Raw genomic sequence first — 230,686 nt, 5'->3', positions numbered from 1 at the left:
ATCTCCTGATATATCAGGGGTAGATATTTCATAAAAGCCAGAAAATTTAAACTCATTTGTACCAGACTTTGTTACCGCATTAATAGTACCGCCACCAAAGTTTCCTTTAGAAGCCGAAAAAGGCGAAACATCTACAGAGACTTGTTCAATCGCATCTAGTGCTACAGGGGGTTGTGAGGTTGGGTAGCCACCAAAATTTAAACCAAAGTCATCATTTTGGCCAATGCCATCTACAGTTAAACCATTCGTGCGTGGGTTACTACCAGCAAAAGTTAGTTGACCGCTACCATTAATACTTGCAAGTGGGTTTAAACGCGCAATGTCTTTAATGTCACGATTAAAGCTGGGCATATTATTAATGGTATCTTCACCAAACGTACTGCTAGAACCACCTGATTGTTGGATGATTTTATATCCAGAGACTTCAATCTTTTCAATATTTAGTGGTGCTAGTTGCGACTTCAAGCGATAAGTTTCACCAAGGTTTAAAAAGATGTTTTCAACGGTGGTGTCGTTAAATGTATCAGAGTCGATGATCACCATGTATGGTCCACCAACACGTAAACCATTGGCTATAAAAGTACCACTTTCATTGGTTGTTAACTCACTGATTGTGCCAGTAGGTTGATGAACAACCTTAATTTTAACGTTTGCAGCATTCGCACCTGAAGGTGTGGTGATCTTACCACGCATTGCAGATGAAGTGTCAGCAGCCATAGCGCTTGTTGAAACTCCTAGAGCAAGAATTACTGCCCCAGTTAATTTCGAAAGGCGAAGCTTTGTCATAGTGTTGATTTCCCGTTTAGGTTATTTAAGTTAGAAACTGAATTTATTTTGTTGCTTTTAGTGTTAAAGCTTTTTTTGAACGTTTACTCGCTGGATCAAATAATGTATTTAACAATCCAGCCAAGCGAATGCCCGCTTGTTGTAAGCGCGTTTTTACAATAGGGGTGTGGTTGTAAATATAGTCGTAGCTAATATTTTCTTCTGTTGATTTATATATTTGTAAAGCAAGGTTGTGTGACTCTTCAAGCCAGCTTGTTGGGGTACTGTTTAAATACTCGTTAATTAACTCGTTGTTATTAGTATCTATAAATTGAGCGTATTCAGTAAAAGATAAATTTTCATTTTCTACCAGCTTAGTATCCCATAAGCTATGAAGATTGGTTTGTTGGTTAAAGAAAGAAACCTTAATGCGATTCCCGCCTCTATCTTCAGCTCTACCTGCATGAAATGGTTGATGGCTGTCGCCGACTAAGTGCACTAAAAAACGCAAACTAAACTGCTTTGCTGCAAGGCTTGATTTATCATCTTTCAATACTTTAATTGAATAGTGAATGCCTTCTAATATGTTTGTTACTGATTCTTTATGTTCAGTGTGTTCGTGGTTAAAGCTAAATTTTGCATTGTCATCTGCATTAATATAGTGCCAGCGAGATGATTTTTTTTGCCAAAAATCACCTGGCGCAGAGCGCATTTCATCTGGCCATGTTGAAATTTGTGCTAAAGATTCACCATTGAGATAAGGAATAAGTGCGGCCTTGGTGGTTTCACTTACATGGGCCTCTGCAATTTTACCAACAACGCGGTGGCCGTTTTGCCCCCATGCATTACAGTCTGTGCTTGCAAATATTGCACTAATTAAAAGTGTTAATGAAAGCGAATGTTTTACATTTATCTGCATCGAGGCATCCTAGTAAGTGTGAAATTTAATTTATAAAACCTTATAAGGTCAATTGTCCGTATTTTTCATGTTGATAGAAAGGACTCAATAAAATTCATATTTTCTTATTTAAAGTTGTTTTTTATCAATGCCTTATGTTTGATGGGTAAAATTACCTATTGTAATAAGTAATTAAAATTGTTCAAATGTATTATAACTTCATTTTAGATCGGTGTTTTTTGGATATTAAAAAGTTAATGTTGCATAAAACAGCAATTGTTACATTTATGTTTATAGTGTTGTTGTTTAGTTGGTTTGCTGGTCAAATGGCTGTAGATGAAAAAGAAATAGCTTTCCCAGTGATGATAGAAACATCAACGACATGTCAAACCACGGCAACGGCTAACCAAAATCAGCTTATAGTATTTACACCCTCAAAGTATGTTGCTCAATTGCTCACGAAAAAGTTGTGTGATGATAAAGTTGTGGCAAAGCAATATGGGTCTGTTATTGGCTATTGGGGCTACAGAACCGTCGATAGCTTAGAGTTTGTTGGTAAAGGCATTGCGGATTTAATTTTAGCTAAAAATAATATTATGGAAGCGTTTAGAGCCGAGACTACTTACAATTATCAGCCAGTGGTCGGCTTTTCAGATTACACCGCGTTTTTTATATCTTCAAAAGAGAAGCCTCTGATCACTAAACAGTATTTTTTAGACAAAAAAATAGGCCTGCTAGATTATCCAACTAGCCGATCTGGACATATTTTGCCAAAACAAACGTTTAAGCAATTAGGACTTAATATTGCTCAACTAAAAATAACCTATGCCAGCTCACATAATGAATTGCGGGAATTACTGGCGAACGGGCAGGTTGACCTGATTGCCTCTTTTTGGAGAGAAAATGATAGTAAGCGCTTCTCAAAAAATTATATTACGCCCATAAGCAGTAATGTTGCAGGTACTCGTTGGTACTTAAAAATGCAACATAGCAATACCGATTTACTCTGCGCTGTACAATCTCACTTATTGAGTATGTCTAAAGAACAATCGTTTCAATACTATCACGATGTTGAGCCATATTGGCAATGTAATAACTACCCCGTTACTTTTATAGGGGAGTCGTAATGAGAAAGCTTATATCGCCATTGTGTGTTTTTATATTATTCATTATATTTTCATTGGTGTTTTATATTTCAACAACACATAAGCAGCAACGGGTAAATAAGTTACAAATAGCTCAAATAGAAAAACAAATCGCTTTAGACTTACCTTTGCTCGATTTATCAAATGAGCTTCTTAAACATTCTGGTAATAAAGTTGCGATACAACATTATATACAAACAGTAAATACTCATATCCAAGGCACAGGTATAGAGGTAATTTCGATAGTGCCAGAGCACGAGTTTATTTCATCCTTAAAAACCGATGAGTTTATTCGAAAACTAAATAGTAATAATAGTGTAGTTTTTATAGTTTTATCCTTAAAGCAGCCTCATTTTTCGCATACTAGAATGACTTTTTATATACTACTTTTTGTTGTTAGTGCATTAATTATGGTCATGATAAAGCAGGCTGAAATTTATCAAAGGAATAAAAAACTCATTACTGAGCAGGAGCCAAGTACACTAGAATCAAAGCCATTAATACTCGTGATTAATTTAAAAAGTAAAACTTTATCCAGTAGTTATTATCCCGAGCAAAAAGTGGCGTTAGCAAATAAGCCGTTGTGTTTTTATTTAGCGCTTGTTGAGTTTTGTACTAATAATCCAGAGATTAAACTTAACCATAATAAAAATGTACCCGAGGAGCTGTTAGAACTTGCCAATAAGTACTTTTATCGTTTAGTTGAACTCGGGCATACCATCAGAAAACGACCAAACTTTAATAACAGTTTAGAAAAAACCCTGAGTGAAATTCGTGCGGCGTTAGATGATGTATTGAATGATTGCCCAGAGCAGAAGGAGCTGTATTACCCGCCAAAGGCATTTGGAGAGGGCTCTCGATCACGGATGCATAGCTATGGCTTAGTAAATGTTAACCAAGGGAATATAGAGATAATAGGGAAATAATTTCGAATTAACTGCTTAGGATAATGATTTAACTGAGCTTATCACATAAACCTTAATGAAGAGTGCCATTAGCATTTTAATGACACTCATAATGTTCACACTAGATCACTACTTAGGTGCAAATTCACGTGCATCAACAGGGCTATGCTCAGTAAAAAACCGTTTTAAAGCTTGCGAGTCAGTTTCATCGGTGCTTACAAAACCCACCATTTTTGTGATTTTTGGATAATTATCGCCACCAGAGGCGTTATATTCATTAATACTCATGCGGTATGTTTTGTTTATATCAAGTGGCTTGCCGGCGATAAATACGTCAGTTACCTGCCCAGCTTTTAATTCAAATGCTAAGTTATGATACTGCATGTAAGCACCAGAGTCTGGTGGGAAACGTGTCACGACATTTAAATAGGTTAAAATTTCACTGCCTTTAAAGTCGATATAGGCGACACGGTTTTTGAAAGGTTGTGCTTTAAGTATATCTTTATAACTCACGTCACCCGCATTAATACTATCGCGAACACCGCCACCACTGATAATACCAAAATCGGCACCTACAGTGTTCATTTGTGCTTGGATAATAACGCGCGCAAGGTTTGTTTGCTCAAAGCGTACTTTATTGCGATCTCCCTCAAGCCTGTAATTGACGAAGCCAATTTTCCCCTCAATTTGCTTAGCACCCTTTTGTTGGTATGCTGCCAAAAAGGTCTGTAATGCAGAGTCAGGTTTAATGTAATCTGCAGCTAGAACGGCTTTTATGCTGCCGTCTGGTTGCTTTTTATCGACATATAAATTAACGGGTAATAATTGATAACTCAGTAGAGATAATTGACCGTTTTCTAATTTAAATTCTGCTTTGCCCACATACTTACCCCATTCGTGGGCTTGCATTATCCATGTCCCATTTTGCTGATCTGGTTTACAGGCTAAACCCGGTTTAAAGTTCTCATCAGTAACGTTTTTAGCAGCCATACACACTGGCTCTTGAGAGTGGCCACCAATAATCATATCAAGGGCATTTTTATCTAAAGAGCGAGCAAGTGTGACATCACCAGGGGCATTGATCCCATTTTTAGCATCTGCATAGTGGCCCATATGCGTTACTGCAATGGTAATGTCCGGGTTATATTTTGCTCTTAGTTTTTGGGTGAGTGAGGCAGTTACTTTAACCGGATCTTTAAAATCCAAATGGCCAATGTATTGAGGGTTACCAATTTTTGCGGTATCCGTTGTTGTTAAGCCAATAACGGCAATGGTTAAGTTACCTTTATTAAATATTTTATAGCGCTCAAAAACTGTTTCGTTAGTTTGTTTATCGAAAATGTTTGCCGATAAAAGAGGAAAGTTAGCCCATTTTTGTTGCTGTTTTAATACACTTATTGGGTTATCAAACTCATGGTTTCCTAGAGCCATTGCATCATAGCCGATTTTCGACATACCTTTAAAATCGGGCTCAGCAAATTGTAGGTCCGACTCCGGAATACCAGTGTTGATATCACCGCCTGATAACAATAACACCTGATGTCCCTGTGTCTTTGCCTCTGCTCTTAACTGGTCAATTAGGGTCTTACGGGCTGCCATGCCATATTCGCCTTTTTCATTATGCCAAAAGCGACCATGGTTATCATTGGTATGAAGAACTGTTAAATACTGTGCTGCAGGTTTATTGACAGAATCGCTAGCACAGCCAGATAAACCAAGAAAAAAAACAAGAAAAAAAAGAGTACGCATAAGATACCTATCGATGAATTAAAGCTCAATCTAGTAGGTGGTTAGTGTAAACTAGTTCGAGTTTAAAAAAACGCACTTCTTTATATTTTTTCAGCCTGTGTGGTTTGACGCTGCAGCTCTACAACCCTGTTTCTTCGAGCAAGTTCATCTCGTGCATATTGAGATTTTTGATGATTAACATCAATCATCCATTTCAAAAAGCTCACGGGCAATTGGGTGTATGGCTCACCTTTATGTAATCCAAAATCACAAATAGTCGTGTTATTAGTCATTTTATGTACTCCTATCAATGAGTTAGGGCCTAATGACCTTTAAGTGGCAACAGTCCCTGATTGATAATAACAAAAAAAGAGTGATTGATAAGGGGCTTTTTAAATACCTTGCAAGGTTTAAAATTAATTAAAAAGAGTAACCGTAATGTACACCAAGGCACACAGGCAATTAATTATCCATAACGTGTTTAAAATAAAAATGTAAACAGTTGTAACTGTGGTGTAATTACTTTGCTATGAATTGTAGCGTTAAGTACTTATATATCGATTTACAAAATAAATAGCACTATTCTATGATGCATAAAATATTAATTCTAATGACAATAAAAATAGGAAAAATAATGAAGAAGCTTATCTTAGCCTCAATTTTAACTGCAACAAGTTTTTCAAGCACTGCAACTATAGTCGAAATGCAAACGAGTCAGGGAACGATACAAATTAACTTGTTTGATCAACAAACTCCTAAAACAGTAGAAAATTTCCTAAGTTATGTTGATGATGCTGCATATAATCAAACGGTAATACATCGCTCTATTGATAAGTTTATCATTCAAGGAGGGGGCTTTACCTTTTCTGATAAAATGGATCCAATTACAACCAAACCTTCGGTTATAAACGAACCTATTTATTCAAATGTTAAAGGCACCATTGCTATGGCAAAACAGGGCGGTAATGAAAACAGCGCTACTAGCCAATGGTTTTTTAACATGAGTGATAACAGCCAAAACTTAGATTTACAAAATGGTGGTTTTACCGTGTTTGGACAAGTCACTACGCAAAGCCAAGAAACCTTAAATAAAATTGCTGCCTTAGTCCATTGTTCAGAGGTACCATTAGTTGGTATTACTCAAGAGCAATGTTCAGATGAAAATTTAGTTATTAGTAATCAAAACTTGGTATCAATTCAAAGTGTGGTTGTGCTTGATGATGATCCTAATTCAGCACAAAACTTGACACCTAAAGAAAATACATTAATTGATAACGTAGAAGTTACACCACCAAAAACTTCAGACTCTAGTGGTAGTGTAGCGTGGTTATTAGGTGCACTACTGCTAGTAGCACCTCGATTAAAACGTACAAAATAAACTTATAAAAAATAACGGCGAATTGTTAAATTCGCCGTTATTTTTTAGTGGTAAAGTACACCCAGCACTAGCAAAATCCACATTACAAACACAGATAAGCAGCCTAGTAAAAACACTCTAAAACGGGCTCTTAAATGATTACTACCCAGGTGAATGATGCTGTGAATAATTCGTGTAGCGACAAATAAACAGGCAAGTACTGCAATACTGACACTCGCCATATTAAGCTGTAAAGCAAGTAAACATCCCGCATAAAAAAGCACAGGTATTTCGAATTGGTTGCTAAAGTTACGATCAGCAACTCTGACATAATCGCCCGCATTATCAAGGCGCATAGCAGCAAAATCATTTAACTGTATCTGTTTATTTTTGGCCGCTGCAAAACGACGTTTTCCCATAATCACCATAACAACTAATGAAAGTGTTACCTGCACAAACATGGCCATTATTATTATCTTTTCCATAACTTACCTTATTATTTTCTTTGAGTATTCGATTGTTATTCACAATGTGTTACACAATTAAGTACTAATTAGTAGCATAGTATTACTTGATGATGGTAGTTTATTCCTGATTTAGTATTTTTGTAACACTAAACACGTATTTAACAGCAATGGATATAATTAAAATGAGACACGTCATCGGCTTAAGTGCAATTGCACTGGCAATATTAAGCGGTTGTTCGAATACCGCCACTCTTTCTCAATCTTCACAAACATCACTGTTGTCATCAACGCTCGTTGTTAGCCCTAACGATAACCGTGAATATAAAACCTTGAAACTTGCTAACGATATTGAAGTGATTTTAGTCTCTGATCCAAGCGCTGAAAAATCTGCTGCTTCACTGAGTGTAGGTGTAGGTCTGTTACATGACCCAATGAGCCAACAAGGTATGGCGCATTACCTAGAACATATGTTGTTTTTAGGCACTGAACGATACCCTGATACCAAAGGGTACTCCGATTTTATGACTAAAAATGGTGGTGCGCATAATGCTTATACTTGGCTCGATATTACCAACTACATGTTTAAAATTAATAACGATGCGTTTGATGAAGGCTTAGACCGCTTTTCAGATTTTTTTAAAGCCCCTAAGCTTTACCCAGAATACACAGAAAAAGAAAAAAATGCAGTAAATGCTGAATGGTCAATGCGTCGTGAAATGGACTTTTTCGGCCAATTTAAACTTGCACGTAAAATGATGGGTGAACATCCGGCTAACCGATTTTTAATTGGTAACCTTGAAACCCTAGGCGATAAAGCTGATAGTTCATTACACAAGGAAACGGTTGATTTTTATAATAAATATTATTCAGCAAATATTATGAAAGTGGCGCTGATTTCGAACTTACCAATTGCAGAAATGCAGAAAAAAGCACAAAAATACTTTGCTGACATTGAAAATAAAAATATTGAAAAGCCAAGTGTTACAGCTAGCTTAGATTTTGATAATGCCGGTGGTAAACGTGTTTTTTACTCACCAAATGAAGACGTAAAACAATTACAACTCGATTTCACAATTACTAATAACCAAAATGAATTTGCAGTAAAACCTAATCGCTTTGTTGCCTATTTACTTAGTAATGAAATGCCAGGTAGTCCAGCGCAAATATTACGTGATAAAGGGTGGGTATCTCAGTTATCAGCCTCTGCCTCTGCAAATCAGTATGGCAACTACGGTTCTTTGAACGTGAATATAGAGCTGACTGATGAGGGTATGAAAAACCGCGAATCAATTGTCGCGACAATCATGCAATACATTGACTTGATTAAGCGTGAGGGCGTTAATAGTAAGTACTTTAATGAAATTCGCACTTCTTTAAATAATCAGTTTAAATTTTTAGAAAAGGGCGATGAGTTTAACTATGTCAGTGCGTTGACTCAAAGCATGCAAGATTACCCGTTAAATCATGCGATAAACGCACCGTACTACTATGCTCAATTTGATGCTGATGCGGTGAATAATGTACTTAAGCAACTTAACGCCGATACACTTCGCATCTGGTATATTTCTCAACAGGAAGATACAGATTCTGAGCTGCATTTTTACGATGGCAAATATAAAATTAACGATATTAGCGATGCAGAAATTGCCAGCTGGGAAAAACCAAGTGATTTTAATTTAGCATTGCCAAGTGTTAACAATTTACTACCAGAGAGTTTTGCTATTAAAACGCAAGCTTTTAAAGAGCAGAAGCATCCTGAGCTTAGCTATGATAAAAACGGCGTAAAAATTTGGCGCCAAGCAAGTCAGCAGTTTGCAGAGCAGCCTAAAGGTTTAGTTGAGGTGTATATCAACACGCAAACAGGTTTGCATGATATTAACTCAACCGTACTTTATTCTGTTTGGGCTGATCTGTATAACACTCAATTAAGTCAGTTACGAACTGAAGCTGCCATTGCTGGCATGAACGTTAATTTAAGCTCAAGTAATGGATTGGTGCTATCGTTAAGTGGTTTTACTGATAAACAAGATATTTTACTTAAACAAGCGTTAGCTGGGTTTGATGCTGAAATTTCAGCACAAGCGTTTAATCAAGCGATTGACCGTTATCAGCGAGATTTACTTAATCAACAAAAACAGTTCCCGTATGCACAAGCATTTGGTGAGTATTCAAAGCTAACTCGTACTGGCAGTTTCGATACAGAAGCGCTAATTAAGGCTGCAAAAACACTAACGCTTGCTGATTTACACGCTTTAAAGCAAAGCACCTTAGCGAATAATAACTTACGTGTATTTAGCTACGGTAACTACAACGAAAAGGACATTGATGCTATTGCTGCTGAGTTAGCGGCTATCTTACCAAGCAAACATACTCAAACGGAGTTTGCACGCAGTAAAGCGTGGTTACCGCAACCGGGTGAAGCGCGTGTATTACACAAAGATATTGATGTCGCCGATGTAGCGGTGGTCGATATGACCATTCACCCAACTCCTGGTTACAAACAAAAAGCACAGGCAGCTGTATTGCAAGGTCACTTTAGAACAATCGCGTTTGATAAAATGCGTACTGAAGAGCAACTTGCTTATGCAGTAGGCGCATTAGCGCGTCCTATTGAAGATTACTCAGGTATTGGTTTATTTATCCAAACACCTGTGAAAGGGCCAAAAGACATTCAAGGTCGCTTTGACAAGTTTAAAAAAGAGTACGCTTCTGAGCTTAATGCCATGAGTGAGGAAACATTTGCACAGCTTAAAAATGCAACTTTGGTTTCGTTAAAAGAACAGCCAAAGAATTTAAGCGACGAAATGAGTCCATTGATTAACGATTGGTATCGTGAAAACTTTGATTTTGATTCAAGACAAAAATTAATTGCAGAGGTGGAAAAAGTCACCCTTGCTGATATTAAAGATTACTACCAGCAAACAATGTTAAACCCAAAAGCAGCACGTTTAAATGTGCAGCTACGCGGCACTAAGTTTAGTGATAGCGAGTTTGCTGATTTGCCAAATCAGACTAAAGTGACGAGTTTAGATGCTTACTACAGCGATATAAAATTGCAAAAGTAAGTTTGAAATTACTCTAAAACCAAAAAACCCAGTCATCGTTGACTGGGTTTTGTTTTAATGTCGTTAAATTATAGCTATAGCATTGAACTCCAAGGAGTTATTTTGAATATTGCTTTTAAAACTGAACGTTTACTTATACGCTTTGCACAAATAGCTGACGCGGCTGAGTTACTTAAGTTAGTTAACCAGGCCAACTTTATTAAATACATTGGTGATAAAGGTATTCATACCCTAGACGACGCTAAAAAATACATCAAAGACAGCTTTATAGCTGCCCATAAAGAGCACGGTTTTGGGCCTTATATGATCACACTCCATGATGAAACTGTGGTTGGTATTGTTGGTTTTTATCAGCGAGCGACTATGCAACATCCCGATTTAGGGTTTGCGTTAAAAGACGGCTTTGAAAAAAAGGGATATATTTTTGAAGCAGCTACAATACTTTTAAATAACAGACATAAATTAGGTATAAAAGATGTATGCGCAATTACTTCAACGGCTAATTTAGGATCTCAAAATACACTATATAAACTGGGTTTTACTGAGGTGGGTAAGGCAGTCATCAATGCTGATAAAACCACCATCAGTGTATTTATTTATGATTGAGTCTTGTTTTTTCAATTGTATTTGCCACATTTGAATTTATCTCTAGCCACATTTTTTCAAGGGTAGCGACTAATGAATTGTAGCCATCGTTATCTATTGGCGTTACATTTGAGAAGTTATGAATGCTTAGTAAACGTCTGCCTGATTCTGGGTGGGTATAGTACAAACGCCATAACCCAGAGATATCTGCATTACCTTGCAGATCGCCGTTAAAGTGATGTAATTCATATTCTAGTTCATAAAATATTTGTTGTTGTTGGTCGGTAATGACCGGCAATCCTTTTATAACCATCCAGTTGCTCATGGCATTAAATAATGTTTGTTGCGCAGTTGTTGTAAGCATTACATCCGGCGATTCGCCCCACAAGTGATAATTAGCAGCATGAACTTGATTATTATCTACTTTCATAGCAATACCACGGTTATTCAATGCCCCCCTTAAGGTAACTGTTTGCACCCTGAGTTGTGCTTTTGTATCTTGCACATTTCGCGAAGAGTCAGTTATGGGTTGTTCAAATTGGTAATATTGAGTTGCAGTTTGAATAGCCGAGCTACAACCACTTATAATCAAACCAGCTAAAATTAAAAATAGTGCTTTCATTATTGTTTCCTTGGTTGCGGGTCGCTAGGCAGTGACTTATCAAAAATGAGCATGTTAGGTTGTTCGTTTAACCCACGAGTAAGTGGTTGGAATTCTTCAGATAAACGCCTAATTTGCAGCAGTGTTTGTTCAAGCTGGTGGTGCATTTGTGAGCCTGCTTGATAGCTTGCCATGGTTTTATCAAACTGCCGCATGGTTATTTCAAATTGCTCCATACTTTTGGTTATTTTTTCGAGATTACGATTAAAGTCACCGGGTAAATTTTGGGTGTCAGGTTTACTTAATAATGTGCGCATTTCACTGGCCAACGCTTGATACTCGCTGAAAGTTGTTTGCATTTTTGCCAAACTGTCTTCAATTTTTAAATTATTTACCTTATTCAGCACATCAGACACTTGGTCAGCAAGCACCGTTATACCACTAGATACACTCGGAAACACATCGTATTGAGCAAGCTTTTTAAGCTCGCTTTTTGGGGTGTCAGTATAAAAGTCAAAGTCGACGTACACTGCACCAGTGAGTAAATTCCCCGGTTTAAGCGATGCCCTCATACCATTTTCAATCCATTCGTTTATGCTTGATGCCCAATACTCTTTAGCTAAGGCATTGTTGTGATATAAACGCCCATACTCGACTTTGATCAATACGGGTACTGCGGTATTTTTAGCACGAAAATGAGCGGGTTTGCCATCTATTATTACGTTCGCAGGAGCTTCAACCACAGTACCTATGCGTGTTCCTCGGTACTCTACTGGAGCACCTACACGTAAGCCTCGAATAGATTGCTCAAACTCAATAAGGTAATAATCAAAATCATAAAAGCGCTCTTCTAGAGCTTGTTTATAGCTCTGGCTTAAAGAAAAGCTATGACCGTCTTGTGCTAAATCGCCAGGAGCTTGCTGTTCAGGTAGTCCGACAGAGATCCCCCCTTTCAATAATTTGCTCAAAGAACCGGTGTTAATGTTAATACCATCTGCGGAAAGATCTATTTCTATCCCTGAGTTAACCCAAAAAATAGAATTTAAGGTGATCAAGTTCTCATAGGGGGCTTTAATAAAAATACCGTATTGCATTGCTTGGTTTTTCCAATCAAAAGTAGCGGTTTCTATTTGGCCTATTTTATAGTTTTTAAAAAATATGCCAGTACTCACATCAAGTACTTCTGCATTGTAACTGAGTAACTTAAAGCGCCCACCTTGAACATCTTTGCCTATTAATGCAGGCTCTTCTTGAAGTTTAAACTGCTTCTTTAGTTGTTTACTTTCGCCTGGCGAAAACTCTAAATAAACACCTGAGAGCAAAGTGCTCATGCCACTAATGCCAGTTTCATCTATGCGAGGTTTTACCACCCAAATACGGGCATCTTCAGTAAGCAAGTTATCGTAGTTTTTATCTATTTGTGCTCTGGCTATCACGCTGTCTTGACTGTTGGAGAGGCGAATGTGATCAATTTGTCCTATTTTAACACTCCGTACTTTAATTTCTGTTTTACCGGCAACAATGCCCTCGGCTTGCGGCATAGAAATATAGATTGTTTGCCCTTTATTTAATTGGTATTGATAAAGCATCCAAATACCTACCAATAAGGCAACCACGGGAATAATCCAAATCGCAGAAATACGTGTTTTTTGTGCTACGTTGGCTGTTTTAGTCATGCTTTATTCTCTGCGTTTTTATTTTTAGGTGAATCCCACAGTAAACGAGGGTCAAATGCGTGTGCTGCCATCATTTGGCATAATACCATAACAGTAAAAAAAACGATGCCTAAACCCGGTATAACCGACATCAAATTTCCTAGCTGCACTAATGCAACTAATATAGCCACAACAAACACATCAATCATAGACCATTTTCCTATAAATTCAGTAAGTTGATACACTTTTGTGTAACCTTTTGTATGCAGGTTGGCGGGTTTTGTAACCATAAAACATAAAAAACTTAAAATGAGCGCTTTCGCTAATGGCACCACCACACTTGCAAAAAAGATAATCAGCGCAATAGGGTAGGAGCCGCTATTCCATAAAGTAATAACACCAGAAATAAGCGTGGCAGGGGTTTCATCCCCAAGGCTGATAGTGTACATAATGGGCAGTAAATTCGCGGGGATATAACAAATTACTGAGGTAACTAGCCAAGCTGCTGCTTTTTGAACGCTGTACGGGTTTCTTAAGTAGGTTTTACTATGGCAACGAGGGCAGATTAGGTCAACGCTCAACTGGTGGCAAACATGGCAGGCTTTTATATTATCGTCTATTGCACGTTCTGCGCCTGCACTACTTTGAAGCCGAATTGCCGGGCTTACCTGCGACCACAACCTTGCACGATTTAGCCGTGTTAACGCACTAACATAAAAAATTACAAATCCCACATAGGCAAAAAAGCTGGTACCAAAGCTAACCTCAGCTAATGACATTATTTTAACCATACTAACCAAAACACCAATCAAAAATATTTCTGACATGATCCAAGGTTCAAGTGCCAAGGTAAACTTTAATAGCCTTTTTGCAATTGCTTGCGGCAGCGCTTTGAGTACCCCTAAATGTAAAGGGATCAAAATAATGAGCAAACTCATAGGCAGAATAATAATGCTGATATCAATAAACAGGCCGAGCAGGTCACTATCATAATTAAATAGAATGCGAGCAGCATCAGGTAGGGTAATTGTTTGGGTAATACCATTGCTACTAAAAGAAATAAACGGATAAAACATACTACTGAGCAACATCAGCAGTGCGCTGAAGCTTAACGCGACTATTTCGATATCATGGTTAACATTAACACCGCGAATTTTGTGATTACAGCGAGGACACAGTGCAACCTGTTTGGCATTAATGTCGGGAATTTCAATGATAAGATCACAGCTTGGACAGGCAGTTTGCAAAATGTTAGCTTATAGTTAATTCAATAATTTAAATATTGCTATAATTAATAGCTAAATACAAACGCTGCGACTAAATTACTAATAATATAAAAAGAAAAGTAATCTCAACAACTGAAAATAAAAACGGATTAGGTGATAGTGTGAAAGTGGTTTTTTTATTGGCCTTAGTATGTTTATGTAGCGATAGCTTTGCATTTATCAAAGATAATAATCAGCAACGAGTTACTGTTGCTGCTAACCCTACTGTTGCACCCTATGTAATAAGTGAAACTGATTCAGGAATTCAGCTCGAAATTGTAAAAGCAGCACTAAGTAATCAAGATATAAATGAAGTCGATGTACAGTACATGTCAAATCAACGTGCAGATGCCTTATTAAACCAAGGTCATGTTGATATCGCATTAAATTATTCAGGTATTTTAATTACAGGCATATATCGAAGCCAACCTGTTGTCAGCTACGAAAATGTGGTGGTGAGTCTTAAAAAGAGTAGCTTTACTATTGATACTATTTACGATCTGGCGACTAAAAGTGTTTTAGCATTTCAGAATGCACCTGCCTATTTACCCAAAGAATTTGGCCACAACTTAGAGAATTTAAGAGGCTATGAAGAAGTACTCAACCAACAAGCGCAGATACACCACTTAATGGCAGGCTGGGTTGATACCATTATTCTCGATAGGCGTATATTTCTTTACTACTTAAAGGAATATCAAAAAACCAATGCCACCAAAGATTTTGTTATCCATACTATTTTTCCACCTGCGGCAAGACCTGCGTATTTTAAAAATGATTTGCTGAGGCAGCAATTTGACCAAGGCTTAGCCAACATAATTCAGAGCGGTGAATATCGCACCATAATGCTTAATATAGATAAACAATATACCCAGCGCGACTTCACTCGTTTTTAATTGTTAATCAAATAAAGCCACGGTTTGGCGGGTTAGGGCAATAAGCTCACCTGATTGCGACCAAATACAGCCATCTTCAAGTCCGTAACCATCTTTTGAGTGATGAGTAATTGCTTCAAAGCCCAACCATTCACCCGGGGCTAAGTTAGGCGCTTGTACAAATTCTAAATACCACGACATACTACTTGCCGGTGCTGGTTGTTTAAACATTTGCAGCAAAGTTGGTGGCCATGCGTCAGTAAGGGCAATAACATGGGCTTCTGTAATTGCTTCTGGCGTATGTTTGAAGCGCATCCAACCACCTAAATGAGAGGTTTCAGCACTGCTAAACGGCATGGCTCCTTGTTGAGGGCATAAATCAACATGTTGAAAAAATTCTGGCATTTGCCCAGGTACAAATCCTAAACAGTGGCGTTCGTTCACAGGGTGTAAGCCTAGCGACTTTGATACCGGTACATTAATTGATGAATTACGATTTTTAGCAAAACAGGCCTGCACAATAACGCATACTGCGTCATCTTGAATGGCTTTGGCTAGCACTTGGGTACTACTTTTTCCTTCACGTAATATTTCTACCGACAAAGAAAATGGCTTTTCAGCCAATAAAGGGCCGACAAAGTTTGTACTTAAAGAAAGCAGTCGTCTTGATGAGTCAACTTTATTGCGCATTGCTTGATAAAGAAGCGCCGCAGAGAGGCCGCCAAAAGCAGTTCTACCTTGGCACCAATTAGCAGGAAACTGCATAGTATTGGTTTCTTGGTCCGTTTTCTTACTTGCTAGGGCTGCTTGTTGTAATAATTGTTCAAAGTGCACAAATAATGTCCTTTTAGTGTTATTTGCTGAATTTATATCACACCCAAACTCATCAGACCAGACAATAAGGACTCTCCTAAATAACAAAAAACGAGCAATCCTTACTCTTTTTAGGGTTATTTAGTAAATAAATTAAAAAAAATGAATTTTTTTTCATTTTTACAGTTGAATTAAGTTTGTGGCATCCCTATTAACTAGTCATCGAACGTATTAACGAATTTAGAAGTTGGAGAAGATTCATGGGTAGAATTATTGGAATCGATTTAGGTACTACTAACTCTTGTGTTGCAGTACTTGATGGTGACAAAGCACGTGTTATTGAAAATGCGGAAGGCGATCGCACAACCCCGTCTATTATTGCTTACACGCAAGACGGTGAAACGTTAGTGGGTCAACCTGCAAAACGTCAAGCGGTAACTAACCCAACAAACACATTGTTCGCAATTAAGCGTTTAATTGGTCGTCGTTTTGAAGACGAAGAAGTACAACGTGATATCGGCATCATGCCTTTCAAAATTATCAAAGCTGATAATGGCGACGCATGGGTTGAAGCGGGCGGCGAAAAACGCGCTGCACCACAAATTTCTGCTGAAGTACTGAAAAAAATGAAGAAAACAGCTGAAGACTTCTTAGGTGAAGAAGTAACTGAAGCGGTAATCACAGTACCGGCATACTTTAATGATTCACAACGTCAAGCAACCAAAGATGCTGGCCGTATTGCGGGTCTTGAAGTTAAACGTATTATCAACGAGCCAACGGCTGCAGCACTTGCATACGGTATGGATAAAAACCGTGGTGAAAACGTTGTAGCAGTATATGACTTAGGTGGTGGTACTTTCGATTTATCAATTATTGAAATTGATGAAGTTGAAGGCGAGCACACATTTGAAGTTCTAGCGACTAACGGTGACACTCACTTAGGTGGTGAAGATTTCGATAACCGTGTTATCAACTACCTAGTAGCTGAATTTAAGAAAGATCAAGGTATCGATTTACAAACTGACCCACTTGCTATGCAACGTGTTAAAGAAGCAGCAGAGAAAGCAAAAATTGAGCTTTCATCAGCACAATCTACAGAAGTAAACCTTCCGTATGTAACCGCTGATGCGTCTGGTCCTAAGCATATGAACGTGAAATTGACACGTGCTAAGCTTGAGTCATTAGTTGAAGACTTAGTGACTAAGTCAATTGAACCGCTTAAGCGTGCACTTGCTGATGCAGACCTATCTGTGAACGATATCAACGATATCATTCTAGTGGGTGGTCAAACTCGTATGCCACTTGTTCAAAAAACAGTAGCAGAGTTCTTCGGCAAAGAGCCACGTAAAGACGTTAACCCTGATGAAGCAGTTGCAGTAGGTGCAGCGATTCAAGGTGGTGTACTTGCAGGCGACGTGAAAGACGTATTATTACTAGATGTATCACCATTATCTCTTGGTATTGAGACTATGGGTTCAGTAATGACGGCACTGATTGAGAAAAACACGACGATTCCTACTAAGAAATCGCAAACGTTCTCAACAGCAGAAGATAACCAATCTGCGGTAACCATTCATGTGTTACAAGGTGAGCGTAAACGTTCTAGCGATAACAAATCTCTAGGTCAATTTAACCTAGAAGGTATTCGCCCTGCACAACGTGGTACACCACAAATCGAAGTAACATTCGATGTGGATGCGGATGGTATCTTACATGTATCTGCTAAAGATAAAGACACAGGTAAAGAGCAAAAAATCACCATTCAAGCGTCTTCAGGTTTAAGTGATGAAGAAGTTGAAAAAATGGTTCGCGATGCAGAAGCACATGCTGAAGACGATAAAAAGTTTGAAGAGTTAGTAGCTGCACGTAACCAAGCAGACGCACTTGTTCACGGTACACGTAAACAAATTGAAGAAGCGGGTGATGCATTACCAAGCGAAGACAAAGAAGCAATTGAAGCGGCTGTTGTTGACCTTGAAGGTGCAATTAAGAGCGACGACAAAGCAGAAATTGAAGCTAAAACACAAGCACTTGCTGAAAAGTCTCAAAAACTAATGGAAATCGCCCAAGCTAAAGCACAACAAGCAGGTGGTGATGCCGGTGCAGAGCAACAACAGTCTGCTAAGCAAGACGACGATGTTGTTGATGCAGAGTTCGAAGAAGTTAAAGACGACAAGTAATTGTTACTAACGCTTCTCGCTAACCGAAAACACCATGACTACATTGCGTGTTTAAGTTAGGATGAACACCTGAGGCGCGTAGGCTAAAGCTTAACGCGCCTTTTGCATGTAAGAGATGTAAGTAAAGTGCTTTAAAAATTCAATGATAAATCGATATGATTTATCGGTTTGTCCAGCAGCTAGCGCTGCATATAGAAAAGAGTAGTGTGATAGATATGTCAAAACGCGATTATTACGAAGTCCTCGGCGTAAGCAAAGATGCGAGTGAGCGAGACATAAAAAAAGCGTATAAACGCTTAGCGATGAAATATCATCCAGATCGTACCGCCGGTGATAAAGACCTTGAAACCAAGTTTAAGGAAGTAAAGGAAGCCTACGAAATATTAACGGACGATCAAAAACGTCAAATGTATGACCAATACGGCCATGCTGCCTTCGAACAAGGTGGTGGCGGTGGTCACGGTGGCTTTGGTGGCGGTCAAGGTGATTTTGGTGATATTTTTGGTGATGTATTCGGTGATATTTTTGGTGGCGGCGGTGGCCGACGCCAATCTCGCCAGCAACGTGGTTCCGATTTACGTTACAACATGGACTTAAGCTTAGAAGAAGCGGTTCGTGGTAAAGACGTTGAAATAAAAGTACCGACTTGGGTTAGTTGTGACCCGTGTGACGGCAGCGGTGCCAAAGCGGGTTCTAAGCCAAAAACATGTACAACCTGTCACGGTGCTGGCCAAGTACAAATGCGCCAAGGTTTTTTTGCCGTACAACAAACATGTCCAACCTGTCATGGACAAGGTCAAATTATCTCAGATCCTTGTAACAAATGTCATGGTCAAGGCCGCGTTGAGAAAACCAAAACGCTATCGGTAAAAATTCCAGCAGGTGTTGATACGGGTGACCGTATTCGTTTATCTGGCGAAGGTGAAGCTGGTATGCACGGCGCACCAGCAGGTGATTTGTATGTGCAAGTGTCGGTTCGTGAGCATAAGATATTTGTTCGTGAAGCGAACAACTTATACTGTGAAGTGCCTATTAGCTTTACTACAGCAGGCCTTGGCGGTGAAATTGAAGTACCAACATTAGATGGCCGTGCAAAACTTAAAATACCGTCAGAAACACAAACGGGTAAAATGTTCCGTATGCGTGGTAAAGGGGTTAAGTCTGTACGCAGTGGTGCTCAAGGTGACTTAATTTGTAAAGTAGTGATTGAGACACCAGTTAATCTTAATGAGCGTCAACGCGAGCTGCTAACTGAACTTGAGGAAAGCATGGGCAAAGATAGCTCAAAGAACCGTCCAAAAGAGCAAGGCTTTTTTGATGGTGTTAAAAAGTTTTTTGATGACCTAACTAAGTAATTATTAGGGTCAACAGAACTTAGGTAAAAACGGCGCTTCTTTAAGCGCCGTTTTTTTGTTTAGTATGGTAAGTTATCAGAAATATATTGAGGACATTATCAGATGACCCCAGCGATAGAACAGCTAAAAAAATCCCGAATTAAATTTGACGTACTTAGCTATGAGCACGATGTAAACAACACTAATTATGGCCTTGAAGCAGTTGAAAAGCTAAACCTTAATAGCGCCCAAGTTTTTAAAACCTTGGTGTTAGAAACGTCAGAACAACAGCTAATTGTAGCAGTGTCGCCCGTTACTCAGCAGATTAATCTAAAGCAATTGGCTAAGCTCTGCGCAGTTAAAAAAGTAATGCTGGCAGAGCCGCAAAAAGTACAGGCAAGTACAGGATATATTTTGGGAGGCGTTAGCCCTCTTGGACAAAAAAAGCGCTTAAAAACCTACATACACTCAAGCGCATTGGACTTTGATACTATTTATGTGAGTGCCGGTAAGCGAGGGCTTGAAATTACACTCAGCCCAGCATGCTTAGCTGGGCTTATTCAAGCTTCGTTTGGTAGTTTTTAAATGCTCTATTATCAAACTTGCATTGTGTCAATAAAACTGATTATTTGCTTCAACAGCTATAGTTAACTAATGTAGATACTATCTATAACAGTTTTTGTTAATTCATTTTGATAAAAATTTGTTTGCACCTACTTTGGTTAAACATCCATATGAGAGTATTAGTTGTTGATGACATGCCATTAATGCGTCATGTATTAATTAATATGTTGAGACAGTTAGATTATAAAGACATCGTTGAAGCAACCGATGGTCTGCAAGCATTAACTATACTGCAAAATCAGCTCATAGATTTGGTTATAACAGATTTACATATGCCGAAAATGGATGGTCTAAACTTACTTGATGCTATTAGAAACGATACTGAGCATGCTCAGCTTCCGGTACTTATGGTGACCTGTGAAGACAGCTCTGAGACCGTAAAAAAGATAATTAATGCAAAGGTATCAGGGTTTATTATAAAGCCCTTTTGTATGAATGTACTGTCGGCTCAATTAACACGTTTAGCTAATAAAGTTTAATAACACAATATTTTTTAACATAATTACCTAATCAATAATCACTCTGATCAGTAATGCTTACTGCCATCAATTTCTTTTCTATCATGTGATAGCATGTACGCCATAGTAATCGTAAAATAACCATTGAGGTAGTATGGCTAAGCCCAATAAAAAAGGGCCTACAAAAACGGTCGATATATTTTGTTCTGCATGCAAAGCGCCTTTATTTAAATATCGTAAAGGGGGCAAAGGGGCGTTGGTAAAATGTTTTATAGAACGAATAACCCAAGATCACACTCATACTGAATGTGTATGCCCTGGCTGTGAACGACCTTTTGCACGTCCGGCGATCATAAGAGGGACTGCCGCTTATAAAATGATAGGTGGTAAAGTCACTTTTAAATAAACTGGCTATTTAATCCAAAGTATCAAGAGGCGGACATATGCCCTTGTGTGCTTTTATTTCACTGGTAAACTTCGCTGGTTTTGCTGTTTCAATGATTGAAAAAAACCCTCCCCATGGATTGGGCCAGTCAGTTGGGTTTTAAAATGGAAAAGGATAGACGTGTGATTGCACTTTTATTTGATATTGTTGGTATGAGTGGCACTTTTTTAGTGGTTGGTTCGTTTTTTTTATTGCAACTAAATAAGGTATCGCCAAAAAGTTTAGTCTATAACATGATGAATCTAAGCGGTGCTATTTTGTTGCTTATTAGTCTTTGTTATAACTTTAACTTAGCGAGCTTTGTGATTGAAATATTCTGGATCGCAGCCTCATTAATTGGTTTGTATAAGTATTTTAAAGACAAACCAGCGCTAGCAAAAGCGTAGACTAAGCTAAAACAGCATCCCTTTTGCAGGGAATTAAACCGTGAAATATTGTTTGTTTCACGGTTTTTTAGTTTCAGTACACTTGTTAACAAAAAGTTTCTTCTGCAAAGGCCTATAAATCGATACAATAGTGGCTATTAGTTATTATTAGCACCCTGGTGTTACAGGCGTTTATGTTCTCCATTCCTAAAAAAATTATTTTTGCTTGTATTCTGTTAGTGCTGTTATTAGTGGTTACATTTTCATTTGGCCGCGCTTATGATTTAGGCCAAGCTAAAATTCAAGCTGACCAACAGGTCATTCAATTAAATAATTATATTGATAATGAACTCGCACGTTTTGCAGCTATTCCTCAGCTCCTCACAGAAAATAATTTATTGATTCGTTTTACTAATAATGAATCACAACACTTTAATGCTATTAATAATTACTTGGCTGATATTCAACAAGCCAGCGGTGCCTCAGATGTATACATACTAGATCCCCTTGGCGACGTTATTGCAAGTAGCAACTGGCAAACCGACTATACGTTTTTAGGGAGCAACTTTGCATTTAGACCTTATTTTAAGCAGGCTTTTGCTGGAGAAAAGGTCGCTTACTTTGCCCTCGGACAGCGCTCAAAAGAGCGCGGAATATACTTTTCTCAGGCTATTTATCTAGATGGCAAAGCCATTGGTGTAGTGGCACTTAAAATTAATGTCGCTAAATTTGAAAATGATCGTTCGCTATTAAATACTTCAAAAGGCAGTCATTTTTATTTGCAACTTGCGGATAAAATTATCGCTATGTCAGATGAGCCCGCATGGCGTTTAAACACGTTTACAGAGCTTGATATTACTACACGCCGCGATATTAAACAGCGCCGTGCTTACTTAGATCATCAACCGTTACAAATAAAGCAGCAGCGCTACAAAAGTCAGGGCATTGAGCAATTTAAAATTGATAAAGATGAATATGTTGCCGCTTCAAGGCCACTGACATACCTAAATGCAACCATGACGGTATTGGTTGATATCTCGAGCATAAATGCATTACAGGTGCCCAGATTGTTATGGCTGGTGTTGTTTTATTGGGTATTTATTTTTGTCGGATATAGCTTATTGGCACGCTTTGCCGGATATAAAAAGTTACTGTATTCGCGTCATAGTTTAGAACTTGAAGTATTAGAGCGCACTCAAGCGCTTGAAAAAGCGCAAACTGCACTAGTACAGTCGGCAAAATTAGCCACAATAGGGCAATTAAGTGCGGGTATTAACCATGAAATTAACCAGCCACTGAGCGCCATAAACACCTATTTGGCAAGCGCTAAAATTTTTCTTAAAAAAGGAAAACTCAATGCATTAAATGAAAACTTAATTATTATTGAGAATTTAGTAGAGCGGGTGCACAAAATAGTGGCGCAGCTTAAACACTTTAGTAAGCCGGCGGCCATGCAACTTCGACCTCATCCACTGTCGGCGTTATTAAACAATGCGTTGATGATCACCCACCCGCAACTTAAGCAAGACGATGTTAACGTTAGTGCACCGCAGTTTTCGCAAGAGATCACTGTATGGGTTGATGCATTAAAATTTGAACAAGTACTGGTTAATGTGATCACCAATGCGTCACAAGCAATGAAGGGTGAGCCTAAACGAGAGCTTAGTTTCGATGTTGAGTGTTTTGAGGAGCGCGTTAAGCTTTCTATTTTAGATAGTGGTCCAGGTATTGAACACCATGTACTGGGCTCTATTTTTGAACCGTTTTACAGTACCAAATCAAGTAATGGCTTAGGACTGGGCTTATCAATTTCAAAGCAAATTATTGATTCATTTAATGGGTACTTAACGGCGCACAATCGCCCTCAAGGCGGTGCACAGTTTATTATTAGTTTATCAAGCATAGAGGCCCCAAAAAATGATTGAAGCCGTTGTTTGTAAGCAAGTGGTTGTTATTGATGATGAGGCGATGATCCGTGATTCGTTAAATCAGCTTTTAACCCTCGAAGGGTATGAGGTGCAGTGCTTTAGTGATGCGAGTGTTGCTTTAAGTCGTTTGAGTCGCAATTTTTATGGCGTTGTCCTTAGTGATATAAATATGCCGACTATGGATGGTTTAACTTTTATTGAGCAGGTAAAAGCATTCGACAGTGAACTTCCGGTAATATTTTTAACAGGTTATGCCGATGTGTCTGTAGCGGTAAAAGCGATGCAATTAGGCGCGTATGATTTATTTGAAAAACCCCTGAACGAAAATTTATTAGATTGCATTGCCAGAGCTTTAGACAAACGTGCTTTAGTTATGGAAAATAGAGCTCTGAAGCGTGCAGTTGAAAAGACCTCCGCGCCCGGTGTGCGTATTTTAGGCGAGACCCTTAAAATGCAGCACATGATGAACTTACTCAACACGGTGATTGATACCCCTGCAGATGTATTAATTGAAGGTGAAACTGGTACAGGTAAAGAATTGGTTGCCCGTTATTTACACGATCATAGTAACCGTTCCAGCTGTCAGTTTGTGGCTATTAACTGTGGTGCGGTGCCTGAGCAATTAATAGAAAGCGAATTGTTTGGTGCTGTTAGTGGCGCATATACTGGCGCAACACAAGATCGCAAAGGTAAGTTTGAGTTTGCACAAGGCGGCACCGTTTTTTTAGATGAAATTGAAAGCACTCCCTTATCGCTACAAGTTAAATTACTACGGGTGCTTGAAGAGCGAAAAGTTACCCCCGTGGGTGCAAATAAAGCCATTGACCTTGATATTCGTATTGTTGCGGCCACCAAGGTCGATTTACTTTCCTTGGTAGAAAAAGGTGAGTTTAGAGCCGATTTATATTATCGGTTGAGTTTAGTTAAAGTGAGTATTCCCGCATTAAGAGATAGAAAAGCCGATATTCCTTTGTTGTTTAAGCACTTTAGCTCTATTGCGGCCACTCGTTTTCATAAACCTTTAGGTGCGCTTAATATTGAGTTACAACAGCACCTACTTGCGCATGATTGGCCTGGTAATGTACGTGAATTAAGAAACCAGGCTGAACGCGCGGTATTACTTGGCGCCGATCTGGCTTTTGCACAGAGTGACTCAAGCAGTAGTGGCTCGTCGTTATCATTGGACTTAAGCCTTGTAGAAAAGGTCAGCTTTTATGAGCAGTCTTTAATTGAAGAAGCCTTAGAGCTTAATCATGGCAGTATTAAAGACACCATGGCAACGTTGCAAATAGCGCGTAAGACTCTCTACGATAAAATGAATAAATATAACCTTAATCGAGATATGTTTACCGATTAGTGGGTGGAAATGGTGATAGTAGGTATTTAAAGTGTGTGGAAATCCGCACATTTTAAGGCTTTCGATTATGGTTTTGTTTCTTAAGCTGTTGAAATTTTTTGTTATTATCTAGTTGGTCATGTTCTTGCTCTACAGTTGTAGACAACAAGTAACATCACACAATTAGGATACATAATGAAAAATAATTTATTCCAAGGCTCAGTACTTGCTGCGTTATGCAGTGCTGCCACACTACCTGTAACAGCGTTTGCTGCAGATTACACTGTGTACGGTAAAGCCGAAGTACAAATTGCCAACACCGATACTGGCATAATGCGTTACGCTGATGAAGGCACACAAATTGATGCCCCTTTCTCGCGTATTGGTATTAAAGGGGACCATAAATTAAATGAGTATTTTACTGCGGTATTTAAATACGAGGTTCAAGTAAAAGGCTTTGAACATGATGATACCAATGAGCCTTTTGCAGCACGTAATACTTACCTTGGTCTAAAAGGGGCGTTTGGTGAAGTAGTCGTAGGGCGAAACGATACGCGTTTTAAATACTCTGAAGGCAAGCTTGATAACTTTAACGAAACCCAAGCTGATATTTCACAAGTTATTGCCGGACAAGATCGCTTAGGCGATACTATTACCTATACTTCTAAGTACTGGCACAATGCACAGTTTTCATTTACCTATGCGCCAAAAGATGACAACAAAGACAATGAAGCTGGATTTGCGGCAACCCTTATTTATGGTGACCGTAGTTTAAATAAAGCACCTTACTCTATTTCAATCAGCCATGTTGACTCGCTTAATAATATTAAAGCAAGCCGTGTTGCAGGCGTGTATAAATTTGAAAAGCTAAAATTAGGTGCGTTATACCAACATTCAGAATCAATTGATGGTACTAAATCAGGGAATGGTTACGTGTTAAGCGCAAGTTACAAGCTAGACAAATGGATTCCTAAAGTACAATTTGCAAAAGATGATTCAAAACTACGTCAAGCATCAGACGCAACGCAGTGGACTACCGGTGTAGACTACACTTTTGACAAGCAAACTACCGCTTACCTTTTATATACTGACCTCGACCTAGAAGAAAATGCTGATAACAGTGTTGCGCTTGGTCTTAAATATAAATTTTAAAGGTTGTTAATATGACAAAACGTATTTTAGAAAATAACGCTAATAAAAAGCCGTTTATGCAATGGCTGTTATTATTACTTGGTCCGTGTGTAATGTTACTGACCTGTTTAGCTGAGCCGCCAGTAGGAATGTCGGTTGCTGCTTTTAAAACTGCAGGCTTAGCATTTTGGATGGCGTCGTGGTGGGTAAGTGAAGTTGTGCCCATTCCTGCTACTGCATTACTTCCTTTAGTGATTTCGCCTATTGTAGATATAGCGGCTATAAAAAGTGTTGCAGCTCCTTATGCGCATCCGCTGATCTTTTTATTTTTAGGCGGTTTTTTAATCTCAATTGCTATGGAGCGTTGGGGATTACACAAGCGTATTGCATTAAGAACTATGCTTTATGCAGGTAAAAAACCAAGCTTACAAATTTTAGCTATGATGTTAGTGACTGCATTTTTATCTATGTGGATGTCTAACACTGCTACCGCGGTAATGATGTTGCCTATTGCCTTATCTATCACTCATTTAGTTAAAAGCTCTGATCCAACTAATGAAGGTTTTGGTAAAGCACTTTTACTTTCTATTGCTTATGGCGCGAGTATTGGTGGGATTGCCACTTTAATTGGTACTCCACCGAATGCACTAATGGCTGCATACCTATCAGACAGTTACCAAATCGAAATTGGCTTTGCCCAATGGATGATCGTTGGTGTTCCATTATCGCTTGGTATGTTAATCATCAGCTGGATTTGGTTAACTAAATTTACCTATAAAGTTGATGCGAATGTACAGACAAACAAGCGAATCGACACTAAAGCGGTATTTTCTTCGCAGCTAAAAGAGTTAGGACTCATGCAACGTGCTGAAAAGGGCGTATTGTTTGTGTTTATGTTTGCGGCTGTTTGTTGGATATTTAGACCATTACTAGGTGATATGACCGGTCTTAAAATTTCAGATACGGGTATTGCAATTGCAGCCGCATTACTTTTATTTGTACTACCTGCTAATAAAGGCAGTGATGAGCGAATTTTAGATTGGGAAAGTGCCGCTAAAGTGCCTTGGGGTGTGCTGCTTTTATTTGGGGGCGGCTTGACGCTAGCCTCGCAAATTAAATCATCAGGATTAGCCGATTACATTGCCAATATGATTGAGGGTGCGAGTGCAATTCCTTTAGTTATGAGCATTCTTGTGGTGGTGGCACTCATTACTTTCTTAACGGAAATTACCAGTAATACGGCAACAGCCGCAGGCTTTTTACCATTACTGGGACCTGTTGCTGAGTCTGTAACTGGTAGTCCATTAGTATGGGTGATTCCAGCCGCGATTGCATGTAGTTGTGCGTTTATGATGCCAGTGGCTACGCCACCGAATGCGATTGTGTTTGGATCGGGCGAAATTAAAATGAAAGACATGATCCGTGCAGGCTTTGTGCTAAATATTGTTGCTATTGTTTTAATCACGTTAGTGACAATGACCATTGCAGCTCAGGTGTTTGGTTTTTAACAGCCCCACAACTAACTAAAAAACAGCTAACCGATGCACACGAAAGCAATGCATCGGTATGAGTTCCAACCAACCTTTTTGAGTGATTTTGCAACGATTTTTATCGCGCTGCAAAATCACTCTTTATTGCTCGTGAAACAGAACAAGGTTATAGTCTTGAAAACGTTATAAATCGAGTAGCCTATTTTGATCACTGACACATTATCTACAGGGTCTTTGCGTTCACAATTTAATGAACTAAAGCACTCTTTTGAAGACTCTCCTTATTTACCCATTGAGCAACGCCTTGCTTTACTCAAGCAAATACGCGCTAACATTGTAACGCTAGAGCAAGACTTAATTGCGGCGGTATCTAAAGATTTTGGCTATCGAACCGCGTTTGATACTTTAGTGGGGGATATTTTGCCCACTATGCAGGGGCTTGCACATATTATTAAAAAGCTACCTCGATGGTCTAAGCCTAGTCATCGTAGCCCTGGTTTGAGCTTATGGCCCTCAAAAGTAAGTGTAACCTATCAGCCTATTGGCGTGGTGGGTGTGATTGCTCCGTGGAACTATCCTATTCAATTAGCCATTGTGCCTGTTATTACCGCTCTTGCCGCGGGTAATAGAGTGATGCTAAAGCTCAGTGAGTTTACGCCTAATACCAATGCGGTACTTGAAAAACTGTTTGCAGGAGAATTAAGCCAACACTGCAGCATTATTCAAGGGGGCAGTGAAGTAGCGAGCGAGTTCTCATCATTACCGTTTGCACACTTATTATTTACTGGCTCGACAGCGGTTGGTAAGTTGGTGATGGGTGCAGCGAGTAAAAACTTAACCCCGGTAACCTTAGAGCTGGGTGGAAAATCGCCAGTCATTGTTTTAGAAAATGCGGACGTAAATAAAGCCGCGAGTGCTTTATTATTTGGAAAGATGGCCAATGCAGGGCAGATATGTGTGGCTCCTGACTACGTATTTGTTCCTAAAGCATTAGAACATCAGTTTATTAAAGCTTTGTGTACACTTTATAAAAAGCATTTTAAACAAGGTGTTGAAGGTAAAAACCTGACCTCTATTATTAGTCCTGCTCACTATCAACGTCTGCTAGGTTATTTAGAGCAAGCGCAACAGCAAGGCGCTAAAATAACAAAGCCGCTTGAGCAAAATCAACAAGATGCTGAAAAACACCGGATGGGTCTGCATATTGTGACGCACGTCACAGATGAGATGCAATTAATGCAAGAAGAGTTATTTGGGCCTATTTTACCGATAATGAGTTATGACAAATTAGATGATGCGCTCAATTATATTCAATTGCGCCATCATCCATTAGCGCTCTATATACTAGGGCAAGATAAGCAAGCACAAGCACACATAATGAGGCAGACAATTAGTGGGACCGTTGCAGTTAACGACACCCTAATTCAAGTAGCTGCCGATGATGTGCCGTTTGGTGGGGTTGGTCACTCTGGTATGGGGCATTATCATGGCAAAGAGGGCTTTTTAACCTTTAGCCACGCAAGAAACACTTTAGTATCAGGTTCAATTAACCCACGTATAGGTTTATTACTCAAACAAAATAAATTACTGATCAAAGTGCTAAAGTGGCTTTATGTAAAATAGTCTTTAGTATTTTAAACAAAAAAGCTGAATGAATCACTTCATTCAGCTTTTTTAGTTATTTTATTTGCTTAAAACATTCGCCCTTCACCGGCGTAAGTACCTGCTAAAATTTTATTATAAATAGCATCGGCTTTTTCTTTAGCTTCAGCGACTTCTTTAGGGAGCATAGTGCGTTCATCAAGTTTACGACTGTGGCTAGCTTGCATGTTACCGTTGTACTCAGCAATGGTATTCCATACATACGACATTTCAAGGTTTTTTGGCATTCCTAAGCCTTCAAAATACATCAAGGCTAAATTAAATTGTGCAAGCGTGTAATTATTTGCGGCGGCTTTTTCATACCATGTTCTGGCGGCTTTATAATCTTGGCTCACGCCATCGCCGTTGGCGTACATTACCCCTAAATTATACTGTGCTGCAGGAAGGTTTTTATTGGCTGCTTTCTCAAATAAGCTAATAGCCATTTGTTTGTCTAACTTTACGCCGTTTCCTTCATCATACAAAACCGCAAGTGCAAACATTGAATCTACATGATTTTTTTTAACTGCTTGTTGGTAAAGTTCAGCTGCTTTGTAGTAGTCACGAGTAACTCCATGTCCGCCCTCGTATAACTTACCTAGTTCGTAAATACCTGGGGCATAGCCTTTGTCTGCAAGATAATTAAACTCTTTTAGTGCTTCCTCAAATTGACCTGCGTTTGCAGCTATTATGCCTTCCTCAAGCCCTGCATAAGCATAAGGTGTAGCAAGTATAATGCCCGCAAAGAACATTGCTTTTAAATTAGACTGTGACATATGCATGTCTCCAAATTAGTTATCGTTGTCGGTAAGCATCATAACGGTTAATCATTTACTTATTACTCGAGTAGGTAATAAATTATGAGCTAAATCAATAACGCCAACGTTTATAAGTTAGATATACAAACGTATTAACAAGTAGTTTTAACTATAGCTCAAAAATTCTAAACTTAAGCACATAGCTATGATATAAATTGCGTTAGCTTGCGATTCTATAGAAAAATGAAAAAAATAAAAGCAAGCAGTAGCTTACATAATTACTTATGATGATTTTTGGCAACCAAAGCATCATACAACGGGGTCTTTTCATGTTAAATAATTTAAAAAATATAAAACTAAGTAAAATTATTTTTATAACCAGTTTGTTATTTATTGCCAGCTGTTCAACGTCATTTGCCTATAACAACCTAGGTTGGTTATCGTCATTTTGGATTGATGATTACGTTGATCTTAATAAAAGCCAATCTAAGCAGTTAAAAGCGATTATTAACGATACCCGGGATTGGCATCGTGAAGTTGAATTACCAAAATATAAAGCCGATTTACTCGACCTAAGACAATTGCTAAACAATGAAGCTGATACTGCGCAGTTGATGGATAAAATAACCCAAGTTAAGCAGCATTGGCGAAACTTACTGTTGCATACCAGCGAGCCTTTAATTGAGTTAGCGCTGACCTTAACCCCGTCACAGCGCAGTGAAATGGTAAAAAATATTCGCGAGCAAATTAATGATGAAATCCAAGAGCATGCCTCATTAACTCAAGATGAGCACCAGCAACAACGCTTAGAGAGACAACTAGATTACTACAAGCAGTGGCTTGGCAAACTCACTTCTGAGCAGCAAATGCTCATATCACAAGCCAATAGTGCGCATACTAGTACTAGAAATTTATGGTACGACTACAAACTAGCTCGTTTAGCTGCACTTGAAGCTCTTTTTACCCAGCAAACACTTAGCGAGGCTGAATTTACTCAGCAATTACGCATCATTATTATAGAGCGTGAACAGTATATGAGTAATGAGCTGCTTGAGCTTAATGAACAAAACTTAAAAGCTTATGCGCAATTGCTACTCAAGTTAAACAAAACGCTGAGCCCTAAACAGTTATCGCATGTTGATGAAGAATTCGCAGATTTAGTGGGTACTGTTAATGAATTGATTATGGAATAAACGCTTTACTAATTCTTTTGGCTTGTTTTTTCTGAATTGTTTAAGCTTAAAATTGTGATTTTTGCATTTCATTGTTAACATAAGCTATCAAAAATATTTTAAGTTATCCATGGATATAGCTGCACTTAATAGTACAAAAACGCTACGTAAGCACGTTCTTAAGTGGATGTGCATTTGTTTTGGTTTTTTGTCGTTGGTATTTGCTGTATTTAACTTATTGGTGAATAATTTACCCCTTGTTGGTGGTCTCGAAGTCGGCTTTTCTTTGTTATGCTTATATATATTTAAGCACTCACAAAAACATTATCCCAAGCGCTGGCATGCCATTACCATGTGCTTAACCATCTCTTTAATTGTGTTATGCGGCACCTACTTAGCCCCCCCTAAAAACGGCCTGTTTTTGTGGACATTTATTTTACCTATTCTTTACTACTTACTACTTGGTAGACGTTACGGGTTATTTTTGTCTGCGGCATTACTTGTTTTACAGCTGGTGGTGTTATCTCAAAAACTGCCACATTCATCGTTTTCAGCTTTTAACATAGGGCTTAACTTATTATTCGTATATATAAGCATATGGGCTATATCTCATGTTTTTGAAGGTAATAGAGCTGATTTTTCAAAACGTTTAAAAAATTTAGCGTTACTCGATCCCCTTACTGGGGCTGGTAATCGTTTATCAATGAACCAGTTTTTTGAGGTAGAGATCAAAGATAAATCACAGCTTTACTTATTTTTACTCGATTTAGATTACTTTAAACAAATTAATGATCAGTATGGGCACGATATTGGCGATAAAGTGCTGGTTGAGCTAGCTACATTATTGCGCGGCACTTTTGCAAAAGGGTATGTGTTTAGAGTCGGAGGTGAAGAGTTTTCACTAATGAGTAACTTTGATAGTCCGCAAGCAGCCTTAGCAATGGCAGAAAAGTTAAGACTCGCAATACAAAATAAGCACATAATCGCTAATGGTGAAACCATTAAGTTAACCGCCAGTTTAGGCGTTGTACAATACCAGCAACAAAGCCTAAGCGAACTAATAGACTTGGCCGATAAGCAGCTTTATAAAGCCAAAGAGACTGGCCGTAACGGGGTCTGCACTGATATTTTAGCGCTGGCTTAAGTTTTATAGCGGCTAATACATTTGTTCAAAGTCAGGAATACTGTTTTCCCAAATCGGTCTTTCTTTACCAATATATTCGCGTACGGCATCAAAAAATAACCGGGTTCTTACCGGTAAATCACGATGTGGGTATACCGCATACATAGCACTGTGCTCCATTAATTTAAGGTCTGTCAATAAAGGCACCAGTTGTCCATCAATCACTTCTTTATCTAATATAAACGCGGGGGCTAAAACGTAAGTGGTTCCAGAGAGTGTTTTCATTAATAGTGCTTCAGCATCATTGGCTCTAAATACACTTTTAATTTTTTGTTCACATTGTTCACCAAGGTGGTTGTAGTAACTTACTCCCTCAACTCGCAGGGAACTGCTTGCGTAACTAGCAGCAGGTAATTGTGCTAAATCGGTTATGTTTTTCGGCATTCCATAGGTTTCAATAAATGCAGGTGAAGCTAAAAGTAATAAACGATTACGCGCAATCTTTCGAGCAATTAAAGAGGAGTCTTTTGGCTCACCCACTCTAAATGCCAAATCAAATCCTTCAGAGACAATATCCACAAGCCGATCATCTAAACGCAACTCTACTTCAACTTGCGGAAAACGCTTTTGAAAATCGTTAATAACAGGCTGTAAATAACGCCGGCCGATTAAAGTAGATGAGGTGATTTTTAATACGCCACGAGGTTCTAAGTGATAATTCTCTGCCATACGCAGGGTATCGCCGAGCAGGGTTCGCAGCTCGTCCGCTTTTTTTATCATTTCAGCACCTGCTGCGGTGAGTGAAAACGAACGAGTGGTTCGATTTAATAGCCTCACCCCTAGCTCATCTTCTAAACGACTAATTTGTTTAGAGATCACGGAACGATCAATGTTGCGTATTTCAGCAGCTTTAGCAAATGATCCCTGCTCAACCACTTCAAGCAGCATTAAGAGTCGGCTCGTTGTATCCATTATTGCACCATAGTGTCACTTTGATGCCATTTTGGCACTAATGAATTTAAAAATCTATTGTTTTTGTCAACAAGCATGTTCCGTATTATGTATCACCTAATTAACAGGAGCGTCGTTATGAACAAACACTTAGTTGCTACAGCCTTATCTGTTGCATTAATTACTCTAACTGGTTGTGCTGAGGAAAGTACAGCACAGTCAGCACCCGCACAACAATACCAAGCTATTGATGTAGCCCAAGTCCTGGTTAAGCCTGTGCAAAGTTGGCATACCTATACAACGCGCTTAGAGTCACCGCAAAAAGTGGCATTAATGCCGCGCGTATCAGGCATTATTGAGCAAATTGAATTTAAAGAAGGGGATGCTGTAAAACAAGGAGATGTGTTATTTCGCCTTGATGATCGTTCATTTAGAGCCACGGTAGCTAGTTTACAAGCTCAGGTTAAAAGTGCACAAGCGGCTCTTGAACAAGCAAAAAGCGAAGCATCACGTGCAGTGCGTCTAACTGAGCGTAAAGCAATTTCTACTGAGCAAGCGCAAGCACGTACCTCAACGTTACGTCAGCGTGAAGCACAACTTGCCGCACTAAAAGCGCAGCTTAAAGCCGCTGAGCTTGATTTAGAGTTTACCTCTGTGGTTTCACCAATTGATGGAATTATCTCTCGCGCAAACATCACAAAAGGTAACAACGTACTTGCCGGGCAAAGTGTGCTCACTTCAATTGTTTCTAATGACAAAATGTATGCTTACTTTGATGTCGATGAACGTACTTGGAACAATGCATTTGATGAAGTCACTGCAGCGACTAAACAACCTGTTGTTATGCAAAAAGTAGGGCAGAGTGATTTTAATTACAATGGTCACATTAACTTTATAGACAATCAAATTAATGCATCTACTGGCACATTACGTGTTCGAGCTGTATTTGAAGATCGTAGTAACGAGTTACGTTCAGGCTCTTTTGCACGGATTAAATTGGCTGCCAATGCAATACGCGAAACCGTCATTATTCCAGATAGAGCCATTGGTACTGACTTAAAAAACCGCTTTGTGTTAACTGTAGGCGAAAATAATGTACTGCAATATAAATTGGTTACTGTAGGTGAGCGCTATGGCGCATTACGTGCCATTACCTCTGGCCTTGAACAGGGTGATGTGATTGCCGTAAATGGCCCTGCTCGCGTAGGGCCTGGCATGCCAATATCACCTAATAAAGTGACAATTAATACCCAAGGTGTGGCATTTACACTCACTGCTAACCCTGCCGATTTAGTTGCTAAGCAATAAGGTTATTAAATGAAATTTTCACACTTTTTTATCCAGCGACCGATTTTTGCGGCCATGCTGTCGCTGATTATCTTGATTGCTGGTGGCATTTCTTTATTTCAGCTGCCAGTCAGTGAATACCCAGAAGTTGTACCACCTACAGTGGTAGTAACAGCCAGCTACCCGGGCGCAAACCCAACGGTTATTGCACAAACAGTAGCAACGCCGCTAGAACAAGAAATAAACGGCACTGAAAACATGCTATACATGTTTTCACAAGCAACCAGTGATGGGCGCATGACCTTAACGGTAACATTTGCCTTGGGTACGGACTTAGACCGTGCTCAAGTACAAGTGCAAAACCGAGTAAATAGTGCATTACCGCGCCTGCCACAAGAGGTGCAGCGTTTAGGGGTAGTTGCTGAAAAGTCATCACCCGATTTAACCATGGTGGTGCATTTATATTCACCCCAAAATAGCCATGATACGGCGTATTTATCAAATTATGCCGATTTAAACATTAAAGATGAAATAGCACGTTTACCTGGCGTGGGTGATATTCAGTTATTTGGTGGTGGTAAATATGCTATGCGTGTGTGGTTAAATCCAGATGCATTAGCAGCACGTGAGCTTACAGCAACCGATGTTGTGGCTGCTTTGCGCTCGCAAAATCAGCAAGTTGCAGCGGGTAGCTTAGGTGCGCAACCAATCTCTAACGATAGCCAATTTCAAATTTTATTAAACGTGAAAGGCCGCCTAAATAGCATTGAAGAATTTAAGCAGGTCATTATTAAAGTAGGTGATCAAGGGCAACTTACGCGTTTGTCAGATGTGGCGCGTGTTGACTTAGGTCAAGACTCATACTCACTGCGTGCTGAACTTGATAATCAACCCGCATTGGCAATGCCAATATTTCAACGCCCGGGTTCAAATGCCATTGAGCTTTCAGATCAGGTGCGTGAAACCATGGCACGTTTATCGAAAGATTTTCCTGAAGGTGTTGAATACGACATTGTTTATGATCCAACTGTATTCGTTCGCGGCTCTATTGATGCGGTAATAGCCACATTGCTTGAAGCAATCGCATTGGTTGTTATTGTCGTTATTGTATTTTTACAAACGTGGCGCGCGTCAATTATTCCGCTTATAGCTGTGCCAGTTTCACTTATTGGTACTTTTGCTGTAATGCAGTGGCTTGGTGTTTCTATTAATACCTTATCGCTATTTGGTTTAGTACTGGCTATAGGTATAGTGGTTGATGATGCGATTGTAGTGGTCGAAAATGTAGAACGAAATATAGAAAACGGCTTATCGCCGCTTGAAGCAACACGTGTTGCAATGACAGAGGTAACCGGCCCAATTATTGCGATTGCATTAGTTTTGTGTGCGGTATTTATTCCAACGGCTTTTATTACTGGGCTTTCTGGGCAGTTTTATAAGCAATTTGCTTTAACCATTACTATTTCAACGGTTATTTCTGCGTTTAACTCACTGACATTGTCACCGGCGCTAGCAGCCTTATTGTTAAAATCGCACGACGCAAAGCCTGATGCGTTTACCCGCTTGTTAGATAAGTTATTTGGTCGCTGGTTATTCAAGCCATTTAACCGACTGTTTAACCGTGGTGCAACAGGGTATGAAAAGCTAGTACAAAAGCTTATTCGTATGAGCGTGGTGGTAATGGTTGCCTATGTTGCTTTAGTTGGCGGCACGATTAAGTTGTTTGACGCGGTACCTGGTGGCTTTATTCCACAGCAAGATAAGCAATACTTAGTTGCCATTGCGCAGCTACCAGATGCAGCAAGCTTAGACAGAACCGAAGCGGTAGTAAAACAAATGCAGCAAATAGCGCTCGAGGTTCCTGGGGTTGCAAACACCGTGGCGTTTCCTGGCCTATCTGTAAATGGGTTTACTAATAGCCCTAACAGCGGCATTGTATTTACACCACTGGCTCCCTTTGCAGAGCGTACCGATCCGAGTATGTCTGCATCTGCCATTGCGGCGCAGTTAAACCAACGTTTTGCAGCTATTGATGAAGCGTTTGTGGCTGTATTTCCGCCACCGCCCATTCAAGGCTTAGGCACCACCGGTGGTTTTAAACTGCAAATTGAGGATAGAGCAAACAAAGGCTTTGAAGCATTATTTAATAGCTTGCAATCAGTGATTGCCGCGGCGCAAAAAGATCCGGCGTTAATGGGGCTGTATTCAAGCTTTAGAATTCAAGTGCCGCAAATGGATATTGATATTGACCGCGAGCAAGCACTTATCCAAGGTATTGCGCTTGATGAAGTATTTAACTCATTGCAGATTTATTTAGGCTCAGTGTATGTAAACGACTTTAATATGTTTGGTCGTACTTACCAAGTTAATGCCCAAGCAGATGCCGAATTTAGAGTAGACCCAGAGCAAATACTAAACCTAAAAGTACGTAATCGTGAAGGTAACATGGTGCCACTAGGCTCAGTGCTTACGGTAACGCCAACTATAGGCCCAGATCGTGTTATGCACTACAACGGCTACCCAAGTGCTGAACTTAACGGCAGCCCAGCACCAGGTTATAGCTCAGACCAAGCGCAAACAGCGATTGAAAATGTATTGGCGAAAACGCTACCTACAGGTATTGAATATGAGTGGACTGAGGTAACGTATCAGCAAGTACTTGCCGGTAATACCATGGTGTACGTGTTCCCACTGGTGGTATTGCTTGTGTTTATGGTATTGGCAGCACAGTATGAAAGCCTACGTTTACCACTGGCCATTATTTTAATTGTACCTATGACTATATTCTCTGCGTTATTAGGGGTGTGGTTGGTAGGTTCAGACAACAATATATTTACTCAAATAGCGTTAATTGTACTGGTGGCATTGGCCTCTAAAAACGCCATTTTAATGGTGGAATTTGCCAAAGATAAACACGATACCGGATTATCGCACCTTGAGGCTATGTTGGCGGCGTGTCGCATGCGTTTACGTCCTATTTTAATGACCTCAATTGCCTTTACAGCGGGTGTTATACCGTTAGTGTTGGCAACCGGTGCCGGTGCTGAAATGCGTCATGCAATGGGTAACGCAGTATTCTCAGGTATGATTGGTGTGACTGTATTTGGGCTATTATTTACACCAGTGTTTTATATGCTGGTGGTAAAAAAGCAGCGCGCTGAGGAGTCTTTAAATGACTAAATTACATTTAAATCAATTTAAGATGCCGGCATTTTTAGGCTCTGTGTTAGCAATTGCAGTGTTATCTGGCTGTGCGAGCAAAATAGATACAGCAGTTGAGCAACAACAAGTAAACAAGTTTGTTGCCCAAGCAATATCGGCTGATCAGTATGTTGGTGAAGATGAGCAAAATTGGTGGCACAAGCTAGGCTCAGCGCAATTAAACCAGCTTGTTAGTAATGCTTTGGCTAATAACTACGACTTACAAACGAGTCAGCTGGTGCTTAAAAGTGCGTTGGCACGTATTGGCGAACAACAAGCACAATACTTACCGCAAGGCGGTGTTGCGGTTGGAGCCAAGCGAAGTGGATTAGGCGATACCAATAGCCGACAATCAAGTGCGAATGTAGCACTTGATTGGCAGCTCGACTTATTTGGCCGAATCACTGCACTCGTTGATGCTGCAAATTCACAAGCAATGAGCCAAGCCGAGCAAGTTAGGCTATTACAAATTGAAGTTGTGTCATCTGTGGTTAAAGGATTTGCTAGCTATCAGGGTAACCTGCAAAAGCAACAAATTATTGAAATGCAAATTGAAGCGCTCGAACAAAGTATTCAAGTGCTGCAAGCGCAAGTAGATGAAGGTGTGGCAAATGAGCTTGATTTAAACCGCACCATGGCGCAACTTAGGCAGCAACAAGCACTCATTCCGGCGATTGAATATGCTAAGTTTCGTGATTTATCTACGCTTGCGGTATTAAGTGCACAACCAACGCAATCACTGAGTATTGATGATGAACGCGCTATATTGAGTAAGGCATTTCAAGTGTCATTAGCAAAGCCTAATCAAGCGATTGCACTAAGACCCGATATTAGCCGAGCATTATATGACTTTAGCCAAGCAAATAGTTTAAGTGTGGCAGCAAGTAAAGCCTTATTGCCAGATATCAGCTTAAGTGGTTTTGCAGGCGTGCTAAGTTTGGGTAGTAATGGTTTTAGCGACACCCAGCAGCAGTGGCAAGTTGCACCGCAGGTACAATGGTCTTTATTAAGTTATCCTGCGTTGCTGGCTCAGCGTGATGCGCAGCAATTTTTAAGTCAAGCTGCTTATACTGACTATCAACAAGTGGTTTTAAAAGCCATTAACGAGAGTGAACTTTCATTGCAATACTTGGTCAATCAAGCACAGCAATCGCGTTTTGCTGAGCAGCGGTATCAGTTTGCTAATAATGCATTTTTACAAGCACAAGCAATGTATGAAGAAGGGCAAATTCCTTACTTAGAGTTGTTAGATGCACGTCAGGATGTTTTAATAGCACAAGAAAATGCCGTTGATTCAACTATTTCATCGTTACTGGCTAAGGTAAATGCTTACCAGTCATTTAATGGACGATGGAGTTACGCGTTAAGTAGTACTAACTAGTAGAGTTTTTGATGCCTAATACTGTAGTTACAAACCCAAATACTATTCCTTCATCTATGCAGGCTATTGCCTTAATGGAGCCTAATGAGGATATTAGCTTAGTTGATATGCAATTACCTGTGCCTCAATGCACAGGTAATGAGCTGTTAGTAAAAGTGGAGTATGTTGGTTTAAATCCGGTGGATGCGCAATTTGCTAAATCTGGCTTTTGTTTATGGCAGTATCCGCATGTTTTAGGCTTAGATGCAGTGGGTGTAGTGGTTAAAGCGGGTAAAGGCGTGTTTCCTGGCGTGGGTGAGCGTGTTATGTGGCACGCCAGTATTGGTGAGCAAGGGGTATTGAGCGAATACGCAAAAGTGCCTAATTATGCGGTGTCTATCATTCCCAAGCAATTAGCCAGTGACAAGGCTGCTACATTACCCTGTGCCGGAATGGCAGCGCTTATCAGCTTAGATAAATTAGCTGTAAGTGAAGGCGACACCCTCTTTGTTGAAGGGGGCGCAGGTGCAGTAGGGCAATTTGCTATTCAGTTTGCTAAGCAACGTGGTGCCGATGTGTTTACAACTGCTTCTAAGCGTAACCACAAATTGGTTAAGCAGCTAGGCGCAGATGTCGTCTTTGATTACAACGACAAAACCTTATGTGACAAAATTCGCCGAGAGTTAGGGCCGCAAGGATTTGATGCCGTTATTGATATTATGGGCGGGGAATCGACCATTCAAAATATTGAGCTAATGCGTTTTTGCGGTCGTATTGCTTGTTTAAATCCACTGCCTAATTTTGAACAGCAGTTAATGTTTAGGCGTGCGCCAAATATTAGTATTGTGTCATTAGGTGGTGCGTGGTTAGCCAACAGCTTATGTGCGCAGCAGCGGATGAGTTTTATGGGGAATTTATTGCTTGAAACAGTCTCTAATGGCGATATAAAACACCCTGAAATTCTAGCTGTTGATTTTAACGCGCAGGCAGTATCTAGCGCCTTAAACAACCAGTTAGCAGGTGGTTTTACAGGTAAACAAGTGGTTAAAATAAGCTAGGTTTACTCAGATTCCCATATTTAAAAAGCGCAGCCTAATTTTAGGTTGCGCTTTTTTGTTTCTACTTTCTTACCAAATCCGTATTTACGGCGTTGTGAGGCTGAATTATTAAATTTTTGACAAAAAAAATAACAATTCAGCGTACAGTTGTAAGCCTTTTTATTTCAACAGTTTACGTTCAGGTAAAGAAAATAAATTGCAAAAACTGTTAATTATTTGAATAGAGTAATTGATCTAAAGCGATTTTTATGACGTAATGTAGGTATTATTTATCTGGTCGGATGAGTTCGTTATGAGTTTACGTACAAAATTAAAAAAAGTATTACCAAGTATTTCAGTTACTGAGCAAGAAGCGCTAGACGCTGGCGATGTATGGCTAGAAGGGTCTATCTATCAAGGTAAACCAGATTTTAGCGCGCTACGCGATGTACCTGCGGCAAAACTAACCGCAGACGAACAAGCGTTTCTAGACGGCCCAGTACAAGAATTACTAAGCATGATTGATGATTCAGTCATTCAAAATGGTATTCATTTACCAAACGACATTTTAGAGTTTTTGAAAAAAGAGCGTTTCTTCTCGCTGATCATCCCTAAATCGTTTGGCGGTTTAGAGTTCAGTCCATACGCTAACTCAACAATTGTAGGTACTATTGCGACTAAGAGTTCAGCGGTTGCGGTAACTGTAATGGTACCAAACTCGTTAGGCCCAGGTGAGTTACTACTTCACTTCGGTACAGAGGAGCAACAGGCACATTACTTACCACGTTTAGCAAATGGTACAGACATTCCATGTTTTGCATTAACCAGCCCAGAAGCAGGTTCTGATGCAGGCGGTATTCCTGATGTAGGTACTGTAACAAAAGGCATGTACAACGGCGAAGAAGTACTTGGTCTAGAAATCACATGGGACAAACGCTACATTACACTCGCGCCAATTGCTACTGTACTTGGTTTAGCGTTTAAAGTAGTTGACCCTGATGGTTTATTAGGTGGTAAAGAAAACCTAGGTATTACTTGTGCCCTTATTCCAAAAGAGCACCCAGGCGTAGAGCTTGGTAATCGTCATGATCCTATGGGTATTCGTTTTTACAACGGTACTACGCGTGGTAACAAAGTATTTGTACCAATGGACTTTGTTATCGGTGGTCAGAAAAACATCGGTCGCGGTTGGCAAATGCTAGTTAGCTGTTTAGGCGCAGGTCGTGGTATTTCATTACCAGCGTTAGGTGTAAGTACAGCGCAAGTGGCGTTAAAGTCAGCTTCTGAATATGCAGCCGTGCGTGAACAGTTTGGTTTATCAATTGGCCAATTTGAAGGTATTCAAGAAAAGCTAGCTGACATTGCAGGTAAAACATACCTACAAGAAGCAATGCGAGTACTGACAACTGAAGGTTTAGGCATGGGCTTAAAACCATCGGTAGTAACTGCAATCGCTAAATACCATATGACAGAGCTTGGCCGTGATGTGCTTGACTCAGCAATGGATATTCAAGCGGGTAAAGCAATTCAGAACGGTCCTCAAAATACACTTGCTAGCGGTTATGTGGCGCAGCCAATTGCCATTACGGTAGAGGGCGCGAACATTCTTACTCGCAACCTGATGATCTTTGGCCAAGGTGTTATGCGTTGTCACCCATACTTACAATCTATGGTTGAGTCTATCCACAGCGATGACAAAAACGCAGATGCAGAATTTAACGGTATTTTACGTAAAACGGTTGGTTACAGCACAGCAAATAGCTTACGTGCATTCCGTTTAGGTGTACTACCATTTACTGCTGGCGCAAGCTCTGCATTACCAGAAGTACGTGACTACGAAAAAGCAGTACATAAACTATCAGCTAAATTAGCTGTATATGCTGACTTCTCGTTACTAGTACTTGGCGGTAAATTAAAGCAGGCTGAAATGCTTTCAGCACGTTTAGGCGATGTAATGAGCTTCTTGTATGCAGCTATGGCATCTATTAAGTATTACGAGCAAAAAGTAGCAAGCAGCGAGCGTGAGCAAGCGGCTCCTTACTTCCATTATGCGACTCGTTTTGCACTACAAAGTGCAGAAGAAGCATTGCACAAGTTCTTAGATAACTTCCCTGCAAGTGGTACTCGTAAGTTCATTCGTTTCATTACTATGAACTACTCAACTAAAATGCCAAAAATTAGCGATGATTTAATTCGTGAATTAGCAAAACAAGCTCAGCTTGATACGGCATTTAAAGCGCAAATCACACATTTAGTTAAGCCAATTGAAGGTGATGGTCATCACATCAATGAGCAAGCTTACAAAGCTAAAATGGCGTCACTTGAGCTATTAGCTAAAGTGAAAAAAGCGCTACGTGCTAAAACCTTTAAGCCGGGTACGCGTTTTTCAATCACGCTTGAAAATGCACTTGCTGCAAAAGTAATTAACGACGCTGAATTTGTTCAGTTAAGTGATTACAACAAAAAGCGTGAAAAAGCGATTCGTGTTGATGAGTTCGACTTCGATATGAACATTCTAGACGACAACGCACAGCCAGTTAATCCGCTTAAAAGCGTGGTTAACCAATAAAATTCAATAATGCAAAGCGCCTGCAGTTTAGGCGCTTTTATTGATACAAAATTAGTGTGGAGTCCTGCTTGAGTAATATTAAGCGGGGCTTTTTTATGTTTTTCAAAGTAGAAATAGATAGCAGTATTGGTCTTAAAGCGAATATGTATGCGTAGAGGATTAAAAAGAGACGCTTATAATCTTGAAAAAGGGCTAACAACCCCGTTGGCACCTTGTTGCAGTACATGGGTATATATTTGTGTGGTTTTAACATCAGAATGGCCAAGCTGAGCTTGAACAGTTCTTATATCGGCGCCATTTTGCAGTAGATGAGTAGCAAAAGAGTGTCTTAATGTATGAGGTGTTATTATTTTTGTTAATCCTGATTTTTGGACGGCTCTTTTAACCTCTTTTCTAATACAAGAGTGATGAAAATGATGTCGTCTTATTTCACCACTTTGAGGATCTGAACTTAATATATGAGAAGGAAATAAATACTGCCACGCAAGCGATTTTGCGGCACTTGGATATTTTTTTGTTAAAGCATATGGCATCCATACACCAGCATATTCCGTATTATTTAAATCCAGTTTTAAATAGTCATCAACGTTCAAAATTTGATTTCTTAGCATAGGTATTAGCTCTGTGGCCAGCGTAACAATGCGGTGTTTATTACCTTTTCCATTCCATACTTGAATGCATTTATAATCAAAATCAATATCTTTCACTCTTAATTGCACCGCTTCCATTACTCTTAAGCCACTTCCATACATGAGGGCTGCAATTAAATAATAGCGCTTATTTAAATGAGCCATCAACATTTTAACTTCCTCTTGGGTCATCACTACAGGGAGCTTTGCTTGTTTTTTACTATGGGCAAAATTTAAATTTAATGAGAGTTCTTTTTTTATTATGTGCTTGTATAAAAATGACAATGAATTGAGTGCGGTGGCTTGCGTACGTGGTGCAACGTTTTGCTTTAACACTAAATGTTCTAAGTAGCGTTCGACTTCATTGTCCCCCATTGAGGCGGGATGGCGTTTATTATGAAAATGGATATAAGATGCAATCCATCTTAGGTAGGTATCTACGGTGCGTAATGAATATTGACGAACTAGCATATATTCAGCTATGTAATTTAAAAATGGGGAACGTGTTTTCATACTATTACCAATAATAGTGCTGTTTTTATATACAGTATAGTTGTGATGCACACATATTCAAGAAAATGAGCGGCGAGCGCATTTTCTCTTTTATTGAGAGTTTGAGTGCTAATAAAAAATTATATATAGCAATGTGTTAAGTTATTTGGTAAAAATGATTTATAAAATACATGAGCGTATCGTTGGCAGAAATATGCGCGATGAGCGCACTATAAAATTGTTATATAGCAAAGGAAAGTCAGTGCAAATTGAAACCCAAAGGTTGACTTTAAAACCAATTAGTAAAGATGACTGGGAATTTTTTGAGGAACTTCATCAATCAAGCGGTGTACTCAAATATGTCAGCGATCCATTTACCGAATCTGAAATAAGTGAACGCTTTAATTCTCGCTTAGGTGAATGGAAAAAGACTTCAAATCAATGGTTAACTTTGACAATCATTGAACACGCAACTGGGAATAAAATTGGCGTAACTGGTTTTTTTCCTGAGTGGGAACCATATCAACAGGCTGAACTTGGTTTCTTGCTAAGTCCAAAATTTCAAGGCAAAGGGTATGGCAAAGAGTCAACTAAAGCCGTTATTGAATATGCATTTAATCAATGTAACTTCCATAAAGTGATCGCAACTGTCACTGAAGGTAATTCCCCGTCATTTAATTTACTAAAAGCTTTGGGCTTTACTCATGAAGGTACAATTCGAGATAACTTTAAATTAGGTGGCAATTGGTGCAACGATTTAAAGTTAGGGTTACTTAATCATGAGTACAATGCTATATAACAAGCGCATTAAGTAATGGGACACATAATAGTTGGCTTGTCGCTCGTTCCTCGCTAAATTATAGCCAACTATTATTTAGCCCCTTATGCGGGCGTTAGGCGTTCCTGCATGAACTTATTAGAGTGTCTATAAGTGAAAAAAAATAGAAGATCTTTAAATCGAAAAAAACGTGTTAATAAAATAAAAAGTGGATCAAGAAGCTCTAATGCAGGCAAAGCCACTAAAGTGTTAGCTCTTCCCGAGTATTACCAATTGGTATTTTCAGAGATCCATGACATCTACAGAGATGAGATATACCAAAAATACGTTTTAGATTCTCAATCTTTTAGGCGTGATGCGATCTGTAAATACAAATACCTAATTATTGGCAAGGATCATTATCAACAGTATGAAGTGCTGCAAAATATTTTGTGTGTACTAGAAGAAGAAATGGGGCGAGTAATAAAGAGGCATTCCGTATTCTTCTGGCTTCATCTTTACAGGCGAATAGCTCCATGCTTGGCTGAAGATTTGGGTGCAAATACAAGTGAATCTGTAACTGTAAATGTTAGGCAACAAGCAGAGCAAGCGATTAAAAAATATGGAAAACTATCGTGTAACAATGATTTCTCCTTGTCTTCTAATGCTGATTTTGGCTTGATTTTAGGGGGGCTCCTAAAGAAATCTTACACCAAGAATTTTGAAAGAAAAATTGTTTCTTTTTATGAAAAAGAATTGAAGAGAAGTCCTCAGTGGGTTTTAACTGACTTTAAAGTTGATGATGTTCTTGATGTTTATTATATAGAAGGAATTTCTTACCAGTATTGGTATGTTTCAGCTAAGATGCGATCTCTAGGAAAAGGTATTGCACTGTCGATTTCTGATTTGGGTGATGTAACAGAGGAAAGGACAATAGAGCAGGAGTCTTTAATTTTAGATTTCGACAGAAGAAACGAAGAAGATAATATTCAGTTAGGTATTGCTAGTAATGTTGGGACTTATACAGCTTCAAATTTAAAGGATGTAAGTCGCGCGCATGAAATTATTTTGATTCCATATATTAATGCGTCACATTACACCGCCAAAATTTTGGGCCTTACTGACCTGCCAGATGAGTTTTCCCCAAACTATATACCCTGGTTTATTAATTCTAATGACTTCTATAATTCACATTCATACTTATCGAAAAAGTTCATGAAAAAATTTGGTTTCGGGCTTCTTGAGCTTCTTCAATTTGCTGGCTTTCTTTCAAATTATATCATGTCAAATGATCCTAGAAGAAAAGCTATTAATAAGTCTATAGGGCTTAGTTATCATTCTAAATTTAATAGGGTATTGCACAGTAAATCATTCTTTAGAAGAGATAAAGATGAAATTTTAAAATATTATGATAGCCTGAAAAATAATTATTACATTAAAGAGTCTGAACTGGAATATCAAATAGATTCCATTTTTGACCACGTCATCTTAAGTGAGGAAAAGCAAAGGGATATAGGTATTTGGTCGAGAGGCCCGCAGTACGTATTGATTGCTCTAGATGAGGGGTATTTGTGTGACTCATCATCTTGGCACTTTCTATTTCAAAATATGTTTTATGGTCTCCGGCATTACGACCCTAAATCAATTAAGGGCCATGAGTTTGAAGCCACTTTATCTGATGTTTTAGAAGAAAATGATTTTGATGTAATAAAAAAATCATTTGTTATTGTATCCGGAGAAAGTAAGCGTGAAATAGATGTAGCTGTTAGAATTCAAGATAACCTATATTTGTTTGAGTGTAAGGCCTCAGAAAGGCCGTTGAATTTTGATATCGGGAATCCCAAGACAATCGAGAAACGAACAAAGGATTTAAAAGAAAAGCTTGGGCAAGCCGACTCTCTTAAAGATTTTGTATTGGAAAACAAAGTCGGCAATAATTATGATTTCTCATGGGCTAAGAATGTTAACAGTTGTGTCGTATCACCGTTCACGGAGTGGATTTGGTCTGCTGATAATTATCTTTGGACGGATTGCAAGAAATTTCCTAGGGTTATCTCTGTGCATGGCACTATACAATACTTAATTTCAGAGAAGTCAAGGCTATCTCTTGAGGCTACTTGTTCATAAATATGTATTACGTATTCTGCTCAAATATAAAATGTAAGTCGGGATATTGCCTAACAATTTGCTGCACTCGGAAAAATTACTCGCTACGCTCCCAATTTTCCGGTGAGCAAGGCGTTATATTACTCAATGTTTATATGAATTATTGAGTTCAAAATAGACCTTTATGAGTATCCCAAATGAAAACATATGAGACGAAAGATGGTGTTGAAGATTATATTAGAATGTGTGATGGCTATGATAATTCTAAATTTCAAAACGAACTGTTAAATCATTTGAAAGAAGGTTCTAGTCTTCTTGAGGTTGGTATGGGTCCAGGGAATGACTTTGAGTGGTTATCAAATACGTATCGAGTCACAGGAAGTGATTATTCAAAAGAGTTTATTGAAAAAGCCAAAGCTCGGTTTTCCGAGGGAGAGTTTATAATTTTAGATGCTGTTAGTTTAAAATCAGATAAAAAATATGATGGTATTTATTCATGTAAAGTTTATCAACATTTTGAATTAGATTTAATTGAAAAATCTCTAAAAAATCAATTTGAATTGCTTAATGAAAATGGGGTTATTGCTCATTCTTTTTGGATTGGAGATACGGTTTTCGAAGACGGGGACATGAAAGCAATATATCACAATAAAGATCGCTTACTGTCATTAATCAGAGATAGATTTACAATACTTGAAGAAATTGAATATGAAGAGTTTGAGCCTAATGATTCGGTTTTTATTTTAGCAAAAAAGTGAGTCCGTAATATAACAAGAATTTAAAGCAGGACTATGCTGCTAACAGTTTGCTCGGTTCCGCTTCGCTACACAATTTTAGCAAACTATTATCAGCCCCTTAAATGGGCGTTGGTATGACTCCCACTGTCAAGTTAAGCACACTGATCCTTGCCTAACTTTTTAAGCCATAATTACTTTAGCTCGAATTAGAGCGAGTTAATACATAGGATGAAGCAAGTAATGTCGTCGGTTATCTTGCTGATATTCGTTGGTTTTTACTATTTCTAGTAACAGAGCAGACCTTACTTAGTGCGTCCTGTGGCGGTCACCGATGGCACCTGTCTTCAGTCTATGTTCGTGGTTCAATGCAGCGTTAGCTGCATTGCCATCCTAACGCCGTCGGTGGTTGTGCCACACCCGATGCTTGATCCCATGCATTAACTCTAATTCGTTTATCATGCGGGTACTCTTGCCAATCTAAGTTTTGCATTCACTGGCGTAAGCACCACTTCTTTTGCAATAGCCCATATGTACGCAATCATTTCTCGGGCAATGGCGGTAACAACCAGATTGTAGTGTTTCCCTTTGGCTATCATTTTTTTATATCGCTTGCAGAGCCTAAGCTGTGCTTTCCACGCAATATCAATAATGTCCTTTGGTAAACCTTCTTGTCGTTTTTGCATATCTGTGGATATATTTGCTGCATAGCGATAAGTATGTGCACCTTCCACAAGAAGGCGTCTTGCTCGGCCATTTCCGCATTTTGTGATGGCGCCAATATGGCGTTTGCCACCACTCGAGTGTTCACTAGGTACAAGACCGAGGTAACTCATTAATTTGCGGGGATGGTCGAATCGCGATAAATCGCCGAGCTCAGCCACAACGCCGGTGGCGACCAACAAACGAACACCACGCATAGCTTGTATTGCTTTAACAACGAGATAATAACGCCATTGATGGACGTGATGTGTAAGTTCATTATCTCATCGTTCAAGTCGGCTTACTCGCTCGGTAATTGTTTGTAAAAACTCTTGTAAAACGATGTGCTGTGCTGGGTGTGGAAGCACAAGCTCAGTGAGCCAACGTAAATGTTTTTGTGACCAATTTGCAGTGCCTTTGTAATTAATATTATTACGAAGCAGCAGTGCTTTTAATTGATATTTAGCATCTTTTAAATCTTTCATGGCTACTTCGCGTGCGCGAGATAAATCACGTACAGCTTCATCTTCAGGCTCGGGAACATAAATAGGTGTTAAATCTTCAGATTTAAGTAATTTAGCGAGCTTAAGGGCATCACGTTTATCGGTTTTAATCTTCTCGCCTAGTTTTTTAGGAATAAGAGACGGGGCAACCACATAACAGCAATGGCCGAGGCTGGTAATCAATCGATAAATCCAATAACCACAAGGGCCGGCTTCATAAACAAAGTGAAGCGTTGCATCAGAGTATTTAGATTCAAACTGACGAACAAGCTTTTGAACGGCCACTTTGGAAGAAGAGAATCGACCAAGGTGAACAGGTTGAGCCCCTCTATGTTCTTCAATATAGGCGACTTCATTGATTCTTTATGTGTATCAAGACCAATAAAAAGTATGCTATGTTTGTTCATGTTAGCCTCTGCTGTTTAGTTAATTGACAAACTAATTATGGCTCTGGCTTTGAATTAAGCTAACCCACGAAAAGCGGAGGCTAACACCGTGTGGGAGTCATTATGTCTATGCCATTAGGAGAGAACTTATGTTGAGAATGATGTCTTGGATATTGCTGGTTTGTACATTTTGTGCCCATTCGGGTGAAGAGGTACTTTCCATTGATAGAGTTGTACCTAATAGTTTTGATTTGGCCTTTCCAAACGAATCAAACATTCAGCCAGAGCAGAGTGATTTTAGTGTAAATAATTTTGTATTAATGAGTAACGATTCTGGTGAGCGTTGGGCGGTAGTAACTTTGACTAATATGGCATCAGGTCGACGAAGTCTAACTAGTAAACACCTAATGGCTATCGTTGCAGATGGGCAACGAATTGCACCATTGGAGTTTTTACAATCATTCAAAGCAGATGAGACACTATCGTTAACTATCAACTTTGGAGAAAGTAAGTTTCCTTTGCTATCAATCTATTCAAGGTCTGGCAAATAACAAGTACATCAAGGTGCTCGCAAACTTGCTAGGATATCAAAACTACACGGGGATTGAGTTTGGTGCTCTGCATAATTTAACCAAATTGCTGTTACGTTTTTGTGCCCTATATGTGGGTTTGTGTGTACAAGGAGGCAAAGTGAATAGCAGACATATTTTATTACTCGTTATCATCTTATTTATAACTGGTTGTACTAGGTCAGGCCAACTTTATTATATTGATGCTAAAGGTAATGAGAAACTTGGTTGTGATGTAGAATTTATAGGTATGCCAAGTGTTGATAAATTTGCTGTTGAATATACTTTAAGCCTTTGCGCTAAAAGCATTGTTAAAAAAGGCGGTGTGATCCAGGAAGAACACCTTTTAATGATTGATACAGCTATTCCCTTAGCTCCATGTGAAAAGGCTTGGAGTCACGAATTAGCTAAGCAACGATATCAGGCTAAAAAGTTAACTAAGAAAGAGTATGGCTATATTGTTGCAAATATAGATTTAGGTTTAGCAACAGTCAATAACTGCACATAACAGGCGCTTTAAGCGCGGGCTGCTAACAGCTGACTCAGCTTCGCTACATACACTTTAGCCAACAATTATCAGCCCTTTATGCGGGCTTTAGGTTTTTATCAAAATATGGAGTTTTATTCTAATTATGGAAAAATCAGTTCAAGTCAAAAATAATGAAGATAGTACAGAGAAATCTCGAAGTGTAGAAAAAAATAAAATCCAAAATGAAACTATTACAACAGAGCTACATTTTGAGTTGTTAAAACAGTATGCATGGCTATCATCAGCAATAATAGGTGCTATTGTTATACTTATTCAATTAAAAGTACTTACCTTTGGCTCCAAGGTTTATATTCCTTTAGGTTGTTTTTGTTTTTCAATTCTTAACTCTTTAATTGCTCAAGACTATATAGTTGAGTCATTAACAAAAGGTAAAACTATTTATGATATCTCTAAAAAAGTATATATATTACGCAACTTATCTGTATTTGGTTTAGGGCTTGGCGTAGGGTTACTTGCTAATAGCTTTATTTAGACAACAAACACATTAAGCAGGATAAAACAGTTGGCTTTTGTTCCTGCGTCGCTAATTTTGCCAATTATTTTATTGCCTCTAATGGGGTGTTAAATACCTAAATGGAGTTTAGATGAATATTCAAGTTTTTAGACCAAAACAATTTGTAGATATGGCAAGAGACTATAAGTTGTTTGCGGATGACGTAGAAGTTGCCACTATAAAAAGAGGAGTTACGCAAACAGTAAACATCCCTGATTCAACTAAAACTATTCAAGCGAAAATAGATTGGTGTTCAAGCCAAACTTTTCCTGTAGCCTCAATTACTGACAAAGGAATTATTATTAAAAATTCTTTTGGTAGTAATATATTCAAATTGCTTTTTTTAACTATTTATTATGTCAGTTTCGGTAAAAGCAAATACTTATCGGTAACAAACGGTATTTAGCATGATCATTAAACGGACAATGCTCTTCCCCCGTTCTAGTGAACACATCCTCATCAATTTAATTAACAATTTTAAGTCTGTTGTTTGGCGAAATGATTAGAGGTTCATATGGTGTTTGAAAAACTGGCTAAACATCATGCTAGTCAACTGTTAGATTTTGAATTAGAAAATAAGCAATGGTTTGAAACGCTAATTGAGCCTAGAGCTAAGTCGTTTTATTCAATAAAAGGTGTTACCGAGCACATTGATTTATTAATTAATCAAATGAATGAAGGCACTGGTTATAGTGGGGTATTACTTCAAAATAACATTATAGTTGCACGAGCAAATATTAAGGACGTCTCAAATAATGAAGCGTTTGTTGGCTATCGTGTGGCTGAAGCTTTTACTTCTAAGGGGGCTGCTAGTTTTTGTTTGTCACAGCTTATAAATATTGCTCAAAGTAAATTTAATATTACTCAGCTGAAAGCGTTGGTCTTGGAAAATAATCCCGCATCAATGCGTGTACTAAAAAAATTTGGTTTTCAAGCCATAAATACAAATGTAAACGCTATAACTATAAATGGTAGGCGACTAAGTTGTATAGAGTTCTGTGCAAAATACGCATGACAAGCTGCTTTTTGTGGTATGACTAATTTGGCCATCCATTCAAAAACTAGCATTCGTTTTTTATATACTGGTTTGTGTAAAACCATATGAACTTATTTATTAAGAGCTTTGTTTTAAGACCTTTTATTTAAAACACCGTCTAATGTTAAACTAACTAAAATTTAGCAACCTAATATGGCTATGTCTTTTTATCTTCCATTACTTACCCCGTATTTTGAGCGTGTAGCCATTGGCAAAACCCTAACCTCGCTTTGGAGTGGCTGTGGCCAAATTGTGAAGTGCCAACTTGATGAGCAAGCCTGTGTGATTAAAGCGATTAAAGTACCCGATCACATTAATCACCCTAAAATTAAACAAAGCAACTTTGCACTGACTAGGAAGCGTGACTCTTATCACGTTGAATATACGTTTTATCAGCAATTTAGCCATAAGCTGCCCAAGCAAGCTGCAGCTATTGAATGCATTAAAGCAATCAACATGGGCGATGAGTTTGCCTTGGTGTTTAAAGATTTTTCAAAGCAGGGGTACAGCCAAGCAACCACCGAGAATATAAAAGCCATATTAAAGTGGTTGGCACATTTTCATGCCTTTCATTTAAATACAAAGTTTGATGGTTTATGGGCGCAAGGAAGCTATTGGCATTTGGGTACACGCCCTGATGAATTTAATAACTTACCTGAAAAGTCCGATATTAAACAGGCTGCATCACTGTTAAGCGGCGCATTAAAGCAGTGTGATTATAAAACGTTAATTCATGGTGATGCCAAGCTTGCTAACTTTGCCGCTAATAGCCAAGGGCATATTCTCGGTTACGATTTTCAATATGTGGGTGCGGGTGTTGGGGTGATTGATGTAATGTATTTTATGACCAGCTGTATGGATGATTCTGAGCTTCATAAACACGCACAGAGCTACCTTGATTATTATTTTAGCCAATTGAAGCAAGCTCTGAGTGACTATCAACCACACATTAATGCTGATGATGTTGTTACACAATGGGCTCATTTATGGCCAGTGGCATGGGCAGACTTTTATCGGTTTTTACTTGGGTGGAGTCCAGAACACAAAAAGATTAACAGCTACATGCATGATCAGGTAAATAATTGGTTAGCGAGTAACAACTCATAAACACAAAAAATCTTTATAGTTGTGGCTAAATTAAATATTTTGGCACGAACTATGAAATCAAGGCTAAAATTAACAGTCAAACGGCCTGTTTTAATATAAAATACGTCAAATTTTTTATCACTAGGTTTATTACTATGGCTATTCACGTTATTTCTCATCCCCTTGTTCAACATAAGTTAGGTTTAATGCGCGCGCATGGAATTAGCACGAAAAGTTTTCGCGAGTTGTGTTCAGAAGTGGGCACATTATTAACTTACGAAGCCACTAAAAACCTAGAATTAGAAGATAACGAAATTACAGGCTGGGACGGTAATAAACTTAAAGTTGAGCACATTAAGGGTAAAAAAATTACCGTGGTGCCAATTTTACGTGCGGGCCTTGGTATGATGGACGGCGTAATGTCGTTACTCCCAGCGGCTAAAGTGAGTGTAGTGGGTTTAGAGCGTAACGAAGAAACTCTTGAGCCAGTACCCTACTTTGAAAAACTAGTGGGTAATATTGATGAGCGTTTAAGCTTAGTGATTGACCCAATGCTGGCTACTGGTGGCTCTATGATCGCCACCATTGATATGCTTAAAAAAGCGGGCTGTAAAGAAATTAAAGTAATCGTACTGGTTGCTGCACCTGAGGGCGTTGAAAAAACATTAGCCGCTCACCCTGATATTGAGATTTTTACTGCCTCAGTTGATAGCCATTTAAATGAAAAGGGTTACATTATCCCAGGGCTTGGCGATGCAGGTGACAAAATTTTCGGTACGGTTTACTAAGGTTTAGCAGTGCAAAATAATTCTACATTTTCTATAAAAACTATTCTAACCGGTGCCCAAATGCTGTTTGTTGCATTTGGTGCGTTGGTACTAGTGCCAATATTAACTGGCCTAGATCCTAGCGTAGCCTTGTTTACCGCTGGTTTAGGTACTTTGTTGTTTCAATTTGTGACTAAAGGCCAAGTGCCTATTTTTTTAGCTTCGTCATTTGCGTTTATTGCGCCCATTATTGCCTCAGTACAAATGTGGGGTATACCCGCCACTATGGGGGGGTTAATGGCGGCGGGCTTTACTTATATGCTATTAAGTTTATTAGTGAAGTTTAAAGGCACAAAAACCTTGCATAAAATTTTGCCGCCAATTGTGGTAGGCCCAGTCATTATGGTGATTGGTCTAGCGCTTGCGCCTGCGGCGGTTAATATGGCGATGGGTAAAAGTGGCGATGGTGGCACACAAATTATTGCCTACGACAGCGCTATTATTATCTCTATGTTCTCATTGCTCGTTACTTTAGTGTTTGCCGTGTGGGGTAAAGGGGTATTTAAATTAATACCTATTTTAGCCGGTGTTGTTGCCGGTTACACGCTATCGTTATTTATGGGTATAGTGCAATTTGAAGCCGTAAGTAATGCACAGTGGTTAGCTGTGCCAAACTTTGTGTTACCAGAGTTTAAATGGCAAGCCATATTATTTATGGTGCCGGTGGCAATTGCGCCTGCTATTGAACACATTGGCGACATGATGGCAATTAGCCAAGTTACAAAAAAAGACTATTTGAAAAAACCAGGACTACATCGCACCTTATTTGGTGATGGTTTAGCTACTTCTGCCGCATCCTTATTTGGCGGCCCACCGAACACCACTTACTCAGAGGTAACTGGTGCGGTAATGCTTACTAAAAACTTTAACCCTAAAGTAATGATGTGGACTGCCATTATCGCAATTTGCTTAGCATTTGTTGCTAAAATGGGCGCTAGTTTGCAAACCATTCCGGTGCCAGTAATGGGCGGAATAATGATTTTATTATTTGGCTCTATTGCGGTTATTGGTTTAAACACCTTAGTTAAATCGGGCGATGACTTAAGTGAACCGCGTAATTTAAGTATTGTGGCACTTATTTTAATTTGTGGTATTGGTGGTATGTACATAGGTAGTAGTGAGTTCAGCCTAGAAGGTGTGAGCTTATGTGCTATTTTAGGCATAGTATTAAACTTAGTATTACCCAAAGCACAGAGCAACCAGAGTTAAGTTTGCACTGTGGTTAAAAATATTGCACCAAAAAAGCGCATTTTAAATGCGCTTTTTTTTTAACCTACTAAAAAGTAACAATAAATAATATTGGTCTAGTAACTGCATTTCCTTAGTCATACCCTATAGTTGACTCAGGGATTGTTATATGGAGACCAAGAGTGTGGATATAAATGCTTTTTTAGTAAAACACCAACTGCCGTTGAAATATCAGTATATTAGCGAGCAGTATTTTTCTGCTATTGCGCAGGACATTCTAACCAGTAAAAAAACAGCCCCTATATTTGTCGCAATTAATGGCTGCCAAGGCTCAGGAAAAACCACACTTGGTGATTATTTAGTAACTTGGTTTAGCCAAAATACCCACCTAAACTGTGTTGCGCTTTCTATTGATGACTTTTATTTATCAACTCAAAAACGCCAACAGTTAGCGCAAGATGTGCATTGTTTATTCGCCACTAGAGGCGTTCCGGGTACACATGATGTTGCGCTGATGGATAAAACCATTAGCCGTTTATTAAATACTGAAGTAAATGTACCGCTGCCGCGTTTTGATAAGCAACAAGATGAACCCGTAGCAAAAAATAAATGGTTAACTAATAGTCAGCCGATCGATGTTGTTATTTTAGAAGGGTGGTGTGTAGCCAGTGAACCACAGCAGCCTTTTACTTTAGTTGAGCCTATTAACGAGCTAGAAAAATCATACGATCAACAAGGGTTATGGCGTCGCTGTATTAACAGCTGTTTAGCCAATGAATATAAAACCGTTTTTGATAAAATCGATTACACAATTATGCTCAAAGCCCCGAGTTTTGATGATGTGTTTGCGTGGCGCCAAGAGCAAGAACACAAGTTAATTGCCAAACAAGGGCAGGGCGCAGGCACTATGACTGATGAGCAGTTATTGTGGTTTATTTCTCATTTTGAACGCATCACGCGTGAAAACCTCAACACCCTTAGTGCTAAAGCAAATGCACTTATAGAGCTCGATAGTAATCGAGATGTAACTGCGATGGTGCTTACAAGCGATAGTATTATACAACCTATCATTTTTACCGATTTAGATGGCACATTACTCAATCACAGAGATTACAACACCGATGCGGTAGATACCTTATTACAAGAGCTGCAATACAGCGGTGTACCTGTGGTATTTAATACCAGCAAAACATTTAGTGAAGTAGTGGCACTGCAACAAGCGCTTAATATTACACAGCCTTTCATTGTTGAAAATGGCTCGGCTGTTTATATTCCTAAAAATTACTTTAATCTCAGGCCAATTGGCTGCAGCGAATACCAAGGCTACTGGTGTTACTCGTTTGCTGCACCCATTAGCAATTTATGGACTGATTTAAAACGCTTAAAAAAAGACTACGGCGACCAATATAGTTTGTTTAGTGAGCTGACCAGTGAGCAGGTAATGAAAATGACAGGATTAAACCAGCTACAAGCAACGCAAGCACAAACCCGTCAATACTCAGATCCGCTCTACTGGCATGGCGATGAGCAGCAACTAAATGAATTTATCAATGCGATATCAGTATATGGCTACGAGGTTAAAGTAGGCGGGCGCTTTGTTCACATTGGAAAAAATACCGATAAAAGCATGGCTCAGCAGTGGTTAGTGCAGCAGTTTAACGCGCAGTTTACTAAAGCGCTGAGCATTATTGCGCTAGGGGATAGTGAAAACGATAAGCAAATGCTAGAAGAGGCTGATATCGCCATTATCATTACCAATCCAGAGAGTAAAAAGCCAGTTAAATTAACTTATAACAAAGCGCGCTATTCTCAATTGCCGGCACCACTAGGGTGGGTTGAAGAAATTACAGCACTACCTTGTATTAACAGTATTTTACCCAGTTCTGAGGAGTATAGTTTACATGGCTGATTTTTATCAAAATGGCATTATTACAACACTACATAACATTGCTAATAGACCCGTAGACGATTTAGAAAAAGAGTTGCTTGGCTTTAGTAAACAGCGACCAATGGGGCTTATATTGCCTTCATTATTTAGTGAGTTAGAAGGCCCTGCTTTACAAAACATTGTCAAAGAGCTGCAACAAGTACCGTATTTATCGCAAATAACTATAGGCTTAGACAGAGCCGACGAAAGCCAGTATCGCTATGCATTGAACTTTTTTAAATCGCTCGATCAAAACCATAAAGTGTTGTGGAACGATGGCCCACGTTTGCAGGCGCTCGATAAAGAGCTTCAAGCTTTAGGTGTGGCGCCACGTGAGCTCGGTAAAGGCCGTAATGTGTGGTATTGCATGGGCTATAAACTCGCTACCGCGGAGGTTGAGTCAATAGCACTACATGATTGCGATATTTTAACTTATGACCGAGGCTTATTAGCGCGATTAATTTATCCCGTTGCGCATCCTCGATTTAACTATGAATTTTGTAAAGGCTTTTACCCGCGTACTGCCAATGGAAAAATAAATGGTCGAGTATCGCGTTTACTGGTTACTCCGTTATTACGCTCGTTTAAAACCATATTAGGCAGCAGAGACTACCTTGAGTATATGGACTCGTTTCGTTACCCATTAGCCGGTGAATTTTCGTTTAGACGCGATGTATTAAACGATATTCGTATTCCTAGTGACTGGGGATTAGAAATTGGCGTATTAAGCGAGATGTACCGTAATTACTCCCATAACCGCCTATGCCAAGTTGATATTGCCGATAACTACGATCATAAACACCAAGAATTATCGCTGGACGACCAAACCGCTGGCCTTTCTAAAATGTCTATTGATATAACCAAAGCGTTATTTAGAAAGCTAGCGACCCAGGGGGTTACCTTTACCAGCGAAACCATTCGCTCATTAAAAGCGACTTATTACCGCATTGGTTTAGACTTTATTGAAACCTATCATAATGATGCGTTAATGAACGGCTTAACACTTGATATTCACCAAGAAGAAAAAGCGGTAGAAATGTTTGCACAAAATATTATGAATGCTGGCCAACACTTTTTAGAAAACCCAATGGAAGCGCCATTTGTGCCGAGTTGGAACCGTGTAGCTTCGGCGATGCCCGATGTACTAGATCGATTAAAAGAAGCCGTTGAGCTTGATAACGAACAATACAGTTAAATTGGTATACTTAAACGAGGCGCCTGTGAACATAGTTAGGGAACAGTTATTTCAACGAGTCGAACAACATTTACATACTATTTATCAAGGGGTTGAGTTACCTATGCCGGTAGCTGAGTTGGCTGAAGAATTAATCACCTTGATATTGAGTAATAACCCACTTCGAGATCCTACGCCGCACACTAATCGCTGGGATGAACAAGATATTATTTTAATTGCCTATGGCGATTCTATTATAAATCATGAAGACAGTGAGTTAGCAGTTGGAACTCCCCTAGAGGCGCCGTTAAAAACCTTGCATCGCTTTATAAAAGAGCAGTGCGATCACCAGCTTAATGCACTGCATATTTTACCTTTTTATCCGTACAGCTCAGATGAAGGGTTTGCGGTAATGAACTATGCGCAAGTTAATGAAGCGCTGGGCGATTGGCAAGATATTAACGCGATTGCAAAAGATGTAAAGTTAATGGCGGATTTAGTGATTAATCATTGTTCTAGCCGAAGTCTTTGGTTTGAAAACTTTTTAACCGATACACACCCAGGGAAAGACTATTTTAAAACAGCCAGTTTAACTGACGATTTAAGCCAAGTCGTGCGCCCACGAACTTCGCCATTATTACATACGGTCGCCACAGCAAGCGGTGATAAGCATGTGTGGTGTACATTTAGTCATGATCAAGTGGATTTTAATTTTGAAAACCCTGAGGTTTTAAAAGAGTTTGTTAGCATTATTCGCCACTATTTAGATAACGGTATTCGCTTATTTCGTCTGGATGCTGTGGCCTTTTTATGGAAGCAACTTAATACCAGTTGTATAAACTTGCCACAAACTCATGAAGTGGTGCGTTTACTGCGAACGCTGATTGAGCATGCCGAGCCCAGTGTGGTAATTATTACCGAAACCAATATTCCTAATCAAGAAAACCTATCTTACTTTGGTAATGCCAACGAAGCCCATGCAATTTATAACTTTGCCTTGCCGCCGTTGTTATTGCATACCTTACTTAGCGGTGATAGTACGGCGCTTAAGCACTGGATGATGAGCATGCCGCCAGCGCAAAACGGTACCGCATATTTTAATTTTATAGCCTCGCATGATGGCATTGGTTTGAGACCAATTGAAGGCTTATTACAACCGAGTGAAGTTGCTTCGTTAGTAAGTACGACCATGCAGTTTGGTGGGCGCGTTTCAATGCGTACCAGTCACGATGGTACGCATACCCCCTATGAGCTAAATATTGCCTTGTTTGATGCCTTACAAGGGACGCATAACGGCGCAGATAAATATGGCCTTGAGCGTTTTTTGTGTGCTCATGCCATTATGTTTGCAATGGAAGGAATTCCAGGGCTATATATACACAGTTTACTTGGCACCACTAATGACTATGAGCGCTTTGAAAATTCGCAGCACAATCGTGCAATTAATCGTCATCGCTGGCAAGAATCAAAATTATTAGCGGCGATTGAAGAAAAATATAGCCATCATCATCAGGTGTTCAAGGGAATAAAACAGTTATTAGCTGTGCGTAAAAGGCAAGCAGCATTCCATCCTAATGCCACACAATTTACTTTGCACTTAGGCGAGGGGTTATTTGGTTTTTGGCGACAAAGTATAGACCGCCAACAAAGTATTTTTTGTGTTTATAATATTAGCAGTCAGCCACAAAGCTTAACCTTAGCCGATTTAAACTTAATAAACACTCAGCAATGGGTTGAGCTAATTTCTAAAACAACACTCGATGACGCGCTACAAACCATGCAGTTAGCACCCTATCAAACGCTTTGGTTATCTAATAGGGCATAGATAGCATTAATAAAATAGACAATATACATTCAGAGTTTTAAATAAAATAACTGCATTGTAAAGGGGCTTTACAGTGCTATTGCTCAAGCGCTAAAAGTAGATTTTCTATGGTAAATTCATACCAGTCAGCGCGTGTTTTACTAAACTGTATAAAGTTTATTTCTGCAAGGCCAGTAGTATTTATCGCCTTGTATAAGGGAGTGTTTTCCTCAGTAAGCGGGTCAAAAATATCAGCTGTACGATGAAGCAAAGGACTAAGTTTTGGTTGAGTATGGTTGTCGAACAAATTAACTAGGGCATAAGCACCTAGTAACACATGACCTCCAATAGATACATCAAGTGCTGATTTATTACTTGGTGGAACCTCCCAGTTAATACCGCCCACAATAACCTGAGATTGCATGTTTAGCTGTTTTAATGCCCTTTTTGCGCCAAAAGCAATGGCATCATTCGCACACCAAATAATGTTAATTTCAGGGGCTTGCTGCATATACGCTAAGGTTTTTGTAAACCCTTCTTGTTCAGACCAATTGGCAACCTCTTTAGCGGTTAAGGTGACTTGCGGTGTTTGCGTTAAAAAATCCATTAACCCTTGTGTGCGCATAATAGAAGCAGGCGTTGCATAGTCGCCTAATAACGCCAATATATGTGCGCTAGTTGTTGTTTTATTGGTAAACTTTTTATAAAGCTGCTGCATCAATGATTTACCTGCAACGCGATTATTTGGGGTAATACTACCGACTATGTTAGTGCCATTTTCACGTAACATGTCAAGTGATGCAGGTGAGGGACGATTTAATAAAAAGTAAATAGGGACATGTTTACTGTCTATTTTAGAGAGGTATTTACTGGTAACATTTTTTTCGTTTACGAGGATCAGATAATCGGGCTTATCATTTATAGCCTGCTGAATAAGCTCTTTCATTAAAATATGATTTCGATTTGCGTATTCTACCGTTAATGTCACATCTAAATCAGTGGCTGCATTTTGCATTATTTTAGAAACATCAAACCAAAAGTTTCCGGTTTTGTTTTGTGCATTTTCAGAGTCGGAAAAACCAGGATTAATAAATATGACTTCTAGGGCATAAGCACTATAACTACCCAACAGAAGGCAGGTAAATGTTAGCAGGCGGTATAATTTAAACAAGGACATACATTTCTCTATAAACTTTCTAAAGCTCAATTTATCCTTGCTAAAGTACTCCGTGGTGACATCTAGGCGTTATGCTATATAATACCTCAGTAAGTTTAGCATGTATGCAACAATTATTTTTTAGGGTGTATTAATGAAAGCAGTTTTGTTGTTAATGGTATTAATATTTAGTCAAACAGTTGCCGCAAATGAAATGAGCGACTTAGAAAAAACCATGAAAAACATTGGGCTTGCTTATAAACAAAGTGTTGAAGCAACCCAGTTAGCAGAATTTAATGGCGCTATTGATGAATTTATTAAATTGATAGAGCAAAGTAAGCAAGCCAAGTTTTATAAAGAAGCTGAAAAGTCGGTGCAAGGGTTAGATAAGGTACTTACTCAAGCCCAGTTAGCCAAAAAAGTAGCGAACGAGCAAGGGCTTGAGGCGGCAAAAAAACCACTCAAAGCAATTGATAATTTACGCAAAAAATATCACAAATTACATGAGCCTCCAGGCTTTTTTGAATTATTGTTTGGAAAATAAGGAATAGTAATGGAAATTTCGGTTTCAATGTTAGACGGTCAAAAATTAAGTGCTAAGTTTGGTGAGCATGAAGTTATAAGCGACCAAAGCATAAACGCTGGTGGTGATGCAGAACATCCAGAGCCGTTTGACTATTTTTTAGTAAGCATGGTGTTGTGTGCTGGTTTTTATGCGCGTAAATTTTGTCAGCAAAGAGAGATCTCGACCGAAGGGATGACACTGACACAAAATAACGAAAATGTAGATGAAAACGGTAAGAAGCTTTTTTCAATCGAAATTGGCTTGCCAGAAGGTTTCCCAGCTAAATATAAAAAAGCACTGATTGCTGCGGTAAATACATGTACCGTGAAAAAGGTTATTCAAGCAGTGCCTGAGTTTTCTGTTGTAGTTAAATAGACCCTAATAATAATGCCGAGTATAAACTCGGCATTATTTTATCTTGCTACTTTTTCTTCATACCCTGCACGGCTTTAAATCTAGGGTTATCTTTACATATCACGAATACTCGCCCTTTGCGCTTTACAATTTGACAACCTGGTCGTTGTTTTGCACTTTTTAATGAACTTAAAACTTTCATTTGCTTTCCTTTTTAGCAGTAGAGAGGTTTTTAAACCGACGATTAAATTGCGCAACGCGTCCATCAGTAGCGAGCGTTTTTTGTTTGCCTGTATAAAATGGATGTGAGTCACTTGAGACATCAATAGGAACATAAGGGTATGTTTTACCCTCAATTTCTATGGTGCGATTGGTTTTAATGGTTGAACCAATAATAAAGTAAGAATCAGCTGCAGTATCATGAAAAGCAACCACATGGTAATCAGGGTGAATATTGGGCTTCATAAAATGCCTTTAGTGTTATGTGATAGTATATCATTTAATTTAACGTATTTATTTTCCCTTTGCAAATCATTTTAAATAGCCTTAAACGAAGTGTAATTGCTGTGTATTTGCACAAAACAGTCAAAAAATAAGCACTTAGATCAAAAGTACTGGCTATTAGTATTTAGGCTGCTATAACTAGACTCAGCGAACAAAATAATAAGAATTTAATAACGTTAATAGAGGTAGTTTTATGAGTGACGCTCAGGCACAACAAGACCAAATCGACCAAGGAGTCATGGATACTCTCAGAGAGCGTGACCACAGTATATTGGCTAAGCAAGTTGATTCGTTAGGGTGTACTCATAACGACATCATTGAATTACTTGCTCATTATTTAGCATTAAGCGAACAAGAAGATGATGAATTATTTGATGACTGGTTTGACGCGCTTTCAAAAGAACAACACACCGTATTAAAAGTATTTGAAGTATATCGTGGACAGTACGAGCACCAAAACTAATTCATTTGGTTGCAATAACTACGTTTTGAGGTGGCACAAAACTGCTTGAATGTAATTTAGTGTTAAAAAAAGTGTGTGTTTTTATTCCTAAGCAAAATAAAAATCACACTTTTTTAATACAAGACCCCTAACTATGGCAACGAGCAGTTATTTTTAGCCAATGGAGATGCCAGCGAGACTTCAGGTTGCCAAATTCGCTGCCAAATATTACCGGCATTACTAAAACTAGGGCGCTGAGAGAGTCGTTCAAAATTACCCAACTTAATGCCCGAGTCTGTTTGCTCACCTACCACAAAGTTAAATACATATTGGCATTCCATACCCATTCTTAAATCTGACAAAATCACGTTATCGGTTTGCTGGCGAATAGAATAAAACCCTTTTGTAAACCATTGTAGTCTTTGAATGCCCCATTGGTTGTCAATAGGCTTAATTAAAGACGGTGTTGTATTGTAGGCATTTAAGGTTACATCACTGGGCGAGTCAAACACAGAGGCATACCCCTCGTAGTAGTGACCGTCAGACATTACCACTATACGCCAAAGTAAAGTGGTGAGCGGGGCAGGCGTACTAATATAGCCGGTTGCGTCAATATCGCGATTGTTCAGTGCTGTTTTTACCTTGTCGTCAATATTGAGTTTAAACACAAAGGCAAGGCATAAATACGCTGTGCTTAGGCTAAGTGTAATTGCATTGATTTTATAGGCTTTACTGGTACTTATTTTAGGTAATAAAGTAAAAGCTAAACCAATTAATAACGGCAAGGTGTAAAGGGGGTCAATAATAAACATGCTAGATACCGCAAAAGGGTATTCACTTAAGGGCCACATTAGCTGAGTACCATAAACGGTGAGTGAATCTAATAAAGCATGTGTTGATAAGCACAAAAACACCAACCAAAACCAACGAACTTTATAAGCCTGCATGCCTGTGTGTATTTTTAATATTAGCCATACAATTAGCGGGCTTATTAATAAATGGACAAATAAAGAATGGCTAAAACCGCGATGATAGGTAAATGCCTCTACACTGCCGCCATAGGGTAAAAATACATCTAGATCGGGTAAAGTGCCTAAAATAGCGCCCCACGCAACGGCTTTTCTACCTACTTTATTGCCTAGTACCGCGTAGCCTACGGCACTGCCTAATGCGACTTGTGTTAAAGAATCCATACTACCTCATCCAAATAATGCAACTGCAGTGTTTATACTCAGCTTAATCTTAAAACCGTCAATAATGTAAATTATTTCATTAAGTTGCTCTTTAAAATCAATTTAAAAGCGATTTATAAACTTAGTCGCGGTTGTATAAAATCTAAAAATGCAACGATACGGGAGGAAACCGCCCCATTTTTGTAATAAACGCCATAAATAGATTCTCGATTATTTGGGCTACTCACGCTGTGGGGTAAAACTTCTATTAATCGTTTTTTGGCTAAATCTTCAGCAATCATAAATTGTGAGAGAAGTGCTATGCCTTGATCAGCAATACATAAATGCCTAATGGTTTCGCCGCTGCTAGCCCTTAAATCAAAGTGCAGAGATTGCTCATGCTTCAAGGGCCATTGATTAAGAGTATTGGGCTCACTGAAGCCAATTAGGTTATGGTTTTTAAGATCTGAAACTTGCTGTAATGGTGGCGCATTTTTTACATAATCAGCGCTTGCGACCAATTTTAATTTACTTTGGCCTAATTTTCGCGCGTGCAGGTTTGAATCTTTTAAGTCTCCAATGCGAATAGCTAAATCTGTTTTGCGCTCAAGTAAATCAATAATATTGTCGTGTGAGGTAATATCGAGCGTGATTTGCGGGTATTGCTTTTTAAATTCATTAACAAGTGGCGCTAGTTGATGTAAAACAAAAGGGCTTGCTGCATCTATACGCAAGTGCCCGCTAGGTGCTTGCTTAAGTAGCTTTATTGTTTCTTCCCCTAAGAGCAGCGTGTTTAAAGCCTTTCGCGCATATTCTATGTATATATGCCCTTCCTCGGTCAGTTCTAAGCGCCGAGTTGTTCTGTTTAGTAATGTGCAGTTTAGCCTGCTTTCGAGGCGAGATAGCGCTCTTGAAACCTTAGCTACATTTAAATCAAGTAAACTAGCCGCACCGGAAAAGCTGCCACAATCAACAATGGTAATAAACATTTCTAGATCTTCAGTTTTAGCTTGAACAGGCATAAATTCACTTATTTATATTTGCAAAATAAACAAAAGTATTTTGCCATTTATGCTGTTTATTGCAAAGGAGTTTTTACACACACTATGCATCTATATTAAAAATGAGGATGTATTTATGCCATTGGCTTTATGGGCGCTTACCTTAAGCGCATTTGCAATTGGAACAACCGAGTTTGTTATAGTGGGTTTAGTGCCAACTATTGCAAACGATTTAGGCGTGAGCTTACCATCAGCAGGCTTACTAGTGAGCTTATATGCAGTTGGTGTAGCTATTGGTGCACCGGTACTCACTGCATTAACGGGTCGCTGGAACCGAAAAGTGGTACTTATAAGTCTTATGGGCTTATTTGTTATGGGGAATTTATTAGCTTGGCAAGCGCCGAGTTACGAAACACTAATACTGGCACGCATACTAACAGGCTTAGCTCACGGTGTATTTTTCTCTATTGGCTCAATGATAGCAACAAGCTTGGTAAGTAAAGACAAAGAGGCGAGCGCTATTGCAATTATGTTTACCGGCCTTACGGTAGCGCTTGTAACGGGTGTGCCATTAGGAACATGGATTGGCCAGCACTTTGGCTGGCGTGCAACGTTTTTAGTGGTTTCGGCATTAGGTTTAATTGCGCTAATTGGCAGCGCTATTTTAGTACCAAAAAACTTAAAGCAGTCTATTCCGGCGACGTTTAAAGAGCAGCTACAGGTTATTGTTAAGCCGCGCTTATTGCTCGTTTATTTAATGACTATATTAGGCTACGGCGGAACGTTCACCGCGTTTACTTATTTAGCGCCTATATTAGAGCAGCAAACTGGCTTTGCACCATCCGCTATTGGTTTAATAATGCTGGTTTATGGTGTGTCGGTAGCTGTTGGTAATATATGGGGCGGAAAATTAGCCGACAAGCGAGGCCCAATTAGTGCACTGAGTATTATATTTAGCGCGTTAACAATTATTTTATTGGCTTTCACCTTTACTATGGAATCAAAAGTAGCCGCAGTGCTGACTATTTTAATATGGGGGGCATTTGCATTTGGTAATGTACCAGGATTGCAGCTTTATGTAGTAAAACAGGCAAAAAAGCACACTCCTAATGCGGTAGATGTCGCATCGGGGTTAAACATCGCGGCGTTTAATATTGGAATAGCCTTAGGCTCTGTTACAGGGGGGCTTGTAGTCGAGCATATGGAACTAAAAGATACCGCATGGATTGGGGCCGTTGTTTCATTACTGGCTTTAATAGTTACTCGATACAGTGGTAGGCTAGATAAACATAATGTTCAGGTTAAATAAAGCCGAACTCATATAGGTTAGTCTTGAAATAAAAATCAATGACCTCAGTATTCACATGAGGTCAAAATTTTAAATCAAAAAAGTAATAGGTGTATTTAGTAAACACGTCGTTTGAATTTTAAACCTATTATTAAACAAGGATAAAGCTATGACACAACGTGTAATTGAAATGCCAGATTTAGGTATGGGTACTTTTCGTTTAGAAGGTAAAACAGCTTATGAATCTGTAAAAATGGCGTTAGAAGTTGGATTTCGCCACATTGATACCGCGCAAATATATGGCAATGAAGAGCAAGTTGGCCAAGCAATTAAAGACAGCAATATTCCTCGTGAAGAATTATTTATAACCACCAAAGTATGGAATAACAAGCTCAACAAAGCTGATTTTGTTGACAGTGTTAAAACATCTTTAGAGAAGCTACAGCTTGATTATGTAGACTTATTATTAATCCACTGGCCAGCACCGGTAAATAATGAACCCATGAGTGAATACTTAACCGAGCTACTGTTAACTAAAAAGCTGGGTTTAACTAAACATATTGGTGTATCTAACTTCACCATTGCCAACTTAAATGAGGCAATGCAAACCTTAGATCCTCGCGAAATATTCACTAATCAAATTGAGGTACATCCATATTTAACCAACACTAAACTGCGCGCTTTTTGCGATCAACATAAAATTCATGTTACCGCCTATATGCCATTTGTTGTGGGTAAGGTATTAACAGATCAAACCATTATTGATATTGCTAACAAGCACGATGCAACGCCAGCGCAAGTGGTTATTGCATGGGAAAATGCCAATGGCATGACCACCATTCCATCATCGACCAAGCGTAAAAACTTAGAAGATAACTTTAACGACAAAGTTAAACTTGATGATGAAGACATTGCGCGTATAGATGGCCTTGACTGTAACGACCGCCAAGCATCGCCAGACTTTGCACCACAGTGGGATCAATAACCAAAGAGCTAAAGCTAAAACAGGTGCAGTAAAGCTGCACCTTTATTTTTAAACAAGGAACACCCATGTTAACGGTAATTGCCACACTATCGAGTGAAAATAGCGATGCAGAGCGCCTTTTAATTGAGCTCGAAAACTTACAACAGTCCTCTCGCCAAGAAGTAGGCTGCCTGCGTTACGAGCTATCAGTTAAAAACGATGCTGAGCAAACTATCTATTTAGTGAGTGAGCAATGGGCGTCTAATGAGCATTTCGAAGCCCATAAAAACGCACCACACTTCAAGGCCTTTGGTGATGCTGTAGGTGCATTTATTTCTTCTACTAATATCGATGTGTACAAAACCATTGGTTAATTGCCACTAGGCTAATAGCAATGCTGGAGCTGTACTTACAGCTCTTTTTAAATATCATCCTTTTAAGCTGCCTCTTAAATCCAAAGCTGTTTCATAATAAAAACGATTTCATAATAGCAATTTTTAATAAGACACTGCTGTTTGCATAGCTACAGCTGGCTTGCCTGATATTACTGACACATTCTTTTTGCTGTGATTTTGCACCGTTATAAAGAGATTCAATGCTAGCTAATTGTTTAAAAATATTTTTTGACTATATTGTAATCAACTAAAAGGAATTAAAAATGGTAAGTTCACTCTATGATAAATACGAACATCTTACTGAGATGAGAAGTCTTATTTCAAAACACATCCTCATCATGTAACTGCGATTATGAAGTTCCGTGATATAGCGTACTCAGAGACTACCAAGCGTTTTGGGCGCAATGGACGAAATGATAAAAGTGATGCCTTTAGACATTGCTTTTGGTCAGCGACCCTATCACGAGATATCGGCTATAAGAATGCGCTAGAATTGACTAATGCTCATGAAAGTAGCCCTTTAAATATAGCTGAAGAGAAGACTATGGATTTTCATAATAATAGTGACGGTCTGAGGATTGGTATTTCAAACTCAGATAATACTAAATTATCCAAAATGTGTAATGATGCGTTGAGCGCTGGAAAATTAAAAGTGATTAAAAAATGAAATACATCTTAATAGCTTTTTCTTTGATTCTCTTTGCATGCTCTGAACCAACAAAGGATTCCAGTTTAATTGAAATATCATTCAATCAGGCTATGTGGCAAAATAATATATCGAATCGAAGGGCAATGTTAAACGACTTTTAGCTAAATATGATGTACAAAAGCAAAATCGTTCTAGTATTAAAAAGCTCCTAGGTGAGCCAGATGGCTATTACTTATATGACGAGTTTCCCGCATATAGGCTTAAAGAAAAAGGAGATTGCGTTGTTGCTTTTCCAATCAATAGAAAAACTGGAAAAGTAAAAAGGGCTCTGATTGAGCCAGAAAATTGCCTAATACAAGGTAATTAGCCAAGCACTTAAACATTAAAGGTATAATTGGCTCGAGATCTGTTAGTTTAGGCTGACTTTATTTTGCGCTTAACTCAGCGTTAGGCGTTTAGACGAAATATTTACTTTTGGAGAGAATATTGAGTAACGAATGGGATGAGTATGCTGAAAACTGGGATGTAGATCCTAGTGTTGAACAGTATGCAAAAAATGCATTTTCAGAGCTCTTAGATAGCATTAATATTAATGGTCTAACCGTTCTAGATTTTGGCTGTGGTACAGGCGCCTTGACTCAGCTAATGAGTCCATCGGCTGAAAGTATCGTAGGGATAGATCCATCTTCTGAAATGATAAAGCTATTGGATAAAAAGGCACTAAATAATGTAACGTCTATCTGTGATTACCTATCTAGTGAATTGGTTCAAAATTTTCCTGAGCTAGAAAATAAATTTGATCTAATAGTCGCATCGTCTGTTTGCGGTTTTCTGCCTGATTATGAAATGACATTAAGTTTATTAAAATCTTTATTAAAAAAAGACGGTCTGTTTGTTCAATGGGATTGGCTTTCTGAGGATGATTCATCGGGTATGGGGTTGTCAGAGAAAAGAGTTAAACAAGCATTTTTGGCGAGTGGCTTTGTAAGCATTAAAGTGAATAGCCCTTTTATAATGAATAGTTCAAAAGGAAATATGCCTGTTTTAATGGCTATTGGTAAAAATGATTAATAAGGCAATAAGATCAAACAAAGACGGATTAATTGATGTCGCTTTATTCAACATTTGAGCGCTATTAGCCTGGTAAAAAATGATAATTATCTCGAGATTTCTAAATAAGACTGAAAAAGTGGAGTATTATTTTGCAATCGTACCAGACGATATGGATCGCCCGTTTATTTTAGGTGCCCAAAGTGCTGATCCTAAGCTGCCTTCAATTGCTCAGTGGGGCGCATCTTCAAGATTTGGACTTGATAATCTTGATACCATTGAAGGGAAACTATGGAAAAGTTGGCGCTCCACTTTAAAGATGCTAGGTGCCTCATGGGTAATACCAATTATGGAAGAGTCAGTAATAAAAAATGATGTAACTTATGCAGTTAATCAAATTATATCTAAATCGTAAATTTGCAATTAACAAAGTGTAGTTGTTGGGCTATTTTTCTCGTTGCACTCAAAAACCAGCCGCAAAACACAGTGTTGGTAATTTTTAATAAAGCCAACAACCCTTAAATAGTTAAACCCCTTAGCCAAACACTACTCTTTATTTAATCGATAAATCGTATTTTAAAATAAGGGCATCAATATAGCGGCTACGTAATGTGAGCTGCTTTTCGTGATCGGCGCCATGGCTAAGGGCTTTATTTAAAAGTTTCATGGCAGGGTGAATGCGGGTGCGCTCATCTTTATCTAAACTGGCTTTGCTGCGCAGTTCGGTTATATCGTCTACTAATAATCTGCCAATATCCACAGCTACAATTTCATCAATTAAGCCATTTTGGGTGAGCACGCCATATTTGCTGCATAAAAATTGTTGCCATACTTGCTGTAAATGTTCTTCTATTTCACAGCCAAACAGTTCCTCGTTAAATATAAAGCCTTGCTGTGCAAGCTTAGCCAAACATTGGGTATAGTGCTGAGCAAACAAATTAAACGCCTGATTAGATGACTCAATTTTTTGCTTTATAACTCCTTGTCCCCAGTTTACGCAGCCACGGGGATAATAATCGTCGTATTCTTCACACTCATATAAGCCTGAGTAAGAGCTGCAACTCATCTGGTTTTTAATGCAATAACTTGGCTTAGGAAAAATACTTTGAGCTTGCCAATTTTCAAGAGTTTCATTGTCTATGTTGAGTGCTTGGCATAACTCACCAGTGTGATAAAAGTGAGTGCTTAAATAGTCAGATAAACGCATAGTGGCTCGCTTAATAGTAAAAAACAAATACTGTTTATTTATACAGTTGTTTATTTTGTATCATCAAACCCAATAACACAAGCCATTTTATAATTAAATACTGGCTATCACTGCAAATAGCGCGGTAAATATGGTACAAATAGGCCAAGTATTAATAACAATGATTTTTTTATGCGCACCCTAGAACAAATTAAACAAGCAAGCCTTATTACTGCAATTAAAACACCTTACTTAGCCAATGGTGAGATCGATCTTGCAAAGTATGATGAACTCGTTGAAATACAAATTGCATCGGGTGTTGACGGCATAGTTGTTGGTGGCACCACCGGTGAAGGCCAGTTAATGAACTGGGAAGAGCACTTAATGCTAATTGCGCACAGTGCCAATAAATTTGGTGATAAATTACTGATTGTAGGTAACACCGGAAGTAATAATACGCGCGAAGCAATTAAAGCAACAAAATATGGTTTTGCCAGCGGCATGCATGCCTCATTGCAAATTAACCCTTACTACGGGCGCACATCAATTGCCGGTGTTAAAGAGCACTTTAAACGCGTGCTTGATATTGGTCCGGCGTTTATTTACAACGTAGCAGGGCGCACAGGTCAAGACCTCACCCCTGATATTATTGAACCACTGGCCCAGCATGAGCACTTTATTGGTGTTAAAGAATGTGGTGGCAATGAGCGTATAGCGCACTATGAACAACAAGGTATTGCATGTTGGTCTGGGAATGATGACGAAGCACACGATGCACGCCATATCCATAAAGCACATGGTGTTATTTCAGTTACGTCTAACCTGATCCCAGGTTTGTTCCGCCAATTAATGGATACCAAAAATGATGCGCTTAATAATTCATTACAACCATTAATGAACTGGCTATTTTGCGAGCCAAACCCAATTGCCATTAATACCGCGATGATCATGACCGGCGCGGTGAACCCTGTGTTTAGAATGCCTTACGTACCGCTTAACGATGAGCAACAGCAACAAGGTGTAACGCTAATTAATCAGCTTAATGAGCAAGATTTTGTCGGTAGCCGAGCGCAGTGTGTGGATATTAGTAAGGTTTTGATTTTATCTTAAACTGTTAGACTATTTATTAAATACTAAATTTTCAAAGCAGCCTAATGTAAACACAGAGGCTGCTTTTTTATATCACTGCCAATAGTAGTTGAGTTTAAGCTGCCACATAGCTGAATTGGCATGTGTTACTGCTAATCTAATATCAATATCTTGGTTAATAGGCACTGCAAGTTCTAGTTTGGTTTGCGCAGGGTTTTTAGCATTTAAGAATGATTTTTCGTAGGATGCTCTGAGTTTAATACCTGAGTCAGTACCAGTAATGATCCCCACCTCTACCGACGAATCATAAAAGTGGCTGTTTTTAGCTAAATCACCCAAATAACCATTAATTAAGCTATAGGCTAAGGTGTTGTTGCTAAACTGCCAAGCTTGTCCGGCTCCTCCCATAACAAAGCTGCGTTTACAGGTTCTGCACAGTGCTGGTTGTCTGTCGAATCCCACATTGATTTTCCACGACCACTTAGATTCATTAGCCCAGGACAATTGGTTTGGATTGAATGACTCTAAATCTAATAAATGAATTTTATTTATGTAAGTTTCGCCATTTGTAAACATCAGCTCGGTATCTAACATTTCTAAATTAGAAAATGGAATGCGGGCAATATCAGAGGCAAGGGTATCAAAATAGCTCAGCCTAAAACCCATAGTGTACTGTGTTTGCTCAGCCGTGTGCATCGCAGAAATTGAGCTGTTAGAGGGCTTTTGGCCTTTATGTGGAGGCTGCTGGGTAAATTGAAATTTAACTTTGTTTTCGCCCATTGGCAGCTTTAAGCGCGCTTGGATTAGCGCATTTTTTAACTCACTTATTTTTACTGGGGTTTGTTTTTGAATTTGTTTCACTTGTACAAGTTCAAATAAAGCGCCAATAATGGCTTTTTGAGACTGTACTGGCAAAGCTAAAAATGATTTGCTTTTTAGTACTGCTGATTCTGCAAAGATTTGTTTGGCAAAGCTGAGCTCTTTTTCACTTAAAGATTGCACATATTTTGAAAATACAGTGTCACGTGAGGGTGTAAATGTGACTTTTTTAACCGCTGATTGCTCTTGGTAGGTGGCTGTGTTTAATCTTGAAAAGATAGTGGCTGGTATTACCCAAGGAGAGCTTTCGCTAGTTAGTTGATCGCCAATAACAAGTTCAATAATTTGTGCGAGATGAAACGCGCAGTTTTCATCGGCAAAGTAATAATCAAATTCAGTGCCTAAAATTTCCCATAAGTGGTTAGCAATAAAAGCCACGTCGCGCTCGTTTAGATTAAGGGTATATTCCCATAAATCTCTTAATTCTATCTCGCCGTAATTATGCTGGTGGCGATAAAACAATTGATCTGAAAAACCGGCTTTATAACCACCAAACAAGCCCTTGAGAATATAGACTAAGCCATTTTCATTGTCTGGAACATGTGCGCCATAGTTTATGCTGTAATCTAATAATTTGTTTTTTGATTCGGTTGAGCGATTAAGTTTAAGTAATAAATGACCATATAACGATGCGGGGTTACTCATATAACCAGAGGCAAATACTAAACTAACAGAGTGAATAGCTTGTTGCTCTCGCCATTGCTGTAATTTTGGGCACTCTGCAGCTGGCATTGAAAAGGTTAAACCTTGCTCTTTGAGCCATTGATAACGAGCAGGGTAGCGACATTGTGTTAATGGCTGGTTATTAAAAGCATGGATTGTTGCTTTTAATTCTGCAACCGGATCATTACGTCCGTTATCTGCAATAAAAAAGGATGCGTTAGTAATATAACTAATAGTAGTTGGTTGATTTTTGTAATGCCCTAATTTCAACCATATTGGGTGTTTTGCTAAAACAGAGATAGATTGCGTGGCAGAACTTGAGAAAGAGGTGAATAAAAAAACGCTAATAAAATAAAATAAAGGTTTCATTGTTTAACCAAAAAAAAGGGCTGTTAAGCCCTTTAATTATTAGATTGCAGCGCATTGAGATGAAAAGTTAGTGGTAATTTTACCTTCAACTAATTCATAAAATGCTTGTGCATTGTCTATTGGTGCGTTTGCGTAATCGCTGCGTACCGAATTGATAATTTGTTGATGAGCAGTTACATCACAACCACGTACATTAAGCATTGCAGAGATATACTCGCCTTCACCCTGTGCTATTTCTTGTTCTAATACAGGAAAAGTTTGTTGAATAAACTGCGCTGTTTTTACGTTAGCGCCTTCACAGCTCTCTACTGAAGAAATGTTAGACGATACCGCTGTTGTTCCTAAATCCCAAATAATATTAGAAATTGCTGCCGCAACGCCATTGTCTGGGAAAACCATTGCACCAATACCACATTGTTGCCATGGGTTGATGCCACTTTTTGCTTGTGACGGCATTGAAACGAATGCGCTTACTAATACCGCAGCAGTTAAACATCTTTTTATCATTATTAATTTCCTTTAATTTATATACACCCCACAAAACGGGCGAAGAAGTTTACCTGTTTTGGTTATTTAAATGCAAATAGTTATGTAACACAATGTAAAACAACGGTGTAAAATTTATAAAAGTGCAATAAAGGCGTGAATTAACGGGAATAAACCTTGCGAGTTAAAACCATTTAGCTAACTTAAACAACAGCTGATAATCGCTAATTATCCTGCATTTTATAAATTAGCGGTTTCTGGTGTTTAAAACTAACTGTTTAAGCGATTTTACTGTATAATTTGCGACCCTTGATAATGTGGCCGCAGGTTATACAGCAATGAATTTTAAATCTTTTAGTTTTGCCCCTGAACTTATTCAGGCGTTAGACGAACTTAATTACCACACCCTTACGCCCATTCAGCGCTCAGCTATTCCGGCTGTTCGTAAAGGTAAAGACGTTTTAGCAAGTGCACAAACCGGTACAGGTAAAACCGCTGCATTTGCACTCCCTATTATTCAAAAGTTATTTGAGTCAGATTGCAGCACTACGAATGCGCCAAGCGCCTTAGTCCTTGCGCCTACGCGTGAGCTTGCAGAGCAAATAGCGAATAACTTTAAAGACTTTGCTAAGTACACTCAGTTAAAAGTAGTGAGCTTATTTGGTGGTGTTAATACCGCAGGACAAGAAATTGCACTCAAAGAAGGTGTTGATGTTGTAGTAGCAACACCAGGACGTTTACTTGATCATATTCGTTTAGGTAACTTAAGCCTTGCTCAAGTAAAACATTTAGTACTTGATGAAGCTGACCGTATGCTTGATATGGGCTTTATTAATGATATGCAAAGCGTAATAAAAAGCTGTGCAGATGAGCGTCAAATTTTATTGTTTTCAGCTACCTTCCCAGCAGCAATTAAACAGTTCGCCTCTAAAGTGTTAAAGCAGCCTGAAATTGTTCGTGTTGATCAAACTAACAGCACCGCAAGTACAGTACAACACGTGGTTTACCCAGTAGAGGAGCGCCGTAAGCAAGAGTTGCTTTCTGAGCTGATTGGTAAGAAAAACTGGCAGCAAGTGCTAGTGTTTGTAAACATGAAAGAAACCGCAGATGAGTTAGTAACTGAACTTAACTTAGACGGTATTCCAGCGGCAGTATGTCATGGCGATAAATCGCAAGGTAATCGTCGTCGTGCGTTGCGTGAATTTAAAGAAGGCAAAGTACGCGTGCTAGTTGCAACAGAAGTAGCGGCCCGTGGTATTGATATTGACGGTTTACCGCGTGTTATTAATATTGATTTACCTTGGCTTGCTGAAGATTACGTACACCGTATTGGCCGAACTGGTCGTGCTGGTAACCAAGGACAAGCAATTTCGTTTGTGAGTCGCGAAGAAGAAAACATGTTGTTTGAAATTGAAACCTTAATTGGTCAAAAAATTAAACGTGTTTACTTAGAAGGTTACGAAGTAAGTAATCGTGAAGTACTGATTGATAAAATTGGTAAAAAGCCAGCGCATTTACGCCGCACCCGTGCTAATAAGCCATCAGGCCAGGCTACCGGTGAAGCGAGAGCGAAAAACCGCTCGCGAATTTCTAATGTACGTAAAAGCTTAAAAGGCGAAAAGCTGTCACTTAAAAAGTAAGACAGCTAAGCCATTAAAAAAACCTGAGTTTACTCAGGTTTTTTTGTGCCGGAAAGAGTAGTTTAGTTGTGCTTTTCTAACATCGATAATGCAACTGCTTCGGCCGCTTTAATACCATCAATACCCGCTGATAAAATACCGCCTGCATAACCTGCACCTTCACCTGCAGGGTAAAGCCCTTTAGTATTAATGCTTTGGAAGGTTTTATCGCGCTTGATACTGATAGGTGAAGACGTACGTGTTTCTACACCCGTGAGTAAGCCATCATTGGTTGAAAAGCCACGAATTTGTTTGTTAAAGGCAGGAATTGCTTCACGTAGCGCTTCAATGGCAAACGCTGGCAGTACTTTGCTTAAATCAGTCAGTTTTATACCTGGCGTATACGAAGGCTGTACATCCCCTAAATTAGCCGACGATTTACCCTTTAAAAAGTCGCCAATCAGCTGTGCTGGGGCATCATAATTTTTACCACCAAGCTCATAGGCTTGCTCTTCTAGCTTACGCTGTAAATCGATACCAGCTAGAGGATGGCCTGGAAAATCTTTTTCTGGCGAAATACCCACAACAATAGCACTGTTCGCATTTCGCTCACTACGAGAATATTGGCTCATACCGTTAGTAACCACGCGGCCTTCTTCAGAGGCAGCGGCAACTACAGTGCCGCCAGGGCACATACAAAAACTGTATACGGTTCGGCCATTATTACAATGGTGTACCAATTTGTAATCGGCAGAGCCCAAAATAGGGTTACCCGCGTTATCGCCAAAGCGGCATTCATCAATCATTGATTGTTTATGTTCTATTCTAAAGCCTACTGAAAAGGGTTTTGCCTCAACATAAATGCCTTTATCGTGGATCATTTTAAACGTATCACGGGCACTGTGACCAACTGCTAATACCACGTGGCGAGTTTCAAGCTTTTCACCATTAGAAAGTGTAAGCCCAGTAACTTGGCCGTTGTCTAAATGGATATCGTCAACGCGGGTGCTAAAACGAATTTCGCCACCGAGTTCAATAATACGGGCACGCATTTTTTCAATCATGGTTACTAGTTTAAACGTACCAATGTGCGGCTTACTAACGTATAAAATTTCTTCAGGAGCGCCGGCCTCTACAAACTCAGTAATTACTTTACGGCCATAATGTTTTGGATCTTTTACTTGGCTGTAGAGCTTACCGTCTGAGAACGTGCCTGCACCACCTTCACCAAACTGAACGTTTGATTCGGTATTAAGCGCCTTTTTACGCCAAAAGCCAAAGGTGTCTTTGGTGCGTTCACGTACTTCTTTGCCACGCTCTAAAATTATTGGCTTAAAGCCCATTTGTGCCAGCACTAAACCGGCAAATAAACCACATGGGCCAAAGCCAATTACTACAGGGCGCTCTTTAATGCTGCTATTAGCGTGTGCTACAAATTTGTAGTTGGTGTCAGGGGAGACTTTAACGTGTTGATCTTTTTCAAACGAGGCTAACAGTTCTGCTTCGTTATCTACCTCAACATCAAGCGTATAAATAAGTAAAATGGCGCTTTTTTTACGTGCATCGTAACCGCGTTTAAACACATTGTAGCTGTGTAGCTGCTCTGGACTTATATTTAATTTATTGATGATGGCTTGGCCAATAGCATTTTCGTCATGGTCAAGCGGCAGCTTTATTTCGGTTAAACGTATCATTAATATCTCTTTTGGTGTCATAGCGGAAAGTAAATACCGCTCACAATAAGGGGAGTGCACAAAGCGCTAATTTATAAGCGCCATATATTACGTTAAATTGTTCGCTTTTGGCACATATTTATTGTGTTTTGGTAAGGGTTGGGTATGATCCGCAGCTGGTAAAGTTAAATATTAGGTATTAAACCACTATGGCGTTTGTAGTCACCGAAAACTGTATAAAATGTAAGTACACTGATTGCGTATCGGTGTGCCCTGCAGATGCATTTTTTGAAGGCCCTAATTTTTTGGCTATTAGCCCGGTAGATTGTATTGACTGTGGTTTATGTGTCCCTGAGTGTGCTGCCGATGCTATTTATCAAGAAGATGAATTACCTGAATCGCAAAAAGAGTTCACCCAGCTTAATGCAGAATTGGCAGAAATATGGCCACGTATAACGCAAGTTAAACCCGCCCCAGAAGATGCCGATAGCTGGAATGGTGTGGCTAATAAATTAAAACTTCTCGACACATAACTACTTCCCAACACTTATTATTAGTTTTTTGTTAATTTTATTACAAATATTAACGCGCAAGTATTAACAAACATATCTGTATAATTTACACTCCAGACCAAAGTTTACTTTTAACAAGTAAATAAACCTAAATGGATGTTTATGCAGTACTTTATACCTACAAAAATAATAAAATTGCTGTTGTTGACCAGCTTCAGCTTTGTTTTAACTCTCAGCCCCAATGCACTTGCCGATAAGCTTAATTATCAACTTGCACACATTAATAAAAACATTGATGTGGATGGCGTGCTTAACGAGCCGCATTGGCAACAAGCAACCCGCGTTGCGGTAAACTATCAAGATGAGCCGAATGAAAAAGGCACGCCACCGGTAAAAACCGATGCGTATATTTATGACGATGGTCATAATTTGTATGTAGCTTTTGTAGCTTATGACACCGATCCGAGTAAAATTCGTGCAGCGCTTCGTGATAGAGACACGCTTTGGCAGGATGACAATGTTGGTTTGGTAATTGATACCTTTAACGATGAGCGTACTGGCTATGAGTTTTATGTAAACCCACTGGGTGCTCAAGGCGACATTCGCATGACGGATACCGACGAGTGGGTGTCAGATTTATCCTGGGATGCTATTTGGGATAGTGCCGGTACCATAAACGAGCAAGGTTACGTGGTTGAAATGCGTATCCCGTTTAAAGCACTGCGCTTTGCACAAAACCAAGCCGACTCTACTTGGGGCTTTTCGATGATGCGCAACTATCAGCGTGATGTGTTGTATCAATTATCAAGTACCGGCTTTGACCGTGATATTAAATGTAGTTTATGTCAGTTTGACAAAATAACTGGATTTAATAATTTAGCACCGAGCAAAAATCTGCAATTAACGCCAACCTTAACCGCATTAAGAAACGATCAAAAAACACAGGTACCTGGCGAATGGGATAACGGCGATGTAGATACAGAAGTAGGGCTCGATCTGCGTTGGGGTATTACTAAAGATGCAGTAATTAATGCCACCATAAACCCTGACTTTTCTCAGGTAGAAACCGATTCGTTAGAGCTGGATGTAAACACCACATATTCTATTTATTACGCTGAAAAACGCCCGTTTTTCTTAGATGGCGCGTCTTACTTTAAAAGTAATTTATTTGAACTGCTCTATACCCGCACCATAGCTGAGCCTAATATTGGCGCCAAGCTCACCGGTAAAACCGACAGCCATAGCTATGCGCTAATGTTTGCAGATGACGACAACAGTAATGTTTTACTGCCTAGTAACCAAGGGTCTGGTTTTGCCAGCCTAAATGATAAAACCAAGGCAGCGGTGGCGCGATACCAATATGATATTGGCCAACAAGGGACCATAGGAGTAACCACCACACATAGAGAAAGTAGCGACTACCATAATACGGTGTTATCGGTTGATGGTAGCTATTGGTTTAATCAGTCAGATACACTTAATTATCAAATAGCCAATGCTGATACCAACAACTCTAAATTTTTAGTTGATAACTACAATTTAGCAGAGTCTCAGTCTGATATGGCGTATGCATTAAAGCTGACTCGCGATAAGCGCGATTATAAGCTTTATGCAACGTATGACAATATTGGTGAGGATTACCGCACCGATTTAGGTTATCAAGAAAAAGTAGACTACGAAAAAGTAGGTTTTGGTGGCGGTCAAACTTGGTATGGTGATGAACATGACATGCTAACAACATGGTCATACACCGCCGATTGGGATAAAAGCTGGGCTCAAAATGGCGACTTGCTTGAAGAAGAATATGAAGGTTACATGACCTTTCAAGGTCAAAAGCAGTCTGTATTTGAGCTTGGTTTGTTAAATCGCTATGAAAACTATAATGGCAATTTTTATAACCAAAATATTGGTTATTTTTATACGGCTTTTAGGCCGACTAAAGATTTGAGATTATCGTTATACGTCGAATACGCAAGCCGTATAGATTATACCAATGAGCAGTTAGGTGATGTTTTAACTACACAATCACAGGCTGTTTGGGATATTAATAATCACTGGCAGTTAGATGTTAGACATAATTATAGTCATTTAGATGATTACCAAGGGCGACGCGTATTTACCGCAAACCTTGTAGATTTTAGGCTTTATTATAAGTTTAGTATGCGCGCTATGCTTAAGCTGATTTTACAGTTTGAAGATATAGACAGAAATGAAGATGCTTACTTTTACCAGGTAAGCGAAATCAACAAAGATTATGGTAGTCAGCTGGTTTACTCATATAAAATTAACGCACAAACGTTATTTTACTTAGGGTATTCAGATAAAGGTTATCAGGATGACTCGTTAAAAAGCATTGAGCGTGACCAACGTACTTTCTTTACTAAAGTCAGTTATGCGTGGCAGTTATAACGCTATAAATACTATAAAAGCAAGATTTTGCTAGGCAATAAAAAACACGCTACTGGGTAGCGTGTTTTTTTATAGAAAGCAAAAGCTAACTATTACAAGTCAAAAGTACGTGAGATAGCAAGTACAATTCGCTCATCTGCGTAATCGTAGTCTAAGCTGGTATTCTCAGCTGCTACTTCAATACCAAACCCTTCATAGCTTGTTTGGTACGCTAAGCGGTAATGATGATACGATTTATCGCCCTTAGCTTCATCCCACTGAAATTTATTGCCATCGAGTGAGTTTGAGATATCAAAGCTAGCACGAATTGCATGATTTGGAGCAATCTCGAAAGTGTGCGCAATCATCGAAATCACATGGCCTGTATCGTAGCCAAAGTAATCCCAGCTGTACCAAAAGTTAAGCTCTGTTTGACCGTAGTCACTGGCATAACCAAATTTAGTATACGCTTCTGCGTAGTTACCATCGCTGTTATTACCTTGGTAAGTGTAATAAGCAATACCGTAATCAAGGCTTACTTGTTCGTTTAACTGAATGTATCGGCCTACATAAGCATCTAGTTCGAAGTCTGTGTCATCACCAAAATCTACATTTGATGCCCATACACCTGCATACACACCGTTATCGTACGCATAGTCAAGACTTGCTTGTAGCGCAGGGTCGTTATCTGTTTGAGTAACACCATTAAAGGTGTAATCAGAGGCAGCGGTAATCGTTGTTGACCAGTTAGCTGCTGCTGTTGTTGACAAAACCGTTAATGGTAAAGCGATAAAAAGTTGTTTTAATTTATTGTTCATGTGGTTTCCTAGCTGATAGTTTCTATTTTTGTGTAATCAATTTTATTCGCTTTAGGCGATCCTTCGATATTGCTGACTGTTTTAAATTTGCTGTAGGCAATAAAACCTAAGCAGATAAAGAATAAGCCAATAACTAAAGCACCAACCCATTGAATTTGCAAAAACTCAAGTTTAAATAACAGTGTCAATAATGATAAAGCGATAACGTTCATAGCAATATATTTAAACTTGCCTAAGCGTTTTACAGTTAAGTTTAAATTATCTGTGTATAAACGGATCAGTGAATCAAGCGAGTTTATAACAAACACGATACCTACAAACACCATGGCAAAGTTTTTGATGCCTGCAGTTGGAATACCCGCCTCGTGGTAGTGATATAACACACTAAACCAGATAGCGATTGGTATTGACGGGAAAATCAACATAGCGCCCAATACTTGGTATGTTTTTAAACCACCAACAAAACGCGATGTAAACTGACCAATCATGATGCTCCACGCAAACCACCAAAATAGATAAAACTCATGGTAATCATTCAGTGGCAATACAAATTCATTGATGTTGGCGAAGTAATTGCCAATTAAACCTATATTTTGAGTAAATGCAGAGAGTTCGCTATCGCCAAATAAGAAGGCATCAGCCCACATAAAACCAATTAATGCGATAAACAACCAAGTAGTGGCAATGCTTAAAAAGCGTACGTATTTAATATCGGTACTTGAATACACCGCAAAACAAATAGCGGCAAGTACAATTAAGTAAAATGCTGGAATAACACTTGAACCATCACCAAGTTCTGGTATATACCACGGTAGATTGCTTAGCAGTAAGTATGCGGTAAACGCACAAGTACCAATAATGACCACGTTGTTTAAAAATTTAACCCATGGAATTTCAAAAAACTTCACTTTGGGCTCTATTACACAGAAATAAAAGCACGTAAGAAAATAAAATCCCCAAATTAAAAATCCCCAATAACCAAACTCAATAGAGAGCGGGTTGGCAAATGCATATTCTGGGCTTGCTTTTATGTCTGCATAACCGGCAAATTCGGTTAAAGGAAACATAATAAGGCCAACGTCTAGGCCAGAGGTAAATAGGATTGCTATAAAGGTGAATGTTCTCACTGGTGTGACGCCTACTACGCGTACATTGCCCCATTTTATTAAAATAGTAACAATGGCAAGTAAGGTAAAAATAATGCCAGCATTAAGCCAAATAGTCATTATCGCCCTCCCAGAATGAATAAAAGTAACACATATATACTCCGTTTTTTATTGTGCTTGCATTAACACCGGCATAACCTATTTATGCTTGTGAGCCACTGCAAGGTACATAAAGGCACTCTTTAAGCATTTTGCTTACGAGAGAGGCCTTTATGACAGGCTAAATTAAAGGTTTTTATTTCGTTGTGTAGTTTGCCAATCAGTGGCATTCACAACATCAACTCCTGTATGAGCTAAGGGCTTATTTCCTAGAATAATATCCACGGCTTTTTCGGCCACCATAATCGTAGGGGCATTTAAATTACCGTTCGGTATGGTCGGAAAAATTGACGAATCAACCACACGTAAGCTTTGTATGCCATGCACTTGAGTGTTTGAGTTAACCACGGCCATATCATCTTCACCCATTTTACAAGAGCAAGAAGGGTGATAAGCACTTTCTACGGCTTGGCGAACAAAGGCATCAATTTGCTCATCAGTTTGAACTTGTTGCCCTGGTTGAATTTCTTCACCACGAAATTGGTTAAATGCTGGTTGTTCAATGATTTCGCGTGTTAAACGTACGCACGCTCTAAAGCCTTCAATATCGTCTTGATGCTCTAGGTAATTAAATACAATTTTAGGTGGCTGTGTTGGATCAGCTGATGCAATAGTGACACTGCCTCGGCTCTTAGGCTTGTTATGGCCTACATGCACTTGAAAACCATGCCCTGCAAAAGCACTACGACCATCGTAACGCATAGCGGCCGGTAAAAAGTGATACTGTATGTCAGGCCATTCAACACCTGGCTTTGAGCGAATAAAGGCACATGATTCAAAATGATTAGTTGAGCCTAAGCCTTTGCGAGTTAGTAGCCATTTTGCGCCAATTAAACCTTTAGAAAACAAGCCTAACTTACCGTTTAAAGTAATCGGTTGTTTACACTTATATTGAAAGTAAAACTCTAAATGATCTTGCAGGTTTTGGCCTACACCTGGTAAGTGATGTTTTACTTCAACGCCTGCTTTCTCAAGTGCTTGAGTATCACCAATACCTGAAAGCTGTAGTAGGTGTGGTGAACCAATAGAGCCTGCGCTTAAGATAACTTCTTTATTTGCTTTTGCAGTTTTAACCGCGCCATTAAGCTTGTATTCAACGCCGGTTGCTTTTTTACCATCTAAAATAACGCGCTGGGCAAGAGCACCTGTAACGATTGTTAAGTTGCTACGATGCTTAATAGGATCTAAATATTCTCGAGAGGCTGAGCTACGCACACCGTTTTTAACGGTCATGTGCATAGGGCCAAAACCTTCTTGCTGAGCACTATTGTAGTCATTTGTTGTTGAATAACCGGCCTCTGCACCCGCTTCAATAAATGCAGTGTATAACGGGTTCTCCATGTTATTGCCGTTATTAACACCTAGCGGACCTTTGCCACCACGATGGCTATTTTCACCTAGGTAAAAGCTTTCTGCTTTTTTAAAATACGGTAAACACGCTTGGTAATCCCAGCCGTTAGCACCGTGCTGTTGCCATTCATCAAAATCTTTAGCGTGGCCACGCACATACACCATGCCATTAATCGATGATGAGCCGCCAAGAACTTTACCGCGTGGGCAATGCATTTCACGGTTATCTAGATGTGGCTCTGGTTGCGTATGAAATTGCCACGCAAACTTATCTGTATTCATTGGAATAGAGAGTGCCGTTGGCATTTTTATAAAGATGCTTTTATCGCTGCCGCCGGTTTCAAGTAACAATACCTTGTTACTTGAATCTTCAGACAAGCGATTTGCTAACACACAGCCTGCTGAGCCCGCACCTACAATAATATAATCAAAAGAGTGGTTCATGATGATTCCTTAAAACGGGCTTTCTATGTCGGCCATGCCAACATAAATAGATTTAGTTTGTGTGTAATGATCTAGAGTCTCTATGCCATTTTCACGACCAATACCCGATTGCTTATAACCACCCACTGGCATCTCTGCTGGTGAGTTACCGTAAGCATTAATCCAACAAATACCGGCTTGCAGTTGATGAATTACGCGATGAGCGCGTTTAATGTCGCTGGTGAAAACGCCTGCAGCTAAACCTAAGTGAGTGCCATTAGCGCGGGCAATCACATCATCTTCATCATCAAAGACTAAAACGCTCATTACTGGGCCAAAAATCTCTTCTTTAACGATAGTCATTTCATCATTGCAATCAACAAACACAGTCGGCGCTACAAAATAGCCATTTGGCGCTGCTTCTGGAGAAAGCGTTGAACCACCTGTTAATAGTGTTGCGCCTTCTTCAAGACCTTTGTCGATGTAACTCATCACTAAATCTTGATGCTTTTTAGAAATAAGCGCGCCAAAGTTAGTGTTTAGATCTTGTGGGTCGCCGGCAATAATATTGTTTTCAGTGCGTGTTTTAAGTTCATCAATAAATTGTTGGTAAACATTTTTGTGTACGTAAATACGGGTACAGTTAGTGCAAATTTCACCTTGGGTATAAAAGTTACCTAGCATAGCGGCACTTACTGCTTGCTCTATATTGGCATCATCAAATACTAGTAATGGCGATTTACCACCGAGCTCCATAGTCACATCTTTTAATGTGCCTGCAGCACTGGCTACAACTTTTTTACCTGTACCTACTTCACCAGTAAACGATACTTTATCAATATCTTGATGTGCAGTAAGCCATTGACCTACTTCGCCCGCGCCTTGCACTACATTAAATACGCCAGCAGGAACGCCTGCTTCAATAAACACTTCGGCTAATTTAATTGCGCCAAGTGGTGTTTCTTCAGATGGCTTAAAAATAAATGCATTACCCGCTGCAAGAGCAGGACCTGACTTCCAACATGCAATTTGTAATGGGTAGTTCCATGCACCAATACCTGCACAAATACCTAGAGGTTCTTTGCGAGTATAATAAAAATCATCGCCAACCATTTGCTGTTGACCAACTTGTGCAGGGGCAAGGCCTGCGAAATATTCAATAACATCTGCGCCTGTTTCAATATCTACGCAGTTAGCTTCTTGCATTGGTTTACCAGTATCGAGAACTTCAACCAGGGCAAGCTCGTCATTGCGCTCGCGTAAAATAGCAACAGCGTTTAATAAAATACGGCTGCGCTCAATAGGGGTCATCGCTGACCAAACTTTAAAGCCTTGTTTTGCACTTTCTATCGCTGCGTTTTGAACATACTCATCAGCGACTTCAACGGCATAAATTACCTGGCCGGTTGCAGGGTTTACTACATCAAATGTTTCGCCGCTTTTATTCGCAAGGAATTGGCCGTTGATAAAGTTTTGATAAATAGGTGTAGTCACGTTAGGCTCCATATTGCTTGATAAGTGAATGCACGTAGTTTTTAGCCAGTGATTCACTGTGTTTAAACTGATTTTCGTCTGATTGGCTTAATACGGCACGAAGCCATAAGCCATCAATCATTGCTGCGGTTAATTCGGCCGCGAGTGTCGCTTGCGCCAAAGGCATTAATTGCTTAAATGAAACGGTTAAATTGCTCTGCAAGCGTTTGCTGTTTACTTTTTGTAAACGATGAAGTTCCTTATCGTGCATTGATTGCGCCCAAAAACTTAGCCACGTCCGAGTGGTATCTTTTCGTTGTTGTACTAGCGCAAAGTTTGATTCAACAATAAACATTAACCTTTGAGTTGCAGTGGTGTTTTCATCAACTTTATTAATTAAGTCGTCTTTCAAGTTCGAGAGTAAATAACGCACAGTTGCTTCAATTAGCCCCTGTTTCCCACCAAAGTAATGACTAATTATGCCTGATGACATTCCAGCATTTTTACTAATGCTATTAATTGTAGTCGCTTGAAGCCCTTTTTGAGCAACTGATTCTATAGTCGCGTCAATTAGCTGCTGACGCCTTACAGGTTCCATTCCAACTTTGGGCATAATTTTTATTAATTGAACGTTCAATAAAGATTAAGCTTAAGGTAATAGCTCTAACAATTCAAGGCTTGTGTAAATAGCAAGAGAGTAAAGTATGGATAAATGATTAACAAAATGAGTATTAAATGATGCAAAATTAACAACATAATGATTTATATAAAATCAATAAATAACAGTGGGTTATATTTGTTTTTTGTGTTTGCTTATATAGTGTAATTAATTGTTTACGAGGTAAGAGAAACTTTTAGTGATTTATTTGTTAGTGCGTTAACTATTAGAGTACTAATTGTATTTTTTACCAGCAGGGTAGTTATGTGAAGGTAAAACGAATATATCTGTTTTTCCGATGAAATACCGATTATAGAAAGGGAGATGGGAGGTAAATTAACCGAATGTTAACCTAAGAAGGGGTAAAGCAAGGTGCTGTTTAGGTTTCAACAACACCTTTAAATAGAAGGGGATAACGTCTTAAGCGATTGCCAATATAATCATCGGCCATGATCTGTTCACAAATTTCGTCGATGTTATCAGTAGCTTCAAACACCCAATCAAAACGTTCAATCGCGAGCAAAAAACCGCGCTTTAAGTGTGTTTGTTCGCGGTAATAAGCAAGGTTATTTTTTATCAGTTGCAGCTTTTCAGGTTCAGCTTTTAATTGCGCAATAACTTGGTGAATAAACTGTAAATTGCGTGAACCAGTTGGCCTATTTCGTCTATTTGTTGGTCGCATTACTCTTCGTTAGCTATGTTGTAGAGTTTCTTCAAAAAGTCGTCTTTGTGTTTGTCATGTTCATAATCTAAGTGATAGGTATTATGAAATCCAAAACGTAATAATACCCCACTACCTTGTAAGTAAACGGTATAGCCGTCAATATCAGAAAATGCAGTGACCCCCTGATAAAGCTTACCTTCTTCTGTGGTTTTACCACGTTGCTGGATACGTTCGTAAACCGCTAGAATCTGTTTGTTGTCGATTTCATTTTTCATTGTTTATACCTTTTATTTATTCTCTCATACGGGGTAGATATGCGGGTCGATCATCATAAAAACAATAGTCAAGAATGTGCGATATTGCTTTGTTATTTTCAATTTATAAATTATGCTCAAAGTTCACTTTATGTTGAGCTTTTACCATGATAGACAAAGCGTTACTTTTAAAAACTCGTGAATTATCCGACCAACTTATTGCACTGCAAACCCCCATTAGAATACTCGATGCAATTAATTGGGATAAACAGACTAAAGAAGAGTTTTTTAGGCAAAAATGTCAAAAAAATCCTCTGATAGATCGTGCCTATTACCAACAGCGCGATTTAGGATTTGTGCCTAGTGAGTTGCGCCAAGCATTTTCAACACTGCATCGTAATATTATTAATCAGTTGGGACAATTAAACCCAATAACCCAATATATGGGTAAAATGTGTGGTGAATATAAAACAGTGCTCAATATGCTGGAGCATCGAGGCACTGCCGAATTTCATGACTTGTCGGTAGAGCTATTTGGTCACCCAAAAGATCTTTTTCATGCTGGTGAGCCTTCTTTATCTGAGCTTGCTAATATGCTCGAGCAGCCATTAAAAAGTTTACTTGATGCGAACATTTTGCCTGAAGATCCTAAAAATATTGATGCCAGTGATGCGGTGCGGATTTTATCTGAACAAGTTAATGCCAGTATGCAAGGCATTAATGTTGAAGTAATGCTAAGTGACGGAATTGTCAGTGATGCCGCAGCAGGAGCTAACAATATAAAGCTTAATCAAGATGTTAAGTTTTCTCAGCGCGAATTAGATATTTTAGAGGTACACGAGGGCTGGATCCATGTAGGCACCACTCAAAATGGCTTAGCGCAACCTTATTTAACTTGTTTGAGTAAAGGCACGCCAAGCTCTACCGTTACCCAAGAAGGGCTTGCAGTACTGACCGAAATAATTACTCTTAAATCAACACCACGTCGCTTATCAAAATTAGTAAACCGTATTCAAGCGGTCACCAAAGTGATTGATGGTGCTGAGTTTGTAGATATATACCGAGATTATGTAGCACAAGGGTTATCAAAAGACGACAGCTACACCCTTGCACAGCGTGTATTTAGAGGTAGCACCGCAACCGGCTTACCGTTTACTAAAGACATTGCTTATATAAAAGGCTTTGTATTGGTTTATAACTTAATTCGGGTGGCGATACAGCTTGGCAGAATTGACCAATTACCGCTATTGCTGGTGGGTAAAATATCAATTGATGACTTTAGGTTAATATCGCAACTACATGATTTAGGTGTGATTGAAAACCCGCAATTTGTGCCGCCTCATTTTAAAGATTTAAGAGGACTTGCTACGTGGCTGAGCTTTGGTCGTTTTATTGGTAATTTGTCATTTGAACAATTAGAAAACGACTACAAGCCGTTGTTTTTATGATTTATAAGTGAGCTTTTTCTCAGAAACAAAAAAAGCCCAAAAATGGGCTTTTTTTAATTTAGCACAACACAGTTAACGTGCGTTGGTGCTCTCGAAAATTTTATCTGCAGAGGCTGCAACAAATCCAGTGTAAATTTCACCATCTGGTTTTGGATAACGAATAGCAAACTCGTAAAAACAGCTAGGAATGCGCATATCGCCATCGCAAAAGGTCACAGCGTATTCATCAGCTAATGTTGATGATTGCTCTAGTAGCACCTCTGGTGAGCCTTTTACTTCGCCTCCTGAGGTATTAAGTGCAAAACCTGCATCTTTAAGAGCTTGGTTTACATCATGGATGTTATCAAATTTAGCTAAGGTATTAATGTTCACAGTAAAATGATTTGCACGGTAACCCCACGCAGACATCCACGCTGCATATTCGCTCTCAGCTAATAACTTTTTGTATGTATCGGTGCTTACTTGCCAATGTGTGCCTGAATATAAAAAGTTATCGGCAGTCACAGCGCTTTCGTCAATTTGTGCAACCATATCAGTAACGATAGCTTGAAGCTCAGGCGAACATTTTTCAACTAATAATTCAGAAATAAACACTTTAGGCTGTGTCGGATCGCTATGTTCATAATGCTTGGCGTAGAGCTTTTTTGCTTCAAAGTGGTACTCACCACATTCTTTATAACCAATAGCTAAAAAGTGCGCAGCTAGTTTTTCAAGGCCTACTTTTTCTATGTTAAAAGTACGCAAAGCAATATGATCGTTAATAATGTCGTCTTTTTGCGTTGAGCCTAATAAGTCATGAATTTTATCAGCTGATGGCGTTACTGTTAGGTAGTTTTGCCATAAGTTATCAAATAATGTGTTTACATCAGTATGCATGGTAAATCCTTAAATTTTCTAAAATTGTTATTCAATTATTAAGCCCGGCGCGAGGGTTTGCGGTAAGTTAACTTTTTCTGACTCTACTGAGGCCACTGGGTATGCGCAGTAATCTGCAGCATAGTATGCACTGGCTCTGTGGTTACCACTGGCACCTATGCCACCAAATGGCGCTGCGCTTGATGCGCCTGTAATAGGGCGGTTCCAGTTAACAATACCGGCACGAATACGCTTTAAAAAGTGGCTGTAATCATCTTCGCTGTCTGCAAGTAAACCTGCAGATAAACCAAAGCTGGTGTTGTTCGCCTCTGCTATAGCGCTATCAAAGTCAGTGTAGCGGTATACTTTAATTAGCGGGCCAAAGTGTTCTTCATCAGCGATTTCATCGATATTAGTGACATCAATAATACCAGGGCTGACAAACCCAGTGCCTGGTTTTAATTGTTTAAGCTCAACGAGTACCTCAGCACCTTGTTTAACTAGGTCAGCTTGCGCTGCAACCATGCCTAAGGCGGCTTTTTCACTGATCATGGCACCCATAAATGGTTGTTCGGCTGCAAAGCTATCATCTACAAGAATATTTTTGGTTGCGCTGATCAGCTTTTCTAAAATCGCATCGCCATTGGCTGATTTTTCAATAAATAATCGACGTGAACAAGTACAACGCTGACCCGAAGTAATAAAGCCCGATTGAATAATATCGTGAACGGCGGCGCTCACATCAGCAACATCTTTAACCACCAGCGGATTGTTACCGCCCATTTCAAGCGCTAAGATTTTACCTGGATGGCCTGCAAATTGTTTATGTAATAAATGGCCTGTGTTTGAGCTACCAGTAAAAAATAAGCCATCGATATCTTGATGTGAGGCAAGTGCTTTACCTGTTTCTAGTTCACCTTGAACAAGGTTTATAACCCCAGCAGGTAAGCCTGCTTTTAGCCACAGCTCTAAAGTAAACTGCGCGACATGAGGAGTTAATTCAGATGGTTTAAACACCACGGTATTACCCGCTAATATAGCAGGGACTATATGACCATTGGGTAAGTGGCCTGGGAAGTTATACGGGCCAAAAATAGCCACTACACCATGTGGTTTATGGCGAATAAAGGCTTTTGCGCCAGGCATTGGGTTTTCGGTTGTGCCAGTACGTTCATTGTAAGCACGGATAGAAATAGCAACCTTGCCTGTCATCGCACCGACTTCTGTGCGTGTTTCCCATAATGGTTTACCTGTTTCACGAGCAATAATGCTAGCAAATTCTTCGCTGTGTTCTTTTAATTGGACAACGAAGTTTTCTAAAATGGTAATACGTTGTTCAATTGGCATATCGGCCCATTGAATTTGCGCAGCTCTTGCCGCTTCTATGGCACTACCAACTTGTTCGGGGCTGGCGCCATTACCTTGCCAAACAATTTCGCCATTACTTGGATTAACAGAATTAAAAGCAGGGCCTTGGCCTGCGTGCCATTGGTTATTAATTAGTTGTGTGTTCATAAATAGTGTTACAGGCGGAAAAATCGCGCTGCATCTCCTTGATTTAAATGAAGTGCATCAGCTACTTCTTGGCTGATAACTAAGGTGTGCTTTGCTTGATTATAATGAGCGTGTTTAGTGAACGTGGCTCTAAAGTCGCTAACTCCTTGATTACAAATAGCAAGGGTATCTGAGCTTTGCTCATTAATATGTTCAAGTTCACCAATGGTAATAGGGCAAACCTGTGAATCACGAATACTGCGAATATTACCGAGCTTTGCCTCTACCGTGGGGCCTGCGTCAAATAAATCAACGTAGCCACGATGTTCAAACCCTTCTTTTTCAAGTAACTTAAGTGCAGGCTTGGTTTTATCATGGACATGGCCAATCACCGCTTGTGCATTTTTACTTAGTAAGTTTACATAGATAGGGTATTTGGGCATAAGCTCGCTAATAAATACTTTATCGCCTAAGCCTACTAAGTGGTCGGCTTGTGGAAATTCAATACTAAAAAAGTGTTCTTGTAACCATTGCCAAAATGGAGAGTGCCCCTGGTCATCACTCACGCCACGCATTTCAGCAATTACAGTGTCGGCAAAGCGTTCACTATGCTGTGCCATAAATAAAAAGCGTGAACGTGATAAAAATCGACCTGTTAAGCCTTTTCTGCTGTCTTCACGTAAAAATAAAGTACATATTTCTGAGCAACCAGTGTAGTCATTACACATACTTAAAATATCAACGGTATTGTAAACGCCTAAAGTGGGTGAATGATGGACGGTTTTACCTAAATGGTAATGGTACAAAGGTACAGACAAGCCGACGGCTGCTTCAATGGCGGTAGTACCAATTACTTTGCCAGTGTCACTGTCTTCTAAAACAAATAAATAGCTTTCGTCGATAGGCTTATCAACGTTTTTAGTAAAGCTGTTTTGTGCACGGTCTATTTTTTCTTGTAGTTGCCCATCATCGACAGGTAAAGAGGTAAAACCATGGCCTGATTCAATGGCAATCTCTTTAAGTGCTGCAAAATCATTGACAGTAATAGGACGTAGTACTTGCATTAATTACTTGCTCCGATAAAGCCCTGAGGTAAACATTTATCTCAGGGCTTAATATGTTTTACTTAGTGATTAACCGTTTACAACTTCGCTCACTGCTTTTTCAAAGCGAGCTAAGCCTTCTTTAATATCTTCAAATGGGATCACTAATGAAGGCGTAAAGCGGATAACGTTCATTCCGGCGACTAAATTCATTAAACCGTTGTTAGCACTTGCGACTAAAAAGTCGCGAGCACGGCCTTCAAACTTCTCATTTAATACCGCACCAATCAGTAAGCCTTTACCGCGTACTTCACTAAATACATGGTATTTTTCGTTAATAGTATTTAGACCATCACGGAACATTTGCTCACGTTCTTTTACGCCATTTAAAACCGCAGGGGTATTTACTGTGTCAAAAGCCGCTTCTGCTACAGCACACGCTAATGGGTTACCACCGTAGGTAGAACCATGAGTGCCTATTTTTAGGTGAGCTGCAATGTCAGTAGTGGTGATCATCGCGCCAATTGGGAAACCGCCACCTAATGCTTTAGCCGTGGTTAAAATGTCAGGAATAACATCTAGGCCTTCGTATGCGTATAAGTGACCTGTACGGCCAACACCCGTTTGCACTTCATCAAAAATTAGCAGTGCGTTATGCTTAGTACACAGTTCACGTACTTTTTGTGCAAATTCATTGGTTGGTGGCACAATACCGCCTTCACCTTGTAATGGCTCCATCATTACCGCACAAGTATCATCACTAATTAAGGCTTCAAAAGCGGCAATATCATTGTAATCACAATGAACAATATCAGCAGGTTTTGGACCAAAACCATCAGAGTAAGCGGCTTGGCCACCCACTGTTACAGTGAAAAAAGTACGGCCATGAAAGCCTTTATTAAAAGCGATAATTTTAGATTTTTCAGCACCAAATTTATCCAGTGCAAAGCGACGCGCTAATTTTAAAGCCGCTTCGTTTGCTTCAGCTCCTGAGTTTGCAAAGTAAACTTTTTCAGCAAAGGTCGCATCAACCATTTTTTTAGCTAAGCGAAGTGCTGGCTCATTGGTCATTACATTTGCTAAGTGCCAAATTTTCTCGCCTTGCTCTTTAAGTGCGCCTACTAATGCAGGGTGGCAATGACCTAAACAATTAACCGCAATACCACCGGCAAAATCGATAAATTCGTTATTATTTTGATCCCACACGCGTGAGCCTTCACCACGAACCGGAATAACTGCAGATGGGTTGTAGTTAGGGACCATTACGTCGTTAAATAAATCTCTGGTTACTTGCATTTTTACACCTAAATTAATCACATAAAAAAATACGTTGCTGAAAAATAACGCTAAGCTCAGGCTTATTCAGCAATACAATGCGTTTTACTTGTTAAAAGTGTCATTATCAAAGGTTATGAATTAAATTTGCAGTGCTATTTTGTGAAAAATGATTAGAATAATGGTCAAATCAACGAAACTTATTAGCATTATGATAACTCCCCAAGATGAAAAGTTACTATCAGTATTAAAAATGAACGCTCGAGCGAGTATTTCTGATCTAGCTCGGCATTTAAATTTATCACGCTCAACAGTGCAAAGCCGTATGCTCAAGTTGGAGCAAAGTGGGGTAATTAAAGGGTATAGCGTTGACTTTGGTGATGATTTTTTAAATAGCTTGGTTTCTGCGCACGTCTCTATAAAGGTTATGCAGAAGCTAACGACAAAAACCAACGTAGAGTTAAAGCAAATAGATGCTATATCTCAGTTGTATGCAATTAGTGGTGAGTTTGATTTAATTGCCATTGTTGAGGCTCAAAACCTTGAGCAGTTGAGCCATTTACTTGACGATATAGGTAATCTCGATGGCGTAGAGCGTACTCGTTCATCGGTTATTTTAGAAACTAAATTTAAGCGTTAATTTGATTGTTTATCACCATTCAGTGAGTATTAATTATTTGCATTTAAGCCTACTTAATTGTAATCTTCTTATTATTAGGAACAAGGATTGTTTTTACCAAATCAATAGGCTCTTCGCCTCTTCGTTTGCCACAATCCCCAAGTATTGAATAAACCTGATAAATATACTTATTACATGTATAAACCTTAGTTTTTTTTACTATGTAAAACAGGGTGTTTTGGAAAAACTGCTCAAACACATTACAAGGAAATGTTATGAAATACACAACACTAGTTGCTGCAGCCTTATTAATAATAGGTGGCTCATATTTAAGTGCGAAGGCCACTTTATTTGACTCAAGCGATAATATAACGGTTGAAACTTACAGCGATATATTTTTCAAACTAGAATCCTCTCCCATCAATATTGATGAGATTATTACTGGTGCGAGTCAGTTTGCCAATAGCTTATGTGATGAAAGTATTTATCAAGAAGTCATTGGAGAGTCAGTAAACTCATGCAAGCAAAAATTCAAACAATCACAAGCGCAGTGTGCTGACTTTATTACAAAAAATAGTGAGGTTATGTACACTGATAAAGTGGCTATAACGCTGGTATCTGAAAAATTTATAAATTGCATGACTAATAGTTAGGTTTCCTTTATTTAAGATTAGTAATAAAAATCTCCCTGAGCTGGCAGGCATTAATAAAACCTAGCATATTCCACGGCGTGGTCTATGCTGAATTTTATTAGTTGTTAACGCCCAGTTTGCTTTAGGGAGTACAATGCAAGAAAATTTACTCAATTCAGTCATCAAAATAACTAAAAATAGAGATGTAGATTCTCTTGAATACAGTTTGATATCGACCATCCAAGAGTTTATTGGCTGTAAAGAAGTCTCAGTTTACAAAGATGTAGAAGTTCAGGGCCAGCTTACTATTGAGCAAAGTCTTTGTTTAAAAATTACTGGTGAAAAACAATTTGAGTGGCAACAACGACAAATTGTTACACACCCTGAGGATGAACTTCTATCTTGCTTACGTTCTGCTTGCATTATCACTGTGCAATCAACAGATGGCATTGAGCGCCGTTGGTTACCTATTACCCGCCAAGAAAAAACAGTTGCCGCAATTTCAGTGGTTTCAAACAGCCTAGATAGTCCATCTCAAGTGATGTTGAATGCTTTTTGTCGTATTTTTGAAAACTATTTAGTCATTCTTCATGAAAATGAAAGAGATAAATTAACAGGTCTATTAAATAGACAAACCTTTGAGAAAAAAATAAAGCAACTGATTGAAAAACAAGTATTGAAAGTACACAGTTTATCCCGGGGTGAGGGTAAAAGGCTGCAAAAATACGCATCTACATCTTGGTTGGCTATTTTAGACATTGATCACTTTAAAAATATAAACGACAAGTATGGTCATATCTGTGGCGATGAAGTGCTACTGATATTAGCGCAAAATATGCGTCATTTTTTTCGTTCAACCGATTTGATTTTTCGCTTTGGTGGAGAAGAATTTGTGATTGTTTTTGAGCCTACCGAGGCAGACTCTATAAGTAATAAAATGGCAGAATTTTTACAGCTCGTCAGAAATACATCGTTTCCTTTTATTGGAAATATGACGGTCAGTGCTGGTTTAGCACGTATTAGCCCTTATGATTTTCCAATCACTGTAATAGAGAACGCTGATAAAGCACTATATTACGCTAAAAATAATGGCCGAGATAAATTTTGTATCTACGAAGATTTAATTGCTGAACAGCTAATCAAAGTACAAGAAAATGATTCAGAAATAGATTTATTTTAACTTACTTAGCTTGAGTATGACTTCGTTTGACTTTAACTTTAGTAACTTGGTCGAGCTTTAAAAAATAAACATTACCGCCAATGCCTTTAAATTCCTCATCGGTAAAGGCAATTGTATTGTTATCATAAAACGTGATCGCTTCTTTTTGGGTCACAATGCCGAGATCAATTTTAGACACATCGCCAGAGAAAAATTTATCCCCTTTGAAATCTTCAAACAGCCAAATACTGGTTGAATCTAGTAGTGCAAGTTTTTTTCTATTTGGACTGAGCGCCGCTGAGGTGATCCAGCATAACTTTTCCATAGTGGTGCAGGTTCTAAATGAGTCTATTAGCTGGGCGTCAAAATTTGCTGCATGGTCGCCTACCTTGTAAACATTGGTAATACCATCAAAGGGCTCTGTGCGATTTTTAGTAAATAAATATAAATGCCGACCAAAAGCCACAAAAGCTTCTAAGTCGTAGTTACGTTGCTCTGGCTTTATTGGGCTGCCGTCTAATTCCGGGTAGGTAAACTTAATTATCTCGGCTTCGGTGGTATTTGTTTTGATATCAATGGGGTTTTCTATTTTATAAATGGTTAGCCATTTACGTTCATTTTTATTATTGCCAAAGTCCCCTAAGAAAAAATGACCAAATTTATTTTGCGTCATGTCCTCCCAGTCAATATTTTTTGCATTGCTCACCAAAATTTCTTTAGCGATAGAACCATCATCATTGAGTCTATAAAGCTTAGGTTCGTCACCGCTGTCATTAATAGCCCATAGACGTTTATATTTATCAAATTCTATACCTGAAATTTCTTTTAACTTTGGATCTACAGAGACAAGCTTTTTACTATATAGTGTATAAATTGAACTACCCACAACAGCGATGATGGTTAGAAAAACAATAACAGAGGTAATAAAAATGCTTTTTTTAATCATAGTCTTTAAATATTCATCGCATTGGCTAGGTGGATAATTATTATCGCTGATGATGCCGCTAAGCTAAAGGTTTTTAACCATAATGCGGTAATAAAAATGATTATGAGTGTATTGTTTTAAAAGTTATTTAATTGAGTGTAGTTGGTTTAAAAATTGCTCGGTAAAGGAGCTTACCTAAAAACCTGTTTAAATGGTTAAAAACTGCACCAACCTAGTGCGATAAAATAAATAACGCACTGTAATAATGCGTAAATAAAGTTTTGTTTAACTTTAAGCTTGTTTTTATGTGAATGAATGGATTCCACATCGCCTATTTAAGCTGTTTGGCCTGTGGCAAAGATTAATAACCCTTATGGTTTAGTTGGAGCCTATTATGTTGAATAAACGCTTTTTTAAGACAAAAAACGAAGCAGAAGTTACGTTTGAATTTTCTCATCCTGATGCTGAAGATGTCTGTTTGCTTGGGGAGTTTAATGATTGGCAGCCAGTGCCAATGAAATTAAATAAAAAATTGGGTGTGTTTAAATGTAAACAGCGTTTGCCTGTTGATAAAGAGTTTCACTTCCGTTACTTGATTAATGGTAAGCAGTGGGACAACGACCATCAGGCTGATGGCTATCAGGCCAATAATTTTGGTTCAGAAAATAGTATAGTAAATACTCAACGCATTAATTAAGGTTGGTGAATGGACGCACTATCGCAATCATTTTATTTGCATGGAATAGGCTATGAGTACACTAAATATTCTGGTGAACACGTTATTTTTAGTGAACAAACGCGCAAGTTAGCCTTGCAGTGCTGTGGCGTTGACACCAGTGATGCAACACAAATAGCTCAGTTAAATTATCAATTAGATGCGGCCACTTGGTTAACGCTTGCACCGGCTGTTAGCTTAGTAAAACAGCCTAGCAATGTGCTTAAAGTACGTATTAAAGAAGCCGACGCGCACCATAAAATTACGCTTAATATACCTGCATTAAATATAAAACTACAATTTGAGCAAATAGCTGACTATGCGCCATTAGGCGAGTATTTTTTTAAGGACTGCCGTTATATTGAAATAGCGTTACCACTTACCCATTTACCTACGGGTTATTATGATGCTTTGCTGAGTATGGGAGCGCAATCGGCAACTACACAAATTTGGTCTATCCCTAAACAAGTTTATCAAATTGCCGATAGTAAACGCCTTGGCTTATCAATTCAGTTATATACATTAAAAAACCAAGCCGGAATGGGAATTGGTGATTTTAATGATTTACTTGAATTAACCACGTTATGTGCAAAACAAAAAATGGATTATATTTTACTTAATCCTCTGCACTTATTATTTGCAGATAACCCAGAGTGCGCCAGTCCCTATAACCCCAGTAACCGCGCGTTACTCAATCCATTGTATATAGCAATTAACTTATCGCCCGATAGTATTAACAACCCCACTTTAGATGATTACTTATCCTCTTGTTGTTTAACGTCGCATAGCGAGCAAGATATAACCTTTATTAATTATAAAACGGTTACTGAGCAGAAATATAATGCCTTTAAACTGCTTTATGCGCACTTTCAACAGCAGGGCAATCAAGCAAGGCAAGATGAATTTACTGCATTTTGTAAACAGCACCGTGATGTACTTGCTATGCTAGAAACTACGCAGCCGACATTCGACCATTACCTGCAATGGCAGGCACACAGCCAACTCGCACGATGCCAACAACATTGTATCGACCAAGGAATGGCGATTGGTTTGATTAACGACTTAGCAGTTGGCTGTGCCAAAGAGGGCAGTGAATTTAAAAACCAGCAAGCGTTGTTTAGCCAAAATGCGACTGTGGGAGCTCCACCAGATCCTTGGGCTGAAAGTGGCCAAAATTGGGGTTTGCCAGCAATAAATCCTCAGCGCCTTGCTGACAATAACTATTACTTTTACCGCTCACTTATACGCGCCAATATGAATGCTGTGGGTGGATTACGTATTGATCATGTGATGGCAATTAGACGTTTATGGTGGTGCTTTAACAATAATAACAGCCAAGATGGTTGCTATGTTTACTATCCATTCGAGCACTTGTTAGCTATTTTGAAAATTGAATCACACCTTAATCAGGCTGTCGTGATAGGCGAAGATTTAGGTGTTGTGCCACCTGAAGTAAAAGAAGCGCTGGTGAGCAGTGGAATTTTTTCAAACAGTTTATTTTATTTCGAAAAACAACAAAATGATGAATTTGTTAATCGTGATGATCTTAGCGAACAATGCCTGCTGATGATTGCCAATCATGACGTACCGCCATTTGTTGGCTGGTGGCAGCATAGTGATTTGAATCTCAAACAACAGTATCAATTGATTGATGCCGTTGAACATCAGCAGCTCGTGCAGCAACGGCAACAAGAACAACAGCGGCTACTTGGTTTTATTAATACACACGACACACATTCTGATATGTCATTAAACACTGATGCTTTTGCGATTTATAGCGCGCTGGCTTTGTGTTTAGCAAAGTCACCATCGCGATTATTTGCCCTACAGATTGATGACTTAGACAAACAATGCTACCCAGTTAACATTCCGGGTACAGATAAAGAGTATCCCAATTGGAGACGGGTGTTAACACATACGTGCGAGGATATTTTTACTGATAATGCATCACTTTTGACTGCAATACATTCAATGAGGAATGGGTAAATGGGCAGTATAAAAAATATGAAATCAGCGCCTTTGGCTGATTATGACGCACAAGTTACTGCGCTCGCAGCAGGACGCTTTAAAGACCCGTTTAGCTTTTTAGGAGCGCATAGTACACAAAGCGGCATAGAAATTCGAGTGTATTTGCCAGCAGCACTGCAGGTTGAATTGTTAATTGGTGATCAAACAATTACTGCATTGCGCTATAAACAAAGTGATTTATTTATAGCTGAGCTATCAAGTATGCCAAGCAGTATTTACCAATGCCAAGTTAGTTATGAAAGCAATAATATTACCTTTTACGATGAATACAGCTTCAGTAGTACGCTTGATGAGCAAGCGATGTACCTGTTTAACGAAGGGAGTCTTGAGCATGCCTATGCGCACTTAGGCGCGCAATTTATGACTCAACAGGGCGTAGACGGTGTTCGTTTTTGTGTATGGGCACCAAACGCTGCCAGTGTTTCAGTGATTGGCGAATTTAACTTTTGGCAGGCCAATCGTCACTTCATGCGGTTTCATCCTGCCAGTGGAGTATGGGAGTTATTTATCCCGGGGCTGTGCGCCGAGATGTGTTACAAATTTGCTATCACCACACTCAGTGGTGAAGTTTTAGATAAAGCCGATCCATTTGCCTTTAAAATGCAGCAAGCGCCAGGTACAGCAAGCATTTTACAATACAAACCCACCTCTATTACGCTTAGTGAACAAGCGATCAAAAATAGGCAAAAGCGTAATCATATTGATGCCGCTATTAGTATTTATGAAGTGCACTTAGGTTCTTGGCAACGCGCTGAACATAATCGTTATTTAAACTACGGCGAGCTGGCAGATAAGCTTGTAAGTTACGTGACTGATATGGGGTTTACTCACTTACAACTTATGCCTATTAGTGAATACCCGTTTGATGGCTCATGGGGGTATCAGCCGGTAGGCTTGTTTGCACCAACAAGTCGTTTTGGTGATTACAACAGCTTTAAATACTTAGTTGAGCAATGCCATAAAGCCAATATCGGTATTTTACTCGATTGGGTGCCGGGGCACTTTCCAAGCGATCCTCATGGGTTACATTGTTTTGATGGCACCCATTTATATGAACATGCTGATATGCGTCAAGGGTTTCACCCTGATTGGAATACCTATATTTATAATTACGATCGCCCTGAAGTTAAAAGCTTTTTAATATCGAATGCGATGTATTGGCTTAGTCAATTTGGTATTGATGGACTGCGAGTGGATGCAGTGGCATCTATGTTGTATCTTGATTACAGCCGAAAAGAAGGGCAATGGGTAGCTAATTGTTACGGCGGCAGAGAAAACTTAGGGGCAATTGAGTGCCTTAAACAAGTAAACATGCGCAGTTATAAGAATAATCCCGGTATTATGATGGTGGCTGAGGAGTCAACGGCGTGGCCCGGAGTAACGCAAAGCGTTGAGCATAATGGTTTGGGCTTTGGTTACAAATGGAATATGGGCTGGATGAATGACAGTTTGCATTACATGCAGCAAGACTCACTATTTAGGAAATACCATCATCATAAAATGACATTTTCTATGGTGTATGCTTTTAGTGAAAATTACATTTTACCACTGAGTCATGATGAAGTCGTTCACGGCAAAGGTTCACTACTAAACAAAATGCCTGGTGACGATTGGCAACAGTTTGCTAATTTACGGGCATATTATGCGTTTATGTGGGCGCATCCAGGAAAAAAACTTCTGTTTATGGGCGCCGAAATAGCACAGCGAAAAGAGTGGGATCATGATCATTCAATAGATTGGCACTTGCTTGAGCATCAAAGTCACCAAGGTATTCAAGATACGGTTAAACGCCTTAATCATGTGTACCAAGCCCATCCAGCACTTTATGAGCTTGATAGCTGTGCTACTGGTTTTTCATGGATAGATAATGATAACAGTCAGCAAAGTATATTTAGCTTTATTCGTTATGCTAAAAGTGCTGACGATTTTATGGTTATTGTCGCTAATTTTACCCCTACTGCTTATCAACATTTTATTTTAGGCGTGCCTGCTAAAGGCAGTTATAAGGTGAAATTAAATACTGATGAGTCATGTTTTTTTGGCTCCGGTATTAATGTCACTGATGAGCCAAGCCAACTAATACATTCAATTAATCAACCAAATCATGGCTTTGATCACAGTATTACATTGCACATGGGTGGCTTAACCACGGTCTACTTACAAAAGGTGAATGATGAGTAATTGCTTTGAGGTTACCCATGGTGCACCTTTGCCTCTAGGCTCGACTGTACAAAGCAACGGTGTCAACTTTGCCTTATACGCCCCTAATGCAAGCCAAGCATTTGTTTGTTTATTTGATAAAAGTGGCCATACAGAAATATTAAAAATAGCTATGAATATTAACGAAGGCGGAGTGTGGAGTATTCACGTTGCACCACTGAGCGCTGGCGCATTATATGGCTTTAGGGTTGATGGTGAGTATAACCATGAAAAAGGTATGTTATTTAATGAACATAAATTACTGATTGACCCGTATGCAAAAGACTTGTTTAACGAGTTTACTTGGAGCGAGCGCCATTACGGGCAAATGCCGATAGGCACTAAAAGCGTGGTTAATAATGCAATAGATATCCCTAAATCTAAAGTGACTACATCTGTTTCATATATCAATAAAAAGCCTGATCACAGCTGGGCTAATACGGTTATTTATGAATGCCATGTAAAGGGCGCTACCTGTCGTCATCCAGGTATTCCAAAAGCACAGCAAGGTACGTTTTTAGGCTTAAGCCATCCGTGTTTTATTGAGCATCTAAAAAGTTTAGGGGTGACAGCTATTGAGCTTTTGCCTGTACATGCGTTTATAAGTGAACAGTTTTTAATTACTAAAGGGCTACAAAATTACTGGGGCTACAATAGCATCAATTTTTTTACCCCCCATAAAGACTATTTGGTTAATGACGATATAAACGAATTTAAACAGATGGTCAGCGAATTACATCGCGCCAATATTGAAGTTATTTTAGATGTTGTATACAACCATACTGCCGAGGGGGGCAGTGATGGACCGATATTGTCTTTACGTGGCTTCGATAACCTTACTTATTATCGCACTATTACTGGGCAACCTAATGTATACATAAATGATACCGGCTGTGGTAACACCTTAAATATTGACCATCCAAAAACTTTGCAACTGGTTCTTGATAGCTTGCGGTATTGGGTGGAAGTTATGGGAGTGGATGGTTTTCGATTTGACTTAGCAACCATTTTAGGGCGTTCAAGTACCGGCTTTAGTGCTTCTCACACGTTTTTACAGGCCGTTGCACAAGATCCTATATTAAATAAAGTAAAACTGATCAGTGAGCCGTGGGATATAGGCCCTGGTGGGTATCAGTTAGGTGCTTTTCCTGCTCCTTGGCGTGAGTGGAACGATCAATACCGTGATGTGATTAAACGTTTTTGGCAAAGCGAAAAAGGCATTATTAGTGATGTTGCCAAGCGTTTACATGGCTCCTTTGATATTTTTGAACACAGTAATCGTGGCCCGCTTAATAGTATTAATTTTATTACCAGTCATGATGGTTTTACCCTTGCCGATTTAGTCAGTTATGAGCACAAACATAACCAAGCAAATGGTGAAAACAATCAAGATGGCCACAGCGCTAATTATTCGTTTAATTGCGGAGTTGAGGGATTTAGTAGCGATCCTGAAATAATGGGCTTGCGCCTACAACAACAAAAAAACTTTTTACTTACCTTACTGCTCTCTAAAGGGGTGCCAATGATAGCCTCAGGCAGTGAAATGGCCCACTCCCAAGGCGGTAATAATAACGCTTATTGCCAGAATAATCGTACCAGCTGGCTTGCATGGAAAGACTCACAGCTAAACCATTGCTTAATTCAGTTTATAGATGATGCGTTAAAAATTAGGCGCGGTCACAGCGCGTTCAAACACAGTGTATTTTTAGATGATATAGATGAACGTTTCACCGTTAAGTGGTTTACCGAGCAAGGTAAAGAAATGGATGAAACACATTGGCATGAAGATACGCGACAATTTTTAATGTATAGCTTGCTTGATAAGCAAAATAAGCATGGGTTATTAATTATTTTAAACGCCAGTAAACAGCCTGTGCTCTGCCAATTACCACAATCTCCCATTATCAGGCCTTGGACGTTAGTGTTATCAAGCGTAAATAACGCATCATCTGTTGTTGAAGAAGATGCAACCGTGAATATTTCAGCACAAAGTAGTTGGGTTTTTAGTGCCAATTTAGAAGGCGATGATTATGACTAAGCAAGACAAGCAAGTGTGTGTGGTAAAAAGCTGGCAAGAAGGCCCGTTGATTGATGAAAGTACCTTAAGTGATGATTTAACTCGCCACTTTTATTACACCTTAGGGCGTGATGTGGTGGGAGAGTCGCAGTTGTATTTGTATCATGCATTGGCGCTGACGATAAGAGATAGACTCGTTGCGCGTTGCAGAGACACTAATAAGCAAATTAAACAACATAAACGCCGTAAAACAGCATATTTATCGCTAGAATTTTTAATGGGTAGAGCACTGGGTAATGCGGTACTCAACCTTGATTTAGAAGCGCAGGTAAGTACAGCACTGCAAGCTTACTGTACTGAGTTGGAAAATGTAGAACAAGCAGAGCATGATGCCGGCTTAGGTAATGGTGGCTTAGGGCGTCTAGCTGCATGTTTTTTAGATAGTTGCGCGAGTTTAGCGCTGCCTGTAGTGGGGTATGGAATTCGCTATGAATACGGCATGTTTAATCAATCAATAAAAGAAGGTAACCAGGTTGAGCAACCGGATAACTGGCTTCGCGAAGGGCATCCTTGGGAATTGAGTGCACCAGAGCAAGCTAAACGGGTTAAGTTCTCGGGTTATGTACAAAGTTATACCGATAAATTTGGCCGTGAACATCGCCAGTGGGTGAGCTCCCAAGATGTGTTAGCGGTTCCTTATGATGTCCCCATTCCGGGCTATAAAAATAATATTGTTAATACCCTCAGGCTTTGGAAGTCTGAAGCGACCGATGAATTTAATTTAGCCGAATTTAATGCCGGTAGCTATTCAGAAGCGGTAGCACAAAAGAATCTTGCAGAGCAAATAACCATGGTGTTGTACCCTAACGACAGCAGTGAAAATGGTAAAGAATTGCGATTACGCCAGCAATACTTTTTATCATCGGCAAGCATTCAAGATGTACTCAGCCAGTGGATTGAACAATATGGGGATGATTTTACTGACTTTGCTCAGCATCATGTTTTTCAGCTTAACGACACTCATCCTAGTATTGCCGTGGCAGAGCTGATGCGAATTTTAGTTGACGACCATGAACTCGACTGGGATCAGGCATGGAACATCACAACCAAAACCATGGCTTATACAAATCACACTTTATTGCCGGAGGCATTAGAAAAATGGTCAGTGGCATTATTTGCTAAATTATTACCACGTATTTTAGAAATTATTTTTGAAATTAATGCCCGTTTCTTAGCAGAGGTTGCAAGGCATTGGCCGGGTGATGTGCAAAAGCAACGAGACTTATCATTAATTGAAGAGGGCGAAGAGCCGCAAATTCGCATGGCTTTTTTAGCCATTGTTGGTAGTTATTCAGTCAATGGCGTAGCCGCACTGCATACCCAGTTATTAACTGCGGGTTTGTTTAAAGATTTTTACTCATTATGGCCTGAAAAGTTTAATAACAAAACCAATGGGGTGACACCAAGGCGTTGGCTTGCTTATTGTAATCCGGGTCTGAGCCATATTATTAGCGAGAAAATAGGAAAAGACTGGGTAGGCGACTTTGCAAAAATTAGCCAATTACGTCGTTTTTATGATGATCCTCAATTGCACGTAACATGGCAGCAGGCAAAACGGCAAAACAAGCAGCGTTTAGTCGATTTAGTAAAGCAAAAGTGTGGCGTTGAGTTTGACGTAAATATGCTATTTGATGTGCAGGTAAAGCGTATTCATGAATATAAGCGCCAGTTACTCAATGTGCTACATGTTATTCATTTATACGACCGCATTCGTCGTGGCGATACACAAGGCATGGTACCTCGGTGTGTATTACTCGGAGGTAAAGCCGCACCTGGTTATATGATGGCGAAGAAAATTATTAAACTGATTAATAATGTTGCTGAGGTGATCAACAAAGACCCTGAAGTATCGATGTTTTTAAGAGTTGCCTTTTTACCAAATTACAATGTGACCGCCATGGAAACTATATGTCCTGCAACAGATTTGTCGGAGCAAGTTTCTACAGCAGGTAAAGAAGCATCCGGTACCGGCAACATGAAGTTTATGATGAATGGTGCGCTCACAATAGGCACGTTAGATGGCGCGAATATTGAAATCCGCGATGCAGTAGGAGCTGAAAACTTCTTCTTATTTGGCGCACAAGCCGAGCATATTGACGAAATTAAAGCGCATTATAATCCCAGTGAAATTATTGCGAATAATCCAGATCTAAATAACGTGATGCATCTCCTCGAAAGTGGTCATTTTAATCTATTTGAACCAGGCTTATTTGATGATGTGATTAACTGCATTAAAAGCAAAGACGATGCGTGGCTAACTGCACATGACTTTGCCAGTTACATTTCAGCGCAGCGTGAAGTGGATAAAGCGTACGCTGATCAAACCTACTGGACTCAAATGAGTATTTTAAATACCGCGGCCAGTGGCTTATTTTCTAGTGACAGAACGATTGGTCAATATTGTGATGACATATGGCATTTAACCCCACTAGATACTACACACCAAATAGTTAAAACGAACACTGACAGCTGACACTAAACGGAGAGAGTAATATGCCCAGTTATGCAAATCGCTATATAAGTAATTTAACCAGAGACACCTATGCACTGATTCTAGCCGGCGGACGAGGTTCTCGTCTGCATGAGCTAACAGACTGGCGAGCAAAACCAGCCGTTTATTTTGGCGGTAAGCACCGTATTATTGATTTTCCACTATCAAATTGTATTAACTCTGGTGTAAGGCGAGTAGGGATTGCAACGCAATATAAATCTCACTCGCTGATACGCCATGTGCATCGTGCATGGGGGCACTTTAAAAAGGAGTTAGGCGAGTCAGTTGAGATTTTACCTGCATCACAGCGCCATGGTGATGAATGGTATTGCGGTACTGCCGATGCGGTATTTCAAAATATGGATATTATTCGTCATGAACTACCTAAATATGTAATGATTTTGTCAGGCGATCATGTGTATCGTATGGATTACGGCGGTTTATTAGCAAAGCATGTAGAAAATGGTGCCGATATGACCGTGTGCTGTTTAGAAGTCGCGGTTGAAGAAGCAGCAGGCACCTTTGGTGTAATGACCGTTGATCAAGAAAATCGAGTGCGGCGATTCGACGAAAAACCAGCCGAACCTACCTCTGTGCCTGGTAAACCTGGTACATGCTTAGCGTCAATGGGTAATTACGTATTCAATACTGAGTTTTTATTTGAGCAATTACAAAAAGATTCACAAACCGAAGGCTCAGGACGTGATTTTGGCCATGACATTATTCCTGCCATTATCGAAGAGCATAATGTGTTTGCTTACCCATTTAGAGATCCTGCACAAGTAGGGCAACCTTATTGGCGCGATGTAGGGACTTTAGATTCATTTTGGGAAGCGAACATGGAGTTGGTTATGCCTGAGCCTCAATTGGATTTGTACGACCCTACTTGGCCAATTTGGACATACCAAGAGCAGCTTCCTCCAGCTAAGTTTATTTTTGATGATGACGATCGTCGAGGTATGGCTGTTGATTCAACCGTATCGGGCGGCTGTATTATTTCAGGTTCATTAGTGAGAAAGTCATTACTGTTTTCTAATGTACATATTCGCTCATATTGTACTATTGAAGAGTCGGTTATTTTACCCGGTGTTATAGTTAACCGTGGGTGTAAAATTAAACGTGCCATTATTGATAGAAGCTGTGAGATCCCCCCAGGATTAGAAATTGGTTATGATCGTAAAACAGACGAAGCCAATGGTTTTAGAGTATCTAAAAAGGGAATTGTTTTGGTAACCCGCGAGATGCTGACAAAGTTGGACACTAAGTTAAATCAATAATTAAATAGCAAGGCGAAAGCCTTGCAGCTAACTATAAGAGTAAATAAATGCATGTATTAATGGTTGCCGCAGAAAATGATGCGTTACCTAATGCCAAAGTCGGTGGTGTTGCCGATGTCATACGTGATGTACCTAAAGCGTTAGCAACACAGGGACTAACGATTGATGTGGCTATTCCTGATTATGGTTTTGAATTGGGTGAGCGCCGTTTTATTGGTGAAGTAAACGTTGCGTTCAATTCAGCCTCTCACGTTTTATCGCTGTTTGAAATTCCACAAACGCAAAATGCAGTGAGGCAAATAGTAATAAGCCACCCTTTGTTCAGCCAATCACATAGTGTGTATTGCAATGATGATGACAATCGTCCATTTGCTACTGATGCGAGTAAGTTTGCACTGTTTAATGCCGCGATTTGTGAAGCGCTTTTACAAGGGGTATTAAAACAACCAAACACGTTACATTTACACGACTGGCACAGTGCTTGTGTGGCAGTGTTACTAAAATTTGAGCCTCGCTATCGTAAACTTGCTAAGCTGCGCTTGGTGTACACTGTTCATAACTTAGCCTTACAAGGTATTCGCCCTTTTAAAGACGATGACTCTAGCTTAGAAGCGTGGTTTCCCTCATTAAGTTATGATGGTCAATTGCTTTGTGATCCCCGTTACCCTCATTGTTTTAACCCCATGCGCAGTGCTATTAATTTAGCCGATAAAGTACATGTGGTTTCACCCAGTTATAGCCAAGAAGTGCAGATAGCGAGTAACAATGCAGGCGGTTTTTTTGGTGGTGAAGGACTCGAGCGTGACTTACAACAAGCGGCTGAGCAGGGCAAGCTGATTGGGATACTCAACGGCTGTGATTACACAACTCAACACCCGAAGCAGGCAACGCTTAGCGAGCTTTTAGAGCAGATAGAAGCTACGCTTTTTAGTTGGATGGCAAAAAACGTACACTTAGACAGCAGCCACTATATTGCTCACCAACGTGTTTTACAATTTATGGCATCAGAGCTGCAAGGGCCTTTAGTGACCAGTGTAGGGCGGCTCACCGAGCAAAAAGTATTGCTGCTGTGCCAGCCACACAACAATAGTTTAACTATTGATGAGGTATGCAAGGTTATAAACCAATATAATGGTCGCTTGATTGTATTGGGCTCGGGCGATAAAAAACTAGAACAATTATTTACCACTGCAATGGCACGAAATAGCAATTTATTGTTTTTAAAAGGTTATGGCCAAGGTGTTGGTGATTTAATGTATCAACTAGGGGACTTATTTTTAATGCCTAGCTCTTTTGAGCCGTGTGGCATTAGCCAAATGCTGGCAATGCGAGCAGGTCAGCCTTGTCTTGTGCACAGTGTTGGCGGCTTAAAAGATACAGTTGAGCATAATGTGACTGGTTTTAGTTTTACTGGTGATACCTTATTGGCTCAGGCAGAGGCATTTTTAGTTTGTTTATCTGAGGCTTTGAGTGTAAAACAAACTAATCCTAAAGAATGGCAAGCAATAAAAAATAGCGCTAAGCATGCGCGCTTTGGCTGGGATGACGTCATAACTGATTATATTACATACTTATATTAAAAAATTTATTAAAGTTCAGTGACATCCGATCCTATTTACGCTTTAATTACTTAGTCTGGTGAAAATATAATAAAGTAGGTAATGTGTCGGTATTTGTTGCAAGGCAAGCAATTCTCAATCGAAATCAAAACGTAGTAGCTTATGAACTACTTTTTCGCAATAGTTCTGAGAACTGCTTTCCTGGTGTATCTGATGGTCAAGCTACAGCAAGGCTTATCATGGAAAACCAGCTAAACTTAGGTACCCGCCATATTACATCGGGTAAAAAAGCGCTTATCAATATTGGTCCTGAGTCCTTAAAGCTTGATTTATGTGATTTCTTACCCTGTAAAGATGTGGTTATTGAATTACTCGAAACCATAGAACCCACCGACGATACTTACGAGCTATGTCGCAAGTTATTCCATAGCAACTATAAGTTAGCCCTAGATGATTTTGTTTACTCACCACAGTGGGAGCGCTTTTTAAAACTGGTCAACTTAATTAAATTTGATATTCGACTTACTCCTCTTGCCGAAATCCCTCTGGTAGTTAATAAACTTAAAAAATATAAAAATATTAAGCTATTAGCTGAAAAAATAGAAACCGATGAAGAGTATAAATTAGCTCGTCAAATGGGGTTTGATTATTTCCAAGGTTATTATTTTGCGCGTCCAGTAATGATAGAGCAAAAAGATATTCATTATAATTATGGGCTGGTCATTGCCATTTACTCAGAAGTAATGAAACCAGATCCTGACATTAAAGTGATCACTGGTTTATTTGAGCTTGATGCGGCACTGGCTTATAAGCTACTGCGTTTATTAAATAGTGGTATATTTCCGCTGCAAAGCCAAATATCATCATTAAAACAAGCGCTGGTATATTTAGGTCAAGCGCGTTTAAAAAAGTTTGTGAGCCTAATTGTTACAGCACACACAGTGCGTGATAAGCCGATAGAGCTTATGCAAATGTGTGTTATTCGCGCTCGCTTTTGTGAATTAATAGCCAGTAAAGTCGCCAAACAAGTACAAGGTGAGGCATTTTTAACTGGGCTGTTTTCTCTTCTTGATGCTATTTTAGATAAGCCAATGGACTTGTTGGTTGATAAACTGCCATTCCCAGATGAAATTAAAGCGGCACTAACCGGCGAGAAAAATGATTTATATTATATCCTTGAAACGGTAAAAGCTTACGAAACGGGAAGCTGGTGGGCGCTTGAGAAAGCGGTATCACTCATTAATTTAGACAGTGCTTTTTTACCAAAATTATACAAACAAGCTGTAAAATGGGCCGATAGCTACAAAGATAATATTTAAAGGGATAGAGTTTGCGTAATTATAATATGGATTTTATAAGGGGCATAGCAGTACTTGGCCTGGTATTTATTAACTGCTATTCCTTCGCAATTTTTGAACTCAATTACACTCCACTCACCACACCTCCGGCTAGCGATAATTTTTTACACACCTTAAGCCTTATATTTGTTGAAGGGCGGTTTCGCACATTATTTACGTTATTATTTGGTGCTGGTCTTTATATTCAGTTCCAGCGACAGCAATGTATTGAGCCATTAAAAAAACGCCTATATTGGCTTATTGTGTTTGGTTTAATACATGGGCTTTTACTGTGGGCGGGTGACATTTTGTTTTTATATGGGGTGTCAGCACTACTGGTAATACGCTATTTAGATTCCACGGATGAAGAGCTTAAAAACAAAGCGGTCTTTTTTACTTTTATCGCTTTACTTGCCACAGCAATGTTTATGTTAGGGCTTAATGAAGAACCACTCTATAGGGATTCTCCCGAGTTTTACCAGATATATAATAGTTATTACCAAAGTATTGGTGCGCATTTTAGCCAAAATATAACAATGAGCATTTATATGTTGCTAACAGTACCTATTTTATTACTGTGGGCAAGTGCTGGCTTTATGCTAATTGGTATTGTTGCCTACAAATGTAATGTGTTTAGTGATGGATTTAACAGATCGGGGCTAATTAAGTTAGTTGTATTAAGTGTGTTACTGACTAGCTTACGATTAGTGTTAACACCATATGATCAAGGTATTGGCTACGCGTTACAAGAGCCTGTTAATGAATTAGCTGCCTTATGCGTGGCGCTACTTTATATTCATTTAATTGTTAAACTATGCAACAACAGCGCGCAAATAGGGGGGCTTATCCAACAGGTAGGGCGGTTAGCGTTTACTTTATACATAAGCCAAACCATTATGCAGTTATTATTGTTTAAAGTGCTTTTCCCTCAGTGGGCGCTTAGTTTTAACCGCATTGATTATTGGCTTGTCGCTATTTGCTTAGTAGTTGTACAGCTTATATTTACTGCACTCTACTGTCGTTATTTTAAGCAAGGACCCCTTGAATACCTATGGCGTAAATTAGCGCAAATTAAGCGCGAAAAAATAGCTTGAGTAGTTTAAACTATGCGCCTTTATATTTAAGAAGATTTGCCATATGACAGACTTAAAGCGTTTAAATAAATTTATTAGTGAGACAGGGTTTTGCTCACGCCGCGAAGCCGATAAATATATTGAGCAAGGTCGTGTTACTGTTAATGGCGAATTACCTGAAATGGGTGTTAAAGTTGCGCAGGACGATGTGGTATTGGTAGATGGTAAGCCACTAAAAGCGCCACCAAAACGAGTCTACATTGCTTATAACAAACCAGTGGGTATTACTTGTACCACAGAACGAAAAATTCAAAGTAATATTGTAAAAGCGGTTAATTACCCTGACCGTATTTTTCCTATAGGTCGTTTAGATAGGCCTTCAGAAGGATTGATTTTTTTAACCAATGAAGGCGACATCGTTAATAAAATCCTTCGTGCCGGAAATAATCATGAAAAAGAATACGTGGTTACCGTAGATAAACCACTTAATCGTCAGTTTGTGAATAAAATGGCGAACGGTATTCCAATTTTAGATACTGTGACCAAAAAATGTAAAGTGACGCAAACAGGTGCTCAGCAATTCACTATTATTTTGACTCAAGGTTTAAATCGTCAAATTCGTCGTATGTGTGAATACCTCGGTTACGAGGTTATTACACTTAAGCGTGTGCGTATTATGAATGTAACCCTTAAAGGGTTAAAAGTAGGGCAGTGGCGGCATTTAAGCGAAGCAGAAATGGCGGTTATTAACGATTCGATTGCTGATTCAGGGAAAACGCAAGAGCATTCGCTGTATGACGATAGTACATCGAATAATAACGTTGGGCTAACCACAAGCAACCAAGCAAAATCAGTGCATAAGCGTGAGTATCAAGGTGACAAGCCTCGAGGTACAAAGAACAGCGAACAACATAAGCAAGCCAACAAAAGCAGTCGTAATACGCCTTATCAGAAACGTTCAACCACCTATGTTGGTAAATCAAATGCCAACAAAGCCAATTCCGCATCAGGAACTAAAGCGAAGAGCAGTGGCACGTTAAGCTTAAAAAAGTAATTAAGTTGGTATAAACCAAGCAAATAAAAAACGCAGCCTAGGCTGCGTTTTTTATTAATTATTAAGACTGTTTAGGGTAGTCAATTCTAAATACCATAGTGTATAAAACCGGCACCACAATTAGAGTAAGTATGGTGGCAAAGCCTAAGCCAAACATTATAGTGACCGCCATCGACTGAAAGAATACGTCAAACAATAATGGGATCATACCAAGTATTGTGGTGATAGCGGCCATAGCAACAGGGCGGACGCGGCTTACGCCTGAATCAAACACTGCTTGATAGGGTGATTTACCCTCGCTAAGCTCTAAGTTTATTTGGTCGACCAAAACAATGCCGTTTTTAATTAACATACCACTTAAGCTTAATAACCCAAGTAGGCCCATAAAGCTAAACGGTGCATTCATTGCTAATAAACCGGCACTTACACCAATAATTGCCAATGGCACTGTAGCCCAAATTACAATAGGTTGTTTTAGAGAGTTGAAAAGTAAAACAGTAATAGCAAACATAGCTAAATAGCCAAGGGGTAAAGAGCCGAATATTGCTTTTTGAGCCTTACTAGATGATTCATATTCTCCGCCCCATTCTAAAGAGTAGCCATGCGGTAACTTGATAGATTCAATAGGGCCTCGTACTCTAGCAAACAATTTAGCGGCTGTTTCGTCGCCCAATACATTTTGATCGGCCATTATTGTAATTGTTCGCTTTCTATCGCGACGCATTATTAGGCTATCTTCCCATTCAACTATAAATTTATCAACGACTTGTGTTACCGGTACAAACACACCTAAAACAGGGCTGTATATTTGCAAGTCATGAACGCTGTCTACATTAAGGCGCTCACTCGCAGGTGAGCGAGCAATAATAGGTAAAAGCTGGGTTCCATCACGATATACACCGACTTGTTTACCCGAAAGACTTGTAAGCAGCACATCATCCAGGTCTGATTTACTGATTCCTAAACGTCGCGCTTTTTGCTCGTTAAACTGTGGGCGAATCATTTTAGTACGTGCACGCCAATCATTTCGAATATTAAACGCACCATCGTCTTGCGCCATAAGCTTTTCCGCTTCAGCTGCAAGTTTTCTAAGAATAACAGGATCTGGACCGGTAAAACGCGCTTCAATTTTAGCATCAGTTGAAGGGCCAATTTCCATTGGCTTTATTTTTAGCTCAGCAGATAGCGCCGAGTTTTGTGAATAATTACGTACTTTTTGCATGACTACCGCAACAGCTTCGCGGTCTTTTACTCTTATAATAAGTTGTCCATAAGACGAGTAAGACTTTTGAGGTGCATAAGTAAGCATAAAGCGCGGCGCACCTTGGCCTGTTGTGCTGGTTACTTCTTCTACAAGTTCTTCTTTTTGCAAATAGCGTTCAAGCTTCTTTATACCGTCTATTGTTGCGCGTATATCTGAGCCTTGTTGTTGCCAGTAATCTACGTAAAACATAGGTGTGTTAGAGGCCGGAAAAAATGACTGCTTAACCGAACCAAAACCAACGACAGCGCTGCAAAGTAATACAACCATGAGGATTATTGTTGATTTACGATAATGCATTGCTAAGTCTAAGAGTGTTTTATAACCTGTAAAAATAAATCCTTTATATGGATCGTTATCTGAATCGTCTTCGGTATCTTTTGCCTTTTTAAACTCATTTTCTGAAAACATAAGATTTGCAAAAAATGGCGTTAAGGTAATAGCGGTTATCCAGCTGAGTAACAAGGATATAAATAACACCCAAAACAAGCTGCCGGCAAACTCACCCGTTGCATCAGAACTCAAACCAATTGGAGCAAACGCAGTAATACCTATAATGGTTGCACCTAATAATGGCCACTTGGTCTGCTCTACAATATTAATAGCGGCTTTAAGTTTGGTTTGACCCCGTTTTAAGTTAATTAAAATACCTTCAGTCACCACAATAGCGTTATCTACTAACATACCAAGCGCAATGATCAGTGCACCTAATGATATACGTTGCAAATCTATGGCAAACAACTTCATAAAAATAAAGGTGCCTAAAACAGTTAGTAATAAAATACCACCAATTAAAATGCCGCTTTTAATGCCCATAAAAATAAGCAAAACAACAATGACGATTGCAATAGCTTCTAGCAAGCTTATAATAAATCCGTCAACTGAGGTCTCTACTTCTTTTGGTTGGTTATAGACGGCATTAACGTCAATACCATGGGGACGCTGGTACTCAAGTTCTGCTAAATGAGCATCTATACGTTTACCCACGTCAACCACATTAACGCCATTCATAAACGACACACCAATTAATAGTGCTTGCTCAGAATTGTATCTAATAACATTTGTAGGTACTTCAGCGTATTCTCTAAATACTTCAGCAACATCACCTAAGTAAATAAGCTCGCTGGCACCTGGTTTAGAAATTAGTAGTGTTTCAAGTTCTTTAACATCTTTAAATTCGCCAGTAGGGTGAAAACGAATTGATTCGTCGCCCACTCTTATTTTTCCTGCGTTAGATACCGTGTTTTGAGATTGTAACAAAGCAAATATATGGCTAGGTGCTATACCAAGTTGGGCTAATTTACGGGTAGATATTTCTACCATTACTTGCGGCTGTTGTTCACCTGCAATAGTAACTTTACTAACCCCTTTAACTAATACCAATTCACGTTTTAAATAATCGGTGTAGTCTTTTAGCTCATCGTAAGAATAGCCGTCACCAATAACTGAATATAAAACACCATATACATCGCCAAAGTCATCTAAAATGGTGCTTGGGTATACGCCACTGGGTAGCGATGGCGAAAGGTCATTAATTTTACGACGCATTTCATCCCAAATTTGGCGAAGTTGTTCTTTTCGATAGGTGCTCTTCATCTCTACGGCTATTTGAGATTTGCCATTTGACGAAATAGACGTGACATGATCAACATATGGCAATTGTTGAATTGCATTTTCTAGAGGAAACGTAACTTCTTCTTCAACCTGTTGCGGCGAAGCACCAGGGTACATGGTAATAACCATAGCCTGCTTTAGAGTAAACTCAGGGTCCTCTAGTTGGCCTAAATCAAAATAAGATACACTTCCGCCAATTAAAAGAAGTAGTGCAAACATCCAACTAATTACTTTTTTTTCTATGGAAAGTTGTGCAAAGCTCATAATTATAAGCCTCGCTCTTTATTCCATGGGCGAACTTTCATGCCTTCTTCTATTGAGTGCACACCAGCAGACACCACAACTTGGCCTTCTTTTATGCCGCTAAGTACTTCTATGCCATCGTGGTGTAATTGGCCAACTTCAACAGCTTGCTTATGAACTTGACCCGTTTGCTCATCGTAAAGCCAAACATAGGCATTATTGTTAATCGCTTTTTGGGGATCAGAAAAAACCGACTCAATAGGCAATATGGTATAAGCAACCTGCGAGCGAGTTACTTTACTTAAATCAATTAAAACACGGCCAGTCATACCGGCTAGCAAGTTAAAATCATCAGGAACTGGTAACGAAAATACAACTTTATAGGTCAGTGTTGCAGGGTCGGCTTGGGTGTCCCACTCTTTAATGTCGAGGGTGTATTCTTTATCTTCAAAACCATCAAATTTAACTGTTGGATGGTAATCAGTGCCTTTTTTAAAACGCGCCACTATTTTTTCAGGAACCTGAATTTCTACGTCCATCAAATCGCGAGTTTCTAGGCGTAAAATATTTTGCTTTGCCTGAATGTTTTCAAAGTTTTTTACAAATACCTTTGCAACGGTACCGGCAAATGGCGCACGCAACTCGCTGTATTCGAGGTTGGTTTCAGCGATTTTAAAAGCCGATTCGGCAATTTGCATATTTGCTAAAGCTTGGTCTAACTCAGATTGGCTAGTGATTTTCTTTTCAAATAGCTGTTCTATTCTGCTCAATTGCGACTTTGCCAACTCATAACGTGCCTTTCGTTCATCAAACTGCAGTTGAAAATCTTCAGGGTCTAATTTTGCTAATAAATCCCCTTTTTCAACATGTTCGCCAGCAAGAACCGGAAACTCTATAAGTTCACCGTTTACTCTAAATGCAAGGTACGATCCCTGGTTTGCAACTACCTCAGCCGGAAAACTACGAATATTAATTTGTGAGTCGTGACCTATAGTGAAAAGTTTAACAGGGCGAATAGGCTCTTCTTTAACCTGTTGTTCTGGTTCAGAACAAGCGATTAAGCTAAGTAAGGTCGTCGTTAATAAACATAGACGAAAGAGTTTCATGTTGTCTCCGTTGCAATATTGGCAAATTAATTAAGTGCAGAATACGCTGCAAACATATAAAATAAAATTCATTAAATCTTACAGACTTAATAAGTTTTATTTATGATGTTTTTAGGTACAATATGAAGCTGAATCAATTAGTAATTTTAGATGCCATAGTACAAAGCGAAAGCTTGAGCGGGGCTGCTCAAAAGCTTCATAAAACGCAGCCTGCGTTAACGCTAGCGATTAAAAACTTAGAATCGCAAATAGGGTTTGAACTTTTAGACAGAACTAAATATAGGTTACAACTTACTGAAAAAGGGCGCATCTTCCATCGTGAAGCGCAACAGCTACTGCATGCAAATGACGAGCTTGCAAAACTGGCGGAAGAGCTCTCATTAGGTAATGAGCCGCAATATAAAATTTGTTATGAGCAGCTTTGCCATAAGCAAAGTTACAACCAGATCATAAGTAATACTTTTAAACAGTTTACCAGCACCGAGTTTTGTATTAGTAGCGGCAAACGATTTGTATCGTTAGAGCAAGTAAATAATGGACAAGCAGAGCTAGGCATTGGTCCGTGGTTTGATTTATTTCATGCCACTGGCGATTTAGAAAGTTTGCCCATAGGTAAGCTCGATATTGGGATAGTAAGCGCAAAAGGGGTTTTACCAAAACAGCTCACTTATAATCAACTACAAAACTACCCCTGCTTAGCGATGTTTGAAAGCGATTTAAGTATAGACAGTGAAAGGCTTTCATATTCCAAAGGGTCAGCAATGATGAAAATAGACGATGTAGCTACCTTAAAATCGTTTTTACTCTCAGGGGCTGGTTGGGCAATGATGAGCTTAGATCATTGCAGACCTGAAATAAAAGCAGGTTTATTACAAGAAATCATTATTACCGACCGTGAGCATAAATTTAGCGCACAAATAAGAGCGTTTAGGCAACACGCTATTCACCATGGTCCAGTGGCGCGTACTGTATGGAACCAATTTAAACAACTAAGCAAGGCATACGCTAATAAAAATGGATATTGATAAACACACTGTAATTTATACTATCATAGCGAGTATACCCAAAGGTTGTGTTGCCAGTTATGGCCAAGTAGCTGCCCTTGCGGGTTATCCTAATAATGCTAGGTTGGTAGGTCGTTTATTAAAAGAGATGCCAAAAGATTCGGCGATCCCTTGGCATCGAGTGGTTAATAGCCAAGGTAAAATATCGTTTCCCGAAGGAAGTGATAAATACCAAGAACAACGACAAAAACTGTTATTAGAAGGTGTTAATTTTAAGAATAATAAAGTGAATATGCGCGAGTGTAGATGGGAGTGATATCACCACTCTCGTCAGATAAGTGCCCGTGTAGGTTGGACAAGTGGCGGAGCCACGCCATCCGACAAAAGTAAAATATCTTGCCAATAACTCTCAATATTTTATGTTGTCGAGTGGCTAGAGAGTGCCAATTGCAGACAGTGGTAACGCCCGCAGCAACCGCAGCTTTGTAGTGGAGCCGCAGGCGCAACGGAAAAGCTGTCGGATTGCCTGCGATTGTTAGGGCGTGACTTAGCGCTACCCACCTTTAATTGCCGCTCCGACAAATACACCAACCAATGAGGACAACACGCCGATGACCACCGGCACCCACCATCGAAGCTCCTTACGACGAACAACTGCTTGAGTTTGTAGCTTCACTGCTACATCTATTAATGCAAGGATTTGTTCCGAGGACAGAGGCAAACGGGAGATATGAGACCTATTGTCTTTCGGCAATGCCTTGAATTGCTCTACCGTAATTACTTCTTCAGTCTGTGTGTTATAGACTCTAGGTTGAGCGCGCCGAACGACTAGTGACTGAAAATCGTCATCGCCTATACCGGCCCGAAAAAATTCGGGATGCTCATTAAAAATGGATTGCCAGTCATTCGCGCTCTTTGGCTTTTCGCCGAGCAAATTAGCCCATGACTCTACCTTGCGTCCCGAATACCTATATGTACCCATTACCTGAATTGCAGCGATTACATCAGCAAGCCTATGTTGATGAGCAAGGTAAGGGGATTGTTTCTCAATCATGACTTGTCCTGTTGTGAGCCCTAACAATTTAATAGTGCGCTCATCGCGCATATTTCTGCCGACTTAACGCTCATTTATCTATTTTATATAGTTTTAACAAATTATCTAAGGCATTACTATCACTAAGTTTTCTAAATTTTTTAGGTAAAGTTAAATGGACCAATATGCGCACAGCGCTCATTTTCATGAATATATGCGCAAGAGCAGTTTAACTAATCTATTAACGACAATATTTAGTCAATCTCAATGACCGTTTCTCGCTGTGTGTTGCATCGAATGGTTGAACTCACAGCTCAAACCAGACTAATCTATATGGCTAACCAGCCTAATAAACATAATTACTGATCGATATATAATGGCTAACGCATCCGCCAATAACAAAGAGGTGCCAAATAGCATGGCTATATTGAGTGCTTTTTGCACTGTAAAAAATAGTACCTACACTATAAAATAAGCCGCCAGCTAATAGCCAATAAAGTGCATTGATAGGCACGTTTAAATAAAGCGGATACACAATGGCTAATGCAAACCATCCCATTAATAAATAAGTAGCCAGTGATACTTTTTTATTGCCATTTTTAACCAATAGCTTATAAGCGATGCCTGCAAACGCTACTGTCCAAATAAAGACTAAGGTAGCCCAAGACCAGAGCCCAGATAACGACAGCAACAAAAAGGGCGTGTAGGTGCCTGCAATCAGTAAATAGATGGCGCAATGATCACATTTTTTGTAAAACGCTCTCAATCTTGGGCGCACACTGGCGTGATAAAGCGTTGAAGATAAAAATAAAATAAACAAGCTACTGCCGTATATCAGAGTACTGGCATAGCTTTTCACACTATTAGTTTGTTTAACTAAATCCCAAAAAACAAAAGCAGCAAATACAATGCCTAAGGCATGACTAATAACATTTAACAGCTCTTCTTTTTTAGAATAGGGAGCTTCAAAAGACATAACAGATCCTACCACTTTGCGAATGAATTTTAGTGTACATGTGTACGCTGAAATTTTCAAATACGAAACAAAGTCATTAATTTACTGAACATTAACAAACACACTATTATTTGGTTTTATTTTAAAATTAATTGGTCAAATTTACTAACCTAGATTTTGTGGATTTCTTTTTTATTAATTTATTTCATTTTAAAACAATGGCTTACAAAGTTTATTCATTATGGCATAGCCCTTGATTGTAACTAAGCGTACTAACCAATAAACAAACAAGGAATACTATTATGAACACTTCAATCAACATCACAATCGCAAGCTTACTTGTATTAGGTTCAACTAACGTTAACGCTACAGAAGTCGATTTAAATATTACAGATATGCTAACTAACACTGTGTCTACTTATGTGTCACAGGCAAGCAATGAACTTGAAAAGTCAGTAAAAGAAGCCGTTTCTTTTGATGCACAGGTTATTCTTGACAGCTTACTTGAAAGTAATCCTGTGGTTGATAATAGCAACATGGACGAAAAACAACGTGTAGTTAAAGCACAACCAAAGCAATAAAAAAGGGAATAAGAGTAATGAACAGTGAGTTCGAACTATTAGCCTTAATGTTGGCACCTGTGGCAAGTATACTGAGTGTTTATTACTTGGTTTACATGATAAAAAATGTGGGAATGAGGTTTAATTAGCGGATGCATTTGCACTGTAAAGCAATCGATGTAACTAAAGCTGATCGACTTGAATAAAGCGCACGTAAATAAAGGCAGAGTGTTTGAAAGAAGTAGACTTTATGAAACGTGCGATTTTCCCATTACCTATATTTATATTACCTGAAGGCTATACGCGATTACGTATATTTGAGCCTCGTTATTTAACGATGGTAAAAAACGCATTAAAAACCAATAGCGGTTTTGTTTTATGTACCTTTGAGCATGACACCCCGTTAAACATAAGCGCCCAAGGCTGTTTAATGGATGTTATTGACTTTGATCAAGACGAAAGTGGTATGCTATTAATTGATGTATTTGCATCTAAGAGTGTGCAAATAGATAACGTGTATCAAGATGAGCAGGAACTTCGCCATGGTGATGTATCCGCTTGCAACACACCTTATTGGTACAACAAAGACAACCACGAAATTGGTCAGCACCACTTTTTACAAGTGACACTAGAAGAAGTCTTTGCGAATAACCCCGATTTGCAATCGCTTTACAAAACCACCAAGTTTAATAAACTCACGTGGATTGTTGCACGATGGCTTGAATTACTTCCCATTTCTATAGAGAAAAAACAACAACTTGCATTTGAGACTAACTTTGATAACTTGCTTAGTTTCCTCCATACTGTGATTAATAACGAATTTGCCTAAAATAATTATGATCCGCTTGTAACCATTGCTCGTAATGGTATTCACTAAAGCAATAACGGGACATTTTACTATGGTAAGTCAACAACAATCACTAAGTTGTGAACCTAACACAGGTAAGTACACTGCCATGCCAGAAACACCAAGTACGGAACTCAGGGAAGCATTAGTTAATGTAGCTCAATCTCGCGATAAAAAATCTTTCGCGTACTTGTTTGAATATTTTGCACCTAAGATTAAGCGCTTCGGCATAAAGCAGTTTGGTGTTGAAGCCCAAGCAATGGAATTAGTTCAAGAAACCCTCACTTCCGTATGGCGTAAAGCCCACTTATACAATAGTGAAAAGGGTGCAGCTACTACTTGGGTCTATACCGTAATGCGTAACGCCTCTTTTGACATGCTTCGTAAAATGAAAAGTAACAAAGAAGAAAATATTAGCGAAGACATTTGGCCGTTATTGAATGAATCTGAAGATACAGATCATGAATACAGCGACCACCTTGAAGACCAACAAATTAAACGTTATTTAGATAAACTGCCTCAAGCGCAAAGAGAAGTGGTGCGCGGCGTTTATTTTCAAGATATGTCGCAAGAGCAGTTAGCTCAACAATTAAACATTCCAGTAGGCACGGTAAAATCACGATTACGTTTAGCCTTGCAGAAATTACGTAATGAAATGGGAGATCAGCATGATTAAACATCACCCGAGTGAAACACTACTGACACAATACTGTGCAGCAACACTTCCAGCATCGCTTAGCCTTGCCGTATCAATACATGTTGATATGTGCCCAGTGTGCCAAGCTAAAGTTGAAAAACTTGAAGCGGCTAATGCGCGAGCAGTTTTTAGTGACAATATGGATGTGGCAACTGATGAGCAAGCCGATGATGTAATTGAATCAAGTTTACTTGATATGATCACTGCCGATGACTCGATTGATGAAGTATATTCTGTTGAACCAGTTAGTATTAATGTTAATGAGCATAATTACAGCTTGCCGAGAGCTTTAACACGGATCTCGCATGGTAAATTTACCCAAGTAGGTAAGCTTGCGCGTTCTCGAATTGCCCTTGATGATGGCCATTTACGTTCAAGCTTGTTACATATAGATGCTGGTGGAGAAATTCCGGAGCACACACATACCGGTTTTGAGGTTACTTTACTGCTTGATGGTGAATTTACAGACGAAGAGGGCAGTTATGTTCCTGGTGACTTTATTTGGCAAGATGGCCGTCATCAACACACCCCCCTAACAAAAGAGGGATGTTTGTGCTTTACTGTTGTTAGTAGTGCGCTACATTTCAATAAAGGACTTAGCAAGTTACTTAATCCAATTGGTGGCTTGATTTATTAAGAGAATCTATGCAAACAGATACAATAAAAATAGGTATTAGCGCCTGCTTGGCAGGCGAAAAGGTAAGATTTGACAGTGGCCATAAAAAATCAAATTTTTGTATGGAAGAGCTGGCCAAGCATGTTGAATATAAAATGTATTGCCCTGAGGTTGCGGTAGGATTACCAATACCTCGTCCAACCATTCGTCAAGTAAAAACAGGCGATACTATCAAAGTGTGTCGTCCGGATGGCACGGGAGATGTTGGCCCACAGCTCACAGAATACGGTAAGAAAATAGCTACAGAACAAGCAGGGCATCTAAGTGGATTCGTTTTTTGTGCTAAGAGCCCAAGCTGTGGCATGGAGCGGGTAAAAATCTACAATGAAGCAGGAACCGGTAACACTTCTGAAGGCGTTGGTTTCTTTGCTGAACAAATTATGAAACATAATCCCTTACTACCTTGCGAAGAAAATGGACGTTTAAACGATGTTCATTTGCGCGAGAACTTTGTAATGCGTGTTTATACATTACATAACTGGCAACAGTTAGTGAAAGAGCCCGTTACTGTGCATCGTTTGACCCAGTTCCATGCTCAATACAAATATTTGTTAATGGCTCATAATTATCAAGCGTATCGTGATTTAGGCAATCTACTCGGAACGTTCGTTGGGGACGATGTTAACGCTCTGGCCGATGAGTATATTCTGGGCTTAATGACAGCGCTTAAACGTCCTGCTTCAAGAAAAAATAATTCAAATACGCTAATGCATTTACAGGGATACTTCAAAAAAGATTTATCAAAAATCGAAAAGGAAGAAATGCGAGATGCAATTGATGAGTATCGCCAAGGGTTGGTGCCGCTTTATGTACCACTAACATTGCTTAAACATCATTTAAAGGTTCACCCGAATGAGTATTTAAGTAAGCAAATTTACTTTAACCCTTATCCTAATGAACTTAAGCTACGTTACGGTTTGTAATGAATACACTATTTTGGTTTAGGCGCGATTTGCGCCTTTTTTCTAACGAGGCGCTTATTGAAGCGCTAAATAATGGTGCTAAACACGCCATTTTTTTTGTGTGCGAAAAACAATGGGCACAGCATAATACTGCTGCTATTCAAATTGACTTACTAAAACGCAGAGTGAGTTATATTCGCGAAGAACTTGCCAAATATGGCGTAAATTTGCATGTAATAGACGCCCCTTTTTTTGCCGATTGCCAAACTAAACTTCTCGATTTTTGTCAGCAACACGATATTAAACACATAATAGCCAACACTGAGTATGAGCTAAATGAATTTAATAGAGACAAAGCGATTCAGGCACAGTGCGACCAACAGCAAATAACATTTACTTTATACGAGGGTGATATCATTGCTCCCGTAGGTAGTGTACGCACTCAAAATAATGAAATGTATAAAGTATTTACACCGTTTAAACGCGCATGGTTAAAGCAGTATCAAGATACACACTTTAGTTTATTACCGTGGCCGTTATCTGAAGAGCCGATAGAAATCGAACAGTGTGAGTTACTAAGTGGTGATGAAAGCTCAATAAAATGGCCTGTTGACGATGATACTTTATCAACCGTAGTCGATAATTTTATTCACGATAAATTAGCAAGCTATGATGACGTACGAGACATACCCAGTGTAAAAGGAACATCGGGCTTAAGCCCCTATTTAGCACTAGGGGTTGTTAGTAGTAAACAATTAATGGTTAATATACAACAACATTACCCCGATATACTGACCACCTCAAAAAGTAAAACGTTTACCTGGGTTAACGAACTGATCTGGCGTGAATTTTACAAACATCTAATTGCTGAATTCCCAAAACTTTCACGCGGTGCCAATTTTAACGAAAAGTACGATAGTGTGAGTTGGCGTGACAGTGACGCTGAGTTTAAGCAATGGTGCGAAGGCCGTACAGGCTATCCACTTGTTGATGCCGCCATGCAACAGCTATTGCAAACAGGCTGGATGCATAATCGTTTAAGAATGGTGGTTGCGAGTTTTTTAACTAAGCACCTACTGATTGATTGGCGCAAAGGCGAGCAGTTTTTTATGCAGCATCTGATTGATGGCGATTTAGCCTCAAATAATGGCGGCTGGCAATGGGCTGCAAGTACCGGCTGTGATGCTCAACCCTACTTTAGAGTATTCAATCCCATCACCCAAAGTGAACGCTTTGATCCAAATGGTGATTTTATTCGTAAATATCTGCCTGAATTACAAAAAGTGCCAGATAAACACATTCATTTCCCACATACTTACTTAGCAGCAACGGGACAAAGTGAACACTGTTACTGGCCAGCAATAGTTGATCATAAAGCGGCACGAGCGAGGGCTTTAGCTGCATTTAAGGTGTGATATGGATAACCAATTATCAGTCGATAAATTTGTAGAAATATATCAAAAGCTTGATAAAAATAACCTGGAGTTATTAACTGAAATTTACGCTCAAAACATTCACTTTATAGATCCGCTGCACGAAATTAATGGTCTTGAAGATCTAAGACGTTATTTTTGTGGTTTATATAGTAATGTTAAGTATTGTCGATTTGACATAACCGACTCATTTACCAGTGATAATAATGCATTTGTATACTGGACAATGCATTATTCTCACCCAAAACTTAACGCGGGCAATACAATTTCAGTGCAAGGGCACAGTAAACTAGTATTTGAAGGTGCGAAAATTATTAAACACCGCGATTACTTTAATGCTGGAGAGCTTTTGTATAAGCATATTCCATTACTGGGCAACATTATTAATTTTATTGATAAAAGGGCTGGTTAATTATGATTACGCTTATTACAGGTGCAACATCAGGCATAGGTGAACAACTCGCGATAAAGTATGCAGAGCAAGGTGACACAGTCATTGCGTGTGGACGAAATACGCAAAAGCTCGCTGAACTTGCCAAGCATAACAACATAGAAACCTGCCAGTTTGATGCAACCAACTTGCAAGATATAAAAGCTGCCACTCTCGGCTACCCGCAATTTGACCGCGTTATTCTTAACGCCGGTAATTGCGAGTATGTTGATGATGCACGCAATTTTGATAGCGCCCTCTTTGAGCGTGTTATTAATGTTAACTTACTTTCTATGGGGTATTGCTTAGAAGCACTTTTACCCAAAATAACATCAGGCGGCCAATTAGTGATGGTTAGTTCGAGTGTTACTTATTTACCATTACCGCGTTCAGAAGCGTATGGCGCATCAAAAGCGGGTGTAAGCTATTTAGCTAAAACCCTTGCGGTTGATTTAAACGACGTTGATGTAACACTAGTCCATCCTGGTTTTGTAAAAACACCGCTTACAGACAAAAATGATTTCCCTATGCCTATGGCTGTTAGTGCTGAAAAAGCGGCTGACTATATAATCAAAGGCGTAAAAAAACGTCGTAAAGAAGTCCATTTTCCGTATCGTTTCACACTTATATTAAAAGCACTGCGAATATTGCCACTTTCGCTTTGGCTTAAAATTGCAAAAGGATTAACCCGTTGAAAAAAATAGCAATAATTGGGACTGGTGTATCAGGTTTAACTTGCGGACACCTATTGCACAAGCATTATGATGTCACACTATTTGAAAAGAACGATTATATTGGTGGCCATACTGCCACGGTTGATGTAAATCACAGCGGTATTAACTACGCAGTTGATACCGGTTTTATCGTATTTAACGATAGAACATACCCTTACTTTGAAAAGCTGCTTGAACGTATTGGTGTAAAACGTAAACCGACCCAAATGAGCTTTAGCGTTCATAATGAAGCCACAGGTTTTGAGTACAATGGGCATACATTCACTAGTTTGTTTGCTCAGCGCAGAAACATAGTGAGACCTAAGTTTTGGCGTCTATTGTACGATATCGTGCGCTTTAATAAACTGTGCAAGGCTTTGTATGAAAAAGGCCAATACACTGAGCAATCACTTGGTGAGTTGCTTCAACAACATCGCTTTAATGACTTCTTTAAATACCACTACATTTTGCCAATGGGTGCGGCTATTTGGTCGACAAGCATTAAAGAAATGGAAGACGTGGGCGTAGAGTTTTTTGTAAAATTCTTTTTTAACCATGGTTTATTAGACATTACCAATAGGCCGCAATGGTATGTTATTCCGGGTGGCTCTCGTGAATACATTAAACCGTTGATTGCTGGTTTTGCTGATAAAATACAGTTAAACACTGACATTAAATCGGTAACCAGAGACGAGCAGGGAGCCACCATTACATTTGCTGATGGTCAGCAAGCCCTGTTTGATAAAGTTATTTTTGCGTGTCACTCAGATCAAGCGTTAGCGTTACTCGGTGATGCCTGCGAGCAAGAAAATAAGGTGTTGGGCGCTATCCCATACACTGAAAACTCGGTGGTACTGCATACTGATGTATCATTATTACCAGATAGGAAAGCAGCGTGGGCGAGCTGGAATTATTTACTAAATAATAATACCGACAAAGCCGCTGTTGTTACTTATCAAATGAATATACTGCAAGGGATAGAGTCTGATACCCAGTTTTGTGTCACTTTAAATCACTTAGAAGGGATCAATCAAAGCAAGATTTTACGTGAGTTTACTTATCACCATCCTGTGTTCAATCAACAATCTATTGCTGCTCAACAGCTGAAAAATACGGTTGACGGTCAAAACAATACTTATTTTTGTGGGGCTTATTGGTATAACGGCTTTCATGAGGATGGTGTGCGCAGTGCCGTCGATGTTGCAAAACAACTTGGAGTAGAGTTTGACTAATGCAGTGTATTTAGGCGATGTAAAGCATCGCCGTTTTGCTGTAAAACACCATGCGTTTAATTACCCACTTTATATGCTGTGGGTTGATTTAAATAATACTGACTCGCTCAATGGCGTCCATAAGCAGCTTGGGACTTCAGGTTTTAAAGCATTAAAGTTTGAGCAATCTGATTATTTAAAGGGGTTACCCGATAGTCAACATCAGCCCATTATAGAGCGTGCTCATGCGCAGCTATCCCAGCTGGGCGTAGATGAAAAATTTAGTCATGTATACCTGCTAGGACAATTACGCTGTTTGGGCATTTATTTTAGTCCAGTTAACTTTTATTTTTTTGGTCATCAAGATAATGAATTTAGTTACATGGTGGCTGAGGTGAGTAATACTCCATGGAATGAGCGACATTACTACTTGGTTCCATTACAAAAAAAAGTGAACTTTAAGAAAGTATTTTCCGTATCACCTTTTATGAATTTGGATATGAACTATCATTGGACTGTGCGACAAAAGAAAGACAATATACTGATACGTATAGAAAATAAGCGCGATGAAGAACTACTTTTTGATGCTTCATTAAGGTTACAGCGCCAACCCTTGTGCAATAAACAAATGAGCAAGCTGTTGAAGCGCTTTCCTGCGATGACATGGTCTATTTTCAGAGGTATTTACTATCAGGCATTTAAGTTGTTTGTTAAAAAAGTCCCATTTTTAGGTCACTCAGGCAAACTTTAAAATTTAATTTATGTTGTTTTACAAGTAATAACAATAATATAGGTAAGTATATGGAAAAGGTATCGAGCTTACGCGTTCAGGAACGCACTAGTTGGTTTACTAATTTTTATAAAAAGTTAGTGTTTAAAGCGTTCTCGTCAATTGAAACGGGTCAGATAGTGCTAGTTGAGAACAATCAACAGTCTGTATTTGGGGATGTGTCTTCAGAGCTAAAAGTAACGGTAACCGTTAACGATAATGCCATGTACAAAGCGTTTGCTCTTTCTGGAAGTGTGGGGGCGGGCGAGTCTTACATTTTAGGGCAGTGGCAATGTGACAATTTAACTCGCCTAATCGAAATTTTTGCGATTAACCAAGATCAATTAGATGCATTTGAAAAGAAATTCGCGTTTTTTAGCAATATCGCTCACCGTATAAATCACATAAAAAACAAAAACTCACACGCCGGTTCAAAAAAGAATATTGTTGCTCACTATGACTTAGGAAATGATTTATACGAGTCTTTTTTAAGCAAAGAAATGCTTTATTCGAGTGCAGTATATCCAACTAAAGATGCTACCTTAGAGCAAGCCCAGCAATACAAACTACAACGTATATGCGAACAGGTTGAGCTTCAAAAAGGTGATACGGTTATTGAAATTGGTACAGGGTGGGGGGCGTTTGCAATTTATGCTGCAACTCATTACGACTGTCATGTAACGACCACAACTATTTCTGACGAACAACACGACTATGTTGCTAACAAGGTTAAAGAGCTTGGGCTTGAAAGCAAAATCACATTGCTCAAGCAAGACTATCGCTTATTGGCTGGCAAATACGATAAGTTAGTCTCAATTGAGATGATAGAAGCCGTTGGGCATGAATACTTACCCAGCTTCTTCACTAAGTGCGGTGAGTTATTGAAGGATAACGGTGCTATGCTTATTCAAGCAATTACGATTAGCGATCAGCGTTATCAACATTACTTAAAAAATTCAGACTTTATACAACAGTATATCTTCCCTGGTGGGTGTTTGCCTTCGCTTAATGAAATGAGTGAACAAATTAAAAATAACACCGATATGAATATACACACTATCAATGATATTGGTGCTCACTATGCCCGCACTCTTGCAGATTGGCGTGAGCGTTTTATTGCCAGCTGGCCAAAGCTTGATAGTAATAAGTTTGATGACCGTTTCTATCGCTTATGGCTATTTTACCTTGCCTATTGTGAGGGGGCATTCAGAACCCGAGCAACTAGTACCGTGCATTTAATGGCACGCAAACCCCGCTTCACGAGTAGTAATGATGAGATTGCACTCGCTTATTAATTTTGTGCTGTTTCAAGTGGTGTGGTTTATGTGCCTGCTACTTGAACAGGGCTCATTAGTTTTTTCTGCTGTAGTCATAGCGTTGATGTTTTACTTATCAGCACAAAAAAAACAAGACGCTTTACTGGTTTTAAAAGCCCTGCCATTGGCTCTATTGTGTGAATTTATTGCGGTTCAGCTAGGGTTATTTGAATTTAAAGTTCAACCGTTCCCATTTTGGCTGGTGTTTTTATGGATTGCACTAGTGCTGTGTATTAACACTTCAATGTCGTTTCTAACTAAGCTTAAACTGTGGCAAGCATTTTGTGTGTGTTTGTTATTCGCGCCAGGCAGTTATTGGGCCGGCTCACGATTTGAGGTACTAGAGTTAGGAATGCCACTGTGGCAATTTTGGCCACTTTACGGTGCTTTATGGGCTGCAACGTTTACCCTTATTTTATTTATAAACGGTAAAATTGGTGCGTTTGTTAAGCAATAACACAATACTGCTTGGAGATAAGGATGAAAACGCTTCTAAATTTACTCATGGTTTATGTTTTATTTAGCCCTGTAGCTAATGCCGATACTCAGTTTAACAAGGTGGGTGAAGCACGCATGGAATACCTGTTTTGGGATGTTTATGATGCAACGCTTTACACACCTTCTGGCACTTACACAGCAAAGCAAGCTCCTGTTAAATTTACCTTAACTTATTTGCGTGACTTTGACGCTAAAGACATTGTGAAAGCGACTAATGAACAGTGGCAGCACTTAGGTAAACCCCAACTTTCAGAGCGCTATGCAGATAAGTTACTATCCATATGGCCAAATATTAAAAAAGGTGAATCGTTAACTCTACTGACTGATCAGCAAGGGTACAGTACTTTTTTTCACAATGAGAACCAAATAGGTCGTATTAACGATGCCACATTTGCTGAGGATTTCTTAGCTATCTGGTTAAGTGAAAACACGTCAGAACCAACAATTAGAAATCAACTACTAGGGATTTAATATGATTAACCTAAAACGCGTTAAAGTCGCCATGGTATTGGCAGTTAGTTTTTTTATTGTCAGCTGTTCAGCCCCAAGTGTTGAACATTATAAGGGTTCTGAGCCAAATTTCGATTTTAAGGCTTTTTTCAGTGGCGATTTAAAAGCCTATGGCGTTGTACAAGACTTTAAAGGTGAATTAACCCGCAAGCTTGTTGTTGACTTAAAGGCTACTTGGAACGGTAATCAGGGCACTATTGAAGAAGACTTTATTTACGATGATGGTGAGACACAAAAACGCATCTGGAAAATTACCTTAAACGACGATAACACATTAACAGGAACAGCCTCTGATGTTTTAGGAATAGCTACCGGTGAGAGTGACGGCAGTGTGTTTCACTGGAATTACAATGTCGAGATCCCTTACGATGGCAGCACATTGGAAGTAAACTTTGACGATTGGATGTACCTAGTAACAAGTACGCGTTTAATAAATCGCACTTCTATCGTCAAGTTTGGTGTTGAAGTCGGCGAAGTAACATTAGTGATAGAAAAGGTACAGTGAGCCATTAAAGTGCAAAACTGCACTAATAGTGTGCCTAAATTAAGCTTTTGTTAACCCAACTCTCTGTATTTTACAGCTAATTTATTTATTTTTACTAATTTTTTAGTATTTTAGATAAAAAACGTAATTTGCTGTTGCTAACTCTTCGAAAATGCATAAAGATAGGATTTGCGAAGGCAAAATAATAACGAATAGGAATCTAATAATGAACAAAGCTCAACTAGTTGAAAAAATCTCTACTGACGCAGAAATCTCTAAAGCAGCCGCTACACGTGCACTTGACGCATTCACAGGCGCTGTAACTTCTTCATTAAAAGAAGGCAACTCTGTTGCATTAGTTGGTTTTGGTACTTTTTCAGTTAAAGAACGTGCTGCACGCACGGGTCGTAACCCACAAACGGGTGCAGAAATCCAAATTTCAGCAGCGACTATTCCAAGCTTTAAACCAGGTAAAGGTCTTAAAGACCAAGTAAATCTATAATTTGGGATTTATGAATAAAAAAAGGGCTATTTAGCCCTTTTTTTGTACTAAATTTAACGCTTATTTAGCTTTAAGTGCTTTATCTCCCCGCCCAATGCCGACCGCACCTGAGCGAACTACTTCTATAATGTCGGTTTCGTGGCGTAAGGTATCCAAAAACGATTCTATTTTATCGGTGCTGCTTACTAATTGAAGGCTGTAACTTTGGCGGCCCATATCTAAAATAGCCCCCTGAAATACATCAACAACGCGGGTAACTGCCGCACGAGTCGCTTCATCTTTGGCAAAGACTTTTACTAACAGAAGTTCGCGCTCTATGTGACTCATTTCAGTTAAATCAATAACTTTAAGTACATCGACCAGTTTGTTTACTTGCTTCGTTATTTGCTCAACAATTCTGTCATCGCCTTTAGTGGTTACCGTAATACGAGAAAGAGACTCATCATCTGTAGTGCCCACCGTTAAGCTATCAATATTGTATGCTCGTTGAGAAAAAAGCCCCACTATACGTGATAACGCACCGGGTTCATTCTCTAATAATATAGATAATATACGACGCATTATGCTTTCACTCCTTTTCTTAACCACATCTCGTCTATGCCACCATGCTTAATTTGCATCGGGTAAACATGTTCTTTTTCGTCTACTAAAATATCTAAAAATACTAATCTATCAGTGATCGACATTGCTTTGTCTATCGCAGGTTGTAATTCATCAAGGGTGTTTACCCTGATCCCTACATGGCCATAGCTTTCAACAAGCTTTACAAAATCAGGTAAAGACTCCATATACGATGAAGAGTGTCTGCCACCATAAATCATGTCTTGCCATTGTCTGACCATACCCAGTGAGCGGTTATTTAAGGAGATCACCTTTACTGCTAAGTTATACTGTAAACAGGTTGATAGCTCTTGGATGTTCATTTGAATAGAGCCGTCGCCAGTTACACATAAAGACTCTTTTTCAGGAAAAGCCAGTTTAACGCCCATTGCCGCAGGTAATCCAAAACCCATAGTCCCTAGGCCACCTGAATTGATCCACTGACGAGGGTGTTTAAATGGGTAATACTGCGCCGCAAACATTTGGTGTTGGCCAACATCAGAGCTAACATAAGCATCTCCGTTAGTGGCTTCATATATTGCCTCGATAACTGCTTGAGGTTTAATTTTGTCACCATCATTATTGTAACTAAGGCATTTTTGTTCACGCCAGCTGATCACTTGTCGCCACCAATCTTCTTGTGCACTGCGATCAATTTTAATTGGACTGTTATCTATGGCAGTTTGTAATTGCTCAAGTACCGTCGCCAAACAGCCAACAACAGGAATATGAGATTTAATAGTTTTAGAAATAGAGGTTGGATCAACATCTACATGTACAATAGTGGCATTAGGACAGAATTTTTGAACGTTATTAGTAACCCGATCATCGAATCGTGCGCCAAGCGCCAAAATAACATCGGCATTGGCCATGGCTTTATTTGCTTCTAATGTACCGTGCATACCTAACATACCAATAAAGTTAGGGTGAATGCCCGATATGCCACCTAGTCCCATAAGCGTGTTGGTAATAGGGGCGTTAAGTGACTCGACTAAATGAGTTAGTTGCTCTGAGGTGTTTGAAAGCACAATACCGCCACCCGAGTAGATAACCAGTTTCTTCGCTTCTAAAATAGCAGTAACAGCTTTTCGAATTTGTTTAGAATGACCCTTTGTATTTGGATTATAGGTTCTGAGCTCAGTTGCCGCTGGAAAGTTGTAAGCAAAAGTTAGTTCTGGGTTAAGCATGTCTTTAGGAAGCTCTACTACAACAGGACCAGGGCGTCCTGTGCTGGCAATATAAAAAGCTTTGGCAAGTATATTAGGAATTTCACTCGCGCTTCTACAATTAAAGCTATGCTTTACAATAGGGCGAGAGCAACCAACAATATCGGTTTCTTGAAACGCGTCATCGCCAATAAGATTTGTTGGCACTTGACCTGATAATACCACCATAGGAATTGAATCCATATACGCAGTTGCTATGCCTGTTACACAGTTTGTTGCACCAGGTCCGGATGTAGCAAGTACAACACCCACTTCACCGGTTGCTCTTGCGTAGCCATCGGCCATGTGTGTAGCCGCTTGTTCATGGCGTACTAAAATGTGCTCAATATCATCTTGCTGAAAAAGTGCGTCGTATAAATCTAATACTGAGCCACCGGGGTAACCAAATATATACTTTACCTTTAGCTCTTTTAATGACTTAACAACCAATTCAGAGCCATTATATTCTTGTCTACTCATCCTCATTCCTCTGTTGATTATATGCAAAAAAAAACCCTCGCGTAGTGCGAGGGTTTTAAAAAGCATTTTTCACCTTTTAATACATCCCCGCTGGGCTTATCACTAAGACCAGTACGAGTAAGACTAAAAGGCGAAATTGTGTATTCATGATGTTTTGCTCTTAAAATAAAATACTGTTTAAATTACAATTTTTGTATGTGGTTATTTTTAAGGCTTTTGAGTACTTATGTCAACCAAAAACTGCATTTTTAGATTAAAATTTCATTTTTTAATTCATTTTAATCTATTCGTCTATTTTTAGTGAGTTTTTCTTACTTATTAGCAGATATTATGCAGTTTTATGTTGTGGCTGGGCTTGAGGAAGGTGGTTAAAAACGCATAAATACGGTATTTCTTAGACATAAAAAAAGCCAGCTAATGCTGGCTTATTAATCTAACAGTATTAATTACAGACGGTCAATTACTGATTGTGTGAAATCAGTAGTGCCGTGGCTGCCGCCTAGATCACGAGTAGTACGGTCGCCTGATTTAATTACATCAGCAACAGCACTACGAATACGCTCAGCTGTATCGCCCATGTTTAAATGCTCTAGCATTTGAATAGAGGCTAAAATTACTGACGTTGGGTTCGCAAGGTTTTTACCAGCAATATCCGGCGCACTACCGTGAACAGCTTCAAAAATAGCAGCATCTTCGCCAATGTTTGCACCAGGCGCCATGCCTAAACCGCCAACTAAGCCCGCACATAAGTCAGATAAGATATCGCCGAATAAGTTAGTTGTAACGACAACGTCAAACTCTTCAGGGGTCATTACAAGCTTCATACATGTTGCATCAACAATCATTTCAGTTGATTCAATTTCTGGGTAACGCTCAGCTACTTCACGCGCTACTTTTAAGAATAACCCAGAGGTTGATTTTAAAATATTTGCTTTATGTACAGCGGTCACTTTTTTACGGCCTTCACGCACAGCAAGTTCGTATGCGAATGTAACAATTTTTTCTGCGCCTTCGCGAGTGATCACTGATTTTGCTTCAGCTTCAGTCCCATCTTCTGATACAACTTGGCCTGCACCTGAATACATGCCTTGTGTGTTTTCACGAATAGTGATGATATCAATATCGTCGTAACGTGCTTTAGTACCGGCAAACGATTTAACCGGGCGTACATTAGCGTATAAACCAAATTGCTTACGAAGTGTTACGTTGATTGATGTAAAACCTTCGCCCACAGGCGTGGTTAGTGGACCTTTTAAGGTAATTTTATTTTTAGCAATTGTGTCAATTGTTTCTTGTGGAAGCAACTCGCCTGTTTTTTCAAGCGCAGCTAGGCCAGCGTCAACAAATTCATAATCAAAATCGCATCCTGCGGCTTTTAGTATTTCAAGTGCTGAGTCGATAATGCTTGGGCCGATGCCGTCGCCTTTGATCACTGTTATGGTTTGTTTGGCCATGAACTTTTCCTTTAAAGATTTGGATACACATATAAATAATAAACACTTTCAGAGTTTAGACTACTTATATGACAGGGGTGCTAAATTTAAGCCGGCATTTATACCAATATATCACTCATTTTGCCAGTTTATAGTATGAATACAGGGTATAACTTTAAATTATAGTGATAATAAGTCAGCTAAATACTATTATGTAACCCTAAGCGCAGCAGTGATTGATTAAAATCTTCCTCAGTTTGCCAGCCATGGCGACGAAGTTGTTGATTCAATGTTTGTTGTTGCCACGCTGTTAATGGCTGGTTGGGTTTTAATATACGCTGCGCCACAACTTTCAATGCTGCCCATAATTGACTAGCATCATCAAGCTGCTTTTTAGGGAGTTGCTCAGCTTTTAATAAAGCCGATGCCCATGGGTCGCCACTAAGTAATTCATTAAGCTCACTGTTTAAATGAGAACCATCTATGTTGTTTATACCAAAAAATGTACTAAACGGTGTATCAAGAGCTTTATTCGGTGTTTGATCTATGGTGATTTTTCTTGAAACATCAGGGCTGTAATGTATCAGTACATAATATAAATAGGCATATAAGCTTAAGCTAATACGCTCACTTTGAACGCTAGGATTATATTTAACTAATAGCTCTAATATATTTACTAAACAGCTAATACGGGTGTATAAAAAAGCATGTAGAGGATGAGCAATGCTATTTACTAATTGTTCAAACACGACCCCTTGAATAATAGCGGGTGCTTTATCGTAACCCACCATAGATAAGCTGTGCCTTAAATCTTTAGCGGCTAATCGCTCTTTATTGTAGTGCTTTACTGCTAAGCATACTGACCTTACAACATCAGGGTAGGGAGTAAGTAAGGTGTTTAAAGCTTTAAAACTGTATTCTTTTTGCGTTTTTATTTGTTTTACTAACTGATACAAAGGCGTTTGTGCAGAGTGATTATTATGCGGGATATTAAGATGTTCACTGTCCCATACTTTAAAAAATAAGCGATTATCGTTGCATTCCCATGCTTTTGAGTCATCCACTAAGGACGCTTTAATACGATACCATGCCATTTTAGTATTGGCGTTATTAACTATAATGTGTCGGCCTTGTGTATCAGTGGCTAAATAAACCATAGCTTGGTCGGCATAAACAACTTGGCTGCCTGGTATATATTGTCCTATATGAGCGACTAACGCTTTTAATAACGCTTGTGCAAATGAGTTAGGGGTTCTTATATATAAATCAGCGACCGCTTTATAAAAATTTATGTGCTGTTGCTTTGTATTACAAGTAACGTTAAGCGCTAGTATATTCGCTAAAGCAACCACCACACTAGCACCATCGTAAAGCATAATTTTAGGTGTATCTAATAATGCATGTTTGTATTTGCTGAGTTTAGCCAAAATATGGGCAATTTTATGTGCAGGTTGCTTAGCCGTTAATAGTACTTTGGCAGCAAGCTTATGGCGTAACGACCATATTTTTTTATCGGCTTCGTTAAACGCTTGCTGTTGAGCTAGCTTATTTAATTGCTTAGCAACACAAAGGTGCTCAACCAGTGAAGCACTAATATAAAGCTCGGTTAAATCGTTGTCGTAGTTTTGGCTACTACACAAAGCACAGGTTAATACACACTGATTAACGACTAAATTGGTTGCGTAACTATATTGTGTTTTATATAGATTTAACTGAGTTTGTAAGGCCGCTGGGTTTTGTTTGTATAACGCTGCGTATTGCTCTGATAGTTTACACACAAGAGGGTAAAAGGTATGCCACTGACTTTTGTTGTTATGGGAGCTTAAAAGCAATTGTGTGCTTTCGAGTAGTTTTTTTAGTTTACCCGACAGTGGAGCTTCCATTAAGTTTTCCCGTCATTATGCTCAAGGTATTTTTCATAAGCACTTGGGCCCCACATTATTAGTTGGCCATTTTTAAATAGCAACCCAGTACATTCATCCATGGTGGTGATGCCGTCAGAGGTTTTATGTTGGGTGCGATAAAAAATTACTTGCCATACTTGCTCGCCATCACGTTTAGCATAGGTTAAATCTGGACTACCTAAGTATTCAAGCACATTATTTAGCGTAAAGGTATCTTCCAAGCGCAATTTCTCTATATAGCGTTTATTAAAAGCTTCTCTATCTTGCCAAATCATAGCTTGTGGATCGTCTTTATAAAACATAATAACCGTCGTGGCTATTAGTGCATATAAACCTAATCCTAATATTAAATACCTAAAAAACTTTTTAAACATTGCCAACCCAGATCAAAACACCTATTACTAGTATACGTACTGCTAAAGTGCAGTGCTATTAACTTGCGACTAATTAAGCCTTAACTGCTTTAAACTAAAGCCTAAATGGATATCTGTACGCAAACTCACCAACTGCTTAGAAATAATAAACATATCCATATCTTCATTCAGCTTTTTTTGTAACCGCGCGTTTAACGATTCATCCTTTAACGCTTCTTCAATAGAGCTATATTGATTAACCAATTGCTGCGCAGATTTAACACCAATACCTTTCACACCCGGAATGTCATTGGTTTTATCGCCTGCGAGTGCCCAAAAGTCGATGAGTTTATGTTGAGCGACAGCAAAGCGCTCTTCAATATGTTCTTTATTCAGGTGCTGCTTTTTAAAGTAATCGTATACTTCAATATGCTCATTCAAATGAGGTAAAAATCCTTTATCCGTAGAGACAATGGTGTTGTTTATCTGATTATTAGCGGCTTTATGCGCTAAAGTCGCAATAATATCGTCGGCTTCATCGTTAGTCGGTTCAAATACCACAATACCGGTTTCTTCAATGGCCGCTTTAAAATGAGGTAACGCGCTTTTTAGAGTCTCTGGCATAGGAGCACGCGAATGTTTGTAGTCTTTATAAAAGTGGTAACGCCAGCTTTTGTCACCATCAAAAACGGCTATTGCATGGGTTGCATTGGTGGTTGTTAAAAGCTTTTTGCATGCATGTGCAACTCGGGCACAGCATGCTTTTAACATGTGTTCGTCGCTATGATGGCTTTGGTTTGCATCAACAGCATAAATGCGCCTAATTAAATTAAGCGCATCAATAAGGAGTAAATGGGGATTCAATTATAAACTCACGCTTTTATTGTATAACAAGGGATATACTTACTTCCGGGAAGTTTCATTCTACCTTGTTCTACAAACGCTTGTAAAAGTTTGTCCATTGCTTTCATTAAATCAGGCTCACCACTTAGTACATAGGGGCCATGCTCGTTAATTACATTTAAGCCTTCTTCTTTCACATTACCTGCAACAATTCCCGAAAACGCACGGCGTAAATTAGCTGCAAGCTGTTGTTTGGGCTGATCAAGATGTAAATCAAGTGACGCCATGGCTTCATGAGTTGGGTAAAAAGGCTGCTGAAAATCATTTTCTATTTTCAACGTCCAATTAAAGTAATAAGCATCGCCTTGGCTTTTACGATATTCGCGAACTCCGCTCATAGCCGATTTAAGCTTTTGGCTAACTAATTGAGGATCATCAATAATCACTTCAAATTTACTCAGTGCGGCATCGCCTAAAGTCATTTGAATAAACTTACAAAGCTCTTCAAAGTAAGCTTTGCTGTGTTTAGGGCCAGTTAAAATAACCGGTAAACATTGCTTTTCGTTTTCGGGGTGTAACAAAATACCTAATAAATATAGCAACTCTTCGGCTGTACCTGCGCCACCTGGAAAAATTATAATGGCATGTGCGGTACGAATAAATGCCTCAAGACGTTTTTCAATATCGGGTAAAATAACCAGTTCATTTACAATCGGATTGGGTGGCTCTGCCGCTATAATGCTTGGCTCAGTTAAACCTAAATAACGATTATTGGTAATACGTTGCTTTGCATGGCCAATGGTTGCGCCTTTCATTGGGCCTTTCATTGCACCAGGCCCACAGCCGGTACAAATATTTAACCCACGTAACCCCAGTTCATAGCCAACTTGTTTAGTGTATTTATATTCGACTTCGTTAATCGAATGGCCACCCCAACATACAATCATGTTAGGTTCGCTATTTACTTTAAGTGCGTCGGCATTTCTTAGCATGTCAAAAACCATGTGAGTAATGGCTTTTGTTTCCTGCAGGTCTTTTTCATACTTTTGGCAAATAAACAAAATATCGCGAATAACCGAAAATATGTGCTCATGTATACCAGTTACTATGTGGCCATCAACAAAGGCTGTTTGCGGAGGATTTTCTAATTCAATTTTTATACCGCGTTCACGGCTGACCAAGCGTATATCAAAATCTTTATGTTTATCGTAAATATCATTGCTTACATCGGTGTGGCTGCCTACATTAAGCACGGCCAATACACAGTTTCTAAATAGTCTGTAGCGTTCGCTGGTTGATGATTGCTCGAGTAAGTCTACTTCTAGCTGCGACAATAAGTCTAATACCCCTGTAGGGTTTAATTGTATTAGCATCGACATTCTCCTTGAAACCTCTTGGGTAAATTTACTGCGTAGTTATGCCTTATACTCAAAGGTAAAAGTGCATAACACTATTTACTAATACACAGACGATCCCGGCCTGAGTTTTTAGCATCGTATAGAGCTTCATCGGCTCTATCAAACGCTTTTAGAGGCGTATCACCCACTTCAAATTGGGTTGCGCCTAACGAAACGGTAATTTGAATTTGTTTGTCTTTAAATTTAAATGGGATCTTTTTAATCGACAGTCTTAATTTATTGAGATGCTCGACAGCGTTATCAAGTGATGTACGAGGCATTAATAACACAAACTCTTCGCCGCCATAACGGGCAATAAAGTCAGTTTGTCTAATCGATTTTTGCAGCGCTTTGGCAATCACTTGCAAGGTAATGTCGCCGGCTGTGTGACCAAAGCGATCGTTAATTGATTTGAAATGATCAACATCAATAACCACTAAGGTTATGTCTGACGGTTGTTCATTAAACAAATTAATTTCGTGATTGTAGCGTTCGTCAAAGGCTGCTCGATTAGGTAACTTGGTAAGACTGTCGAGTAAACTTTTAAAGCGTTGTTCATTTAAACGTTTTTTATAATTACTAACTTTGTTTTCTAAACTGCCAATTCTATCGTTTATTTGTGCAAAGCTAGAAATTAAAATTTGGCGATCTTTTTGTTCCAGTTGTTCTTTTTCTAGAATGTCTGCACTCAATGAGCGTAACTCATTTTCAACCAATTGCTTTAATTCTGTAATTGATGTTGCTTTATTTGTTTGTGTATTTAAATTTTTTAATTTTTCACCAATTCGTTGATTAATTGATTCGAATTCAACATTCATAGATTCAGAATGTTCTCTGGTTGAAACCAATGAACTATGTAGCTCTCCAAGCGTTTGATTTAATGAAGTTAAAAAGCTTTGCGCTGACGCACGCTCAACTTGAATGCTTTGTACAATGAGTGTGATTACATCAATTGCTGCATCAAGAAGTTGGTCTACGGCTTTATTTTTAGCGATACGTTTTTTTATTAAATACAGCTCATCGTTGGCTTCTTCTTCAAGTACTAACTGACTAACTAATTTAAATAGCTTTTCAGTGAGAGCACTAAGATTTGGAGGCTTAAAGGTATCGTTGCTTTTAGCTATTAAAGCTTGATGATAAAAAGTGATCAGCTGATTTAAAACAGGTATAAAACCATGTACAGATTGAATATTGTCTAGCTCGTTATCGAGTAAGTGGCGCAGTGTTCTGCGGGTATCGTTAGGTAAACCTTTGGTTTGTTGTAATTGCTTACCTGCATTTTGTACACTGGTGAGAAGATCACGTTGATGTGCTAGTTGAATGGCTTCTTGGTTTTTTAGCAAAGCTAAAATATCATCCACCAAAGGAGCAAAGTCTTCATAACCCATTCCTTTGTTTAATGCGCTTCGAAACTTAGCTAGGCGGTTATCAAGCTCAGTATCAAGTCCCTTACAGCTTAAAGATAACTTAGCTGCAAAATTAGAAAGCGTACTCACTTGATGTTGGCGAGCACTTTCTACTACTTTTCTACTGTCGATTGCTTGCTTTAGTTTTTGTTCCACCGTATTGGAGCTCCTAGACACCTACACACCATTATCTTAATACCTTCATTGTTTTAGTTTACAACAAAAACATATTAATAGTAGGGATGAGATCAAAAACTTAATGTTTTTAATAACAAAATACGAGCGATCTTAAATATAAGTGCATTTACCGCTTTTAATTCACTTTTAAAATGGGTCTTGTTAACCTTGGTACAACAATACGTTATATAAAAAAGAGCCTTCATGAAAAAGCTACTTGCCTTATCAATTTTAGCTGCCTGTTCAGCACCTGTATTTGCCGACGTTAACTACGCTTTAAATATCTCTCAGCCAGAACATCATTTAGGTGATGTAAATGTAGAGTTTCCTAAAACGGCGCAGTCTTATTTAGATGTAAAATTGCCAGCATGGCGTACTGGTCGCTACGAAATTTTAAACCTTGCCAATGGCGTTCGCTATTTTAAAGCCAGCGACGATGAAGGTAATGCATTAAAGTGGGAAAAAATAGACCACAGCACATGGCGTGTTCATTTAAATGAGCCGACTCAAGTCAATGTTGATTACCAAGTGTATGCCAATGAGCTAGGTAAGCGCGCTCGTCATATTGACGACAGCCACGCGTTTGTTGACGCATCTGGCTTTTTTATGTTCAGCGAATCATTTCGCCAAGAGCCCGTTACGGTTGAATTAAACGTACCTAAAGCATGGCGCTCTGTGTCGGGTATGGAAAACTATAAGAATAAACACAGCTTTAAAGCCAGCGACTACGACGTGCTTGTTGATTCACCAATAGAAACAGGTGTTAATGAACTGCGTACTTTTGAAGTTGATGGCCGTGAGTACGAACTAGTAGTGTGGGGCGAAGGTAATTACGACATAGAACTGATGCTAACCGATTTAAAAAAGCTTGTAGCAACGGGCAATGTAATTTGGGACAGCTACCCGTATGAGCGTTATGTATTTATGGTACATGCTACATCGGGCGCGGGCGGCGCAACTGAACACTTAAATTCAACTATTATTCAACGCCCACGGGATCGCTTTGCTAAACGTGAAGACTATTTAGCTTTTATAAGCACAGCGGCACATGAATTTATTCATACTTGGAATGTAAAAGCGTACCGTCCTAAAGGGCTTGCGCCATACGACTATACCAATATTAATTATTCAAAACTGCTGTGGATTGCTGAAGGGTCTACCAGCTATTTTGAAGACCATTTATTAGTGCGCTCAGGCATTCAAACCACCGATGAGTTTTTTAAGAACTTCAGTAAAACCATTAATCGCCATCTCACAACCCCAGGGCGTGAAGTGCAAAGTGCTAGCGAAACCAGCTTTGATAAATGGATAAATCAAGGTGGCGATCATGCACGTAACTACGGCACTAATATTTACCTTGAAGGCTCGTTATTGTCGATGGCGTTAGATATCGACCTACTTGAAAAAAGCCAAGGTAAAATAAGCTATAAAAATGTACATAACGAACTTTATAAGCAGCATAAGCTACCAGCGGGTTTTACTGAGAAAGACGTATTAGCAATTTTAAAGCAGCTAACAGGGCGTGATTACAGTAATTGGTGGCAAGCAAATGTTAGCACACCAGCCAGCTTAGATTTTGATGAATTACTGGCAAAAGTAGGTTTGAGCTTTGAGCTGCCTGAAAAAGCCAAGGCTACACCAAGTTTAGATGCCTTTACTAAAAATACCGGTGAATTGCTCACCCTTACTCATGTACGTCGCGATGGTGCAGCATGGCAAGGTGGTTTAACCACCGACGATAAACTCGTTGCTATTAACAAAAAACATGTAGGGAAAGACTTAACCGCCAGCCTAGAAACCTTTAAAGCAGGGGACAAGGTAACTGTTGATTTTATTCGCCGTGACGCTTTGATGTCGACTGAGCTTGTGTTGTCTGAAGATTTCGACAAACCTAAAAAAGTAGTCGCTAATAAAAATGCCTCTGCTGAGCAAAAAGCGCTGTTTAAAGCATGGATGGGTGTAGCGCATCCAAATGATGTGAAAAAAGACGACTAACATCGTTTATCTTTTTGTTTAAAAAGGAGCTTAGGGTCACAAACCCTGAGCTCCTTTTTTGTTTATTGAGCGCTATATTGTAACAATTTATCTCAGCGCAGTTGACCTAACTCATACTTAATGAGTAATCTGCTGGTTCAATAATAAAAGGGATTCTATAATGCGTTTAAAACCTCTTGTTACCACATTGGTAGCAACCTGTTCACTGGCACTTTCTTCTGCGGTCCATGCCGATGAAGGCATGTGGCAACCTCATCAACTACCAGAGCTTGAGTCAATTTTAAAAGCCAAAGGGCTTGAAATTAGCGTTGATTCAATTTCAAAATTAACCGAGTTTCCAATGAATGCGGTTATCAGCTTAGGCGGTTGTACAGCCTCGTTTGTTTCGCCAAAAGGCTTAGTTGTAACTAACCACCACTGTATTTATGGTTCGGTGCAATATAATTCAACGCCTGAAAATAACATTTTAGAAAATGGCTTTTTAGCAAAAACACCGACTGAAGATTTACCAGCTGCGCCAGGTTCACGAGTGTACGTAACCGAAACAGTGACCAATGTGACCGATAAAGTGATTAGCGGCACTAACGAGCTAAGCGCAAAAGCACGCTATGATGCGTTAGAAAAAAATCAAAAAGAACTCGTTGCACAGTGTGAAGCTGATGCTAGTTACCGTTGTAATGTGTATTCGTTTCATGGTGGTTTAGAGTTTTACCTGATTAAATCACTGGAAATTAAAGATGTACGTTTAGCGTATGCACCTGCCATGGGCGTAGGTAAATACGGTGGCGATATAGATAACTGGATGTGGCCGCGCCACACAGGCGATTTTGGTTTTTACCGCGCCTATGTAGGTAAAGACGGCAAGCCAGCAGAGTACAGCGAAGACAACATACCGTACGTGCCAGAGTCTTACTTAAGTGTAAGTGCTAAAGGCGTGCAAGAGGGCGACTTTGTTATGGTAACTGGCTACCCAGGGCGTACTAATCGCTACCGTATTGCGGCAGAGGTCGATTATGTTTTTAACGACAGTTACCCTAAAGCGCGCATGCACAATACTAAATACGTGTCACTAATTGAAGAAAACTCAGAAGATGGCAGTAAAGCGCGTATTGCTTACGAAAGCACCATAGCCGGTTACAACAACTACATTAAAAACTATGGTTCGATGATTGAAAGCTTCAAAAAAGGCACCATGTTTGAGCGTAAAAAACAGTTTGAACAAGAGCTTACAAGCTGGATAAACAGCGATAGCGAGCGTAAACAGCGCTACGGGAATGTGCTTAATGAGTTATCGGCATTAGTAGCTCAATCGCAAGAGCATAGTGAGCGCGACCGTATGGTAGGCTATGTTCATCGTTCACAAATGATCAGCACGGCACGTCGTTTATATCGCTTAGCGGTTGAAAAACAAAAGCCAAATAGTGAGCGCGAATCAGGTTATCAAGAACGCGATTTACCGCGTATTAAATCTTCTCTTGAGCGTATGTCACGTCGCTTTGATGCCAATGTAGATAAAGCTATATTACTGCACTTTTTAGAGCAATATGCAGCATTACCTAAAGCAGAGCGTTTTAGTGAAATTGATAAAGCTTTTGCTTTAGAAAACGGTTTTGATAAAGCAAAACAAAGTGCATTGCTAGATGAAATGTATGCCAAATCAACGCTAGATAATGAAATTGTACGTAATTCATTATTTGAACAAACACTGAGCCAGCTTAACCAAAGCCAAGACCCGTTCATGCAATATGCAAAAGCCATATTCACAGTAATGAAAGCTGAGGAAGATAAGTCAAAAGCCCTGGCTGGTAAATTACAAGCTGCTCGCCCAGAGTTAATGAGTGCAATTATTGCCTTTAACAAAGCGCAAAACAAACCGGTTTACGCCGATGCAAACAGCACATTACGTGTAACTTACGGCACGGTAGGCGGGTATTCTCCGCAAGATGGATTAGTGGCTACGCCGTTTACCTCACTTGAAGGGTTACTGGCTAAAAACACCGATGTTGACCCATTTAATGCGCCTAAAAAGCTGCAAGAGCAAATTAAAGCGAAGCTTTATGGTGATTACACTGGTGGCATGAATACTGTTCCAGTTAACTTTTTATCAAATGTAGATACAACAGGCGGTAACTCAGGTTCGCCAACGCTTAACGGCAATGCCGAGCTGGTGGGTTTACTGTTTGACGGTGTGTACGAAAGCATTATTGGTGATTGGGATTACAACCCAGAACTAAACCGCTCAATTCATGTAGATTCACGCTACATGCTGTGGGTAATGGATAAAGTAGATAACGCCCAAAACCTATTAGACGAAATGAAAATCGTAAAATAAGTAGCAGTTAAAATAACAAAAGGCGCTTACCTTAACCGGAAGCGCCTTTTTTGTTTAAACATGTTTGGATTAATTTAACTTAAGCTACGGGCTACGGGCTACGAGGTTCGGGGGAGCTAATATTTAACTTTTCACTGACACTCGGCTTTGTGTGATGGTTTTGGTTTCTCATTTTCTGCTTATTGTCTTCTCCATGTTCAAATAGCTTTTAATGAATTATGCACAACGAGGGCGAAGAGACGCTGCGCTTTTAGAGTAAGAAAAAACTAAAGCTGTTTGGTTGTTCTGTTTACTCTTTTACTCCTCATTCTCTTCTCTTTGTTAAATAAGAACTTTAAGTGATTTATTCACAAAGGGAGCGAAGCGACGATACGGTTTTAGTGGACGTAAAAAAGCAATATATTGTTCTGTAGCAGCGATTTCATATCGCGCTAGAGTTAAGTCTAAATAAGTATTTACCACCGAGAACACAGAGTTCACAGAGAAATGCTTAAAAAATACCAATTCATCTCTGTGCAGCGCAAAGCGCCTCGGGATCCTCTGTGGTGCAAAAACTGTTTTTAGCAGTAAATGTCTTTCGTAGCAGCGATTTCATATCGCGTCAGGCTTAGCACATTAAACATAGAAACGCGGGGTAAACCTTCAGTCACGAGTTTGATGTTCAATTTACTCTTTTACTCCTCATCCACTTCTCTTTGTGTAATAAGATCCTTCAGTGATTGATTTACCATGAGGGCGAAGAGACGCTGCGCTTTTGCAGGAGCAGGGTGTTTTTAAAATTAAACTTTTTTATAATGGTAACTACGTAAGTTTAATTTACTAAATGCCAACTAGCATAATTTTACCTTGTGCCATGCCCTCAAGCTGGCAGCTAAAATCAATGCGCTTTTCAGCAGGTGTTTTATACAGCAAAGTGAGCTTACGAAAAGGCGTGGTAATCACTTTGACCGTTTTGATTTGTAAACTAACGCGTGTTCGCTTGTCTAAAAAGGCAAAAGCCGTTTCCGTTAATGCTTTTTTACATGCGCTTAATGCTGTGTTTGTAACAACGCCAGATAATATTGAGTTACTAATATCTTCAGCCGACAAGCTACTATAACCACTTGCCATTACACAGGCGGCATAAATATCAAGTATGGCAATAGCGCGTACTTTTTGACTTTTAGGATCCTCATAAACAGCCATTACACAGGGTACTTTAGATTCATCGAATACCTGCGGTTGAATTGTGTTTACGATTAAAGACTGACTTATATGTTTATGAAACAACCGTTCTAATTGCGACAGCTTTGGCAACGCTAAATCATCATTTAATTCAATTTCATCAGGAATGACTTCGTTATTTTCTACAAGTTGAACCAGAGGTAATAACTTATCGTGAAGTTGTTCATCTGTAAAAGGTTTTGATAGAACAAAAGATGCGCCAAAGCTAATGGCTTCTTCAATTTGAGACTTTTCATCAACCGTGGTTAGCATCGCGACTATTATATTAAGTTGCCTTTGCTTTATTGCACGTAATAGCGTCACTCCACACATATCAGGCATATGCCAGTCTGTAAGCACAATATCGGGGTGCCAACTACCAATCAGCGTTAACGCTGATTTAGCATTGTTGGCTTTTTCTATTAATAACTTCCGATAGCCAAACTTTTCCAACCCTCGGCGTACTATTTCAAGTGTTGCATGGCTATCATCCACGATAAGTATTTTCACACAGGTAACTTTTTTTTTAATGTTGTTGTTATTATGGCAGATTTTTTTCACAGCGCTAAACTCTAGTAAATAAACACTTAATTTAAGATAACTAAATAATGCCATATGCCGTATTTCCGCCAGAGGTTTATCATTATATTGCTATAAATTTTGGGCTACTTATTTTAGCCGCGTGGTTTTATATTCTTTTACTGATACTCAGAGAGTTTAGGGCATTTGCACTTAGCATGGTTAAAAGTAACGGCACAATGGATGATGCTACTTTAGCTATGTGCAGAGAGTCTGTTGAAAATGCCATGAGCTATGTTAACGATAATCGAAAAACTATCGCTGAGTTAATCAGTGTACAAATGCTATTACAACAGCAATTAACTGAGGTTACTTCATCAACCAAAGATCATGTTACCGAAAAAGAACAACAGCTAATCGATGATCTCAATAAAAAATTAAAACGCTCGCATAAGTTAATCCGCAAACTTAAAGGGGATTTGGATAAAAGTGTTGAAAAATTAAAAGTTACCCGTCAAAAACTCTATGCACAATATGATGCAGTGACTGTACTTCAAGAAGAAAAAGACCAGTTACAAGCAGATTATGAAGCGCTTAAAACCGCGAGCGAAAATAGTGATAAAACATCAAACGCAGATACATCGTCAACGCCCGATCAAACAAAGTTACTTAACACTTTAAACGAATATAAAAGGCAAATTGCAGAGCAAGACCAACTATTACAGCAATTGCAGTTACAAACTGACGGGCCAGAAAGTAGTGAAGAGCTTGACACATTAAAACAAGAGCTAGAAAAAACCCAGTACGCACTTAAGCACCTTACAAAAGAAAAAAAATTCATTGAGGGACGCTATTTAGAAATGATGAAAAATAGCCAAAAACCAAGCTAACTAACGACTTTTTTTAGCCTGAGCGAGTAAACGTTATTACAGTGTTTTCTGCTCATTCACTTCTCTTTGTTTAATAAGGTCTTTTAGTGATTTATGCACAAAGAGGGCTAAGAGGCGCTGCGCTTTTAGAAGAACAACACTGTGCTTTTCACACATGCTTTAGCTAATATTGATGTTTTGCATAATTGATTGATTGGTTGTTTTTTGTTAATTAAAGGCTTAGATGTAAATGATTAAATAAACCTTATTCGAGGTTTTGTCGCACTGGCGACGGCAGCCAAAGAGGGGCTGCCGCTGGTCCCTCTCTGGACACTCTCAGCGCACCCGAGCATCACGCTTTATCCTTCAAATAAACTATTGCTTGAACGTAAGCGGCGTATATTCACCATCCTTGGTGAAGTTACGCCTTGTATTTCATCCATGAAATACATTACTCAGCAATACCTTATTTTCAGGGCGTGATGGCGGGGAAATGTTAAACGTAACATGGGTAGTCACTTTTTACTTAGGTCGATTACAGTGAAGCTCAGTAAACAAAGGCAGCCTCAATTATGATTAGTGTTTTGTATTAACGATTGGCAGCAAAATATCATGAGCAGACGGTCAGGAGTTATAATGTCTGAAGTCAAGATTTGACCCCTTTGGCTATGGTTATATTACCTATGGTCTGATCATTCATAAGGGTAAAGACTGCCATTTTGATAAATGTTTGCCAGCCAGTTATTTACAATAGTGTTGGCTTCACTGAGTTCAGTCTGTGAAAGCTGAGGGTATTGCCGTTGCTCAAACCATGCATAACGATTATATAGTTCACCGTTTTCCGTTATTTCCATCATTAGGCGATTTAATGCGTACGACTTTGCTAAGCTATTACCGCTGATTTGTTGCGAATGATACAAAGCCGACAATTTCATTAACGCCTTTTCACTGCCATGCTTGGCTGCTTGCTCTAAAAAAGCGATTTTTTGTAGTTTGAATGCATCGCGTTTTTTAATGTACTCCTCTCTGTTTTGTGTTTTAAAACCTTGTGATTGCATATAAAACTCTGCTGTTATATCAGCAAATGTTTGTTGCGCTGCAACAGATCCGTTTTGCGCTGCATCATAAAAATATAAATAAAACTCACGACGTTGATCCTGATTAATTCCACTACAGTAATCAAATTTTTCTAACGTAGCATCAATTGCTTCACCTGCATAGGTATAATCAGCTATGGCTTCTAGCTTTGCTTGTAAGGCAAAATCATCAATAGGGGCAGTAAAGCAATATCTTAAATTGGCTGCAACAATATACTTTGCGTCAATATCGCCTTTGTCAGCCTTATTTTTTAAGTGCGCTAAATGTGTTTTTAGTTGCCCTTGTTGTTTCCAGCGTGGAATGGCCATTACAGCAAGTTGGTTATTTTGATCTTGTATGCCTTTTTCTATAGGGGCGATAGTGTTTTTATCGGATAAATCATCGAGTGTTTCTTGTTTTAAACTAAGGGGGGGAGTTGCTTTTAATGTATTTGGTTCCTTTACCACTGAGTTGAGAGGTGAAGAGTGCGATAATCGGCCACTGCTATAACTTAGTGCAATCAAAAGTAATATTAAGGCTAAGCATAGGTAAAGCAAAACACCTAGAGTTTTATTATTTATTTTCAAAGGCTTGGTACCATTTATTTACGTTAAGTTAAAACAGATTAAATTCTTATTATTCTAAGTTAGCATGTTAGTTATTAAATAACTTCATCTTCATTAGCTGGATCACCACTTTCATCTTCGCTTTTAATTTGTTTTTGCTTCATTCTTTCAATTTTTTTTATTTCTTGAGGAGGAATAGGGTAGATTGATATTAATGGAAAAAAGCTAAAAAGACCAATGCCCCCTTTGGCATTTTTTTGCTCCAAGTAACTAACTTAAACATTCCCTGAAAAACGACTAAGGCGAGTAACATTCCACCTAAATAATAAAATACTTCAATATCAATAGCGTTGAGTAAATCCATTTATCACTCCATCTTGTTATAGTAACTCAATGGGGAGAGTGCTGATGATATTCAAGAGTTAAATGAGTTTTGGTACTCATTTACTACTAATTGCCTTCTCTATGTTCAAATGATTTTAAGGACATTGTCAGAGTTTAGGTGTTTGTCATATCCCTGGTTAACATTTGATAAATACTCATTATATAAGTTAAAACAATAACGCATGAGATAGCTAAGATACTACTGTTAGGAAATAAATACCAAGCGGCTACAATTAAAATACTTCTTAACACAGCATGAATTAAGCCAACAGGATGTTTAACGATCCAAGAATATACTACCCAATGAAGTCCTAAGCCAACGCCTAAACTCAAAGGAACAAATTCAGGTGCATTTAAAAGTAATGGAATATGGACAGCCCAAAGAAGATTAACCATCACTATGCATAAACCCATTAGTTTTGCTAAAGGGTTGGATGAGGAAACTAAGTTCTCTTTTCTAAATTTAGCAATTAATAAGGCTATAGGAAAAATCCCGCCTGTTGCAAAGAGTAAAATATATATAGAAACATTTGCGCTAAATAGTGTACTTAGAAATCCAACTAAACCCCAAATTATGGTTCCAGCAACCGGCATTGAAATAGATCTGTTTGAAGATTGTTCAAATTCTTTTCTGTATTCATCTAATGTCAAAATACTCTCTCCTTGCTTGAGTAATGCTCAGACTTATTGAAGCACATAACTTCCAATATGAGCGTATACACGTGTGAAAAAACAGCGAAGCTGCGCACGTGCTTGTGACCCAGCGATCGTTGTTATACCGCGATTTTTGCACGATTAACGGTGGTGATAAAATCTTCTGGCGAATTTACACCTAAATATATTTTTGTTTTTCCATTTATAGGAGAACAGAGTTTGATAGCAACATTAGGAACACCAAAGTAGTTAAATCGTTTTACGTTGCGCGAACGTTTCACAAACGAATTATTTAGACTTATTTCAGATACGTTCTTTAATGGTATGGTTAAAGGCGCATAAAGTCCGTAACGAATGATTAAGTTTATCCCATGGATTGAAATGGGGCGTTTACCAACGGCTTTGTATTCGGCTAAGAAAAATATAAGTCCGAACAACGTAAGTCCTGTTGTGATATTTGCGGCGATGCTTGACCATAAAAAATGAAGGAGTAAGTGGACAAGTGGAATTTCGATAATAATAAGGAGTATAAAGCCAAATAGGTTACTCTGAGCACCATCTTTTTTATCGTAGAAAAAATGCTGATCGCCACGATATGCGCTACTTTTTATTTGCGATGCAAAAAGTGCAAAGCTCCAGACGCGCCCTTCAATTGACAGAATTGAGCTGAACAGCGATGAGCCGAAAATTTTCTCGATAGGATTAGCTACGGCTAAATCTGGATCTTCTTTGTTCACAAGTGAAGCTTGGACAGCTAAACATACAGTAACTAATGCTGTGACTTCCAAAACAAGAATGATGGCTAAGACAAAATAACGGCCACTCTCGAGAAAATGAAAAATAACTTTATTTTGTTCGGGAATGATAAGGCTTCCTATGAACACAGAAGTACAACATAAAATAGCCGTTTTCAAAAGAGCTTTTTGTTTATCGGATTCGCAAAGAAAGCACAAAATTGGAAGTACCAAGAGTGTGTCGAGCATAAATAGCCACTCATATTTAGCATTTCCATATTCGTTAAGCGCATTTGACGATGCGTAATAATACCACCACCAAATCGATATAATAGTTAAAAACGCCAGTGGAATTTTGCTTTTTATGTTCGGTTTCATGACACCCTTTAAGCGGTTAAAGAAAGCTGGCTATACTTGAGCGAAGCGAACAACCAGCTTTTTGTGTCCGCCCTGAAAACCCTTGTTATGTGTTGGACTCTTCGCTAGTACTCATTAGAACCAAGCGGAACTCACCAAAGTTTTTACCAAGAATAAGCTTTAATGGAATGATTGAAATTCCTAGGCCTATTAAGAAGCCAATAGGTTGAACAATTAACTTAATCGTATCAGTAGAGGCACCAAGCATACCTAGAATAAAACCTAAAACACCACCGACAATAGCGCCAATAACAACAGCTCCAATAATTGCTATGATGTTACGCCAAATATATGACCACCAAATTCGAGCGGCTCGTTTCCATGTTATTTCTAATTCCATTTAATACCCCTTAGTTTGATTGAGATTGACACATAACGCCCCATTAATGGACAAATATCAGTTAGTCAAAATATGCGACAGGAGCAAAAATCAACAGTTATTTGTCCCTGTTTAATGACTTATTAGGGGTAATTACCACCTTAAGTAACCATGCTAAAAATATTGCCATAAAAATAGCAAAGTAGTCGATTAAATACCCTTGACCATTTGAGAAATCACCAAAGGGAAAGGAAATTGTTATAGGAGCAATATGTGGAATTAAGCTATCACTTCCAACACTCCGAATACTCTGAAAAAGAAATAAGATCACAGAAACTAATATTCCAGTACGGCTTCTTATAAAAGTACCATATGCACCATAAGCCGGTATTAATACATAAAGTACGGAACAAATGATCAACCTTTCAATATTCTCAAAGTCTGAAAATATAGTCACTCCCAAACCTATCAATGTAAATAAGGCCAGAATTGAACTAGCAACTTTGAATTTCACTTTACTCCTAACGCCTTACTAATGGGCGCAAAAATGCTTGGCTAAACTCTGTAGCTTAGCGGAACCGAGCAAACGGTTAGCAGTCCCATGCTTAATGCGCTTGTTATTTTTCACGGTACTCGGACTGAATTAAACCAAAGCATTTAAGGTCGTGAAACTGGTTTTTCCAGAAACCACTTTGGCGTCTTACACCTTCCTCTTTGAAACCAACCTTTAGAAGTAGTGATTCAGATGCTAAGTTCCCCGGAACAGTATCCCCTTGTATTCGGTTAAGTTTACCGCAAGATAGTTCACCTAAAAATGCAGCTTTAACTATTCGATGGACTGCTTCAGTGGTCAAACCCATGCCCCAATACTGAGGCAACAAATCATACCCAAGTACGGCATTTTTCATTTTTGGACTCCAAGTATTAAAGCCACAAGTTCCGATAAATTTATCTGTTTCTTTTAGGCGAATAGCCCAACGAATACCAGAGTTTTCATTAAAGCGAGAGTTAAAGAGCTCTATTAAGTTGCTCGCTTGTGATAGTTCAGTGAAAGCTTCCAGATCATAGTATTCGACAACTGAATTGTCAGAGAATAACTCAAATAAGCTATTTGAGTCTTCTTTGGATAATTTATCTAACCTTAAGCGATTTGTCTCTAAAACTGGAAATGACAACCTGAATCCTCCTTGAAATATAACGCCGCGTTAAGCGGACAAAAATTGTGGGTTATAATGTGGAGCGAAGCGAAACGTAACCCACTGTTTTTATTCCGTTTAAACGCCTTGTTATGAGTTTTCACTGCGAACTTTGAGAAAGTATTGGAAAATCATAAGCACGATAGAGGCAATAATAGAAGCTACTACACCAATCCAAAAACCAATCCATCTTTCAGCTTTAGCCGATTCTATTGCTCTAGCTTCTTGTGCAGAAAACAATGCTTCAACTACTTTTTTATCGGCACTAACTAACGGCTCTAGTTTATTTTTTTCTTCGACAAGTGTTTCAAGTGATGTCTGATTATCCGTAACTTGAATTTTTTGCAATTTAATAAATTCAAGCAACTGCTTCAAGCTACTTTCAGTGTTCTCCAATTGTTCAATTTGAGATTTGAAATTAAGGTCTTGGGAGAGTTTGGCTTCACGTTGAATTTCAGCTTGTGTATTAAAGTAGATAGCAAAAACAAAGCCAAGTACACCAATAATAAAAGACAGTATGCTAGTTGTTTTGGGCGATTTTATGTATGCATGAATCCATGCTGTTGCTGCCTGTTTAGCAATCGGATTTGAAAATGCCTCAAGAACTTTATCTGCTTTTTGCATGTTACATTTTCTACAAGCGGCAGCTAAATTTTCGCGTTCATCAGATCCACCTTTACTGCGCGGCATCTTGTGATCAATCGAGCAACTGGATTCATCTAACTTAATTCCACAATATTCACACTTCCAATTAGCTTCATTAAGTACTTGTTGTTTTAAGGCCTGGGTAATTCTCATCGACTTCCTTGATACTCATAACAATTTAATAGTGCGCTCATCGCGCATATCTCTGCCAATGTCACGCTCACTTTTCTATTTTATATAGTTTTAACAAATTACCTAACATATTGCTATCAATAAGTTTTTATTGTTTTTAATAAATACTTAGAGGACTAATATGCGCGCTTGGCTCATTTTCTTGAATATATGAGCAAACGATAGTTTTAACACTTACCTAGATACAGCATTCAATCAAATTGCTTCAACATTCTTTAGTATATTTCATGTGCACTTTGTAACCATTAAATGCTACGTTAGATGTAACTATATTGAAGGAATAAATTATGAAACTTGAGTCTTTAGCGTTGCACCATGGTTATGAATCTGAAGCCACCACTAAATCGGCGGCGGTGCCAATTTATAACACCTCTTCGTACACCTTTGATAATACCCAGCATGGCGCTGATTTATTTGATTTAAAAGTGCCGGGTAATATTTATACCCGCATAATGAACCCGACCAATGCGGTACTTGAGCAGCGTATTGCCGCGATGGAAGGCGGCATTGGTGCGTTGGCTGTGGCCTCGGGTATGGCGGCGATTACCTATGCGATTCAATGTTTATGTGAAGTGGGCACTAATATTGTAAGCACCAGCCAAGTGTATGGTGGCACTTATAATTTATTTGCTCACAGCTTGCCGCGCCAAGGTATAGAAGCGCGAATGATTAAAGCCGATGATTTTGACGGTTTTGAAAACGCGATTGATGAAAACACCCGTGCGGTTTTTTGCGAGTCAATTGGTAATCCTGCTGGGAATATTGTTGATATTGCTCGCCTTGCGAAAATTGCCCACAGTAAAGGGGTGCCTTTAATTGTAGATAACACCGTGGCTACGCCGTATCTGTGTCGTCCATTTGAGTTAGGTGCCGATATTGTGGTGCACTCGCTCACTAAATACATTAACGGTCATGGAACCGCGATTGGCGGCATGATTGTTGATTCGGGCAAGTTTGACTGGAAAGCCAATGCAACCCGTTTTGCGATGATGAATGAGCCTGATCCGTCGTACCATAATGTAGTGTATACCGATGCATTTGCTGAGGCGGCGTTTATTGGCCGTTGCCGTGTTGTCCCACTTAGAAATACCGGTGCGGCGCTTGCGCCTAAAAACGCCTCTGATATTTTAATTGGCCTTGAAACGTTAGGGCTAAGAATGGATCGTCACTGCGAAAACGCGCAAAAAATTGCTGAATACCTAGAGAGCCATCCTAAGGTGCTTTGGGTTAATTATGCGGGATTAAAATCAAGCCCGTATAACGAAATAAGCCAAAAAATTACCAATGGTAAAGCGTCAGGTATTTTAAGTTTTGGTATTGCCGGTGGCCTTGAAGCCGGTACGCGGTTTATTGATGCTCTAAACATGATTTTACGTTTAGTAAATATTGGCGATGCTAAATCGCTGGCGTGTCATCCTGCATCGACCACGCACCGCCAATTAAATGATGAAGAGCTGGCCAATGCGGGCGTTAGCCGCGATTTAATTCGGTTATCGGTGGGTATTGAAAACATTGACGATATTATTGCCGATGTAAGCCAAGCGCTTGATAAGGCCTAAATCGTACAGTAAATACCTCAAACTTTTTTGAGGTATTTATTTTTGCAATTAAAAAGGAGTGCCGATACATGAAATTTTTAATTTTTCTCGGTTCGGTTAGAAAAAGTACCCCACCTAAGCCTGCGCGTTTAGGGGAAAGGGTAGCGAAAGCATGTGAGCGTTGTTTGCTTGAGCATTACTCTGAGCATGAAATAGAGCTTATTGATCCGCTCGATTATGATTTAGACCCTGTGTTTAAACCGCACTTTGCTTATTTGCAGGCTGAGGTACCTAAACAGCTTGATGCCTTAGCGGCAAAAATTAAAGCCAGCGATGGCTTTGTTATGGTAAGCCCTGAATATAATCATTCTATGAGTCCGGCACTCGCTAATTTGCTAAACCACTTTGGTAGTTCTTTATTTGGTTATAAACCTAGCGCGATTGTTACTTATTCTGCAGGGCAGTGGGGCGGCGTACGTGCTGCTGTTGGCATGCGCAGCTTTTTAAGTGAACTGGGTTGTTTACCGGTATCAGCAATGATCCATGTACCAAAAGCGCAAGATGTGTTTATTGAAAGTGGTGACGCAAATAATGCGACAGAGCAAACATCGTGGGATAGCTATTTTTCGCGCACCTTTAATCAATTAATTTGGTGGGCAGAAGGTGCTAGCAAACAACGTGAAGCGTTAGATCCTAAGCAGTTAAGCAAAGATTTTAAACGTGACCCATCACAGCGTAATGCGCCTTAACGGTTAAAAATTTAAGCTAGTCTTTTTTAGCATCTTCACGAGGGGAGGCCAATATTGCTTGCTTTTGTTCGTCAGTTAAAATAATCCAGTCGAATATTTCGTCGCTGGTGCGACCGCACCCAGTACAGTAGCCATTCATTCTATAACATTCACCGATACAGTCTGTTTTTAAATGAGTGGATTGTTTACTGGGTGTTTGGCGCATACATTCTCTCGTCATTATTTAGTGGCGACGGGCTTTCCTACTTCTAAAGAGGTCGACCAAGTTTTAATTTTTGATAACGTTTTGCTGGTATAAACAGAAATAACCGGCGACTTATCATCAAGTACAAAGGTGGTACGCAGCGACGTTTCTGACTCTTTTTGTGTTTCTAACCAGTTGTTTGTTTTAGTTAAACATTGGCGAGTGAGTTCAATTGCTTGTTGATGCATAGCTACCGCTTGCTGTTGATCTTTGTAGCTTTCTTGGCATTGATAGGTCACAGTTTGATTGTTAAAACTAGTCACTTGGCAGTTATCGCCAAAAACGTTGTACTTTGCAGTCCACACATCTAAATATGAGTTTTGTACTTTAGTGTCTTTTAACGCATCAAAGCGATTATCGAATTCGGTTATTAAGCCATCCATTTTTTCACAGGGCGTTAAGCTGTCTAATTTGGCTTTTTGTTCACTGGTTAAACTGCTACAGCCAGATAAAATAAGGCCCGTGAGTATAAGCGATATATAAGTTTTCATAGTGCGCTATCCTTTTGTAATTGCTACCAAGGATACCTAAGGTAGAGAATAAATGCTATTGAGAGTCTGAATTAAAAAAGAAAAATTATGGCTTTTTATAACGATGTGCGCCAAATAATGGCGCACACAGTAATCGTTATATTTACTTATGACGACCTTGTAGGCAAGCAGCTACACCAGTGAGCTCTAACCCTTGTCGTTGTAATAGTACAACAAGGTGATACAACAAATCGGCCGATTCGTTGTAAGTTCATTGTTATCGTGTTTCATTGCTGCAAGTGCCACTTCTACACCTTCTTTACCTACTTTTTGACAGCTACGGCTTAAGTCTTCTGCGAACAGTGACGCAGTGTAGCTTTTAGCGCTTCGCTGTTCATAAAGCCTTGCATTAAAATTACGCCAGAGCGGACATCTTGAACAATGGCAGGGATCATCTCGCTTTTAGCGAAAGCAACTTGAGTTTGGTTTTCTAAGGTTACTTGCATAGTCTTGCTGCCACTTGGTTATCGATTAAAAATTGTTTTAGTTCACCGATGTTTATCACGTTTTTGTAAAAAAACACTGGCTGCGAGCGTACCATCTACTTGGCTTTGTTGAAATACATCAACAAAATCTTGCATGCTGCCTGCACCGCCTGAGGCGATTAAAGAAATATCACACAGCTGGCGTATTTTGCTGAGTTGCTCGTTGTCGTAACCGTTGCGAACACCATCTTGGTTCATACAACTTAAAACGATTTCGCCTGCACCTAAGTCTTGTACGCGTTTAACCCATTCTTCGGTTTTATAACGGGTGCGGCTTGACGCATTAGGATCGCCAGTAAGCTGATAAACTAGATATTCACCGGTTGTTTCGTCAAAAAAGCTGTCAATGCCAACAACTACACACTGTTTGCCAAACTCATCATGTAATTCTTTTATTAGCTCTGGACGCGCAATTGCAGGGCTATTAATACTGATTTTGTCAGCGCCACGTTCAAGCACACGAGCTGCATCGGCCACCGATTTAATACCACCGGCTACACAAAATGGAATATCGATATGGCGGGCAATGTTTTCCACCAAATTGACATCGAGTAGGCGTTTTTCAACACTTGCACTGATCTCGTAAAACACCAGTTCATCAGCACCGACTTTGCTGTAAGCTTTAGCTAGGGTAAGTACATCGCCAACCACTTCGTGGCCTTTAAATTTAACTCCTTTAACGACTTAGCCGTCTTTTACATCTAAACAAGGAATTATGCGTTTTGATAACATGAGAATGCCTAGTTTTTAAAATTTTGATTTGAAATAAAGCTGTTTTTACATTTATCGTTTGTATGACTAAATAGAAGACACATAGACTGCACTTGATATGTTATTTATTTGATAAATTTGAATAGTTAATTTAATGAATGAATCTTAATGCATTACTATGCAATGAATTCTTAGCCTCACCACATAATAGAACTCCGGCTATGTTAATACTTGAAGCTAGAACTTAAAGTGATAATTAATGCCTTAAAAAAATATCCGCTTCAATGCTTATTTAAATTTATAAAATACTAAAATTAAAATGTTTATTTTGAAAAAGAATAACCGTATCTGAGGGCGTTTTTAGCAGCTATAAGGTTTGAAAGGTATGTTGTATATGCAGTATTTTTTAAAAGTTAATTGTGATAATTATATGAATTATTTTGCTCAAAGCTTATAAAAAGGCCATGACTTACTACTAAGCATGGCCATATTTTTGTTGGCGTTTAATTAGTTGCCTGTTCGTCTTGTTTAACATTCATAAAAATGGCGTATAGAACAGGTATTACGATTAATGTAAGCAAGGTAGCAAACAGTAACCCGAATACTAAAACCACAGACATTGATTGGAAAAATGCATCAAAATACAGTGGAATAACCCCTAACACCGTGGTTAGTGTGCCCATCATTACCGGTCTTACCCGACTATTTGCCGAGTCGATAATGGCATTATATGCAGGTTTACCTTGGCGAATTTCCATGTCCATTTGATCTACTAATACAATGGCATTTTTAATTAACAAACCTGAGAGCGACAGTAATCCTAATATACCCATAAACTCTAGTGGTATTTGTGTGGTTACCAGCCCAAACACAACACCAATTAAGGCTAATGGCACAACAAGCCAAATAATAATTGGTTGTTTTAAAGCATTAAATAACACAATAACAATCAGCACCATGGCTAAAAAGCCCATTGGAATAGTTGAGGCCAACATTTCGTTAGACTCTTTCGATTGTCCGTATTCGCCATCCCATTCAAGTCGATACCCTTGAGGAAGGTCAATGGCTTCTATTTTAGGCCTTACCCGATTAAATAACTCTGAGGCTAGTTCACCCGGCAGAGGATCCGCTTGAGCTTTTATAGTCCATTCACGGTCTTCACGTTTTAAAATGCCATCGCGCCAGACGGTTTTAAACCCATTGGTTACTTGCGCTAGGGGCAGTGTTTCACCAGTGATATTGCTTTGTACCTGAATGTTGCCAATATCGTTTATGTCGACACGTTCCGATTGTGGTGCTCTAACAATAATAGGAATGAGCTCTTCACCTTCACGATACTGTCCAACCACTTGACCAGAAAAGTTCTGCTGTAAGGCTTCAGCAACCGCTTTACGCGTTACACCAGCGCGCTGCGCATTAATGGCTGAGTACTGTGGTTCAATAACACTAATGCGTTGTCGCCATGTATCTTTAATAGACAAGGCGCCGCCATCATCAATTAATACTCCTTTTGACTGTGCTGCTAGCTCTCTTAATACATCTGGGTCTGGCCCTTTAAATGTGGCTTCTATTTTAGAGCCCCCACCTGGGCCCATTACAAAGCGCCATGCTTTGCCTTGAGCATCAACAAAGTTATCGTCAATGTAATTTTGTACGGTAGGTAAAAGTTTATCTAGCTTTTTGTAGTCATCGACTTTAGCTAAAATTTGCCCGTAAGAGCTGTTTGGTGACTCACTACCATAAATAAGCATGTAGCGAAGCCCGCCGCCGCCAATAAGCGTTTGTATACCTTCAACGCCATTTTGTTGCTTTACAAATTTCTCTAACTTGAGCATATCTCTTTTGGTTTTTTCAATATCGGTACCTTGCGGTAGCCAAAAATCAACCACCATTTGTGGTGTGGTAGAAGCTGGAAAAAATCCTGATTTTACAAATTGAAATCCCCACATAGACACACTAAAAGTGGCAACCACAATGGCAATACTGAGCCAGCGATGATGCAATGCCGAAACCACAACAGATTGATATAACGTCATAAGTTTATTTGGCTTCGCTGAGCCTGAGGTGTCGTTATCTTGCTCTTTAAACAAGCAATAACAAAATAAGGGGGTTAGGGTAATGGCAAATAACCAGCTGTATAACAGAGAAATTAAAATAACCCAGAATAAATGACCGGTAAATTCAGCGGTATCACCTGGGGCAAGACCAATAGGCGCAAAAGCAACAATGCCTACCAAGGTACCACCCAGTAGTGGCCACTTAGTTTGCTTGACGACTTCGCTAGCAATTTCTAACTTTTTACGGCCCTTTTGTGTACCAACTAAAATCCCTTCGGTCACAACTATAGCGTTATCAACCATCATGCCTAGCGCGATAATCAGCGCACCAAGAGAAATTCGATGCATGGGTATGCCGCTCCAATCCATGGTAGCAAGGGTCGCAAAAATGGTTAGCAGTAATACGGCGCCAATAATAATTCCTGAGCGCAAACCCATAAATAGCAGCAGGGTAACCATTACGATCACCAGTGCGACTAAAACATTCACTACAAAGTTGTCGACTGAATCTTGTACTACTTTACCTTGGTGGTAAAACTCATGCACTGTGATACCCAGCGGTCTGAGGTTTTCAGTTTGTTTTACTTTGTCATCAACGCGGTCAAATACTTTAACCACATTAGCACCCAAGACACTGGCGACCCCAAGTGAAATTGCAGGTTTAGAGTTATAACGGACTAACTTGGTTGGTGGGCTTTGAAAGCCACGGTATACATTGGCAATATCTTTAAGATAAATTGTTTTACCTTCACCGCTGGCACTAACCAATAGATTTTTAATGGTATCAACGGAGTTAATTTCTCCGGTAGGGTCGATAAAAATACGTTGATCGCCAATTTGAGTGTTACCAGCGCTCAATACAGCGTTTTGCTCATCTAAAATGCCGTAAATATTATTAATAGAAACGCCTAAAGAGGCTAACTCTTCACGGGCTATTTCTACAAAGATGCCTTCTTGCTGCACGCCTGTCATAGCAACTTTGGCTACGCCCTCTACTTGTAAAATGTCACTTTGCAAATCTTTAGCGTAGGCATGTAACTCGTCGGGTGAGTATCCTTCGGAGGTTATTAAATAGCTTAAGCCATATACATCACCAAAATCATCATAAACTTGTGGCGTGCCAGTACCAGGCGGTAATGTTGGACGTGTGTCATTTATTTTGTTTCTGAGCTTAGTCCAAATAACTTGCAACTCAGATTTAGTCGGGGAAAACTCTGATTTAATCTCTACTTTAATTTCAGATAAGCCCGTAGATGAGGTGGACGATATAGTATCAACTTCTTGTAGTTCTTGAATTGCACGTTCAAGCGGCTCAGTTACCTCCTTTGCTACTTCTAGCGGGCTTGCACCTGAGTAGGAGACAAACACTTGCGCGGTGCGAATTATAAATTCGGGGTCTTCAAAGCGAGGCATGTTTTTATAGGATGAAAAACCAAATCCTAGGGTTAAAATAATGAGTATAGTGCTTATTAACTTATTATTAATTGTCCATTTTGCTAAATCCATTATCGCGCTCCTATGCTTTAGTCCAAGGACGTACTTTCATACCCTCAGTCACATAGTTTGCACCTGCACCAATAATTACATCCCCGGCTTTTAAACCGTCAGTGACAATGAGTTGCTCGCCAATGCCATTTTCAATTTTAACGGGAGCTTTAGAAGCTTGCATTGTTTTAGCGTCAACCGTCCAAACAAAGTGTTCTCCGTTTTGTTCAAAAATAGCAAAGGTTGGCACTAGTAAGCGAGTTGTATTTGAGCTGCTTTCACGGGTGATTTTTAGACTGGCATTCATGCCAGGCAATATATTAAGGTTATTTGGTACAGCAAAGGCAAATCGTACTTCATAGGTTTGGCTCGCTGAGTCGGCTTCTAAATTGGCTCGTCTAAATGTTGCAGGAATGGGAGCAGTTGATACATCTTGTAAAATTACTGAGGCTACATTGTTCTGCTTAGAATCTACTGTGGCCACAATAGACGCGGGAATATTTACCACCGCTTCCATTTCACCTTTACCAAATAAAGTAACAACGTGTTGCCCAGCACTTATGTTTTCAAGCTGCTTTACCGGTACTTCTGCAACAATAGCATCGTAAGGCGCTATAATTTTACTGTCAGATAATGCTTTTTGCGCTGAGTCATATTGCGATTCGGCTACTTCTTTTTTAGATTTTAGTTGCTCTATATCACGTTGTGAAATAACCCCATCTTTAACGAGCTTCAAACCACGTTGGTAATCATTATCGGCTGTTTCAAACTGAATTTTGCTCGACTTGACCTCATTAATAAAGTTTCGTTGTTCTAATACAGCAATTACATCGCCTTTGTTTACGTTTTGTGCAGCAATAACGTTAAGCGCTTCTAACTTTCCGCTAACCTGAAAAGCAAGCTTTGAGCTATTTATAGTGTCGACAGTGGCGGGGTAGGTGAGCGTTTTTGATTGCGAAACATCACCTATGGTTATTAGTTTAACCGCACGCGGTTCGTTTTGTTTTTGTGTGCTGACATCACTTTCTGAGCAACCGGCTAATAAAAGTAGAAACGTAATACTAATTAAATTAAATTGAGTAAAACAACGTGTTTTGATCATATGGCTTACCTTAAATAAAAAGTGCGTTGTTAATTTTTGGCATTTTTTAATCAGTAAAAATTATAAAATAGCCAATTGCGTTTATTTTCGAATTTACCTGAAATGTGTGTTATTAAACTATAACTACTTTAAAAGAAGCAGTAAGGTAGTAGGTAATAAATAACATTCTAATTTCAATAGTTTATTATTGCTGTACCGTTTTGTTTTAATTTGTATGATTTTGTAGAAAGCACCAAAAGTGCAACTTAATACTTGCTTTATGTTGGGCTAAGTATAATTAACAATCAGCATTTTAAAAGCAGACGCCTAAAATATTAGGTATATAGTATTAAAACCACAAACTATACTTTTTACAAATTAAATTGAAATATTAATTGCTTAGGAGCGGTCTTGTAAGAGTGATGTAGGTATTGCTTGATAAAAACACTTCAACTCAAAGCATCACTCAGCAATGGTTAGCCATTATTTTCGCGGGTAATTTTAACTGTGAAAAATTCCAACATAGTCATCAAAAAATAATCATACGAGGTCAAATCCTACCATGAGTAAAAAAATCATCTTAATAGCAATTATTAGCTTATTTTCCCTGACTATTTTGTATTTTACTGGCGCATTTAATCGTGACGCAGTGACTGCACAGCGTTTTGTTAATTTACAGCAAGGTGATAAAACCCATAAGGGATTTCGCCGAGCACACGCAAAAGGTATTTGTTTAGCAGGCTCTTTTGAGTCAACGGGTGAGCTTGCTAAGTATTCGCAAGCGAAGGTATTTGATTTAGGGGCCACTCCTTTTGTAGGTCGCTTTTCTATTGCGGGTAATAATCCAACTGCACCTGATTTAAAAGCTCCTGTGCGTAGTTTAGCGTTTTCTATAACTACTGATGATAACCAAGAATGGCGGGTGGCAATGAATACGCCTCCGGTTATGGCGGTAGCTACGCCAGAAGCGTTTTTTAAACAACTACAAGCACTTTCACCCGATCCGGTGACTAAAAAGCGCAGCCCAGAAAAAATTAAAGCGTTTTTTGCAGCACACCCTGAAAGTGCTGCTTTTAATAACTGGAAAGCAAGCTACACGCCAACCAGTAGCTTTGCCACTGAGCAATACCACAGTATCAATGCGTTTTATTTGATGGATGAAAATGATGAAAAGCATGCCGTACGCTGGATTGCTAAACCACAATTAAGTGATGAAAACATCCAACCACTTAATAATAATTCACCAGATGCGTTGCAGCTACAACTTAAAGACCAAGTAGCTCAGTCTTCGGTTAAGTTCGATATGCTGTTTAGTTTTGCAACCGAAGAAGATGATGAAAACAACCCAACTGTTTTATGGCCACAATCGCGCAAAACCATTAACGCCGGTACGTTAGTAATATCACGCTTGCAAGCACAAGAGGGTGGGGTATGTGAAAACATGAACTTTGATCCGCTGGTATTACCAACAGGTATTGAGCCAAGTGCCGATCCTATTTTACGTGCCCGTGGCGCTGCGTATGCAGAGTCATTTCGTCGTCGTGCTAAAGAAGTACTTTTAAATAATTAATCACAGGAACGAGTCAATGAACACTATTACTAAATACTCAGCGTCGAGTATGCTTATTCACTGGGCAATGGCATTAATTATACTTTCTATGTTATTTCTTGGTTTATCGATGGTACAAAGCTTAGCCGTATGGCAAGTAGAAGCTATACAACTACATAAATCGTTTGGTGTGTTAGCACTGATACTAGTTGCAATAAGATTAATTAATAAAGTACTGTATAAAAGCCCTGCGTTACCCCAAAGTGTGCCTAAAGCACAAGCTTTAGCGGCACATTTAACCCAAGTGGGCTTATATGCGTCTATGATTTTAATGCCAATTTCAGGCTGGTTAATGCAAAGTGCTGACGAACGTTCTGTGAGCTTTTTTGGTATATTTACTTTGCCTAATTTAGTTAGTAAAAATATTGAGACCTATGCATTTTTTCGTGAAGCACATGGCTTAATTGCTTATGCATTTTTACTGTTTATTTTTATGCATGTAAGCGCTGCACTTTATCATGGTTTCATAAAGCAAGATGGCGTATTGGGTTCTATGTTACCGGGTAAGCATAAATAATTTAGTCAAAGTTAATTAGGGGCTGTTGACCTTTTGAGATTAAATTTGCAGCAGTTTGTTTGGTATTTAGGCAAGGAAGAGCCTAAGTAGTGTGAATATTCCACATAAATAGGCGATAACGCAGCATCAATGCCAAACAGGCGCTGCCCGAAGGGTTCTGCCTAGAGGCTATTTACTCTTTGTTGCCTACATGGATGTAGGTAAGGGGCGTGAGCAGGACGCGGAAGCTTTGCTCGGTTTTTACTTATTCTTACATGGATGTAAGCCAGTAGAATAACGCAGGAGCAGTTATCGAGCCCACTAGGTTGCAAACCTCGCGCCGGGATTAAACCGCCCCTAGTTTGAATAAATATTAATCCGCAAAGGTCAGCAGACCCTAGTTAAAGGATACCTAAGGGAGAGAATAAATGCTATTGAGAGGCTGAATTAAAAAGAAAAATTATGGCTTTTTATAACGATGTGCGCCACATAATGGCGCACACAGTAATCGTTGTATTTACTTATGACGACCTTGTAGGCAAGCAACTACATCAGTGAGTTCTAACCCTTGGCGTTGTAGTAGTACAACGAGGTGATACAACAAATCGGCCGATTCGTTGGTAAGTTCATTGTTGTCGTGTTTCATTGCTGCAAGCGCCACTTCTACACCTTCTTCGCCTACTTTTTGACAGCTACGGCTTAAGTCTTCTGCGAACAGTGACGCAGTGTAGCTTTTAGCTGGATCATCATTTTTACGCTCAACAATGACATCTTCTAATTGTGCTAAAAAGCTTAAGCTTGGTTTAGCATCATCGCCAAAGCAGCTTTGTGTGCCTAAGTGGCACGTTGGGCCCTCTGGGTTAGCCATTACTAAAATTGAGTCGTAGTCACAATCGGTATGAACCGATACCACGTTTAAAAAGTTTTCTGATGATTCGCCTTTGGTCCATAAACGCGATTTAGAGCGCGAATAAAAAGTCACTTTATTACTTTCAAGTGTTACTTTAAGCGCTTCGCTGTTCATAAAGCCTTGCATTAAAATTACGCCAGAGCGGGCATCTTGAACAATGGCAGGGATCATCTCGCTTTTAGCGAAATCAACTTGAGTTTGGTTTTCTAAGGTTACTTGCATAGTCTTGCTGCCACTTGGTTATCGATTAAAAATTGTTTTAGTTCACCGATGTTTATCACGTTTTTGTGAAAAACGCTTGCTGCCAATGCGCCATCGACTTCGCTTTGTTTAAATACATCAACAAAATCTTGCATGCTGCCTGCACCGCCTGAGGCGATTAAAGGAATATCACACAGCTGGCGTATTTTGCTGAGTTGCTCGTTGTCGTAACCGTTGCGAACACCATCTTGGTTCATACAATTTAAAACGATTTCGCCTGCACCTAAGTCTTGTACGCGTTTAACCCATTCCTCGGTTTTGTAACGGGTGCGGCTTGACGCATTAGGATCGCCGGTTAATTGATACACTAAGTATTCGCCGGTTACTTCATCGTAAAAACTGTCAATACCTACAACAACACATTGCTTACCAAATTCATCGTGTAGCTCTTTTATGAGTTCAGGGCGTGCAATAGCAGGGCTGTTGATACTTATTTTATCGGCACCACGCTCTAAAACCCGTGCTGCATCGGCTACCGATTTAATACCGCCAGCCACACAAAATGGAATATCAATGTGGCGGGCAATGTTTTCAACCCAGTTAACATCAAGTAGGCGTTTTTCAACACTTGCGCTGATTTCGTAAAAAACCAGTTCATCGGCACCAGCATCGCTGTATGCTTTTGCCATTGTTAAAATATCTCCCACTATTTCATGGCTTTTAAATTTAACGCCTTTTACTACTTGGCCATCTTTTACATCTAAACAGGGGATTATGCGTTTTGATAACATGCTAACGCCTCCTCAACACTAAATGCGCCATCAAGTAGTGACTTACCTAAAATTACGCCACCCACACCAAGTTCATTGAGCTTTTTAATATCATCTAACGAGCTTACCCCACCTGAGGCTTGCACTTTAATATTTGCATTATGATTAATTAAATCTTCATAAAGCGCAAAAGAAGGGCCTGACATGGTGCCATCTTTGCTAATGTCCGTGCATAAAAAGTCAATAACATCCAGAGCAACGTAAAAATCAACAAGCTCAAGTAAACCAAACTCAGATTCACTTAGCCAACCGTGAGTAGCAGGTGCCCATCCTGTGGCTGTTTTATTTACATCAAGGGCAATTACAAAGTGCTCGGCGCCAAATTGTTCAATCCAGGCTTTTACTTGCTCGCGTTTTTCTACCGCCATTGAGCCAATAACCACTTGGTTAGCACCGGCTTTTAGCCAATCGCTCACGTCTTGCTCTGAGCGAATACCGCCGCCCACTTGGTACGGTACATTAAGCGCTTTAGTTGCAGCTTGAATATGTTGCCACTGTTTTTTACTTGGATCGCGTGCGCCTTCTAAATCTACAAGGTGTAATTTACCTGCGCCGCTGTCGGCGTATTCTTTTAACCGTGCGCCAAGCTCGAAAGGATAAAACTGGGCGGTGTCGTATTTACCTTGGTATAAACGAACAATTTGATTTTGTAATACGTCTAATGCTGGAATAATCACAAATAATCTCTTTATTGTTGGTTAATGGGCTGTTTATAACTGCCAATCAACAAAATTTTGTAATAAACGGGTGCCTACTTTTGCACTGCGCTCAGGGTGAAATTGCATGCCAGCGTAGTTGTCTTTAGCAACTATGGCCGAAAAGGTTTGGCCGTATTCGCCGCTTACAAGTGTTGCGTCGTTTACGGTGTGCGCAAAGCTATGAACAAAGTACACTTGCTCGTCTTGTGTTAACCCTTTAGTAAGTGCATGCTCTTTATTAATGCTTAAGTTATTCCAACCCATATGCGGCGACGTTAAACTGCCAACATCAAGGGCTTTTACTTGCCCTGGTATTTTACCTAAGCACTGCACATTACCTTCTTCGGTGCTTTCGCACAGTAACTGCATACCTAAACAAATTCCCATTAGCGGGCGCTGATATTCGTTAATTGCTTGCTGCCAACCATTATCAACCAAACGCTTCATAGCAACTGATGCATGGCCAACACCGGGTAATATTGCACGTTCAAAGCCTTTTAACTGCTCTGGTGTGGTAATTACCGTTGGCGTTTGCCCTAAGCGTTCAAAGGCAAAACGCACTGAATTTATATTGGCACACCCGGTATTAATTATGGCAATCATAAACATCCCTTAGAGCTGGCTGTTTGTTGGCTGGTGTCTTGTGCTACTGCCATACGAAGAGCACGTGAAAACGCTTTAAATAAGCCTTCTACTTGGTGATGACAGTTACCGTCACTCACCGATAAAATAAGGCTAATAGCGGCATTATCGCTTAAGCTTTTAAAAAAGTGCTCAACCATTTGTACGTCTAAATCACCGGCTTTTTCACGGCTAAAGTTAGCGTTTAATACAAATGAAGCGCGACCCGATAAATCAATTTGTGCCTCTGCTTTACATTCATCCATTGGCAGTGCAAAACCATAGCGCGCTATTTGCGATTTAGTGCCAAGCGCTTGTTTAAGGGCAACACCTAAAGCAATACCAATGTCTTCAACAAGGTGGTGCTCGTCTATGTGTAAATCGCCTTCGGCTTTAATGTTTAAACCAATGTTGGCGTGCGTGCGAATTTGATCCAGCATGTGATCAAAAAAGCCAAGGCCAGTGTCTATGCTGCCATTTTTCGTTTGATCAAGGTTAACCGCTACATCAATTTGCGTTTCTTTGGTGTTACGCGTAACACGGCCTTCGCGGTTGGCTGTGGTTAGCTTGGTAACAATGGCAGGCCAGCTGCCATCGTACAAAATGCCTTCACAACATAAGTTTTGCGCAAGGCCAATATCGGTTTGGCGATCGCCAATTACATATGAACGTGCTAAATCAACTTTGCCTGAGCGCATAAGTTCAGTTAATAAACCCGTTTTAGGTTTACGGCAATCACAGTTTTGTTCATCAAAATGTGGGCAAATTAATACTGACTCAAAGCTAATGCCTTGGCTATGCAGTATGTCCATCATTTTGTCTTGAGCAATATCGAAATCGGCAGTTGGAAAGCTGTCTGTGCCCAAGCCATCTTGATTCGATACCATCACTAAGCGATAGCCTGCTGCTTGCAGTTGCAATAAGGCAGGAATGACACCTGGTAAAAACGCTAGTTTTTCAAGGCTGTCGACTTGTTTATCGGTGATTGGCTCTTCAATAATAGTGCCATCGCGGTCTATAAATAAATAGGGGTTACTCATGATACTTCCTGTTGTGCTGCGGTTTGTGGCAATTGCAGGCCATCTAACCAAATTTTTACTTGTTCTAATTCTTGCTCATTACCAATTGAAATACGTAGCCAATCATCTTCATTAAATAAGGTGAAGGCGCGCATTACTAAGCCTTGTTTAAGCGCTTGTTTAAAGTAATCCTTGTTAGCTAACTTTAAAGTAACGAAGTTGCCTTCACCAGTGAGTATTTTTAATACTGCAGGGGAGGCGTTTAACCAGTCAATAAGCTTTAACTTTAAGCTATTTAAAATCGTTACTTGGCGACGCATTGAGGTAATGGCATCAGGGGCAATGGCTTGTGCTGCAATACTGGCCACCACACCCGATACCGGATACGGTGCAATGACTTTACGAATAGGCGCTAATACACTGGCCTGAGCGAGAGTAAACCCTGTTCTTAAACCCGCGAGTGCGAATGCTTTTGAGAGTGTACGAAGCACAACAATGTTACTAAACTCGTTTATAAGTTGTGTTGCACTTTGCTCTGGACAAAACTCTATGTAGGCTTCATCAACAATCACTAATGCTTTACCTGCAAGCGCAGTGGCAATGGCTTTTACTTTATCTAGCGGCGTTAAGCTTCCAGTTGGATTATTTGGATTACAAATAAACACTAGTTTTGAGCTACCCACAGCGGCAACTATTTCATCCACGCTGCCATTTAATAAAAGCGCTTGTGTTAGGCCATTGATTGCGACGTTGTGTGTATCGGCCGTTACTTTGTACATACCATATGTTGGTAAAAATAGTGCAATACTGTCTTTTGACGGTTCACAGTAGGTACGTACTAATAATTCAATGCCTTCATCTGCGCCGCGAGTCATTAATACATTTTCGTTTTCAAGCTCAGCATAGGCAGCGTAGCGGTCAATGACCAATTGAGGCTGAGGATCGGGGTAACGATTCAAGTCTTCAATTGTTATTTCAAGGTTTTTAGCATACGGGCTTTCATTCGCATTGAGCCACGTTGTACCGGTTAACTTTTCACTTTTAGCTGAGCTATACGCAGCAAGCGCTGCAATATTATCAGGTAATAAGCCGCTATCATTGCTCATTTTTTATTGCCTCTAAACGAATTGAAACCGCATTAGCGTGGGCATCTAGGCCTTCTGCATCTGCTAAGGGTAAAATAGCTTTTGAAAGCTCAGTTAAGCCACGTTTACTGATAGTCTGTACTGTGTAAGTACGGAAAAAATCAAGTAAATTCAAGCTAGAATAAGTTGCACTGTAACCATAAGTGGGTAACACGTGATTAGTGCCTGAGGCATAATCGCCCGCTGACTCAGGGGTGTAATCGCCAACAAATACAGAGCCTGCATTCTTTACTTTATCTAAATAAGGAGTGGCATCTGCAAGTTGTAATATTAAGTGCTCTGGCCCATATTGCGCTGATACGTCAAACGCTTGAGCTACTGAATCAACTAGAATAAGTGACGAATTAGCCAATGCCTGTTCGGCAGTGTTTTTTCGGCTTAAGTTGGCAAGTTGACGTGTGAGTGCATCTTGCGTTTGTTCAATAATGGTTTCACTGTTACATAATAAAATAACTTGTGAGTCAGCCCCGTGTTCTGCTTGAGAGAGTAAGTCTGCAGCAATAAACTCTGGGTTTGCACGTTCATCTGCAATCACTAACACTTCTGATGGCCCTGCTGGCATATCAATCGCCATACCTGGAATCGTTTGTGCGACTAACTGTTTTGCCATAGTGACAAAGCTGTTACCTGGACCAAAAATTTTATTTACTTTAGGAACAGACTCTGTGCCATAGGCCATAGCAGCAATCGCGCCTGCACCGCCGCTTTCAATAATTGTAGTGATACCACATAATTTAGCGGCATATAAAATAGCCGGGTTAATTGCTTTATCACCTTGTACTGGGGTGGCTAATACCACGGTTTTTGCACCGCTTAACTGCGCCAATACACCTTGCATAATAACCGATGACGGAAGAGGGGCACTTCCGCCAGGTACATAAATACCGACTGCTTCGATGGCTTGATATTTTAGTTCACAGTCAACACCGGGTTGAGTCGATAACTTAATATCTTTTGGCAGTTGCGCTTGATGAAAACATTTCACATTGGCATAAGCGGTATCAATTGCATATTTAAGCTCTGGGCTTAGCATTTTCTCAGCGGCATTAATTTCATCAAGTGGTACACGTAAACGCGGCTTGGCTCTATTATCGAACTCTTTTGCTAATGCAAGTAGAGCGGCATCGCCTTGCGCATTAACTTTTGCCAAAATAGTCTGGCAAATGCTTTCTACTTTTACACTTGCTGATACAGCAGGGCGCATAAGCGCCGCTGCTTGAACTTGTGATGATTCCTCATTCCAACGAAGCATTGTTGTTACTCCATCATTTTTTCAATTGGCATAACTAAAATAGAATTGGCACCAAGGGCCTTAAGTTGTTCCATGGTTTCCCAAAATAGGGTTTCACTGCTCACCATGTGAAGGGCAACATATTCATTATTACCCGCAAGAGCCAATAATGTAGGTTGGCCAGCGCCAGGTAAAATCTCACAAATTTCATCAAGCTTGTCTTTTGGTGCGTGTAACATAATGTATTTGCTTTCTTTAGCTTGCTTTACACCACGTAAACGCGGCATTAGTTTATTGATGAGCGCTAATTTTTCAGGATCTTGTAGTTGAGTGTTTTGGATTAAACAAGCATTTGACTCTAAAATTGTATCACCCTGCATTAAGCCATTTGCTTCAAGCGTTGCGCCAGTAGAGACTAAATCACAAATCGCATCGGCAAGTCCTGCTCGTGGTGCTACTTCCACTGAACCGGTTAACATTACTGTGCTGGCGTTGATGCCTTCGCGTTTTAGGTATTGACTTAAAATTTCTGGGTAAGTGGTTGCTATGCGTTTGCCTTCAAACCAGCTCTTGTCTTGCTTACCAAGTTCTTGTGGCCATGCAAGTGCTAAACGACAGTAACCAAAGTCAAGTTTAGCAAGCTTTGTTACTTCACTCGGTACACCTTGGCGTTCTCTTTCTGCTTGTACTTCAACTAATACGTTTTCGCCAACAATACCTAAATCACATACACCATCCATAACTAAGCCTGGAATATCGTCATCGCGCACACGCAAAACGTCGATAGGCATGTTGGTTGAGTGTGCTATTAGGCGCTGCTCACGAAGATTGAGTTTTACACCCAGTTGTTTAAGTAGATCTTGACAATCTTTAGATAGGCGGCCACCTTTTTGGATGGCGATACGAAGACGATTACTATTATTCATTACTCATTTTCCTTTAATTTAAAAACTAAAAACCCCGAGGGAAACCTCAGGGCGAAAATGAATCTTGGTATGTTGATTCGCCAGAGGTTTCCTTTTAGGAACAACCTCTCAGCGAAAGACCTGACAGGTTATTCCGATGAATGATGGTGGTGATGTACAACTGTCAGTGAATTAAGCATTTTATATCCTGTTTAGCTATTCGTTACTATGTTAACGCTTAGCTGCTGTTTGTTTAATAATTTCCCATTTATAAAAACATATTCACTAACATCATGGCAAGGAAAATTTTCTTTAATTAAAGAATATCTTATAACTGCCGGTACTAAGAATATAACCCATTTAAATTAGTGTTACATGAATTGTTTGATTTTCATTCATCAATAGACTGAGTTTTTGAAGGATGTACGCATAGCTATGATGCCCACTTATTTGGATAAAGTAATCGGTTTGTAGTATGAGTCTAAAGGTATGTCTTATATCGCAGATGTGTAAAACGGTGCAGCTACCAAAAAATTACAACTTGAATTACAAAATAGAAAAAACGAAGTCCTTTATAAAAAGCAAATTAAATCACAAATAAAACAGTAACCAAAATGATGATGGAATTGAACTCTTGGGCTTAAATCATCATTTAAGTAAAGTTAATTAATCATTTTTACGCCACTTTGCAGGTGTTAACCCTGTGCTTTTTTTAAATAAGCGAGAAAAAAAACTACTGTTTTCATATCCTACGTCTATTGATATTTCGTTCACGGTCTTATCTGTTGCTAATAACTGTTTTTTGGCCCTATCTATGCGTACTTCTTGTACATATTTGTTGATTGATATACCTGTTGCTTGTGAGAATCGCCTTTTTAAATTGCGTTCACTAAAGTTAAATTGTTTTGCTAATTTATTGATAGTGATTACACCGCTTGGGTAATTATGAATCCAATCTTGTACTTCGTTAATTTTTTCGTCTCTGTGGTTATTAAATTGAGGCAAAATAAGGTTTAACTTACCAGAGTCAGAAATAAGTAAATGAGTAGCGCACTGCTGAGAAAAACGATCGCCTTTGTCTCGAGCAACAAGGCTTAAAAGTACGCTAATACCGGCTTCAAAAGAGCCCGTTGTATATATATTTCCCTTTCTTAAATACGATTTATGACTAATAAATTGGCAATCAGGAAATAATCCACTTAGCGGCTTGACTAAGCTCCAATGCGTAGCAATCACCGTTTTATTTAATTTACCTGTTGCCGCTAAAAAATAAGAGCCATTACTTAAACAAAGAATAGACGTATTACTACTTATTTTAGGTTTTAACCATTCAATAATTAACTCAGTGCCCCGTGGCATATTTTTTAATTTAGAACCTTCTATCGGCGGTATAATAACTAAGTCATACTGCTTATCAGTAAGTGACTTATCGGCAATAACCAGTGAATTACTCGAGCTTGTTATAGGTGCACCGTCGGTCGTTATTATTTCTACGTTATAACTTTGAGGTAATGAGTAATGTGTGTCGAGTAAAGAAACAATAGTAAAAAAATCTTTAGCTAAAAATACGCTAACAGCCCAGCAGCCCTCATAGGCAATAATTGCTATATTTTTCATAATTCTTATGGCCCAATTGGACTATTTAAAATGCCTGTGCAGACATAGTATTTTAATTTTTGTATAAGTAACATTAAAAGATACTTTAAAGACTTATATAGTTTTAAAATTATTGTTTTAAAATGCTTTTTTACTATTAAAAAATATAGTCAAACTATCTGTAATTACAATAAATACATTCGTTAAGGGGACAGGTTTGAAGCAGTACTTACAAAATGATGCTTTTTTCAATCACAAGCATAATGAAATTAATAGCTGGCTAAAAAAGGTAAAAGGTAATGACGAACGCACTAAGGCCGTTTCAATATATTACCTTGTAAGAGACGGAATTAAATATGATCCTTTTACACTTTTAGATGGGGCAAAGTCACTAAGTAGTGATTATTGCTTAAATAATAAAGCAGCATATTGTATTCCAAAGGCATCATTACAAATAGCATTAAGCCGAGCTTGTGATATTCCTGCACGGTTAGGTTTAGCTGATGTTCGTAACCATTTGAGCACTCCTAAATTAGATGAGTTACTAAAGAATGAAGTGTTTACAATGCATGCTTACGTGGAGCAGTTTATTGAAGGTGAATGGGTTAAATCGACCCCTGCTTTTAATAAGGAACTATGCGACTTAGTTAAAATAAAACCGCTAGATTTTGATGGGGTTAATCATTCTTTATTTCATCAATTTACTACAGATGGTAAAAAGCACATGGAATATTTAAAAGATCACGGTCAATATGCTGTAATGCCAACAGCATTTATTAATCAAAATTGTGAGCTTTATTACCCGCATTTAAAGCTTAATTTTAGCAATATTGAATAATGTATTAATTGATATGACGGCAAGAAAATTTAATGAATATTTTACAGCTGCCGATAACATTAACAGTATTGCGTTATTTATCAACAGTTTTATATTTATAAAATTACGCCTAACCTGCTGGAGGTACACATGGATATAATGATCCCCTATTTAGGGCAAATTACCCGTTTAGCGCTTGAATCTAAAGGTGCTTTTCATATTGCAGGGGTGCAACAAAGCGCTAGAGCAAAACAAGTTGAACTTGAAGAGCGTAAAAAGAAAGAGATAGAAAAGCAAAAAAAAATATCGACAACAAATGCTGATGAACATAATAAAAATACAGATGGTAACGATAAACACCTCGATACATGGGCATAACAATTGAATATGCCCTCCACTTTTTCGTAATTCTTATTACATGCCTTTCTTTTTTACAAATTACAATCTCGATTTTGTAACTTTAAATTTACAAATTGAATATTTAAAATTCATTAAAACGAAATTAAAAATCATTCTGCATTGATTTTTAATACTTTATTTTTGTTGGCTCATACTTTAATTGTAAATTTTTTGTTTAATTTCCATTTGGTTGTTTTGTGACCTACGCTGATCCTGAATCGGGAACAGGTAGTGCCGGTTAGTATAAATATACTATTAACAAAACAAAATGGAGCGTAACCGTGAATTTATCAAAAATCACAATAGCAACCCTTGCAGCTTTTACACTAGTACAAGCACCAGCAGCGGTAGCTGCGAATAAAAAATACCTTAGTGAGCAGTCAAATAACATCAATAAAGCGCAAAGTAGTGTTGTATCACTTAATGATACTAACCTAGCTGCAAAAATTGGCTTGGAGTCAGGGAATAAATTAGTCGTAGTAAAAGAAATTAAAAGTAAAAACGGAGATATAACCAAACGATATCAACAGTTCTTTAACGATTTACCCGTTATAGGAGATACCGTTAGCCTAACATTCAATAATGGCCAGCTAAAACACTCTCACGGCGCTGCTGTTTATGAGCTTGCTACAGATATTAATAGCGTTACTCCTAAGTTAAGTAAAAATAAAGCAATTACAAAAGGGTTGCAACAATCAGATATAGCAATAAAAACCGCTGATTTGAAAAAGTATAATGAAAAATCTCAACTAGCAATTTGGCTAGACGAACAAGGTACTGCTCATTTAGTTTATGAGGTGTCTTATGTAACTTATGGTCGAAACCCTGCGAGACCTTATCAAATTATTGATGCAAACAATGGAGATATTCTATTTAGCATCGATAACCTCCAACATGCTGATGCGACTGGCCCAGGTGGAAACTTGAAGACGGGCAAATATGTTTATGGCACTGATTTTGATAGTTTGAATGTAACTCAATCGGGCAGTAATTGCGTGATGGAAAATAGTAACGTTAGAACTATTAATTTAAATGGTGGGACGAGCGGAACAAGTGCTTATTCATTTACCTGTCCTGAGAATACCTTTAAAGAAATTAATGGTGCTTACTCACCTTTAAATGATGCACATTATTTCGGCAACGTAATTTATAACATGTATAACGATTGGATTGGTACGCCACCATTATCTTTTCAATTAAAAATGAGAGTGCATTATAGCAACAATTATGAAAATGCATTTTGGGATGGCAGTGCAATGACTTTTGGAGATGGTCAAAATACATTTTATCCACTTGTAAGCTTAGATGTATCAGCCCATGAAGTAAGCCATGGGTTTACCGAGCAAAATTCAGGTCTGATCTATAACAGCAAATCAGGCGGGCTGAATGAAGCTTTTTCTGATATGGCAGGTGAGGCTGCAGAGTATTACATGAGAGGAAGTAATGATTGGCTTGTAGGTCAAGACATATTCAAAGGTAATGGTGCTTTGCGATACATGAATAATCCAACACAAGATGGGCGCTCGATTGATAAACAAAGCGATTATACTAGTGGTATGGATGTACATTACAGTTCAGGTGTTTACAACAAAGCGTTTTATAACCTAGCCACGACTGCTGGATGGAATACAAAAAAAGCATTTGAAGTGATGGCGCGTGCTAATCAACTGTATTGGACTGCCAGTACTAACTGGGATATAGCCGGTAATGGTGTTATGGACGCAGCCTGTGATCTAAACTACGACACACAGGACGTAAAAGCGGCGTTAAGTGCTGTTGGTGTAAACTCTAGTTTGAGTGCTGGTAGTTCGTGTGATTCAGGTTCCGAAATAGAAGCGCTTACAAATGACATCCCACGTACGGGGATCAGCGGTGCAGCCAAACAACAAATATTCTTTACGCTTGATGTGCCACAAGATGCAGGTAACTTATCATTTACCACATCAGGTGGAACAGGCGATGCTGATTTGTATGTAAAATTTGGGTCTAAGCCAACGCTAAATAGCTTTGACTGTAATAGCACAACGTCAACAAGTAATGAAAGTTGCGCTATCGGTAATGTTCAAACCGGTACTTATTATGTAATGGTTGAGGCATGGAATCAAATCTCAGGAGTCACATTACTTGGCAGTTATGATGGCGATACTGGGGGTACAACGCCTATAAATCGAACTGAAGAAAATGTAGCTGTAAGCTCTGGAGGCTGGACTCGATTTACGCAAAGTTTAGGTTCAGGTTATAGCTCACTTAATGTTTCAATTGCGGGTGGCAGTGGCGATGCGGATTTATATGTAAACTTTGGAGCAGCATCAGATACAAATACTTATGTTTGTCGCCCATATAAAAATGGCAATAACGAAAGTTGTACTATCGATAATCCACAAGCAGGGACTTGGCACATTGATTTACAAGGATACCGCAATGCAAGTGGTGTAACGCTTACTATTCAAGCTAACTAAATCAATTCCTAGGGGAGCGTCCGCTCCCTTTTTTATCTTAGTCATATCACTTTCTATGAATATAGCTTGATTTAAAAGGAATCAATTTATGAAACGTTTATTAAATATTGCGTTAGTTAGCGCTAGCGCCTTAATTGTTCAACCACTGTATGCACAAGACAACGAAAATATATGGGTGACAATAGATCCTATTGCAGCAAAGCATTATCAGCAGACTAAAAAAACAGTAAGTAAATCACATCAATCATTAACTATTCATGCAACTGAGCTAGATACCGTTAATTTTTTAAAGGTTAAGACCTCGGATGTAGCACAGCTGAGTGAGTTTATGCATGATAATTACCATCGGTGTGGTGGTTTTGTAGCGCATGAATCACTAGATGAAGCAAAACAATATACTGAACAGTTGGCAGCTGTGCAAAACCAAAACACCTTAGCTTTTGATTATAATATTGATAATGCGCAAACAACACAGCAACTAATTAATCGTATTAGCCCTAATAATTTAACAAATACTGTTAATTCAATGAGTAGCTTTTACAATCGCTACTATACAACTCAAACTGGGATAGATGCATCTCAATGGTTAAAAGATTATTGGCAACAGTTAGCGGCAAGTCGTAGCGATATCAGCGTTGAATATTTTACTCATAGTTGGGCGCAGTCGTCGATTATAGTCACAATACCTGGGGAAGAAAAAGCTGATGAAATTGTTATCATAGGTGGACATTTAGATTCAATTAACCAATCAAACCCTACAAATGGACGTTCTCCTGGTGCCGATGATAATGCATCAGGTATCGCTGTATTATCAGAAGTACTAAGAGCAATTGTTGATAATGACTACAAGCCGCAAAGAACAATTCAAATAATGGGCTTTGCAGCTGAAGAAGTTGGCTTGAGGGGGTCAAAAGCGATTGCCTCAGCATACAAATCACAAGGAAAAAATGTTGTTGGTATGGTGCAGTTTGATATGACTGGTAATAACGGTAGCAATGAAGATATTGTGATGATGACAGATTACACAACAAATGCTCAAAACCAGTTTCTAGGTCAGCTAATCGATACTTATTTGCCTTCTGTTAGTTACGGTTTTGACCAATGTGGATATGGATGTTCTGATCACGCATCTTGGTATCAACAAGGGTTTACAGCATCTATGCCATTTGAGTCGAAAATGGCTGATATAAATCGATTAATTCACACCATTAATGACACTAATTTTGACGCTGATCATGCTAGTAAGTTTGCAAAATTAGCTGTTAGTTTCATATCGGAAATGGCAAAAAATGCAGGCGATGTGATCCCCCCAATTGGCGACGAATTACAAAACGGTGTTACGGTTGCCGGTATAACAGAAAGTGCAAAAGCGGAACGTGTATTCACATTAAACGTACCTGACAACGCGACTAACTTAAACTTCATTACATCCGGTGGTTCTGGTGATGCCGATTTATACGTAAAATTTAATTCAGCACCTACCTTAACAAGCTTTGATTGTAAAAGTACAACCTCTTCAAGTAATGAGAGTTGTGAAATAGGTAATGCCCAAGCGGGCGTTTATTATGTCATGGTTCAAGCATGGAATGCGATTACGAATGTTTCTTTAACCGGTAGCTATAACGAAGGTAACACAGCAGAACCTATCAATCGTGTAGAAAATAATATTTCGGTAGCAGCAAACAATTGGAGCCGATACACACAAAATCTTGATGCTGGCTATTCGTCATTCACAGTTAACATTAGCGGCGGCAATGGAGATGCTGATTTATATGTAAATTTTGCAAGCCCATCTACAGAATCTGTTTATCAATGTAGGCCATTTAAAAATGGTAATTTAGAAACTTGTAATATTGATAACCCACAAGCAGGTACTTGGTTTATAGATTTAAAGGGCTATAGTTCTGCAAGCGGAGTTACCTTATCTATTACGGCACAATAATAATTAATAGGGGGACAGTGCCCCCCTTATTATATAACTTAATTACTTGCCCTTGATGTTTCGCTTACGTAGAATCCCGCTATTATTTTTTACAAAGTGATTGGTATTATCAAACAGCTGTTTAGTGCGACCGGGCCTTTGGCTTTATCAATAGATGGATATACACCACGCCAGCCTCAAATCGATATGGCGGTGGCTGTTGATGATGCATTAAAAACCCGATCTCAACTTGTTGTTGAGGCAGGCACTGGCACAGGTAAAACCTTTGCCTATTTAGCTCCCGCTCTTAAATCTAAAGGTAAAACCATCATCTCAACGGGTTCTAAAGCACTGCAAGAGCAGCTTTATCATCGTGATTTACCGGTATTAGTAAAAGCCTTAGGTGCTGCTAAGAAAACGGCCTTGTTAAAAGGGCGTGCCAATTATTTGTGTACGTATCGACTAACTCAGCATGTGGCACACGTACCAACAGACGACCCTGATGTTATGCATCAGCTTGCTATGGTTGCAAAGTTTGCCAGTGAGACCCACAGCGGTGATCTTGCCGATTGCATTGGTATTGAAGAAGACGCCAAAGTGCTACCTTATGTAAGCTCAACCGCTGATAATTGCTTAGGCAAAGAGTGCCCTGACTTTCAAGAATGCTATATTCGCAAAGCGCGTTTAAAAGCGGCTGATGCCGATGTTGTAGTAATAAATCACCATTTGTTTTTTGCCGATATGGCGGTAAAGGAATCAGGTTTTGCAGAGCTTATGCCTAATGCGGATGCCTACATATTTGATGAAGCTCACCAATTAAGCGAAATTGCCAGCGACTATTTTGGCGAAACAATGAGCACCAAAAAGCTGGTGGATTTAATTAACGATTTGCGCGCTATTTATCGCGCTGAAATCCCCGATATGCTGCAATTAGGTAAAAGTTTAAATAAACTCGAAACCAGTGTCGCTGATTTAAGGTTGCAGTTTGGGGTAGATGGTAGCCGTGGCGATTGGCGCGAAAAGCTCAGTAATAAGCTTATTTGCTCGGCATTACATCGCGTTATTAGTGATTTAGAATTTGTGTATCAGGTTTTAAAGTTATGCTTAGAGCGCAGCGATAAAATAGAACATCCGTTTGAACGAGTTTTGGCTTTTAAAGGCCAGTTAGAACGTGTATTTGATACCGCTCAAACTGGGTTTAGTTACTGGTACGAAACCACGAGGCGCTATTTAACAATAAATATAACGCCATTAAACGTATCGGCAAAATTTGCATTGATGATGAAAGAATCTGGTGCGGGGTTTGTATTTACCTCCGCCACGTTATCGGTCGACAATGAACTGAGCCACTTTAATGCAAGCCTTGGCTTAAAGCCAAAGCAAAGTATGATGGTGGATAGTCCGTTTGATTATGCCAATCAGGCGTTGCTGTGCTTACCCCGTTATTTACCACAATCTCATGAAGATAATATGCCTCATGCTATTGTAAAACTGACTTTAGAGCTCATAAAGTCGGCTAAGGGGCGTTGTTTTGTGTTATTTACTAGTTATCGTATGATGCATTTAGTGGCTGAGGGTTTAACGACGCAAATGGACTACCCAGTTTATATGCAAGGGCAAATGTCTAAACGAATTATACTAGAAAAATTTACTCGCCATGGTAATGCAGTATTGCTGGGCACCGCGTCATTTTGGGAAGGGGTTGATGTACGAGGCAGCACCTTAAGCTGTGTTATTATAGACAAGCTGCCATTTGCTGCCCCTGATGACCCTTTACTGCAAGCCAAAATGCAGGATTGCCAAATGCAAGGTAAAGACCCGTTTGCACATATTCAATTACCTCAAGCGGTGATTGCATTAAAGCAGGGGGTAGGTCGCTTAATAAGAGACAACAAAGATAAAGGCGTGTTAGTGATTTGCGATAATCGCTTAGTTACACGCCAATATGGACAAGTATTTTTAAAGAGTTTACCGCCAATGCGCCGTACACGAAGCTTAGAAGATGCCAATACATTTTTAAAACATATTAATTGAGTACAAAAATGATCAAAAGTAATATTCTCGCCCTAGATGCTTCTACAGAAGCATTATCAATTGTTTTGCATTATCAGGGTAAAACGTTTCATCATTTTGAAGAGTGCCCGCAGCAGCATAGCCAAAAAATTCTGCCACTTATTGATGAGCTACTAGGAAAAGCCGGTTGTAAACTAAAAGATTTAGACGTAATAGGATTTGGCCAAGGCCCAGGTAGTTTTACTGGCGTGCGCATAAGCGTAGCCATTGCACAAGGTCTTGCGTATTCAACTAATTTACCATTAGTCGGGGTATCTACTTTAGCAGTCATGGCACAGCAGGCATTAGAACAGTTTGGTGCTAACGATGTTTATTCTAGTATTGATGCGCGTATGGGAGAAATATATTTTGCTCAGTACCAAGCAAAAGATGGATTGATGACACTTAAAGGCGAAGAGCGAGTATTCAAACCTGAATTGTTAGATGCAACCTTGATAGATATAAACATTGATGCTGCAGGCGTAGGGACGGGGTTTAAAAGTTATCCTGATTCATTAACGGCATTTAATAATGTAACCATACAGTCAGAAATAAGCTTACCGGATGCACACTATATGTTGGCACTAGTAGAGGCGCAGTACCTTGCAGGTAAGGGTGTACAAGCCAGTGATGCACAACCAAAGTATGTGCGTGACACGGTAACATGGAAAAAATTACCGGGCCGAGAATAAGATAAACCCGGTTGTTTGCAAATTAAGCGATTTTAAATCATAATTTAGGTATGTTGTTGGTTGGAGAAGCGCTGTGTCGCTACCTATAAGTTCTGGTTTTTTCACTGGTGATATACCTGGTAATGTGCGTTCTACTTCGGTAGTTCCGGTGCAGCCTGAACGAGTACTAGAGCAAGCCAAACCACAAAAAACTAATACCGATTATGTCAAAAGCAGCCCTGAAGGGCTTGAACTTGCAAAAGAGTTTACAAAAGCGAACAGCAAAGACAACCAATACAGCCAAACTATTTACGATCAACCCTCAGCCCAAGTAAGTAAAGCGATTTCGACTTATACTGAGTTTGCTAATTTAGAGCGAAGAGCTGAAGTTCAAAATTTAATTGGTGTTGATATATACGCTTAGCTAATACCAATCCTCAAAATAGATCACTTAAATAAGAGAATTGGTATAAAATGAAAATAAGCAAATAAAAAGCCCGAATGAATCATTCGGGCTTTTTTAATTTCATTACTGAGATTATTGTTCTATGTAACCAATCAATTTTTTAGCTATATCGGTATTATTTTGAGAGCCAACAAAGTCATCGCTATTTTTGCCATAAGCAAATACTTGTACATCAGACGCTGTGTGACCGCCCGTTGTCCAACCTGTAAAGCTTAAATCATTAATGATGCTTTTAACGGCTAAGTTTAGGGTTTTCTCACCCATAGCTTTGGCTTGTTTAAGCTTAATTTCGTTTTCAGCTGTAAACTCAATGCTCGTATTTTCCTGCCATACCTTTTTAAGGTTATCTGACTCCATTAACAAATTGGTCAATGTACCCGCAGTGGCTTTAACACCTTTGATGACATCTGTTTCCCATTTATATTGGCCATGTGCACCAATAGTTAAACCACCTGTTGAGTGGTCTGCCGTGATCACCAAAATAGTGTCTGGGTTCTTATCTACATAGGCTTTAGCCGTTTCGATTGATTTAGCAAAATCATCCATTTCAGCCATTGCACAGGCAATATCATTTGCGTGACCACACCAGTCAATTTGGCTGCCTTCAATCATCACAAAAAAGCCTTTATCATTTTGCCCATCAAGCAAATCAAACGCTTTAGAAGTTAACTGCTTTAATCTTGTTGGGTTTTCATCAAGAGCAAACGGTAAGCCTTTAGGTGCATATAAACCTATAGCAGGCACTTGAGTGATTTGACCAAGGTTCTGAATATCATCGCCATATTGATAACCAGCTTGTTTAAATTCGTCTACTAAGTTTCTGTCATCACGAATAAAGTACTCAGTACCACCGCCTAACATTAAATCTACCGGTAATTTACCTGCAATTTTATTGTCAATGTAGTCATTGGCAATATCATCGTAGTTTCTTCTTGATTCATTATGTGCGGCAAAACTTGCTGGTGTTGCATGGTTTATTTGTGAGGTAGCTACTAACGCTGTTGTCATTCCTTGCTCTTTTGCAATTTCTAGCATGGTTTTAACAGGCTTTTTAGCTGTATCGACGGCAATAGCGCCATTATAACTTTTATGGCCGCTGCTAAGTGCAGTTGCACCTGCTGCGCTGTCTGTAACATAGGTATGGTCATCTGGATACGTGTGCGCCATGCCTTTTAATATGGTATCAAAAACGGTGGTTTCTATTTCTTTTGTTGTTGGGTCATCTTTGTAGTATCGATAAGCGGTTGTGAAAGCGGGACCCATGCCATCACCAATCATATAAATAACATTTTTAGGCGCTGTTTGAGCAAATGCTCCTGTTGTTGTACATAAAAGCGCTAATAAGCCGAACTGTTTTTTCATTGTGTGTACCCTTTAAGTGTACTTATTTTAATAGCGACTATTATTGTATACTGATGACCAGATAAATAAATGAATATGTTATGAAATCTCGCAATTTAAGTGTGTACTCTTCTAGCTCGGTTCTATTATTTGTGTATTAACTCTTGTATGTTATTGCTATAACCAAATAAAAAGTAGAGGTTTGCATTGCAACCATTTTCTGTCAAAGCTAACGACTTAGATATACATGGCCTTAAATTTGGAGACGGTGAAGAGGTTGTTATTGCGCTTCACGGTTGGTTAGATAACAGTGCTAGCTTTGTACCTATGCTAACTGACGTACCGTCAAATCAAACATGGTATTGTATTGATTTTGCAGGGCATGGACTATCATCTTGGCGAAGCCCTCAGGCACATTACTACTTTATTGATTATGTGGATGATGTTTATGCCTTAATCACAGCGCTTAAATTAAAAAAGGTACACTTGGTCGGGCATTCGATGGGGGCGATGGTCGCGGGTTTATTTGCGAGTTGTTTTAACGAGTATGTTAAATCCGTTTCTTTTATTGAAGGAATAGGCTGCGTTACCACACAAGCAAATGAAGTCGCTTCACAGCTAAGAAATGCCATACTTAACCGGGCACGGTTAACGATTAAAAAATCAAGGATATACACTTCAAAAGAGCAAATTTATCAAGCGCGTGCAAAAACAACTGATTTAAATGATAAATTAATCGCTTTGCTGATGGACAGAAATATAAAACAAATGCACAGTGGGTTTGAGTTAACGACTGATCCTAAGCTTAAAAATCACTCAGGTTTTCGATTTGATGAAGCGCAATGTATTGGTGCAATAAAAGAATTAATTGCACCATGTCAATTAATTTTAGGTGATCAAGGTTATCCATTTGTAAAACAAAACTTAGATAAGTATAGTAATTATTACAATAACTTGAGAGTATTAGAAGTGCCTGGTGGACATCATTGCCATATGCAAAGTAGTGGGCTATGTTTTGAACACATTCACGTATTTATGCTGCAAAGTAGTGCATGTTAATTGTATATTACCGATAAATGTGGGATTATCTCTAGATTAGAGTATTTGCTCAATTGTGAAAGTGCCTTACTTAGATTAAGGTTAATAAAAATATAATTATAACAGGGGCTAAGAGTGGAAAAAATCTGGCTTAAGCGCTACCCAGAAGGTATGCCTGAAACAATCGATCCTGAGCACTACAACTCGTTACTCGAAGTGTTTGAAAAAAGTTTTAATGAATACAAAGATTTACCTGCATTTACTAATATGGGTAAAACATTGTCTTACAACGAAATAGATGCTGCAACAAAACGCGTTGCCGCCTATATCCAAAACGATTTAGGATTAAAAAAAGGCGATAAAGTCGCTGTGATGATGCCTAATTTGTTGCAAACCCCTATTGCTATTTTAGGTATTTTGCGTGCAGGATGTGTTGTAGTTAATGTTAACCCGCTTTACACCGTACGAGAGTTAGAGCATCAGTTAAAAGATTCTGAAACATCAGCCATTTTTATACTTGCTAACTTTGCTGTCACTCTTGAAAAAGCGCTGCCCAACACCGACGTGAAACATATTGTGGTTACCCAAGTCGGTGACATGATGGGTGGTCTTAAAAAGCATTTAGTTAATTTTGTCGTTAAGCATTTCAAAAAAATGGTGCCAAGCTACACATTACCTAACACGATTAACTTTTGTGATTTGTTAAAAGCAGATCCAACTGGTTACAAACGTCCAGATGTAAACCTTAGTGACTTAGCGTTCTTGCAGTACACCGGTGGAACTACCGGTGTATCAAAAGGCGCTATGTTAAGTCATGGCAATATGGTAGGTAATCTTGAGCAAGTATCTGGTTGTTTAGACAAAGTGCTTGACCGTGGTAGTGAAGTAGTTATTACTGCGCTTCCGCTTTATCATATATTTGCATTAACAGCGAACTGTTTAGCATTTATGAAATACGGTGGCTTAAATGTTTTAATTACTAATCCACGTGATATGCCAGGATTTGTAAAAGAGCTTAGTCAGCATAAATTTACAGCTATTACAGGTGTAAATACTCTGTTTAATGGCTTATTAAATACTCCAGGTTTCTCTGAACTTGATTTTAGTAACCTTAAAATGTCACTGGGTGGCGGTATGGCCGTTCAACGTCCAGTTGCCGAAAAATGGCAGAAGGTCACTAACAGCAAATTAATGGAAGGCTATGGTCTGACAGAGTGTTCGCCATTAGTTACAATTAGCCCATATGATTTAGAGTCTTATAATGGCTCTATTGGCTTACCAGCGCCAAGTACCGATATCAAGCTAATGCTTGATAGCGGTGAAGAAGCGGCTAAAGGTGAACCGGGCGAGTTATGGGTTAAAGGCCCACAAGTAATGCTTGGTTATTATAACCGTCCTGACGCAACCTCTGAATGTTTAAAAGATGGCTGGTTTGCTACCGGTGATATTGCGACATACGATGATGAAGGCTTCTTCTATATTGTTGACCGTAAAAAAGACATGATCATTGTGTCAGGCTTTAATGTATTCCCAAATGAGATTGAAGAAGTGGTTGCGATGCACGAAGGTGTATTAGAAGTTGCCGCAATTGGTATTCCTCATGACATTAGTGGTGAACAAGTTAAAGTTTTTGTTGTGAAAAAAGACCCTTCTTTAACTGAAAAAGATATAATAAAACATTGTCGTGATAATTTAACTAATTATAAGGTTCCTAAACTCGTTGAGTTTAAGGATGAGTTACCTAAAACTAACGTGGGTAAAATTCTCAGAAGAGCCTTAAAAGATTAGCAACTATAAAAAAGCCGACATTAGTCGGCTTTTTTATTGTAGGAGACTCAGTGCACTACCAATTGATCCAAACCCAAAATGAGCTAAATACGTTTGTAGAACAAATAAAAAACAAACCCATTCTTGCTATTGATACCGAGTTTATGCGCCGCCGTACTTTGTATCCCGAAGTTGCACTAATTCAAGTTTATGATGGCGAGCATTTAGCACTCATCGACCCGCTTGCAGAGCTTTCCTTGTTTGATTTTTGGCAGATACTTAAAGATCCAAACGTGTTAAAAGTACTTCATTCTCCTTCAGAAGATATTGAAGTTTTTCAAAAATACGCAGGTTTCGTTCCTTATCCATTGTTTGATACTCAGTTTGCACTTCAGCTATTAGGGGAGGGTAACTGTATGGGGTTTGCCTTAATGGTAAAAACCTTGTTGAATATTGAAATTGATAAAAGTGAATCGCGTACCAATTGGTTACAACGTCCTCTCACTCAAAAACAACTTGAATACGCTGCGGCCGATACGTTTCACTTACTGCCTTGTTTTGAGTTAATTATAGACAGCATTAAAGCGGCCGATTTATTTGATATTGTTATTAACGAAAGTGAATTAGTGGCAAACAAGCGTGCTTTTCAAACACCAGATGAACTGCTTTATAAAGAGATTAAAAATGCATGGCAGCTTAAGCCGCATGAATTAGCTGTACTTAAAGAATTAGCCGTGTGGCGAAGAGATAAAGCAATTCGTAAAAATCTTGCGCTTAATTTTGTTCTTAAAGAGCACAACATGACTGAAATCGCTAAGCGAGGCCCATCGAGCTTAAATGCGCTTAGACAAATTCCGGGTGTTGAGCCTATTGAAGTGAATCGTTCAGGGGTTGAAATTTTGAAGTGTATTGAGCAAGCTAAAGCTATCCCACCTGAACAGCACCCAAAAGTACTAAAGCGTTTAATTGATTTTCCTACATACAAAAAAGTAGCGAAAGAGATCAAACAAAACATTAGTAAGGTTGCAAAAGAGCACAACATACCAGAAGATGTAATGGCCTCTAAAAAGCAAGTGAATCAACTTATAAGTTGGAACTGGAAGCTAACAGATGAACAAAAATCACAGCAGATAAAACCAGATTTACTCAATTCTTGGCGCTATGAATATCTTAAAGGTGCACTCAAAGAGTGGGATAATTAAATAAAGTTTACAAGACGAGTTAAAAACAGATGATAAAGGGCGCTTAGCGCCCTTTATCATTATTTCTTTTCTTCGTCAGGTAGTGTGACATTGAGTTCGAGTACGGCTAAATCATCTTCATTTTGATCAAACTGAACTTGAACTGCATCGGCGCCTACATTCACGTACTTGCGAATGACATCTAATATATCTTGCTTTAACTGCGGCAAGTAATCAGGTGTACCACGCTGAGAACGTTCGTGCGCGACTATGATCTGCAATCGCTCTTTTGCTAATGACGCACTGTTTTTCTTTTCTGAGCGGAAGTAGTCAAGTAAAGACACATTAACCTCCAAATATCCGTTTGAATAAACCCTTTTTCTCTACATCTAAAAATCTAAATTCAACCGTCTCGCCTAATAAACGACTGATCGCATCAGCATAGGCTTGACCTGCGTCTGATTCGCCATCAAGAATAACGGGTTGTCCTGAGTTAGATGCACTAAGTACTGCTTGAGATTCAGGAATGACACCTAGTAAGTCGATAGCTAGAATGTCCTGGATATCTTCAACAGATAGCATTTCACCTTTTGATACACGATCTGGATTATAGCGTGTTATTAGCAAATGCTCTTTAATGTTTTCCAAACCTTCTTCAGCACGTTTAGATTTACTGTGTAAAATTCCTAGTATACGATCTGAGTCTCTTACTGACGAAACTTCTGGGTTGGTAGTTACAATCGCTTCATCAGCGAAGTACATGGCCATCATAGCACCGGCTTCTATACCTGCCGGAGAATCACACACGATGTAGTCAAAGTCTTCTTTTAACTCATTGAGAACACGTTCAACGCCATCACGTGTGAGTGCATCTTTATCGCGTGTTTGCGATGCAGGAAGTAAGAATAACTTCTCTACACGCTTATCTTTTATAAGTGCTTGGTTAAGGTTGGCTTCACCATTGATTACATTGACAAAGTCATACACTACGCGACGTTCACAACCCATAATAAGGTCTAAATTCCGCAGGCCGATATCAAAATCAATGATAACAGTCTTATAGCCTTTCAATGCCAAGCCTGTACCAATTGCTGCGCTTGATGTTGTTTTACCAACACCCCCTTTACCCGAGGTAACGACAATTATTTTTGCCATGAGATTTATCCTTTAACCAAAGCTGAAATTTCTAAAGATTCATTTTTTTGTTGTATTTGAACTGCGTTACCCCAGTGTTCACCTTGCAGTGAGTCACTGATCCAGTAATTACCATTGATTGAAACGAGTTCTGCTTCTAATTTATTACAAAAAATGTATGCGTTTTCTAGCCCTTTCGCACCGGCGATTGCACGGCCGCGTAGGGTTCCATATATATGTACATTGCCATCTGCAATTACTTCTGCACCATGGCTTACTGCGCCTAATACCACTAAGTCACGGTCTTTGGCGTAAACCTGTTGCCCTGAGCGAACTGCACCATTAATAATTTGTGCTGGTAAATACACGGTTTTTTCAACCACTGACGTATTAGGCTCTACTCTTGGAGGTTCACTCTTAACGTCTTGTGAATAGTTTAAAACAGATAAGCCAGCAGCTTTCGCTTGTTTGTGCTGCTCATCAGAACCATTACATACACCCACCGCATTAAAGCTCATACGTTCAATAAGTGATTTTAAGTGAACAAAATCAATAGGATTATTTTTTACTTCAATTAAATTCACGACAATGGGGGCACCCTCAAAGAATTTTGGGGCTTGGGCTATTTTTATATACAGTTGTTCTGCTAAAAGGGGGATATCAGTACTATAAAGATGTAAAACTGATAACGTAAAAAGGTTGCCTTTTAGCTCAAAAATTTGGTCCGACATAGATGCTCAACTGGATTGTCTTGTTAGTGTGAAATTTTTATATAAACCTAGGCTGAACAAGGCGTTTATTGTAGTTTTCACTCTAATTTTTATAACTTATTATTATTGCCATGTTATAGTGTGTAGCACTGTTAAGCAAGATTTTATAGGGCCATAATGCTAACTGCGGTATATAAAAGTAAGAAAAAAGCAGATACTTTCTTATTTATTGAAAAAAGAGACGATTTTAGTAAAGTTCCGGAACCTTTAATGGCCATGTTTGGTCAACCTCAGTACGTGATGATCATTAACTTAGCTAAGCGAACTCAACTAGGCGTAGCGGATTTAGACACTTTAAAACAGTCGCTCAGCGACCAAGGCTATTATTTACAAATTCCGCCACCAGAAGAAAACTTGCTGAGTGAATTAAGAAAACAAAACGGAGTAGATAGTGATTAAAAAATTAGCAGTTGTATTGTGTGGTATCTGTTTAAGCTCATCTGTGATGGCAAAAACCCAAGCTGAGTTTCAACAATACCTTACTAATTTAAAGCAAGAGGCAATAGCGAAAGGTTACGATACTCAGTTACTTGAGCAAGCATTTGCCACTGCTTCTTACAAAGAAAAAGTGATTTCAGCAGATAAAAATCAGCCTGAAGTAAAAGAAACACTGGAAACATATTTACCAAAACGAGTGCCTCAATGGAAAATTGATCGCGCGCGTAAGTTGTACAAAGAAAACCAAGACGTTTTAGAGAAGGTCGCAAAAGACTTTGGCGTCCAAGCACGCTTTATTGTAGCTATTTGGGGCTTAGAGAGTAATTTTGGTGCCATTCAAGGTGGCCACAACGTGATTTCATCGTTGGTAACACTGGCTTTTGATGGGCGCCGTGAAGCATTATACAAGCGCCAATTATGGGCAGCACTGGACATATTAAAGTCGGGTCATATTACGCTTGATAAATTTAAAGGCTCATGGGCAGGTGCAATGGGGCAAACTCAATTTATGCCAACCTCATTTAATGCCTATGCTGTAGATTACAACAACGATGGCCGTAAAGATATTTGGACAACCAAAGAAGATGCGTTTGCCTCTATTGCTAATTACTTAAAGCAAGAGGGTTGGAATGACAACTTAACCTGGGGTCGCCAAGTTCAATTACCTGCTGATTTTGATCAGCAGTATATTTTAAAGCGCGGTACTAAAACACGTAAGCAATGGCTTGAATATTGGAACAATTCAGAGCGCTCACTCGCTGATTGGCAAGCATTAGGGGTTCGTCGTGCTGATGGCAGCGATTTACCAAATGTTGCTGTGGATGCTGCACTAGTGATGCCTGATGATGAAAATGGGCGCATGTATTTAGCATACGACAACTACAAGGTATTTATGCACTGGAATCGGTCATATTATTTTGCAACCAGCGTGGGCTATTTGTCAGATAGAATTGCTTATCCAAAAATTTAAATAAAGCAAATAACTAAAAAGCCGCAAATTGCGGCTTTTTTGTGAGTGACCTATCGACTAAATTTCTTTTTTAAATATTTTATCTTTTAGGTCAATGACTTTGCCAATCCCTGAACCTAGTTTCATTAGCTTATTAAGCTGCTCAGGAGTTAAACGTTGTAATTCTGACGACCATTTAGTTACTGTTTCAAGTAAGTTATGGATTTCGCCCATTTGTTTTTGAGCGTAGATTTCATCGTCGTTACTTGCTTCGTCTAGTAAGTTATCCCGCAGTAAACTTAGTGTCGGCTCAACTTCACGTTTTTTGCGCTCTTCGAATACGCGATTTGCCATATCCCAAATATCGCCTGCAGGGGCATAGTACTCTTTTCTATCTCCTGGGATATGCATTACTTTGATCAGTTGCCAAGATTGTAATTCTTTGATCCCCATACTCACGTTACCGCGAGAGATACTTAGCGCATCAGCGATTTGATTTGCCGTCATCGGGTCTTTAGTGATAATCAATAAACCGCACATTTGTCCAATGGTGCGATTAAATCCCCAGCGGCTGCCCATCTCACCACAATGCATTACAAAGGCAAAGTTTTTTTCTGATAATGTCATTGTTACAAGTTTCAAAAATAAATGAAATCTATGCTAGCACGCTGGTTAGGTATGGCAAGACTTAAGCTGGGATAAAAAGCCACGTTTTACGACTAATGATTGATATAGATTAATATCTAAGCATTTATAGTGAGGTATGTTGCGGATATGCAACATGACATTGTTATTTAACGACCTTGTTGAATAACAAAATTTTTTATAAACGATGGAATGACTATGAAAGCAGCAATAAATACAGAATATAAAGGCAAGTTAGCGATCACCGATTTGCCTATCCCAGAAGTAGGTCCTAACGATGTCCTAGTAAAAATAGCCGCTTGTGGTGTGTGCCACACTGATTTACACGCATGTCATGGCGATTGGCCGGTAAAACCAAAAATGCCATTAGTACCTGGGCACGAAGGTGTTGGTGTAATAGAAAAACTAGGAAGTAATATTAAGCACTTAGAAGTGGGCGATAGAGTAGGCGTACCATGGTTATACAGCGCATGTGGCCATTGTGAGTTTTGTTTAGATGGGCGCGAAACCTTGTGTTTATCGCAACATAATACGGGTTACTCTATTGACGGTGGGTATGCAGAATACTGTTTAGCTCATGGTGACTACATCATCAAAATACCGGAAGGTTTAGGTTTTGCTGAAGCTGCCCCCTTATTTTGTGCGGGCGTAACAACGTATAAAGCTTTAAAAGTATCTGGCGCTAAACCAGGTCAATGGGTTGCTATTGTCGGTGTGGGTGGTTTAGGGCACTTAGCAGTGCAATATGCAAAAGCAATGGGCTTTAATGTTATTGCGGTAGATACTGGTAAAGAGAAAATGGCGCTAGCTAAAGAGTTGGGTGCTGATATTACGCTTGATTTTAAAGAGGTGGTGCCCAGTGAGGCCATTTTTGAGCAAGTAGGTGGCGCGCATGCTGTTGTTTGTACGGCAGTATCAAAACCTGGGTTTGAACAAGCATATAAAAGTGTTCGCCGAGGGGGAAAATGTGTATTGGTTGGTTTACCGCCTGAAGATATGCCATTGCCAATTTTTGACACCGTATTAAATGGTGTTTCAGTGGTTGGCTCTATTGTAGGTACGCGCAAAGACCTGCAAGAATGTCTTGAATTTGCTGCGCAAGGCAAAGTAAAAGCTATCATTGAAGAGAAAAAACTTGAAGATATTAATGAAATTTTTGATGACATGCTTAAAGGCGAAATAAACGGCCGCATAGTTGTTACGATTTAATATTAAGTTTTTACATGAAAAAAGCACGGTATTTCAATTGAAACTCCGTGCTTTTAAAATTATTAAACTATTAAAGTGTGTAACTAAAGCTTAGCTTTGCATTACGTTCTTCACCTGGCATTCCGCCTAAAAACATGGCTTTAGAATAATAGTTTTTATTAAACAGGTTATTAATGTTTAACTGCATCTGCCAGTTATCAGCTTTATAGCTAACTGCAGCATCATATACGGTATAAGCGGGTACGTAACCATTATCAATACCGAATGAACTTGAGTTAGTACTGCGTTTATCAACGAATGTTAAGCCTGCGCTTAGATCAACTGCGTGTGGTAATTCAAACAGCGCTGCTGAGTAAGTAACCCATGAACTAGCTGTTACATAAGGCACCCCTTTTTGGCGGGTATCAAAGCTTGAGCTGTTTGGATTAGTTTTATCGCGGGCGTCTTGATAAACACCGTTAATATTAACTTTCCATTGATCGTTCAAATAGGCATTTAAATCAATCTCTACACCTTTTGTCTGTTCTTCGCCATCAAAAAAGCTCTCTACTACGTTAGGTGCTGACACGCCGGCTTCATAAAGTGGATTGGCGTATTCTAAATTAGTGCGCGCACTTTCAAATACTACAATCGAAGCTAGTAATTGATCATCAAATGCTTTAAAACGAAAGCCTAAATCGTTACTCACTGATTCTGAATCGTCTCTATCGGCTTCATTACCAGCAACAGAGCCAAGAACACTGTAAGCTGTGCGTCCTTTCGAGTGATTTAAAAACAAAGCCATATCAGCGTTTACTTGATAAGTAGCACCTAAGTTATACGTTAAACCACTGTCTGATGTGTTTGCTTCAGGCGTTGGATTTGCGCGGCTTTGGCTATAACGTGGGTCTACCCCAAAATGCTCATAACTTTGTTTTATGCGATTATGAGCAACACCAATACGAGTAGTGATCTTGTCGTTAATATAAGCAACATGCTGCAGGCCTACGCCCCATGCTTGTACTTTTTTATTGTAATCACTGGTTTTAAGCGGATCATAGTCAGCAAATTCACCTGTAGGCCAATTTGGTTGACGTATATCAAAAATATATGGCAGTGCGCCTTGGTAAATCACTTCACCGTCATTGTTTTTAATGACCTTATCAGCATCATAAATAGAGTACTGTTTAAAACGAATATCACGGTCTTCATAGTTGGCATTAACTAGTAGTTCGTTTTCTATATTACCAAGCATAAAGTCATAACGTAAATCTAAGAAGTATTGCCAAGATTTTTCATCCGCTTCTACTTGGCGATATTCTTGGCGTCTTGCAGCAAAAGGATGTAATACATTATCTACAACTAACGGTGCGCGTGGATCTTGGTTAATTACACCGCGTCGGTTCCAATAAACATAATTATAAGCACCTGTTTGACGAGCAAAACTTGAGGTGTAATTGCGATACTGTAGCTGTTGATTTAAAAATAAATCATCACTAATGTAATAATTATGCGCTAATTTAAAACGCAGCTCTTCACCTTCGTTATCCTTTGCCATCGGTGATATTATGCCATTAGTGCCAAAGTTAAAGGGTGTTAAACCATCATTGCTTGCCAAAGAGTTAGCTAATTCATTTCGTTGTGCTTCACTCAATTGTAACCCACTTGCTGTAGGGTCATTAACTAAATCGGCGCCTGATACTTCTCCAGCAGTTAAACCGTTAACCGATTCACTGTTAAAAATACGAATAGGGTGGCCAATAGAATCCACTGCAATAGCGTCTTTAATATATGCCCCAGACAATACAAAAGATTGTTGGTCATTAAGCACATATTTTAAAGACGAGTAAATTTCATCGCGCTGCTCTTTTAAATCACGAAAGCCATCGCTAGAGGCGGTTTTTGCCATTACCCGATAAGCTAAATCGTCGGTTATTGCATTGGTGCTATCGAGTGCAAGCGAATAACTATCCCACTGACCGATATCCATTTCTAGCGTATGTTGCTCGTTAAACTGTGGTTTTTTCTCAATGAGGTTGATCACACCACCGGCACTACCCATACCATACAAGCCAGTAGCGGGACCCTTTAACACTTCAATAGATTCAACATTGGTTAAAGACCGAGTAGGGTTAAATGTATTGCCCAAGCCTGCGCCGCCATACATGCCATCATAAGTGTAATTAGCACCCAAACCACGAATAACTAAATTGTCACCAATGCCATAGTTATTACCCGCTTGAGTTAGGCCACTCACATTGCGGATCACGTCCTGAAGACTATCAATACCTTGTGATTCAATCAGTGCTTTATCAACAATAACCACGGGTGCTGGGGTTTCCATTAGTGACATGTCTGATTTAGTCGCTAAACCAGAATTCATCACTACTCGGTTTTGTTGCTCGTAAACGCTAATTCGTTCAATATCTGAATTAACTTGTGACTCGTTAGCCATTGCTAAATTTGCGTTTAAACACGCTAGAGTGAGGAGAGAGTATTGAAACCTTTTCATAAACTGATAACCATTCGCATTTGTTAATTTGCGCGAATGATAATGGTTATCATTTTAAATTTAAATAAAAAGTTCAATTTTTTTTACTTCAATAGGTACGTTTGCTTGATTGTTATTCAATGTGATTTAAAAGTAATCATATTTGAAAATTTCAAAGGGGGATTGCAGTAGTTAGTTGGTTTAGCAGAAAGATTTTTTAATAAAATTTTGATGGCTAAACGAGCAGCTTAGCTACATTTGCAAAAAATTTTAAGGTTGAGCGGTGCTCAACCTTATAGAAACGTTTGGGCTTACTGTTTGTAAACCACACCCGCCTTCATAACAAACGGGATCTGCTCTAGTGTAGAAATGTTTTTTAATGGATTAGTATCTACCGCTATGATATCAGCTGCAAAACCAGTTTTAATTTGCCCTAGTTGTTTATCAGCTTTTAATAATCTAGCACTATTAATGGTCGCCGCTTGAATTGCTTGTAATTCACTCATGCCAAATTCAACCATACGGGAAAACTGTTTAGCATTATCACCATGTGGGTATATTGCTGCGTCGGTACCAAATACCATGTTTACCCCAGCTTTAACAGCGCGTTTAAAACTATCACGTTGTTTTTTTGATACCAGACGTTCCTTATTTAGGTTTTCTTCATCAACACCATTTTGCTCACCAAAGCTCAGCGTATACTCTGTATTATAAATATCCATCGATAACCAAGTACCATGCTCTTTTGCAAGCGCAATCGCTTCATCATCTAGAAAGCTAGCGTGCTCAACACTATCTACACCGGCTCTAATCGCCGTTTTAATACCGTTAGTGCCGTGTGCGTGAGCGGCAACAGGTAATTCACGCATGTGCGCTTCATCAACAATGGCTTTCATTTCTTCAAAGGCGTATTGCTGTATGCCGACTTTTGTTCCTTTAGAAAATACCCCACCTGTGGCGCATAGTTTGATTGCATTAGCGCCATATTTTATATTTTCACGCACTTTAATACGTACTGCCCATGGGCCATCAGCAACGCCGGTGGCAGTATATTTCATCTCTGGAGGTAAGCGATTATTATCGCAGTGCCCACCAGTAATGCTCAAAGAAGGCCCTGCAGCCCAGATACGTGGGCCGATAATATCACCTGCATTCACACCATCTCGCACCGCAATAACACTGTAGCCCTCAGCACCTAAGTTCCTTACTGTAGTAAATCCAGCTTCTAAGGTTTGCTTAGCAAAATAGCTGGCTTTAATGGCCATTCGCGGAACAGATTGCCCTAAACGTTCACTTCGAGAGACGGTAGGATCGCTGGTTAAATGTACGTGCATGTCCATTAACCCAGGTAACAGGGTAAGCGTTGGTAGGTTTATCAGTTCATCATTACTGCTAAGCTTGGGCTTTTTATTAAATTGGATTTGGCTAATAACACCTTTATCTATGGCAATCAAAGGATTAGCCTTAAGTTCGCCTGTTTCAACATCTAGCAAAGCTTTGGCCGATATATAGGTTGTGGCTAGTGTACTTGCACTGGTTAAGCTCATTAATGCGATTGATAGAGTCAATAAATGTTTTTTCATGTTTAAGTCATTATAATTATTTTCATTCACTTGAATGTAGCAACCATGCGCTATTGAGTAAATAATGTAGCGACGAATAGCATTGACCGTAATTGCTTTATTTAAGTTATTTAAAACCGCATAATTGGCGGGTAAAAACTAACAAGGGAATTTATGAAAGTTATTAAAATAGCTCTGGTTGCCAGTAGCGTTATGTTTGCCTTAAGTGGTTGTATGAGCACCAGCTCACAATTAAACACAAATCAGTCAGTTGCACCTGTAATAAGCGAATTATCAGCCGAGCAGCAATTAGATGTGCTCGTTGCTCAGTACTACGATGAATCATTAGCTTTTAATCCATTAAGCGCTACTTATAATGGCCGCCATGAATTTGATGATCAATTTTTGCCTGAAATATCGCAGCTTAATCGCGATAAGAAAGCCGCTTTCTACAAAAAATATCAACAACGCTTATCCCTGATTGATGAATCACAACTGACCGGTCAAGCGCTACTGAATTTTGAAGTGTTATCCCGAGATTTAGCCCTCAAGCTTGAGGGGATGCAATATAAAAATTATTTGTTACCGATAAATCAAATGTCGGGTGCGCATAATACCTTCGCTGGATTTGGTTCAGGACAAAGTGCTCAGCCTTTTAATACTGTTGCCGACTACGAAAATTTTATCAAGCGTGCAGATGGTTTCGTTAAATGGCTTGCAAGTGTTGAACAATCAATGGCGCAAGGCGTTAAATACGATGTGGTACTGCCTATGCCATTAGCAAAAAAATTACTCCCGCAATTTAAAGCGCATGTTGTTACAAGCGCAGAAGATTCTCTCTTTTATTCGCCCATTAAAGCCATGCCCGACTCTTTTTCAGCTGATGAAAAGCAACAGCTAAAATCGCAGTATAAAACACTGATCTTAGATAAATTAGTGCCTGCATATCAGCGAATGAGCGATTTCTTACTTAACGATTATATTCCTTATGCCCGCGATTCTGTTGGTTATGCTGATTTACCCAATGGTAAAGCGTGGTACGAATACCAAATAAAGAAAAATACTACGTTAAGTTTATCAGCGGATGAAATTCATGAGATTGGTTTAAGTGAAGTGGCAAGAATCTTAAGTGAGATGAAAACGGTGAAAAACACCGTCGAATTTGAAGGAGAATTATCAGCCTTTTTTAACCACTTACGTGACTCCGATGAGTTTTATTACAAAACGGCCGATGAGTTAATTGCTGCCTATGAAAAGATAAAATTAAAAATAGACGCTCGCTTACCAAAGTTATTTAATATTGAGCCTAAAGCACCTTATGTTGTCAAAGCGGTTGAAGCGTATCGAGCCCAATCAGCTGCGGGAGCGTCGTATGCAGGACCCGCTCCTGATGGTTCGCGCCCAGGCATATTTTACATCAATACATACAACTTAAAAGCGCAGCCTAAGTTTTTACTCGAAACACTGTCTATTCATGAAGCCGCTCCTGGTCATCACTTTCAAATAGCGCTGCAACAAGAGGTGCAAAGCTTGCCCGATTTTCGTAAATTTGGCGGCTATACCGTGTTTGCTGAAGGCTGGGCATTATATGCAGAAAGCTTAGGCAAAGAATTGGGCTTATTTACCGACCCGTATATGTGGTACGGGCGTCTTAGCGATGAGCAGCTAAGAGCGATGCGATTAGTGCTTGATACAGGATTTCATGCCAAAGGTTGGACACGTCAACAAGGCATTGATTACATGCTAGCAAATTCTTCAATGGCAAAAAGTGATGTTATTGCTGAAGTTGAGCGCTATATTGCATGGCCAGGCCAAGCACTATCGTACAAATTGGGTGAGTTTAAAATTAAAGAGCTCAGAAATTACGCCCACCAGCAATTAGGTGAGCAATTTGACATTAAAGCGTTTCATACGCAAATATTGATTGATGGTGCACTACCTATGCCTATTCTGGAGAAAAAAATTAAACGTTGGGTTAAATCTCAGCAGTAATAAAATCGCGCGAAGCCATGCAGATATTAGGGATTGGCTTTGCGCGCTTTGCTGCAATACGTTAGAATGCGCGCTCTTAAAAGGGGCGAGAACACCATGTTTGATCAACAATTAGCAAATACCCAATTTTGGCTTAGTAAAAGCCTGAATGAAATGAACCAGCAAGAATGGGAAGCCATTTGTGATGGATGTGGAAAGTGTTGTTTAAACACCTTTATTGACAGTGAAGACGAAGATGACTTTACTGCTACCGATCAGCTAAGAGAAGGCGAGCAACTAATATTTACCAACATTGTTTGTCAATACCTTGATAACAATACCTGTGGCTGTAGTGAATACGAAAACCGCCAAACATTAGTCCCTTCGTGTGTTAAACTCACTAAAGAAAACCTAAAAGACATCTTTTTCATGCCACAAAGCTGTAGCTACCGCCGTCTTCATGAAGGGCGCGGTTTAGCAACGTGGCACCCGTTACTTAATAACGGCGATAAAACTAAAATGCATGAGCTAAACATTTCAGTCAAAGATAAAACAGTAAAAGATTGTGATGTAAAATTAGACGATTTTGACTTGTATATTGCCGAGTGGCCAACCAAGGATTGCAACTAGTGAGTAAGTTACAAGCAAGTATTGGTTTAATAAACCCTAAAAGCCCAACCAATGTGGGTGGTGTATTACGCGCAGCAGGTTGTTATGACGCCAAGCAGGTTTTTTTTACCGGCAACCGTTATTTAAATGCACAAAAATTTCATACGGATACGAAAAATGTGGTGCAACGCATTCCATTAACCGCCACTGACGATTTAGCATCAGTCAAGCCAAAAGATGCAAAAGTAGTGGTAATTGAGTTAATTGAAGGCGCCACTCCTTTGCCCGAATTTACTCACCCTGAGAACGCATTTTATGTATTTGGTCCAGAAGACGGCTCTGTGCCCAAAGATGTTTTAAAATGGTGCGACGAAGTGGTGTATATTCCTACTATCGGCTGTATGAATTTAGCGGCAACCTGTAATGTTGTTCTTTATGACCGACTCTCTAAATTGGGCGGGATTCAAAGCAGTGATGAAACCATTATTTCATCACGCGATACCAATAATAAAATGAAATGGAAAAAGTGATTTAAATAATAATTACTCAGTGTAACGTCATTATTAAATTCAAATTTTAATCTTTTTACTTTTCTAAAAGGCAAGTTGCATAGAGTCTTTCTTTGCGACTAGTTAGACCGTCGCTATTAAAAAATCATCTTATAGATATTTTTCTGTACATCAAAATAATACTTTATCATTATTTTTTAAAATTTAATCAATCCCAGCTTATATTTGCTAAGACTTTCAGTTAAAAATTTGTTAAAAAGACAGTGATAATAATGATTAATTCTTAAGGTACTTATGTTTAGCTCGCTGAAATTCACCTCCAAAATCACCATCGCTGCGTCATTGGTCTTAGTTTTAGTGTTAGGTGTTTTCACTATTAACAACTATTTTTCAATGCGTCATCAAACTCAAGAGCAGCTATCTTTAGTATTAAAACAAAATTCCCAGTCTGTATCGCAGAACATTGCAAGCTGGCTGAATAACAAGTTAGCCATTGTTATCTCGCTGGCAAACACCTATCAAGTTACAGACGCTAAAGCGCTTACATTATCGCAATTAAATACTGCAGAGATGGCAGGTGATTTTAAAAATACTTACATCGGCGAATCCTCAGGCGCGTTTATTTTAAATGATCAAAGCGTCATTTTACCCGACGATTTTGATGCAACTAGCCGCCCTTGGTATAAGTTGGTTGAAAACAAAACTAACACTGCATTCACCACCCCTTATATTGATGTAACCACCAATGAACTGACCATTTCAGCTGTTGCGCCCATAAATATTAATGGCCAATTTAAAGGAGTTGCAGGTGCTGATATTGATATGCAAACCATAGCTAAAATTATCGACGATATTGATTTTTTAGGGTTAGGTTATGGCTTTTTATTAGATCATAAGGGGCAAATACTAAGCCATCCAAATAGTAAGTTAAATTCAAAAGCGCTTACTGAATTATTTGGAAAAGACATTGAGCTGGCTGATACTTTTACAGAGCACCAAGTTGCTGATGAAACTGTTTTAGTGTCATTTACTAAAATTCATGGCATAGAAAATGTTGATTGGTATTTAGGAGCAGTGATCAATAAAGACACGGCTTTCGAAAGTGTGTCGGCATTTGGTCAAAAAGCACTGATTTACTTAATAGTAGGCACCTTAGTCATTGTTTTTGCGCTACAGCTTTTATTGCGTTACTTAATGCGTCCTATGTATCGCTTAAACGATGCTATTAGAGATATAGCTCAAGGTGAAGGCGATTTAACTCGTCGCCTCAGTGTAGAAAACGATGATGAGTTTGGTCAGTTAAGTAATTCATTTAATATTTTTATAGAAAAAATTCAAAATTCAATTGTTCAAGTTAAGTTTTCAGCGCAATTGTTAGAAACAGCTGTTGCTAAGCTGGTTACGCAAACAGATTCAACCTTGACTATGTACGACGATCAAAGTGAACGTACTAACAGCGTAGCATCGGCAATTAATCAGTTTTCTGCTACCGCCACAGAAATTTCAAGCAGTGCAAGTAATGCCTCAACGCTTGCTAAAGATGCTGATCAATATTGCGCTAAAAATCAGCAAACACTGACTAACAACGTATCAAGCATTCATCAACTTTCGCAAAATATAGAGCAAGCGCAAGAAACAATTAATAGTTTAGATTCACATACCGCCAATATCGGTAATGTATTAGCAGTAATTAAAGGAGTGAGTGAACAAACTAACTTGCTCGCTTTAAATGCAGCGATAGAAGCCGCACGTGCGGGTGAAGCGGGAAGAGGGTTTGCCGTTGTTGCCGATGAAGTAAGACAATTAGCACAACGCACTCAACAATCAACGCAAGAAATTGAAAATACGGTTATTGAACTGCAAAAAGGCTCAAGCTCTGCCGTTGAACTGATGAAAACCAGTTTAGAAGAAAGTGAAAAAAGTGTTCAGCAAGCGGATGCCGTCGGCGACGTAATGAAGCAAATAATTAGTGCGATAAGGCAAATAACGGATGCTAATCATAGTGTGGCTAATGCCACAGATGAACAAAACCAAGTTGTTAAATCATTACACTCAGATATTCATGTTATTAGCGACTTATCTACTCAAGGTCAATCTAACCTTAACCTTACTTTAGAGGAATGTACCAAGCTTAAGCATCAATTTAGCGACTTAGATCGGATGGTTAAAAAATTCAAAGTATGATCAATAAAACAAAAATAAATAAACCAAACTGGCTTAGTCTAGTTAATATTGACAGTGTTTATAGCTTTGATAGACAACGCCAAGCGTTTTCTTTATTTACCATGATAGCGATTGCCTTGGTGTTAATTACTTATTTGGTGATTGCAAATTATCGCGTTTATGCACCTATATTAACTGCCGCATTAATCTCAGTTAACTTAACGATTGTAGGGTGCATCGTTTATTTTATAAAAACCAAAAAGCTCAATGCTATTGCGTTAATTACTCTGATGATTGTATTTTTGATGTGTTTAGCATTGGTATACACAGGCGGTAAAGATAACACTGCTTTATATTGGCTTATGTTTTATCCTGTTGCTGTTTTCGCCATATTGGGTGTTAAGTTTGGCGCATGGTTAAGCAGTGCCATGTTATTGTGCTGTATTGTTATGTTGTATGGCCCCGATATGGGGCAGGTTATTTATGGTGAGGTAGAAAAAACTCGTTTTGTTGCTGCATTTTCATTAGTGCTGGTGTTTTCTTTTATCGGTGAGTATTTTCGTCACCGAAGCCACCTTGCCATTGCTGATATTACCTTAGAACAAAAACAATACGCCTATACAGATCAGCTCACAGGTGCACCCAACCGTCGCTTTATTACCTCTCATTTTTTAAAGCTTGCTGCTTCACGACCTGCACATTATTTACCGCTGTCTATATTGCTCCTAGATTTAGATAACTTTAAACAATTAAACGACACCTATGGTCATGATTTTGGTGATACCGTATTAATAGAGTTCACTAAATTATTAGAGTCGCAGTTTCCTGCAACCGCCCTTAAAGCCCGTTATGGTGGTGAAGAGTTTGTAGTAATTTTACCGCAGCTAACGACCATTGAAGCCAGTATTTTAGCTAATCGCTTTAGAGAATGCGTGCAACATCATGTAATGTTAACTGATAAACAACAACGAGTATCGTTAACCTGCAGTATTGGCATTGCACAAGCTAATCATGTTGACGACTTCAACAGTGCATTAAAACAAGCCGATGAATATTTATATCAGGCAAAATCACAAGGGCGTAATAAAGTCATATTTGCGCAGGGCGAGCATGTCAGTCAGTAAGCTTATCTATGTGCATGATCCTATGTGTAGCTGGTGCTGGGGTTATAAACCTACTTGGCAAAAGCTAGAAACTGCTTTAGTAAATATTCTACCTATAGAATATAGAGTCGGGGGGTTGGCGGCAGATAGCGACCAGCTAATGAGTGCTGATATGCAGTTGCAACTACAAGGCATATGGCAAAACATTAACAACCAATTAGGCACTGAGTTTAATTTTAATTTTTGGCGAGAATGCCAACCACGCCGCTCTACTTATCCTTCTTGTAGGGCGGCATTAATTGCTCGTAGCTTTAACAAAGAGCCACAGATGATTGACGCTATTCAACAAGCGTATTATTTAAAGGCGCAGAATCCATCGGATGAAGACGTGCTTATTAAACTATGCGAAAAAATTGGTTTAGATCCCTGTTTATTTACTCAGCAGTTACACTCTAAGGAACTTCAGCGTCGCTTTTATGATGAGCTTAACTTTGTTCGCAGTTTACCTATTCAAGGTTTCCCTTCGTTAGTATTAATACATAACAACCGTGCTTACCCTATTGCTATTAACTACATAGATTGGCAGCATACCCTTAGTGAAATACAGTCTTACTTATAAAATTTACGCTTCAAACATTACCCTGCACTTTAAATTCAGCCAATAAGGCTAATTTATTACCATTGTCATAAAAGCGACTTTTTTACGCAACACGCTTGTCATTTTTAATCTATACACTTTCGCTCATTGAAACTATCTCGCTTTAAAATGTTTTTTCATAAACAGGCTAAAGCGACTAATAAACACTAGCAAATCCGCTAATTAACGAGCAAAGGTGTATACGATGAAAGGCGTTAAACCATTAATTTTAGCTGGTATTGTAGCCGCAAGTGCAGCAGTCCACGCCAATGATTTAAACACGGTAATTGATAAAAGTAGCGACATTAATAATTTAGCTGCGCAATCACAAACAAAAATAGACAAGATTGCAGATTCAATGCAAGGGCGTTTACAGCAATTTAAAACCCTAAATAAAGAAATAGATGGTTTAGCCGTTTATAACGCACAGCTGACAAAACAGTTAAATAACCAAATAGAAGAGATGGAATCGCTTAATTTATCAATGGATCAGGTATCGATTATTGAGCGCCAAATAACCCCTTTAATGCTTCGCATGATCACCGGGCTTGAACAGTTTATTGCCTTAGATGTGCCGTTTTTAAAACAAGAACGTAAGCAGCGTCTTGAATCGTTAAATGCAATGATGGAGCGTGCTGATATTTCATCAAGTGAAAAATTCCGTCGTGTCTTAGAAGCTTATCAAGTTGAAGTTGATTACGGACGCACTATTGAAGCGTATACCGCATTGCTTGATGTGGACAATAAAGAACGTGAAGTTGATTTTTTACGCATTGGCCGTTTAGAACTCATTTACCTTACCCGCGATGGCAAACAAGCAGGTAGTTGGGATCAACAGTCACAGTCGTTTGTTGCACTGCCTGATTCAACCATTAGCCAAATTAATAAAGGGCTTCGCATTGCGCGCAAACAACTAGCCCCCGATATGTTAACACTGCCAATTCATGCTGCAGAATAAGAGGTTTACCATGAAATTATTAACGAAAATGACAAAAATGGCCGTGTTTGCAGCCAGCTTAGGTTTTTCAGGTGCGATGTGTGCCGCTGAACCAATGAACTTAGATGCCTTATTAAAAACGTTAGAGCAGGGTAAATCAGCGCAATCAGAACAAAATAAACAACGCGAACAAGAATTTGCAGCACGTCAAAATGAACAAGTGCAAATGCTGAAAAACACCCAAGCTAAACGAAACCAAATGCTTAGCGAGTCAGAGCGTTTAGAAACGCAGTTTGAAGAAAACGAAATTAAATTAGCTAACCTAACCGATACTTTATCAAAGCGTATGGGTTCATTAAAAGAGCTATTTGGTGTGCTACAACAAGTTGCTGGAGATTCTAGCAACAAGTTTGCAACCTCGGTGGTATCGGCTCAGTTACCTGGGCGTAGTACTTTTATGGACGAATTGGCGCAAAAAATGGGTTCTACCTCAAAGCTTGCGTCTATTGAAGATATCGAAAAGGTTTGGTTTGAGTTACAACGCGAAATGACCGAACAAGGAAAAGTAAGCCGCTTCAATACTGATGTAATTGTTGACGGTGGCAATAAAGTACAAAAAGAAGTGGTACGTGTGGGTGCATTTAACCTTATTAGTGACGGTCAGTACCTAGAGTATACGCCTTCTACCAATACCATTAGCCAGCTTACTCGCCAACCAAGTAGCCGCTTTACTGCGACTGCGGCTGATTTGCAGCAAGCAAACACCGGTGTGGTGCCGTTTGCCCTTGACCCAACGGGTGGTTCAATTTTAGGTTTGTTAGTACAAGCCCCTGATACCAGCGAGCAAGTTCATCAAGGTGGTGCAGTTGGTTACGTTATTTTAGGCGTTGGCTTATTAGCGTTATTAATTGCGTTAGAGCGTTTTGTATCGCTCCTGCTGATGGGTGGAAAAATCCGCCGTCAATTAAAAGACGATACAGCCCGTGATGATAACCCGCTAGGGCGCGTCATGAAAGTGAAAGACCAATATCCTAATGTGGCGTACGACACGCTTGAGCTTAAGTTAAGCGAAGCCATTTTACGCGAAATGCCAAAAATCACCCGTAATCTAACGCTTATTAAAATTATCTCTGTGGTAGCGCCATTGCTGGGCTTACTCGGTACTGTAACCGGGATGATTAATACCTTCCAAGCAATTACTTTATTCGGCACTGGCGACCCTAAACTAATGGCAGGCGGTATTTCGCAAGCCCTGGTTACTACGGTATTAGGCCTTGTTGTTGCTATCCCTACGGTGTTTTTATACACCTTATTGAATACTCGCTCAAAAGGCTTACTGCTTATTTTACAAGAACAAAGTGCAGGTATTATTGCCGAGCGAAGCGAGAAAGGAGCTTAAACCATGGTGCTATTGATTGATTCAATCAATGCTATCCGTGATTTTCTCGACACGGGTGGCCAAGTGCTCTTGGTCATTGCCGTGTTAATTTTCGCGATGTGGTTATTGATACTCGAGCGATTTATGTACTTTTTTAATGGCTATCGACACTACAAAAAAGACGTTAAAAATACGTGGAAAACGCGCAGTGAACGCAACAGCTGGAACGCAGAGCAAATACGCCAGGCCATGGTGTCACGCGCCAGTATGCGATTAAATGCAAACTTACCGTTGATTAATGTAATGGTAGCGCTGTGTCCACTATTAGGATTGCTTGGCACAGTAACAGGGATGATAGAAGTTTTTGATGTAATGGCCATTACAGGTACAGGCAGCGCACGCTCTATGGCATCGGGTGTATCAAAAGCAACCATACCCACTATGGCAGGAATGGTCGGTGCGTTATCTGGGGTGTTTGCCTCAACCTATTTACAGCGTAAAGCAAAGCGTGAAGTTGAATTGTTGCAAGACACTATGGTGTTAGACCACTAAATAATTATTGAAAAGCGGTGTACATAATCACCGCTTGTTCTAGGAGAAGTAAAATGAGAGCCCCATTAGGTAATTTATTCCAAGAAGATGAAGCAGAAGAAATAAACATGACTCCTATGCTGGATGTTGTATTTATTATGCTTATTTTCTTTATTGTTACAGCCTCGTTTGTAAAAGAAGCCGGTATTGATGTAAACCGCCCAGAAGCAGCAACGGCTGTTAAAAAAGAGCGGGCTAACATATTAGTAGCTATTTCAGATCAAGGCGAAATTTGGATCAATAAACGTCAAATAGATGTACGTGCTGTACAAGCCAACATTGAACGTTTAAAAGCTGAAAATCCACAAGGCAGTGTGGTTATTCAGGCCGATAAAAAAGCCACTACAGAAACCTTGATAAAAGTGATGGATGCCTCGCGTGCAGCGGGTGTATTTGATGTTTCAATAGCGGCTCAAGAAGGGTAACGAGTGATGCGTTATGTACTTGCGTTAATTATAGCGGGTGTGGTGACCTTTATGCTGTTTTTAGGTATGCAGGCATTGATCACCGGCGGAGAAGGCGCCATGACGGAGCCTGCAAAAGGGAATGTGTTGGATTTTGTCCGTTTGAAAAAAGAAGAAACGGTGCAAAAAAAGGAGCGCAAACCACAAAAGCCACCAACACCTAAAGAGCCACCACCGCCAATGGAATCGCCACAAATGCAAAGTAGCGATAACAACGCTGCTAGCAACAACTTTGATTTTGCTGCCAATGTCGATGCTGATGTAAATCTAGCGGGTGGATTAGCGTTAGAAACCAGTGATGGTGAGTATTTACCCATAGTAAAAGTGGCACCGGTATACCCAAGGCGTGCGTTATCGCGTGGTATTGAAGGGTATGTCATTGTTGAGTTTACAGTGACCAAGCAAGGCACAGTGAAAGAGCCACAAGTTATTAAAGCCGAGCCAGAGTCACTGTTTGACAGAGCAGCGATGGATGCGGCCCTTAAGTTTAAATATAAACCGCGCGTTGTTAATGGCGAAGCCGTTGAAGTAGCCGGTGTGCAAAATAAAATTTCTTTCCAAATTAATGGTTAATTCTGTTAAGTAAGTAAAGAGTGAACGTGAGGCAATTATGAAATTAAAACTAACAACCAAGCTATTAAAGCTTAGCATGTTGTGCACTGTTGCAATCAGTGCCAGCGTTGTTACACCAAGTGCATTGAGTGTACTTCCGGGTGTAAATTTGGCGACAGTACAGGCCGCTGAACAACAAAAAACAACACGAGTGCCCGCACTTCGTGAAAAGGTATACAGCCAATTAGCACGCGCCCAAAAACTTGCGGATGATGGCGACAGTAAAGCGGGTTTAGACGCGCTTGACAGCATACAAGCGCGCTCATCAAGTATGAATTCGTATGAAATTGCGATGATGCATAACTTTTATGGGTTTATTTATTACAATGAAAACGACCTTGTAAAAGCGATTGCCTCATTTGAAAAAGTGATTGCAGAAGATGGCATTCCAGAAACATTGCGTTTGAGCACGACATTCAGTTTAGCGCAGCTTGCAATGGCTAACAGCGACTACAAAAAGGTGATTGCATTTTTAGACAAATGGGATGCCATTAATACAAAGCCTAAAACTGATGCGTATTATTTATTAAGAGCGCAAACCTACTATCAATTAAAAGACTATGCGCAAGGCCTAAGTTACATTACCCAAGCCATTAACTTAAGTGATAGCAATGGCAAAGTACCAAAAGAAAACTGGCTGGTACTGCAACGTGCTATGTATTACTCACTTAACCAAACCGATAAAGTAGTGAGCGTACTTGAGCGTATGGTAAAGCTTTACAATAAACCTGAGTACTGGGTGCAATTAGCCGGTATGTATGGTGAAACTGGGCAAGAAAAACAGCAGCTTAGTATTTTAGAAGCAGCTTACCAGCAAGGATTTTTAACCTCTAAATCTGACCTAAGACAGCTTGCGCAGGTATATTTATATAATCAGCTTGCCTACAAAGCCGCCAGTGTAATGAGTAAAGCAATAGAGCAGGGCATTGCTGAACCTACGGCTAAAAATTATGCCTTTGTAGCCGAGGCCATGGTACAAGCTAAAGAAGATGCTAAGTCGATTAGTTACTTTACCAAAGCTGCAGAGCGTTCGGAGCATGGTAAATACGACCAGCGCTTAGCTGAAGTGTATGTAAACACAGAGCAGTATGACGAAGCTGCTGATGCAGCACGAATGGCGCTGGATAAAGGCGGCCTTGATTTCGAATCAAATGCGTTTGTTGCTTTAGGAATGGCGCAATACAATTTACAAAATTTTGATGCGTCTATCCTGGCGTTTGAACAAGCCGAAAAGCACAAAAAGTCACAACGTTTAGCCCAGCAATGGATCAAATATGTAAAACGCGAAAAAGTGCATGCGCAAACATTAAAAACAGCACTACTTTAATTTTTATAGTGCGATTATTAGTTCTTAATTGACGCACTAAAAACCATTTCATAATTGCACTACTCAAACCACACTAACATTAAGTTTGTGTGGTTTTTTTGCGTGCACTTTTAAAGCAACCTATTGATTTTTAGTTAATTAACATTGTCATTTTATGTTTATTAAAGTGTAACTTCATTGTCATAACACTCCCGTATTGTACTTCGTATTCGATAACTCAAGTGACCTTAATGCATGAGTATCGTGCCTTAAAGTGACTTAAGTTATTACTTAATGCGCTAACACAATAATTAAATACTTTTACGGAGTGAACAATGAAATTATCTGGCTTATTCAAAATCAGCTTAGTGGCTACAGCAATAACACTTGCTGGTTGTGGCGGTGGAGATATTAACGTTACACCTACGACAGTTGATAACAGTGTAGACAATTCAGTGACTAACCCAGGTGGTGATAATGGTGGCGATACTGTAAGTTGCGCCACATACACATTAGATGGAGCTACATTTACAGGTGAAGCAGAAGGCGTAAACTGCTTATACAGCCAAGCATTTGCAAGTAATGCAAAAGAAATTACTAGCTCTTTTGTTATCCCTGCGCTAGACGATGGCGGTGCCCATGTATTTGAAGGTGCTTTATTTATAGGTGACGATGTAGACACATCTACAGGCGCTACTATTGATGTTAATGGCCCAACATTGTCTATTGAAGCAGGCGCTACCATTGCGTTTACCAAGCCAGAGAGTTTTATTCGTATTGCACGTGGTGCAAATATTGAAGCAATTGGTGAAGTAGATAAGCCAATTATTTTCACAAGCATTAAAGAAGTTGATGGTGATGATTCAACAACCGCTCAAATTGGGGATTGGGGTGGCGTTCAGGTAAATGGACGTGGTCATTCTATTCGTTGTACAGCGACAGCTGCGGCACAAGACATGTGTAATCACTCAGCTGAAGGTATTGTATCTTATTACGGTGGTAATGACCCGCAAGATAGTAGCGGTATATTAAAGCATATTGTTATTAAGTATGCAGGATTTGGCGTTGAAGGTGATGAGCTAAATGGTTTAACACTAAATGCTGTTGGCTCAGGCACAACAATTGATTATGTTCATGTACATAATGGTTTTGATGATGGTATAGAGCTCTTTGGTGGTAGCGTTAATCTTAAACATATTGTTGTTACTGATACTGGTGATGACGGTATTGACTGGGATGAGGGTTGGAAAGGTTACGGACAGTACATTCTTGTACGTTCAAATGAATATGGAAATCATGGATTTGAAACAGATGGCGCAAAAGTTGATCCACTATCTGCAGACGCACAAGATTTAGTAACGACTGTATCTAACCCAACTATTGCTAATGCAACCGTTGTTACTACTGGTGATCAAGGTGCTGAAGGGCGTCGTACTGGTGCCGGTATGGAAATGAAAGAATGGGGTAAAGCGCAATTAGCTAACATGTTGTTTGTAAACTCATCATCTGTAGATGGTGCTGGCTGTTTTGATTTATATAATGAAAAAGATAAATCAGGAGATGCTGGTGTGCATGCCAATGCAAACAACGGTGATATCGCATTTATGAGTTCAATATTTGCGTGTGGTAAGAATTTTGAAGACGTAAATACTCCTTTAACCGGTGCGTTAGCAAGCTTTGATATCAATACCTGGTTTACTGGTGGCGAAAATAACCAGCTGATTGGTTTTGCTGATTTTGCAAATGTGCTTGGTGCGGATGGTGTTTCAACTGCAGCAACTATTACAGACTCACAAGGTACTGCGGTAGCTACAACAGCGAAAGACATGAGTGAAGTTGACTCTTTCTTCACTAACGCAGGCTACATTGGTGCACTTAAAGAAGGTGAATCAAGTGAATGGGCTGATTTTGTAGCTGCATCTTTACAACGCGCTAGTAATTAATCTAGACCGGCTCTAATTATAAGGCGCTCTGGCGCCTTTTTTAAGGGAATTTTAGGTTTAGAGGATATAAATATGAAACATCAAAAGCAGTTTAAAACTAATCTAATAACGTTATCTCTGCTCTCCCTTTTTTCTTCATTTAATTCTTTCGCTGAACAGGCACAAGAAATAATCAATGAAGAAGCGATAGAAGAAGTTGTTGCAACAGGTACACGCCTCAAAGGCAGTGCTAGTGCCGTAATTGATGAACGTAAAAATCAGGCATTTGTTGCTGATATAATGGGTTCAGAGCAAATATCTAGAACGGGTGATAGCGATGCCGCTTCAGCACTTCGCCGTGTTACAGGCTTATCTTTAGTTAACGATAAGTTTATTTATGTACGCGGTTTAGGTGAGCGTTACTCAAGCGTGCGTTTAAATGGCGCAGTTGTTCCAAGCCCAGATCTGACCAGAAATGTAATACCACTTGATATTTTCCCATCAAGTATTATTGAATCTTTAGCTGTTCAAAAAGCCTATTCACCTAATATGCCTGCGGCTTTTGGTGGTGGTGACGTTAATATCAGGACGAAAAGCATTCCAAGTGATACTTTATTTAAAGTTGAGATTGGTGCTAGCTATAAAGATACAAACGATGAAGGCTATACATATAATGGCGGCAGTGATGACTGGTTAGGTAAAGACGATGGTACACGCGCCTTACCAGGAGCCGTTAAAACGGCGCTAAATACCTATATTAATGGTTTGTCTGATATTTCATACAGAAATATAAGAGATGTGGAGTCAAGACGTCAGGGGGCTGATATTGGTCAAGCAGCTGCAATAGACTTAAATAAAAGTTTATCAAAAGCACTACCAAGAGATTTTGGCTTAGAAAAAGAAAGCTTAAACCCTGATGCAGGCATTAAAGCTGTTTATGGCGACCGATTTGATAACTTATTTGGTTTAGATGGCTCTTTTGGCTTCTTAGCATCAGTTGCTTATGAAAATGAATGGTCTAATGCAGAGAAGTTTAGCGCAGTACTTTCTTCTGTTGACGCATCTGAATCTGAATGTTCAAAAGATGACTTTACTTGTTACTCTGCCACAGAGAAAGAAGTATCAACAAAGCATAATATAAAATTAAATAGCTCTCTAAATTTAGGTTATAAAATTGGCGGCCATGATTTAACAGCCACCTATATGATGCTACGAGATACTGAAGATGAAGCTTCTGTTGCGCTTTACCAAGAGCCTTCAAAGTCATTAAGCATTGATGCTGGGCAATTACAGCGAAGCCACTTAACCTCTTTTGAGGAACGGGAACTTGAAATACTTCAACTTCGTGGAATGCACAATTTAGAGTGGAGTTTTCTTGAAGGTGTGGGTGTAGATTGGCAATACACTGATTCAACAGCGACGACGAGTATACCTGGCGAGCTTGAAGTAACGGTGCGTGATGAGTACGCCGATGGCGAATATCAACGTACTTTTTATAATGGCAGCTTAGGTGGTAATCCTTATTTGTATCGATTTGTTGAGCTAGAAGACGATGTAGAAAACTGGGGCGTTAATGTTAACAAAGTTTTTTACTTTGAGAACGCCGAAGTTGAAATCGCGGGCGGCGGCTATTTTGTTGAAAAAACGCGTGATTACCGCACAGACTTTTTTAACTATCGCTTCAGCCAAACACAGTCTTTAGATTTAGCACAAAGTGAAGAAGAAGCGCTGTCAATTGGTAGTTTCTTTGCTAATGATGCTGTTATCGATTCAACGGATGTAGAGTTATTGTTTCAAGAACCTACAGCCGATGATTACCTAGCAGCGCAAATGATTGATGCTTATTACGGCTCTTTTGATATCACTTTTGCTCAAGATTGGCGTTTAAGTGGTGGTGTGCGTTACGAGGACTTCCGCCAAGTTGCCCTTGCTTTTTCTCGCTCAGCATTCGATCCTGCTTTATTGGCAGATAAATTAAGTGCAGATGCGATAAAACAAGCAAGTGTGATGGAAGATGAGTATTTTACTTCATTATCTATGACATATAGTCAGCAGTCGTACCAAGTTCGTTTTGGCTATGGCAGCACGGTTGTTCGTCCTGATTTGCGTGAGCTAAGCCCTGTTCAATTCCAAGATCCGTTGACTGGTTATCGAACGCTTGGTAATCCATTCTTGGAATCTAGTTACCTAGATAACTTTGATGCACGTATCGAATTTTATATGGACAATGGTGATAACTACTCAGTTGGCGCATTCTATAAAGATATAGATAATCCAATCGAAGCATTATTAACCGAAAGTGACGGCCGTTTTACTCTGCAGTTTGACAATGCAGATACAGCCTATGTTTACGGTATAGAAGCTGAATGGTTAACTGAGTTGCATAGTGATTTATTGGGTGGTGCTTTTTTTACTTCTGGTAATTTAACGGTTAGTGATTCAGAAGTTGAAATTGCACAAGAACAGCGCGCCGACCTTACAAATCTAAAGCGACGTATGACTGGCCACTCAAAGTATGTTGCCAACCTACAATTGAATTACGATTCGCATGATGGCATGCATCAAGCTTCAGTTATTTATAACGTATTTGGTGACCGTATTTTAGCTGCGGGTGTTAACAACTTTGATGACGCTTACGAACAACCTTTAAACTCGTTAGACATGGTTTATAGTTACTACCCAACGTTTAATACCACATTAACACTTAAAGTGAAGAATATGTTGGGACAAAACTTTGAAGTAGAACAAAATGATGTGTTAATTCGTTCTCAAGAAATGCCTAGAGAACTGAGCGTCAGCTTTAGCTACGAGTTTTAAAGCCCTCGAACGACTAAAATAAGCCGTTACAACCCTTAGCCCTGCTATATGTAGGGCTTTTTAGTATCTCAGTTTTAAACGTAGTTGTAGTTTAATATTTTTTATATAAATAGTTTTTTTAATTCTCTTTTATCTTAAGCATCATTCACTTCATACACATACTCCCTCTAAATCATTTAACTTTAATGATTCTTTAACAAATAAAGCATGATTGTTGTTTACATTTAACAGGCTGTAATTAAGTTTTATAATTTTATTTTAAAAGGAACAATATCCATGAATTTAATAAGAAAGGTTATTAGCTCAGTTGTTATATTTGGTTCTTTTGGTTTTGCGAATGATGCTCTAGCTGCAAGATCATGTTCTGTTATTGTCGATGATATTCAACTAAATCATTCTCAGGTAATTGTAAAGACAACTAATAGTATTACTCACTTGGCTAATGACAAGTTAACCTTAGCTTATCAAGATAATCAATTTGGCCAGATCTTAGAAAAGCTTGCTGAAGCAAAAGGTTTAGAAACGCCTGTAAAAATTTATATACTCGAGGAGTTTAATGGTGATGATGCGCGCAGTTGTAATGATAGCATTACTGACTATATAGGATCAGTTCATCGCATCTAATGGTCTAAATTGTTTGTAGCCCTATAATTAGCATAGGGCTACAATTGAATATTTTACTGACACTTTATAGTTGCATAAAGTTGGTAGCATTGGTTTTTACTACCGGTGCTTTTCATTGTCCATAATTGGTTATACCAATCAAAGTTACCATAAGCGCTTTCATCTTCCCCACAAGTGATTGTGCTTCCTGAAATTTCTTGGTTATGACCACGTTCTTCACAAAATTGATTTCCATTTGTAGAGCCTACAAAAAACTGCTCTAAGCGTCCATTTATCCATACCTTTGGGCTGTAATAAGTTGTTGCAGTATTGACTAGTACGCCTTGTCGCTCTTCCACATTTATTTCTGCGCGTTCAAAATATACTTTTTCATTTTCTTTAAATGCCATTGTGTTTGCTGAAAGCGTTGTATCTGCAAATACATTAAGTGATGCTGAGCTTAAAGCGAGTAGAGCGAAAGTAAGTGTCTTCATTATCTTTTCCTTTAGTTGAATGTAGAATTACACAAAACCTCTTTTTTCAATGTGCCTTCTAAGCTTGGTAAATACAGGTTTCAACAAGGTTAAGCTTTTATTAAAGTTTAAAATAATCGTTGTATGCTTTTGCATTTTTTACATTATGAAAAAAATTTGAGTTAGACTTTATTCACTAGTTTTAGCGTGCTGGTGGTGTTAGTTTAAGGCTGTAAAAATTAAATCTCACGCAATGAATTTTTAATTTTTAATGTATAGGCTCCTTTTATGAATCAAACAGTGGAACAAACAATGAAAAAAGTAGGATTAGTCGGATGGCGCGGCATGGTAGGCTCAGTATTACTAGAGCGAATGGAACAACAACATGATTTTGCACATATCGACACCACCTTTTTCACCACCTCACAGGCAGGTCAACTTGGTCCTGAGTTAGCTGGTCCTGCTAAACCGCTTTTAGATGCTAGTGATATTTCTGAACTTGCAAAAATGGACATTATTGTTACCTGTCAGGGTGGCGATTATACCAATGCGGTGTACCCAAAATTACGTGAATCGGGTTGGGATGGCTATTGGATAGATGCGGCCTCTGCGCTGCGTATGAGCGACGACAGTATTATCGTACTTGACCCTGTTAACAAAGATGTCATTGAGCAAGGGCTTGAGCAAGGCGTTAAAACTTTTGTAGGTGGTAACTGCACGGTTTCACTTATGCTGCTAGCACTGGGCGGTTTATTTGAGCACGACCTAATTGAATGGGTAAGCCCAATGACTTACCAAGCAGCGTCGGGCGCCGGTGCGCGCAATATGAAAGAGCTTATTGCCCAAATGGGTGCTATTCATACGAGTGTTGCAAAGCAATTAGATAATCCAAGTTCAGCTATTTTAGAAATTGATAAAATAGTCAGCGAAAAAATGGCATCGAGTGATTTGCCACAAGACCAGTTTGGTGTACCACTGGCGGGTAGCTTAATCCCATGGATTGATGTGCCTATGCCAAGTGGCCAGTCTAAAGAAGAGTGGAAAGCACAGGTTGAAGCGAACAAAATTTTAGGCTCTTCTAAGCAGCCAGTACCTATTGATGGTTTATGTGTACGCATTGGTGCTATGCGTTGTCATAGCCAAGCGATGACAATTAAATTACGTGAAGACATTAGCGTTGAGAAAATAGAAGAAATCTTAGCATCGCACAATGAGTGGGTTAAAGTAATTCCTAATCAGCGCGACGTTACCAGCACCGACTTAACCCCAGTTAAAGTAACCGGTTCGCTAAGTATTCCTGTTGGCCGTATTCGTAAACTCGCTATGGGACCAAAATACATCAGCGCCTTTACCGTAGGCGATCAGCTGTTATGGGGTGCAGCGGAGCCACTTCGCCGGATGCTACGAATTATTGTAGACGGTGAATAACTTTCTAGTTCGCCAAGTAAAAGGGTTAGCTAATTGCTAACCTTTTTTATTGCCTCTTCGAAATATTCTCATATTATTTCTTGCTCAACCCCTTTAGCCACACTATATTCTTAAGAGTGTTTTTAGAGGTTAATTGCATGAATATATCAAAAAAATTAAAGCTCTCTTTTGCATCTGCAATTGCCTTGCCGTTATTAATTATAGCTGCTTTAGTTATTTCACAAACTAGAGAGCAAGCACTTGATAATTTTTCTCAGTTAAGTGAACGTGAAGCCCGCCAAGTTGATAATGCAATTACTATGTTTTTTGCTGAAATTGCTAAAAATGTAGATTACTTAGCCTCCCACCAAACGATTAAAAATGCCCGTGAAAACATAAAAACCCATATGAATGTTGGCACTAAGGTAATGCTTGATCACCCTAACCAAAGTCCGACGGAGCAAGCTGCTTACAGTTTATTTAATCATTTTGGTGAGACTCACCCTGGGCTTGCTTATATTTACATGGGGAATGAACAAGGTGGTTATATTCAATGGCCTATGGGAAACGTAAACGCTAATTATGATCCTCGCCAGCGCCCGTGGTATAAAACGGCTAAACAAGCCAACGGTAAAACAACCCGTACTAATGCTTATTACTGGGCCGCTGATGATTTAGTGATTGTATCTACGGTCAAAGCCATTATTGATAACGGCAAGTTAATTGGTGCTCAAGGGATGGATGTTTCATTGGGCGGGCTTACCGATATTATTGCCGATATTAAATTAGGCGAAACAGGTTACTTAATGTTGATTGAAGACAGCGGCAGTGTGCTGGTGGATGTGAAGCACCCAGATTACCGATTTAAAAACCTAGCTGATATTGAGGGCGGAAAATACGCCGATTTAGCTAAAAACAACAAAGGCCTGTTTGATGTCGATATTGATGGAAAACAGTATATGGCCAATATTTACACGTCTCCCATTTTAGGGTGGAAGTTTATTGGGGTGGTTGAAAAATCCGAGGTAATGAGCGCGGCCAATGCAATGGCTTACACCATTTTAATTATTAGTGCTGTGTTAATTGGTGTGTTTATTGCGATAGCGAGTTATATTTCTAAGCTTATTTCCGCTCCTATTGTTGAGGTAAGTGATGGCTTAACTGAAATATCGCAGGGTGGCGGTGATTTAACCCAGCGCTTAGCAATTAAAACTAAGGATGAAACCGCTAAACTAGCCACCAGCTTTAACTTATTTTTAAATCTGATCAGTGAGTTGGTGACGCAAATTAATGAATGCGCACAAAATGTTAGCAAAACCTCATCGCAAACCTCATCTCAAGCTGTGCAATTAACAAGCTCTACCAGTCAACAACAACAAGCTTTAGAAATGGCGGCAACGGCTATTAATGAAATGGCTGCTACTGCTAATGAAGTGTCTAGCAGTTGTGCGAATGCGGCGGATTTAGCGGTTCAAACACAGCAAGCATCGGACTTGGGGCAATCGGTTATTACACAAACCGTAGAAAGTGTGGTTCAGCTGTGCGATGTAATAAATAATGCTTCAGCAGACATTACTAAGCTCGATAGTGAAAGCGAAAATATTATGTCGATTTTAAGCGTTATTCGCGGCATTTCAGAGCAAACTAACTTATTGGCTTTAAACGCAGCCATAGAAGCTGCGCGAGCTGGTGAGCATGGGCGTGGTTTTGCCGTGGTTGCAGATGAAGTTCGTGCGTTATCGCAACGTACTGCCGAGTCGACCGAAGAAGTAGCATCGCAGCTTGATAAATTACGCACTATGTCGTCTAAAGTGTCTAAAGACATGGAACGCAGCATAGAAACCACGAATAAAACTGTAGAACTTGCGCACTCGGCGCAACAACAGTTTAGCGAGATCACGGCGTCTATTGTTAATATTAGTGATTTAAACACCCAGATAGCGACTGCTGCAGAAGAGCAGCAACACGTAGCTGAAGACATAAACCGAAACGTAACGGAAATTAAAAATTCGGCTGATGAGGTTAGCGATATTGCTGTTAGCACCAGCGAGAACGGTAATGAAATGAGCCGTCTTTCTTTAATGTTAACGGACTTAGTTGGCAAGTTTAAAGTATAAATAATAGGGCAAGTACATACTTGCCCTATTCAATCTGCTACTTATTCTTAAGTAATTGTTTTAACTCTGCCAGTTGCGCCTTCAATTCGTTTACTTGGCCTTGAGTTGCGGGTAGTGAGTCAGTTTCGGCTTGCTCTTCTCGTGCATTGCGATGCTCCTCACTCATTACTTCTAAAATAGCCCCCACCATCATATTTAAAAATACAAATGCCGTTAAAAAGATAAAGGTTAAGTAAAAAATCCAACTTAATTTGTACACCGCCATGGTTTCGTACATCACGTCGGTCCAATCTTCGAAGGTGGCGATTCTAAACAAGGTAAGCATAGAAATAGAGACATCGCCCCACAGTACTGGGTTTATTTCAGCAAACAACATGCTACCTGTGGCAGCATAAATATAAAAAATCACAAACATTAGCAGCGCGATATAGCCCATTTGCGGGATGGCTTTTATTAGTGAGTTTACCAATAAGCGCAGCTCTGGGATCATAGACACTAAACGTAGTACGCGGAAAATGCGCAGCAGTCGAGCAATAAAAATAGTCGAACCTGCAGCAGGATATAAACTACCGATCACTATAATGAAGTCAAATATGTTCCAGCCTTTGGAGAAAAAGTCTTTGATCCCTTTACTGGCAATATAACGAATAACCAATTCGATTAAGAAAAACACCGTAATGCCTATATCCATCCAATGCAGAAATAGCTCAGCGGTAGGGTGCAAAGAATAGGTATGTGCGCCCACGGTCAGTGCAGAAACCACAATAACTGCAATAACAAATGATTGAAATAATTTACTTTTATCGATACGCTGGAACAGCTCTTGTAACTGCGACAACATCATAACGTGCCCTTAACGGTTATAAATACAAAACCAGTGCAATATACAGCAAAAATAACGAAAATCAGTAGTTTTCCGGTTAAAATAATAAGGAATTTTGAATGCTAAATAATAACTTAAAGTATCTACTTTCGTTATCGGTAATCGCAGTGTTAACAGGGTGTAGCAGCGATAGCCGCTATCATGAAATTCAATCAGCCCGATTAGATGAATGCAGCCATATGGCTGACAAGGAATACCATGAATGTGTTAAACAACAACAAGACAGCTACAAAGAATTTAAAAAACAACAAATCGCCGAGCAGTAATAAACCATGACCAAAACCCAAAAGCAGCTAGATAAACGTATTCGTCAACAATTAACAATTGCTTGCGAGCAAATAAAAGATAACGTTGAGGGCTTTAGCTTTCTTACTCACTCGGTTGATTTAAACAATTTACCTTCTAAGTTTACTGTAAGTTGTTATTTTATTGATGCTATTGCACTAGAGCAGGCTAAACAAAATAATCAGCTAGATTACATTGTGCAGCTTATTTGTAATGCATTAGCTAGTTTAAATATCCATATAAAAAACAATGCTATTTCATTTCTTAAGCAGTAAAAATAGGTACTGTGTTTTTGTTTAATTATCCCTCATTTTAAGCTGTATTTGGCATTTATGGTCTTAGTAAAAGCTTTAATATGGAGAGATTCTATTAAGCAGGCTATAATCGCAAAAAATTGTAATAGAGATTAAATATGGCCGTTCCAACACGCTCACAAATAACGCCAGGCACAGAGGTTAATATTGTGCTTAAACAAGATCAACGCAGTGGTACTTTAACCAATGGTATCGTGTCGCGTTTATTGACCAAGTCACCTAATCACCCGCACGGAATAAAAGTACAATTAGAAGACGGCCAAGTGGGTCGGGTAAAAGAGATCATTGCATGAGTGAGTTAACCTTAACTGATTTTTGGCGACTGGTTACAGTTGAAGATAAAACCGCAGAGCCTGACTCAGTGTGCCAATTGCTTAAGTCGGCACTGAGTGACTTATCAGATGAGCAATTAATTGAATTTGATAAGCAGTTTAGTATTTGTATGCGTCAAAGTTATACCTGGGACTTATTTGGTGCCGCGTTTGTTATGGCGGGCTGTAATGATGAATATGGTTTTTCAGAATTTCGTTGTTGGTTAATTTCTCGTGGTGAAGCCGTATTTAAAGCTGCACTAGAAAACCCAGATAGCCTGGCTCAGTGCACGCCGCTTTATTTTTTAAACGAGCAACCTTATCCGTATTTAGATGAGTATGACCTAATTGCAGGTTTGTTATATGAAGAGCGTAACGACGATGAGTTATCCTTTATCCCATCAGGGCTTGACCAACCTAAAGGTAAGCGCTTTAAAGACAAACCTAAGTTTTTAAAACAAAATTACCCGCAATTATTTGCTAAGTATTGGCAATAACTCAGCGTGTTATTAATGCATTACTTAATTAACCTGAACTGCGGATAATAAATTCATCTCAAGCAGCTATTTTCAGCGCTAACTGCTTTGAGTTTACTTGCAATAGGCTAGCTATTGACGCGTAATTTCGCCTTGTTTTCACTAAAAATTTCTAGCTAGAGAAAAGTAGGTAAAAATATTTTTTGATTCAACATGTTAGTAAATCTTTTAACCAGAGTTCAGGTTAATCACAAGTAATGCATTTTCTTCCCCCTTTATGTAATAAAGCTTACGTCTAGTTTAATCTTATTTGTTGTTAGCTACGTATTTTAAGTTAGTTTTTGCGCAGCTGCTCATAGTAATACGACTTCGCATCTTTTATAGTAAATCTCTGTTATAGTTAGAAATAGCTAAGCATCGTCACAGTGCTTGATCATGGTTGATACACGAGGATAGAGCTTATAATGAAATGTTTCACACTGGTTTTACTTACCATAAGCCTTTTTAGCTGCTACGCAGTGGCAGGCCCAAGTAATAAAACTCGCTTTATTCCACTATTAAAAACTAAGCTAGGTAATTACGAAGTTACCTCAAGTAACTCGGGTTTGTGCACTAATAGTCGATTGCAATTTAATAACCCTGAAGATCCTGAGCAAGGTTTTAGCTTAGGTAAAGAGATTTTGTTTAACTCATTACACAATGGCACTCGTACTATTCAAAAGCCTAATTATTGTTTTATTACCAGCTCACTTAAATACAAAACTAATGGCCTCGAAAATGGTTTACGTATGAGCCGATGTGATAATCCAATTCACGAAAGAACCATTAAACAAACCATTACTTTTTTAACCGATAGCACCCTTAAATACACCTTAGATAACCCAAGTGTAGAATGCGAATTTATTAAAGTTGCTGACTAACACTGTATTTTAGGAATATCGCGCCAACGGGTTGTGTATTGCGGCGATAAAAAAGCTCTATTCATATGCCAGCGTTCATTTAGTTGGCTGCTTGCTACGCTAAGCATTCCTTTCCCAAAGCGATGATTTATCGCATCTAAGCAGCCCATTAACTGCGGGTTATCGGTTTGTTTCTCAAATAAAGTATGTTGTTGAAACTGCTGTGGGCTAAGCTCTAATGCACCCACTCCGCATTTATAAAAACGAATACCCGGCTGATATATCTGCTCAAAACTCTTTGATACTGCACTTGCTATAACACGGGTATCGTTAGTGGGCGGGTCAAATTGATGCATAGCTGACTTTTTATAAAAGGCTTGCTCATGTGATGAGCTGGCAGCAAAAATATAAATACGATGAGTTAGCGACTGTTGCGCTCTTAATTTTTGTGCAACTACACTGGCATGATTTATTAATGCGGTTCTCACTGCATCAGGATCGCTAAGGCGCTGGCCAAAACTACGCGTTGAAAAAATAGCTTGTTTGTCTTGGCGCACATCATCCCAGTTTAAACAGGTAATGCCATTGAGTTCGTTAATTGTACGCTCAAGCACTACGCTAAATTGGCGACGAATTGTTTTTGGACTTTGCTCAGCCAGCTGCCATGCGGTATTAATATTCATTAGCGCCAGCTTTTTAGCTATACGTTTGCCCACTCCCCATACATCCTGGCAGTGCATTTGCTGTAAAATAGCTTGTCGGCTTGCTTCATCATCAATCACGGCAACCCCATTAAAGCCAGCTAGTTTTTTAGCAGCATGATTCGCGGCTTTGGCTAAGGTCGGTGTTGGCCCAAAGCCAACCCCAACAGGGAGTTTGGTTTCGCGCCATACTGTACGTCTAATTAGCTGTCCGTAGTGGTGCCAATCAGTAATTAATGGCTGATAGCCTTTAAAGTGCAAAAATGATTCGTCAATACTGTAAATATGCTGGGTATCACAAAAGCGAGCAATAACGTTCATCATTCTATCGCTTAAATTAGCGTATAGTTCGTAGTTAGATGAGCGCACCACCACCTGATGTTTTGCTAGTAATTGCTTTACTTTAAAATAGGGGCCAAATTTAGGAATATTAAGCTTACGGGCAATAGGGCATACCGCACATACGCAGCCATCGTTATTGGTAAGCACCACAACTGGTTTTGAACGAATTGCGGGGTCAAATACCTTTTCAGCACTGGCATAAAAAGCAACCGCATCAACTAAGGCATACATGAAAGTATCTCAGGGCTTTGCCGATGCAACCTAATTGAGCGGGTTACCACGCCTTCAAGCTGAAATTCATCAGACTCGGTTAATTGCACGGGCTTATAAGCAGCAGAAGCCGAGAGCAGCCGCGCATTAGTTTTATCTAGCAGCTTACATACAAATAAACCATTTAAGTTTGCCACAATAACATCGCCATCTTTGGGAATTTCAGCACGGTCAACTAACAGTAAGTCGCCCTCAAAAATACCAATTTCTTGCATAGAGCATCCGGAGGCAACGCCAATAAAGGTGGCATCAGGGTGTTTTATTAATAGCTCGTCGAGTGATATTCCTAACTCACTATACTGCGCTGCAGGCGATTCAAACCCGCAAACACCGGCCTCTATATAAATGGGAATAACAAACATAACACAACCTAAAACGCATATACTGTATAAGTGTACAGTATATGCGTTTTGTATCAGTTATGCCAAGTAATGAATGGCGGATCAATCCATGTTTTTGATCATTTGTTGGGCAGTATGTAAAAAGTCATTGATTTGCTGTGAGTTTAAGTTTTTACACATTTGCGTATTTACTTGCTCTTCGGCGGCTAATAGCTTGTCATAAAGCGTGCGACCTTCAGGGGTAAATGACAAAATAAAACAGCGCTTGTCGTGGTCACTGGCATCTTTGTTAATCAAATTTAATGCGAGTAGCTCTTTTACTAAGCGTGCTATTTGGGCTTTGTCGCGCTGAGTTTGATTAACAATATCGTTTGCAGTGCACTGAGTTGTTGTTGCAATAATATGAAAGCAGCGTACGTGCATTGCGTTTAATCCAAGCTCGCCCGCATTAATCGCCTCACGTATGGTAACGCGATAATTTTGCATTAAAGCAAATAATGTATTGGCCAATGAGATATGCATAGGGAATCCATAATGGTTGACAAAGTCAATTAAATTGATATAGTTGATTTTATCAACCAATGGAGCGTTGTGCAATTCATCTTTTTTAATGAGGTAAATTTATATGGGTAAAAAAGTACGCAAAGCAACAGTATTAAGCACAGAGCAAGTAACCCCACATTTACAACGTATTATTGTTGGCTCCGATGAGTTTAACGACTTGAGCGCTCAATATATTGGTAACTACGTAAAGGTACTTATTCCCCAAAATGGCCGCGTTGATTATAATATTAAAACTTCATGTATGCGTTCATACACTATAAGGCATGTTGATGAGCACACCGGCGCACTTACCCTCGACTTTGTAATTAATATGCACCAAGGTCCCGCAACTAATTGGGCTAAAGAAGCAAGAGTAGGCGATGAGGTAGGTATAGCGGGGCCAGGCCCTAAAAAGCTAGATAACTATGAACACCCACATTACATACTACTTGGCGATTTAACTTCGGTTAATGCAATTAAAAGCTACGTGCAACATCTGCCTAAAAACGCAAAAATTGACGCGATTATTCATGCACCAACAAAAGATGATGTGATCAGCTTAGAGTCGCCGCGAGATGTAACTTGGTTAATAACACATAAACCAGATACAGATGTGATAAACGCATTAAAATCGGTGCCGCTTAGTGAGCAACAACCTATTGTATTTATGGCACTAGAGGCCGGATTAGTACGCAAAGCAAAAACCGTATTAACTGATGAATTAGCGATACCTCGCAGTCAGATTGTTTCATCGGGTTATTGGAAAAAAGGCCTTGATTCAGAGGCCTATAAACTAAACCGCCAACAAACTGCAGCTAAAAGTAGCTAGCTTTTTTGTCGCTCAATCGCAACACCTTAGCGTTTCAAGATAAGCTGCCTTGAATTGGTGTAATGTACACCCATCTCTTACTTTAGATTTATTATTTATGGCTAGCACGTCATAAGTCGCTATTTAATTTGGAGATGCTGCTTTGTTATCAACTATCCCTTTTTCATTACTTGAACTGGCGCCTATGCAAAAAGGGGCCACGGTTAGTGACACCTTAAACAAAAGTACAGCCTACGCACAAAAAGCAGACCAATTAGGTTTTAACCGTTTTTGGTTAGCCGAGCATCATAATATGCCTGGGATTGTTTGTGCCGCCACTTCAATTTTAGTAGGGCACATAGCCGGCAACACTAAAAAAATACGCGTAGGGTCGGGTGGAATTATGTTACCTAATCATGCGCCTTTAGTTGTGGCTGAGCAATTTGGCACCTTAGAGAGTTTGTATCCTGGTCGAATTGATTTAGGGCTAGGGCGCGCACCAGGTAGCGATCCGGTGACAAGTCGCGCCTTAAATAACGACATTAGCCGCGCTGAAAACTTTCCTAATGAAGTAAGCGAGTTACAAACACTATTAGGCCCATACGATGGGGCTAAGCGTGTACGAGCAATACCCGGTGAAAACACTAATGTACCTATTTGGCTGTTAGGCTCAAGTTTATTTAGTGCCCAGTTAGCAGCGCAAAAAGGATTACCCTATGTATTTGCGGGGCATTTTGCACCGCGTTTTGTACATGATGCAATAGCCTTGTATAAACGAGAATTTAAACCATCAAGTGTATTAGTTAAGCCTTATGTAATGTTGGCATTACCTTTAGTGGCTGCCGATACAGATGAAGAAGCACAATATCTATCAACCACTTCAAAACAGCGGGTACTGTCGTTAATCAGAGGCGATGAGTTGTGGTTAAAACCCCCAGTTGAAACAATGGAGGGCTTATGGAGCGAACAAGAGCGCACTCATGTTGAGAGCTTTTTAGGATTAAGTGTTACTGGTGGGCCAGCGAGTATTAAACACAAATTAGAAATGATCGTGAACCAATTAGAGGTCGATGAGCTTATATTCACCAACGATTTATATGACGATGAAAAACGTCATCGTGCGTTAAAAATACTAATGGAAATAAAGAACTAAGCTGTTTATTAAGCAAGCGTACACGCAACCATAGTTACACTAATAACCAAATAGAGAATCGAATAAAGATTGAGTACAAATAAATGATTTATATTTTCAATCGAACTTATTCAATTAATCTGTTTTAAGGATTTAATCAAGCACGTTAAAATAAAACCATATTCCGTTAAGTTAACAACTAAGAGGTACACCGTGAAATCTCAAATAAATGTTGCTCCACACACATTCAATAAGCCTATGCACCCCAAAACTGCATTGATTGCTGAAGGTGGAGGTCAGCGAGGGATATTTACAGCCGGTGTACTTGACGCGTGGTTAGAGCAAAACTACGACCCGTTTGATTTATTTATAGGCACCTCTGCTGGCTCGCAAAATTTAACCAGTTATTTAGCGCGTCAAAAAGGCTACGCAAAACGCTTGATCAGAGGGCTTTCGCGTCATAAACGTTTTTTTCAGTTAGGTCGAGGCCTAATGGGTAAACACATTGTTGACTTAGACTGGTATTTCGAAAAAACCACTGAGGTTAATAGAGCATTAGACTTTAAAACGGCAAAAAATAGCCTTGGTGATAGAGAACTACTGATCACTACAACCAATGCACGTGATCGTAAACCGTATTATTTATCTCCTACTGGCGATGGCAAACACTGGCGAGAGCTATTAAAAGCGTCAAGTGCTTTACCTTTTTTGTATAAACAAGGTGTTCAACTCACTCCTTGGTTAGGCTCAAAAGCGGCAAACGAAGCACATTTAGCTGCAGAGCAATCGAATGAAGATTTTTATTTAGATGGCGGCTTAGCTGCGCCATTGCCTGTACGCGAAGCTTATAACCGTGGCGCACGAAAAATCGTGGTAATAAGAACCGTTGATGAGAATTTTCAAGCGCAAACTGCATGGGTTCAAAAGCTTAGAACATTTGCATGTGCATCGGGCTACTGCCCAAAAACACTTGATTACTTGATTCAACACGAGCAAGCATACCTAGACGAGCTTGAATTTATTGCTAATCCCCCAGATGATGCTGAAATTATTCAAATTTTTGCTAACGAAAAGCTACATAGCAAATTGTTAGGCAGCTCTAATGATGATTTACGCTTTGATCATAAACTAGGTGTAAAAGCAGGCCGCGCTTATTTAAAAAGCCAAAATACACGTATAGTAGATTATGCACACAGCTACGCCATGTAGCTGTGTATCAACGCTTAAACTTAAATTACCACTTAAGTTTAAGCGTTGATAAAATTAAACTATGCTTTTTTTAAACTTATCGATGGCCTTTTATTGCTAATCGCCGCCCCTAATAAAATAAGCGCTAAAGCTATAAATACTGACCAACTAAAGGGAGTCTGCGAGGCGAGTATTAAAATAAAGGTAGAGAGCACCGGCGTTAAAAAACTCAATGAGGCTAATAGCGATCGGTTACCAAATTTTAAGCCATGATCCCATAAATAAAATGCACCACCCACTGGGCCTAATCCCAATAAAATAGCACATAGCCATTGTGAAACAGACAAACTAATAACGGTTGTTTCAAAATAAAAATGTGCAAAAAGGGCAAGCACTGCCACAATAAGTGAAAGCCAGCCTATGTCATCTACATGGCTATCAAATTGCGACATTAAATAAGAATAACTAGACCACAGTACCGCGCAGCAACCTGCAAAAAAGTACCCTAAGTAATACTCACTATTGATAGATAATCCACTGCCATCGGTAATTAAACTAAGCGTGCCTAAAAACCCCAGTAATCCGCCTAATATTGCTTTAAATTTAGACCCAGGGGTAGCCACAAATACACCCAGTAATAATGGCCAAAGATACACTATTAAGCTTACCTCTATTAAGGGGCCGTACTTTAAAGCCATAAAATAACAAAAGTGAAAACCAAATAAACCAGTAACACCTATTATCATTTGTTTTTTAGAAAGCTTAGGAGGGGTTAATAAAGGCTGTTTTGATGCAAAACGCTTTACTAATAAAATAATAAAAGAGAGTGCAAAGCACATGAAAAGCAACTGAAAAGCAGGGAGCGCTTTGGTTAAATTACCTAGTAAAGCTAAAAGCCCCCACGAAAATATTGCTAAAAAACCTATGTGTGTTGCCATTAATTACCCTCCGTAAATACTATTTACTGAGTGTATCAATGTAGCTTTTTAAAAATGTGCTAAAAAGACGGTGTTATTGTTTGCTATGACGTAATTTAACCTACGCTCTGCTTGAGCTTGCTTTATTATTTCGTGTTTAAGTTATCTATATTACTGCTTTGCAAACGCTTTAGGTGGCTGCCCAAAGTATAAATTAAACCGGCGGCTAAACGCAGAGGCATCGTTATAACCAATGCGCTCGCCTACTAAAGCAATCGGTAAGTCTGAATGGGTTAAAAGGGCGCGAGCGTGCTGCATTCGCAACATAGTTAAATATTGCAGTGCACTCATAGTGGTACTTTTTTTAAACACAGTTTTAAATTGCGTAACGCTTAAACAGGCTATATCGGCCAGCTCTTTTAACGTGTAGGGGTAGGCTAAATTTTGCTTAACAGTGGTTATTACATTATCTATTCGCTTATCAATATTACTGTGGCTGCTTTGCTTACAAAGTAATAAGTAAAATAAATCAAAGGTTGAATTAGTAAGCTTTTCATCGCTAACAACGAGCAGTTGCTGCTCTATAAACTGTAAGTAACTTAATAAACGGCTATCTATTGAGATTTTAGGGTATAAAAGGTTAATAAGGTTTTCAGGGAGCGCGTCTAAATCTGCCACAATAAAACGTGCGGCTTCATCGGCCGTAAAGGCATGCACTAGGTTTTTCTCTATAACGATACAACTACCCGTACTAACTGTTGTTTTAAAGTCATTATTTAACGTTATGAAAATTTCACCGTGTAAGGGTAAAACAAGTTGATGGTAATTGTGCTGGTGGCGTTTTATATCTTGCGAATAATACCGAATAGAAAGCTTATTCATTGCCTACTCCATTACCTAATAAATAAACCGAGTATTGCCTAAAATACTTTAAGTAAAACATGGCGTTAATAAAACCTAAGTAGATGATAATAATATACTGGTTTCGCTATTTAAAATGCCTTCTATTTCGCGCACTTGTCTAAGTACGCCATCAAACTCACCTAAATTTGCAGCCTGTATTTCAGCCACTAAATCCCAAGCGCCGTTGGTTGTATGTAACTTTGTTAGCTCTGGTATGCCGCGCAGGGTTTTAATTACCTGCGATGTAGATTTTCCCACCACTTCCACCATCATTATTGCTCTTACAGCCTCGGTTTCTATGTGTTCATGTACACGCACCGTAAAGCCTAATATAGCGCCGGATGAAACTAAACGGTCTAAGCGATTTTGCACCGTCCCGCGTGACACCTTTAAAACATCGGCTAGGGCTGAAATAGAAGCGCGGCCATCTTTTCGTAATTCGGCTATTAATGCGTTATCTAAGGAGTCGTAAATGTAAGGGGTCATAAAACGCCTTGGGTTATGTGTTTATTACAAATTACTAAATTTGTACTTTATTGCATAGCAATTTGCTAAAAAATAACATTATTTGTATAAACTTTTGGCATTTTAACTGTCACCTCTGGCCTATAAACTTATTTCAATTAACTTATATAGTCATTAAAGAGGTGTTTATGAGTCATTTTATAGCAGAGCCAAAACAAGGTGTTCCATTTGTTAGCGTACAGGCAATGGCTAAACTTATAACTAAAGTCGGAATAGAAAACGTATTGCTTGAGCTTACCCAAAGATTAGAACACGACTTTGCTCGCTGGAACGAATTTGATAAATCGCCACGTTATGCGGCGCACTCTCCGGATGGCGTAATAGAGCTTATGCCCGTAAGCGACGGTAAAATGTTTAGCTGTAAATATGTAAATGGTCATCCAAAAAACACCTTTAAGGAACTTCAAACCGTTGCCGCGTTTGGTATTTTATCGGATGTTGATAGCGGCTATCCGGTTATGATCAGCGAAATGTGCTTACTCACGGCCTTACGCACAGCGGCTACATCGGCGCTTGTGGCAAAGTATTTAGCACCCAAAGACTCAACAACGCTTACATTAATTGGTAATGGTGCACAGTCTGAGTTTCAGGCATTGGCTTTTAAAGCCGTATTAGGCATTACCCACATTCGTTTATACGATATTGATAAAAACGCCTCTAAAAAAGCCTACAACAACTTAAGTGGCTATGGTTTAAATGTGACTATATGCAATAACGCAGAAGAAGCCGTACAAGGTGCGCACATTATTACAACCTGCACAGCCGATAAAAAAAATGTCGCTATTTTAACCAGCGATATGATCCCGCAAGGTGTTCATATTAATGCGATTGGTGGCGATTGCCCTGGTAAAACAGAGCTTGATTCGCAATTGTTAGGGCGCGCAAATGTGTTTGTAGAGTATGAGCCGCAAACCAGAATAGAGGGCGAAATCCAGCAAATGTCCGAAAACTTTGCAGTGACCGAGTTTCATAAAGTAATTAATAAACAAACACCTGGGCGTACAAGTAACGACGAGCTTACTATTTTTGATGGGGTAGGTTTTGCGAGCGAAGACTTTACCGCGCTGATTTATATTAAAGACGCGCTGGTGG

At 39.3% G+C, this 230,686-nt stretch carries 210 protein-coding genes and 4 pseudogenes (2 of these 214 cut by a window edge); 129 read left to right on the top strand and 85 right to left on the bottom strand.

Features of this window, described 5'->3' with window-relative positions; genetic code table 11:
- Positions 1-786, bottom strand: partial view of a TonB-dependent receptor gene (locus tag FLM47_RS18290; RefSeq protein WP_178957281.1) — the beginning only. It extends 2,394 nt beyond the left edge of the window; only the first 786 of its 3,180 coding nucleotides appear in the window; the start codon lies at positions 784-786; the stop codon falls past the left edge of the window.
- A 43-nt stretch (positions 787-829) separates the two neighbouring features.
- Complete coding sequence (locus FLM47_RS18285) at positions 830-1,684, bottom strand: S1/P1 nuclease (RefSeq protein WP_178957279.1); 855 nt, start codon at positions 1,682-1,684, stop codon at positions 830-832.
- 236 nt (positions 1,685-1,920) lie between these two features.
- Between FLM47_RS18285 and FLM47_RS18280 the strand changes: the two genes are divergently transcribed.
- Both FLM47_RS18280 and FLM47_RS18275 read left to right on the top strand, forming a co-directional pair.
- Positions 1,921-2,790, top strand: a complete 870-nt coding sequence (locus FLM47_RS18280) for a hypothetical protein (RefSeq protein WP_178957277.1) — start codon at positions 1,921-1,923, stop codon at positions 2,788-2,790.
- The gene (locus FLM47_RS18275; protein WP_178957275.1) at positions 2,790-3,734 is read left to right on the top strand and encodes a hypothetical protein; all 945 of its coding nucleotides are present in this window, start codon (positions 2,790-2,792) and stop codon (positions 3,732-3,734) included. Before FLM47_RS18280 ends, FLM47_RS18275 begins: the two co-directional genes overlap by 1 nt.
- A 108-nt stretch (positions 3,735-3,842) precedes the next feature.
- Here FLM47_RS18275 and ushA read toward each other — a convergent pair whose 3' ends face one another.
- A complete protein-coding gene (gene ushA / locus FLM47_RS18270) occupies positions 3,843-5,462 on the bottom strand; it encodes a bifunctional UDP-sugar hydrolase/5'-nucleotidase UshA (protein WP_178957273.1) in 1,620 nt (539 codons plus the stop codon).
- An 80-nt stretch (positions 5,463-5,542) separates the two neighbouring features.
- Entirely contained in the window at positions 5,543-5,734 is a 192-nt protein-coding gene (locus tag FLM47_RS18265) for a hypothetical protein (protein ID WP_178957271.1), read from the bottom strand.
- 341 nt (positions 5,735-6,075) lie between these two features.
- Between FLM47_RS18265 and FLM47_RS18260 the strand changes: the two genes are divergently transcribed.
- Positions 6,076-6,819 carry a peptidylprolyl isomerase gene (locus FLM47_RS18260; protein WP_178957269.1) on the top strand — a complete coding sequence of 248 codons (744 nt, stop codon included), beginning with the start codon at positions 6,076-6,078 and terminating at the stop codon, positions 6,817-6,819.
- Positions 6,820-6,863: 44 nt separating this feature from the next.
- Here FLM47_RS18260 and FLM47_RS18255 read toward each other — a convergent pair whose 3' ends face one another.
- A complete protein-coding gene (locus FLM47_RS18255; RefSeq protein ID WP_138607794.1) occupies positions 6,864-7,283 on the bottom strand; it encodes an MAPEG family protein in 420 nt (139 codons plus the stop codon).
- A 164-nt stretch (positions 7,284-7,447) separates the two neighbouring features.
- Between FLM47_RS18255 and FLM47_RS18250 the strand changes: the two genes are divergently transcribed.
- The gene (locus FLM47_RS18250; RefSeq protein WP_178957267.1) at positions 7,448-10,330 is read left to right on the top strand and encodes an insulinase family protein; all 2,883 of its coding nucleotides are present in this window, start codon (positions 7,448-7,450) and stop codon (positions 10,328-10,330) included.
- A gap of 102 nt (positions 10,331-10,432) precedes the next feature.
- Positions 10,433-10,936 (top strand): GNAT family N-acetyltransferase, encoded by a 504-nt coding sequence (locus FLM47_RS18245; RefSeq protein ID WP_178957265.1) that lies wholly within the window; start codon positions 10,433-10,435, stop codon positions 10,934-10,936.
- On the opposite strand, the gene FLM47_RS18240 is transcribed toward FLM47_RS18245, so the two are convergent.
- From FLM47_RS18240 to FLM47_RS18230, 3 genes are read right to left on the bottom strand one after another with little or no spacing between them, the layout of a single operon-like run.
- Entirely contained in the window at positions 10,923-11,537 is a 615-nt protein-coding gene (locus FLM47_RS18240; protein ID WP_178957263.1) for a membrane integrity-associated transporter subunit PqiC, read from the bottom strand. The genes FLM47_RS18245 and FLM47_RS18240 overlap by 14 nt on opposite strands.
- A complete protein-coding gene (gene pqiB, locus FLM47_RS18235; RefSeq protein WP_178957262.1) occupies positions 11,537-13,192 on the bottom strand; it encodes an intermembrane transport protein PqiB in 1,656 nt (551 codons plus the stop codon). The genes FLM47_RS18240 and pqiB overlap by 1 nt, the downstream gene beginning before the upstream one ends.
- The gene (locus FLM47_RS18230; protein WP_178957260.1) at positions 13,189-14,418 is read right to left on the bottom strand and encodes a paraquat-inducible protein A; all 1,230 of its coding nucleotides are present in this window, start codon (positions 14,416-14,418) and stop codon (positions 13,189-13,191) included. Before FLM47_RS18230 ends, pqiB begins: the two co-directional genes overlap by 4 nt.
- A 140-nt stretch (positions 14,419-14,558) precedes the next feature.
- Between FLM47_RS18230 and FLM47_RS18225 the strand changes: the two genes are divergently transcribed.
- Positions 14,559-15,329 (top strand): ABC transporter substrate-binding protein, encoded by a 771-nt coding sequence (locus FLM47_RS18225; protein ID WP_178957259.1) that lies wholly within the window; start codon positions 14,559-14,561, stop codon positions 15,327-15,329.
- Positions 15,330-15,332: 3 nt separating this feature from the next.
- Here FLM47_RS18225 and FLM47_RS18220 read toward each other — a convergent pair whose 3' ends face one another.
- Complete coding sequence (locus tag FLM47_RS18220) at positions 15,333-16,142, bottom strand: acyl-CoA thioesterase II (protein ID WP_178957257.1); 810 nt, start codon at positions 16,140-16,142, stop codon at positions 15,333-15,335.
- 239 nt (positions 16,143-16,381) lie between these two features.
- Between FLM47_RS18220 and dnaK the strand changes: the two genes are divergently transcribed.
- The 11 genes from dnaK to FLM47_RS18165 all read left to right on the top strand — a co-directional run bounded on the left by dnaK (position 16,382) and on the right by FLM47_RS18165 (position 29,035).
- Positions 16,382-18,301: a molecular chaperone DnaK gene (gene dnaK, locus FLM47_RS18215; protein ID WP_138621414.1), complete on the top strand. Its 1,920-nt coding sequence runs from the start codon at positions 16,382-16,384 to the stop codon at positions 18,299-18,301.
- A 215-nt stretch (positions 18,302-18,516) separates the two neighbouring features.
- A complete protein-coding gene (gene dnaJ / locus FLM47_RS18210; protein ID WP_138608032.1) occupies positions 18,517-19,656 on the top strand; it encodes a molecular chaperone DnaJ in 1,140 nt (379 codons plus the stop codon).
- A 102-nt stretch (positions 19,657-19,758) separates the two neighbouring features.
- Positions 19,759-20,220 (top strand): Cys-tRNA(Pro) deacylase, encoded by a 462-nt coding sequence (gene ybaK / locus FLM47_RS18205; RefSeq protein WP_178957255.1) that lies wholly within the window; start codon positions 19,759-19,761, stop codon positions 20,218-20,220.
- Positions 20,221-20,369: 149 nt separating this feature from the next.
- On the top strand, positions 20,370-20,738 hold the full coding sequence (locus tag FLM47_RS18200) for a response regulator (RefSeq protein WP_178957244.1): 369 nt from the start codon (positions 20,370-20,372) through the stop codon (positions 20,736-20,738).
- A gap of 133 nt (positions 20,739-20,871) precedes the next feature.
- The gene (locus FLM47_RS18195) at positions 20,872-21,123 is read left to right on the top strand and encodes a hypothetical protein (RefSeq protein ID WP_138607811.1); all 252 of its coding nucleotides are present in this window, start codon (positions 20,872-20,874) and stop codon (positions 21,121-21,123) included.
- A gap of 161 nt (positions 21,124-21,284) precedes the next feature.
- Complete coding sequence (locus FLM47_RS18190) at positions 21,285-21,548, top strand: hypothetical protein (protein WP_131692315.1); 264 nt, start codon at positions 21,285-21,287, stop codon at positions 21,546-21,548.
- A 173-nt stretch (positions 21,549-21,721) separates the two neighbouring features.
- On the top strand, positions 21,722-23,452 hold the full coding sequence (locus tag FLM47_RS18185) for an ATP-binding protein (protein WP_178957243.1): 1,731 nt from the start codon (positions 21,722-21,724) through the stop codon (positions 23,450-23,452).
- Positions 23,445-24,812: a sigma-54 dependent transcriptional regulator gene (locus FLM47_RS18180; RefSeq protein WP_178957241.1), complete on the top strand. Its 1,368-nt coding sequence runs from the start codon at positions 23,445-23,447 to the stop codon at positions 24,810-24,812. The genes FLM47_RS18185 and FLM47_RS18180 overlap by 8 nt, the downstream gene beginning before the upstream one ends.
- Before the next feature lie 174 nt (positions 24,813-24,986).
- Positions 24,987-25,943 (top strand): porin, encoded by a 957-nt coding sequence (locus FLM47_RS18175; protein WP_178957239.1) that lies wholly within the window; start codon positions 24,987-24,989, stop codon positions 25,941-25,943.
- A gap of 11 nt (positions 25,944-25,954) precedes the next feature.
- A complete protein-coding gene (locus tag FLM47_RS18170; protein ID WP_178957238.1) occupies positions 25,955-27,430 on the top strand; it encodes a DASS family sodium-coupled anion symporter in 1,476 nt (491 codons plus the stop codon).
- A gap of 186 nt (positions 27,431-27,616) precedes the next feature.
- Positions 27,617-29,035 (top strand): coniferyl aldehyde dehydrogenase, encoded by a 1,419-nt coding sequence (locus FLM47_RS18165; RefSeq protein ID WP_178957232.1) that lies wholly within the window; start codon positions 27,617-27,619, stop codon positions 29,033-29,035.
- 68 nt (positions 29,036-29,103) lie between these two features.
- Here the strand turns inward: FLM47_RS18165 and FLM47_RS18160 are convergent, their stop codons facing one another.
- Entirely contained in the window at positions 29,104-29,829 is a 726-nt protein-coding gene (locus tag FLM47_RS18160) for a tetratricopeptide repeat protein (RefSeq protein WP_010389004.1), read from the bottom strand.
- Between the two features lie 311 nt (positions 29,830-30,140).
- On the opposite strand from FLM47_RS18160, the gene FLM47_RS18155 reads away from it, so the two are divergent.
- The gene (locus FLM47_RS18155; protein WP_178957230.1) at positions 30,141-31,004 is read left to right on the top strand and encodes a DUF6279 family lipoprotein; all 864 of its coding nucleotides are present in this window, start codon (positions 30,141-30,143) and stop codon (positions 31,002-31,004) included.
- Between the two features lie 109 nt (positions 31,005-31,113).
- A complete protein-coding gene (locus FLM47_RS18150; RefSeq protein WP_178957228.1) occupies positions 31,114-32,127 on the top strand; it encodes a GGDEF domain-containing protein in 1,014 nt (337 codons plus the stop codon).
- Positions 32,128-32,139: 12 nt separating this feature from the next.
- Here the strand turns inward: FLM47_RS18150 and FLM47_RS18145 are convergent, their stop codons facing one another.
- The gene (locus tag FLM47_RS18145; protein ID WP_178957227.1) at positions 32,140-33,078 is read right to left on the bottom strand and encodes a LysR family transcriptional regulator; all 939 of its coding nucleotides are present in this window, start codon (positions 33,076-33,078) and stop codon (positions 32,140-32,142) included.
- Between the two features lie 117 nt (positions 33,079-33,195).
- Between FLM47_RS18145 and FLM47_RS18140 the strand changes: the two genes are divergently transcribed.
- From FLM47_RS18140 to FLM47_RS18120, 5 genes are all read left to right on the top strand, one after another.
- On the top strand, positions 33,196-34,365 hold the full coding sequence (locus FLM47_RS18140; RefSeq protein ID WP_178957226.1) for an efflux RND transporter periplasmic adaptor subunit: 1,170 nt from the start codon (positions 33,196-33,198) through the stop codon (positions 34,363-34,365).
- Positions 34,366-34,374: 9 nt separating this feature from the next.
- Complete coding sequence (locus FLM47_RS18135) at positions 34,375-37,524, top strand: efflux RND transporter permease subunit (protein ID WP_178957224.1); 3,150 nt, start codon at positions 34,375-34,377, stop codon at positions 37,522-37,524.
- The gene (locus tag FLM47_RS18130) at positions 37,517-38,926 is read left to right on the top strand and encodes a TolC family protein (RefSeq protein ID WP_178957222.1); all 1,410 of its coding nucleotides are present in this window, start codon (positions 37,517-37,519) and stop codon (positions 38,924-38,926) included. Before FLM47_RS18135 ends, FLM47_RS18130 begins: the two co-directional genes overlap by 8 nt.
- Before the next feature lie 11 nt (positions 38,927-38,937).
- Entirely contained in the window at positions 38,938-39,963 is a 1,026-nt protein-coding gene (locus tag FLM47_RS18125; protein ID WP_178957221.1) for a zinc-binding dehydrogenase, read from the top strand.
- A 292-nt stretch (positions 39,964-40,255) separates the two neighbouring features.
- The gene (locus tag FLM47_RS18120) at positions 40,256-42,511 is read left to right on the top strand and encodes an acyl-CoA dehydrogenase (protein ID WP_178957219.1); all 2,256 of its coding nucleotides are present in this window, start codon (positions 40,256-40,258) and stop codon (positions 42,509-42,511) included.
- Positions 42,512-42,684: 173 nt separating this feature from the next.
- On the opposite strand, the gene FLM47_RS18115 is transcribed toward FLM47_RS18120, so the two are convergent.
- Entirely contained in the window at positions 42,685-43,653 is a 969-nt protein-coding gene (locus tag FLM47_RS18115; RefSeq protein ID WP_178957218.1) for an integron integrase, read from the bottom strand.
- Between the two features lie 241 nt (positions 43,654-43,894).
- On the opposite strand from FLM47_RS18115, the gene FLM47_RS18110 reads away from it, so the two are divergent.
- The 3 genes from FLM47_RS18110 to FLM47_RS18100 all read left to right on the top strand — a co-directional run bounded on the left by FLM47_RS18110 (position 43,895) and on the right by FLM47_RS18100 (position 47,253).
- Positions 43,895-44,431: a GNAT family N-acetyltransferase gene (locus FLM47_RS18110; RefSeq protein WP_178957420.1), complete on the top strand. Its 537-nt coding sequence runs from the start codon at positions 43,895-43,897 to the stop codon at positions 44,429-44,431.
- A gap of 132 nt (positions 44,432-44,563) precedes the next feature.
- Positions 44,564-46,516, top strand: coding sequence for a hypothetical protein (locus tag FLM47_RS18105; RefSeq protein WP_178957217.1), 1,953 nt, complete (start codon positions 44,564-44,566; stop codon positions 46,514-46,516).
- A gap of 176 nt (positions 46,517-46,692) precedes the next feature.
- Positions 46,693-47,253 (top strand): trans-aconitate 2-methyltransferase, encoded by a 561-nt coding sequence (locus tag FLM47_RS18100; RefSeq protein ID WP_178957216.1) that lies wholly within the window; start codon positions 46,693-46,695, stop codon positions 47,251-47,253.
- 434 nt (positions 47,254-47,687) lie between these two features.
- Here FLM47_RS18100 and FLM47_RS18095 read toward each other — a convergent pair.
- Positions 47,688-48,841: pseudogene (locus tag FLM47_RS18095) on the bottom strand (IS110 family transposase).
- 140 nt (positions 48,842-48,981) lie between these two features.
- On the opposite strand from FLM47_RS18095, the gene FLM47_RS18090 reads away from it, so the two are divergent.
- The 11 genes from FLM47_RS18090 (at position 48,982) to FLM47_RS18040 (ending at position 59,495) form a co-directional block, all read left to right on the top strand.
- Positions 48,982-49,371, top strand: a complete 390-nt coding sequence (locus FLM47_RS18090; protein ID WP_178957452.1) for a hypothetical protein — start codon at positions 48,982-48,984, stop codon at positions 49,369-49,371.
- Between the two features lie 139 nt (positions 49,372-49,510).
- On the top strand, positions 49,511-49,897 hold the full coding sequence (locus tag FLM47_RS18085; protein WP_138765052.1) for a hypothetical protein: 387 nt from the start codon (positions 49,511-49,513) through the stop codon (positions 49,895-49,897).
- Between the two features lie 124 nt (positions 49,898-50,021).
- Positions 50,022-50,411, top strand: coding sequence for a hypothetical protein (locus FLM47_RS18080; RefSeq protein WP_138765051.1), 390 nt, complete (start codon positions 50,022-50,024; stop codon positions 50,409-50,411).
- A 112-nt stretch (positions 50,412-50,523) separates the two neighbouring features.
- Positions 50,524-50,838, top strand: a complete 315-nt coding sequence (locus tag FLM47_RS18075) for a hypothetical protein (RefSeq protein ID WP_008466158.1) — start codon at positions 50,524-50,526, stop codon at positions 50,836-50,838.
- A gap of 108 nt (positions 50,839-50,946) precedes the next feature.
- Positions 50,947-51,447, top strand: coding sequence for a GNAT family N-acetyltransferase (locus FLM47_RS18070; RefSeq protein WP_076920550.1), 501 nt, complete (start codon positions 50,947-50,949; stop codon positions 51,445-51,447).
- 180 nt (positions 51,448-51,627) lie between these two features.
- Positions 51,628-52,575 carry a DUF1679 domain-containing protein gene (locus tag FLM47_RS18065; protein ID WP_178957450.1) on the top strand — a complete coding sequence of 316 codons (948 nt, stop codon included), beginning with the start codon at positions 51,628-51,630 and terminating at the stop codon, positions 52,573-52,575.
- 134 nt (positions 52,576-52,709) lie between these two features.
- Positions 52,710-53,342 (top strand): uracil phosphoribosyltransferase, encoded by a 633-nt coding sequence (gene upp / locus FLM47_RS18060; RefSeq protein ID WP_008466150.1) that lies wholly within the window; start codon positions 52,710-52,712, stop codon positions 53,340-53,342.
- A 9-nt stretch (positions 53,343-53,351) separates the two neighbouring features.
- The gene (locus FLM47_RS18055) at positions 53,352-54,590 is read left to right on the top strand and encodes a uracil-xanthine permease family protein (RefSeq protein WP_055011979.1); all 1,239 of its coding nucleotides are present in this window, start codon (positions 53,352-53,354) and stop codon (positions 54,588-54,590) included.
- A 148-nt stretch (positions 54,591-54,738) separates the two neighbouring features.
- The gene (locus FLM47_RS18050; RefSeq protein ID WP_178957215.1) at positions 54,739-56,478 is read left to right on the top strand and encodes an HAD-IIB family hydrolase; all 1,740 of its coding nucleotides are present in this window, start codon (positions 54,739-54,741) and stop codon (positions 56,476-56,478) included.
- The gene (locus FLM47_RS18045; RefSeq protein ID WP_008115311.1) at positions 56,471-57,691 is read left to right on the top strand and encodes a hypothetical protein; all 1,221 of its coding nucleotides are present in this window, start codon (positions 56,471-56,473) and stop codon (positions 57,689-57,691) included. Before FLM47_RS18050 ends, FLM47_RS18045 begins: the two co-directional genes overlap by 8 nt.
- A gap of 25 nt (positions 57,692-57,716) precedes the next feature.
- Positions 57,717-59,495, top strand: a complete 1,779-nt coding sequence (locus FLM47_RS18040) for an alpha-amylase family glycosyl hydrolase (protein WP_178957214.1) — start codon at positions 57,717-57,719, stop codon at positions 59,493-59,495.
- A 76-nt stretch (positions 59,496-59,571) separates the two neighbouring features.
- Here FLM47_RS18040 and FLM47_RS18035 read toward each other — a convergent pair whose 3' ends face one another.
- Complete coding sequence (locus FLM47_RS18035; RefSeq protein ID WP_178957213.1) at positions 59,572-60,651, bottom strand: ABC transporter substrate-binding protein; 1,080 nt, start codon at positions 60,649-60,651, stop codon at positions 59,572-59,574.
- 133 nt (positions 60,652-60,784) lie between these two features.
- Between FLM47_RS18035 and FLM47_RS18030 the strand changes: the two genes are divergently transcribed.
- A complete protein-coding gene (locus tag FLM47_RS18030) occupies positions 60,785-61,174 on the top strand; it encodes a cytochrome b562 (protein ID WP_138607861.1) in 390 nt (129 codons plus the stop codon).
- Between the two features lie 9 nt (positions 61,175-61,183).
- Positions 61,184-61,570: an OsmC family protein gene (locus FLM47_RS18025; RefSeq protein ID WP_008463841.1), complete on the top strand. Its 387-nt coding sequence runs from the start codon at positions 61,184-61,186 to the stop codon at positions 61,568-61,570.
- Between the two features lie 46 nt (positions 61,571-61,616).
- Here FLM47_RS18025 and ykgO read toward each other — a convergent pair whose 3' ends face one another.
- Together ykgO and FLM47_RS18015 are read right to left on the bottom strand one after the other, a co-directional pair.
- On the bottom strand, positions 61,617-61,751 hold the full coding sequence (gene ykgO, locus FLM47_RS18020; protein WP_004586489.1) for a type B 50S ribosomal protein L36: 135 nt from the start codon (positions 61,749-61,751) through the stop codon (positions 61,617-61,619).
- Positions 61,748-62,014: a type B 50S ribosomal protein L31 gene (locus FLM47_RS18015; protein ID WP_008463845.1), complete on the bottom strand. Its 267-nt coding sequence runs from the start codon at positions 62,012-62,014 to the stop codon at positions 61,748-61,750. The genes ykgO and FLM47_RS18015 overlap by 4 nt, the downstream gene beginning before the upstream one ends.
- Positions 62,015-62,246: 232 nt before the next feature.
- Between FLM47_RS18015 and FLM47_RS18010 the strand changes: the two genes are divergently transcribed.
- Positions 62,247-62,516 carry a hypothetical protein gene (locus tag FLM47_RS18010; RefSeq protein ID WP_178957212.1) on the top strand — a complete coding sequence of 90 codons (270 nt, stop codon included), beginning with the start codon at positions 62,247-62,249 and terminating at the stop codon, positions 62,514-62,516.
- Positions 62,517-62,647: 131 nt separating this feature from the next.
- Here the strand turns inward: FLM47_RS18010 and FLM47_RS18005 are convergent, their stop codons facing one another.
- The gene (locus tag FLM47_RS18005) at positions 62,648-63,688 is read right to left on the bottom strand and encodes a metal-dependent hydrolase (RefSeq protein ID WP_178957211.1); all 1,041 of its coding nucleotides are present in this window, start codon (positions 63,686-63,688) and stop codon (positions 62,648-62,650) included.
- Positions 63,689-63,801: 113 nt separating this feature from the next.
- Entirely contained in the window at positions 63,802-64,689 is an 888-nt protein-coding gene (locus FLM47_RS18000; protein ID WP_178957210.1) for a LysR family transcriptional regulator, read from the bottom strand.
- Positions 64,690-64,804: 115 nt separating this feature from the next.
- On the opposite strand from FLM47_RS18000, the gene FLM47_RS17995 reads away from it, so the two are divergent.
- The 6 genes from FLM47_RS17995 to FLM47_RS17970 all read left to right on the top strand — a co-directional run bounded on the left by FLM47_RS17995 (position 64,805) and on the right by FLM47_RS17970 (position 69,429).
- Positions 64,805-65,977 (top strand): MFS transporter, encoded by a 1,173-nt coding sequence (locus tag FLM47_RS17995; RefSeq protein ID WP_178957209.1) that lies wholly within the window; start codon positions 64,805-64,807, stop codon positions 65,975-65,977.
- Positions 65,978-66,125: 148 nt separating this feature from the next.
- Positions 66,126-66,941 carry a 2,5-didehydrogluconate reductase DkgB gene (gene dkgB, locus FLM47_RS17990; RefSeq protein ID WP_178957208.1) on the top strand — a complete coding sequence of 272 codons (816 nt, stop codon included), beginning with the start codon at positions 66,126-66,128 and terminating at the stop codon, positions 66,939-66,941.
- Positions 66,942-67,006: 65 nt separating this feature from the next.
- Positions 67,007-67,294, top strand: coding sequence for a putative quinol monooxygenase (locus tag FLM47_RS17985; protein ID WP_178957207.1), 288 nt, complete (start codon positions 67,007-67,009; stop codon positions 67,292-67,294).
- Positions 67,295-67,667: 373 nt separating this feature from the next.
- On the top strand, positions 67,668-67,982 hold the full coding sequence (locus tag FLM47_RS17980; protein WP_218648506.1) for a hypothetical protein: 315 nt from the start codon (positions 67,668-67,670) through the stop codon (positions 67,980-67,982).
- Positions 67,983-68,450: 468 nt separating this feature from the next.
- Complete coding sequence (locus FLM47_RS17975; RefSeq protein ID WP_178957206.1) at positions 68,451-69,035, top strand: class I SAM-dependent methyltransferase; 585 nt, start codon at positions 68,451-68,453, stop codon at positions 69,033-69,035.
- Between the two features lie 79 nt (positions 69,036-69,114).
- Positions 69,115-69,429 carry a hypothetical protein gene (locus FLM47_RS17970; protein ID WP_256729751.1) on the top strand — a complete coding sequence of 105 codons (315 nt, stop codon included), beginning with the start codon at positions 69,115-69,117 and terminating at the stop codon, positions 69,427-69,429.
- A gap of 138 nt (positions 69,430-69,567) precedes the next feature.
- Here FLM47_RS17970 and FLM47_RS17965 read toward each other — a convergent pair whose 3' ends face one another.
- The gene (locus FLM47_RS17965; protein ID WP_178957204.1) at positions 69,568-70,221 is read right to left on the bottom strand and encodes a DUF6058 family natural product biosynthesis protein; all 654 of its coding nucleotides are present in this window, start codon (positions 70,219-70,221) and stop codon (positions 69,568-69,570) included.
- A 171-nt stretch (positions 70,222-70,392) separates the two neighbouring features.
- Between FLM47_RS17965 and dapA the strand changes: the two genes are divergently transcribed.
- Entirely contained in the window at positions 70,393-71,310 is a 918-nt protein-coding gene (dapA, locus tag FLM47_RS17960) for a 4-hydroxy-tetrahydrodipicolinate synthase (protein WP_178957202.1), read from the top strand.
- A gap of 72 nt (positions 71,311-71,382) precedes the next feature.
- Here dapA and FLM47_RS17955 read toward each other — a convergent pair whose 3' ends face one another.
- Both FLM47_RS17955 and FLM47_RS17950 read right to left on the bottom strand, forming a co-directional pair.
- Entirely contained in the window at positions 71,383-73,200 is a 1,818-nt protein-coding gene (locus tag FLM47_RS17955; protein ID WP_178957200.1) for a DUF4105 domain-containing protein, read from the bottom strand.
- Between the two features lie 39 nt (positions 73,201-73,239).
- Positions 73,240-73,707 (bottom strand): DUF3015 family protein, encoded by a 468-nt coding sequence (locus FLM47_RS17950; RefSeq protein WP_178957199.1) that lies wholly within the window; start codon positions 73,705-73,707, stop codon positions 73,240-73,242.
- Between the two features lie 317 nt (positions 73,708-74,024).
- Between FLM47_RS17950 and FLM47_RS17945 the strand changes: the two genes are divergently transcribed.
- Positions 74,025-75,326, top strand: coding sequence for a DEAD/DEAH box helicase (locus FLM47_RS17945; RefSeq protein ID WP_028834771.1), 1,302 nt, complete (start codon positions 74,025-74,027; stop codon positions 75,324-75,326).
- A gap of 62 nt (positions 75,327-75,388) precedes the next feature.
- On the opposite strand, the gene FLM47_RS17940 is transcribed toward FLM47_RS17945, so the two are convergent.
- The gene (locus FLM47_RS17940) at positions 75,389-76,999 is read right to left on the bottom strand and encodes an NAD(P)/FAD-dependent oxidoreductase (protein WP_178957197.1); all 1,611 of its coding nucleotides are present in this window, start codon (positions 76,997-76,999) and stop codon (positions 75,389-75,391) included.
- A 188-nt stretch (positions 77,000-77,187) separates the two neighbouring features.
- Between FLM47_RS17940 and fdxA the strand changes: the two genes are divergently transcribed.
- Together fdxA and FLM47_RS17930 are read left to right on the top strand one after the other, a co-directional pair.
- Entirely contained in the window at positions 77,188-77,511 is a 324-nt protein-coding gene (gene fdxA / locus FLM47_RS17935; protein ID WP_178957196.1) for a ferredoxin FdxA, read from the top strand.
- Between the two features lie 141 nt (positions 77,512-77,652).
- Entirely contained in the window at positions 77,653-79,899 is a 2,247-nt protein-coding gene (locus FLM47_RS17930; protein ID WP_178957195.1) for a carbohydrate binding family 9 domain-containing protein, read from the top strand.
- A gap of 92 nt (positions 79,900-79,991) precedes the next feature.
- On the opposite strand, the gene FLM47_RS17925 is transcribed toward FLM47_RS17930, so the two are convergent.
- The 7 genes from FLM47_RS17925 to FLM47_RS17895 all read right to left on the bottom strand — a co-directional run bounded on the left by FLM47_RS17925 (position 79,992) and on the right by FLM47_RS17895 (position 86,804).
- On the bottom strand, positions 79,992-80,696 hold the full coding sequence (locus FLM47_RS17925) for a TorF family putative porin (RefSeq protein ID WP_138607893.1): 705 nt from the start codon (positions 80,694-80,696) through the stop codon (positions 79,992-79,994).
- A gap of 8 nt (positions 80,697-80,704) precedes the next feature.
- Positions 80,705-81,922 (bottom strand): BCCT family transporter, encoded by a 1,218-nt coding sequence (locus tag FLM47_RS17920; protein WP_178957193.1) that lies wholly within the window; start codon positions 81,920-81,922, stop codon positions 80,705-80,707.
- Between the two features lie 165 nt (positions 81,923-82,087).
- Positions 82,088-83,755: a choline dehydrogenase gene (gene betA, locus FLM47_RS17915; protein ID WP_178957192.1), complete on the bottom strand. Its 1,668-nt coding sequence runs from the start codon at positions 83,753-83,755 to the stop codon at positions 82,088-82,090.
- 9 nt (positions 83,756-83,764) lie between these two features.
- Positions 83,765-85,228 carry a betaine-aldehyde dehydrogenase gene (betB, locus tag FLM47_RS17910; protein ID WP_178957191.1) on the bottom strand — a complete coding sequence of 488 codons (1,464 nt, stop codon included), beginning with the start codon at positions 85,226-85,228 and terminating at the stop codon, positions 83,765-83,767.
- Position 85,229: 1 nt separating this feature from the next.
- Complete coding sequence (gene betI, locus FLM47_RS17905; protein WP_138607901.1) at positions 85,230-85,805, bottom strand: transcriptional regulator BetI; 576 nt, start codon at positions 85,803-85,805, stop codon at positions 85,230-85,232.
- A gap of 439 nt (positions 85,806-86,244) precedes the next feature.
- A complete protein-coding gene (locus FLM47_RS17900) occupies positions 86,245-86,547 on the bottom strand; it encodes a hypothetical protein (RefSeq protein WP_138607903.1) in 303 nt (100 codons plus the stop codon).
- Positions 86,547-86,804, bottom strand: a complete 258-nt coding sequence (locus tag FLM47_RS17895; protein WP_138607905.1) for a DUF3081 domain-containing protein — start codon at positions 86,802-86,804, stop codon at positions 86,547-86,549. Before FLM47_RS17895 ends, FLM47_RS17900 begins: the two co-directional genes overlap by 1 nt.
- A gap of 146 nt (positions 86,805-86,950) precedes the next feature.
- On the opposite strand from FLM47_RS17895, the gene FLM47_RS17890 reads away from it, so the two are divergent.
- A complete protein-coding gene (locus tag FLM47_RS17890; protein ID WP_178957190.1) occupies positions 86,951-88,231 on the top strand; it encodes a flavohemoglobin expression-modulating QEGLA motif protein in 1,281 nt (426 codons plus the stop codon).
- Between the two features lie 72 nt (positions 88,232-88,303).
- Here FLM47_RS17890 and FLM47_RS17885 read toward each other — a convergent pair whose 3' ends face one another.
- From FLM47_RS17885 to FLM47_RS17870, 4 genes are all read right to left on the bottom strand, one after another.
- Positions 88,304-89,107 carry a DUF1338 domain-containing protein gene (locus tag FLM47_RS17885; RefSeq protein WP_178957188.1) on the bottom strand — a complete coding sequence of 268 codons (804 nt, stop codon included), beginning with the start codon at positions 89,105-89,107 and terminating at the stop codon, positions 88,304-88,306.
- 27 nt (positions 89,108-89,134) lie between these two features.
- Entirely contained in the window at positions 89,135-90,601 is a 1,467-nt protein-coding gene (astD, locus tag FLM47_RS17880; RefSeq protein WP_178957186.1) for a succinylglutamate-semialdehyde dehydrogenase, read from the bottom strand.
- An 8-nt stretch (positions 90,602-90,609) separates the two neighbouring features.
- Positions 90,610-91,644: an arginine N-succinyltransferase gene (gene astA, locus FLM47_RS17875; RefSeq protein ID WP_178957176.1), complete on the bottom strand. Its 1,035-nt coding sequence runs from the start codon at positions 91,642-91,644 to the stop codon at positions 90,610-90,612.
- Positions 91,645-91,713: 69 nt separating this feature from the next.
- Positions 91,714-92,919 (bottom strand): aspartate aminotransferase family protein, encoded by a 1,206-nt coding sequence (locus FLM47_RS17870; protein WP_178957175.1) that lies wholly within the window; start codon positions 92,917-92,919, stop codon positions 91,714-91,716.
- A gap of 190 nt (positions 92,920-93,109) precedes the next feature.
- Here FLM47_RS17870 and FLM47_RS17865 point away from each other — a divergent pair, with 190 nt between their 5' ends.
- From FLM47_RS17865 to FLM47_RS17855, 3 genes are all read left to right on the top strand, one after another.
- Positions 93,110-93,538 carry an Lrp/AsnC family transcriptional regulator gene (locus tag FLM47_RS17865; RefSeq protein WP_138608036.1) on the top strand — a complete coding sequence of 143 codons (429 nt, stop codon included), beginning with the start codon at positions 93,110-93,112 and terminating at the stop codon, positions 93,536-93,538.
- A gap of 254 nt (positions 93,539-93,792) precedes the next feature.
- Positions 93,793-94,170: a hypothetical protein gene (locus FLM47_RS17860; RefSeq protein WP_178957174.1), complete on the top strand. Its 378-nt coding sequence runs from the start codon at positions 93,793-93,795 to the stop codon at positions 94,168-94,170.
- Between the two features lie 133 nt (positions 94,171-94,303).
- The gene (locus FLM47_RS17855; protein ID WP_178957173.1) at positions 94,304-95,329 is read left to right on the top strand and encodes a GGDEF domain-containing protein; all 1,026 of its coding nucleotides are present in this window, start codon (positions 94,304-94,306) and stop codon (positions 95,327-95,329) included.
- Position 95,330: 1 nt separating this feature from the next.
- Here FLM47_RS17855 and FLM47_RS17850 read toward each other — a convergent pair whose 3' ends face one another.
- Positions 95,331-96,254 carry a hypothetical protein gene (locus tag FLM47_RS17850; protein ID WP_178957172.1) on the bottom strand — a complete coding sequence of 308 codons (924 nt, stop codon included), beginning with the start codon at positions 96,252-96,254 and terminating at the stop codon, positions 95,331-95,333.
- Positions 96,255-96,627: 373 nt separating this feature from the next.
- Between FLM47_RS17850 and FLM47_RS17845 the strand changes: the two genes are divergently transcribed.
- From FLM47_RS17845 to rluF, 10 genes are all read left to right on the top strand, one after another.
- Positions 96,628-96,930 carry an isoamylase early set domain-containing protein gene (locus FLM47_RS17845; RefSeq protein ID WP_178957171.1) on the top strand — a complete coding sequence of 101 codons (303 nt, stop codon included), beginning with the start codon at positions 96,628-96,630 and terminating at the stop codon, positions 96,928-96,930.
- Positions 96,931-96,939: 9 nt separating this feature from the next.
- Positions 96,940-98,934: a 4-alpha-glucanotransferase gene (gene malQ / locus FLM47_RS17840; protein ID WP_178957170.1), complete on the top strand. Its 1,995-nt coding sequence runs from the start codon at positions 96,940-96,942 to the stop codon at positions 98,932-98,934.
- Positions 98,935-101,157, top strand: coding sequence for a 1,4-alpha-glucan branching protein GlgB (glgB, locus tag FLM47_RS17835; RefSeq protein WP_178957169.1), 2,223 nt, complete (start codon positions 98,935-98,937; stop codon positions 101,155-101,157).
- On the top strand, positions 101,150-103,213 hold the full coding sequence (glgX, locus tag FLM47_RS17830; protein WP_178957168.1) for a glycogen debranching protein GlgX: 2,064 nt from the start codon (positions 101,150-101,152) through the stop codon (positions 103,211-103,213). Before glgB ends, glgX begins: the two co-directional genes overlap by 8 nt.
- Positions 103,206-105,725, top strand: a complete 2,520-nt coding sequence (locus tag FLM47_RS17825) for a glycogen/starch/alpha-glucan phosphorylase (protein WP_178957167.1) — start codon at positions 103,206-103,208, stop codon at positions 105,723-105,725. Before glgX ends, FLM47_RS17825 begins: the two co-directional genes overlap by 8 nt.
- A 20-nt stretch (positions 105,726-105,745) precedes the next feature.
- Positions 105,746-107,020, top strand: a complete 1,275-nt coding sequence (gene glgC / locus FLM47_RS17820; RefSeq protein WP_138607932.1) for a glucose-1-phosphate adenylyltransferase — start codon at positions 105,746-105,748, stop codon at positions 107,018-107,020.
- Between the two features lie 47 nt (positions 107,021-107,067).
- Complete coding sequence (locus tag FLM47_RS17815; RefSeq protein WP_178957166.1) at positions 107,068-108,600, top strand: glycogen synthase; 1,533 nt, start codon at positions 107,068-107,070, stop codon at positions 108,598-108,600.
- Between the two features lie 83 nt (positions 108,601-108,683).
- Entirely contained in the window at positions 108,684-109,898 is a 1,215-nt protein-coding gene (locus tag FLM47_RS17810) for an EAL and HDOD domain-containing protein (protein ID WP_138607936.1), read from the top strand.
- A gap of 26 nt (positions 109,899-109,924) precedes the next feature.
- Complete coding sequence (locus FLM47_RS17805; RefSeq protein ID WP_178957446.1) at positions 109,925-111,010, top strand: DUF418 domain-containing protein; 1,086 nt, start codon at positions 109,925-109,927, stop codon at positions 111,008-111,010.
- A gap of 43 nt (positions 111,011-111,053) precedes the next feature.
- The gene (gene rluF, locus FLM47_RS17800) at positions 111,054-112,043 is read left to right on the top strand and encodes a 23S rRNA pseudouridine(2604) synthase RluF (protein ID WP_178957165.1); all 990 of its coding nucleotides are present in this window, start codon (positions 111,054-111,056) and stop codon (positions 112,041-112,043) included.
- Between the two features lie 61 nt (positions 112,044-112,104).
- Here rluF and FLM47_RS17795 read toward each other — a convergent pair whose 3' ends face one another.
- A complete protein-coding gene (locus FLM47_RS17795; RefSeq protein ID WP_178957164.1) occupies positions 112,105-115,182 on the bottom strand; it encodes an efflux RND transporter permease subunit in 3,078 nt (1,025 codons plus the stop codon).
- Between the two features lie 2 nt (positions 115,183-115,184).
- Positions 115,185-116,267 carry an efflux RND transporter periplasmic adaptor subunit gene (locus FLM47_RS17790; RefSeq protein ID WP_138607942.1) on the bottom strand — a complete coding sequence of 361 codons (1,083 nt, stop codon included), beginning with the start codon at positions 116,265-116,267 and terminating at the stop codon, positions 115,185-115,187.
- A 122-nt stretch (positions 116,268-116,389) separates the two neighbouring features.
- Between FLM47_RS17790 and FLM47_RS17785 the strand changes: the two genes are divergently transcribed.
- Positions 116,390-117,292: a LysR family transcriptional regulator gene (locus tag FLM47_RS17785; protein WP_138607944.1), complete on the top strand. Its 903-nt coding sequence runs from the start codon at positions 116,390-116,392 to the stop codon at positions 117,290-117,292.
- Positions 117,282-117,587 (top strand): MGMT family protein, encoded by a 306-nt coding sequence (locus FLM47_RS17780; protein WP_178957163.1) that lies wholly within the window; start codon positions 117,282-117,284, stop codon positions 117,585-117,587. The genes FLM47_RS17785 and FLM47_RS17780 overlap by 11 nt, the downstream gene beginning before the upstream one ends.
- A gap of 237 nt (positions 117,588-117,824) precedes the next feature.
- On the opposite strand, the gene FLM47_RS17775 is transcribed toward FLM47_RS17780, so the two are convergent.
- Positions 117,825-118,376, bottom strand: coding sequence for an N-carbamoyl-L-amino acid amidohydrolase (locus tag FLM47_RS17775; RefSeq protein WP_178957162.1), 552 nt, complete (start codon positions 118,374-118,376; stop codon positions 117,825-117,827).
- A gap of 274 nt (positions 118,377-118,650) precedes the next feature.
- Positions 118,651-119,280 (bottom strand): hemolysin III family protein, encoded by a 630-nt coding sequence (locus FLM47_RS17770; RefSeq protein WP_178957161.1) that lies wholly within the window; start codon positions 119,278-119,280, stop codon positions 118,651-118,653.
- A gap of 281 nt (positions 119,281-119,561) precedes the next feature.
- Here FLM47_RS17770 and FLM47_RS17765 point away from each other — a divergent pair, with 281 nt between their 5' ends.
- The 15 genes from FLM47_RS17765 (at position 119,562) to FLM47_RS17695 (ending at position 130,807) form a co-directional block, all read left to right on the top strand.
- The gene (locus tag FLM47_RS17765) at positions 119,562-119,840 is read left to right on the top strand and encodes a hypothetical protein (RefSeq protein ID WP_054201634.1); all 279 of its coding nucleotides are present in this window, start codon (positions 119,562-119,564) and stop codon (positions 119,838-119,840) included.
- Positions 119,841-120,069: 229 nt separating this feature from the next.
- Positions 120,070-120,648: an LON peptidase substrate-binding domain-containing protein gene (locus FLM47_RS17760; protein ID WP_171039629.1), complete on the top strand. Its 579-nt coding sequence runs from the start codon at positions 120,070-120,072 to the stop codon at positions 120,646-120,648.
- A 70-nt stretch (positions 120,649-120,718) separates the two neighbouring features.
- Positions 120,719-121,342 carry a sigma-70 family RNA polymerase sigma factor gene (locus tag FLM47_RS17755; protein ID WP_138607956.1) on the top strand — a complete coding sequence of 208 codons (624 nt, stop codon included), beginning with the start codon at positions 120,719-120,721 and terminating at the stop codon, positions 121,340-121,342.
- A complete protein-coding gene (locus FLM47_RS17750) occupies positions 121,335-122,000 on the top strand; it encodes a ChrR family anti-sigma-E factor (protein ID WP_054201632.1) in 666 nt (221 codons plus the stop codon). The genes FLM47_RS17755 and FLM47_RS17750 overlap by 8 nt, the downstream gene beginning before the upstream one ends.
- Before the next feature lie 8 nt (positions 122,001-122,008).
- Positions 122,009-122,962, top strand: a complete 954-nt coding sequence (locus FLM47_RS17745; protein ID WP_036983978.1) for a DUF523 and DUF1722 domain-containing protein — start codon at positions 122,009-122,011, stop codon at positions 122,960-122,962.
- Positions 122,962-124,356: a deoxyribodipyrimidine photo-lyase gene (gene phrB / locus FLM47_RS17740; RefSeq protein WP_178957160.1), complete on the top strand. Its 1,395-nt coding sequence runs from the start codon at positions 122,962-122,964 to the stop codon at positions 124,354-124,356. Before FLM47_RS17745 ends, phrB begins: the two co-directional genes overlap by 1 nt.
- 1 nt (position 124,357) lies before the next feature.
- Positions 124,358-124,786, top strand: a complete 429-nt coding sequence (locus FLM47_RS17735) for a nuclear transport factor 2 family protein (RefSeq protein ID WP_109874949.1) — start codon at positions 124,358-124,360, stop codon at positions 124,784-124,786.
- A 2-nt stretch (positions 124,787-124,788) separates the two neighbouring features.
- On the top strand, positions 124,789-125,499 hold the full coding sequence (locus tag FLM47_RS17730; RefSeq protein ID WP_075170210.1) for an SDR family NAD(P)-dependent oxidoreductase: 711 nt from the start codon (positions 124,789-124,791) through the stop codon (positions 125,497-125,499).
- Complete coding sequence (locus FLM47_RS17725) at positions 125,496-126,749, top strand: NAD(P)/FAD-dependent oxidoreductase (RefSeq protein WP_178957159.1); 1,254 nt, start codon at positions 125,496-125,498, stop codon at positions 126,747-126,749. Before FLM47_RS17730 ends, FLM47_RS17725 begins: the two co-directional genes overlap by 4 nt.
- A complete protein-coding gene (locus FLM47_RS17720) occupies positions 126,742-127,479 on the top strand; it encodes a DUF1365 domain-containing protein (protein WP_178957158.1) in 738 nt (245 codons plus the stop codon). Before FLM47_RS17725 ends, FLM47_RS17720 begins: the two co-directional genes overlap by 8 nt.
- A 50-nt stretch (positions 127,480-127,529) precedes the next feature.
- Entirely contained in the window at positions 127,530-128,792 is a 1,263-nt protein-coding gene (locus tag FLM47_RS17715; RefSeq protein WP_178957157.1) for a cyclopropane-fatty-acyl-phospholipid synthase family protein, read from the top strand.
- Positions 128,770-129,270: a DUF2878 domain-containing protein gene (locus tag FLM47_RS17710; RefSeq protein WP_178957444.1), complete on the top strand. Its 501-nt coding sequence runs from the start codon at positions 128,770-128,772 to the stop codon at positions 129,268-129,270. The genes FLM47_RS17715 and FLM47_RS17710 overlap by 23 nt, the downstream gene beginning before the upstream one ends.
- A gap of 23 nt (positions 129,271-129,293) precedes the next feature.
- Positions 129,294-129,782 (top strand): chalcone isomerase family protein, encoded by a 489-nt coding sequence (locus tag FLM47_RS17705; RefSeq protein ID WP_178957156.1) that lies wholly within the window; start codon positions 129,294-129,296, stop codon positions 129,780-129,782.
- Position 129,783: 1 nt separating this feature from the next.
- Positions 129,784-130,326, top strand: a complete 543-nt coding sequence (locus FLM47_RS17700) for a DUF3833 domain-containing protein (RefSeq protein WP_178957155.1) — start codon at positions 129,784-129,786, stop codon at positions 130,324-130,326.
- Positions 130,327-130,531: 205 nt separating this feature from the next.
- Positions 130,532-130,807, top strand: a complete 276-nt coding sequence (locus FLM47_RS17695; protein ID WP_008112559.1) for an HU family DNA-binding protein — start codon at positions 130,532-130,534, stop codon at positions 130,805-130,807.
- 60 nt (positions 130,808-130,867) lie between these two features.
- On the opposite strand, the gene ilvN is transcribed toward FLM47_RS17695, so the two are convergent.
- The 8 genes from ilvN to FLM47_RS17655 form a co-directional block, all read right to left on the bottom strand.
- Positions 130,868-131,368: an acetolactate synthase small subunit gene (gene ilvN, locus FLM47_RS17690; RefSeq protein WP_076921825.1), complete on the bottom strand. Its 501-nt coding sequence runs from the start codon at positions 131,366-131,368 to the stop codon at positions 130,868-130,870.
- Positions 131,368-133,092, bottom strand: a complete 1,725-nt coding sequence (locus tag FLM47_RS17685) for an acetolactate synthase 3 large subunit (RefSeq protein WP_178957154.1) — start codon at positions 133,090-133,092, stop codon at positions 131,368-131,370. The genes ilvN and FLM47_RS17685 overlap by 1 nt, the downstream gene beginning before the upstream one ends.
- Positions 133,093-133,538: 446 nt before the next feature.
- Complete coding sequence (locus FLM47_RS17680) at positions 133,539-134,546, bottom strand: isocitrate dehydrogenase (RefSeq protein WP_138607979.1); 1,008 nt, start codon at positions 134,544-134,546, stop codon at positions 133,539-133,541.
- 179 nt (positions 134,547-134,725) lie between these two features.
- A complete protein-coding gene (locus FLM47_RS17675) occupies positions 134,726-136,408 on the bottom strand; it encodes a hypothetical protein (RefSeq protein ID WP_178957153.1) in 1,683 nt (560 codons plus the stop codon).
- Complete coding sequence (locus FLM47_RS17670; RefSeq protein ID WP_138607982.1) at positions 136,408-136,803, bottom strand: DUF3192 domain-containing protein; 396 nt, start codon at positions 136,801-136,803, stop codon at positions 136,408-136,410. Before FLM47_RS17670 ends, FLM47_RS17675 begins: the two co-directional genes overlap by 1 nt.
- Before the next feature lie 69 nt (positions 136,804-136,872).
- Positions 136,873-137,646, bottom strand: a complete 774-nt coding sequence (xni, locus tag FLM47_RS17665; protein ID WP_138607984.1) for a flap endonuclease Xni — start codon at positions 137,644-137,646, stop codon at positions 136,873-136,875.
- Positions 137,647-137,654: 8 nt separating this feature from the next.
- Positions 137,655-138,998 (bottom strand): nucleotide 5'-monophosphate nucleosidase PpnN, encoded by a 1,344-nt coding sequence (gene ppnN, locus FLM47_RS17660; protein WP_178957152.1) that lies wholly within the window; start codon positions 138,996-138,998, stop codon positions 137,655-137,657.
- A gap of 77 nt (positions 138,999-139,075) precedes the next feature.
- Positions 139,076-140,584, bottom strand: coding sequence for a GGDEF domain-containing protein (locus FLM47_RS17655; protein ID WP_178957151.1), 1,509 nt, complete (start codon positions 140,582-140,584; stop codon positions 139,076-139,078).
- Positions 140,585-140,809: 225 nt separating this feature from the next.
- On the opposite strand from FLM47_RS17655, the gene FLM47_RS17650 reads away from it, so the two are divergent.
- On the top strand, positions 140,810-142,600 hold the full coding sequence (locus FLM47_RS17650) for a M61 family metallopeptidase (protein WP_178957150.1): 1,791 nt from the start codon (positions 140,810-140,812) through the stop codon (positions 142,598-142,600).
- A 160-nt stretch (positions 142,601-142,760) separates the two neighbouring features.
- Entirely contained in the window at positions 142,761-144,932 is a 2,172-nt protein-coding gene (locus FLM47_RS17645; RefSeq protein WP_178957149.1) for a S46 family peptidase, read from the top strand.
- Positions 144,933-145,751: 819 nt separating this feature from the next.
- On the opposite strand, the gene FLM47_RS17640 is transcribed toward FLM47_RS17645, so the two are convergent.
- Positions 145,752-146,645 (bottom strand): response regulator, encoded by an 894-nt coding sequence (locus FLM47_RS17640; RefSeq protein WP_075170202.1) that lies wholly within the window; start codon positions 146,643-146,645, stop codon positions 145,752-145,754.
- A gap of 98 nt (positions 146,646-146,743) precedes the next feature.
- On the opposite strand from FLM47_RS17640, the gene FLM47_RS17635 reads away from it, so the two are divergent.
- Positions 146,744-147,544 carry a chromosome partitioning protein ParA gene (locus FLM47_RS17635; protein WP_178957148.1) on the top strand — a complete coding sequence of 267 codons (801 nt, stop codon included), beginning with the start codon at positions 146,744-146,746 and terminating at the stop codon, positions 147,542-147,544.
- A 671-nt stretch (positions 147,545-148,215) separates the two neighbouring features.
- Here the strand turns inward: FLM47_RS17635 and FLM47_RS17630 are convergent.
- The 7 genes from FLM47_RS17630 to FLM47_RS17600 form a co-directional block, all read right to left on the bottom strand.
- Entirely contained in the window at positions 148,216-149,187 is a 972-nt protein-coding gene (locus tag FLM47_RS17630) for a hypothetical protein (RefSeq protein WP_138608004.1), read from the bottom strand.
- 74 nt (positions 149,188-149,261) lie between these two features.
- Positions 149,262-149,432, bottom strand: a complete 171-nt coding sequence (locus FLM47_RS18925; protein ID WP_256729750.1) for a hypothetical protein — start codon at positions 149,430-149,432, stop codon at positions 149,262-149,264.
- Between the two features lie 232 nt (positions 149,433-149,664).
- Positions 149,665-150,201 (bottom strand): hypothetical protein, encoded by a 537-nt coding sequence (locus FLM47_RS17620; protein WP_178957147.1) that lies wholly within the window; start codon positions 150,199-150,201, stop codon positions 149,665-149,667.
- A gap of 122 nt (positions 150,202-150,323) precedes the next feature.
- A complete protein-coding gene (locus FLM47_RS17615) occupies positions 150,324-151,316 on the bottom strand; it encodes a hypothetical protein (RefSeq protein ID WP_178957146.1) in 993 nt (330 codons plus the stop codon).
- Between the two features lie 85 nt (positions 151,317-151,401).
- Positions 151,402-151,695 (bottom strand): hypothetical protein, encoded by a 294-nt coding sequence (locus FLM47_RS17610; protein WP_178957145.1) that lies wholly within the window; start codon positions 151,693-151,695, stop codon positions 151,402-151,404.
- Positions 151,696-151,792: 97 nt separating this feature from the next.
- The gene (locus tag FLM47_RS17605) at positions 151,793-152,188 is read right to left on the bottom strand and encodes a hypothetical protein (RefSeq protein WP_178957144.1); all 396 of its coding nucleotides are present in this window, start codon (positions 152,186-152,188) and stop codon (positions 151,793-151,795) included.
- Between the two features lie 103 nt (positions 152,189-152,291).
- Positions 152,292-152,849, bottom strand: coding sequence for a GNAT family N-acetyltransferase (locus FLM47_RS17600; RefSeq protein WP_178957143.1), 558 nt, complete (start codon positions 152,847-152,849; stop codon positions 152,292-152,294).
- 354 nt (positions 152,850-153,203) lie between these two features.
- On the opposite strand from FLM47_RS17600, the gene FLM47_RS18995 reads away from it, so the two are divergent.
- Positions 153,204-153,461 carry a DNA repair protein RecO C-terminal domain-containing protein gene (locus FLM47_RS18995; RefSeq protein ID WP_372239241.1) on the top strand — a complete coding sequence of 86 codons (258 nt, stop codon included), beginning with the start codon at positions 153,204-153,206 and terminating at the stop codon, positions 153,459-153,461.
- Positions 153,462-153,515: 54 nt separating this feature from the next.
- Here FLM47_RS18995 and FLM47_RS18990 read toward each other — a convergent pair.
- Positions 153,516-153,560 (bottom strand): annotated as a pseudogene (locus FLM47_RS18990) (hypothetical protein); the annotation flags it as partial.
- 434 nt (positions 153,561-153,994) lie between these two features.
- Here FLM47_RS18990 and FLM47_RS17590 point away from each other — a divergent pair.
- Both FLM47_RS17590 and FLM47_RS17585 read left to right on the top strand, forming a co-directional pair.
- A complete protein-coding gene (locus FLM47_RS17590) occupies positions 153,995-155,266 on the top strand; it encodes an O-acetylhomoserine aminocarboxypropyltransferase/cysteine synthase family protein (protein ID WP_013463280.1) in 1,272 nt (423 codons plus the stop codon).
- Between the two features lie 68 nt (positions 155,267-155,334).
- Positions 155,335-155,994 carry an NADPH-dependent FMN reductase gene (locus FLM47_RS17585; protein ID WP_178957141.1) on the top strand — a complete coding sequence of 220 codons (660 nt, stop codon included), beginning with the start codon at positions 155,335-155,337 and terminating at the stop codon, positions 155,992-155,994.
- 16 nt (positions 155,995-156,010) lie between these two features.
- On the opposite strand, the gene FLM47_RS17580 is transcribed toward FLM47_RS17585, so the two are convergent.
- The 6 genes and pseudogenes from FLM47_RS17580 to FLM47_RS17555 all read right to left on the bottom strand — a co-directional run bounded on the left by FLM47_RS17580 (position 156,011) and on the right by FLM47_RS17555 (position 162,608).
- Positions 156,011-156,199: a DUF1289 domain-containing protein gene (locus FLM47_RS17580; protein WP_075170194.1), complete on the bottom strand. Its 189-nt coding sequence runs from the start codon at positions 156,197-156,199 to the stop codon at positions 156,011-156,013.
- A 14-nt stretch (positions 156,200-156,213) separates the two neighbouring features.
- Entirely contained in the window at positions 156,214-156,729 is a 516-nt protein-coding gene (locus tag FLM47_RS17575; protein ID WP_178957140.1) for a hypothetical protein, read from the bottom strand.
- A 142-nt stretch (positions 156,730-156,871) separates the two neighbouring features.
- Positions 156,872-157,214, bottom strand: a pseudogene (gene hisE / locus FLM47_RS17570) (phosphoribosyl-ATP diphosphatase).
- Positions 157,205-157,985 (bottom strand): annotated as a pseudogene (gene hisF / locus FLM47_RS17565) (imidazole glycerol phosphate synthase subunit HisF). The pseudogenes hisE and hisF (FLM47_RS17565) overlap by 10 nt, the downstream one beginning before the upstream one ends.
- A gap of 482 nt (positions 157,986-158,467) precedes the next feature.
- Positions 158,468-161,527 carry an efflux RND transporter permease subunit gene (locus tag FLM47_RS17560; protein WP_178957139.1) on the bottom strand — a complete coding sequence of 1,020 codons (3,060 nt, stop codon included), beginning with the start codon at positions 161,525-161,527 and terminating at the stop codon, positions 158,468-158,470.
- 10 nt (positions 161,528-161,537) lie between these two features.
- Positions 161,538-162,608 carry an efflux RND transporter periplasmic adaptor subunit gene (locus tag FLM47_RS17555; RefSeq protein WP_178957138.1) on the bottom strand — a complete coding sequence of 357 codons (1,071 nt, stop codon included), beginning with the start codon at positions 162,606-162,608 and terminating at the stop codon, positions 161,538-161,540.
- Positions 162,609-163,149: 541 nt separating this feature from the next.
- Between FLM47_RS17555 and FLM47_RS17550 the strand changes: the two genes are divergently transcribed.
- Together FLM47_RS17550 and FLM47_RS17545 are read left to right on the top strand one after the other, a co-directional pair.
- Positions 163,150-164,157: a catalase family peroxidase gene (locus FLM47_RS17550; protein ID WP_178957137.1), complete on the top strand. Its 1,008-nt coding sequence runs from the start codon at positions 163,150-163,152 to the stop codon at positions 164,155-164,157.
- Between the two features lie 16 nt (positions 164,158-164,173).
- Positions 164,174-164,713 carry a cytochrome b gene (locus FLM47_RS17545; RefSeq protein ID WP_178957136.1) on the top strand — a complete coding sequence of 180 codons (540 nt, stop codon included), beginning with the start codon at positions 164,174-164,176 and terminating at the stop codon, positions 164,711-164,713.
- A gap of 496 nt (positions 164,714-165,209) precedes the next feature.
- Here the strand turns inward: FLM47_RS17545 and hisIE are convergent, their stop codons facing one another.
- From hisIE to FLM47_RS17500, 9 genes are all read right to left on the bottom strand, one after another.
- Positions 165,210-165,824: a bifunctional phosphoribosyl-AMP cyclohydrolase/phosphoribosyl-ATP diphosphatase HisIE gene (gene hisIE / locus FLM47_RS17540; RefSeq protein WP_178957135.1), complete on the bottom strand. Its 615-nt coding sequence runs from the start codon at positions 165,822-165,824 to the stop codon at positions 165,210-165,212.
- Positions 165,815-166,594: an imidazole glycerol phosphate synthase subunit HisF gene (gene hisF / locus FLM47_RS17535; RefSeq protein WP_178957134.1), complete on the bottom strand. Its 780-nt coding sequence runs from the start codon at positions 166,592-166,594 to the stop codon at positions 165,815-165,817. Before hisF (FLM47_RS17535) ends, hisIE begins: the two co-directional genes overlap by 10 nt.
- Positions 166,576-167,310 (bottom strand): 1-(5-phosphoribosyl)-5-[(5-phosphoribosylamino)methylideneamino] imidazole-4-carboxamide isomerase, encoded by a 735-nt coding sequence (locus tag FLM47_RS17530; RefSeq protein ID WP_178957133.1) that lies wholly within the window; start codon positions 167,308-167,310, stop codon positions 166,576-166,578. The genes hisF (FLM47_RS17535) and FLM47_RS17530 overlap by 19 nt, the downstream gene beginning before the upstream one ends.
- Before the next feature lie 33 nt (positions 167,311-167,343).
- Positions 167,344-167,934: an imidazole glycerol phosphate synthase subunit HisH gene (gene hisH / locus FLM47_RS17525; protein WP_075170186.1), complete on the bottom strand. Its 591-nt coding sequence runs from the start codon at positions 167,932-167,934 to the stop codon at positions 167,344-167,346.
- Complete coding sequence (hisB, locus tag FLM47_RS17520) at positions 167,931-168,992, bottom strand: bifunctional histidinol-phosphatase/imidazoleglycerol-phosphate dehydratase HisB (protein ID WP_178957132.1); 1,062 nt, start codon at positions 168,990-168,992, stop codon at positions 167,931-167,933. Before hisB ends, hisH begins: the two co-directional genes overlap by 4 nt.
- The gene (hisC, locus tag FLM47_RS17515; RefSeq protein WP_178957131.1) at positions 168,989-170,077 is read right to left on the bottom strand and encodes a histidinol-phosphate transaminase; all 1,089 of its coding nucleotides are present in this window, start codon (positions 170,075-170,077) and stop codon (positions 168,989-168,991) included. The genes hisB and hisC overlap by 4 nt, the downstream gene beginning before the upstream one ends.
- Positions 170,067-171,368 carry a histidinol dehydrogenase gene (gene hisD / locus FLM47_RS17510; protein ID WP_178957130.1) on the bottom strand — a complete coding sequence of 434 codons (1,302 nt, stop codon included), beginning with the start codon at positions 171,366-171,368 and terminating at the stop codon, positions 170,067-170,069. The genes hisC and hisD overlap by 11 nt, the downstream gene beginning before the upstream one ends.
- Positions 171,369-171,373: 5 nt before the next feature.
- Positions 171,374-172,273, bottom strand: a complete 900-nt coding sequence (gene hisG, locus FLM47_RS17505; protein ID WP_178957129.1) for an ATP phosphoribosyltransferase — start codon at positions 172,271-172,273, stop codon at positions 171,374-171,376.
- A gap of 645 nt (positions 172,274-172,918) precedes the next feature.
- Positions 172,919-173,869: a GlxA family transcriptional regulator gene (locus FLM47_RS17500; RefSeq protein ID WP_178957128.1), complete on the bottom strand. Its 951-nt coding sequence runs from the start codon at positions 173,867-173,869 to the stop codon at positions 172,919-172,921.
- A 196-nt stretch (positions 173,870-174,065) separates the two neighbouring features.
- Between FLM47_RS17500 and FLM47_RS17495 the strand changes: the two genes are divergently transcribed.
- From FLM47_RS17495 to FLM47_RS17465, 7 genes are all read left to right on the top strand, one after another.
- Positions 174,066-174,686, top strand: a complete 621-nt coding sequence (locus FLM47_RS17495) for a transglutaminase-like domain-containing protein (protein WP_178957127.1) — start codon at positions 174,066-174,068, stop codon at positions 174,684-174,686.
- A 129-nt stretch (positions 174,687-174,815) separates the two neighbouring features.
- Positions 174,816-175,043, top strand: coding sequence for a hypothetical protein (locus FLM47_RS17490; RefSeq protein ID WP_178957126.1), 228 nt, complete (start codon positions 174,816-174,818; stop codon positions 175,041-175,043).
- Between the two features lie 302 nt (positions 175,044-175,345).
- Positions 175,346-177,523, top strand: coding sequence for a M4 family metallopeptidase (locus FLM47_RS17485; protein WP_178957125.1), 2,178 nt, complete (start codon positions 175,346-175,348; stop codon positions 177,521-177,523).
- Positions 177,524-177,611: 88 nt separating this feature from the next.
- Positions 177,612-179,465: a M28 family metallopeptidase gene (locus tag FLM47_RS17480; protein WP_178957124.1), complete on the top strand. Its 1,854-nt coding sequence runs from the start codon at positions 177,612-177,614 to the stop codon at positions 179,463-179,465.
- Positions 179,466-179,561: 96 nt separating this feature from the next.
- Positions 179,562-181,478 (top strand): ATP-dependent DNA helicase, encoded by a 1,917-nt coding sequence (locus FLM47_RS17475; protein ID WP_178957123.1) that lies wholly within the window; start codon positions 179,562-179,564, stop codon positions 181,476-181,478.
- Positions 181,479-181,486: 8 nt separating this feature from the next.
- Complete coding sequence (gene tsaB, locus FLM47_RS17470; RefSeq protein ID WP_138606520.1) at positions 181,487-182,188, top strand: tRNA (adenosine(37)-N6)-threonylcarbamoyltransferase complex dimerization subunit type 1 TsaB; 702 nt, start codon at positions 181,487-181,489, stop codon at positions 182,186-182,188.
- Between the two features lie 73 nt (positions 182,189-182,261).
- The gene (locus tag FLM47_RS17465; RefSeq protein ID WP_138606518.1) at positions 182,262-182,591 is read left to right on the top strand and encodes a hypothetical protein; all 330 of its coding nucleotides are present in this window, start codon (positions 182,262-182,264) and stop codon (positions 182,589-182,591) included.
- 114 nt (positions 182,592-182,705) lie between these two features.
- On the opposite strand, the gene FLM47_RS17460 is transcribed toward FLM47_RS17465, so the two are convergent.
- Complete coding sequence (locus FLM47_RS17460) at positions 182,706-183,995, bottom strand: alkaline phosphatase (RefSeq protein WP_138606516.1); 1,290 nt, start codon at positions 183,993-183,995, stop codon at positions 182,706-182,708.
- Between the two features lie 186 nt (positions 183,996-184,181).
- On the opposite strand from FLM47_RS17460, the gene FLM47_RS17455 reads away from it, so the two are divergent.
- The 3 genes from FLM47_RS17455 to rnd all read left to right on the top strand — a co-directional run bounded on the left by FLM47_RS17455 (position 184,182) and on the right by rnd (position 187,981).
- The gene (locus FLM47_RS17455; protein WP_178957122.1) at positions 184,182-185,033 is read left to right on the top strand and encodes an alpha/beta hydrolase; all 852 of its coding nucleotides are present in this window, start codon (positions 184,182-184,184) and stop codon (positions 185,031-185,033) included.
- A gap of 114 nt (positions 185,034-185,147) precedes the next feature.
- Positions 185,148-186,800 carry a long-chain-fatty-acid--CoA ligase FadD gene (fadD, locus tag FLM47_RS17450; RefSeq protein ID WP_138606512.1) on the top strand — a complete coding sequence of 551 codons (1,653 nt, stop codon included), beginning with the start codon at positions 185,148-185,150 and terminating at the stop codon, positions 186,798-186,800.
- 50 nt (positions 186,801-186,850) lie between these two features.
- Positions 186,851-187,981 carry a ribonuclease D gene (rnd, locus tag FLM47_RS17445; protein WP_178957121.1) on the top strand — a complete coding sequence of 377 codons (1,131 nt, stop codon included), beginning with the start codon at positions 186,851-186,853 and terminating at the stop codon, positions 187,979-187,981.
- A gap of 59 nt (positions 187,982-188,040) precedes the next feature.
- On the opposite strand, the gene minE is transcribed toward rnd, so the two are convergent.
- The 3 genes from minE to minC are packed head-to-tail and all read right to left on the bottom strand — an operon-like array spanning position 188,041 to position 189,825.
- Complete coding sequence (gene minE, locus FLM47_RS17440; RefSeq protein ID WP_008111532.1) at positions 188,041-188,304, bottom strand: cell division topological specificity factor MinE; 264 nt, start codon at positions 188,302-188,304, stop codon at positions 188,041-188,043.
- Position 188,305: 1 nt separating this feature from the next.
- Entirely contained in the window at positions 188,306-189,115 is an 810-nt protein-coding gene (gene minD, locus FLM47_RS17435; protein ID WP_138606508.1) for a septum site-determining protein MinD, read from the bottom strand.
- A 5-nt stretch (positions 189,116-189,120) separates the two neighbouring features.
- Positions 189,121-189,825 (bottom strand): septum site-determining protein MinC, encoded by a 705-nt coding sequence (gene minC / locus FLM47_RS17430; RefSeq protein ID WP_138606506.1) that lies wholly within the window; start codon positions 189,823-189,825, stop codon positions 189,121-189,123.
- A 156-nt stretch (positions 189,826-189,981) separates the two neighbouring features.
- On the opposite strand from minC, the gene FLM47_RS17425 reads away from it, so the two are divergent.
- Together FLM47_RS17425 and FLM47_RS17420 are read left to right on the top strand one after the other, a co-directional pair.
- Positions 189,982-190,263 (top strand): YcgL domain-containing protein, encoded by a 282-nt coding sequence (locus FLM47_RS17425; RefSeq protein ID WP_178957120.1) that lies wholly within the window; start codon positions 189,982-189,984, stop codon positions 190,261-190,263.
- Complete coding sequence (locus tag FLM47_RS17420) at positions 190,256-191,272, top strand: lytic transglycosylase domain-containing protein (RefSeq protein WP_178957119.1); 1,017 nt, start codon at positions 190,256-190,258, stop codon at positions 191,270-191,272. The genes FLM47_RS17425 and FLM47_RS17420 overlap by 8 nt, the downstream gene beginning before the upstream one ends.
- A gap of 57 nt (positions 191,273-191,329) precedes the next feature.
- Here FLM47_RS17420 and FLM47_RS17415 read toward each other — a convergent pair whose 3' ends face one another.
- Positions 191,330-191,878, bottom strand: coding sequence for a GbsR/MarR family transcriptional regulator (locus FLM47_RS17415; RefSeq protein ID WP_010388849.1), 549 nt, complete (start codon positions 191,876-191,878; stop codon positions 191,330-191,332).
- Positions 191,879-192,094: 216 nt separating this feature from the next.
- Here FLM47_RS17415 and adhP point away from each other — a divergent pair, with 216 nt between their 5' ends.
- Entirely contained in the window at positions 192,095-193,105 is a 1,011-nt protein-coding gene (adhP, locus tag FLM47_RS17410) for an alcohol dehydrogenase AdhP (RefSeq protein ID WP_054201589.1), read from the top strand.
- Positions 193,106-193,175: 70 nt separating this feature from the next.
- Here the strand turns inward: adhP and FLM47_RS17405 are convergent, their stop codons facing one another.
- Together FLM47_RS17405 and FLM47_RS17400 are read right to left on the bottom strand one after the other, a co-directional pair.
- On the bottom strand, positions 193,176-195,596 hold the full coding sequence (locus FLM47_RS17405; RefSeq protein ID WP_178957118.1) for a TonB-dependent siderophore receptor: 2,421 nt from the start codon (positions 195,594-195,596) through the stop codon (positions 193,176-193,178).
- Between the two features lie 290 nt (positions 195,597-195,886).
- Positions 195,887-197,158, bottom strand: a complete 1,272-nt coding sequence (locus FLM47_RS17400) for an amidohydrolase family protein (protein ID WP_178957117.1) — start codon at positions 197,156-197,158, stop codon at positions 195,887-195,889.
- A 153-nt stretch (positions 197,159-197,311) separates the two neighbouring features.
- Between FLM47_RS17400 and FLM47_RS17395 the strand changes: the two genes are divergently transcribed.
- The 15 genes from FLM47_RS17395 to FLM47_RS17325 all read left to right on the top strand — a co-directional run bounded on the left by FLM47_RS17395 (position 197,312) and on the right by FLM47_RS17325 (position 214,780).
- Entirely contained in the window at positions 197,312-199,129 is a 1,818-nt protein-coding gene (locus tag FLM47_RS17395; RefSeq protein ID WP_178957116.1) for a DUF885 family protein, read from the top strand.
- A 96-nt stretch (positions 199,130-199,225) separates the two neighbouring features.
- Positions 199,226-199,738 (top strand): YcgN family cysteine cluster protein, encoded by a 513-nt coding sequence (locus tag FLM47_RS17390; RefSeq protein WP_138606494.1) that lies wholly within the window; start codon positions 199,226-199,228, stop codon positions 199,736-199,738.
- A complete protein-coding gene (locus FLM47_RS17385) occupies positions 199,738-200,247 on the top strand; it encodes an RNA methyltransferase (protein ID WP_178957115.1) in 510 nt (169 codons plus the stop codon). The genes FLM47_RS17390 and FLM47_RS17385 overlap by 1 nt, the downstream gene beginning before the upstream one ends.
- A 273-nt stretch (positions 200,248-200,520) precedes the next feature.
- Complete coding sequence (locus FLM47_RS17380) at positions 200,521-202,410, top strand: methyl-accepting chemotaxis protein (protein WP_178957114.1); 1,890 nt, start codon at positions 200,521-200,523, stop codon at positions 202,408-202,410.
- On the top strand, positions 202,407-203,513 hold the full coding sequence (locus tag FLM47_RS17375) for a GGDEF domain-containing protein (RefSeq protein ID WP_178957113.1): 1,107 nt from the start codon (positions 202,407-202,409) through the stop codon (positions 203,511-203,513). The genes FLM47_RS17380 and FLM47_RS17375 overlap by 4 nt, the downstream gene beginning before the upstream one ends.
- Positions 203,500-204,111: a DsbA family protein gene (locus FLM47_RS17370; protein WP_178957112.1), complete on the top strand. Its 612-nt coding sequence runs from the start codon at positions 203,500-203,502 to the stop codon at positions 204,109-204,111. Before FLM47_RS17375 ends, FLM47_RS17370 begins: the two co-directional genes overlap by 14 nt.
- A 223-nt stretch (positions 204,112-204,334) precedes the next feature.
- Positions 204,335-205,087, top strand: a complete 753-nt coding sequence (locus FLM47_RS17365; protein ID WP_138606484.1) for a DUF3450 domain-containing protein — start codon at positions 204,335-204,337, stop codon at positions 205,085-205,087.
- 10 nt (positions 205,088-205,097) lie between these two features.
- A complete protein-coding gene (locus FLM47_RS17360; RefSeq protein ID WP_138570563.1) occupies positions 205,098-206,465 on the top strand; it encodes a MotA/TolQ/ExbB proton channel family protein in 1,368 nt (455 codons plus the stop codon).
- A gap of 3 nt (positions 206,466-206,468) precedes the next feature.
- The gene (locus FLM47_RS17355; RefSeq protein ID WP_008111501.1) at positions 206,469-206,996 is read left to right on the top strand and encodes a MotA/TolQ/ExbB proton channel family protein; all 528 of its coding nucleotides are present in this window, start codon (positions 206,469-206,471) and stop codon (positions 206,994-206,996) included.
- Positions 206,997-207,049: 53 nt separating this feature from the next.
- On the top strand, positions 207,050-207,460 hold the full coding sequence (locus FLM47_RS17350) for a biopolymer transporter ExbD (protein WP_008111500.1): 411 nt from the start codon (positions 207,050-207,052) through the stop codon (positions 207,458-207,460).
- Between the two features lie 6 nt (positions 207,461-207,466).
- Positions 207,467-208,072, top strand: a complete 606-nt coding sequence (locus FLM47_RS17345; protein ID WP_008111498.1) for an energy transducer TonB — start codon at positions 207,467-207,469, stop codon at positions 208,070-208,072.
- A gap of 37 nt (positions 208,073-208,109) precedes the next feature.
- Entirely contained in the window at positions 208,110-209,438 is a 1,329-nt protein-coding gene (locus FLM47_RS17340; protein ID WP_178957111.1) for a lipopolysaccharide assembly protein LapB, read from the top strand.
- A gap of 314 nt (positions 209,439-209,752) precedes the next feature.
- The gene (locus FLM47_RS17335; RefSeq protein WP_178957110.1) at positions 209,753-211,360 is read left to right on the top strand and encodes a hypothetical protein; all 1,608 of its coding nucleotides are present in this window, start codon (positions 209,753-209,755) and stop codon (positions 211,358-211,360) included.
- Positions 211,361-211,432: 72 nt separating this feature from the next.
- The gene (locus tag FLM47_RS17330; protein ID WP_178957109.1) at positions 211,433-214,156 is read left to right on the top strand and encodes a TonB-dependent receptor domain-containing protein; all 2,724 of its coding nucleotides are present in this window, start codon (positions 211,433-211,435) and stop codon (positions 214,154-214,156) included.
- Between the two features lie 276 nt (positions 214,157-214,432).
- On the top strand, positions 214,433-214,780 hold the full coding sequence (locus FLM47_RS17325; protein WP_178957108.1) for a hypothetical protein: 348 nt from the start codon (positions 214,433-214,435) through the stop codon (positions 214,778-214,780).
- A 53-nt stretch (positions 214,781-214,833) separates the two neighbouring features.
- Here FLM47_RS17325 and FLM47_RS17320 read toward each other — a convergent pair whose 3' ends face one another.
- The gene (locus FLM47_RS17320) at positions 214,834-215,253 is read right to left on the bottom strand and encodes a hypothetical protein (protein ID WP_138606472.1); all 420 of its coding nucleotides are present in this window, start codon (positions 215,251-215,253) and stop codon (positions 214,834-214,836) included.
- A gap of 267 nt (positions 215,254-215,520) precedes the next feature.
- Here FLM47_RS17320 and asd point away from each other — a divergent pair, with 267 nt between their 5' ends.
- On the top strand, positions 215,521-216,660 hold the full coding sequence (asd, locus tag FLM47_RS17315; protein ID WP_178957107.1) for an aspartate-semialdehyde dehydrogenase: 1,140 nt from the start codon (positions 215,521-215,523) through the stop codon (positions 216,658-216,660).
- 137 nt (positions 216,661-216,797) lie between these two features.
- Positions 216,798-218,756: a methyl-accepting chemotaxis protein gene (locus FLM47_RS17310; RefSeq protein WP_178957106.1), complete on the top strand. Its 1,959-nt coding sequence runs from the start codon at positions 216,798-216,800 to the stop codon at positions 218,754-218,756.
- Between the two features lie 37 nt (positions 218,757-218,793).
- On the opposite strand, the gene FLM47_RS17305 is transcribed toward FLM47_RS17310, so the two are convergent.
- Positions 218,794-219,597 carry an ion transporter gene (locus FLM47_RS17305; RefSeq protein ID WP_178957442.1) on the bottom strand — a complete coding sequence of 268 codons (804 nt, stop codon included), beginning with the start codon at positions 219,595-219,597 and terminating at the stop codon, positions 218,794-218,796.
- 101 nt (positions 219,598-219,698) lie between these two features.
- Here FLM47_RS17305 and FLM47_RS17300 point away from each other — a divergent pair, with 101 nt between their 5' ends.
- The 5 genes from FLM47_RS17300 (at position 219,699) to FLM47_RS17280 (ending at position 221,945) form a co-directional block, all read left to right on the top strand.
- Positions 219,699-219,905 (top strand): hypothetical protein, encoded by a 207-nt coding sequence (locus tag FLM47_RS17300; RefSeq protein WP_178957105.1) that lies wholly within the window; start codon positions 219,699-219,701, stop codon positions 219,903-219,905.
- 6 nt (positions 219,906-219,911) lie between these two features.
- Entirely contained in the window at positions 219,912-220,199 is a 288-nt protein-coding gene (locus FLM47_RS17295; protein ID WP_178957104.1) for a hypothetical protein, read from the top strand.
- Positions 220,200-220,336: 137 nt separating this feature from the next.
- Positions 220,337-220,531, top strand: coding sequence for a YwbE family protein (locus tag FLM47_RS17290; protein ID WP_008468098.1), 195 nt, complete (start codon positions 220,337-220,339; stop codon positions 220,529-220,531).
- Complete coding sequence (locus FLM47_RS17285) at positions 220,528-221,046, top strand: DUF4240 domain-containing protein (RefSeq protein WP_178957103.1); 519 nt, start codon at positions 220,528-220,530, stop codon at positions 221,044-221,046. The genes FLM47_RS17290 and FLM47_RS17285 overlap by 4 nt, the downstream gene beginning before the upstream one ends.
- A gap of 443 nt (positions 221,047-221,489) precedes the next feature.
- A complete protein-coding gene (locus tag FLM47_RS17280) occupies positions 221,490-221,945 on the top strand; it encodes a hypothetical protein (protein ID WP_178957102.1) in 456 nt (151 codons plus the stop codon).
- Here the strand turns inward: FLM47_RS17280 and FLM47_RS17275 are convergent.
- The 3 genes from FLM47_RS17275 to FLM47_RS17265 all read right to left on the bottom strand — a co-directional run bounded on the left by FLM47_RS17275 (position 221,942) and on the right by FLM47_RS17265 (position 224,100).
- On the bottom strand, positions 221,942-223,198 hold the full coding sequence (locus FLM47_RS17275) for a Y-family DNA polymerase (RefSeq protein ID WP_178957101.1): 1,257 nt from the start codon (positions 223,196-223,198) through the stop codon (positions 221,942-221,944). The genes FLM47_RS17280 and FLM47_RS17275 overlap by 4 nt on opposite strands.
- Positions 223,186-223,599 (bottom strand): translesion error-prone DNA polymerase V autoproteolytic subunit, encoded by a 414-nt coding sequence (umuD, locus tag FLM47_RS17270; protein WP_010388819.1) that lies wholly within the window; start codon positions 223,597-223,599, stop codon positions 223,186-223,188. The genes FLM47_RS17275 and umuD overlap by 13 nt, the downstream gene beginning before the upstream one ends.
- 81 nt (positions 223,600-223,680) lie before the next feature.
- Positions 223,681-224,100 (bottom strand): MarR family winged helix-turn-helix transcriptional regulator, encoded by a 420-nt coding sequence (locus FLM47_RS17265; protein ID WP_178957100.1) that lies wholly within the window; start codon positions 224,098-224,100, stop codon positions 223,681-223,683.
- Between the two features lie 103 nt (positions 224,101-224,203).
- Here FLM47_RS17265 and FLM47_RS17260 point away from each other — a divergent pair, with 103 nt between their 5' ends.
- From FLM47_RS17260 to FLM47_RS17250, 3 genes are all read left to right on the top strand, one after another.
- Positions 224,204-224,950 carry a siderophore-interacting protein gene (locus FLM47_RS17260; protein ID WP_178957099.1) on the top strand — a complete coding sequence of 249 codons (747 nt, stop codon included), beginning with the start codon at positions 224,204-224,206 and terminating at the stop codon, positions 224,948-224,950.
- A gap of 142 nt (positions 224,951-225,092) precedes the next feature.
- Positions 225,093-226,082, top strand: coding sequence for an LLM class flavin-dependent oxidoreductase (locus FLM47_RS17255; protein WP_178957098.1), 990 nt, complete (start codon positions 225,093-225,095; stop codon positions 226,080-226,082).
- 237 nt (positions 226,083-226,319) lie between these two features.
- Entirely contained in the window at positions 226,320-227,270 is a 951-nt protein-coding gene (locus tag FLM47_RS17250; RefSeq protein ID WP_178957440.1) for a patatin family protein, read from the top strand.
- A 59-nt stretch (positions 227,271-227,329) separates the two neighbouring features.
- On the opposite strand, the gene FLM47_RS17245 is transcribed toward FLM47_RS17250, so the two are convergent.
- From FLM47_RS17245 to FLM47_RS17235, 3 genes are all read right to left on the bottom strand, one after another.
- Complete coding sequence (locus tag FLM47_RS17245) at positions 227,330-228,187, bottom strand: DMT family transporter (protein ID WP_178957097.1); 858 nt, start codon at positions 228,185-228,187, stop codon at positions 227,330-227,332.
- 150 nt (positions 228,188-228,337) lie between these two features.
- A complete protein-coding gene (locus tag FLM47_RS17240) occupies positions 228,338-229,048 on the bottom strand; it encodes an AraC family transcriptional regulator (protein WP_178957096.1) in 711 nt (236 codons plus the stop codon).
- Between the two features lie 75 nt (positions 229,049-229,123).
- The gene (locus FLM47_RS17235) at positions 229,124-229,555 is read right to left on the bottom strand and encodes an Lrp/AsnC family transcriptional regulator (RefSeq protein ID WP_054201566.1); all 432 of its coding nucleotides are present in this window, start codon (positions 229,553-229,555) and stop codon (positions 229,124-229,126) included.
- A 167-nt stretch (positions 229,556-229,722) separates the two neighbouring features.
- Here FLM47_RS17235 and FLM47_RS17230 point away from each other — a divergent pair, with 167 nt between their 5' ends.
- On the top strand, positions 229,723-230,686 hold the 5' portion of the coding sequence (locus FLM47_RS17230; RefSeq protein ID WP_178957095.1) for an ornithine cyclodeaminase. The gene runs 119 nt beyond the window's last position; 964 of the gene's 1,083 nt are visible here — the first part of the coding sequence; it begins with the start codon at positions 229,723-229,725; the stop codon falls past the right edge of the window.

It is taken from the genome of Pseudoalteromonas sp. Scap06 (assembly GCF_013394165.1).
Classification (GTDB): Bacteria; Pseudomonadota; Gammaproteobacteria; order Enterobacterales; family Alteromonadaceae; genus Pseudoalteromonas.
The sequence above is the reverse complement of the archived record's forward strand: the minus strand, read 5'-3'. Positions and strand labels throughout refer to the sequence as shown.

Excerpts from the sequence above, each read along its gene's own strand:
- FLM47_RS18285 (WP_178957279.1), bottom strand. The coding sequence starts at position 1,684 with ATGCAGATAAATGTAAAACATTCGCTTTCATTAACACTTTTAATTAGT.
- FLM47_RS18280 (WP_178957277.1), top strand. The coding sequence starts at position 1,921 with ATGTTGCATAAAACAGCAATTGTTACATTTATGTTTATAGTGTTGTTG.
- FLM47_RS18275 (WP_178957275.1), top strand. The coding sequence starts at position 2,790 with ATGAGAAAGCTTATATCGCCATTGTGTGTTTTTATATTATTCATTATA.
- ushA (WP_178957273.1), bottom strand. The coding sequence starts at position 5,462 with ATGCGTACTCTTTTTTTTCTTGTTTTTTTTCTTGGTTTATCTGGCTGT.
- FLM47_RS18265 (WP_178957271.1), bottom strand. The coding sequence starts at position 5,734 with ATGACTAATAACACGACTATTTGTGATTTTGGATTACATAAAGGTGAG.
- FLM47_RS18260 (WP_178957269.1), top strand. The coding sequence starts at position 6,076 with ATGAAGAAGCTTATCTTAGCCTCAATTTTAACTGCAACAAGTTTTTCA.
- FLM47_RS18255 (WP_138607794.1), bottom strand. The coding sequence starts at position 7,283 with ATGGAAAAGATAATAATAATGGCCATGTTTGTGCAGGTAACACTTTCA.
- FLM47_RS18250 (WP_178957267.1), top strand. The coding sequence starts at position 7,448 with ATGAGACACGTCATCGGCTTAAGTGCAATTGCACTGGCAATATTAAGC.
- FLM47_RS18240 (WP_178957263.1), bottom strand. The coding sequence starts at position 11,537 with ATGAAAGCACTATTTTTAATTTTAGCTGGTTTGATTATAAGTGGTTGT.
- pqiB (WP_178957262.1), bottom strand. The coding sequence starts at position 13,192 with ATGACTAAAACAGCCAACGTAGCACAAAAAACACGTATTTCTGCGATT.
- dnaK (WP_138621414.1), top strand. The coding sequence starts at position 16,382 with ATGGGTAGAATTATTGGAATCGATTTAGGTACTACTAACTCTTGTGTT.
- dnaJ (WP_138608032.1), top strand. The coding sequence starts at position 18,517 with ATGTCAAAACGCGATTATTACGAAGTCCTCGGCGTAAGCAAAGATGCG.
- ybaK (WP_178957255.1), top strand. The coding sequence starts at position 19,759 with ATGACCCCAGCGATAGAACAGCTAAAAAAATCCCGAATTAAATTTGAC.
- FLM47_RS18200 (WP_178957244.1), top strand. The coding sequence starts at position 20,370 with ATGAGAGTATTAGTTGTTGATGACATGCCATTAATGCGTCATGTATTA.
- FLM47_RS18195 (WP_138607811.1), top strand. The coding sequence starts at position 20,872 with ATGGCTAAGCCCAATAAAAAAGGGCCTACAAAAACGGTCGATATATTT.
- FLM47_RS18185 (WP_178957243.1), top strand. The coding sequence starts at position 21,722 with ATGTTCTCCATTCCTAAAAAAATTATTTTTGCTTGTATTCTGTTAGTG.
- FLM47_RS18180 (WP_178957241.1), top strand. The coding sequence starts at position 23,445 with ATGATTGAAGCCGTTGTTTGTAAGCAAGTGGTTGTTATTGATGATGAG.
- FLM47_RS18175 (WP_178957239.1), top strand. The coding sequence starts at position 24,987 with ATGAAAAATAATTTATTCCAAGGCTCAGTACTTGCTGCGTTATGCAGT.
- FLM47_RS18170 (WP_178957238.1), top strand. The coding sequence starts at position 25,955 with ATGACAAAACGTATTTTAGAAAATAACGCTAATAAAAAGCCGTTTATG.
- FLM47_RS18160 (WP_010389004.1), bottom strand. The coding sequence starts at position 29,829 with ATGTCACAGTCTAATTTAAAAGCAATGTTCTTTGCGGGCATTATACTT.
- FLM47_RS18155 (WP_178957230.1), top strand. The coding sequence starts at position 30,141 with ATGTTAAATAATTTAAAAAATATAAAACTAAGTAAAATTATTTTTATA.
- FLM47_RS18150 (WP_178957228.1), top strand. The coding sequence starts at position 31,114 with ATGGATATAGCTGCACTTAATAGTACAAAAACGCTACGTAAGCACGTT.
- FLM47_RS18145 (WP_178957227.1), bottom strand. The coding sequence starts at position 33,078 with ATGGATACAACGAGCCGACTCTTAATGCTGCTTGAAGTGGTTGAGCAG.
- FLM47_RS18140 (WP_178957226.1), top strand. The coding sequence starts at position 33,196 with ATGAACAAACACTTAGTTGCTACAGCCTTATCTGTTGCATTAATTACT.
- FLM47_RS18135 (WP_178957224.1), top strand. The coding sequence starts at position 34,375 with ATGAAATTTTCACACTTTTTTATCCAGCGACCGATTTTTGCGGCCATG.
- FLM47_RS18130 (WP_178957222.1), top strand. The coding sequence starts at position 37,517 with ATGACTAAATTACATTTAAATCAATTTAAGATGCCGGCATTTTTAGGC.
- FLM47_RS18125 (WP_178957221.1), top strand. The coding sequence starts at position 38,938 with ATGCCTAATACTGTAGTTACAAACCCAAATACTATTCCTTCATCTATG.
- FLM47_RS18120 (WP_178957219.1), top strand. The coding sequence starts at position 40,256 with ATGAGTTTACGTACAAAATTAAAAAAAGTATTACCAAGTATTTCAGTT.
- FLM47_RS18115 (WP_178957218.1), bottom strand. The coding sequence starts at position 43,653 with ATGAAAACACGTTCCCCATTTTTAAATTACATAGCTGAATATATGCTA.
- FLM47_RS18100 (WP_178957216.1), top strand. The coding sequence starts at position 46,693 with ATGAAAACATATGAGACGAAAGATGGTGTTGAAGATTATATTAGAATG.
- FLM47_RS18090 (WP_178957452.1), top strand. The coding sequence starts at position 48,982 with ATGTCTTGGATATTGCTGGTTTGTACATTTTGTGCCCATTCGGGTGAA.
- FLM47_RS18080 (WP_138765051.1), top strand. The coding sequence starts at position 50,022 with ATGGAAAAATCAGTTCAAGTCAAAAATAATGAAGATAGTACAGAGAAA.
- FLM47_RS18075 (WP_008466158.1), top strand. The coding sequence starts at position 50,524 with ATGAATATTCAAGTTTTTAGACCAAAACAATTTGTAGATATGGCAAGA.
- FLM47_RS18070 (WP_076920550.1), top strand. The coding sequence starts at position 50,947 with ATGGTGTTTGAAAAACTGGCTAAACATCATGCTAGTCAACTGTTAGAT.
- FLM47_RS18065 (WP_178957450.1), top strand. The coding sequence starts at position 51,628 with ATGTCTTTTTATCTTCCATTACTTACCCCGTATTTTGAGCGTGTAGCC.
- upp (WP_008466150.1), top strand. The coding sequence starts at position 52,710 with ATGGCTATTCACGTTATTTCTCATCCCCTTGTTCAACATAAGTTAGGT.
- FLM47_RS18050 (WP_178957215.1), top strand. The coding sequence starts at position 54,739 with ATGGAGACCAAGAGTGTGGATATAAATGCTTTTTTAGTAAAACACCAA.
- FLM47_RS18045 (WP_008115311.1), top strand. The coding sequence starts at position 56,471 with ATGGCTGATTTTTATCAAAATGGCATTATTACAACACTACATAACATT.
- FLM47_RS18035 (WP_178957213.1), bottom strand. The coding sequence starts at position 60,651 with ATGTCCTTGTTTAAATTATACCGCCTGCTAACATTTACCTGCCTTCTG.
- FLM47_RS18030 (WP_138607861.1), top strand. The coding sequence starts at position 60,785 with ATGAAAGCAGTTTTGTTGTTAATGGTATTAATATTTAGTCAAACAGTT.
- FLM47_RS18025 (WP_008463841.1), top strand. The coding sequence starts at position 61,184 with ATGGAAATTTCGGTTTCAATGTTAGACGGTCAAAAATTAAGTGCTAAG.
- ykgO (WP_004586489.1), bottom strand. The coding sequence starts at position 61,751 with ATGAAAGTTTTAAGTTCATTAAAAAGTGCAAAACAACGACCAGGTTGT.
- FLM47_RS18015 (WP_008463845.1), bottom strand. The coding sequence starts at position 62,014 with ATGAAGCCCAATATTCACCCTGATTACCATGTGGTTGCTTTTCATGAT.
- FLM47_RS18010 (WP_178957212.1), top strand. The coding sequence starts at position 62,247 with ATGAGTGACGCTCAGGCACAACAAGACCAAATCGACCAAGGAGTCATG.
- FLM47_RS18005 (WP_178957211.1), bottom strand. The coding sequence starts at position 63,688 with ATGGATTCTTTAACACAAGTCGCATTAGGCAGTGCCGTAGGCTACGCG.
- FLM47_RS18000 (WP_178957210.1), bottom strand. The coding sequence starts at position 64,689 with ATGCCTGTTCAAGCTAAAACTGAAGATCTAGAAATGTTTATTACCATT.
- FLM47_RS17995 (WP_178957209.1), top strand. The coding sequence starts at position 64,805 with ATGCCATTGGCTTTATGGGCGCTTACCTTAAGCGCATTTGCAATTGGA.
- dkgB (WP_178957208.1), top strand. The coding sequence starts at position 66,126 with ATGACACAACGTGTAATTGAAATGCCAGATTTAGGTATGGGTACTTTT.
- FLM47_RS17985 (WP_178957207.1), top strand. The coding sequence starts at position 67,007 with ATGTTAACGGTAATTGCCACACTATCGAGTGAAAATAGCGATGCAGAG.
- FLM47_RS17980 (WP_218648506.1), top strand. The coding sequence starts at position 67,668 with ATGAAGTTCCGTGATATAGCGTACTCAGAGACTACCAAGCGTTTTGGG.
- FLM47_RS17970 (WP_256729751.1), top strand. The coding sequence starts at position 69,115 with ATGATAATTATCTCGAGATTTCTAAATAAGACTGAAAAAGTGGAGTAT.
- FLM47_RS17965 (WP_178957204.1), bottom strand. The coding sequence starts at position 70,221 with ATGCGTTTATCTGACTATTTAAGCACTCACTTTTATCACACTGGTGAG.
- dapA (WP_178957202.1), top strand. The coding sequence starts at position 70,393 with ATGCGCACCCTAGAACAAATTAAACAAGCAAGCCTTATTACTGCAATT.
- FLM47_RS17955 (WP_178957200.1), bottom strand. The coding sequence starts at position 73,200 with ATGAAACCTTTATTTTATTTTATTAGCGTTTTTTTATTCACCTCTTTC.
- FLM47_RS17950 (WP_178957199.1), bottom strand. The coding sequence starts at position 73,707 with ATGATAAAAAGATGTTTAACTGCTGCGGTATTAGTAAGCGCATTCGTT.
- FLM47_RS17945 (WP_028834771.1), top strand. The coding sequence starts at position 74,025 with ATGAATTTTAAATCTTTTAGTTTTGCCCCTGAACTTATTCAGGCGTTA.
- FLM47_RS17940 (WP_178957197.1), bottom strand. The coding sequence starts at position 76,999 with ATGATACGTTTAACCGAAATAAAGCTGCCGCTTGACCATGACGAAAAT.
- fdxA (WP_178957196.1), top strand. The coding sequence starts at position 77,188 with ATGGCGTTTGTAGTCACCGAAAACTGTATAAAATGTAAGTACACTGAT.
- FLM47_RS17930 (WP_178957195.1), top strand. The coding sequence starts at position 77,653 with ATGCAGTACTTTATACCTACAAAAATAATAAAATTGCTGTTGTTGACC.
- FLM47_RS17925 (WP_138607893.1), bottom strand. The coding sequence starts at position 80,696 with ATGAACAATAAATTAAAACAACTTTTTATCGCTTTACCATTAACGGTT.
- FLM47_RS17920 (WP_178957193.1), bottom strand. The coding sequence starts at position 81,922 with ATGACTATTTGGCTTAATGCTGGCATTATTTTTACCTTACTTGCCATT.
- betA (WP_178957192.1), bottom strand. The coding sequence starts at position 83,755 with ATGAACCACTCTTTTGATTATATTATTGTAGGTGCGGGCTCAGCAGGC.
- betI (WP_138607901.1), bottom strand. The coding sequence starts at position 85,805 with ATGGAACCTGTAAGGCGTCAGCAGCTAATTGACGCGACTATAGAATCA.
- FLM47_RS17900 (WP_138607903.1), bottom strand. The coding sequence starts at position 86,547 with ATGCGACCAACAAATAGACGAAATAGGCCAACTGGTTCACGCAATTTA.
- FLM47_RS17895 (WP_138607905.1), bottom strand. The coding sequence starts at position 86,804 with ATGAAAAATGAAATCGACAACAAACAGATTCTAGCGGTTTACGAACGT.
- FLM47_RS17890 (WP_178957190.1), top strand. The coding sequence starts at position 86,951 with ATGATAGACAAAGCGTTACTTTTAAAAACTCGTGAATTATCCGACCAA.
- FLM47_RS17885 (WP_178957188.1), bottom strand. The coding sequence starts at position 89,107 with ATGCATACTGATGTAAACACATTATTTGATAACTTATGGCAAAACTAC.
- astD (WP_178957186.1), bottom strand. The coding sequence starts at position 90,601 with ATGAACACACAACTAATTAATAACCAATGGCACGCAGGCCAAGGCCCT.
- astA (WP_178957176.1), bottom strand. The coding sequence starts at position 91,644 with ATGCAAGTACTACGTCCTATTACTGTCAATGATTTTGCAGCACTTAAA.
- FLM47_RS17870 (WP_178957175.1), bottom strand. The coding sequence starts at position 92,919 with ATGCAAGTAACCAGAGATTTATTTAACGACGTAATGGTCCCTAACTAC.
- FLM47_RS17865 (WP_138608036.1), top strand. The coding sequence starts at position 93,110 with ATGATAACTCCCCAAGATGAAAAGTTACTATCAGTATTAAAAATGAAC.
- FLM47_RS17860 (WP_178957174.1), top strand. The coding sequence starts at position 93,793 with ATGAAATACACAACACTAGTTGCTGCAGCCTTATTAATAATAGGTGGC.
- FLM47_RS17855 (WP_178957173.1), top strand. The coding sequence starts at position 94,304 with ATGCAAGAAAATTTACTCAATTCAGTCATCAAAATAACTAAAAATAGA.
- FLM47_RS17850 (WP_178957172.1), bottom strand. The coding sequence starts at position 96,254 with ATGATTAAAAAAAGCATTTTTATTACCTCTGTTATTGTTTTTCTAACC.
- FLM47_RS17845 (WP_178957171.1), top strand. The coding sequence starts at position 96,628 with ATGTTGAATAAACGCTTTTTTAAGACAAAAAACGAAGCAGAAGTTACG.
- malQ (WP_178957170.1), top strand. The coding sequence starts at position 96,940 with ATGGACGCACTATCGCAATCATTTTATTTGCATGGAATAGGCTATGAG.
- glgB (WP_178957169.1), top strand. The coding sequence starts at position 98,935 with ATGGGCAGTATAAAAAATATGAAATCAGCGCCTTTGGCTGATTATGAC.
- glgX (WP_178957168.1), top strand. The coding sequence starts at position 101,150 with ATGAGTAATTGCTTTGAGGTTACCCATGGTGCACCTTTGCCTCTAGGC.
- FLM47_RS17825 (WP_178957167.1), top strand. The coding sequence starts at position 103,206 with ATGACTAAGCAAGACAAGCAAGTGTGTGTGGTAAAAAGCTGGCAAGAA.
- glgC (WP_138607932.1), top strand. The coding sequence starts at position 105,746 with ATGCCCAGTTATGCAAATCGCTATATAAGTAATTTAACCAGAGACACC.
- FLM47_RS17815 (WP_178957166.1), top strand. The coding sequence starts at position 107,068 with ATGCATGTATTAATGGTTGCCGCAGAAAATGATGCGTTACCTAATGCC.
- FLM47_RS17805 (WP_178957446.1), top strand. The coding sequence starts at position 109,925 with ATGGATTTTATAAGGGGCATAGCAGTACTTGGCCTGGTATTTATTAAC.
- rluF (WP_178957165.1), top strand. The coding sequence starts at position 111,054 with ATGACAGACTTAAAGCGTTTAAATAAATTTATTAGTGAGACAGGGTTT.
- FLM47_RS17795 (WP_178957164.1), bottom strand. The coding sequence starts at position 115,182 with ATGAGCTTTGCACAACTTTCCATAGAAAAAAAAGTAATTAGTTGGATG.
- FLM47_RS17790 (WP_138607942.1), bottom strand. The coding sequence starts at position 116,267 with ATGAAACTCTTTCGTCTATGTTTATTAACGACGACCTTACTTAGCTTA.
- FLM47_RS17785 (WP_138607944.1), top strand. The coding sequence starts at position 116,390 with ATGAAGCTGAATCAATTAGTAATTTTAGATGCCATAGTACAAAGCGAA.
- FLM47_RS17780 (WP_178957163.1), top strand. The coding sequence starts at position 117,282 with ATGGATATTGATAAACACACTGTAATTTATACTATCATAGCGAGTATA.
- FLM47_RS17775 (WP_178957162.1), bottom strand. The coding sequence starts at position 118,376 with ATGCGCGATGAGCGCACTATTAAATTGTTAGGGCTCACAACAGGACAA.
- FLM47_RS17770 (WP_178957161.1), bottom strand. The coding sequence starts at position 119,280 with ATGTCTTTTGAAGCTCCCTATTCTAAAAAAGAAGAGCTGTTAAATGTT.
- FLM47_RS17765 (WP_054201634.1), top strand. The coding sequence starts at position 119,562 with ATGAACACTTCAATCAACATCACAATCGCAAGCTTACTTGTATTAGGT.
- FLM47_RS17760 (WP_171039629.1), top strand. The coding sequence starts at position 120,070 with ATGAAACGTGCGATTTTCCCATTACCTATATTTATATTACCTGAAGGC.
- FLM47_RS17755 (WP_138607956.1), top strand. The coding sequence starts at position 120,719 with ATGGTAAGTCAACAACAATCACTAAGTTGTGAACCTAACACAGGTAAG.
- FLM47_RS17750 (WP_054201632.1), top strand. The coding sequence starts at position 121,335 with ATGATTAAACATCACCCGAGTGAAACACTACTGACACAATACTGTGCA.
- FLM47_RS17745 (WP_036983978.1), top strand. The coding sequence starts at position 122,009 with ATGCAAACAGATACAATAAAAATAGGTATTAGCGCCTGCTTGGCAGGC.
- phrB (WP_178957160.1), top strand. The coding sequence starts at position 122,962 with ATGAATACACTATTTTGGTTTAGGCGCGATTTGCGCCTTTTTTCTAAC.
- FLM47_RS17735 (WP_109874949.1), top strand. The coding sequence starts at position 124,358 with ATGGATAACCAATTATCAGTCGATAAATTTGTAGAAATATATCAAAAG.
- FLM47_RS17730 (WP_075170210.1), top strand. The coding sequence starts at position 124,789 with ATGATTACGCTTATTACAGGTGCAACATCAGGCATAGGTGAACAACTC.
- FLM47_RS17715 (WP_178957157.1), top strand. The coding sequence starts at position 127,530 with ATGGAAAAGGTATCGAGCTTACGCGTTCAGGAACGCACTAGTTGGTTT.
- FLM47_RS17710 (WP_178957444.1), top strand. The coding sequence starts at position 128,770 with ATGAGATTGCACTCGCTTATTAATTTTGTGCTGTTTCAAGTGGTGTGG.
- FLM47_RS17705 (WP_178957156.1), top strand. The coding sequence starts at position 129,294 with ATGAAAACGCTTCTAAATTTACTCATGGTTTATGTTTTATTTAGCCCT.
- FLM47_RS17700 (WP_178957155.1), top strand. The coding sequence starts at position 129,784 with ATGATTAACCTAAAACGCGTTAAAGTCGCCATGGTATTGGCAGTTAGT.
- FLM47_RS17695 (WP_008112559.1), top strand. The coding sequence starts at position 130,532 with ATGAACAAAGCTCAACTAGTTGAAAAAATCTCTACTGACGCAGAAATC.
- ilvN (WP_076921825.1), bottom strand. The coding sequence starts at position 131,368 with ATGCGTCGTATATTATCTATATTATTAGAGAATGAACCCGGTGCGTTA.
- FLM47_RS17685 (WP_178957154.1), bottom strand. The coding sequence starts at position 133,092 with ATGAGTAGACAAGAATATAATGGCTCTGAATTGGTTGTTAAGTCATTA.
- FLM47_RS17680 (WP_138607979.1), bottom strand. The coding sequence starts at position 134,546 with ATGGCCAAACAAACCATAACAGTGATCAAAGGCGACGGCATCGGCCCA.
- FLM47_RS17675 (WP_178957153.1), bottom strand. The coding sequence starts at position 136,408 with ATGGAAGCTCCACTGTCGGGTAAACTAAAAAAACTACTCGAAAGCACA.
- FLM47_RS17670 (WP_138607982.1), bottom strand. The coding sequence starts at position 136,803 with ATGTTTAAAAAGTTTTTTAGGTATTTAATATTAGGATTAGGTTTATAT.
- ppnN (WP_178957152.1), bottom strand. The coding sequence starts at position 138,998 with ATGCTAATACAATTAAACCCTACAGGGGTATTAGACTTATTGTCGCAG.
- FLM47_RS17650 (WP_178957150.1), top strand. The coding sequence starts at position 140,810 with ATGAAAAAGCTACTTGCCTTATCAATTTTAGCTGCCTGTTCAGCACCT.
- FLM47_RS17645 (WP_178957149.1), top strand. The coding sequence starts at position 142,761 with ATGCGTTTAAAACCTCTTGTTACCACATTGGTAGCAACCTGTTCACTG.
- FLM47_RS17635 (WP_178957148.1), top strand. The coding sequence starts at position 146,744 with ATGCCATATGCCGTATTTCCGCCAGAGGTTTATCATTATATTGCTATA.
- FLM47_RS17615 (WP_178957146.1), bottom strand. The coding sequence starts at position 151,316 with ATGAAACCGAACATAAAAAGCAAAATTCCACTGGCGTTTTTAACTATT.
- FLM47_RS17610 (WP_178957145.1), bottom strand. The coding sequence starts at position 151,695 with ATGGAATTAGAAATAACATGGAAACGAGCCGCTCGAATTTGGTGGTCA.
- FLM47_RS17590 (WP_013463280.1), top strand. The coding sequence starts at position 153,995 with ATGAAACTTGAGTCTTTAGCGTTGCACCATGGTTATGAATCTGAAGCC.
- FLM47_RS17585 (WP_178957141.1), top strand. The coding sequence starts at position 155,335 with ATGAAATTTTTAATTTTTCTCGGTTCGGTTAGAAAAAGTACCCCACCT.
- FLM47_RS17580 (WP_075170194.1), bottom strand. The coding sequence starts at position 156,199 with ATGCGCCAAACACCCAGTAAACAATCCACTCATTTAAAAACAGACTGT.
- FLM47_RS17575 (WP_178957140.1), bottom strand. The coding sequence starts at position 156,729 with ATGAAAACTTATATATCGCTTATACTCACGGGCCTTATTTTATCTGGC.
- FLM47_RS17560 (WP_178957139.1), bottom strand. The coding sequence starts at position 161,527 with ATGGATTTAGCAAAATGGACAATTAATAATAAGTTAATAAGCACTATA.
- FLM47_RS17555 (WP_178957138.1), bottom strand. The coding sequence starts at position 162,608 with ATGATCAAAACACGTTGTTTTACTCAATTTAATTTAATTAGTATTACG.
- FLM47_RS17550 (WP_178957137.1), top strand. The coding sequence starts at position 163,150 with ATGAGTAAAAAAATCATCTTAATAGCAATTATTAGCTTATTTTCCCTG.
- FLM47_RS17545 (WP_178957136.1), top strand. The coding sequence starts at position 164,174 with ATGAACACTATTACTAAATACTCAGCGTCGAGTATGCTTATTCACTGG.
- hisIE (WP_178957135.1), bottom strand. The coding sequence starts at position 165,824 with ATGCAAGTAACCTTAGAAAACCAAACTCAAGTTGATTTCGCTAAAAGC.
- hisF (WP_178957134.1), bottom strand. The coding sequence starts at position 166,594 with ATGTTATCAAAACGCATAATCCCCTGTTTAGATGTAAAAGATGGCCAA.
- hisH (WP_075170186.1), bottom strand. The coding sequence starts at position 167,934 with ATGATTGCCATAATTAATACCGGGTGTGCCAATATAAATTCAGTGCGT.
- hisB (WP_178957132.1), bottom strand. The coding sequence starts at position 168,992 with ATGAGTAACCCCTATTTATTTATAGACCGCGATGGCACTATTATTGAA.
- hisC (WP_178957131.1), bottom strand. The coding sequence starts at position 170,077 with ATGAGCAATGATAGCGGCTTATTACCTGATAATATTGCAGCGCTTGCT.
- hisD (WP_178957130.1), bottom strand. The coding sequence starts at position 171,368 with ATGCTTCGTTGGAATGAGGAATCATCACAAGTTCAAGCAGCGGCGCTT.
- hisG (WP_178957129.1), bottom strand. The coding sequence starts at position 172,273 with ATGAATAATAGTAATCGTCTTCGTATCGCCATCCAAAAAGGTGGCCGC.
- FLM47_RS17500 (WP_178957128.1), bottom strand. The coding sequence starts at position 173,869 with ATGAAAAATATAGCAATTATTGCCTATGAGGGCTGCTGGGCTGTTAGC.
- FLM47_RS17490 (WP_178957126.1), top strand. The coding sequence starts at position 174,816 with ATGGATATAATGATCCCCTATTTAGGGCAAATTACCCGTTTAGCGCTT.
- FLM47_RS17480 (WP_178957124.1), top strand. The coding sequence starts at position 177,612 with ATGAAACGTTTATTAAATATTGCGTTAGTTAGCGCTAGCGCCTTAATT.
- tsaB (WP_138606520.1), top strand. The coding sequence starts at position 181,487 with ATGATCAAAAGTAATATTCTCGCCCTAGATGCTTCTACAGAAGCATTA.
- FLM47_RS17460 (WP_138606516.1), bottom strand. The coding sequence starts at position 183,995 with ATGAAAAAACAGTTCGGCTTATTAGCGCTTTTATGTACAACAACAGGA.
- minD (WP_138606508.1), bottom strand. The coding sequence starts at position 189,115 with ATGGCAAAAATAATTGTCGTTACCTCGGGTAAAGGGGGTGTTGGTAAA.
- minC (WP_138606506.1), bottom strand. The coding sequence starts at position 189,825 with ATGTCGGACCAAATTTTTGAGCTAAAAGGCAACCTTTTTACGTTATCA.
- FLM47_RS17425 (WP_178957120.1), top strand. The coding sequence starts at position 189,982 with ATGCTAACTGCGGTATATAAAAGTAAGAAAAAAGCAGATACTTTCTTA.
- FLM47_RS17415 (WP_010388849.1), bottom strand. The coding sequence starts at position 191,878 with ATGACATTATCAGAAAAAAACTTTGCCTTTGTAATGCATTGTGGTGAG.
- adhP (WP_054201589.1), top strand. The coding sequence starts at position 192,095 with ATGAAAGCAGCAATAAATACAGAATATAAAGGCAAGTTAGCGATCACC.
- FLM47_RS17405 (WP_178957118.1), bottom strand. The coding sequence starts at position 195,596 with ATGAAAAGGTTTCAATACTCTCTCCTCACTCTAGCGTGTTTAAACGCA.
- FLM47_RS17400 (WP_178957117.1), bottom strand. The coding sequence starts at position 197,158 with ATGAAAAAACATTTATTGACTCTATCAATCGCATTAATGAGCTTAACC.
- FLM47_RS17395 (WP_178957116.1), top strand. The coding sequence starts at position 197,312 with ATGAAAGTTATTAAAATAGCTCTGGTTGCCAGTAGCGTTATGTTTGCC.
- FLM47_RS17390 (WP_138606494.1), top strand. The coding sequence starts at position 199,226 with ATGTTTGATCAACAATTAGCAAATACCCAATTTTGGCTTAGTAAAAGC.
- FLM47_RS17380 (WP_178957114.1), top strand. The coding sequence starts at position 200,521 with ATGTTTAGCTCGCTGAAATTCACCTCCAAAATCACCATCGCTGCGTCA.
- FLM47_RS17375 (WP_178957113.1), top strand. The coding sequence starts at position 202,407 with ATGATCAATAAAACAAAAATAAATAAACCAAACTGGCTTAGTCTAGTT.
- FLM47_RS17370 (WP_178957112.1), top strand. The coding sequence starts at position 203,500 with ATGTCAGTCAGTAAGCTTATCTATGTGCATGATCCTATGTGTAGCTGG.
- FLM47_RS17365 (WP_138606484.1), top strand. The coding sequence starts at position 204,335 with ATGAAAGGCGTTAAACCATTAATTTTAGCTGGTATTGTAGCCGCAAGT.
- FLM47_RS17360 (WP_138570563.1), top strand. The coding sequence starts at position 205,098 with ATGAAATTATTAACGAAAATGACAAAAATGGCCGTGTTTGCAGCCAGC.
- FLM47_RS17355 (WP_008111501.1), top strand. The coding sequence starts at position 206,469 with ATGGTGCTATTGATTGATTCAATCAATGCTATCCGTGATTTTCTCGAC.
- FLM47_RS17350 (WP_008111500.1), top strand. The coding sequence starts at position 207,050 with ATGAGAGCCCCATTAGGTAATTTATTCCAAGAAGATGAAGCAGAAGAA.
- FLM47_RS17345 (WP_008111498.1), top strand. The coding sequence starts at position 207,467 with ATGCGTTATGTACTTGCGTTAATTATAGCGGGTGTGGTGACCTTTATG.
- FLM47_RS17340 (WP_178957111.1), top strand. The coding sequence starts at position 208,110 with ATGAAATTAAAACTAACAACCAAGCTATTAAAGCTTAGCATGTTGTGC.
- FLM47_RS17335 (WP_178957110.1), top strand. The coding sequence starts at position 209,753 with ATGAAATTATCTGGCTTATTCAAAATCAGCTTAGTGGCTACAGCAATA.
- FLM47_RS17330 (WP_178957109.1), top strand. The coding sequence starts at position 211,433 with ATGAAACATCAAAAGCAGTTTAAAACTAATCTAATAACGTTATCTCTG.
- FLM47_RS17325 (WP_178957108.1), top strand. The coding sequence starts at position 214,433 with ATGAATTTAATAAGAAAGGTTATTAGCTCAGTTGTTATATTTGGTTCT.
- FLM47_RS17320 (WP_138606472.1), bottom strand. The coding sequence starts at position 215,253 with ATGAAGACACTTACTTTCGCTCTACTCGCTTTAAGCTCAGCATCACTT.
- asd (WP_178957107.1), top strand. The coding sequence starts at position 215,521 with ATGAATCAAACAGTGGAACAAACAATGAAAAAAGTAGGATTAGTCGGA.
- FLM47_RS17310 (WP_178957106.1), top strand. The coding sequence starts at position 216,798 with ATGAATATATCAAAAAAATTAAAGCTCTCTTTTGCATCTGCAATTGCC.
- FLM47_RS17305 (WP_178957442.1), bottom strand. The coding sequence starts at position 219,597 with ATGTTGTCGCAGTTACAAGAGCTGTTCCAGCGTATCGATAAAAGTAAA.
- FLM47_RS17300 (WP_178957105.1), top strand. The coding sequence starts at position 219,699 with ATGCTAAATAATAACTTAAAGTATCTACTTTCGTTATCGGTAATCGCA.
- FLM47_RS17295 (WP_178957104.1), top strand. The coding sequence starts at position 219,912 with ATGACCAAAACCCAAAAGCAGCTAGATAAACGTATTCGTCAACAATTA.
- FLM47_RS17290 (WP_008468098.1), top strand. The coding sequence starts at position 220,337 with ATGGCCGTTCCAACACGCTCACAAATAACGCCAGGCACAGAGGTTAAT.
- FLM47_RS17285 (WP_178957103.1), top strand. The coding sequence starts at position 220,528 with ATGAGTGAGTTAACCTTAACTGATTTTTGGCGACTGGTTACAGTTGAA.
- FLM47_RS17280 (WP_178957102.1), top strand. The coding sequence starts at position 221,490 with ATGAAATGTTTCACACTGGTTTTACTTACCATAAGCCTTTTTAGCTGC.
- FLM47_RS17275 (WP_178957101.1), bottom strand. The coding sequence starts at position 223,198 with ATGTATGCCTTAGTTGATGCGGTTGCTTTTTATGCCAGTGCTGAAAAG.
- umuD (WP_010388819.1), bottom strand. The coding sequence starts at position 223,599 with ATGTTTGTTATTCCCATTTATATAGAGGCCGGTGTTTGCGGGTTTGAA.
- FLM47_RS17265 (WP_178957100.1), bottom strand. The coding sequence starts at position 224,100 with ATGCATATCTCATTGGCCAATACATTATTTGCTTTAATGCAAAATTAT.
- FLM47_RS17260 (WP_178957099.1), top strand. The coding sequence starts at position 224,204 with ATGGGTAAAAAAGTACGCAAAGCAACAGTATTAAGCACAGAGCAAGTA.
- FLM47_RS17250 (WP_178957440.1), top strand. The coding sequence starts at position 226,320 with ATGCACCCCAAAACTGCATTGATTGCTGAAGGTGGAGGTCAGCGAGGG.
- FLM47_RS17245 (WP_178957097.1), bottom strand. The coding sequence starts at position 228,187 with ATGGCAACACACATAGGTTTTTTAGCAATATTTTCGTGGGGGCTTTTA.
- FLM47_RS17240 (WP_178957096.1), bottom strand. The coding sequence starts at position 229,048 with ATGAATAAGCTTTCTATTCGGTATTATTCGCAAGATATAAAACGCCAC.
- FLM47_RS17235 (WP_054201566.1), bottom strand. The coding sequence starts at position 229,555 with ATGACCCCTTACATTTACGACTCCTTAGATAACGCATTAATAGCCGAA.